The following is a 221,809-nucleotide window of genomic DNA, read 5'->3' as shown; positions in this document are numbered from 1 at the left end:
ACCCTTCAGCCAGGCCGGTGGCGCCTTGTTGTTCCACCTGCTGTCCAAGCTGTACGAGCACACCAGCGTGATGATCACCACCAACCTGACGTTCGCGGAGTGGTCCACGGTGTTCGGCGATGCCAAGATGACCACTGCGTTGCTGGATCGCTTGACCCATCACTGCCACATCATCGAGACGGGCAACGAGTCCTACCGCTTCCGCCACAGCACGCACGAAGCCAAGGGGCGCATCAAGGCCCGTGAGCAGACCAAGAAGGCAGCAGCGGCCCAGGTTAGCGAGACCGCGGAGGAAAGGGCCTCGCCTGATGGCTCGGCCATACTGACCACGACTTCAAAGAAAGGAGGACCTACCGAAGCATCCACCCTATAGTTATCCACAGCTGGCTTCAAATGGAACCAGCTCTAGCCCCTGGTCAATGTTCGACTGGCACTGCTGATCACGATTGCACTGGCGCTAACACTCAAGGACTTTCAAACTCAATTGCCGATCATTCCTTGCGCGGGGAGTGGAATTGGTGAACGCCCGCAGCGTCCAGAACCCTTTGCAATCGACCATCAAACCAAAGCAGGTGCAAGTGGGCCAATGCTTCGCCCATGGCAAACGTCATCTGATGGGCATCCAGCTTGCGTTTGAACATGATCGGCGGCACATCGGCCGCAGACAGAGGGCCTCCTTTCGCTGCCTCGAGGATTTCTGCCAGTCGATCCCGGTGATGGTTTTGTAACTGCTGGATACGCTCATGCAAGCCCTGGAAGGGTTTGCCATGAGACGGTAGGACAAGCGTGTCAGCAGGCAATTCAAGATACCGTAGCAGCGAGGTCAGGAACAGCTCCAGAGGATTGGATTCCGGTTCCACCGCATGGACGCTGACGTTGGTGGAAATGCGTGGCAGAACCATGTCGCCACTGATGAGGACGGACGATTCAGCGCAATGCAGCGCAATGTGCTCGGGTGCGTGCCCGTAGCCACTGATGCACCGCCAGGAGCATCCCCCAATCTCGACGATGTCTCCATCCATGATCCGGCGAAAGCTCGGAGGCAACGCAGGAACCAGAGTGGGAAAGTACGACACGCGCCCTCGAACGTGTTGGAGAAATTCGCCATCCTGCATGCCGTGCAAACTGTAGAAATCTGCGCTCGCCTCACCGCCAAAGCCGTTGCGGTCATAAACGGCGGTCCTCGCGACGTTGTAGTCGGTGGCGCTGATCCAAAGACGTACCTTCCAATGCTCGCACAGCCAATGGGCCAAACCGATATGGTCTGGATGCATGTGGGTCACGATCACGCGAAGAATCGGTAAACCCTCCAGGCTGCTGGAAAAAACCCGCTCCCATTGCGCCCGCGTTGTGGCGCTGTCGATGCAGCAGTCGACTACCGTCCAGCCATCGACCAAATTGCCGAAGGCGTCTGGCTGCCGATCACGCAGCAGCCACAGATTGATGTGATCCAGCGCGAAGGGCAGGGCCATGCGGACCCACTTGATGCCTGGCGCGATCTCCATTGCCACGCCCTCCAGAGGCAGCACATCGCCAAATGGATAGTGGATCTGATGTTCAAGTGCATTCATGGTGGTGGCTTGATGGGTTAGCATTGACGTTAACGTTAACGTAAACGTCATGCATTCAGTGCATTGTAGGGACCGACAGCACCAGGGCTGTCTCCTGTGCGAAACCGACCCTGCCACGTGCAATACCCCATGGCCAACACCTACACCATCAGCGATCTCGCCAAAGAGTTTGATCTCACGACCCGAGCGATCCGTTTTTACGAAGACATGGGTCTGCTGCAGCCCGAACGAACAGGCGCCGCAGGTAGAAACCGCGTCTACAGCGCCCGCGACCGCACCCGGCTGCGTCTGACGCTCCGTGCGAAGCGCCTCGGCCTGTCGCTGACGGAGGCCAAGGAGATCATTGATCTCTACGACAGCCCGCGAGACACCGGGGTGCAGTTGCGCAAATTCCTCGATGTCCTCGTGGTGCATCGCAAGCAACTAGAGGAACAGATGGCCGACCTGCAAGCGAATCTGGAGGAGGTTCAGGAGCATGAAGACGAGGCACGGGCTCTGCTTCTCAAGGTTGAAAAGCAAAAATGATTCATAATTGACGTTTACGTAAACGTAAATCAGGAGACCGCTGTGAGCACGCCCCCTTTTGAGCCCCGCTCTGCCGACTTTGCAGACCGCGTGCGTGACAGCTTTGCTCGCCAGGGCGCCATGCAGACCCTGGGTGCAGGTCTTGGTTTGGTGGCGCCCGGTGCGGTGGATATTGAACTGCCATGGGCCATAGGACTGACCCAGCAACATGGGTTTCTGCATGCAGGCATGGTCGCCACGGCGCTGGATTCCGCCTGTGGGTATGCTGGTTTCACCCTGATGGGAACCGATGCTGCGGTGCTCACGATTGAATTCAAGATCAATTTGCTGGCCCCCGCCAAGGGCGAGCGATTTCGCATGGAAGGGCGGGTGTTGAAACCCGGCCGCACCATCACCGTGTGCGAAGGCCGCGCCTTCGCCATCGACGGCAGCCAAGAAAAGCTGGTCGCCACCATGGGGTGCACCCTCATGGCGGTCACTGGGCGCGACAACATCCAAGGCTGAACAAGCCATCTTCCTTTATCTGTTTTGAGGAGACATCCACCATGAGCATTCCTGCCAACCTTCCCGGTCTGAACTTCCAATTGGGTGAGGACATTGACGCCTTGCGCGATGCCGTGCGCGATTTTGCGCAAGCCGAGATCGCACCGCGCGCGGCCGAGATCGACCGCACCGATCAGTTCCCCATGGACCTGTGGCGCAAGATGGGCGACCTGGGCGTGCTCGGCATCACGGTGCCCGAGCAATACGGCGGCGCTGCCATGGGCTACCTCGCCCACATGGTGGCGATGGAAGAAATATCGCGCGCCAGCGCCTCCGTGGGCCTGTCGTACGGCGCCCACAGCAACCTGTGCGTGAACCAGATCAACCGCAACGGCAGCGAGACACAAAAGGCCAAGTACCTGCCTAAGCTCATCAGCGGAGAGCACGTGGGCGCATTGGCCATGAGCGAACCCGGCGCGGGTTCGGATGTGATCAGCATGAAGCTCAAGGCCGAAGACAAGGGCGGCTACTACCTGCTCAACGGCAACAAGATGTGGATCACCAACGGCCCAGATGCGGATACCCTCGTGGTGTACGCCAAGACCGAACCCGAGCTGGGCGCGCGTGGCGTCACGGCCTTCCTGATCGAAAAAGGCATGCCCGGATTCAGCATTGCGCAAAAGCTCGACAAACTGGGCATGCGGGGAAGTCACACGGGCGAGCTGGTTTTCAACAATGTCGAAGTGCCCGCCGCCAATGTGCTCGGTGGCTTGAACCAGGGCGCCAAGGTGCTGATGAGTGGCCTGGACTACGAACGCGCCGTGCTCACCGGCGGCCCGCTGGGCATCATGCAGTCTGTGATGGACAACGTGATCCCATACATTCACGACCGCAAGCAATTCGGCCAGAGCATTGGCGAGTTCCAGCTCATCCAGGGCAAGGTGGCCGACATGTACACCGTGCTGCAGGCAGGGCGCTCGTTTGCCTACACTGTGGCCAAGAACCTCGACATGCTCGGCACCGACCATGTGCGCCAGGTGCGCAAGGACTGCGCCAGCGTGATCCTGTGGTGTGCGGAAAAGGCGACCTGGATGGCCGGTGAGGGCGTGCAGATCTACGGTGGCAATGGCTACATCAACGAATACCCGCTGGGCCGCCTGTGGCGCGACGCCAAGCTGTATGAGATCGGTGCGGGCACCAGCGAGATCCGTCGCATGTTGATTGGCCGCGAACTGTTCGCTGAAACCTGCTGAGCTTCATTTCCTTTCTACTGATTCCTCAAGGACAACATGCCCTCCTCGATCGACGACCTGTTTGTTCACAACCGCGCCTGGGCGGCCCAGATGGAGCGCGAGCGGCCCGGGTTTTTCACGAGCCTGCTGGCCCAGCAAAAACCCAAGTACATGTGGATCGGCTGCTCGGACAGCCGGGTGCCCGCCAACCAGATCACGGGCCTGGAGCCGGGCGAAGTGTTCGTGCACCGCAACGTGGCCAATGTGGTGGTGCCCACCGACCTGAACTGCCTTTCCACCATCCAGTACGCGGTGGACCAGTTGCACATCGAGCACCTCATGGTGGTGGGGCACTATGGCTGTGGCGGTGTTTTGGCTGCGCTAGAGGGCACGCGTGTGGGCCTGGCTGACAACTGGATCCGCCATGTGCAGGACGTGCGTGACCGCCACCGCGACCTGATTGCTGCCACCGCCCCAGAGTGGCGCCACGACGTGCTGTGCGAGCTCAACGCCATCGAGCAGGTCGTCAACATCGCCCAGACCACGGTGATGCTCGACGCCTGGGGCCGGGGCCAGAAGGTCACGCTGCACGGCTGGTGCTATGGGCTCAAGGACGGTCTCATCAACAACCTGCACATGTCCGTGGGCAGCACCGAAGGCCTGGACTCGCTGTACAAGGCGGCGATTGCCGGTGTGGCGGCCGTCAAAAGGCAATAGCCAACCACCGCCCCCTTGCAACGGCTGAGCACCTGCCATGTTCCCGCAACGGCTCGATGCGCCCCAGGCCTATGGCATTGCCAAGGCCATGATGGACGGCTTCAACCGGCACTACCGGTTGTTCCGTACCGAGTCCGCGCGGGCCAAACACCGCTTCGAAACCGGCGACTGGCACGGCCAGCAGCGGGCCCAGCGCGAACGCATCGAGTTCTACGACCTGCGCGTGAAGGAGTGTGTGCGCAGGCTGGAGAAGGAATTCAGCGCAGGCGCGCAGCCCATGGACGTGTGGCACCAGATCAAGCTGCATTACATCGGCCTCTTGGTCAACCACCACCAGCCCGAGCTGGCCGAGACCTTTTTCAACTCGGTCACCACCAAGATCCTGCACCGCACGCATTTTCACAACGATTTCATCTTTGTGCGGCCCGCCGTCAGCACCGAATACATCGAAAACGAAGAGCCCGCAGCGCGCCCCACCTACCGGGCCTACTACCCCTCGCGCGAGAATTTGCACGAGACGTTCCAGGCCATCATCGAGAACTTCCAGTTGCAGCGTGAGTTTGCGGACTTGGCGCGAGACACCGCCTGCGTGGTGGCGGCCATGCGCGGCCGGCTCGACAAGGTGCGGCTGCGCGCCAACTTTCAGATCCAGGTGCTCACCAGCCTGTTCTTTCGCAACAAGGGCGCCTACGTGGTGGGCAAGATCATCAACGGCTTCCACGAGGTGCCGTTTGCGCTGCCCATCCTGCACGACGATGCTGGCCGCTTGTACATCGACGCCGCGCTGTTTGGCGAAGACGACCTGCAGATGCTGTTCAGTTTCGCCCGCGCCTATTTCATGGTGGACATGGAGGTGCCCAGTGCCTACGTGCAGTTCCTGCGCAGCCTCATGCCGCGCAAGCCGCGTGCCGAGATCTACAACGCCCTGGGCCTGGCCAAGCAGGGTAAAACGCTGTTCTACCGCGACTTCCTGTACCACCTCAAACATTCCAGCGACCAGTTTCGCATCGCCCCCGGTATCAAGGGCATGGTGATGCTGGTGTTCGACCTGCCGAGCTTCCCGTTCGTGTTCAAGCTCATCAAGGACTACTTCCCGCACCAGAAAGAAACCACGCGCGAGCAGATCAAGGCCAAGTACCTGCTGGTCAAGCAGCATGACCGCGTGGGCCGCATGGCCGACACACTGGAGTACAGCGAGGTCGCCTTCCCACGCGACCGCTTCGACGATGCGCTGATTGCCGAGATCGAGAAGTTCGCCCCCAGCCAGCTCGAAATCAGCGACCGCGATGGCGACGGCCAGACTGAAGTCATCATCAAGCACCTGTATATCGAGCGGCGCATGATCCCGCTCAATATCTACCTGCAAGAGGCCTTTGACACCGGCCTCACCGATCTTCGTGCGCGCCAGCAGATGGAGCACAGCGTCATCGAATACGGCAACGCCATCAAGGACCTTGTGGCCGCCAACATCTTCCCCGGCGACATGCTCTGGAAGAACTTTGGCGTCACGCGCAACGGCAAGGTCGTCTTCTACGACTACGACGAGATCGAATACCTCACCGACTGCAACTTCCGCCGCGTACCCACGCCGCGCAACGAAGAAGAAGAGATGAGCGGCGAGGTCTGGTACAGCGTGGGCCCGCGCGACGTTTTTCCCGAAACCTTTGGCCCGTTCCTTCTGGGCAACGACGCCGTGCGCGAGGTGTTCCTGCAGCACCACGCCGACCTGCTCGACGCCGCGTTCTGGCAGTCGCACAAGGAACGCATCCAGGCGGGTCACATGTTTGACGTGTTTCCCTACGACGCAGACCGGCGCTTCACGCATGGCGCGTCGGCCCCTTAGCCCCTTAGTCCCTTAGCCCGTTTGATTCAACCCCGATCTTTCATCTGAACCCATTCCAGGAGAGCTTCACCATGTCCGCATCCCCCCAAGACCCCATCGTCATCGTCGGCGCCGCACGCACCCCCATGGGCTCGCTGCAGGGCGACTTCTCCAGCCTGGCCGCGCACGACCTGGGCGGCGCCGCGATCAAGGCCGCCCTCGAGCGCTCCGGGGTCTCGCCCGACGCCGTGGGCGAAGTGCTGTTCGGCAACTGCCTGATGGCAGGCCAGGGCCAGGCGCCTGCGCGCCAGGCGGCCTTCAAGGGCGGCCTGCCCAAGGGCGCAGGCGCGGTCACGCTCAGCAAGATGTGCGGCTCGGGCATGAAGGCCGCCATGTTTGCGCACGACATGCTGCTGGCCGGCTCGCACGACGTGATGGTGGCCGGCGGCATGGAGAGCATGACCAACGCGCCCTACCTGCTGCAAAAGGGCCGTGGCGGCTACCGCCTGGGCCACGACCGCATCTTCGACCACATGATGCTCGACGGCCTGGAAGACGCGTACGAGGCCGGCCGCTCCATGGGCACCTTCGGTGAAGACTGCGCCGCCAAGTACCAGTTCACTCGCGAGCAGCAGGACGCATTCGCCACCGCTAGCGTGCAGCGCGCCAAGGCGGCCACCGAGTCCGGCGCGTTCGCGGCCGAGATCGTGCCCGTCACCGTCAAGACCCGTGCGGGCGAGACCGTGGTGTCGGTCGACGAAGGCCCCGGCAAGGTCAAGCTCGAGAAGATCGCCACGCTGAAGCCCGCCTTCAAGAAGGACGGCACCATCACCGCCGCCTCCAGCTCCAGCATCAACGACGGCGCCGCCGCGCTGGTGATGATGCGCGAATCCACCGCCAAGAAACTCGGCTGCAAGCCCCTGGCCCGCATCGTGAGCCATGCCACCCACGCGCAAGAGCCCGAGTGGTTCGCTACTGCCCCCCTGGGTGCTACGCAGAAAGCGCTGGCCAAGGCCGGATGGGCCGTGGGTGACGTGCAGCTGTGGGAGATCAACGAGGCCTTTGCCGTGGTGCCCATGGCGCTCATGAAGGAGCTCGACCTGCCGCACGACAAGGTCAACGTGAACGGCGGCGCCTGTGCGCTGGGCCACCCCATCGGTGCCAGCGGTGCCCGCATCATGGTCACGCTGATGTATGCGCTCAAGGCCCGCGGCCTGACCAAGGGCCTGGCCACGCTGTGCATCGGCGGTGGCGAGGCCACGGCGGTGGCTCTGGAACTCGTTTGATGCGGGAGGGAGATGGGATGATTTGGCTCTTTTCACAAGGACAGTGATGACTGCACCATCTCCCGAGATCACCGCTTTCTGGCGCGATTTTTCCGATGCCCAGGCATCGCTTCAGGCCCAGCCGCTGCGCGGGCGGGTCGAGTCGGCCAATGCGCTCATCGAGCGCCACTTGAGCGGCCTCGCGCTGGAGATGTCTGGCGGCGACGGCGATGTGGTGGTGGACCTCATCGTCACCGCCCACGGCAGCACCGAAAACTTTCCGCTGCTGATGCAGGTGGTGGCCGCCGCGCCCGCGCTGCAAAGCTACCGGGTGCGCGCATTTCGGGAGCGCACCACGCAGCCGGACTTTCCCATTGGCATGGACGGTTTCGAGCTGGCTACCTCCGAAGTGCTGGTCGCCTGCGGACAGGACGATGGGCAGGCCGCGCTGGAGATCCGCTTTGGCCGCGAAATCCCCGAGGACTATCGGGACCACGCGCGCAACATGGCGTTCATCATGCTCGACCACGTGCTGGGCGAATACGACTTTGCCGTCAAGGTGGGGGCGGTGGACTTTGTGGATGAAGCCTCCGACCCGCTGACCCCCTGGGTGCCCCTGAGCCAGTTCGTGCCCGTGTTCGACCGCTACTGGTTCGACACCCTGGGCCGCACCAGCGACTTCCCCAGCGGCGAGCACGACTGGACGGGCATGACCTTGTCGTTTGGCGGGCAGGACGATGAGGACGGCCACAGTGACGATGCTGAAGATACGGCCATCGTCATGGTCAACCGCAGCGCCAACCCGGTGGCCATGCGCGCCGACCTGGCCTACGCGCTGACCCTGGACCTGGCGGTGGGCAACCGCGATCAGCTGGCTGCCGTGCAAGACCTGCAAGACCAGGCGGCCACGCTGCTGGAGCTGCCGCAGCTGGGCATCATGGCCTACACCCTGACCCGCGCCGGTCGCCGCAAGGCGGTCTATTACGTGGGCGATGAGCAACTGGCTAAACAAGCGCTGGCGCCCCTGCTGCTGCGCGAAGAGGCCGAATCGTTGGAGCTGACTTTTGCGTTTGACCCCGCATGGTCGGGCTATTTCGAGTTTTCCGTGCATTGCCCCTGAGCAGGCGGGGGCGTTGGTGCCGCACGCCACAGGCCCGACGCCCGCTCTGCGCCGCGGGTCCTTTTTCACCCTCAACGTCACCGCATCAACCACCAACCTTCGCAGGCCACACCATGATCGAAACCCTCGAACAATTGCGCGCCCTGTACGCAGCCCCCGGCGAGCGGGCCCTGCACAAGCAGCAACCGCAATTGGATGTGCACTGCCAGCGCTTCATTGCCCTGTCCCCGTTCTGCGTGGTGGCCAGTGGTGGAGTCAATGGTGCTTTGCTCGATGCCTCGCCACGCGGCGGCGCGCCGGGGTTTGTGAAGTCACCCGACCCGCACACGCTCTTGCTGCCCGATGCGGGGGGCAACAACCGTCTCGACACCCTGACCAACCTGCTGGAAGACCCGCGCATCGGTTTGTTGTTCATGATTCCGGGTGTGGACGAAACCCTGCGGGTGAACGGCACGGCGCGCCTGCGCGACGAGGCGCTGTACACCGACTTCTTCACGGCCGAGCGCCAGCGCCCAAAAATAGTGATCGAAGTGCGCGTGGCCGAGGCGTATCTGCACTGCTCCAAGGCCTTCATGCGCTCGCGGCTGTGGTCGACCGATGCGCAGGTGGACCGCACCTCGCTGCCCACGATGGGCGAGATGATTCACGCCCAGATGGGCCTCGCTACCGAGCCTGAGTCGCAAGTCGCCATGTTGCAGCGCTACCGCGCCCAACTGGCGCAAGAGCAGCAACTGGGCGATGCATGACATGGTGCACCCCCTGAGTCGCCTTCGGCGCCTTCCCCCTGAAGGGGGACGACACCCTCGCTGCGGGGCGGCCCTTGCTAGGTGTCCCTCGCCTGGGCCGCGCCAGTTTCGTGGACTGCGAGTTGTGCGTCGCACTGTGTACCAATGCGATGGAGTTGCTGTGGTTGCTCCTATATTTGTAGCTTCTAGCGCTTGATAGATAAGCGCTAGAGCCCAATTTCATTCAAATTTCCCCCATGAAATCCATATTGGTCATCGGCGCATCGCGCGGCATTGGGCTGGAGCTGGTGCGCCAGTACACCGAAGCGGGCCGCCGCGTGATTGCCACCGTGCGTGACGAAGCGGGCCGCGAGCGTGTGCTGGCCCTGGGCGCCGAGGTGCTGACCGTGGACGTGGTCAACCCCGCCAGCGTGAGCGGGCTGGCCTGGCAACTGGACGGCGAAAAGATCGAGACCGCCTGGTATGTGGCGGGCGTCATCCGCCGCCCCAGCGCGCTCACGCCACCCACGCAGCAGGACTTTGACGCCGTCATGCACACCAACGTGCTGGGCGCCATGCAGACGCTGCCGCAGGTTGCCCCCCTGGTGGCCGACGCGCAGGGCGTGTTCGCGTTCCTGTCCTCGTCCATGTCGCAGATTGGCAGCGTGCAGAGCAGTGGCTCGTGGCTGTACCGCACCAGCAAGGCCGCGCTGAACATGGCCGTGGCCTCCGCGCAGCACGACTACCCCGGCGCAACCCTCATCACCATCGATCCCGGCTGGGTGCAGACCGACATGGGCGGCGAAGGCGCTGCGCTCACGGTGCAGGACAGCGTGCGCGGCCTGCGTGCCACCGTGGCGGGTGTCACGGCCGCCGACAAGGGCCGCCTGCTGCACCACGACGGACGCCGCGCAGCCCACTGGTAATTCTTTCGACCAAACCCACAACGACTTCTGGAGACAACCCCGATGCTGCTGACCCAAGACCAGGAAATGATCCGCGACGCGGTGCGCGACTTTGCGCAGGAACAGCTGTGGCCCCACGCCGCGCGCTGGGACAAGGAACACCACTTCCCCAAGGAGGCGCACCAGGGCCTGGCTGCACTGGGCGCGTACGGCATCTGCGTGCCCGAAGAGTTTGGCGGCGCCAATCTGGACTACGTCACCCTCGCGCTGGTGCTCGAAGAGATCGCGGCCGGAGACGGCGGCACCAGCACCGCCATCAGCGTGACCAACTGCCCCGTCAACGCCATCCTCATGCGCTACGGCAACGCCCAGCAAAAGCGCGACTGGCTCACGCCGCTGGCCCGTGGCGAGATGCTGGGCGCCTTCTGCCTGACCGAGCCGCATGTGGGCTCGGACGCGTCCGCACTTCGCACCACCGCCGTGAAACAGGGCGACGAGTACGTGATCAACGGCGTCAAACAGTTCATCACCAGCGGCAAGAACGGCCATGTAGCCATCGTCATCGCCGTCACCGATAAAGGCGCGGGCAAGAAGGGCATGAGCGCCTTCCTCGTGCCCACCAACGCGCCGGGCTACGTGGTGGCGCGGCTCGAAGACAAGCTGGGACAGCATTCCAGCGACACCGCGCAGATCAACTTCGACAACTGCCGCATCCCCGCCGAGAACCTCATCGGCGCCGAGGGCGAGGGCTACAAGATCGCCCTGGGCGCGCTCGAGGGCGGCCGCATCGGCATCGCCGCCCAAAGTGTGGGCATGGCACGCAGTGCCTTCGATGCGGCGCTGGCGTACTCGAAAGAGCGAGAGAGCTTCGGCACCGCCATCTTCAACCACCAGGCCGTCGGCTTTCGCCTGGCCGACTGCGCCACGCAGATCGAGGCGGCGCGCCAGCTCATCTGGCACGCCGCCGCGCTGCGTGATGCAGGCCGCCCCTGCCTGAAGGAAGCCGCCATGGCCAAGCTGTTTGCCAGCGAGATGGCCGAGCGCGTGTGCAGCGCCGCCATCCAGACGCTGGGCGGCTACGGCGTGGTGAACGACTTCCCGGTGGAGCGCATCTACCGCGACGTGCGCGTGTGCCAGATCTACGAAGGCACGAGCGACGTGCAGAAGATCATCATCCAGCGCGCGCTGGCTTGATGTTGTTTGCTATATAAATAATAGCTAATTGCGCTTGTTGGATAAGCGCTAGAGCCTGTTTTTATTCAAATTTCTGCCCGCGCAGCCACTGGCTGAGCACCGCGTGCAGCTCGTCCACATCCACGGGTTTGCGCAGCACCAGGTAGCCCTCGTCCTGCGCGGTTTGTAGCTCGGGCGAGTCGTACTCTCCGCTCACCATCGCGCCACGCGCGTCGGGGCAGCGGTCCAGCAGCGCGCGCAGCACGTCAAAGCCGCTCTCGCCGGACCGCAGCCGCTGGTCGCACAGGATGGAATGGGGTGCAAAGCCGGTGTCCAGGTGGGCAAAAGCCTCTGCCGCGTTGGAGGCCAGGCGCACGTCTATGCCCCAGGTGATCAGCAGCGTAGACCAGGCATTCAGCACATGCGGGTCGTCGTCCAGCACCAGACAGCGGCCCCTCAACGGTGGGCTGGTGCCTGGTGCTGCGGTGGGTACGGTGGGCAGCGTTGCGGTGGCCTGCTGCGCGGTGGGTAGCTCCAGCCAGAAGCACGACCCCTTGCCCAATCGGGACTGCAGCCCTTGCCTGGCCTGCATCAGCGCCACGCAGCGCGCCACTACCGCCAGGCCCAGGCCGTGCCCGCTGCGGTGAACCTGCCAGGCGTGCTCGGGGCGGTAAAACGCCTGGTAGATCTGTGCCTGCTCGTGCAGGGCCACGCCCACCCCGGTGTCCCACACCTCGATGCGCCAATGCGCGCCCCGTCGCCGTGCGCCCACCAGAACGCCGCCTTCTGGGGTGTAGCGCAGCGCGTTTTGCACCAGGTTGGCCACCGACTGGCGAACCAGTGCCGGGTCGGCCAGTGCAGTGGCGCCGGGCGGTGGTGGGTGCAAACGCAGTACCAGGCCGCGTGCGCTGGCATCGGTCGCGAACTGGGTTCGCAGGTCCTCGAACAGTGCAGCCAGCGACACGGGGGCGGGGCGCAGCTCCACCGCGCCGGATTCAATGCGCGACAGGTCGAGCAGCGCGTCGAACATGTGGTTCACCGACCGCATGCTCATCCGCCATTGCACCAGCAGGTTGTCGATGTGGGGGTGGCCACGTCCGTGCAAGGCGATGGCCTCGGCCAGCAATGCCATCGCATGCACCGGCTGGCGCAGGTCGTGCGCGGCAGTGGTCAGAAAATGGTTCTTCTCTGCGAGCGCCCGTTCAGCCGCCTGGCTGGCCTCGCGGTAGCGCTCGGCCAGGTCGCGGCTGCGCTCTTCCAGCACCACCTGGCGCACAAAGAAGCGGTGCGAGTTCACGGCACTGCGGTAGATCACGGCGGCCGTTATCAGTGTCATGGGCAGAATAAATGGCCACTGCCCGGGAAACGCCCAGGGGATCAGCGCCAGTCCACCCAAAGCGCCCATGAAGTACATCCGGTAGACGGCGAGCGTGGCGGTCATCTGGGCTGCATTGCCGGCCAGAATGCCCGCCAGCGTGATGTACAGCAGCAGCATGAATTCGTAGCTGGCCTGGCCCAACGGCAACACCACCGAGAGCGAAACACCCACCCCGTGCGCCAGCGCCAGGCCGCGCACGCGGCGGGTCCAGGTGAGCAGCAGGGCTTCGGGTGACCGCAGGGTGCGTTCGTGCAGGTATCGGCGGTGTCCCCATCGAACGAACAGCAGCACCGGCAGGTACGCGGCTCCCCACACCACCAGCGGTGCGACGGGCCCGCCCTCCCAGCCCAGCAGCAGGCCAAACAGCAGCCCCATGCTGGGCATCACCGTCATGCCCAGCCGCAGGCGCGCAAAAGAGGCTTCGAGCAGCAGCAGCCAGCCTTGTGTGCTGGGGGCGTCCTGGGCGCTGGTCGGGTCGGTCGCAGGCGCGGTCATGCCGGTGCGTGCTGGGCCCCACCGCGTTCCAGTGGGTGCAGCGTGGGGGGATGGAATGCCATGCCACGCGGCACTGCGGTGTGCCCGATCACGGCGGCGGTGGCTGCTGCGGCAGCACCAGCAGGCGCCCGCGCAGCCGCGTGATGGCCTCCACCCGGGTGCGTGCACCCAGGCGCTGCAAGATGGCGGTCATGTGTTCCTTGACGGTGCTCTCCGACAGCGCATATTGCTGGGCGATGCGCTTGTTGGGCTGCCCCTGCAACACCAGCGCCAGGATCTCGCCCTGGCGCACCGACAGGCCCAGCTCGGCCGGGGTCACGGGCAACTCCCGGCTGCGCACCGGGCGCTGTGTGTTGGCGCCAGGAGTGAACCAGGCCAGGCCCCCCAGCAGTGCCTCTATCGCCTGGGCAAACGTCTCTGGCGGCTCCTGCTTGTGGATGAAGCCGTGGGCGCCTGCGGCGCGCACCTGATCGATCACGGCGAGGTCGTCATCGCCGCTCATCACCGCCACGGCGGTGGCGGGGCACCGCGTGCGGATGCGGGCAATGAGGCTGAGCGCGGCGCCGTCGGCCAGCCAGAAGTCGATGAGCGCTATGGCCGGCGCTCCACGCGCCTCGATCAGTGGCTCTACATCGTCCGCATGCTCTGCGACTGCCACCTCCATGTGCGGTAGCCGCGAGCGCAGAAACTCGGCCACGCCGCGTGCTACGAGCGGGTGGTCGTCCAGGATGAGGGCGTAGGGTGACATGGCAGGCCAGTGGCGCTGCGGCCCCGGGCGCCGGGCGCCAGGATGCAGCGGGCAAATTCTGCCAAGTTTGGCGCAGCCGCGGTGGCGCGCAAACCCTACTGAGGTAGGGTTTGCCGCACCTCCACGGTTGATCAGGCCGCGCCAGGCTTTGGCCGGGTGCCGCCGGGCTTGGCGGGTGTGTGGGGTGGCTGCCCACTGCCCTGCGGCCGGACGCGGGTGAGGTGGCTGGCGATCATGCCCGCCACGGTGCGGGCTACGGCTTTCACATCCAGCGGCTCGTCAAAAATCATCTCGACGGTGGCGTAGATCAGTTCCACCACGATGCGGCTGACCAACTGCAACTCGGCGGCGTCGGCTTCGGGCAGGGCCTGGGCGAGCAGGCGGGTTTGTTCTTGCGTGACCGTGGCGTGGGAGGCCAGCCGCACCTGCTGCAAGGCGGGCACCGCACGCAGCGCTCGCATGATCCAGACCCCGCCCACGGTCTGTACTGTCGCTTCGTAGGTGTCAATGATCAGACCCTCGATCGCCAGCTCCAGGCTTTCCACGCCCCCGTTGAACACCTCCAGCGTGATCCAGCGGTCCACACGCGCGTTCTGGGCCTGCATCAGGCGCTGCCCCAGCTCGGACAGCAGCGCGTATTTGTTGGGGAAATAGCGATAGAGCGCGGGCGGCGTGAGCCCGGCGCGTTCGCACACCAGGTTGGTGGACAGCCGCTCGATGCCGACGTCGGCCAATGTCTGCGCCGTCACCTCCAGGATGCGCTCATAGGTCTCGGTGGCGCGCTGCTGTGCAGGCTGCTTCTTGGTGGCCAGCGAGGGTTGGGGGCTTCGGGTGGAGGGCATCGGGCGGAGCAACTGCGGCATCAGGGATTGTCCCAGTAAATTTTTTGGTATAAAAAAGTAGTCATAACTATATACTAGCCATGACTATCCAAATGGTTCTTGTCCTGGCCCAAGAAAGGCGTGCTTCATGAAGACCCTGACCCGCTTGCTGGCCCTTGTCTGTTGCTCGGTGGCTGTGTCGGCGCAAGCCGCTGGGCCCGATGACGCCAAGGGCTTGTGGATCACTCCCGAGAACGACGCGGTGATCCGGTTCGCGCCCTGTGCCGATGCGCCCGGTGCGCTGTGCGGAACCATCGTCTGGGACAAGGACGCCGGCACGCCTGCCAGCACCTGCAATGTGCGGGTTGCGCAGCTTGGCCGCTACGAAAAAGAGGCTTGGCGCGAAGGCTGGGTCTACGACCCGCGCGAAAACAAAAAGTACAAGGGCGTTGTGCGCGCCAATGCCGACGAGCTGCGCATCCGCGCTTTCGTGGGGGTGGAAGTCCTGGGCCAGACGGAGCAGCTCAAGCGCGTGCCCGCCTTGCCGGTCGCGCCGTCGTGCGAACCCGTTTCCTGATCCGCTTTCCCACCCACCCATCTTTCGCACAAGACGATTTGTGAGCCGTCCAATCCTCGAACCAAGGAGCACTCCATGAACTTCACCCGCCCCATCCCCTGGGCCATCGCCGCCATCGTGCTGGCGAGCGCCGCGACGCCTTCGCTTGCCGAAGAGACCGCCAGCTTTTCGGTCAACACAGAAGTGAAGTTCACCACCGACCAGCGCAGCCGGGGTGTGTCGGACTCGTTGAACGGCCCCGGCATGAAGCTCAGCGTGCAAGCCGTCCACGAAAGTGGCTTGGTCGGGCTGGCTGAATTCGCCACGGTCAGCAGGAAGCAGTTTCTGGACGGAGCGGGCCTTGGGGTTACTCTGGCGGGGGGGTATCGTTTCGGGGACCCCGATGGCTGGCACTATGGTGCGGGCCTGGCCGCCGAGTTGTTTCCGGGGGCGAAATTTCAGGCTCCCCATGGTTTTGACATGGGCACTGGCGCGCCCACGGACTGGCGCAGCACCAAATACGACAGCGCATTCGCCGTGGCCGAAATTGGCTACGGGGCGCTGGAGGCGCGGGTCATGAATGTGATCTCCAAGACCTACCGGGGGGCGAACACCGGTGGGGTCTGCGGCACCATGGTGTCGTTGATGGCCGATCCCACGCCAGGGTTGGCCTGCTATGCGCGTGGCGATCACAACTCGCGCGGCAGCTGGCTGTTTGACCTGGGCTACAAATACGCGCTGAACCCGACCACCACAGTGAACCTGCATGCCGGTTACCAGAAGATCGCCAACTTCAAGGAGGCGGACTTCTCGGACTATTCCATCGGGGTCACCCACAAGCGCTGGGGCTTCCACTGGAGCGCCGAGTGGATGACCACTCGCACCAGGGTGCGCGAACTCTATATCGCGCTGGATGGCACCCGACTGCGTGCCACCGACAACAACCGCCTTGTGGTTTCCGTCTCGCGCAGCTTCTGAGATGGGCCCACCCTTGGATACCGTGCCCGACCGGGCCGATGGGCGGCTGGTGCTGGCCGTGGACCTGGGAACCTCAGGCTGCAAATGTGCCCTGGTATCGCTGGACGGCACGGTGCACGCCTGGGCCTTCCATGCGGTCCCGCTGCACGTGCAGGGCGCGTTGGCCGAGCAGGCCCCGCAGGATTGGTGGGCTGCGTTCCTGCACAGTGCAGGGGAGGCGCTTGGCGCGGAGACCAGCTTGAGGCAGCGTGTGGTGGCCGTTTGTTGCTCGACCCAGACGGAAGGCACCGTGTGTGTGGACCGCCAAGGCCAGCCGCTGGGGCGTGCGCTGACCTGGCTGGATTCGCGCGGTGCGGCCGCCATGGCACGCCGGGTGCGCGGGCGGGGGCCACGCATCGAAGGCTACGCGCCGCTCAAGCTGTGGCGCTGGCTGCGGCTGACTGGTGGGGCGCCTTCTCTGTCGGGGCGGGACTCGGCGGGACACATGGCCTACATCCGCGACGAAGAGCCCGAACGCTACGAGCGCACCTACAAGTTCCTCAACGTGCTCGACTACCTGAACCTGCGCCTGTCCGGCCGCTTCTGTGCCACGCAGGATTCTGCGGTGACTTCCTGGGTCACCGACAACCGCAATCCGCACCAGGTCCGTTACGACGCAGGCCTCATCCGCCTGCTCGGTATCGACGCGGCCAAGCTGCCGGAGATCGTGCATTCGACCGACGTTCTGGGGCCGCTGCTGCCGGACGTCGTACAGGCCCTGGGGCTGAATCCCGGGGCCGTGGTCGTCGCGGGCGCCGTGGACACCTCTGCGGTGGCGGTGGGTGCGGCCGTGGCCGATTTCGAGACCCATCTGTACCTGGGCACCTCATCGTGGCTGGGGGCGCACGTGCCCTTCATGAAAACCGATGTGCGCCACAAAATTGCGGCCGTGCCCAGCGCGGTGGATGGGCGCTACCTGGCCATGGCGCTGCAGTCCACGGCTGGTGCCAACCTGTCGTTCCTGCGCGACCGCATCCTGTACCACCCCGATGAACTCGCCAGCGACGAAGAGCATCCCGCCGTCTACGAGGTGCTGAACCGCATTGCCGCGCGTGTGCCTCCGGGCGCGCGGGGCCTGATCTACACCCCATGGCTGCTGGGTGAGCGCACACCGGTGGACGACCCGCGCCTGCGTGCCGGGTTGCTCAACATGTCCCTGGAGCACACCCGCGAGGACATCTTTCGCGCGTTTCTGGAAGGCGTGGCACTGAACACGCGCTGGATGCTCGAACCCTTTGCGCGCCTGCTCGGGCGCAACGCGGGCACCGTCACGGCCGTGGGCGGCGGCGCGCAGTCTGACGTGTGGTGCCAGATCATGGCCGACGTGACGGGCCAGCCGATCCGCCAGCTGGAGAACCCCATCCAGACCAATGCCATTGGAGCCGCCTTCATCGCCGGAGTGGGCATGGGCGCGCTGTCGTTTGCCGACCTGGGCCCCCTGCGGCGGACGCGGACCATCTACGAACCCTCCAGCGCGCTGCGTCGCCTGTATGGCGACCAGTTCGAAACCTTCAAGGAAGTGCGCACCCGCCTGGCGCCGCTGTACCACCGCATCAACGCACCCCAAGGAGCCCCTGCATGAACACGCAGAACATCCGCCAGACTGTCGTCGAGCTGTGTGTCGAACTTTCGCACCGGGGCCACTTCTCGGGCACCGGCGGCAATATCGCGCTGCGCATCGACGCAGCGCACATCGCCGTCACCCCCTCGGCGACCGACTACCTGACGATGACCGCGACCGATGTGTGTGTGCTGCGCCTGGCGGACCTGCAGCAGGTGGAAGGTGAACGCACACCCTCGGTCGAAAGTGGCCTGCATGCCCGCGTGCTGCGCGCGCGGCCCGACGTGCAGGCGAGCATCCACACCCACCAGCCCGTGGCCAGCGCCTGCGCATTGCTCGGACAGGCGCTCACGGTGCCGGCCGGGCCAATGCAGCGCTCGCTGGGCCGCCGCATTCCTGTGGTCGGCTATGCCCCCTCGGGCAGCGGCTGGCTATCGTCCCGGCTGGCGCGCGCGCTGCGCCCCGACACCAACGCCTACCTCATGCTCAACCACGGCGTGCTGTGCTGCGCAGCGACCACCTGGGCGGCCCTGCAGGCGGTCGAAGACCTCGAAGCCCTGTCGAAGACCTTGTTGCTGCACGCGATCTCTGCACGTTCGGAGCGGGAGCCTCTCGCGCAACCGGCCCTGCAGCGCATCGTTGACGCGCTGGCAGCCTGACCCAACCCCCCGAACCTCAGCTACCCAGCCACCAAGCCATGAGCAACCTTGCCTCTGTTCACACCGCCGCATCGGCCACCGCGCCTCGCCCTGCCATTTCGGCCTGGCCCGATGTCGGCCATCTCTATCGCCGCTTCGACGAGCTGGTCAAGCAGCCGATGCGGCCCATCCGCGCAGACAAGATGCCGCAGGTGATGCGGTATTTCGATGAGCGCTGCCAGGGGTCGCGGCGGTTGTCCGAACGGGCCAAGACCGTGATTCCCGGTGGTGTGCAGCACAACCTGGCTTTCAATCACCCGTTCCCGCTGGCCGTCGCACAGGCTGAGGGCGCCCACATGACCGATGTGGACGGCAACCGCTACATCGATTTCCTGCAGGCCGGTGGTCCCACGCTGCTCGGCTCCAACCATCCGGTGGTGCGTCAGAAGGTGAACGAGGTGCTGGACTCCTGCGGCCCGGTCACCGGCCTGCTGCACGAATACGAAGTCAAGCTGGCCGAGCTGGTGTGCCAGTCCATGCCGGCGGTGGACATGGTGCGCCTGCTCGGTTCGGGCACCGAGGCTGTGATGGGCGCCGTGCGCCTGGCCCGTGCCTACACCGGCAAGAAGTGGGTCATCAAGGTCGGCGGTGCCTACCATGGCTGGAGCGACCAGGTCGTCTATGGCATGCGCCTGCCCAAGACTGGCCGCATGGAAGCCGTGGGCATCCCGCGCGGCGCCACCGGCAGCACCCAGGAGTGCAACCCGAATGACCTGGATGCGCTGCGCAGCAAACTGCAGATCAACCGCCTGCGCGGTGGCACCGCTGCCGTGCTGCTGGAGCCGCTGGGCCCCGAGAGCGGCACACGCCCGGTGCACCCCGACTACAACCGCCAGGTGCGCAAGCTGTGCGACGAGTTCGGCGCGCTGATGATCTTTGACGAGGTGGTCACGGGTTTTCGGCTGGGGGCAGGTGGTGCGCAGGCCTACTTTGACGTCCAGCCCGACCTCACCGTGCTCGGAAAGTGCCTCACCGGTGGCTACCCGATGGCCGGCGCCATCGGCGGGCGCCGGGACATCATGATGATGCTGGTGGGGGGCATCGGTACCACTGCCAAGCGTGCTTTTGTCGGCGGCACCTTGTCGGCCAACCCGCTGTCGTGCGTGGCCGGGTACTTCGCGCTGCTGGAGGCGCAGCGCACCGATGCTGCGGGTGTGGCAGGCCGCGCGGGCGACCGGCTGCGCCAGGGCCTGGAGGAAATCATCCACCGCCTCGGCCTGCCCTACGTGACCTACAACATGGGATCCATCGTGCACCTGCAGACCTCGGGCGTGTTGCTGCTGGACACCAGCAGCCTGTGGAAGCTGTTCAAGGCCAAGGACGAAGCCAAGCGCCGCAAGCACATGATGGAAGAGATGGGTGCGGCCTACACCGCGCATGGCCTCATCACGCTGGCTGGCAGCCGCATCTACACCAGCCTGGCCGACACCGACGAGGTGATCGATGATGCGCTGAACCGTTTCGAAGATGTCTTCAAGCTGGTCTGACACCATGGATTTCGAAGAGAACGTGCGCGCACAGTGGCTCCCGCTGCGCGAGAGGCTGCAAGCCAAGCGTTTGCTGGACAGCGAGGGCGCGAGTTTGTCGCTGCGCATACCGGGCAGCGACGCGATGTGGTTTGGGCTCGCGTCCGGCGCCACGCCCCAACGTGTGCCTTGGCGGACCGCGCCGCACGACGCCCAGGTGCATGCCGCCGCCTACGCCAAACGCGGCGATGTGGGCGCCATTGCTGTCGGCGGAGGGGCTTTCGGACGCTGCCTGGCGGACTTTGGTGGCGCGATGCCGCAGGTGTTCGACGAGCAGGCGCGCCACCTGGGCCCCATGGGACCGGCCAGCGCAGACATGGGCGATGCAGCGGCGGTCTTGCAGGGGCGAGGCAACGTGCTGCTGGTGCGAGGGCTCCCGGTGTGCCTTGGCATGACCGCCACGCGCCTGGCGCTCAATGCCGAACTGTTCGAGAAGTGTGCCAAGGCCTACGTGCTGGCCGTGGCCGGGGGTGGGCGCGTGCGTGCCTTGCCCTGGATCGTGCGCTGGGTCGCCAACCGGCGACTTGCGAAAGATGAGCAGCGCGCGTTGGCGCGGTTCCTGCAGGGCCAGCTGCCCGAGGAAAGCAAAGGCTACTGACCTCCCCCAGAAAGGGCTTCCCATGTCCTCCAACCACGATGTAAAGATGTCCGCAGCGCAGGTGGTTGCCGCGCTGGCGGTCGGCACCATTGCCGTGCTTATGGTGGGCGTGCAGCCCATTCTCCTGGGCGAACTTGTCGAAGCCCGGCAGGTCAGTCTGGAGGGCGTGGGCATTGTGGCCATGGCCGAGATCATCATGCTGGGCCTCGGCGTGGTGCTCGGCGACGCGCTATTGCCGGGTGCGCGGTTGCGGTCGATCACCTTCGTTGCCGGGGTGTGCGCAGCGGGCCTGGATCTGCTCACGCTGCTGGCCACGGGCGACGGCGCCCTGACAGGCGTGCGAGCGGCTGCTGGCCTGGCCGAAGGTGTGCTGATCTGGGGCACCACCGGCGTGGTCGTGCGCACCGCCAACCCGGCGCGCGTGGGCGGCATCTTCTTCGTTGCGCAGACCCTGGCACAGGCGTTGCTGGGCGTGGTGTTGGCCCATGCCATCATTCCCCACTGGGGCTGGCGTGGCGGTTTCGTGGCGCTGGGCTTGCTGGCGCTGCTGCCCTGTCTGCTCGCGTTTGTGCAACCGGCGCGCCTCTCGCCGCTGGCGCCGCCTGCGGTGTCGGGGTTTCGCTGGTCGGCGGCCACCCTTCAGCCATTGGCCGTGGTGTTTCTGCAGCTGGCCACGCTGGGTTCGTTCTGGGCGTACCTGGAGCCCTTGGGCAAGGCCGCTGGTTTCGATGCGCGCAGCGCGCAGACCCTGGTTGCCGCCGTGCTGGCCATGCAGGTGGTGGGGGGCAGCCTGGCCGCGCTGGCCGTGAGGCGCCTGCCCGTGGTGTCCACGCTGGTGGCCTGCTCCGTGCTGCTCGCCATCGTCACCACTGCCGCTCACCAGTTGCCCAGTGGCAACACGCGGGACTTTGCCCTGGCCTGTGCCTTGTTCGGTTTTGTTTGGCTTTTCATGCTGCCGTTTCATATTGGCCTGGCGTTCCGTGCCGACCCCAGCGGGCGCCTGGCCGGGCTGGTGCCTGCAGCACAACTGCTGGGCAGTGCATTCGGTCCGCTCACGGCCTCGTTCATTGTCGAAGGTGAAAACGCCAGTGCCGTGCCGTTGCTCAGCGCGGGTTTCGCCCTTGCAGCGGCTGCGCTGGTGCTGGTGGGGCGAGCGCCGCGCAGTGCGCCGGCGCTGAGGTCGCTGCCATGAGCGCCTTTCACCGGGTCATGGGGGTCACCCTACCAGGGTAGGGTTTCGCAAGGCGCGGTGCGCTGCACAGAATCCGTCCTCCATTCATCATCTGGAGGTTTCTGTACATGACCATAACAAGCGCCCCGGGCAGCTGGCACCACGCACGGCCCACTTTCCGCTGGACTTCTCTGGGACTGGCCGCCGTGCTGCTGGCGGGCTGCGGGGGCGGAGATGACGACAACGGCACGTCGCCACCGCCTTCGGCAGGGGTTTTCTCGGTGGGGGGCGTCGTAAGTGGCCTGGGCACGGGCAAGACGTTGACCCTGCAGAACCTTGGCATCGACGACCTGACCCTGAGTGCCAACGGCAATTTCGTGTTCGTCACCCGCATGGACAGTGGCGTGGCCTATGCCGTCACGGTCAAGACGCAGCCCAATGGTCAGCGCTGCACCGTGACGCAGGGCACCGGCACCGCTACCGCCAACGTGAGCGCTGTGCAGGTGCGTTGCGAGAACCTGGCGGCAGCCACCTTCACGGTGGGGGGGGCGGTCTCTGGCCTGGCAAGTGGCACCCTGGTGCTGCAGAACAACGGTGGCGACGATCTTTCGCTCGCCAGCAACGGCGGTTTTACCTTTGGTACGGCGGTGGCGGGGGGCGCGGCATACGCAGTCACCGTGCGCACGCAGCCCGCGGGGCAGAGCTGCTCGGTGCGCAATGGCGCGGGCACGGTGGCATCGGCCAACGTGGGCTCGGTCGAGGTGAGCTGTGGCGCCGTGGTGGCCTTGCCCGAAGGCGACTGGAAGCAGGAGCTGTGTGTGCCGGTGCGCCCTGGCCAGTGGGGCCGCGCGCTGTGGCGCATCACGCGGCAGGCCGACAACCGGGTGACGGGGCAGATCGGCGTGACCACCTACGCCGATGCCAACTGCACGGGCACTGGCACCGCGGCGGGGCCGCTGTCCGACGTGGGCAATCTGGTGTTCGACCGCAACGCGAGCACCGCCGCATTGACTGCGTTCTGGGGTCTGTGGAGCCAGCCTTCGGGCCTGAACTCGCGCATCGTCTGGGGCCGCAAGGGAACGCGCCTGTGCATGCTGGGCGACCAGACACCCACGGTGTTTCCTACAGCGGCCAGCGTGGAAAACTACGCCAACACCATCATTCCCAACAAGATCTGCTACACGCAGAACTAGTTTGGGCTGGGCGCCGGGGTGCCTCAGCCACCCCGGCGCCGCAGCACCACGGTGATCTGGCCATTGGTTTCGATGGTGGCTCGCTCCACCTCGTGCAGGTCCAGGCAGCCGCTGGCGCGCAGCGCGGCTTCCAGGTCGTCGGTCGAGAGCAGCTCCTTGCGCATGAGTTCGGCGTTCACCTGGCCCTGCTGCACCAGCACCTGCGGGGTGCCGTCTATCAACCGCTCCATCCACGCAAACCGGAACGTCAGCTGTGCCAGCACCACATGGCAGCCGATGAGCGTGACCGCTGAGATGAGCCCGCCCACCAGCGAGTTGTCGCCCGCGTTCATCGAGTTCTGCACCGCGTTGGACAGGATCAGCAGCAGCACCAGGTCAAACGGCGCGTACTGGCCGGTCTGGCGCTTGCCCGTCAGGCGCAGGAACACCAGCAGAAACACGTAGACCACCACGCCGCGCAGCACGAATTCCCACCACGGCACATTCATTTCCCACATTGCAGGGCTCCTTGTTGGAGGGTTGTGTCGAACACCAGTCTACGGTGCTGAGCGAAAATCCCCTGTGCTTGTTGCCTGCCTGCGTACCCGCCAGGCAGCGCCCCCCTCTCCACCGAAAGAAAACGCTCGATGCAACGTCGCCAATTTCACCAAGCCAGCGTCATGGCTGCCCTGCTGTGCGCCACCGGTCAGCAGGCCTGGGCCCTGTCGCTCGGGGATCTCTCCAACGCCGATGCCTCCGGTGGCCTCAAGGCCGCGCTCGGCCAGGGCGCCCAGGCGGCGGTCGCGCTGCTGGGGCGGCCCGATGGTTTTCTGGGCAACCCTCAGGTGCGCATTGGCCTGCCGGGCTACCTGGAAGACGCGGCCAAGGTCATGAAGTCGCTAGGGCAGGGCCGGCGCATCGACGAGCTCGTCACCTCCATCAACCGCGCGGCAGAGGCCGCCGTGCCCATGGGCAAGGATCTGCTGGTGGGCGCCGTGCAGAACATGACGGTGACCGATGCCAAGAACATCCTGACCGGTGGCAGCACCTCGGTCACGGCCTTTTTTGCCGAAAAAACACGCACCCCGCTCTCCGAGCGCTTCCTGCCGGTGGTGAATCAGGCCACCGAAAAGGTGGGCCTGACCCAGAAGTACAACGCCTTCGCTGGCAAGGCCGCAGGGTTTGGACTGCTCAAGCCCGAGGAGGCCAACCTCGCGCAGTACGTCACCGGAAAGACGCTCGATGGCCTGTACTTCATGATCGGCGAGGAAGAGCGCCGCATCCGCCAGAACCCCGCTGGTGCGGGCAGTGCCATCGCCCGCAAGGTGTTTGGAACGCTGCGCTGATTTTCGCCCGTGTGAAACGCATGCCCTCCGTGTCTCTGACGAACTCCGAACCCTGCCCCTGCGGCCGTAACCAGGCCAAGCCCGGCAAAAGCGCCAAGGCTGCGGCGTTGTCCTATGGGGACTGCTGCGGCCGCTACCTCGATCACTGGGACGACGCTGCCGCGCCCGATGCCGAGAGCCTCATGCGGTCACGCTACACCGCCTTTGTCCTCGAACGTGGCGACTACCTGCAGGCCACCTGGCACACCAGCACCCGGCCAGCGGCCCTCGATTTCGACCCCGGCACGAAGTGGCTGGGCCTGGAGGTGCGCAGCCACCGCGCCACGGGCGAAGGCCGGGCCGAGGTGGAGTTTGTCGCGCGCTACCGCGTGGGCGGGCGTGCCGTGCGCCTGCACGAGACCAGCCGCTTCGTGTGCGAAGGCGGGCGCTGGTGGTATGTGGATGGCGACATCCACAGCTGAAATTTTGAATAAAAATTAACTCCGGCGCTTTACCCATAAGCGCTAATAGCTATGAAATTTGAAGCAATCTTGTTTGACTGCGATGGCGTGCTGGTAGACAGCGAACCCATCACCAACGGCGTGCTGCGCGACATGCTCAACGAGGCGGGCTGGGCCATCACGCACGAAGAATGCATGGACTATTTCATCGGCCGGACGGTGCGCAGCGCCACCGTCCGCATTGAGGCCGAGACCGGTCGGCCACTCACCGACGAGTGGATGGCCAGCTTCTATGCGCGGCGCAATGCCGAACTGGATCGGCGCCTGGTGGCCATCGCGCACATCCACCCCGCCATCGAGCGTGTGCATGCCCACCATGGCGGGCGCATTGCCTGCGCCTCGGGAGCCGATCGCTTCAAGGTGGAGATGCAACTGGTCAAGGTGGGGCTCATGCGCTTCTTTGAAGGCCGCATCTTCAGCGGCCACGAGGTGCCCCAGACCAAACCGGCGCCCGACGTGTACCTGGCCGCCGCTGCCGCTCTGCAGGCCGATCCGGCGCGCTGCGCCGTGGTGGAGGATTCGACCATCGGCGTCCGTGCAGGCGTGGCCGCCGGGGCCACAGTGTTTGCCTATGCGCCGCTGGACGACGGCGAGGCCCTGCGTGCCGCAGGCGCATCGCAGGTGTTTCGCAGCATGGCCGAGCTGCCCGCACTGCTGGGCTGCTGACGCTGGCAAGGCGAGCCTGAAAGAAAAGCCTGCAACCCTGGGAGGAGCGCGATGCCGGTATTTCGCATGAAGCAGAGGATGTGGCGGTGCGCCGTGGTGGCCGCCCTGGTCTTGCTGGGGGGCTGCTCGTCGGTGCGGCCCTGGATCAACGAGCCCTTGAAGCCCGAGGACCAGGGCATCCCCGAGCGCAAGTCCGAGCGCGATCCCTCCATCCTGGTGGCCGTGACGCTGTCGGGCGGCGGTGCGCGGGCGGCGGCCTTCGGCTTTGGCGTGCTGACCGAGATGCAGGCCACGCGCTTTGACTGGAACGGGCGCCCCACCACGCTGCTCGATGCCACCGATGTGATCAGCGGCGTCTCGGGCGGCAGCATCGTGGCCGCGTACCTGGCGGCGCACGGCATCGATGGGCTGCCGCGTTTCGAGCACGAGTTTCTGCGCCAGAACTTCCAGAACAGCCTGATCACGCAGGCGCTGCGCCCGGGCAACCTGGTGGACCTCACATCGCCCTGGCTCGGCCGCACCCACCTGCTGGCGCGGCGGCTGGATGAGCTTTATGGCGGGCTCACGTTTGGCGATGTGGCACGGCGCCCGCGCCACCCGCAGCTGTTCATCACGGCCACGGACATGTCGCTGGGCTCGGGCTTCGAGTTCACCTGGGAGCAGTTCGCGCTGATCTGCTCGGACCTGCGCAAGGTGCCGCTGTCGTTTGCCGTGGCGTCATCATCGGCCGTGCCGTTGCTGCTGAGCCCGATGACGCTCAAGAACTACTCCGACCAGTGCGCGGAGCACAAGACGGTGTCCCGCGCGGGCACCCTGGCTGCAGGCGGCGACTACCGTGCCCGGCTGTACCGCGCGCACGAACTGAGCTACCTGGACGCGCAGCGCAGGCCCTACATCCACCTGGTGGACGGGGGCCTGGCCGACAACCTGGGCGTGCAGCGGCTGCTCGACCGAGCCCTCGCCGGCGGCGGGCTGCGCGAGACCTTCAGCGAGGTGGGCATTCCGCCGGGCACCATCCGCAAGCTGGTGCTGGTCACCGTGAATGCCGAGCGCGATCCGTCGGTCAACATCGACATGAGTGACGAGGTGCCCAACATGGTGCAGGTGGTGGACTCCCTGCTGTTCGGCACGGGCGGGCGCGCCACGCGCGAGACGCAGGAGTTCTTGCGCGACATCACGCAGCAGTGGCGCCAGTCTCTGGCCGCAGGCTCGACGGGCAGCAACGACGCCTTTGCGCCGGGTGCCGAGATCCACGTCATTCCCGTCAACCTGCGCGATGCCCCTGACGACGTGGCGCGCCGTCGCCTGCTGCAGGTGCCCACGGCGTTTTCGATTGCGCCCGATGAAGTGACCGACCTCATCGAGGCGGGCGGCAGCGTGCTGCGCCATTCGCCCGAGTTCCGCGCGCTGGTGCAATCGCTGGCCCGGCAGGCCCCGCCTTCACCTGCGCCTGTGCCTGAGTCGACAAAGACCGAGTAGCCGCGCGGGCCCGGCTGTCTGCCGGGCTCCACCGCATCACGGTCTTGTGTCGGGTGCCGGGGTGGTGGGCACGTCCTGGTCTTGGGCTGCCTCCATCTGCGCCGCCATGGCCCTGTGGTAGCCGGGGCGTTGTTGCAGGCGCTGCCAATAGGCCTGCGTGGCGGGGCCAAACTGAGGGGCCAGGTCCAGATGCTCGGCCAGCAGCAGGGCATAGCCCACCGATACATCTGCCGCCGTGAAGCGGCCCGCGCACAGATAGTCGCTGTGGTTGTGGGTCAGGGCGGTTTCCACGGCGCGCAGCCGGGCCAGGAACCAGCGGCTGTAATCCTCCACCACCTGGGGCTGCCGGCGTTCGGCAGGCTCGAACCGGCTATAACGCAGCACCAGCGTCTGCGGAAAGGTGAGTGTGGCTTCGCCCAAATGCAGCCAGTTCAGGTAGGCGCCAAAGGCCGGGTCGGGTGGGCGCACGTCCAGCCCCGCGTCGGGGTGTGCGGCGGCCAGGTACTGGCAGATGGCGGCGGATTCGGTCATGCGCACCTGGTGTGGCGCCTTGCCCTGCACCAGCAGCGGCACGGTGCCCAGCGGGTTCTCTTCCAGGAACCAGCGCGCATGGGCCCGGGGCGGGAACGGCAGCATGTGCAGGGTGTAGGGCAGTTGCAGCTCTTCCAGCATCCACAGGGGCCGGAAGGAGCGCGCGCTCACGCAGTGGTACAGATGGATCATGGCGGGAAGGATGCGAAAGGGCGGGGCGGTGGTGGGAGCGTGGGCCAGTGTAGTGGCGGGTGGCTGGGGGCGGCCCTCCTCTGGCGGCCATGCAGGGTGCAGATCGCGCCACCAAGCCATCCGCTATCACCCCCTCAGGCTTGGCGGGCGTGGCGCCGGAACTCCGCAGGTGAATGGCCTGTCCAGCCCCGAAAGGCGCGGATAAAGCTTTTTTCGTTCACAAAGCCTGCGGCCTCGGCCACCTGCTTGATGGGACGGTCGGTGCGGTGCAGCAGTTCCACCGCGCGGCTCTGGCGCACCTCGTCCTTGAGGCCCTGCAGCGTGGCGCCTTCTTCCTTGAGCTGCCGGTGCAGCGTGCGGGGCGACACATGCAGCAGGCTGGCCAGCGACTCGGCGCTGTGCTGGGGCAGGGCGTGCGCCAGTTGCCCTGCCACCGGAGCGCCCAGCAGCTGGCGCACGCGTTGCACCAGCAGCCGGTCGCGCCGGTACTGCAGCACCGTGAGCGGCAGGGCGTGCTGCAGCATCTGGCGCAGTGCCTGCTCGTCGCGCCGCAGGGGCAGGCTGAGGTAGCGGGCATCAAAGTGAATGGCCGTGCGCGGGGCGCCAAAGGTGACCGGCCCGCGAAACAGCACGGCATACGCCTCCGCATGGGGCGGCGCATCGAATGCGAACTCGGCGGCGATGAGGGGGATGCGCGAATCCACCAGCCAGCACGCCAGCCCCAGCGCATTGCGCAGCACCGACACCAGGCAGAACTCGCGCAAGGCGCCCAGGTCGCGCGCCTCTTCGATGGCCAGTGTGGTGGTGTCGCCCCGGGTGGTCAGGCGCAGGGCAATATCGTCGGCCAGAAGCCCGTGGTGGCGGCACCAGCGGGCCAGCGCCACCTGCAGGTTGGGCGAGCTGATGGACGCGCGTGCCAACATGCCGTAGCTGCCCCAGGGCAGGCGGCGGCTGAACCAGCCCAGGGCCTCGTCGTCCAGCTCCTGCATGGCGGCGTCGGAGATCTGCTCCATCTGCCAGGCGGTGATGCGGGCGTGGTCGTCCTGCAGCAGCTGCGGCGCAATCTGTGCCTGCGCCAGGGCGCGCTCGGGGCGCATGCCGCGCCGCTCGTACGCCAGAACAATGGCGCGTACAAAGGCGATGGGCGTGGCGGCGGGGGCGGACGTGGCCGAAGGGGGGCGGTCGGCGGTGGGGGCGGGCGGTTTCACGCCGCAGAGTGTGCCAGCCGTGGCACGATTTGCAACCATTGTGTCCACCCTCAGGGGGCGCAGGCTTCTATGCTTACGGATCGCCGCCCGCATATCCCTGTGGCGCAGGGCCGGATGACAAAGCCGAGGAGACAACACCCGTGACGAGTGCAGCCGCAACGAACTCCGCACCGCTGGTGGACAGCCACGCCCGTGGCGCCACCGACGTTCCCCTGATCGAACAGACCCTCGGCGCCTTTTTTGCCGACATGGCGGCCCGCCAGCCCGACCGCGAGGCGCTGGTCAGCGTGCACCAAGGCCGCCGCTACACCTATGCGCAGTTGCAGGCTGAGGCCCAGCGCCTGGCCAGCGCGCTGCTGGGCCAAGGCCTGGCGCCGGGCGACCGCGTGGGCATCTGGTCGCACAACAATGCCGAATGGGTGCTGATGCAGCTGGCCACCGCGCAGGTGGGCCTGGTGCTGGTCAACATCAACCCGGCCTACCGCACGTCCGAAGTCGAATACGCGCTCAACAAGGTGGGCTGCCGTCTGCTGGTGAGCATGGCGCGCTTCAAGACCAGCGACTACCTGGGCATGCTGCGCGAGCTGGCGCCCGAGTGGCAGCACCAGCAGCCCGGCCAGCTGGGCGCCGTGAAGCTGCCGCACCTGAACACCGTGGTGTGGATCGACGACGGGGCGGGGCAGGGCGCCGACGAGCCCGGGCTGCTGCGGTTTTCCGACCTGCTGGCGCGCGGCGATGCGCAGGATGCGCGCCTGGCGCAGATCGCCGCCACGCTCAAGGCCACCGACCCTATCAACATCCAGTTCACCAGCGGCACCACGGGCTTCCCCAAGGGCGCCACGCTCACGCACCGCAACATCCTGAACAACGGCTTCTTCATCGGTGAGTGCATGAAGCTCACCCCCGAAGACCGCCTGTGCATCCCTGTGCCGCTGTACCACTGCTTCGGCATGGTGCTGGGCAACCTGGCGTGCTTCACGCACGGCGCCACCATCGTCTACCCCAACGACGGGTTCGACCCGCTCACCGTACTGCAGACGGTGCAGGATGAGCGCTGCACCGGCCTGCACGGCGTGCCCACCATGTTCATCGCCGAGCTGGACCACCCGCGTTTTGCCGAGTTCGACCTGTCCACCCTGCGCACCGGCATCATGGCCGGCTCGCCATGCCCCACCGAGGTCATGAAGCGCGTGGTGGAGCAGATGAACCTGCGCGAAATCACCATCGCCTATGGCATGACCGAGACCAGCCCGGTCAGCTGCCAGAGCAGTACCGACACGCCGCTGGACAAACGCGTCTCCACCGTGGGCCAGGTGCAGCCGCACCTGGAGGTCCAAATCGTGGACCCCGACAGCGGCGCCGTGGTGCCCGTCGGCCAGCGCGGCGAGTTCTGCACCCGGGGCTATTCGGTGATGCACGGCTACTGGGGGGATGAGGCCAAAACCCGCGAGGCCATCGACGCCGAAGGCTGGATGCACACCGGCGACCTGGCCACCATGGACGACGAAGGCTATGTGAACATCGTCGGCCGCATCAAGGACATGGTGATCCGCGGCGGCGAGAACATCTACCCGCGCGAGATCGAAGAGTTTCTGTACCGCCACCCGCAGGTGCAGGACGTGCAGGTGGTGGGCGTGCCCGATGCCAAGTACGGCGAGGAGCTGTGCGCCTGGATCATCGCCAAGCCGGGCACGACACCGACCGAAGACGACATTCGCGCCTTCTGCAAGGGCCAGATCGCGCACTACAAGGTGCCGCGCTACATCCGCTTTGTCACCAGCTTTCCGATGACGGTGACGGGCAAGATCCAGAAGTTCAAGATCCGCGATGAGATGAAGGATCAGCTCGGTTTGGTCGAATCCCAAACGGCGTGAACTTATGACCCCCCTGAGCCGCTTCGCGCCTTCCCCCGAGGGGAACGCCGCCCCTGGCCCGGCGAAGCCGGTTCCACGGCGGCACGCGCATGGCCTGCTCCGCGGCCTCCAGTGCCACCGGACGGCCGGTGCCACCACACCACCCATACGACATTCGACGGAGCCTGCATGATTCTCGACACCCAACTCAACGCCCGCTCGGCGGACTTTCTGGCCAACGCAGCCGCCATGCGCACGCTGGTCGACGACCTGCGCGCCCAGCTCGACAAGGTCGCCCAGGGCGGCGGCGAAGCGGCCCGCGCCAAGCACACTGCACGCGGCAAGCTGCTGCCGCGCGAGCGGGTGCAGATGCTGCTGGACCCGGGCACGCCGTTTTTGGAGCTGGCGCCGCTGGCCGCGCTCAACATGTACAACAACGATGCGCCCAGCTCGGGGCTGATTGCCGGCATCGGCCGCGTGAGCGGTGTGGACTGCATGATCGTGTGCAACGACGCTACGGTGAAGGGCGGCACCTACTACCCGCTCACCGTCAAGAAGCACCTGCGCGCGCAGGAAGTGGCGCAGCAGAACCACCTGACCTGCATCTACCTGGTGGACTCCGGCGGCGCCAACCTGCCCAACCAGGACGAGGTCTTTCCGGACCGCGACCACTTCGGCCGCATCTTCTTCAACCAGGCCAACATGAGCGCCATGGGCATCTCGCAGATCGCCGTGGTCATGGGCAGCTGCACGGCGGGCGGCGCCTACGTGCCGGCCATGAGCGACGAGTCCATCATCGTCAAGAACCAGGGCACCATCTTTCTGGGCGGCCCGCCGCTGGTCAAAGCCGCCACGGGCGAGGTCGTCACGGCCGAAGACCTGGGCGGTGGCGATGTGCACACACGCCTGTCGGGCGTGGCCGACCACCTGGCGCAAAACGACCTGCATGCGCTGCAGCTAGCGCGCAATGCGGTGCGCAATCTGAATAAAAACAAGGCTCCGGCGCTTGCAGATCAAGCGTCGGTAGCTCCTAAGTTTGTAGCAGAAGAACTTTACGGCGTGATCCCGGTGGACACGCGCAAGCCCTTCGACGTGCGCGAGATCATCGCCCGCATCGTCGATGGCAGCGAGTTCGACGAGTTCAAGGCGCGCTACGGCACCACGCTGGTCACGGGCTTTGCGCGCATCGAAGGGATGATGGTCGGCATCATCGCGAACAACGGCATCTTGTTTTCCGAGTCGGCCTTGAAGGGCGCGCACTTCATCGAGCTGTGCTGCCAGCGCAAGATCCCGCTCGTATTCCTGCAGAACATCACCGGCTTCATGGTCGGCCGCAAGTACGAGAACGAAGGCATCGCGCGCAACGGCGCCAAGATGGTCACGGCCGTGGCCACGGCGAGTGTTCCGAAGTTCACGATCATCATCGGCGGCAGCTTTGGCGCCGGCAACTACGGCATGTGCGGCCGCGCGTACAGCCCCCGCTTTTTGTGGATGTGGCCCAACGCGCGCATCAGCGTCATGGGCGGCGACCAGGCGGCGGGCGTGCTGGCCACCGTCAAGCGCGACGGCATCGAGGGCAAGGGCGGCCAGTGGAGTGCCGAGGAGGAAGAAGCCTTCAAGGCCCCCATCCGCCGCCAGTACGAAGACCAGGGCCACCCCTACTACGCCACCGCGCGCCTGTGGGACGACGGCGTGATCGACCCGGCCGACACCCGCCGCGTGCTGGCACTGGGCCTGGCCGCCACGCGCAATGCACCCATCGAAGACACGAAATTCGGCCTGTTCCGCATGTGATCCGACAGGGAGCCACCATGGACGCCGTCGCCCACTTCACACAGCTCGCACGCTACAACGTGTGGGCCACGGCGCGCCTGCTCGACGCCGTGCGGGCGCTGCCTGAAGAGTCCTACCGGCACGATGTGGGCCTGTTCTTCAAAAGCATTCACGGCACGCTCAACCACCTGCTGGTGGGTGAGCATCATCTGTGGTTTGTGCGTTTTGCCGAAGGCACCTCGCCCAAGGTGGCGCTGGACGCCGAGCTGGAGAGCGACCGCGCGCAGCTCGACGCCCGCTTGCGCGCGGGGGCTGCCCGCTGGGCACCGCTGATCGCGTCATTGTCTGCAGACCGCTGGGACGGCACGCTCGACTACACCACCATGCGGGGCACGGCGGCATCGTTGCCCTTTGCCGCCACGCTGGCCCACGTGTTCAACCACGGCACGCACCACCGGGGGCAGATCACTGCCGCGTTGACCGCCCTGGGCCAGACCAGCCCCGAGCTGGACCTTGTCTACTTCCTGCAAAACCCGCCCACGCCATGAGCCAGAACCTGTCCATCACCCACACCGGCGCCGTGGCGCGCATCACGCTCAAGCAGCCCGAGATCCGCAACGCCTTCAGCGACGAGGTCATCGCCGAGCTGACGGCGGCCTTCACCGAAGTGGGTGGCCGCCCCGACGTGCGCGCCGTGGTGCTGGCCGCAGAGGGCCCCGCTTTCTGCGCAGGCGCCAACCTCAACTGGATGCGCCGCATGGCCGACTACACGCGCGACGAGAACGTGGCCGACGCGGGCAAGCTGGCCGAGATGCTGCGCGTGATCTACGAATGCCCCAAACCCACCATCGCGCGTGTGCAGGGCGATGTGTACGCCGGTGGCATGGGCCTGGTGGCCGCGTGCGACATGGCGGTGGCGGTGGACACGGCGGGCTTTTGCCTCAGCGAAGTGAAGCTGGGCCTCATCCCCGCCACCATCAGCCCCTACGTGATCCGCGCCATGGGGCCCCGCGCCGCGCACCGCTACTTCCTGACGGCCGAGCGCTTTGATGCCGCCGAGGCGCTCCGTGTCGGCTTCGTTCACGAGGTGGTGGCTGCAGACCAACTCGACGCCAAGGTCGATGAACTGCTCAAGGCCTTGACCAGCGCCAGCCCCCACGCCGTGCGCGCCTGCAAGAAGCTGGTGCTGGACGTGGCCGAGCGCGAGATCAACGCGGATCTGATCGCTGCCACCGTGCAGGGCATTGCGGACATCCGCGCCAGCGACGAAGGCAAGGAAGGCGTGCAGTCGTTCCTGAACAAGCGCAAGCCGAACTGGCTATGAAACACCCCCTGAGTCGCTTCGCGCCTTCCCCCTCTCTCGCTGCGCGGGAGGGGGACGATGCCATCGCTGCGGGGCGGCCCTTGCTCGGCATCTCTGGCATGGCGCCGTGGCGGTCTCGTAGGCCCGAGGCAGTGCAGAGCGCGGTGGAGGACTGATATGGACACCCTTTGGTTCAACATCGTGCAGTGGCTCCACACGCTAGGGCTGCATGTCGACGCTGGCACCGCGCGCGACGTGGCTGCAGGCGCAGCGCGTGCCACGGCGCAACTCGACATGCCCAGCCTGCTGGCGCTCGCCGCCGCGCTGGGCTGGGCCAGCGGATTCCGTCTGTACGCAGTCGTCTTCATCGTCGGCGGCATGGGGGCCATGGGCTGGATGCCCTTGCCCCCCGGTCTGCACGTGCTGCAGAACCCGCTGGTGCTGCTGGTGGCGGGCGGCCTGATGCTGGTCGAGTTCTTTGCCGACAAGGTCCCGTGGATCGACAGTGCCTGGGACGCCGTGCACACCGTTATCCGCGTGCCCGGCGGGGCTCTGCTGGCCGCGGGCGTGTTCGGTGCCGACAACGCCACCATGGGCGTCGTGGCCGGTTTGCTGGGCGGGTCGCTGGCTGCCACGTCGATGGCCACCAAGATGACCACGCGCGCCGCGGCCAACACCTCGCCCGAGCCGTTCTCCAACTGGCTGCTGTCCTTTTTCGAAGACGGCCTGGTGGTGGCCGTGGTGTGGCTCGCCACGCAGCACCCGGTGGCATTCGGCATCGCGCTGGTGCTGATGGTGGCCGTGTCGGTGCTGCTGCTGGTGGTGCTGTTCAAGTTTCTGCGCGCCGTGGTGCGGCGCTTGTCTTCTTTCTTTTCTGGTTCTGCCAAGGTGGCCTAAATGTTCAAAAAAATCTTGATCGCCAATCGCGGAGAGATCGCCTGCCGTGTAGCGGCGACCGCTAAACGTCTGGGCGTGAAGACCGTCGCCGTGTACTCCGATGCCGACGCCAATGCCAAGCACGTGGCCGTGTGCGACGAGGCCGTGCACATCGGTGGCAGCGCGCCCAAGGACAGCTACCTGCGCTGGGAGCGCATCATCGAGGCTGCCCAGGCCACGGGTGCACAGGCCATCCACCCGGGCTACGGCTTCCTGTCCGAGAACGAAGACTTCGCCCATGCCTGCGCGGCAGCAGGCCTGGTCTTCATCGGCCCGCCACCCTCGGCCATCAAGGACATGGGCCTCAAGGCCGAGTCCAAGCAGCTCATGGAAAAGGCCGGCGTGCCGCTGGTGCCCGGCTACCACGGCAGCGACCAGGACCCGGCCCTGCTGCAGCGCGAGGCCGACCGCATTGGCTACCCCGTGCTCATCAAGGCCAGCGCGGGTGGCGGCGGCAAGGGCATGCGCGCGGTGGACAAGAGCGGGGACTTCGCCGCCGCGCTCGAATCGTGCAAGCGCGAGGCCATCAACAGCTTTGGAGACGATGCGGTACTGGTCGAAAAGTACGTGCAGCGCCCGCGCCACATCGAAATCCAGGTGTTTGGCGACACGCACGGCAACTGCGTCTATCTGTTCGAGCGCGACTGCTCCGTGCAGCGCCGCCACCAGAAGGTGCTGGAAGAAGCCCCGGCCCCCGGCATGACGCCCGCGCTGCGCCAGCAGATGGGCGAAGCCGCGGTGGCCGCCGCCAAGGCGGTGAACTATGTGGGCGCGGGCACCGTGGAGTTCATCGTGGAGCAGCCCGGCGGCTACGAGCGGCCTGACCAGATGAAGTTCTACTTCATGGAGATGAACACCCGCCTGCAGGTGGAGCACCCGGTGACCGAGGCCATCACGGGGCTCGATCTGGTGGAGTGGCAACTGCGCGTGGCGTCGGGCGAGCCATTGCCGGTGAAGCAGCAAGACCTGCGCATCACAGGCCACGCTATCGAGGCGCGCATCTGCGCGGAGAACCCCGACAACAACTTCCTGCCCGCCACGGGCGCGCTCAACGTGTATGCGCTGCCCGACTGCGTGACGTTCGAGAGGGGCGCGGTGCGCGTGGACTCCGGCGTGCGCCAGGGCGATGCGATCAGCCCGTTCTACGACTCCATGGTGGCCAAGCTCATCGTGCACGGCGACACGCGCGAGCAGGCGCTGGCGCGGCTGGACGAGGCCCTGGCGCAGACGCACATCGTGGGCTTGGCGACCAACGTGCAGTTCCTGCGCCGTGTGGCGCGCACCGGTGCGTTTGCCAGTGCCCAGCTCGACACCGCGCTGATCCCGCGCGAGCAGGCGGTGCTGTTCCACCAGGAGCCGGTGGGCCTGCCCCTGGCCGCCGCGGCTGCCGTGGCGCAGACGGTGCTGCATGAGCGCGCCAGCGAAGGCGTGGACCCCTTCAGCCGCCGCGACGGTTTCCATTCGCACGCGCTCACGCGCCGCCGCTTCGAGTTCGAGTTTGGCGGCGAGCACGCCAAGGCCTGGCTCACCTACGAACGCGATGGCGCGCTGCACCTGGCAGTGGGCGAGGGCGATGCCGCTGTGGCAGGACCGCTGAAGTTCGCGGAACAAGCCGGCGGCATCGAACTGCAGTTCGCCGGCCAGCGCACCCGCGCTGCGGTGTACGCCCAGGGCGAGGTGGACCATGTGTTCACGCCCCGCGGCGCGACGCAGATCACCGCCATCGACCTGCTGGCGCATGCGGGCGAGGCTGCGGCCGAGGGCGGGCGGCTCACGGCCCCCATGCCCGGCAAGGTGGTGTCGTTTGCCGTGAAGGCGGGCGATGCCGTCACCAAGGGCCAGCCGCTGGCGGTGATGGAAGCCATGAAGATGGAGCACACGATTGCGGCACCGGCCGACGGCGTGGTGCAGGAGCTTCTGTACGCGCCCGGCGACCAGGTGACGGAAGGGGCGGAGCTGCTCAAGCTGGCGGTGACGGTGGCGGCCTAAGCCGCCGGCGTGACACCCCTTGGCCTTCCCTCGATAAAAACCCGTTCACGCTGAGCTTGTCTAAGCGCCGCGCAAGGCTTCGACAAGCTCAGCCCGAACGGTATCGAAGGATGCAATCCATAGAGGTGCGGGGTACCACACGGCTCCACCGCAACCCGTGCGCGACATCCGAGCGGCGCCAATGCAGTTACCCTTGACCGCATGAACATCACCCTTTGCTGTACCGACACCAAGATCGAGCCCTGGCTGCAGGGGCTTGCCGCTGCCTTGCCCCATGCCCACATCAGCGTGTGGCAGCCGGGGGCACCGCAGGCCGACTACGCCGTGGTCTGGGCGCCGCCCCAGCAGTTTCTGGACGAGCAGCCTGCCTTGCGGGCGCTGTTCAACATCGGCGCAGGGGTGGACGCGCTGCTCAAGCTGCGCATCCCCGCTGGCTGCCAGATCGTGCGCATCGACGACGGCGGCATGGCGGTGCAGATGGCCGAATACGTGTGCCACGCGGTGGTGCGCCATTTCCGCGAGCTGGACGCTTACGAGGGCGACATGCGCGCCGGCCGCTGGGGCTTTCGCCGGCCGCGGGTGCGCTCGGAGTTCCCGGTGGGCGTGATGGGCCTGGGCGTGCTGGGCGAGCGCGTGGCGCGGGCGCTGGCACATTTCGACTTTCCGGTGAACGGCTGGAGCCGGTCTCCCAAGGCGGTGGACGGCGTGCGCGGTTTCAGCGGCGCAGAGGGCTTTGACGATTTCCTGGCCGCCAGCCGCGTGCTGGTCAACCTGCTGCCGCTCACGCCCGACACGCAGGACATCATCAACCGCGACACGCTGTCACGCCTGCAGCCCGGGGGCTATGTGGTCAACGTGGCGCGGGGCGCGCACTTGGTCGAAGAGGACCTGCTGGCGATGATCGACAACGGCCACATCGCGGGCGCCACGCTGGATGTGTTCCGCACCGAGCCTTTGCCGGTCGGGCACCCGTTCTGGCTGCACCCGAAGATCACCGCCACGCCCCACACTTCGGCCCGTACCATGCGGAAAGAGAGCATTGCGCAGATCACGCGCAAGATGGCGGCGATGGAGCGCGGCGAGGCGGTGGCAGGCACCGTGGACCCCGGGCGGGGGTACTGACCCGGCGCGCCGCTGACAGTACCAACCCTCACAATCGCGGGCATGCGCTCCACATCCTTTCGCTGCTTTTTCGGCCTTCTCGGCTGGCTGCTGCTGGTGCCCGGCGCACTGACTGCGGTAGCCGCCAGCTGGCTGCTGGCCACGAGCTTGCATCTGGTGGGCGACACGCGCAGCGCCAAAGGCCGCGTGGTGGCGCACGAAAGCGTGGTGACAGGGGCCTCAAGCCGGCAAGCCCATGGCAAGAAAAGCGTCGTCGAGTTTGTGGCGAGCGATGGCCGCACCGTGCGGTTCACGGACTCGCTGGTGCGGCAGCTGCAGGCGGTGCACGATGTGGGTGACACCGTCACCGTGCGCTATCCCGCCAATAGCCCTTCGCGGGCTGAGATCAGCAGCTCCAATACCCTGAAGATTTTCTTGGGCGCTGTGTGGCTGCTGTTCAGTGCCGTGGGCATGGCGGCGGGCTGGTTGCTTCTGCGCCTACGCCCCCGCGTTCCCGCCTAGATATCGCCAGGCGCCACCTGCGCCTGCAAGGCGCCAGCCTGGCGTGCAGCAGTGGGGTGCACGGCGCCTCGCAACACCTGACGCGCAACGCCCGCGGCCTCAGTCAATCCATCGTCACGCCCGCATCGCGCACCAGTTTGCCCAGGCGCTGCGCGTCGGACTTGATCAGTGCGCCGAAGTCCGCGGCCGTGCCTGCCACCACCGGCGTGCCGATGGCCTCCCACTTGGCGCGGAAGGCGGGCTCCTTGAAGATCGCATTCACCGTGGCGTTGAGCTTGTCCACGATGGCCTGCGGCGTGCCCGCACGCACGGCGATGCCGTGCCAGCCGGTGATCTGGTAGCCGGAGACGCCCGCCTCGGCCATGGTGGGCACGTTGGGCAGCACCTTGGCGCGCTCGGCCGACGTGACCGCCAGCGGGATGAGCTTGCCCGACTGGATGTGCGGCAGCGAGCTGCCCACGATGTCGAACATCACGTTCACCTGCCCGCCCAGCAGGTCGTTGAGCGCCGGGCCCGCGCCGCGGTACGGAATGTGGCCCATCTTCACGTGGGCCATGGTGTTGAACAGCTCGCCCGCCAGGTGCTGCGGCGTGCCATTGCCAGCCGATGCAAAGCTCAGCACCGGCTTGCCCGCCTTGGCCATGGCGATCAGCTCCGGCAGGGTCTTGACGCCCAGCGAGGGGTGCACTTCCAGCACCAGCGGAAAGGCTGACAGCTGCACCACGGGCACCAGGTCGACCAGCGGGTTGAAGGGCATGCTGGCGTACAGCGACGGGTTCACCGCCATCGGGCCGCTGGCGGCCAGCAGCAGGGTGTGGCCGTCGGCGGGCGCCTGCTTGGCCACCTCGGCGCTGCCGGAGTTGCCGCCCGCGCCGCCCTTGTTGTCCACCACCACGGTCACGCCCAGGCGGCTTTGCAGCTCGGGCTGCAGCATGCGCGCCATCAGGTCCGTGGGGCCGCCGGGCGGGTAGGGCACCACGAAGCGGATGGTCTTGGTGGGGAAGGCGGCTGGGGCCGTCTGGGCCACGGCGTGGCCTGCCGTGCCCAGGGCCAGGGCCCAGGTGGCGGGCACGGCAAGCGCCAGGCGGATGGCCGTGCGTCGCGTGGCGCGGCGGGCCTGGGGTACGGGGGCGTGGGCGGTGGGGTGTTGTTGCATGGTGTCTCCTGCGGATGGATGAAGGCCCGTCTGGCGCGGGCTGATGGGTTTGATGGCGTGATGAGAATGGGCAGAGCCGGGCCGAGGCTCAGCCCGCGCCGAAGCGCTGGCGGATGTCCTGCGCCGTGGCCAGCGGCCGCCCCAGCGCGGCCGCGGCCTCGACCGCCTGGCGCACCAGCGCCGCGTTGTCGGGTGCGGTGCTGCCGTCCTTGCGCAGCAGGTTGTTCTCGAACCCCACGCGGGCATGCCCGCCAAAGACCGCGGCGGCGGTGATGCAGGTGTTCTCGGCCGCGCCGAACGCGCACACGGCCCAGGGTTCGGGCCCGTCGTGGGCGGCCAGGAAGGGCAGCAGGTCGCGCGGGCTCGATGTCTGGCCCGCGCTGTAGCGGCCCAGCACGAACAGCAGGAACCACGGTGCATCGGGCACCACGCCGTTGGTGCGCAGCGCCTGCCAGCGGCGCAGGTCGGCCACGTCATACAGGATGACCTGCACCATGCAGCGGCGCTGCACCAGGCCGGCGAAGAAGCGCTGCAGCCCGGCCTCGCCGATCTCGGGTTGGTCGATCTCGCGCAGGCCGATGGACACGGCCTCGGGCTGCAGCGCCTCGACCATCGCGATCTGCGCCGGGGCGCGGTACACGCCCGCGGCTTCGCTCGTGACCTGCACCACCATGGCATCGCCCACGGCGTGCTGCACCACGCGCTGGGCTTCGCGGTAGCCCTCCACGTCCAGGCTGTGGCGGCCCTGGGCGTCGCGGATGTGCATGTGGATCATGGCCGCGCCGGCCTCCAGGCAGGCCTTGGCGGTGGCGGCCAGCGTGGCCGGCGTGGTCGGCACGGCGGGGTGGTCGCTGGGCAGCTTGTAGGCGCCGTTGGGCGCCACGGTGACGATCAGCGGGTCAGGCCATTGGCCGGTGGCGTTCATGGCGTGGCTCCCGGCGTGGTGTGTGCGCTGGCGGGCTCGATGGCGGGCAGCTCGCTGGCCAGCAGAGCCAGGCCCTGGCGCAGCAGCGTGTCGTAGCGGGTGCGCTCGGCGCGTTTGCGGTCCTCGGGCCAGTCGAAGAAGCCCTTGCCGGTCTTCATGCCCAGCTCGCCGTTGGCCACGCGGTCGCGCAGCGCCTGGGCGGGCACGTCGGTGTTGGAAAGCGTGGGGTACATGGTGGCCGCGGCCGCGCAGTGCACCTCGATGCCCGCGTGGTCGCGCTGCAGCACCGGGCCCGCCGCCAGAAAGCGAAAGCCGAAGCCAAAGCGCACGGCGGCGTCCACGTCTTCGGGCGACGCGATGCCTTCGTCGATGAGTGCAAAGGCCTCGCGCGAAAGCGCATGCTGCATGCGGTTGGCCAAAAAGCCCGGCTTGTCCTTCTTCACCAGCACCGGCACGCTGCCGCAGCGCCGCATGAAGCCGTGCAGCCACTGGCCCAGCGTGGGGTCGCTGTGCTCGCCCAGCACCACCTCCACCAGCGGCACCAGGTGCGCCGGCATGAAGAAGTGCAGGCCCAGCATGCGCTGCGCGGTGGGCAGGCCCTGGGCGATGGCGCTGATCGGAAAGCCCGAGCTGTTGCTGGCCAGCACCGCGCTGGCCGGGGCGATGGCTTCCAGCTCGGCAAACAGCTGCTGCTTGGCGGCCAGCTGTTCGGTGATGCATTCGACCACCAGCACCACGCCGTCCCAGGCCACGTCCTGCAGGCTGGCGCACACCTCCACGGGGCCTGCACTGGAGGCCAGGCCGGCGGCGTCGAGCTCTGCGGCAATGTGCGGCAAGAGCAGCTCGCGCCGTGCGGTGTGCGGGTCCACCACCGTGACCCGGGCGCCGCCTCGGGCCAGGACCACGGCCACGTCCGCACCCATGGTGCCCCCGCCCACGACCACCGTGCGTGCATTGCGCGGCGAACTGATGTCCATGCTGGTGTCTCCTTGTGTTGTCTTGCGATGCAGTCTAGGCAGGCTGCATTGCGCGGTCCAGACGTATTTTTCGATAGACTGATCGGCCATGAAGATCAATTGGTCGGCCCGCGAGGTCGATGTGTTCCTGGCGCTGGCCGACACGCTGAGCTTTCGGCGCACCGCGCTGCAGATGCACCTGTCGCAGTCGGCGGTGTCGGGCACGCTCGCGCGGCTCGAAGAGATGCTGGGCGCGCGCCTGTTCGACCGCACCACGCGCACGGTGCAGCTCACGCAGGCGGGCGAGGTGTTTGCCGAGCAGGCCCGCTTTCTGCGCCACCAGATGGATGAGACGGTGCGCCGCGTGCAGGCCGTGGCGCAGGTGCAGGTGGGGCGGCTGGCGCTGGCGGCACTGCCGTCGCTGGCGGCGGGCGTGGTGCCGCGCGCGTTTGCGCGCTTTGCGGCCGGGCACCCGGGCGTGCACCTGGAGCTGTTCGACAGCCTGGCGGGCCCGGCGTTCGACATGGTGCGCGCAGGGCGCGTGGACTTCGCGCTCACCGCCGCCAACCCCGCGTATGCCGACCTCGACTACACCCCGCTGTCGTCCGACCGCTTCGTGCTGCTGCTGGCCCGCGCCCACCCCCTGGCGCGCGGCCGCGGTGCGCTGGCCTGGGCCGATGTGGCAGACCTGCCGCACATCTCCATGCCCGCCGGCACCAGCGTGCGGCAGTACGCCGACGAGGCGCTGCTCACGCACCGCATCCGCTTTGCGCCGCGCTACGAGGTGGAGCACCTGGCCACCATCGCGGCCATGGTGGCCGCGCAGCTGGGCGTGAGCGCGCTGCCCGAGCTGGCCGCGCAGGTCGTGCGCCGGCCCGAGGTGGTGACCCGACCGCTCAAGCAGCCGTCGCTGCGCCGGCCCATCGGCCTCGTCACGCTGCGGGGCCGGCGCCTGTCGCTGGCGGCGGTGCAGATGGTGGCGCTGCTGCGCCAGGAGATGGACGAGGGGGCTGGTGCGTAGCGGCAGCGCCGGGGTGCCGCAATGGCACGAGCGGAGAGTGGTCTGGCAGGATATGAGGTGGTGCCGCGCCGCCGAAGCCCGGACAATGGGAGGCGTCTGCCCGGCTCCGGCGCCGGGCCTCGCGCACAGCGAGCTGCGGGTGCCGGCCCAGGCCCGCCCCGTTCCACGTCCTCTTTTTCAGGTAGCCCCACCATGAGCATTCCTTCCCGCGTCAAACTCATCGATGTCGGCCCGCGCGACGGGCTGCAGAACGAGAAATCGCCCGTGCCCGCCGACGTCAAGATCGCGCTGGTGCACCGCCTGCAGGACGCGGGCCTCAAAGAGATCGAGGTCACCAGCTACGTGAGCCCCAAGTGGGTACCGCAGATGGCCGACAACCACGAGGTGATGCAGGGCGTGAACCGCGTGGCCGGCGTGCGCTACTCGGTGCTCACGCCCAACCTCAAGGGGTATGAAGCCGCGGTGGCGGACCGGCCCGACGAGATCGTGGTCTTCGGCTCGGCCAGCGAGGCCTTCAGCCAGAAGAACATCAACTGCTCCATCGCCGAGAGCATCGAGCGCTTTGCGCCCGTGGTCGAGGCGGCGCTGGCGGCCGGTATCGGCGTGCGCGGCGCGATGAGCTGCACCGTGGGCTGCCCGTACGAGGGCGAGATCGCGCCCGAGCGGGTGGAGTACCTGGCCGGCCTGCTCCAGGGCATCGGCGTGCAGCGCGTGGACGTGGCCGACACCATCGGCGTGGGCACGCCGCGCAAGGTGCAGCGTGCGCTGGAAGCTACGCTGAAGCACTTCGGCATCGACGATGTGTCGGGCCACTTCCACGACACCTACGGCCAGGCGCTGTCCAACACGCTGGCCGCGCTGGAGCTGGGGGTGTGGAACTACCAGTCGTCCGTGGCGGGCCTGGGCGGCTGCCCGTATGCCAAGGGCGCCACCGGCAACGTGGCGACCGAAGACGTGGTCTACATGCTGCACGGCATGGGCATCGAGACGGGCATCGATCTTGATAAGCTCATCGATGCCGGGGCCTACATCAGTGGGTTCCTGAATCGCAAACCGAATTCCCGAGCGGCCAATGCGCTGATGACCAAAAGAGCTGGATAGCGCCCCCTGGCGCAGAGAGGATGACCGTGTGTGGAGCTGAATTGAAGAATCTTCCCGAGGGCGTGCAGCGCGTGGCTGCGGCGCTGCAAAGCCTCAACCACCCCCACATGCCGCAAATGCTGGACGACGCTGCGCGCACCGCGCAGCAAGCGGCCGATGCACTGGGCATCCTGGTGGGGCAGGTGGCCAAGAGCATCATCTTTCGGCGCAAGAGCGACGACGTGGCCGTGCTGGTGGTCACCTCCGGCGACCGGCGCGTGGACGAGAAAAAGGTCGAGGCCCATGTGGGCGGCAAGATCGGCCGGGCCGATGCCGACTTCGTGAAGTCGCGCACCGGCTTTTCCATCGGCGGCGTCTCGCCCGTGGCGCACGCCACGCCGCCCGTGACGCTGATCGACCAGGACCTGCTGCGATTCGACGTGGTATGGGCGGCGGCGGGGCATCCGCACAGTGTGTTCCCGCTGCACCCGAGCGACCTGCAGCGCCTGACGGGCGCGCCCGTGGTGGACGTGGTGCAGGTGGTGGCACCTGGGTCTGTAGCATGAGTGCTATTGATTTGCTAGCTGCTCGCGCTCTAAAAATAAGCGCTGAAGGTCATTTTGATGCCGAGAACATCGAGGCCGTGCCTTCGCCTTGCATCTCGGTATGCCGCATGTCGCCCGACCGCAGCCACTGCGAGGGCTGCTTTCGCACGCTCGACGAGATCCGCATCTGGTCACGCGCCGATGCCAGTTTGCGCCGCGGCATCTGGGCGCAGCTGCTGGATCGCGCGGGCATCGAAGTGACCCCCCAGGAGATCCGGCCATGAAGCACATCACCTTCTACCTTGACTTCGTTTCACCCTACGCCTGGCTCGCCTTCGAGCGGCTGCCTGAAGCGCTGGAGGGGTTGAGCTACAGCGTGGCCTACCAGCCCGTGCTTCTGGGCGCTTTGCTCCAGCAGCATGCCAACCCTGGTCCGGCGGGCATCGCACCCAAGCGTGCGTGGACCTACCGCCACGTGACCTGGCTAGGCCATGCGCAAGGCACGCCGCTGCAGATGCCAGCACGCCACCCGTTCAACCCGCTGCCGCTGCTGCGCCAGGCCCTGGCCTGCAGCGATGATGGTTTCATCAACCGCTTTGTGGCCGGTACGGTGCTGCGCCATGTGTGGCAGGGCGGGCAGGATGCGCTGGATGCCGGGCGCCTGGGGGCTCTGGCGGCAGCGCTGTCGGAACAGGTCCGGCCGGGCCAGGACGCGAACAGCGAAGGGCCCAAGGCGCTGCTGCGTGCCAACACCGAAGCTGCACAGGCGGCGGGCGTGTTCGGCGTGCCTGCGTTCGCGGTGGATGACAAGCTGTTCTGGGGCTTGGACGGGTTGCCGATGCTGCGCGCCTACCTGGATGGAGACGCGTGGTTCGAGGGGCCGGACTGGGAGGCGGTTCGTCAGCTTCCATCGGGGCTTTCCGCCAAAAAACTGAGCGGTTCTCGCATCCTGAAAGCGGGCGCAAGGGTTTCACCCTAAGTTGTCAGAGAGCGGTCAGTTTGGTGCAAGGTCTTGTTGGTTTCGCGTCAGAGCGTGGTCAGTGCCATCTCCAAGAATGCGTACAGCCCGCCGCAGTGCGGTCTGCACAACCAACAGGAGACTAGACACCATGGCAACCGTTCATCCCGCACCGCGGCCGATGTCGCCCGAAGAGAGGAAAGTTATCTTCGCTTCGTCGCTCGGCACTGTTTTCGAGTGGTACGACTTTTACCTGTACGGCTCGCTTGCAGCCATCATCGCCAAGCAGTTCTTCAGCGGCCTGGATGCCGGCTCGGCCTTCATCTTCGCGCTGCTGGCGTTTGCAGCGGGCTTCATTGTTCGCCCCTTCGGTGCCATCTTCTTCGGCCGCCTGGGCGACATGATCGGCCGCAAGTACACCTTCCTGGTCACCATCCTGATCATGGGTTTGTCCACGTTCATCGTGGGGATCTTGCCGACCTATGCGTCCATCGGCGTGGCGGCTCCCGTCATCCTGATCATCCTGCGCCTGCTGCAAGGCCTGGCGCTGGGTGGTGAGTACGGCGGCGCAGCCACCTATGTGGCCGAGCATGCCCCGCACGGCAAGCGCGGCGCCTACACCGCCTGGATCCAGACCACGGCCACTCTGGGCCTGTTCCTGTCGCTGATGGTGATTTTGGGCACCCGGACCGCTCTGGGCGAAGAAGCCTTTGGCGACTGGGGCTGGCGCATTCCATTCATCGTGTCGATCCTGCTGCTGGCCATCTCGGTCTGGATCCGCCTGTCGATGAACGAATCGCCTGCGTTCCAGAAGATGAAGGCTGAGGGCAAGACCTCCAAGGCCCCGCTGACCGAGTCCTTCGGCCAGTGGAAGAACCTGAAGATCGTGATCCTGGCACTCGTGGGCTTGACCGCTGGCCAGGCCGTGGTGTGGTACTCGGGCCAGTTCTATGCCCTGTTCTTCCTGACGCAAGCGCTGAAGGTCGATGGCGCCACCGCCAACATCTTTGTGGCTGTGTCGCTGCTGATCGGCACGCCGTTCTTCATCGTGTTCGGTTCGCTGTCGGACAAGATTGGCCGCAAGCCCATCATCCTGGCAGGTTGCCTGCTGGCCGCGCTGACGTACTTCCCCGTGTTCGGCGCGCTGACCAAGGCGGCCAACCCCGCCCTGGCCGAAGCACAGGCCAAGAACCAGGTGATCGTGACGGCAGACCCCAAGGAATGCTCGTTCCAGTTCAACCCCACCGGCACCTCCAAGTTCACCAGCTCGTGCGACATCGCCAAGCAGGTTCTGGCTGGCGCTTCGGTGAGCTATGAGAACGCCACGTCCGCCGCCGGCACGCCCGCCTCGATCAAGATCGGTGAGACGGTCATCTCCTCGTACACCAGCAAGGGCCTGCCTGCTGATGAAGCCAAGAAGAAGGACGGCGAGTTCAAGAAGGCGGTCGCCGATGCGCTGAAGGCTGCGGGCTACCCCACCAAGGCAGACCCCGCCCGCATCGACAAGGTCATGGTCACCGTGATCCTGACCTACCTGGTGCTGCTGGTGACCATGGTGTACGGCCCCATTGCTGCCATGCTGGTGGAAATGTTCCCGACCCGCATCCGCTACACGTCCATGTCCCTGCCGTACCACATCGGTAACGGCTGGTTCGGCGGCCTGCTGCCCACCACGGCGTTCGCCATCGTGGCCCAGACCGGCAACATGTACAACGGCCTGTGGTACCCCATCATCATTGCGGGTGCAACCGTGGTGATCGGTGGCCTGTTCATCAAGGAAACCAAGGACGTTGACATCTACGCCAACGACTGATCGGTTCTGACCGGTGTGCAGGGCCCGCCCCGCAAGGGGTGGGCCCTGTGTTCCATCAAGGGGCTTGTGCTGCCCAGTACAACCCAAGAACAGGTTCTAGAGCGCCGCGCTCCAGGCCCCTTGATTGAACAAACCCATCCAAGGAGATATTGATATGTGGAAGATTGTTGTTGGCTTCGTCCTGTTTGCAGCGTTGTCGATGTACGTGATCATCAAGGCGGGCGACAAGGCCGACATGGGCGGTGAAAAACACGGTGCGGATGCCGTGCATGCCCCTGAGTCTGCTGCCAGTGCACCCGCCACCATGCCCGCGTCTGCGCCGGCCTCCGCAGCCAGCGCGCAATAAGCTGTCGGGCTCCCTTCCAGGCAATAGAAAAAGGAAAAAGCCTGCAGCCGAAAGGCTGCAGGCTTTTGCTTTTTATGGTGATGTAGCGGTCCTGCCGGACCACTCCTTGCGCACCTTGCGAGGCTTAGCAGACCCCGGGCGTCGATCCCCTCGCGGGCACCGCGCGAGAGAGGGGATTCATCTCTTGAAGCGGCCGTCACTCCCGATGATGGAAAGGTCGGCAAACACCAGACCGCTGTGGTCCGTGGCGCTGTAGCTCAGCTCCACCCCGCCCAGATCCCATTTTTTGATGCTTTCCAGGCCTGCGTGCAGCTTGGCACGGTCTGGCTTGGGGCCGGCGCGCTTGATGCCCTCCACCAGCACCTTGGCGCTGACGAAGCCTTCCACCATGGCGGGTGTGAGATCAGAAATGTTCTTGGCGCGGGCCAGCTCCATGGCCTCCTTGACCACCGGGTAGTTCACCGAGCGCTCGGACGGGAATACCTGGGTGACCACGACCCCCCGGGCCTGGTCGCCCAGCAGTTTCACGAAACCACCCGAGGCATTGTTGGACAGCGTCACGATCTGCCCTGACACTCCCGCCGCGCGCAGCGCCTTGATGCCGTCCACCACTGCCGCACCGGTGCCAATGAAGACTACGGCCTGCGGCTGCTTTTGGGCCACACGGGGTGCAATGGCGCTGTAGTCGGGTTTGGCGCGGTCAAACTTCTCGATAAAGAGGGCTTCCAGTTGGTTGGCCTTGAAGCCCAGTTGCGCCCCTGCCAGCCCGTCAGCGCCAAACGTGTCGTCCACATGCACGACGCCGATGCGCTTGATGCCCAGGGTGTTGAGGTGGGTGATGGCCTTTTCCACCTCGCGCTGGTAGGGCGCCCGCACGTTGAAGACGTATTTGTGCACGGGCTGATGCAGAACCATGGCTCCGGTGGAGGGGCCCACCAGCGGCACGCCGTGCTGCTCCAGCAGCGGCATGATGCCCTGGGTGTGGGGGGTGCCGCGCGTCATGAACAGCCCGATCACCCCTTTTTCCTCAATGAGGGTGCGGGTGTTTTGCAGGGTCAGCTTGGGGTCGAATTTGTCGTCCAGCGACACGATCTCCACCTTCTGGCCGCCGACGCCGCCCCGGGCATTGATGTGGTCGATGTACAGCGCCGCGCCCTGCATCGATTCGGCCACCGTGGCTGCCGCCGAGCCCGTGATGCCCACCGTCTGGCCGATAAGGATCTGGCCCTGGGCTCCGCCCACCATTGCGAAGACTGCGGCGAGGGTGGCGCCTTTGCGAAGCCATTGTGTGAGTCTCATGTTTGTCCCCAGGAAGCCTGATTGTTGGACGCGTCAATATAGATACAAATTGTGACGAAGAAACTGTAGAAACACGTAGGCCCGGACAAAACCAGGCCAGCGAAACCCGTCGGCGTCGGGTGGATGGCTCTTAGCGGCGGAACCTGCCGTCCGTGCCGATGATGGACAGGTCGGCAAAGTCCAGGCCTGTGTGGTCTTCCGGCGTGTACGAAATCTCCAGGCCACCCAGGTCGAACTTGCGCAGGCTTTCGAGCGCTGTGTGGATCTTTTCGCGGCTGGGTTTGGGGCCAGCGCGCTTGAGGCCTTCGACCAGCACCTTGGCCGCCGCATAACCCTCCAGCATGGCGGGACTGATTTCGTTCAGGCCCTTCGCCCGGGCCAGCTCCTGGGCTTCCTTGACCATGGCATAGGTCACCGCGCGTTCATTGGGATACACCTGGGTCACGATCACGCCGCGCGCGTTGTTGCCCAGGCTCTTGATGAAGCCGCCCGATGCGTTGTTGGACAGCGTCACGATCTGCGCGGCCGAGCCCGCCGTGCGCAGCGCACTGCTGGCATCGACCACCGCAGAGCCTGAGGCAATGATCAGTACGGCCTGCGCGTCGGCCTTCGACACCTTGGCGGCAATGGGGGTGAAATCAGGCTTGGCCCGGTCGAACTTCTCCGACACCACGGGCGTCAGTTTGGCGGCGGTGAGCCCCTTTTGCGCACCGATCACGCCATCGGCGCCAAAGCTGTCATCGGCAAAGACGAGTGCAATGCGGGTAATACCCATGGAGGCCAGATGCGTCATGGCCTTTTCTGCCTCGCGCTGGTAGGTGGCGCGCACGTTGAAAATGTACTTGCGCACCGGCTGGTGCAGCACCATGGCCCCCGTGGAGGGCCCGACCAGCGCCACGCCGTGCTTCTCCAGCATGGGGATGATGGCCTCGGTGTGGGGCGTGCCGCGAGTGAGGAACAGCGCCGACACATTGTTTTCCTCGATCAGCTTGCGCGCGTTTTCTGCGGCCAGCTTGGGGTCAAACTTGTCGTCCAGCGAAGTCAGCTCGATCTTCTGGCCGTTGACGCCGCCCTTGGCGTTGACGGCATCGATGTACAGCAGGGCGCCATCGGTGGTTTCTTTGACGCCAGCCGCCACTTGCCCGGAGAAACCTGCGGTTTGTCCGATCAGGATCTGGGCATGGCCCGTGCCGCACAGCGCGGCGGCCAGGGCTGCCGTGGCTCCCCATTGTGTCCATCTGTACATGGTCGTCTCCTTGCAATTGTCTGGCCACTCTAGACAAATGCACTCTGTTTGCGAACCGGCATAACCCGATGTTGTGACAGGACTTGTCAGTAGGTGCGCATTCAGGGGGTATTGCGGCACGGACAGACGGGGCCTGCAGCGGTCCCTAGAATGTTCCGCCTCACCCTCGAAAAAGACTGCCCACATGACCCAGGGACTGATCCGTATCCGCGGCGCACGCCAGCACAACCTCAAGAACCTGGATCTGGACATCCGCACCGGCGAACTCACGGTGGTCACGGGCCCTAGCGGCTCGGGCAAATCGAGCCTGGTGTTCGACACGCTGTATGCCGAAGGCCAGCGCCGCTATGTGGAGACTTTCAGCGCTTACGCGCGCCAGTTCCTCGACCGCATGGACAAGCCCGCCGTGGACAAGGTCGAGGGCGTGCCTCCGGCCATTGCCATCGACCAGACCAACCCGGTGCGCTCCAGCCGCTCCACCGTGGGCACGATGACGGAGTTGAACGACCACCTGAAGCTGCTGTTCGCCCGCGCCGGCCAGCTGTTCGACAAAGCAACCGCGCAGCCGGTGCGGCACGACTCGCCCGAAACCATCTATGCCGAGCTGGCTGCGCGTTGCGCCGCAGCCGGTGATCCGCGCATCGTGCTGACCTTCCCGGTCGAACTACCCGCCAACACGTCGGCCGAGCAGGTCGAACAATGGCTGTCCGCCAGCGGCTTCACCAAGGTGCAGGCCGAGCGCGAAGTGGGCACGCCCACAGGGCCGCGCAAGGTGCTGGATGTGGTGGCCGACCGCTTCCGCTTGGGCAATGCCGAGAAGGCGCGCGTGATCGAGGCCATCGAAGTCGCGCTCAAGCGCGGAACGGGGCGGCTCAACGTGTATCGGCTGGTGGACGAAAGTGAGCCCGAGTTGTGGCGCTTTTCGACGGGCCTGCACTGCCCCGACAGCGACCTGCGCTACAGCGACCCCATTCCTTCGGCTTTCTCGTTCAACTCCGCCGTGGGCGCCTGCGACAGCTGCCGGGGCTTTGGCCGGGTGATCGGGGTGGACTACGGCCTGGTCATCCCCAACGACAAGCTCACGCTGCGCGCAGGTGCCATCAAGACCATCCAGACCCCCGCGTGGAAAGAGGCCCAGGACGACCTCATGCGCCACGCCGAAACGGCTGGTATCCCGCGCGACACGCCCTGGTACAAGCTCACCGACGACCAGAAGAAATGGGTCATCGGAGGCACGCCGGGCTACAAGGACGGGCAGTGGAGCAAGCAGTGGTACGGCATCAAGCGCTTCTTCGAGTACCTGGAGAGCAAGGCCTACAAGATGCACATCCGCGTGCTCTTGTCCAAGTACCGCAGCTATACGCCGTGCCCCACCTGCGCAGGTGCGCGGCTCAAGACCGAAAGCCTGCTCTGGCGCATTGGCCGCAAGGAAGACGCCGATGCGGTGCTGGAGCCTGGCAAACGGTTCATGCCCGAGGGGGTGCAATGGTCGCGCGAGCAGCTCGAGGCGCTGCCCGGCCTGTGCCTGCATGACCTGATGCTGCTGCCTATTGACCGTCTGCGAAGGTTCTTTGATCGCATGCAGTTGCCGGTAGGCGACGATGCCAAAGGCGGCGATGCGCAAGCGCTCAAATTGCTGCACGAAGAAATCACCACGCGCCTCAGATACCTGTGCGACGTGGGCATTGGCTACCTCACGCTCGACCGGCAAAGCCGCACGCTCAGCGGCGGCGAGGTGCAGCGCATCAACCTGACCACCGCGCTGGGCACCAGCCTGGTCAACACGCTCTTCGTGCTGGACGAGCCCAGCATCGGCCTGCACCCGCGCGACATGCACCGCATCACCGAGGCCATGCTGCGCCTGCGCGATGCAGGCAACACCCTGGTGGTGGTGGAGCATGACCCGGCCGTGATGCTCGCGGCCGACCGCATGATCGACATGGGCCCCGGCCCGGGCCGCCTGGGCGGGCAGATCGTGTTCGACGGCACCACGGCCGACCTGCGCAATGCCGACACGCTCACCGGAGCCTATCTGGGCGGTCGCAAGCATGTGGGCTTTGGCTTCAAGCGCATGGTGACCGAGGCCACGCCGCGCCTCATCCTCGAAGGCGCGCGCGAGCACAATCTGCAGAACGTGTCGGTCGAGTTCCCCCTGCAGCGCCTGGTCACCGTGACGGGCGTGAGCGGCTCGGGCAAGTCCAGTCTGATCCAGGACGTGCTGGCCCCCGCGCTGCTGCGCCACTTTGGCAAGGCCACCGACACGCCGGGCGCGCACGACCGCATGCTGGGCGCCGACCATTTGTCGGATGTCGTGTTTGTGGACCAGTCACCGATTGGCAAGACGGCCCGTTCCAACCCCGTGAGCTACGTCGGCGCGTGGGACAGCATCCGCGAGCTGTATGCCGTGGCGCCGCTGTCGCGCCAGCGCAGCTATACCGCCAGCAAGTTCAGCTTCAACAGCGGCGACGGGCGTTGCCCGACCTGCGGGGGCTCAGGCTTTGAGCATGTGGAGATGCAGTTCCTGTCGGACGTGTACCTGCGCTGCCCCGACTGCGATGGCAAGCGCTACCGGCCCGAGATTCTGGAAATCACCATCGAACGCGGTGGCCGCAGCCTCAACGTGGCGGACGTGCTCGCCCTCACGGTGGCCGAGGCAGCCGACCTGTTTGCGGGCGACCGCGATGTGATCCGCGCGCTGCAGCCCATCGTCGATGTGGGGCTCGAATACGTGGCGCTGGGCCAGCCGGTGCCCACGCTCAGCGGCGGCGAGGCGCAGCGCCTCAAACTAGCGGGTTTCCTGGCCGAGGCCGCGCGCAGCGCGTCCAAGTCCCGCCAGTCGGTCGCACGCAAAGGCACGCTGTTTTTGTTTGACGAGCCCACCACGGGCCTGCATTTCGATGACATCGCCAAGCTCATGCGCGCGCTGCGCAAGCTCATCGATGCGGGGCACTCGCTCATCGTCATCGAGCACAACCTCGATGTGATTCGCGCCAGCGACTGGCTCATCGACCTGGGCCCCGAGGGCGGCTACGCAGGCGGCCTCATCGTGGCCGAGGGCACGCCCGAAGATGTGCGCCAGCACGCCACCTCGCACACCGGCCTGGCCCTGCGCGACTACGAACTGACCCTGGGCATCGGTGGCCACTCGGTGCACGAAAAAGCTGCTGCGCTACGAAAACAGGAGCGTGCAGCGCTTATGGATAAAGCGCCAGCGGCGAAAAACGCCATTGAAATCATCAACGCCAAGGAGCACAACCTCAAGAACCTGAGCGTGGACATTCCGCGCGGCAAGTTCAACGTGGTCACCGGCGTGAGCGGCTCGGGCAAGTCCACGCTGGCGTTCGACATCCTGTTCAACGAAGGCCAGCGCCGCTACCTCGAATCGCTCAATGCCTATGCGCGTTCCATCGTGCAGCCCGCCGGCCGGCCCGAGGTGGATGCGGTGTATGGCATTCCGCCCACCGTGGCCATCGAGCAGCGCCTCTCGCGCGGCGGGCGCAAGTCCACCGTGGGCACGACCACCGAGGTGTGGCACTTCCTGCGCCTGCTGTACGTCAAGCTCGGCACCCAGCACTGCACCAAGGACGGCGCGGCCGTGCAGCCGCAGACGCCCGAGAGCATTGCGGCCCAGCTGCTCACGCAGTTCCGGGGTCAGCACATTGGCCTGCTTGCGCCGCTGGTGATGAACCGCAAGGGCGTGTACACCGAGCTGGCCGACTGGGCGCGCCCGCGTGGCCACACGCACCTGCGCGTGGACGGCAACTTCTTGCTCACCACCAATTTCCCGCGCATCGACCGCTTCAAGGAACACACCATCGAGCTGCCCGTGGCCAGCCTCGATGTGTCGCCCGAGAACGAAGCCGCGCTGCGCACGGCACTGGCCGACGCGCTCACCCATGGCAAGGGTGTGGTGCATGTGCTGAGCGACATGGCCAGTCTGCGCGCTGCGATGGAAAGCGGCCAGCCCACGGCGGGCATTGGCAGGCTGCAGGCGTTTTCCACCAAGCGTGCCTGTCCCGTGTGCGCCACGAGTTATGCCGAGCTGGACCCGCGCCTGTTCTCGTACAACAGCAAACACGGCTGGTGCCCCGACTGCGTGGGCACGGGTGTCAAGCTCACCAAGGACCAGCGCAAGGTGTTTGACGATTCGGTGCAGGACGACAAGGAAAGAGGCCGTGAGCAGACCTTTGCCGAGCCCGAGGTGGAAGACCTGGCCGATACGGCTTGCCCGAGCTGCAGTGGCACGCGGCTGAATGCCACGGCCCGTGCGGTCAGATTTGCAGGCGTGGGCATCACAGACATTGCCGCACTCTCGGTAACCGACGTGCGCCGCTGGATCGAGACCCTGCGCATTGAAGGTGGCATGACGGCGCGCGAGGCCGACATCGCCCGCGACCTGGTGCCCGAGATCCAGAGCCGCCTCGAATTTCTGGAAGAAGTGGGCCTGGGCTACCTCACGCTGGACCGGGGGGCGCCCACGCTCAGCGGCGGCGAGGCGCAGCGCATCCGTCTGGCCGCGCAGCTGGGCAGCAACCTGCAGGGCGTGTGCTACGTGCTCGACGAGCCCACCATTGGCCTGCACGCACGCGACAACCAGATCCTGCTCAATGCCCTGCACAAGCTGGGCGACAAGGGCAACACGCTGGTGGTGGTGGAGCACGACGAGGACACCATCCGCCGCGCGGACCACATCATCGACATCGGCCCGAGTGCGGGCAAACGCGGTGGGCGCCTGGTGGCGCAGGGCAGCGTGGCCGACATCACGGGGGCCGAAGACTCGCAGACCGGCCGCTACCTGCTGCACGCGATGAAGCACCCGCTGCAACTGCGCCGCAGCATGGCGCCCAGTGCCGTGAGCGCCGAGGCCACGGCCGCCTTTGCCCAGTCCGAGGCGGCAGCGCCCACCGGTCGGCAAAGTGCGGCCGTCAAGAAGCGTGCGGCGCAGGCTGCATCGCTGGCCGCTGACGCCCTCAATGAAGCCAAGGAACGCGCCGCCATGCGCTGGCTCACCGTGCATGGAGCGCAGCTGCACAACCTGCAGAACGTGACCGCCACCGTGCCGTTGCACCGCCTGGTGGCGGTGACGGGCGTGAGCGGCTCGGGCAAGTCCACGTTGGCGCGTGACGTGCTGCTGGCCAACGTGCAGGCCTGGGTGCAGCAGCGCAGTACCAAGGCCGGGCGCGATGCCATGGACGCGGGCAAGGCGCCGCCGCTGGTCGGTTGCACGGGCCTGTCGGGCTTTGAGAGCATCGACCGCGTGCTCGAAGTGGACCAGACGCCCATCGGCAAAACACCGCGTTCATGTCCAGCCACCTACATCGGCTTCTGGGACACCATCCGCAAGCTGTTTGCCGAGACGCTGGAGGCCAAGGCCCGTGGTTACGCGGCCGGTCGCTTCAGCTTCAACACCGGCGAAGGCCGCTGCCCCAGCTGCGAAGGCGCGGGCGTGCGCACCATCGAGATGAGCTTCTTGCCCGATGTGAAGGTGCCCTGCGAGACCTGTCACGGCGCGCGTTTCAATCCCGAGACGCTGGCCGTGACCTGGCGCGGCAAGAGCATCGGCGACGTACTGCAGATGGAGGTGGACGAGGCCGTGGGCTTCTTCGCCACCATGCCCAGCATTGCGCACCCACTGCAGCTCCTGCAGGACGTGGGCCTCGGCTACCTCACACTGGGCCAGCCGTCACCCACGCTGAGTGGTGGCGAGGCCCAGCGCATCAAGCTCGTGACAGAGCTGACCAAGGTGCGCGATGAGGTGGGCCGGCGGGGCCAGAAGGCGCCGCACACGCTCTACGTGCTCGACGAGCCCACCGTGGGCCTGCACATGGCCGACGTGGACAAGCTCATCCGCGTGCTGCACCGCCTGGTCGATGGCGGCCACAGCGTGATCGTGATCGAGCACGACCTGGATGTGATCGCCGAAGCCGACTGGATTCTGGACCTGGGGCCGGAGGGCGGCAACGCGGGCGGGCGCATTGTGGCTGCAGCAACACCTGAGGACGTGGTGGCCGCAGGCACGCACACGGGCAAGGCGCTGGCGACTGTGCTGGCACGCTGAGGCGCGCCGGCGGTGTGATGGTCGTGTGAGTGAGGGAGGCGGCAGGGTGCGAGCCCGGTGTTTGGCGCACACCCCTGTCGGCCCGTGTCCTACGCATTGCGCGGAACATGGCGCACGTGTTGTACGGGGTGGGCTTCCTACGATGGGTTTCAGGGGATCGGCTCCCCACCTTCCATCCACATCCAAGGACGCCCATCACCATGAACGCTTTTACTTTCCTCAAGACCTGTACCGCCCTCGCGGCCACCTCTGTACTGCTGGTGGCCTGCGGCGGCGGCAATGATGACGACCCGACGCCCAGCAACGAACCTGGCGTGCTGACCGTGAGCAGCGCCACGCTCGATGGCCTCAACGGCGTGTACGGCAACGGAACGTTGAACCTCACGAACGTGGACAAGGAAAACCCCGTCGGCTCGGTGCCCGAGTTGTGTGCTTTCCGCTTTGATGGCGCCAACAAGGTGGGCTCGGCGGCGACCGCGTTTGGCGACATTCGTTATCGCCCAGATGCGACGGGTCTGCACCAGGTCTTCCTGACCTTTGACGGCAAGGAATACGCCAGTGGCGAGCCTACCGACACGGCAGTGGTGCGGGAGAGCAATCAGGTGCGCTTCAGTGGCAAGACACTGACGGCCTCCGACGGATCAAACGCCACGCTGCGTGTGACGGGCATCGTCCCCATGCGCCCCAACCGCCCCAGCGGCTGTTAAGCCCTGGGTTCGGCATGGGGTCGGCCCTGGGAATGGGCTGACGGCCTTGCCGCAGTGGACGCCCCTTTTCTCTCGTGTGGCTTGTCTCCCTCGCCGGTCCCCGCGACCGGATTTGGCCCCGCTGCCCCGGCAGCGAGGGCTTTTTTTACGCCCTCCCGGGAAAGATGTCGGAGTGGTGTAGATGCTGCCCCGTAGCGCAATGCGACGAGACTGCGCGGTCGCGTGGAGTTGTGTGTGAGGCTGCCGGACCACCGCGCCGGTTTCCTGCATATCCACATGCGAAATCCTGCGTTCGCATGCGGTGAAGAGCGCCTTAGTCTGGCGGCATGTCCAGTCTCTCGCCGGCCTCTGCCGCCCCTTCCTCACACCGTGTGCTCACGCTGCCCGAATCGCCAGCAGGGGGGGCTCCGACCATCCGGGCCAAGGCGCTGCTGTTCCATGACCCGCACTCTGTCCGGTTGCTGGTCCATGTGGACCGCATTGCGCGCAGCGATGCGTCGGTGTTGGTGGTGGGAGAAACCGGCACGGGGAAGGAGCTGATCGCACGCCACATCCATTCCCAGAGTGGCCGGCGGGGGCCGTTTGTGGCGGTCAATTGCGGTGCTTTCAGCGAGTCATTGATCGACGCCGAACTGTTCGGCCACGAGGCCGGGGCCTTCACAGGCGCCACGCAAGCGCGCGCAGGCTGGTTCGAGGCCGCGCAGGGGGGCACGCTGTTTCTGGATGAGATCGGCGACCTGCCCCAGGCGCTGCAGGTCAAGCTGCTGCGCGTGCTGCAGGAGCGCCAGGTTGTGCGCCTGGGCTCGCGCAAACCCGTCACGCTGGATGTGCGCCTCGTTGCGGCCACCAACATCGACCTGGTGCGCGCCGTCCAGGCACAGCATTTCCGTGCAGACCTCTACTACCGGCTCAACGTGGCCTCTGTAGGCTTGCCGCCGTTGCGAGAACGGCCCGGCGACATCTTGCCGCTGGCCGAGCATTTCATGGCCCTTTACGCACAGCGCCTTGGGCAGTCACCGGCCCGCTTGTCAGCCGCCGCGCGGCAAGCGCTGCTGTCGTACGCCTGGCCCGGGGACATCCGTGAGCTGGAGAACGTGGTGCACTTTGCGCTGATCGTTGCCCACGTGGGGGTCATTGAGCCTGGCGATCTGAAGCTGGTGCCCACCTTGCAGCCTGCGCCGGGGTTCGCGGGCATGTTCACGCCCGCCCAGGTGCCACCACTGGGTCCGCCGCCCTCCGCGTCGGCCACGGAATCACTGCAGGCGGCGTTGCAGAGCCTGGTGGAGCAGGGCGCCCCCCGGCTGTACGAATCGGTCGAGGCGGCGCTGGTGCGCTGCGCCTTCGAGCAATCGAATGACAACCAGGTGCAGGCCGCGCGGCTGCTGGGGGTCACGCGCAACACGTTGCGCACCCTGCTCAAACGCCATGGCCTGCTGGCCGAGCCCACCCACTCTGGCAACCATCGCCCTCTGCCGCTTCAACCGCCCAGCCACTTGCGCTACGCACAGTGAAGCTGCGGCGTTCCAGCGCCACGCAACCGCTGCCCAACCCATTCGCCACCACAACAACCCAGGGAGTTTTCATGCATCCATCTGAATCGCAACCCACGGCCTCTACACCGGGCGCCCCGCACAACACACCGCGGCGCCACTTCCTGGGCCAAGCGGGCGCAGGGCTGGCGGGCCTGGCCAGTGGCGCCGCTGTGGCTCCCGCTCTCCTGGCGGGCAGCGCGGCGGCACAGGCACAGCAGGCGGGGACTGGCGGTGTGGCTGCCGCAGGCTACGACGCGCAGTTTTTGCGCAGGTCTGAACAATTGCGCATCGACCTCGCGCGCGCCAGTGCGGCCGTGCCGATTCCTCCGCACCCTGTCAACGGTGACGATGCGCTGTACGCCAACAAGATCGGCTCGGACACCCGGGGCCTGCCGCACAACGCCCGGGGCGAGGTGGACCTGCCGGCCTGGAACCTGGCCACGGCTGCGTTTGCATCGCGCGACCCGGCCGACTTTGAAAAGATCGTGCTGGGTGGCACACGCAAGCTGGTCAACCCCATCGGCACCCTGGCGGTGAGCCTGGACGGCCTCAATGCCGCCCAGTTTTCGCTGCCCCCCGCGCCCACCCTGGCGGGCACGCAGCGCGCGGGCGAGGCCGCCGAGATCTACTGGGTGGCGTTGCTGCGCGACGTGCCTTTCAGCGAATTCCAGGACGGCACGCGGCACGCCGATGTGATTGCCGCGGCCGAAGAGCTGAGCCGCGCGCCGGACTTCCACGGCCCCAAGGTCAACGGCAAGGTGACGCCGCAGACGCTGTTCCGTGGCGCGGCGTGGTACGTGGACAGCAACGACCGCACGGGGCGCACTGGCCGCTGGGCCACCCCGCCGGGCGTGACCGACGGGCCTTACATTTCACAGTTTTTGTTCCGCGATGTGCCCCTGGGACCGCAAACCTTGTCGGCCCGCATCCGCACCTACACACCGGCCAACGAGTTCCTCACGGGCTACGACGAGTGGCTCAACGTGCAAAACGGCAAGGCCCCCGCCGGGCGCATTGCGTTCGACCCCACGCTGCGCTACATCGCCACCACGCGCGACCTGGCGGCCTACGCGCATGCGGCGGTGGCGTTCAGTTTCGCGGCCAATCAGTTGCTGGGCACGCCGCTGTCGGCGGCGCAGCCGGGCTACGGCGGGCTGTTTGCGGGCGACAAAAGCCTGGCGCCCAGCAATCCGTACCTCAAGCTCAAGACCAGCGGCGGTGCCTCGGGCACCTTCGGCTCGGCCTACTTCCAGTCGGTGCTGTCGCTGGCCACATCGCTGGCCATCCGCGTCAACTACTACCAGAAGTGGTACGAGCAGCGCATCCTGCGCCCCGAGGCTTTTGGCGGGCTGGTGCACCATCGCCTGGCCAACCGGGTGAATGAGTACCCGATCCATGAGTCCTTCCTGGGCTCGCAGGCGTTGGAGCGCAGCCGCGCGAAGAACGGCACCTACCTGCTGTCACAGGTGTACCCGGAGGGTGCGCCCATTCATTCGTCCTACCCCGGCGGCGCGGCCATCATCGCGGCCGTCACCGCCACGCTGCTCAAGGCCTTCTACGACGAATCCCTGGTCATCGCCAACCCGGTGCAGCCCGACCCGAGCGACCCCACCCGGCTTATCCCCTACCAGGGCCCCGCGCTCACGGTGGGAGGCGAGCTCAACAAGCTGGCGCTGAATTACGGCTCGGGCCGCACGGCTGCCGGCATCCACTGGCGCTCGGATGCCGCTGCCGCCTATGCGCAGGGCGAGGCCCTGGTCGTCAGCCTGCTGCGCGAACAAAAGCAGACCTTCCGCGAGCCGTTCGAGGGCTTCTCGTTCACACGCTTCGACGGCACCCGCATCACGATCTGACGCGCCCGCCGCTGCCGTGGTCCGCGTGGCGGGCGCGGCAGCGGCGGTCTGCCGTCGTGCGCTGCCCGTTCTTGTTTCACCCCCTTGGAGTTTTTCATGACTGAAACCTTCGACACCCGCCGCGCCGAGCGCCTGGCGCACCCCACCCACGAAGCCGATGTGCTGGTGATCGGCGGCGGCCCGGCCGGCACCTGGGCCGCCATTGCCGCTGCAGCCCGCGGGGCGCGTGTGATCCTGGTGGACAAGGGCTTTTGCGGCACCTCGGGTGCCACCGCACCCTCGGGCACCGGCACCTGGTGGGTGCCGCCCGACCTGCAGGCCCGCACCGCTGCCAAGGCGCAGCGCGAGGCACCGGGCGGCTTTCTGGCCAGCCACGAGTGGATGGACCGCGTGCTGGACCAGACCTGGCACAACCTGCAGCAGCTGGCCGACTGGGGCTACCCCTTTCCGGTGGACGATGCGGGCAACGAGCGGCGCAATTCGCTGCAGGGGCCCGAGTACATGCGCCTGATGCGCAAGCGGGTGAAGGCGGCGGGGGTGCGCATCCTGGACCACCACCCCGCGCTCGAACTGCTGGTAGATGCCCACGGCCAGGTGCGCGGCGCCACCGGCGTGGCAGAGCCGGGCGACACGCCCTGGGCGGTGCACGCAGGGGCTGTGGTGCTGGCCAGCGGTGGCTGTGCCTTCCTCAGCAAGGCGCTGGGCACCGATGTGCTCACCGGCGATGGGCACCTGATGGCGGCCGAGGCGGGCGCAGCTTTTTCAGGCATGGAGTTTTCGAGTGCCTACGGCCTCGGGCCCACGTTTTCCAGTGTGACCAAATCGCTGTTCTACAACTGGGCGACTTTTCGCGAACCGGGCGGCGCTGTGATCGAAGGCGCGGGCTCGTCGCAGGGCCGCAGCATCATCGCGCGGCGCCTCATCAGCGAGCCGGTGTTTGCCGTGCTCGACAAGGCCGACGGCGCGGTGCGTGCGTGGATGCGGCAGGCGCAGCCCAATTTCTTTCTGCCTTTTGACCGCCTGGGCCGGGACCCGTTCACCCAGCCGTTTCCCATCACCCTGCGGCTCGAAGGCACGGTGCGTGGCACGGGTGGCCTGCAGTTGCAGGGGCTCGACTGCGCGACCCGCGTGCCGGGGCTGTACGCCTCGGGTGACGTAGCCTCGCGCGAGCCCATCTGCGGAGGCTTCACTGGCGGCGGCAGCCACAACGCTGCCTGGGCCTTGTCCACCGGGTTCTGGTCCGGGGCCGGGGCGGCCGACCACGCACTGGCGCACCGCAGCACACCTGCCGCCGCGCCGGTGTGGCGTGCGGGGCAGGTGGGGCTGGCGGCGCGCTCGCACGTCAGCACCGCGACCACGCAGCGCATTGACCCGCAAGCCCTGGTGGCGGCCGTGCAGGCCGAAGTCTTCCCGCTCGAGCGCAACTGGTTTCGCAGCCGCGATGGGCTGGAGCCTTCGCTGCAGCGCCTGGACGCGCTGTGGACGCTGGCCGAGCGCAGCGCCCCCGCCTTGCCTGAGACCCAGCGGCGCACCCGCCAGGCCGTGGCCCTGCTGGCCCACGCGCGCTGGATGTACCAAAGCGCGTTGGCGCGCACCGAGACGCGGGGCATGCACCGGCGCACCGACTATGCCCAGATCGACCCGGCCCAGCAGCACCATCTCGTGGTGGGCGGGCTGCAGCAGGTGTGGGTGGCTCGCCTGCCAGCTGGCCGCGGCGCCTCCACCGAGTGTGAGGTGGCCGCCGCATGATCGAGCTGATTGACGCGGCCCGCTGCACGGGCTGCAACATCTGCGTGGCGGTGTGTCCCACGCGCGTGTTCGATGCGGCCCCTGCCGCGTCGGGCATAGACGCTGCGGGCCTGCCGGCCATCGCGCGGCAGGCGGACTGCCAGACTTGCTTCATGTGTGAGCTGTATTGCCCGGTGGACGCGTTGTACGTGGCGCCGCAGACCGTGCCCCTGGCAACGCTTGCCGAGGCCCAGACCGATGTGAGTCCTGCCGCGCAGTCGGCGGCCCCCCTGTGGGGCAGCTACCGCCGTGCGGTCGGTTGGGATGTGCGCGACGGCAGCACCGCACGGCTGGACCAGAGCTACCACTTGCTGGGCGCCGCGCTGCGCTGAACCCAACGGCAAAAGCGCGCAGCGCCCGCACCCCTGTCGCTGCACCCCAACAAAAAAGGCCACCGCGTTTGCACGCAGTGGCCTTTTTGCTGGGGTGATGTCGATGACTTTCGGGTGAATGCAGCTTTAGAGCGGATAACAAAACTCAGCGAAGCGGTTCTGGCTAGGCGCCGCGTCGCAGGCAGTACGAGTAGTACGACAAGACGCGGCAACGACGCCAGAAGAGTTTTGTTAGCCGCTCTTAGCGCGCCACGCCTTGCCAGGCGGTGAAATGCCGCTCCAGCTTCTGCAGAGCGAAGTTCAGGCTCACGCCAATCGCCGTGATCGCGATGATGCCGAAATACATGTCGCCGATGAGGAAGCTGTACTGCGCGTAGATGATGAGGTAGCCCAGCCCGGCCTTCGCGCCCACCATTTCCGCAGCAATCAGCACCAGCATGGCCGATGCGGCAGCCAGGCGGATGCCGACGAAGATCGTGGGCACCGACGCGGGCAGGATGACCTTCACGAACAGCTGGCGCGGCGTGGCGCCCATGGTGCGGGCGGACTTGATGAGCAGCGGGTCCACCTGCCGCATGGCGGCGATGGTGTTGAGCAGCAGCGGCCAGGCGCAGGCATAGACCACGATGGACAGCTTGGACACCTCGCCGATGCCCAGCAGCAGCAGGAACACCGGCAGCAGCGCCAGCGGCGCGGTGTTGCGCAGCAGCTCGATCAGCGGGTTGAGCGCCTGGCCCAGCCGCTGGTACCAGCCGATGGCCAGCCCCAGCGGAATCGCGGCCACGATGGCGATCGACAGGCCGCCGAGCGAGCGTGCCAGGCTGATGGAGGTGTGCTCCCACAGCTGGCCGTTTTGCGCCAGCACCCAGCCCGCGGCCAGCACTTCGGTCAGGGGCGGCAGGAAGGTCGGGTCGGTCAGGCCCAGGCGGGGCGCCAGCTCCCACAGCACGGCCAGCGCCAGCACCAGGCCGGAGCGCCAGGCGCCGTTGGCCACGCGGCGGGCTAGGCGCAGCCACACGGTGGGCAGCGCCTGTGCGGCATGGGGCAGGGCGGTTGCGGGTTGCTGCGCAGCGTGCGCGGGCAGTGCGATCTCAGACATGGTGGGACTCCTTGATCACGGGTTGGGCGGCGATGCGGCTGCGGCGTTCGTGGCGCGCGGAGGCGACCTCGTCGTGTAGCAGGCCCCAGATGCGGTGGCGCAGCTCGCCGAAAAGCGGCAGCGAGCGGATGTCGTCGGTCTCGGCGCGCAGCGATTCGGGGATGTCCACGATCTCCTTGATGCGGCCGGGGCGGGTGGTCATGACCGCCACGCGCTGGCCCAGCACCACGGCCTCGTCGATGCCGTGGGTGATGAACACGATGGTCTTGCCCGTGCGCTGCCAGATGTCCACCAGCTCTTCCTGCAGCGTCTCGCGCGTCTGGGCGTCCAGTGCGGCAAAGGGCTCGTCCATCAGCAGCACCTGGGGCTCGTAAGCCAGGCTGCGGGCAATCGCCACGCGCTGCTTCATGCCGCCCGAGAGCTCGTGCGGGTAGCGCTGCGCGAAGTCGGACAGCCCCACCAGTTGCAGATAGTGCGCGGCTTTTTCGCGGCGCTCGCGCTTGCCCAGGCCCGCGACCTCCAGGCCGAAAGCCACGTTGTCCAGCGCGGTAAGCCACGGGAACAGCGCGTACTGCTGGAACACCACGCCCCGGTCCCGCGCGGGGCCGGTGATGGCCTTGCCGTCGATGAGCACCTGGCCGCTGGTGGGCGGTGTGAGGCCCGCGAGCAGGTCGAGCAGGGTGGACTTGCCGCAGCCGCTCGGGCCGACCAGCACCAGGAACTCGCCGGGCCGGATGTCGAGCGTCACGTCCTGCACGGCCACAAAGCGCTTGGACGGGCCGCCGTCGTCGGCGCGCACGGTGAACTCCTTGGTCACATGCTCGAAGCGGATCTTGGCCGGGGCCGTGGCGTGGGGATGGAGGGTGGTGCTCATTTGCTGGCCGCCAGTTTGTCCACGCCGCCGTTGGCGTAGGGGTTGAACGCGTTGGTGTACAGGTCGGACGCCTTGAGCTGGCCGGGCTTGATCACCTCGTCTTTCACCAGCCAGTCGATCCAGATCTGCAGTTCCTTGTCGGTGATGAGACCCCCCTTGCCGGCCACGCCGGTGCTCTTCCAGTACTGGATCGAATCGGCGTTCTCCGCGCGCTTGCGGCCATCGATGATCTTGGTGAAGCGCGCCTGCACTTCAGCCGGCGGCGAGTTGCGCGCCCACTCGATCGAGCGCGCCAGCGCCGACACCAGGTGGCGGCTGGTGTTGGGGTTCTGGTCGATAAATTTGGTGTGCAGCACCAGTGCGCCGCCGGTGAAGTTGCCGAACAGGTCACGGTCCTTGAACAGCGGGCGGATGCCGCCGCGCTCCAGCGCCTTGTCGCGCAGCACGCCGCCGAGCGTGGAGACTTCGACATGCCCCTGGCGCAGCGCCTGCTCGCCAGTGACGGGCGGCGTGGCCACCAGCGTGACCTGCTTGGCCTCGGCGTTGGTGAGTTTGCCGCGCTCCAGGTATTCGCGCAGCATGAACTCGTGGTGCGCGCCCAGCGTGTTCACCGCGACCTTCTTGCCGATGAGGTCGCGCGGGCCCTTGATGAGGCTGTCGTCCTTGACGTAGTAGCCGTTGTAGGTGTTGTCGTCCGAGCCGTAGTAGCCCAGCACGGCCTTGACCGGCGCCTTCTTGGCGGCGAGCTTGATGATGGCGCCGTAGAAGGCGCCGCCGATGTCCACGTCGCCGGTCACCACGGTCTGGATGTCCTGCGGACCGCTGATGGTGTTGCCCACCCATTTGGATTTGAGCGGGGCGAGGTAGCCGAGGTCTTCGGCCAGTTCGATCCAGACCACCTGGCCGGCCCAGCCCTGGTAGCGGATTTCGGATTTCTCCAGGTTCTGCGCGGCGGCAGGGGCCGCCAGGCCCAGCGCCAGCGCGGAGACCAGCAGGAAGCGTTTCGACAGATCGAGCATGGGGAGTTCCTTCGTTGCAGTGGTTCAGTGAGGTGTGCAGTGCAGTGCGTGTGCATTCACTCGGACCGGGCGCCGTTGCCGCGGCCTGAGACCCGGTGCCTTCCGCAACCCGCGTGCCATGGCGTAGAGGCTGCTTATGCGGAAATCGCGCATGGCTCCGGGGCGCTGCGCCTGCCCCGCCTTTGCGCTGCGTCGCCTGGGTAAACGCACCTTGCGGCGTTGACGTGTATGGCAGTTGACAGCAGTCGGGGACGCCACGGCGGGGTGCGAGCGCCTGTGCACGGCTGCTGGATTTGCAGCAGGGCGTGTGCGCTTTGGCGCCCATTGCTGAAAAGCCAGCAGCGGCCGCGGGGCGCTGCAAAGCGGCGCAGCGGTGTGGCGGGTGCGCAGGGCGGCGGACGGTCGGCACAATGGCGCGATGACGACCCCACCCTCGCGCCACGCCGTGGTCTGGCTGCAGGCCGACGCGCCGCCCAAGCCGGCCGTGGGCGCGCCCTGCAACGGCTGCGGTTTGTGCTGCCTGGCCGAGCCCTGCCCGCTGGGCATGCTGGTGTCGCGCCGCCGCCATGGCGCCTGCGTGGCGCTGCGGTGGGACGACGCACATGCCCGCTACCTGTGCGGCATGGTGGCGGACCCGGGCGAGGTGACGGGCCTGCGCCACCGCTGGCTGACGGCACCGCTGGCCTGGCTGGCGCGGCGGTGGATTGCGGCGGGCGTTGGGTGTGACGCGGATGTGGCGACCACCGACGTGCCGCGCCCGTGAACTGGGTGGTGGCTGTCTGGAAACGTCTGACGGGGTCGGGCTGTAGGCGGTGCGCAACTTGGCGCTTTAAAAGGTGATTGCTATTAAAAATATAGCTGCTAGCGCTTATCTATCAAGCGGTAGATCCCTTTTTTAATCAAAAGCCCAGCGTCCACACAGCGCGGCAGCACCTTCGTGTGCTCGCCCACTGCGCTGCGGGCTGTCAGTGGGGCCTGGCGTCCACCGCGCTGCGCCGCGCCAGGTGCACGCCCGCCAGCATGCAGCGCACCGATCCGCCCGCCAGCTCGATGGTCGGCACAGCCAGCGGCAGCAGCGTGGTGCTGCGCTCGATGACGGCCTTCTGCGCCGCGGTCAGGCTGGCGGCCGCGCGCGCCGACAGGGCCAGCAAACGGCCGTGGGTGCCGGTCAGCTCCAGCGCATTGCCCGCGAATTCGCCGATCTGGTGGGCGCTCAGCTCGACCACATCGCGGCCGGTTTCGCGCAGCCGCTCGCGCACGGCGTCGCGCCGCGCGGCGTCGGTGATCAGGTGGAACCCGCCCAGCGCGAAGTCGGTGGCCACGCAGAGCATCACGTTGGTGTGGTAGCACGGCCGCCCCTGCGCATCGGCCGTGGCAAAGGCCATGGGCTCGTAGTTGAAGTGGGTGCAAAACCGCTCCAGCGCCACCGGGTCGGCGCGGTTCGACTGCGCGGTGTAGGCGATGCGGCCGATGTGGTCGAGCACCATCGCGCCGGTGCCCTCCAGGAACATGCCGTCTGCTTCCAGACCCGAGTAGTCGATCACGTCCTGCACGCGGTACTCGGTCTTGAGCAGGTCCAGCACGTCGCTGCGGCGCTCGCGCCGCCGGCTCTGTGCGTACATCGGGTACACGGCCACATGGCCGCCGGCGTGGGTGGAGAACCAGTTGTTGGGGAAGACCGCATCGGGCGCGTGGCGCTCGCCCAGGTCGTCGAACAGGTGCACGCGCACACCGGCGGCTTCGAGTTGCGCGGCGGCCTGCGTGACCTCGGTGTATGCCTGGCGCGCGATGTCGTCCGGGGCGGCGTTAGTGGTTACGGATTGAAAGGCGTTGTCGTGCGCGGTGTCCGGGTTGGGGTGAAAGCGGTGGGGGCGGACCATCACGACGGCGGATGGGGCTTGGGCAGAGGCGGGTGAGGGCATGGCGGCAGTGGTTGCAAGATGGCGGCAAGGTGGCGGTGCGTGAATTTTCTGGACAGTGCCAGCCAACCAAAAGACTTCAAACTGATCGAAATGCAGCAAAATCTGGCGTTCTGATCACCCAGAGGCCCACTATGAACAGACTGGACGACACCGACCGCGAAATCCTCAGCATCCTGCGGGCCGACGCGCGCACGCCCGTGGCCACGCTGGCGCTCAAACTGCGCGTCTCGCGCGGCACCGTGCAGAACCGGCTGCGCAAGATGGAGGAGAGCGGCGTCATCGTGGGCTACACCGTGCGCCTGCGGCCCGACTCCGAGCCCCAGCGCATCCGCGCCTGGATGAGCATCGCGGTCGAAGGCAACGCAGCGCCCGAGGTGATCCGCACGCTGCGCGGCGAGCCCATGGTGGGCACGCTGCACACCACGAACGGCCGTTGGGACATCGTGGCCGAGGTGCGGGCCGAGAGCCTGGAGGCCTTCGACGCGGCGCTGGGGCGCATCCGCTTGACGCCGGGCATTGCGAACACCGAGACGAGCATCCTGCTGTCCACGTACAAGGCTTGAGCCCCAAGGTTGGCGGACGGCGATGGTCGGCACACGACCGTCCAGTCAGCGCAGCGCCTGAAGGGGGTCGTGCCACATTGGCGACACCGGCTAGGGGGTTTCCGCATCACCGTCGTCAGGCCCGCTGCAGTCCAATGGCGAAGTCTTTGTTTTGCCTTTCAGGAGCCCCGCCATGCAACGTCGCCAGATCATCCAATGGGGAGCCGCCAGCCTCGCTGCCCCCGCATTCGTGGCGCAGGCCCAGAGCTTTCCGAACAAGCCCATCAAGCTCGTGATCGCCTTCCCGGCCGGTGGCCCCACCGACATCACCATGCGCTCTCTGGCCGACAACGCCAGCAAGATCCTGGGCCAGCCCGTCATCGTCGAAAACAAGCCCGGCGCGGGCGGCACGCTGCCCGCGCAGGCCTTGCAGACCGCCGCTGCCGACGGCTACACCGTGGCGCAGATCCCGCTGGGCGTATTCCGCCTGCCCTACACCACCAAGATCAACTGGGACCCGGTCAAGGACATCAGCTACGTGCTGAACGTCACCGGCTATGCGTTTGGCCTGGTGGTACCCGCCGACTCGCCGCTCAAGACCTGGACGCACTTCGTGGCCTGGGCCAAGGCCAACCCCGGCAAGCTCAGCTACGGCTCCACCGGCACCATGACCAGCCCGCACCTGACGATGGAACTCATCGCCCAGCAGCTGGGCCTGGAGCTGCTGCACGTGCCCTACAAGGGCAGCGCCGACCTGATGCAGTCCATCCTGGGCGGGCAGATCATGGCGGCGGCCGACTCCACGGGCTTTGCTCCGCAGGTCGAGGCGGGCAAGCTGCGCGTGCTCAACACCTGGGGCGCCGAGCGCCTGGCCAAGTTCCCCGACGCGCCCACGCTCAAGGAGCTGGGCCTAAACCTGGTGCAGAACTCGCCCTTTGGTATTGGCGCCCCCAAGGGCACGCCCGATGCGGTGGTCAAGCGCCTGCACGATGCCTTCAAGCAGGCCATGGAGCAGGAGAGCTACCGCACCGCCCTGGCGCGCTATGACATGGTGCCGATGTACATGAGCACGGCGGCGTACAAGAAGTTCGCGCAGGACACGTTCACGCGCGAGAAGGCGCTGGTGGAGAAATTGGGCCTGGCCAAACCCACCTGAGGCCAAGCCCCTCCGAGGGGGCAATGCGTTCCGTGTGATGATCCGCAGCATTGAACGGAACTCACACACGATATGGCATCCCCCTCCGACAGCATCAGCATGGCCCTGTTTTGCGACTTTGAAAACGTCGCCCTGGGCGTGCGCGATGCGCAGTATGAAAAGTTCGACATCAAGCCCATCCTGGAGCGCCTGCTGCTCAAGGGCTCCATCGTGGTCAAGAAGGCCTATTGCGACTGGGAGCGCTACAAGGGCTTCAAGGCCACCATGCACGAGGCGAACTTCGAGCTGATCGAGATCCCCCATGTGCGCCAGTCGGGCAAAAATTCGGCCGACATCCGCCTGGTGGTGGACGCGCTGGACCTCTGCTACACCAAGTCGCACGTCAACACCTTCGTCATCATCAGCGGCGACTCGGACTTCTCGCCGCTGGTGTCCAAGCTGCGCGAGAACAACAAGCAGGTGATCGGTGTGGGCGTGAAGCAGTCCACATCCGATCTGCTGATTGCCAACTGCGACGAATTCATCTTCTATGACGACCTGGTGCGCGAAAACCAGCGCGCCCAGGCGCGCCGCCAGAACCCCGGCAACAACAACCCGCCCGCCCCACGCCGCAGCGCTGAAGAAGAGCGCAGCCGCAAGGAAACCCAGGATGCACGCCGCACCCAGGGCGTCGAACTGGCGGCCGAGACCTTCGAAGCCCTGCTGTCGGAGCGCGGCGACACGGGCAAGATCTGGGCCTCGGTGCTCAAGGAGGCGATCAAGCGGCGCAAGCCCGATTTCAGTGAGGGCCGATACGGCTTCCGCACGTTTGGCAATCTGCTGGAAGAAGCGCAGGCGCGCGGGCTGCTGGAGTTTGGGCGTGACGAAAAATCGGGTGCGTACGTGTACCGCAGCCACGGTCAGTCCACGGGGGCGGCGGCGCCAGCACGGTCCGAGGCAGGGAGCGAGCGGGTCCCCCAGGGCGCGTCGGTGCGGCACGACTTCCATGCGGTGGCCACTGCACCCGACCTGCCCACTGGCGGCAGCGATGGCCAGGGGCCTGCCGGGCGCAGCCGAGGCCGCCGCAGCGAGGGGGTAGACCGCGCGGACATGCGCAACGCACCCCGCAGCGAGTCGCACGAGCCCGAGCAGGCCGATGCCCCCGCAGAGCGCCCGGCAAGCCGGTATTTCAGCCAGCCAGTCGCGGCCGAGGTCGCGCCGCTACCGGATGCCTTTCCCGAGGCCGACGATGGCGCCTCGCCTCCGGCCGGACTGGCTCCCGCAGAACCCGATGGCGTCGATGCTGCAGCACCCCGCCGCAGCCGGGCTCGCAGCAAGGGCGATACCAGCAGCGACAACAGTGCAGGCGGTGCCGGCCGCAAAACCGCAGCACCCCGTGCGCGCGGCGCACGTGCCGTGGCGGATGCAAGCGATGCCGCGGGTTCGCAGCCGTCGGCAACCGCCGCGCCAGAGCCAACCGCACCCGACGCGAAGGGTGCAGCGCCCACCAAACCGTCCGCTGCACGCCCGCGCAGCCGGACCCGCAAACCTGCGGACAAACCGGCCGAGTGACGGCTACTGGGCGGCTGCGGTAGGGGTAGTGGCCGTGCGCAGTAACGCCAACCGCTCGCGCACTTCCCCATAGCTGGGCGGCGTGCAGCCTGCCCGCTCCACGCAGTGGCTGGCGCTGGCCAGCGCGTGGTGCAGCACGGCGAGCAAACGGGCTTCGGTGACGGGGGCTGTCAGGCCACCATGACGCAGTGCCAAGGCCTCTTCGCCGCGCTCCGGACCCGCCAGCAGGGCGGTGATCAAGCCCGCCAGAAAACAGTCGCCTGCGCCCACGGTGTCCACCACCGTGAGCGGCATTTCCTCACGCGCATGCACGGCCCGCCCGTCGCGTTGCAGCAGCCAGGCGCCGCCGGGCCCCAGGGTCAGTGCCAGCCATTGGGCGGGCGTCTGGCGCAGCAGGTGGCGGGCACGTTGCAGCGCATCGGCGCCCGGCACCGCCAGCGCTTCCAGGTCATCGTCGCTCACCTTGATGAGGTGGGCCTGTTGCAACGCGGCCATCACATTGGTGCGGTAGGCGGGCGCGTCGTCCACGGCGGACAGGCGCAGGTTGGCGTCTACCACCACCAAGCGCCCGGCGGTGCGCTGCGCGGCCAGCCAGGGCAGGTAGATGGCGGCGTCCTGCGCCACCAGGGCCAGGCAGCCCGTGGCCACCACCTGCAGGTGGGGCTGGGCGGCGCACGCGGCAATGAGCGCATCGGCTGTCACCTGGCGGTCGGCCACGCCGTCGCGGTAGAAGCTGTAGCTGGCCTTGCCCTCGGCATCCAGTGCGGCCAGTGCCAGCGCACTGGGCGCGCGCACCGGCGCAGGGGCGGCCAGGGCCACACCCGCCTCCTGCAAGCCGTGGGCCAGTTGGCGGCCCAGCAGGTCGCCCGACAGCGGATTCAGGTACAGCGTGCCCACGCCCTGCAGTCCCAAGGCCCGTGTGAGGTTGTAGACCGCACCGCCCGCGCAGGGCCTGAGGCGGCCGTCCGGCTCTTCGATCAGGTCAAACAAGGCCTCGCCCGCCGTGGCAACTTGGAGCTCGATGGCGGGCCGGGGGGCAGGAGGATGAATAGGGAAAACCATAACTAAATCCACTTGATTTATTAACTTGTCGGCCACTATAGTTCGATCCCATCCACCCGACAAGAGTGGTTCACCTGCCAGCCGCAATGCCCGGGCCGACAGGACTCTGCCATCCCATTCCAGGAGACAACGCCATGCAACGCACCCCCGCTTTCGCGCTTTCTGTCCTTGCCCTCACCGGCGCCATGGCCTGTGGCCTGGCCCAGGCACAAACGTCCGAGCCCGTGATCGGCCTGATCACCAAGACCGACACCAACCCCTTTTTCGTGAAGATGAAAGAGGGGGCGACCGCCGAGGCCAAGAAGCTGGGCGCCAAGCTGGTGTCGGCCGCTGGCAAGACCGACGGCGACAACGCCGGCCAGGTCACAGCCATGGAGAACCTGATCGCCGCTGGCGCCAAGACCATCCTGATCACCCCCAGCGATGCCAAGGCCATCGTGCCCGCCATCAAGAAAGCCCAGGCGCGCGGCGTGATGGTGATTGCCCTGGACAGCCCCACCGACCCGATGGACGCGAGCGATGCCCTGTTTGCCACCGACAACTACAAGGCGGGCGAGCTGATCGGCCAGTACGCCAAGGCAGCGGCTGCAGGCAAGAAACCTGTGATTGCCACGCTGGACCTGTTCCCCGGCCACCCCGTGGGCGCACAGCGGCACAACGGCTTCCTGAAGGGCTTTGGCCTGCAGGCCAACGATGCCAAGAGCAATGAGCTGTCGCGCCCCGCCGAAGTGGTGTGCATGGCCGACAGCTTTGGTGACCGCGCCAAGGGCCAGACCGGCATGGAAAACTGCCTGCAGAAGAACCCCGACATCAACATCGTCTACACCATCAACGAGCCCGCCGCCGCCGGTGCCTACAACGCGCTCAAGGCCGCAGGCAAGGAGAAGAACGTGCTCATCGTCTCGGTGGACGGTGGCTGCGCGGGCATCGCCGACGTGGGCAAGGGTGTGATCGCCGCCACCAGCCAGCAGTACCCGCTGCGCATGGCCGCGATGGGCGTGGCGGCAGGTGTGGACTATGCCAAGACCGGCAAGAAGGTCAGCGGCTACACCGACACGGGCGTGACGCTGATCGCCGCCAAGCCACAGGCGGGTGTGGACAGCAAGGACGTGAAGACTGGCACGGACCTGTGCTGGGGCGCCAAGTAACACGTCCCTTTTGATGTGGGACCAGGCAGCCCTGCAGGGGCCTGCCTGAGTGCCCAATTTAGCCACCCGCCCGGAGCCGCCATGACATCGCCCGCTTTCAAACTACCGCCCCTGGCCACGCTGGGGCCGTTCATCGCGCTGATCCTGGCGTGCGCCTTTTTTGCCACGCAGAGCGAACGCTTTCTGTCGGCGCAGAACTTCGCGCTCATCCTGCAGCAGGTCATGGTGGTGGCGGTCATCGCCATCGGCCAGACGCTGGTCATCCTCACGGCGGGCATTGATCTGTCGTGTGGCATGGTGATGGCGCTGGGCGGCATCGTGATGACCAAGATGGCGGCGGACTACGGCCTTTCGGCCCCCGTGGCGATTGCGTGTGGCATGGCGGTGACCATGCTGTTCGGCCTGATCAACGGCCTGCTGGTCACCAAGATCAAGCTGCCGCCCTTCATCGTCACGCTGGGCACGCTCAATATCGCGTTTGCCGCCACGCAGCTGTACTCGGGCGCGCAGACCATCACCGACATCCCTGCGGGCATGACCGCGCTGGGCAACACCTTCCAGCTGGGGCAGACCGCCATCGTGTGGGGGGCGGTGCTCATGCTGGCCCTGTACCTCGTCACCTGGTTTGCGCTGCGCGAGACCGCGCCCGGCCGCCATGTCTACGCCGTGGGCAACAGCCCCGAAGCCACGCGCCTCACTGGCATCGCCACCGACAAGGTGCTGCTGGGCGTGTATGTGCTGGCGGGCCTGTTCTACGGCATCGCGTCGGTGCTGTCGGTGGCCCGCACCGGCGCGGGTGACCCCAACGCGGGCCAGACCGAAAACCTCGATGCCATCAGCGCCGTGGTGCTGGGCGGCACCAGCCTGTTTGGCGGGCGCGGCGTCATCCTGGGCACGCTGGTGGGGGCGCTGATTGTGGGCGTGTTCCGCAACGGGCTCACGCTGATGGGCGTGTCGTCGGTCTACCAGATCCTGGTCACCGGCATCCTCGTGATCCTGGCCGTGGCCACCGACCAACTCTCGCGCAAAGGAGTGCGTTGATCATGGCCAACTCCCCACACACCACGAACGCCCCGCTGGTCATGCAGGCCAAGGGCCTGGTCAAGCGCTATGGGCAGGTCACCGCGTTGGATGGCGCCGACTTTGAACTGCGCGCCGGTGAAATCCTGGCCGTGATCGGCGACAACGGCGCGGGCAAGTCGAGCCTGATCAAGGCACTGTCGGGCGCCACCGTGCCCGACGAAGGCGAGATCCTGCTCGACGGCCAGCGCATCCAGTTCAAGAGCCCCATCGACGCACGCCGCGCGGGCATCGAAACCGTGTACCAGGACCTGGCCGTGGCCCCGGCCATGACGATTGCCGAAAACCTGTTCCTCGGCCGCGAACTGCGCCGCCCCGGACTGCTGGGCAGCGCGCTGCGCATGCTCGACAAGAAAAAGATGCTCGAAGAAAGCGTGGCCCGCATGGCCGAGCTGAAGGTCGGCATCCGCTCGATGACGCAGGCGGTGGAGACCCTCTCGGGCGGCCAGCGCCAGTGCGTGGCCGTGGCGCGCGCGGCAGCGTTTGCGCGCCATGTGGTCATCATGGACGAGCCCACCGCCGCCCTGGGCGTGAAGGAGGGCAACATGGTGCTGGAGCTGATCCGCCGCGTGCGCGACAAGGGCCTGCCTGTGATTCTCATCAGCCACAACATGCCCCATGTGTTCGAGATTGCCGACCGCATCCACATCGCCCGCCTGGGCAAGCGCGCCGCCATCGTCAACCCCAAGAAGATCAGCATGAGCGACACCGTGGCCGTGATGACCGGTGCCATGGCGGCGTCCGACCTGCCCGCTGAATGCCTTGCCTGAACCATGCTGAAAAATATCGACCCCCTGCTGACCCCCGACCTGCTCAAGGTGCTGGCCGAGATGGGCCATGACGACGCCATTGTTTTGGCCGACGCCAACTTCACCGCCATGAGCCTGGGCGCGGGCAAGCCCGTGCTGCGCCTGCCCGGCATTGGCATGGCGCGTGCCGTGCAAGCGGTGGCCAGCGTGCTGCCCCTGGCGCAGGACGTGCCGCACCCCGTGGCCTACATGCAGGTGGGCGGCACCGAGGCGCCGTACCGCTCAGCCCTGCAGCGCGAAACCATGGACGTGCTGGCACGCGAGGGCGTGACCAGCGAGCAGGCCGAAGGCGTGGAGCGTTTTGCGTTCTACGAACGCGTCAAAAAGGCCTACGCCATCGTGGTGACTGGCGAACGCCAGCCCTGGGGCAATTTCCTGCTGCGCAAGGGCGTCATCGGCGACACTCTGAGTGCCTGATTGATTCGCCGCCATGCTGGACACCGACGCTTCCCCCCTCCCTGTTGACAACGCTGCCGCCAGCCCCGCGCTGCTGCGCCAGCGCGGCTCCAACCACGTGGGGCTGCGCCAGTTCAACGAGCGGGTGGTGCTGCAGGCGCTGCGCACCCACGGCAGTCTGGCCAAGGCCGAGATGGCGCGGGTCACGGGCCTCACGGCGCAGACCATCGGCCTCATCACCGCCCGGCTCGACGAAGACCAGTTGCTGCGCCGCGAAGCGCCCGTGCGCGGCCGCGTGGGCCAGCCCTCGGTGCCGATTGGTCTCAACCCCGACGGCGCCTTTGCCATCGGCATCAAGATCGGCCGCCGCAGCGCAGATTGGCTGCTGGTGGACTTCACCGGCCATGTGCGTGAACGCGTGGTGCTGGACTACGCCTTCCCTGACATCGACGTGCTGCTGCCCGCCATCCGCAAGCACCTGCACCAGCTGCTCGACGGCCTGGGTCCGCTGCGTTCGCGTGTGGTGGGGGTGGGCGTGGCCGCGCCGTTCCAGCTTGGTGGCTGGCACCGCATGCTGGGCCTGACGGAGGCCCAGTCGGAGGCCTGGAACAGCATCGACCTCGCGGAGCAGGTGCAGCAGATGACCGAGCTGCCCGTGAGCTTTGCCAAGGACACCTCGGCCGCCTGCGTGGCCGAGCTGCTGCAGGGGCGCGGGCGCGATATCCCGAGTTTTCTGTACCTGTTCATGGACACCTTTGTGGGCGGCGGGCTGGTCATCAACTCGCACCTGCACCGGGGCTTGCATGGCAACGCGGGCGCGGTGGCCTCGCTGCCGCTGTCACCAGCCCTTCCCGGGCAGGCCCCCGCGCAGCTCATCAGCCAGGCATCGCTGTGGGAGCTGGAGCAGCGCTTTCGCGAACATGGCCTCGACCCCATGGCTGCCTACGACAAGCGTGTGCTGCAGGCCCCGTGGCTGGAACACAGCCGGGGCTGGATTGCGCGCGCTGCGGCGGGCTTGGCGCACTGCATCGTCTCGGCCACCGCGTTTTTGGATCTGGACGCCGTGGTGGTCGATGGCGCCGCAGCCCCCGAGCTGCTGCAGGCCCTGTGCGAAGGCGCCCGCCACGCGCTGGCCGACTACAACTGGGAAGGCCTGCACCAGCCGCCCCGGCTGGAACTGGGCACCATGGGCTCAGACGCCCGGGCGCTGGGGGGGGCGCTGCTGCCCTTGCACGCCTGCTTTGCACCGGATACGGACATCTTCCTAAAGGCCTGAGCAGGGCATGGGGCGGTGAAGATTTGCTATTAAAAATATAGCTATTGGTGCTTGTCTATCAAGCGCCAGGCCGTATTTTTATTCAAAATTTCTCGGCCGAGGTTGCGTCAAGGGCAGCGCTCGCCCCGATCCCGGCCCGCCAGGATCGCCCGCGCCACCTCGGCAAACCCTGCGCCACGTTCGCCCTCTGTCACATAGCGTGGCAGGTGCTGCAGTTGTGGCACAAAGCGCGCGATGTTGGCCACCCCCACGCTGTGGGGAAAGTGCTCGAACATGAGCTGGTCGTTGGTCGAGTCGCCCACATATACCCAGCGGTCGATCTCTGCGTCGAGGTCGCGCCCCAGCAACTCGCGCACGATCCAGCGCGCGCCCTCCAGCTTGTTGTGCGCCCCGAACCAGCCGTTGATGTGGATGCTGCTCACGGTGGCGTTCATGCCTGCGGCGCGCAGGATCGCCACGCATTGGTCGATGCGCGCTTGGGGCAGGTGCGTGAACTCGCTGTGGTCGATGGCGATGTCCGTTTCGCGTCCGGGCGAGTCGGTCGCGCGGCGGGCGCCGGGCACCCTGGCTTCGATGTCGGCGAGCACTTGCTGCATGCGGGCGAAATGGGTTGCGCGCGTGGCTGCATCCTGTTGGTATCGTTTTGATAGCGCATCGCGATTGTCTGGTCTGCGTTGCAGGGCTACAGCACCATTCTCGGCCACGATGGCGTCCACAGGCCAGGTAGCTGCAAAGGGCTCGCTCCAGCCTACGGGGCGGCCGGTGATGGGAATCACTGCCAGTCCCCGGGCCTTGAGTGCTTCCATCGCTTGCAAGACGGGCGCAGGCACAGCGCCCTCGGTGGTCAGCGTGTCGTCGATGTCGGTGAGCACGCCGACGAGGCGGGCGGGTGGACTCCAGGCACTCAATGGGAGCATGGGGGAATGGGTAGGCATGGCGATGGCAAGGTGGGCGTTGGTGAAAATCACGGAGGGCTGCCGCTCGGGCTTGCGCTTCTCCCTGTGGGCGAAGAGATGCCCACTCCTAACCGGTACTTGGGGCCGTTTTCCCGCGCGTCAGGCTCGGGAATTTTTCTGCAACCCTTTCGGCGGACATGGGCACCATGTCCCCGTCACGGAACTCAAAAAGCTGCAGGGTGGCCGATGGGATCTGCTCCAGGCCACGGCCCTTTTCGTCCACGACGTGCAAATTGCCTGGCTGTGGCTTCGGCGCAAAAAGATCGGCGGTGTTTCGGGCGCGGATCAGTACAGAGCGTTTGTATCCATCATCGGTGCCTCCGAACTCTGGGACTACGAATATGGCCTGCCGCTCTTTGTCGAGCGACAGCGCAAAGCGATACAGCGTGTCCCAATACGCCAGGTTGGGCCTGAGCGCCTGGGTCTCCTGCGCATGCACACCCGCCAGGGCCGCAACAAGCGCAGCGCTTCCGACAAGGGCAGCAGCAGGGCGTGCCTCTCGGGGCCAGATGGCCGCCAGACAGGCCGAAAACGCAATCCACGGCACGAACAGATAGCGGTCTGGACTGTGAATTCCCGGAAAAGCCGTCAGCGGTATCAGAGGCAGCAGGACGATGCCCAAGGACACGAAAAGCACAGGTCCATGGAGCCGTCGCTTTGCGGCTGCAAGGCACAAAAGGCCGAGAAATACAACGGCAAGGATGTTGCCGGGCGGTTTGGAGCCGAGGAGCAATTTGGGAACCCTGAGCAACTGGCGCAGGGCCTCGCCGGCATCAAAAACCCCCTGGCTGTAGCCACCCATGAGGCGCCCTAGCAGCAGGTAGCGCCACCCCATGTAGGCCAGTGCAATCAGCACGAACGGTATCACCGCGCGCACCCGTTGCCGCAGCGTGCCCACGGGCAGGAAGGGCAAGAGCACGACCAGGGGTACATAGACTTCCTTGCAGGTAGTCGCCAGCAGGTAGGCGAGGGCGGACAGCGCCAGCCAGTATCCGCGTCCACCTTTGAGATACCGGGTCCAGCCCAGTATCGACAGCATGGCGAATACGAAGCCGGTCGCATAGTGCCCGTGCATCAGGCCCGCTGCGATGTGGGCCGTGGGCTTGCCGAGCAGCAGCGCAATGGCGCCGATCAGCGCGGGCAGGGGCGCCAGCCACTCTCGCAACACGGCATAGAACAACGCGGCTCCCAGCCCCACGAGCAGCAGCAAGTGCGCGTAGTGGCCCGCGGCGGACATGCCGAACAAGCTCAGGTTGATGTCGTAGAACAGCAGGTTCCATGGAGCGACATTGGCGCTGGAGTGCCCCTGGGCAATGTGGGGCTCCAAGAAATATTGCCAGGGTGTGTGTTGGGCCGCGTAGCTCAGGTGGGCGCCGTCATCCCAGCGCCAAGATCCCTGGAGTGATGCGCCATGGGCCAGCAGGGTGAGCAGGGACAGAAGCAGTGTGGCGCCGAGATATTCGGTCCAGGGGTGGCGGTCGATGTGCTCGCGCAGCGCGAGCCACGCGGTTTTCAGCGCTTGAACGTCCATCGCCAATGGAGGAGGAAAGTGAGCGCCGGAAGCGCGACGAAGACCAGTCCGAGCCCCACCAGGTAATGCCAGCCTGCCCAAGCCGCAAACCCGCTGACCAGCACTGTGATGGCAAGCCCGGCCAGGGATACAAGGAGAAAGCGCCCGTATTGCCCCAGTGATGCCTCTGTCTTGAAGTTCCAGCGGCGGTTTGCCCAATAGGAAAAGCTGTTGGCCGCCACAAACGCGATGGCGTTGGCGATGGACGGGTGAACCCCGAAGCGCTCGACGGACAGGACGACGACGGCCGTATGGATCAGCGTATTGATCACACCGATGCCAGAAAACTTGGCAATCTTGCCCGCCAAGGAGTCAGGAGCGATCCGGAAAGTCATAGAGGTCGCGAATAATATAAATGGGCCGCTGCTTCACTTCCCCGTAGATGCGGCCGATGTACTCACCGAGCACGCCAAGCCCCGCGAGCTGCAGTCCACCGAGGAACAGGACGGATGTGATCAGGGAGGCGTAGCCCGGCACATCACGCCCCAGGATCAAAGTCTTGAGCAACAGGAAGATGGCATAGACGAGGGCCAGGGCGGAAATGGTGGAACCGATGTAAGTCCAGATGCGAAGCGGGACCGTGGAGAACGAGGTGATCCCTTCCAGGGCGAAGTTCCACAAACGCCATCCCGAGAATTTGCTGGCGCCCGCAAAACGGGGCTCGCAGACAAAAGTCACCGTCGTTTGCCGGAAGCCGGCCCAAGCGAACAGGCCCTTCATGAAGCGGCGGCGTTCGGGCAGTCTTTTAAGGGCTTCGACGACCTTGCGGTCCATGAGCCGAAAATCGCCGACGTCTGCGGGAATATCGACTTCGGAAATCTGGTTCTGCAAGCTGTAAAACCACCCGGCGGTCTTGCGGCGAGCCCAATGTTCCGCTTCACGGCTTTGCCGTTTCGCCAGGACCACTTCGTAGCCTTCGCGCCAGCGGGACACCATTTCTGGAATAGCTTCGGGCGGGTGTTGAAGATCAGCGTCCATCGGGATGAGGACGTCGCCCCTCGCCAACTCGATGCCGCAGGTGAGTGCCGCCTCTTTGCCGAAATTCCTCGACAGGTCGGCAATGCGCAGGTGGGGGTTCTGCTCCCTCGCCAGCAGCAAGCGTGACAGGGTGTCGTCACTGCTGCCGTCGTTGATGCACACGACTTCATAGGTGTCCGCAGCCGATTCCAAAACAGGGACCAGGCGGGCAAGAAAAGCAGCGAGATTGCCGGCCTCGTTCTTCATCGGGCAGATGATCGTCAACGAGGCAGGACGGGGCTTCAGTGGTGGCTGTTCCATGGTGGAGGGCTGGGCGAGTCGTGTCTGCGCAAGGAAAAACAAAGGGTCTGACTGCGCAATAACTTCCCATCTTGTGCGGGCTAGGCTCCTTGCAGCGCCAGCCCCGCATGCTCGCGCAGCGGGTGGAAGTGGATCTTGGGAAACCGCTCCTGCGCCAGACGCACGTCATACGGGCTGGTGCACAGATAGGCCAGCGTGTCCGCCGCATCGTGCGCCAGGCGCAGCGGATAGGCGTCGGTGAAGGCGCGCAGGTCGGCCGCGTTGTCCGCGGTGATCCAGCGGGCGCCCGTGTACTGGCAACCTTCCAGACGCACGTCGGCGTCGTACTCGGCCTTCAGGCGGTGCTGCACCACTTCGAACTGCAGCTGGCCCACGGCGCCCAGCAGCATGTTGCCGCCGGCGTCGGGCTTGAAGACCTGGATCGCGCCTTCCTCACCCAGCTGGGCCAGGCCCTGCTGCAGCTGCTTGGTGCGCAAGGGGTTCTTGAGCACCACGGTCATGAACATTTCCGGGGCGAAGAACGGCAGGCCGGTGAACTGCAGGTTGGCGCCGTCGGTGATGGTGTCGCCCAGCTGCACGCCGCCGTGGGTGGTAAAGCCGATGATGTCGCCCGCGTAGGCTTCTTCCACCGCCTCGCGGCGCTGGCTCATGAAGGTCACCACGCTGGTGGGGCGTAGTTCCTTGGAGGTGCGCTGCACCTTGAGCTTCATGCCCGGCATGTACTTGCCCGAGGCCACGCGCACGAAGGCGATGCGGTCGCGGTGGTTGGCATCCATGTTGGCCTGGACCTTGAACACAACGCCGGCAAAGCCCTCGTCCTCGGGCGCGATGGTCTTGACGACAGGCTGTTTGTTGACTTCGAGCGTGCTCACGCGCGGGCCCGGCGGCGGTGACATGTCGACCACGGCGTCCAGAACCTCCATCACACCGAAATTGTTCACCCCTGAACCGAAGAACACGGGTGTGAGCTTGCCGGCCAGGAAGTCTTCGTGGCTCCAGGCCGCCGAGGCACCCACGGCCAGCTCCATGCTCTCCAGCGCATCGTCAAAGGGCTGGCCAAAGCGCTTGCGCAGCCTGTCGGCCTCGGCCAGCGGCACCACTTCAAAGTCTTTCGGGCCGCGGTCGCTGCCGGGGGTGAACACCGTCATGGTCTGCGTGCGCAGGTTGATGATGCCGCCAAAGCTCTTGCCCTGGCCTACGGGCCAGGTGATGGGGCAGCAGGGCATGCCCAGCTCGCGCTCCACTTCGTCGAGGATGTCGAGCGGGTCGCGCACTTCGCGGTCCATCTTGTTCACGAAGGTGATGATGGGCGTGTCGCGCTGGCGGCAGACCTCGATCAGGCGGCGCGTCTGCGCTTCCACACCGTTGGCCGCGTCGATCACCATCAGCGCCGAGTCCACGGCCGTGAGCACGCGGTAGGTGTCTTCAGAGAAGTCCTTGTGGCCGGGGGTGTCGAGCAGGTTGATCACGTGTTCGCGATACAGCATCTGCATGACCGAAGAGGCCACCGAGATACCGCGCTGCTTTTCGATTTCCATCCAGTCCGACGTGGCATGGCGGCTGGCTTTGCGGCCCTTGACGGCGCCCGCGATCTGGATCGCGCCCGAGAACAGCAGCAGCTTTTCCGTCAGCGTCGTTTTACCGGCGTCGGGGTGGGAAATGATGGCAAAGGTGCGGCGGCGCCGGGTTTCTGAGGCGTAGGACACAGGGGGTGGTTCCAGAAGGGGGTCAGGGCGCGCTGCGGCAGGGTTCTGCGGCAGTCAGCGCGGCAGGCGCAGCGGCGCCCGGAAGCGGCGATTTTACCGGCGCCCGCTGCGAACCCTTTTCAGACCCTTCTTCAACGCCCTGTTTCCGTTCAGCTGAGCTGTGCCTGGGTGTGCCGGGCATACATCTTCTGCATGCCGCCCAGCCAGCGTTCGTAGTCCTGCCCCTTGTTGCGGAAGTATTGCGCCACTTCGGGGTGGGGCAGCACCAGGAAGCGCCCGTCCTGCATGGCGGCCAGCACATCGCCCGCCACCTGCTCCGGCGGCAGGATGCCGTCGTGCGAGGCCGAGCCGCCGTCGCCGGTGACCATGGCGGTCTGCACCGACTGGGGGCACAGGCAGGCGACGCCCACGCCACGGCGGCCATAGGCGATGCGCAGCCATTCGGCAAAGGCCACGGCCGCATGTTTGGTGACGGCATAAGGGGCGGATTCGACGATGGTCAGCAGCCCGGCTGCCGAGGCTGTGATGAGGAAGAAGCCTTCGCCGCGCTCCACCATCTCGGGCACCACGGCACGCGCTGCCCACACGTGGGCCATGCCGTGAATGTTCCACATGGCCTCCCACAGCGGGTCTTCCAGCTCGATGCCTCCCGGACGGCCCAGGATGCCGGCGTTGGAGATGTAGGCATCGACCCGGCCATAGCGTTCGCGGGTGGTGGCGACCAAAGCCTGGATATCGGCCTCCTTCGACACATCGCAGCGCACGGCGAGGCCTTTGACTTCGTCGGCCACAGCCTGGGCGGGCGCGAGGTGCAGGTCGGCCACGACCACGGCGCGGGCCCCCTCTTGTGCAAAACGCCGCGCGATGCTGCGGCCGATGCCGCTGGCGCCGCCGGTGACGATGATGACTTTGTCCTTGGCGTCCATGCAATGCTCCGTTGGTGGTTTTCGGTGAGGGCGCCAGTGTCGGGCGGCCCGCCGGGCAAGGCAGCCGCGCAGGCGACAGGTTCTCAGTCCGGTGGGCTCGGGGCCTGGCGGATGGCCGCACAGCACAGCTGCTCCACACCTTCGGCCCACTGGCGCATCTGCACGGCGTCAAGCTGCAGCAACAACACGTAGCGCCGCCCGCCCCAGGCCGAGAGGTGCAGCACCTGCAGCAGTTCCTGCCCAGGCGGGCAGGGCAGGTCGGAGCAGGCTGCAAACACCCGGCCCCAGGCGGTCACCAGTTCCTCGTGCACGCGGCGGTGGTGCCGAGGCTCTGCCATCTGCGCCTCCAGTGCCAGCATGTCGGGGTGGAAGGGCGGCAGCTCGGGCGCATCCACGCCGCACACCAGGCGCACCAGATGGTGGACGCGCGCGGTCCAGGGCAGGTCGGTGGGCTGCACGGCCTCGCGGTCGATGGCGGCGAGCAGGGACTCGATGCAGTGGCGCACATAGCCCGACAGCAGCGCTGTCTTGTTGGGGAAATAGTCGTACAGCGTGCCGACGGAAATGCCGGTTTCCAGCGCCACATTCCGTGTGGTGAGCTTGTCCCAGCCGTCACGTTGCCAAATCCGAACAAAGGCGTCGTAGATGGCCTGCACCGTGAAGCGCGCCCGGGCCTGGCGAGGGCGCTTGAGCGGCTTGGGGGCCGTGCTGGAGCCGGCAGCAAGGGCCTTGCGCGGCGGGTTCATCGGTTTCCGAACCCACGCGGCGGCGTGGCGCCATACAGTGCCCTGAGTGCTTTTTCATCCCTCAAACGGAGACCTTCCATGACGCTGCTGACCCGCCTGTTAACCGACAAAAATGCATTGAATCACACCCGCACCGAGGAACTCCCCCTTGCTCCACTGCAGCCCGGCGAGGCTCTGCTGCGTGTGGACCGCGTGGCGGTGACGACGAACAACATTACCTATGCTGCCTTTGGTGATGCGATGAAGTACTGGGATTTCTTCCCCACGGGCGAGGCGGGCTGGGGCCACATGCCCGTGTGGGGCTTTGCCGATGTGGTGGCCTCCGATGTGGAGGGTGTGGCCGTGGGCGAGCGTTTCTACGGCTACTGGCCCATCGCGAGCCATGTGCGCATGGAGCCGGTGCGCGTGACGGCCCGGGGTTTCTACGACGGAGCGGAGCACCGCCAGTCACTCACCTCGGCCTACAACCAGTACACGCGCACCAGCGCCGACCCGGCGTACCGGGCGGGCGATGAAAACTACCAGATGCTGGTGCGGCCGCTGTTCATCACCTCGTTCATGCTGGCGGACTTCCTGCAGGACAACGGGTTTTTCGGCGCGCAGCGGCTGGTGTTCTCCAGCGCATCGAGCAAGACGGCCTACGGAACCGCGTTCTGCCTGGAGGGGGCCGGACAGATCGAGCGTGTGGGGCTGACCTCGCCCCGCAACATCGCCTTCGTGCGAGGCCTGGGCTGCTACCAGCGCACGGTGGCGTATGGCGAACTGGAAGCGCTGGAGGCCGATGTGCCCACGTTGTATGTCGATTTCTCCGGCGATGAGGATCTGCGCTCGCAGGTGCACCACCACCTGGGCGATGCCCTGGTGTACGACTGCTACGCGGGATCGGCGCAGAACACGCGCTTTCTGCGCAGCACGGCCCTGCCGGGGCCGGCGCCCGTGTTCTATTTCGCCCCGGTGCAGATCAAGAAGCGCAATGCCGACTGGGGTCCCGAGGTGGTCAACCAGAAGTTCAATGCCGCCCAGCGCGCGTTCATCGACCGTGTCAGCCACGCCAGTCCGCCCTGGATGCGGGTGCGCGAACACCAGGGGCTCGCGGCGGCGCAGGCCTTGATTGCGGACATCCATGCGGGCCGCATCGATCCGCAGGAGGGCCATGTGGTGGTGCTTGTTCCGTAGCCCGACTGCAGGTGTGAAAGCAGGGGGGCGTGGGCTCCAGCACTTGCTTTTATAATCTGTCGATCCGAGGAGCGTTGCAGCGTCCCCAGCACAGGCGGGGCGTGAGGCTCGGAGTCATCTAGCAACGACGCTCATCCACTTCTCGTGTGGTGAGCTTTTTCACTCCCGCGACCAGTGGTTTTTCAAACATGCTTTGGAGCAAACCATCATGAACGCACGCGTCAACGCCCCGGTCAATACCGACTGCATCATTGCCGACATCGGCCTGGCCGCATGGGGCCGTAAAGAGATCCGCATCGCCGAAACGGAGATGCCTGGCCTGATGGCCATCCGCGAGGAATTCGCTGCCAAACAGGCCCTCAAGGGTGCGCGCATCACTGGCTCGCTCCACATGACGATCCAGACTGCCGTGCTGATCGAGACGCTGCAGGCCTTGGGCGCTGAAGTGCGCTGGGCTTCGTGCAACATCTTCTCCACCCAAGACCACGCTGCGGCTGCGATTGCTGCTGCCGGCACCCCCGTGTTCGCCATCAAGGGTGAAACCCTGGCCGAGTACTGGGACTACACCCACCGCATTTTCGACTTCGGCCCCGCCGGTAGCGAAGGCGAAGGCCCCAACCTGATCCTGGACGACGGTGGCGACGCCACGCTGCTGATGCACCTGGGCCAGCGCGCCGAGAAGGACGCATCGCTGCTGGACAACCCCACCAGCGAAGAAGAAACCTGCCTGTACGCATCGATCAAGGCCAAGCTGGCCGTGGACCCGACCTGGTACACGCGCAAGAGCGCCCAGATCATCGGCGTGACCGAAGAAACCACCACGGGCGTGCACCGCCTGAAGGAAATGTCGGCCAAGGGCACGCTGCTGTTCCGCGCGATCAACGTCAACGACTCGGTGACCAAGAGCAAGTTCGACAACCTGTACGGCTGCCGCGAGTCGCTGGTGGACGGCATCAAGCGCGCCACCGACGTGATGATCGCCGGCAAGGTGGCCTGCGTGGCCGGCTACGGCGATGTGGGCAAGGGCAGCGCCCAGGCCCTGCGCGCCCTGTCGGCCCAAGTCTGGGTGACCGAAATCGACCCCATCAACGCCCTGCAGGCCGCGATGGAAGGCTACAAGGTCGTGACCATGGAATATGCGGCCGACAAGGCCGACATCTTCGTGACCACCACGGGCAACAAGGATGTGATCACCCATGACCACATGAAGGCCATGAAGGACCAGGCCATCGTCTGCAACATCGGCCACTTCGACAACGAAATCCAGGTCGCGTCGCTCGAGCAGTACGAGTGGGAAGAGATCAAGCCCCAGGTGGACCACGTGATCTTCCCGGACGGCAAGCGCATCATCCTGCTGGCCAAGGGCCGCCTGGTAAACCTGGGCTGCGGCACGGGCCACCCGAGCTTTGTGATGTCCAGCTCGTTTGCCAACCAGACCATTGCCCAGATCGAGCTGTTCCTGCACAAGGACCGCTACGAGAACGGCCAGGTCTACGTGTTGCCCAAGCACCTCGATGAAAAGGTGGCACGCCTGCACCTGAAGAAGGTCGGTGCCATGCTGACGGAACTCTCTGACGAGCAGGCGGCCTATATCGGCGTGTCCAAGCAAGGCCCGTACAAGCCCGATACGTACCGCTACTGATCTATTTTGATTTTTTGCTCCTGTTTTGGGAGCAAAAAATCATTATGGATAGAGCGGTAGATGCCAATTTGGCTATGAAATCCATCGTCGATTGACGAGAGAGTGATGCATGCGCGCAGATGTTTTTTTGGTGGACTCCGGCCATGCGGCCACGCGCTCGCAAGCGCAGCGGCTGATTGCTGCGGGCGTGGAGTGGCGCCTGTCGCCGCTGGCGCCCTGGCAGAAGGTGGCCAAGAACGGCGATGACATCCCGTCCGTGGCCGAGGTGAAGTTGCTGGACGATGCCGAGGCCAAGTACATCTCGCGCGGCGGCCTCAAGCTCGAAGGTGCGTTGCAGGCCACGGGCCTGTCTGTGGCCGGGCTGCGCTGCCTGGATGTGGGGCAGAGCACCGGCGGCTTCACCGATTGCCTGCTGCAGCAGGGCGCGGTGCAAGTTGTCGGCGTGGATGTGGGCCACGGCCAGTTGCACGAGCGGCTGCGCAGCGATTTGCGGGTGGTGTGTGTAGAGGGTGTGAATGCGCGTTCGCTGACCGCCCAGGCGCTGCAGGACGCGTGCGAACTGGCGCTCTCCGAAGTCGTCGATGCTGAGGAGGACAACGAGACGCAGCCCGAGGCGCCCTACAGCTGGATGCGCAACGGCGGGCTGGTGGACGATGCCTACGATGACAGCGGTGACGCCAAGGAGCAGGACATCGAAGCCTTCAAGTCCGAGCGCGCCCAACGCGCCGAGGCCCGCGCGCAGGGCACGCTGCCGGTTCAGCGCCGGCGTCGTGCGGATTGTGCGGGTGTGGACACGACGCCGGTGTTCGACCTGGTGGCGGGCGACCTGTCTTTTATCTCGCTGACCCTGGTGTTGCCTGCCATCGCCGCATTCCTGCGGCCTGATGGCCACCTGCTCATGCTGGTCAAACCACAGTTTGAATTGCAGCCGGGCCAGGTGGGCAAGGGCGGCATCGTGCGCGATGAGGCGCTGTACGCGGTGGTGGAAAAGCGCATCCGTAACTGCTGCGCCGAACTGGGCCTGGCCGTACAGGCCTGGCTCGACAGCCCCATTCAGGGCGGCGATGGCAACCGTGAATTTTTTGTTTATGCGAGGAGGGCAACATGATTGCTGCCAATGCCCAGGGCACCGGTTTCCCGGTGAGTTTCGAATTTTTCCCGCCCAAGACGCCGGAAGGGGCCGACAAGTTGCGGGCCGCGCGCCAGCAGCTGTATGCGCTGCACCCTGATTTCTGCTCGGTGACGTACGGTGCCGGTGGTTCCACGCAGGAGGGCACTTTTGGCACGGTGCGTGAAATCCTGGCCGAAGGTGTGGGCGCCGCCTCGCACTTTTCCTGCATTGGCGCCACACGCCAGTCCGTGCGCGAGCAGCTGGCGATGCTCAAGGACATGGGCGTCAAGCGCCTTGTCGCGTTGCGTGGCGATCTGCCCAGCGGCTATGGTGCGGGCGGGGAGTTTCATTACGCCAGCGACCTGGTGGCCTTCATCCGTTCGGAGACCGGCCGGGACTTCCACATCGAAGTGGCCGCCTACCCCGAGGTGCACCCCCAGGCCAAGTCGCCGGAGGCTGACCTGAAGGCCTACATCGCCAAGGTGCAAGCTGGCGCGGACTCGGCCATCACTCAGTATTTCTACAACAGCGATGCGTATTTCCGCTTTGTGGAAGACGCGCAGCGACTGGGGGCCAATGTGCCCGTGGTGCCCGGCATCATGCCCATCGGAAGCTCCACCCAGTTGATGCGTTTCTCGGACGCCTGCGGCGCCGAGATTCCCCGCTGGATCCGGCTGCGCCTGCAGGCGTTTGGCGACGACACGGCCAGTATCAAGGCCTTTGGGTTGGATGTGGTGACCGACCTGTGTGACCAGCTGCGCAGCGCGGGAGTACCTGCATTGCACTTCTACACGATGAACCAGAGTGCCGCGACGCTGGAGATCTGTCGCCGGCTGGGAATCTGATGCGCCAGCCGCACGGCGATGCCGCCGAACCAGGCAAGGGGGGTGGACGCCGGGCGGCCTGGTGGTGGCGGGTGTTCGGGGTGGTCTGCTGCGTCTCGGTGTGGGGCTGCTCGTCCTGGGGGCGCGCGCAAGGGCTGTCAGCCGAGGCCGACGCACTGGCGCCACACCTGTTGAGCGTGCCGGGCGAGGCGATGTTGATCGATCCGCCGCGCCCTGCAACGGAGGACAGTGCCGAAAGCGCGCAGGCCTCCTCCCAACTGCGCATGCCGGCAGACCAGGTGGGATTGGCGTCCTGGTACGGCGCGAAGTTCCATAAGCGCCGCACAGCCAGTGGAGAGCCGTTCGACATGAAGGCGCTCACCGCCGCGCACCCCACGCTGCCGTTTGGCTCCCGCGTGTGCGTGCGCAGCCAGGCCACCGGCCGCTCTGTGGTTGTCCGCATCAACGACCGGGGCCCGCACACGGGCAAACGGGTGATCGACCTGAGCCGGGGCGCTGCCGAAGTGCTGGGGATGGTGGGCTTGGGGCTCAAGCCCGTGGAGCTTTTTGCCCTGGAAGAGGGCGAGCGGGATTGCCCCGCCCCCTGATCACGGACGTTGCCGTCAACTGCCCGATTCGAGCGTGTGTGTGGCGTGTTTGTCTTGGGCCAGCAATTCCACCATTTGCGGCAATGCGGTCTTCAACGCTGCCTTCAAGGTGAACGGCGGGTTGATCAGGAACATGCCACTGGCCGGCAGCCCGGGGCGCTTGACGTCACCTGCAGCCGTTTCGGTGAGCTTGCTGTTTTTGACCGTGAGCGTGGCGTGCAGCCAGCTTTTGCCAGCCTTGGTGGCCAGGGTCTTGAGCCGCCGCGGCAGGTCGTGGGCCTCGGGGCGCGGGATGATGGGGTACCAGAACGCATAGGTGCCCGTGGCAAAGCGCTTGAGCGAATCAGCGGCCATGTCGAGCACCTTTGCATAGTCGCTCTTGATTTCATAGCTGGGATCGCACAGCACCAAAGCGCGGCGGGCTGGTGGAGGCAAAAATTTCTTGATCCCTTCAAACCCATCTTCGTGCAATACCGCCACTTGGCGGCCAGCCTCGAGCTGGGCCACGTTGCCGGCCAGTGCCCGCAGATCGGTGGGGTGAAGCTCGAAGAGCTTGAGCTTGTCGCGGTCGCGCAACAGGCGCTGGGTGATGAATGGGGAACCTGGGTAAACCCGCAGTGTGTTGCCCTGGTTGAAGGCGCGGACCATGTCCACATAGGCCTGCAGGGCTGGCGTGAGGGCGGGGGCCGTGGGGGCAAATAGGCGCACGATGCCATCTGCGGCTTCGCCACTGGTGCTGGCGTAGTCGCCGTCGAGCCGGTACAGGCCTGCACCTGCATGGGTGTCCAGCACGGTCAGTGCCGCGTCTTTCTCGGTAAGGTGTTGCAAGGCGGCGATCAAAACCGTGTGCTTGAGCACATCGGCATGGTTGCCTGCGTGGAAGGCGTGGCGATAACTGAACATGGCTCTATGGTAACGAGTGCGCTCCAGGAGCAGCCGGGGAGAGGCCTGCGCCCGACCGCAGGCCCTTGGGCCACGAATCATGGTCCGATGCGAATTTGTCATGGGGCTGGGTGCTGCCTGGGACCATGGCACGGCACAATCACGCTTTTCTGACCAGGGTGTGTAACTTTTTTGGCAGACCGGAAGCCTTTTGTTTCTGTAGCGCATGCTGGCATGCTTCATGATTGCGTTTGGAGCGGCTTTGGCACCCGTTCGCTCACAATCTCCGTCGAAGCTCGCATGCACGCCACACCCTTTTCACCATGATCGCAAGTTTCAGCCAAGCCCCAGCCAGCGGTGTCAGCCATGTGGATGCGCTGCCGCCGGGCACCCGCCTTGCTGAATTCGAGATCCTGGCGCTCCTGGGGGTCGGTGGGTTTGGCATGGTTTACAAGGCCTTTGACCATTCGCTGCACCGGGCGGTGGCCATCAAGGAATACATGCCGTCGGCGTTGGCGGGCCGGGCGCAGGGCCAGTCGTTGTGGGTCCGGTCGTCGTCCGACCAGCAAACGTTCCAAGCCGGTTTGGCCTCTTTCGTAGGTGAGGCACGCCTGCTGGCGCAGTTTGACCATCCTTCGCTCGTCAAGGTGTTCCGCTTCTGGGAGGCCAACAATACCGCCTACATGGTCATGCCCCTCTATAGCGGCATGACCTTCAAGCAGGCCCGTGCCCAGATGCGCACGCCGCCGCCCGAGATCTGGCTGCGCAAGGTGCTGTGGTCCGTGCTGGGTGCCCTGCGGGTGCTGCACGACGGCAAAACCCTGCACCGGGATATTTCGCCCGACAACATCTTCCTGCAGGACATTGGCCCGCCTGTGCTGTTGGACCTCGGTGCTGCCCGGCATGCGATCAACGACCAGGACCGCAAACACACCGCCGTCCTCAAGGTCAACTACGCACCCATCGAACAGTACTCCGATGGCGACGAGGACCTGCGCCAGGGGCCCTGGAGCGACCTGTATTCCCTGGCTGCCGTGGTGCATGGCTGCCTGTGCAATGACACGCCGCTGCCTGCGACCTTGCGCTCCATCCGTGATCGCATGGTGTCGTTCTCCCGCGTCGCCAGAACCGTCAAGCGGCAGTTTGGCGTGGAGTATTCCCCGCCCTTCGTTGCGGCGATCGCACAGTCGTTGGCGCTGAAGCCAGAGGACCGGCCGCAGAGCATCGACGCGTTCTTGCAGCTCATGGAGATGACCTCCGCGCCGGAGGGGAGCGAGCACTTCGACTTCCGGACCGACCTGGGCGATATCTGGGTGGAACCTGCCGACCAGCCTGGCCCTGGCCTGATAACGCCCACGGTGGATGTGACATCGGCACCCAGCATCGTGGCAGAGATGCATGCCCAGGCACTGCGTGCAATCGAGGATGGATCTCCCCACGATGCCGATGAGGACGGCCGCCCCGCAGGCGAGCCGAATGTGGGCGGAGACACCGTGATGTTGGGAGGGCCGGACACGGTGGCGGCAGAGGCGGGCGACACGGTCTTCATCGACGCGGGAGACACGGTGGTCGCCGATGACTCCCGCTATGACGATCTTGCGGGCAATCACAAGCAGGGCGCAACCACACGGCATGTGCCGGAGCCTCGGCAGCGTCAGATGGAGCGGGAGATTCCCCGCCCCCACAGTAAAACGGGAAAAAAGACCCGGCGTTCGCCCGCCATGGTCTGGCTTGGAATTGCTGTTTTTGCCGTGGTGGCTTCTGCTGCCGGCTTGCGCTGGGTCCAGAGCAGCAAGGCTCCCCGGGACGACATCATCACCGAGATGGCGGAACCTCCTGCCGCCGCGCCGCCCCCCCCAGTGGTCGAGGTTGCGCTGGCGAATCCGGCCACCGGGGCATCCGCTGCGGTGGATGGCGTTGCGAGCGATGCGGCGGCAGCGGCCTCCGTGCCAGCGTCTGCGTTGGTTCCTGCGTCTGCGCCGCGCACGCCACCCAGGGTCACTCGGCGTGTTGTCCCTGAACCCGCCCCCACCCCGATTGTGGTGCGTGAGGAACCACCGCCACCACCCCCGCCCGTGGTGGCCGAGCCCAAGCCCCGCCCACCTCCACGGGTACCCAGCCCGCAGGAGGCCTGCGCGGATGCCAATTTCCTGTCTCGCCCTATGTGCGTCCACCAGGAATGCCAGAAGCCTTCCCAGGCCAACCAGCCCATCTGCGTAGAGAACCGCCGCCGCTACGAGGCCGAAGAACAGCGCCGCCGCCAGACCCCCAACTAGCCGCTGCCGAGCGCCCGGGGATGTCGAAATGAGTTCCGCGATGAACCGGGCTTGCGCCACAGGTGGGCAACTTCGTATAATAGAGGGCTTCGCAGCGCTTTTGTGGTCCCGCGGCGAAGACTGACTCCCACCTAAGAGGCTTCCTTCAGAGAAGCACCGACCGTGGAAAAGGACCCGCCAAACCCTCTTTTGAAGAGAAAACTCATGACTACTACTTTCAGCGCAAAGCCCGCTGAGGTTGTGCACGAGTGGTTTGTGATTGACGCGACCGACAAGGTCCTCGGACGAGTAGCCAGCGAAGTTGCTCTCCGTTTGCGCGGCAAACACAAGGCCATTTACACGCCTCACGTCGATACCGGTGACTTCATCGTCATCATCAACGCCGCCCAGCTCAAGGTCACCGGCACCAAGTCCCTGGACAAGGTGTACTACCGCCACTCGGGTTACCCCGGCGGTATCACGGCCACGAACTTCCGCGACATGCAAGCCAAGCACCCCGGCCGCGCGCTGGAAAAGGCTGTCAAGGGCATGCTGCCCAAGGGCCCCCTTGGCTACGCGATGATCAAGAAACTCAAGGTGTACGGTGGTGCTGAGCATCCCCACACCGCCCAGCAGCCCAAAGTGCTGGAAATCTAAGGAGCCTTGAGATGATTGGTGAATGGAACAATGGCACCGGCCGTCGCAAGTCCAGCGTCGCCCGCGTGTTTCTGAAAAAAGGCTCCGGCAAGATCACGGTGAACGGCAAGGACATCCAGTCCTATTTCGGCCGCGAAACCTCGATCATGATTGCCAAGCAACCCCTGGCGTTGACCAACCATGTCGAAACCTTCGACATCCAGATCAACGTGCACGGTGGTGGTGAATCCGGCCAGGCTGGCGCTGCCCGCCACGGTATCACCCGCGCCCTGATCGATTACGACGCATCCCTCAAGCCCGTCCTGAGCCAAGCTGGCTTCGTGACGCGTGATGCCCGTGAAGTCGAACGTAAGAAGGTCGGTCTGCACTCTGCACGCCGCGCAAAGCAGTTCTCCAAGCGTTAAGCTGGCTGGGTCCTGCGTGGATGTCAGCTTCCGGGCTGGCATCCCACCCTGCGAAAGCGTCCCCGGACTGCTTTACAGATCAAAAAACCGCCTCAGGGCGGTTTTTTCGTTTAAGGTGCGCTCTTTTCTCCGCGCCATCCTGATGATCCACCTGCTCCCACCATGCGCCTTCGCCTTCTGCGCCGTCGGCTGACGATCAGCGCCCCGCGGGTCGCCATCCGCAGTGCCTTGCCCTGGCCATTTCGCTGGCTGGCCCTGGCAGTGGTCTTCGGCTTTTGTGCCGCGGTAGCGCTGTGGGCCTTCGAGTTTGGAAAGTCCATCGCAGGTCTGGACACCGTATCCCGTGACGAATTGATTCAGTTGCGGGCAGAAGTAGACCGCTGGCGCGCCGAGGGCCAGGAGCAGCAGACGGTGGCCCACACGGCCGAGAGCCTGCTCGTGGCCGAGCGGGCGGCCAAGGAAAGCCTGATGGCGCAGGTTCGGCAGCTGGAGGCCGATAACCGCACGCTGCGTGAAGACCTGGGGTTCTTTGAAAAACTGATCCCCGCCGCAAAGACCGAAGGGCTGGCGATCCGCAGCCTGCAGGCCGAAGTGCTGGGTGGGATGCAGCTGCGGTGGCAGGTTCTGGTGATCCAGGCGGCGCGCAATGCCCCAGAATTCAATGGCCGGCTGGAGCTGGTGCTGACTGGCACCCAGGATGGCAAGCCTTGGACCCAGACCCAGCCAGCCCAGGGGCAGCCTCTGCAGGTCAAGCAATACCGGCGTGTGGAAGGTGTGCTCGATCTGCCCCCCAGCGCCGTGGTAAAAACCGTGACGGCCCGGGTGCTGGAGGGCACGACGGTTCGCGCCGTCCAGGCGATGGCCATCGACTAGGTAAAAGGGTTGTGGTCGGGCCGAGAGCAGCCTGACGCTCCCATTGGCTTACAGACGCCTCGCACGCGCAGTACGGCAACCTTCTCTGGGCTCCCTCATCGTTTTCTATTTTGTATGTTCTGGATCGGAGCATGCGCTTTCAGGAGTTTTCACCCATGTTTTCCCGCAAAAAACAGCCGCCGATCAAAAGCCTGGTCGCGCAGGGCACCCGGATTGAGGGGGATGTGCACTTCGCAGAAGGCATGCGCATCGATGGCGAGGTGGTGGGGGACATCCGCGCGGGCTCCGAGCAGCCCAGCATCCTGGTGATTTCCGAAACGGCGCGCGTCGAAGGTGCGGTGCATGCCGACCACGTGATCATCAATGGCCAGGTGATCGGGCCCGTGCATGCCGCAGAACTGCTCGAACTGCAGCCCAAGGCCAAGATCACCGGCAATGTGCATTACAAGGCGCTGGAGATGCACCAGGGTGCCGTGATTGCCGGGCAGATGTGCCCGGTGGCCGTGCTGGTGGAGGAAAAGCCCCCACTGAAGTTAGCGTCAAACGGCCAGTGATCTGAATTCCCGAGCGGTCTGCAGTACTATTCACCGCAAACATTGAACCCGGAGTACCCCATGAGCGCTGTTGCCGAAAACATCCAGACCGAAATGCCTGCCCCCATCCTGTTCACGGACAGTGCGGCGGCCAAGGTGGCGGACCTGATTGCCGAAGAGGGCAACCCCGACCTGAAGCTGCGCGTTTTCGTGCAGGGTGGCGGCTGCTCCGGCTTCCAGTACGGCTTCACCTTCGACGAGATCACCAACGAAGACGACACCACCATGACCAAGAATGGCGTGTCGCTGCTGATCGACGCCATGAGCTACCAGTACCTGGTGGGCGCCGAGATCGATTACAAGGAAGACCTGCAGGGCGCCCAGTTCGTCATCAAGAACCCCAACGCCACCACCACGTGCGGGTGTGGCTCCAGTTTCTCTGCCTGAGATTCATGGGGGTTCCAGGTCGTGTCTGCGGCCTGGAGCAAATAAGATCAGCCGCCCAACCGGGCGGCTTTTTTCATGGGGACACTCCGTCCCGATTTTTCTGAACAGCACTGATGCAGCAAGACAGATCCTTGACGGTGCTCTTGTGGTTGGTGGCCATCGGTTTCTTCATGCAGACGCTGGACGCCACCATCGTCAATACCGCGCTGCCTGCCATGGCCCGAAGCCTGGGGGAGAGCCCCTTGCGTATGCAATCGGTGGTGGTGGCCTATTCCCTGGCCATGGCCATGTTGATCCCTGCCTCGGGATGGGTGGCGGACCGTTTCGGCGCACGCCGCGTGTATCTGGCGGCGATCGTGCTTTTTGTGGCGGGATCGGTGTGCTGCGCCCTGGCGCAGAACCTCAGCCAGCTGGTGGCTGCGCGCGTGGTGCAGGGACTCGGAGGGGCGTTGCTGCTGCCGGTGGGGCGGCTGGTGGTCTTGCGCACTTTCCCGCGCGAAAGGTTCTTGCAAGCCATGAGCTTCGTGGCCATCCCGGGCCTGATCGGGCCACTGATTGGCCCCACGCTGGGCGGCTGGCTGGTGGAGGTCGCATCCTGGCACTGGATATTTCTCATCAATGTGCCGGTGGGGCTGGTAGGGTGCATTGCCACGTGGCGCTATATGCCTGGCGAGCCCGCCAGCGTGATGCCACGCTTCGACTTGGCGGGCTATCTGATGCTGGCTTTCGGGATGGTCGCCCTGTCTCTGGCGCTGGACGGGCTGGCGAGCCTGGGTTTGCGCCAGGCCGGTGTGCTGGTTCTGATGATTTTTGGCCTGGCCAGCCTGGTGGCGTACTGGTTGCACGCGGCGCGGCGGCCGGACCCCTTGTTTTCGCCCCGGCTGTTTTCCGTCGATACCCTGCGCATCGGCTTGCTGGGCAATCTGTTCTCGCGGCTGGGCAGTTCCTGCATGCCGTTTCTGGTGCCGTTGCTGCTGCAGGTCACCATGGGCTATTCGCCCTTGCACGCCGGCATGATGATGCTGCCCGTGGCCGTGGCCGGGATGTCGATGAAGCGGTTCACCACGCCGCTGATCACCCGCTTTGGCTATCGGCAGGTGTTGGTCGGCAACACACTGCTTGTGGGGCTGGTGATGGCCAGCTTTGGCCTGGCCACTCCCACGCAGCCGCTGTGGGTGCACATCGTGCAACTGGCAGTGTTTGGCGCCGTGAACTCGCTGCAGTTCACCGCCATGAACACCGTGACCCTGAAGGATCTGGAGCACACCATGGCCAGCAGCGGCAACAGCCTGCTGTCGATGGTGCAGATGGTGGCCATGGGCATGGGGGTGGCCGCCGCCGGGGCGGTGCTGGTGGCGTTCACCGACTTCTTTCACGCTGCCGCCGTCCACCAGACCCTGATGGCATTTCAGGCCACGTTTGCCTGCATGGGGCTCATCACCGTGGCTTCGGCGGGCATCTTCTGGCAACTGCCACCGCAAGACCGCGCCAGAAGCCAGGTGGCCGCCACGGCGGATGCGACGGACCATGGTTGATTGTGGTTCGAGGGCGCAGCCACCAGCCCCCGCTCCGATCAGGCCGGGTAGACCGCGCCCAGCACCCGGGCGCCGGCTGCGCCTGTGACGCTGGCGAGATTGCCTGGCAATCCGTGCAGCGTCTGCCGGGCCAGCCAGGCAAAGGCTGCAGCTTCCACCTGCAAGGCGGGTAGGCACAGTGCATCGGTGGCGGCAACCTGCACGCTGGGGCAGGTTGCCTGCAGGCGGGCTATCAAGTACGTGTTGAGCGCGCCCCCCCCACACACTGCCACAATTTTGCTATCTTGTTTGTAGCTATTAATGCTTATGGAGCAAGCGCTAGCGGTGTATTCTGTCAAGGTTGCTTGCACGTCGACCGGGTTTGCATCTCCGAATGCCTGAAGGTGGTGTGCGAGCCACTGGGGGTTGAACAGATCGCGGCCCGTGCTCTTGGGGGGCGGTTTGCGCAAGAAAGGTTCGTCCAACAGCGAGGCCAGCAAGGTCGGCAGCACCCGGCCGCTGGCCGCCCAGGCGCCCCCCGCGTCAAAGGCATGGCCTGTGTGACGCTGGCACCAGTCATCCATCAGTGCGTTGCCAGGGCCGCAGTCAAACCCCAGCACATTGCCGTCGGCGCCCAGCACGCTGAGGTTGGAGATGCCGCCGATGTTGAGCACGAGCACGGTCTCGTCCGCACGACCGAACACGCCCTGGTGGAACGCAGGTACCAGGGGCGCACCTTGCCCGCCCGCAGCCACATCGCGGCTGCGGAAATCAGCGACCACGGTGATGCCCGTGCGTTCCGCGAGCAGGGCGGGGCTGCCCAGTTGTAGCGTGTAGCCTGTGCCATCGAATTCCTGGGGACGGTGGCGCACCGTCTGTCCGTGGGCGCCGATGGCGCGGATGGACGTGGCAGGCCGGCCGCTTTGTTCGAGCAGCGTCTGCACCACCTGCGCGTAGGCCTGTGACAGGGCGTTGCCCGCCAGCGCGGCGCGGTGCAGTTCGTCGGTGCCAGAGGTGTTGAGGGCCATCAGTTCGGCCCGCAACTCGGGCGCGAAGGGCGCGCTGGCATGGTGGGTGACGACGCAGTGCGGGCCGGAAAAATCGGCCAGCACCCCGTCGATCCCGTCGAGCGAGGTGCCCGACATCAGGCCGATGTACAACTCGGATGCGCTCACAGGAGCCGTGTGGACTGTGAAGGCGTGGACTGGAATGCCCCGCGTCCAGAGGCGCCAAGGCCTTTGCAACTGGCGCAGCGAAGGTCAGCGGCCGCCGCGCAAGGGCCGCCGCGCCGCGTATGCGGCGCTTCGCTTGCGTGCGCTGGCGGCGTCCCCCCGTGGGGGAAAGGCGCGAAGCGACTCAGGGGGGGCTTCACATCAATCTGCGCTGGCCTGCTCGATCAGTGCGGCGGCAGACAACTGGATGCGCATGCTGGCCGCAAGGCGATCAAATACAGGGCGCGAAGCCGCCGACACCGGGGCGGCTGCCTCGCTCTGGGCCACGATGGTCTGCGGGTCCTGGTGCACCCCGTTCACGCGGAACTCGAAATGCAGGTGCGGGCCGGTGGCCCAGCCCGTGGCGCCCACGGCGCCCAGGGTCTGGCCTTGTTCCACCGACTGCCCCTGGCGCACATCGATGCGGCTCAGGTGGGCATAGACGGTGACGTGCTGGTTGCGGTGCTTCACGAAGACCACATTGCCAAAGCCGTTCTGCACGCCCGCAAACTCCACCACGCCATCGCCCACGGTGCGCACTGCGGTGCCGGTGGGGGCTGCGAAGTCGGTGCCCAGGTGGGCGCGCCAGGTTTGCAGGATGGGGTGCAGGCGCATCTTGAAGCCACTGGTCACCCGCGAGAACTCGACCGGTGAGGTGAGGTAGGCGCGGCGCATGCTCTCGCCGTCCAGCGTGTAGTAGGCGCCCTTGGCGGCATTGGGCTCCTGGAACCAGATGGCTTGGTGGGTCTTGCCGTTGTTGACGAACTCGGCGCTCAGCACGCGGCCGCTCGAGAGGGGTTCCCCGTCGGCTTCCAGGGTTTCGTACACCACCGAGAAGCGGTCGCCCTTGCGCAGCGAGCGGCGAAAGTCGATGTTGCCCGAGAACAGTTCGGCCATCTGCACCGCGACGCCGTCGGGGATGTTGGACGCATCGGTTGCGGCAAACAGCGAGCTGTTGATGACGCCGCCCGACAGCCGGCTGCTGGCCGTCATCTTGGCGGTCTCGATGCGCGAGGTGAATTTGTTGTCGCCCTTGCGTTCCACGATGAGGCGGCGGAAGTTGCCGCTGTCGTCCGGCACCCAACGCACGGTCATGCGGACCAGACGGTGGTCGTCGGTGGTCTCGGCCGAAACGACACGGCCGGTGCGGCCGAGCACGTTTTGTCGCACAGGAGTGTCACCACGCATGAAGGCGGCGGCAGCCGGGTCGGCCACGCCCATGCGCTGCAGCAGCGATTCGGGGGTGTCGCTGCTGCGCACCTGCTCGGAGCGGAACAGCGAGAAGCCGGGGGCGTCAAGCTCGCCCAGTACGAGGTTCTCCGCCAGCGATTCGACGGGGTAGCTCACCATGCGCACCGGCAGTTCGGCCGGGTCGGGCGCAAAGGACGCCACGGCGAATGCACCGCCGCCGCCCGTCAGCAGGATGGCTGCAACGGCGGCGGTAATGCGTTTGGGATGTTGTTGGAGCGTGCTGGACAGCCGGTCAAGCAAAGCGGTGCTGGCGGTGCGGACCGTAGTGAGGCCGTGAATCAATGGTCTATCCCCAGGGTGAACGTGATTTCCTGAAACTCCCCCGGTGCGAAGACGGGGCGAGGCCAGGAGCACAGACTGTCAGGCTGCAGCCATTCGACAGAATGGTGAAAAACAGGTCGAAACGGCGGGCCCACTAGAATCCGCCTCAAGCAATGTGGGCTGAAGTATAGCGGTGCATGCTGTCTAGACATCCCAAAAAACCCTTATGAATCAATCTGCTGTTACAACAACCCCGGTCTCTGATGGTGTAAGACAGGCCCTCGAAATCTCGCTGCGCGGCGTGCAAGAGCTGCTGCCGCAGGACGAATGGGTCAAGAAGCTGGCGCGCTCGGAGGCCACAGGCCAGCCGCTGCGCATCAAACTGGGGCTGGACCCCACGGCACCCGACATCCACATCGGCCACACGGTGGTGCTGAACAAGATGCGGCAACTGCAAGATCTGGGCCACCAGGTGATTTTCCTGATCGGGGATTTCACCAGCCTGATCGGCGACCCCTCGGGCCGCAACAGCACGCGCCCGCCGCTTACGCCCGAGCAGATCAAGGTGAACGCCGAGACTTACTACAAGCAGGCCAGCATGGTCCTGGACCCGGCCAAGACAGAGATCCGCTACAACAGCGAGTGGAGCGAGCCCCTGGGCGCGAGCGGCATGATCCAGCTCGCCTCCCGGTACACCGTGGCGCGCATGATGGAGCGCGACGATTTCCACAAGCGCTTCACCACCGGCCAGTCCATCGCGGTGCACGAGTTTCTGTACCCGCTGATGCAGGGCTACGACTCGGTGGCCCTGAAAAGCGACCTGGAGCTGGGCGGTACCGACCAGAAGTTCAACCTGCTCATGGGCCGCCACCTGCAGCAGGAATACGGCCAGGAACCGCAGTGCGTGCTCACCATGCCGCTGCTGGTGGGCCTGGACGGCGTGGACAAGATGTCCAAGTCCAAGAACAACTACATCGGCATCGCCGAAGAGCCCAACACCATGTTCTCCAAGGTGCTGTCGATCAGCGACACGCTGATGTGGGACTGGTACACACTGCTGTCGTTCAAGAGCCTGGCCGAGATCGCCGCGCTCAAGGCCGAGGTTGCGGGCGGGCGCAACCCCAAGGACGCGAAGGTCATGCTGGCCAAGGAAATCACCGCGCGCTTCCATAGCGCCGCGGCGGCCGATGCGGCCGAGCAGGATTTCATCAACCGCAGCAAGGGCGGTGTGCCCGATGAGATTCCCGAAGTGTCCCTGTCGGGTGCGCCGCTGGGCATCGGTGCCTTGCTCAAGCAGGCCAACCTGGCCCCGTCCGGCAGCGAGGCCAACCGCCTGATCGACGGCGGCGGCGTGCGCGTGGATGGCAGCGTGGTCAGCGACAAGGGCCTGAAGCTCGATGCGGGCACCTACGTGGTGCAAGTGGGCAAGCGCAAGTTCGCCCGGGTGACCTTGGCCTGAATATAGGTAAAAATGGCCGCTAGCGCTTTATGGATAAGCGCTGGCAGCTATCAAAATAAAAGCGCTGAAGCCGCAAGGCCCGGCGCTTTTTTTCATGCCCCGTCCAGGTTGTCATTCAGATCCGGGTCCGGCACATCCCCAATGGCCTCGCGTGTGGCCTGCGCCTGGATTTGCAGCCAGGCACAAAACGCCTTGATCTCCGGCCGGTTGCCACTGCGTGGGCCCACCATCAGCCAGTAAGCCAAGGGTGAATCAATGCGGTAGCCGGGCAATACCTCCACCAAGTCGCCGGAGGCCAGTGCATCGGCAATCAGCGGCATGCGCGCCAGCGCCAAGCCTTGGCCGGCCAGGGCGGCCTGCACGATCTGGTGGGCATAGTTGAAGTACAGCCAGCGCTGGGGCTGCAGCTTGGTCAGGTCGCAGGTATCAAACCAGCGGCGCCAGCTCAGCCATTCCAGGTGCATGCTGCGGTGCGCGTCACCTGCTTCGATCAAGGTGAACTGGGCCACATCGGCCGGCGTGCGCAGCGGCTTGCCGCTTTTGAGCAGCCAGGGGCTTGCCACCACTGCCAGCTGCTCGCCAAACAGGCGCTGCGCACCCTGCGTGCCCGCGCCCGGCAGGGTGTAGCGCAGGGCCAGGTCGACGTCCGAGGTTTCCAGGTCCACCGGCACGTCGCTCGCATCAATGCGGATGTCGATGCCCGGGTTGTCGCGCTGGAACTCCTCCATGCGCGGAATCAGCCACATCGATGCGAAGCTGGCCCAGGTGGTGATGGCCACGCTGCGCCGTCCGGCTGTTTGCCGCACCAGGCGCACGGCGGCGTCCATGCGCTCCAGCGCGGGGGCTACGACACGCTGCAGCTGCGCACCGGCGCTGGTCAGCTCCACCGCCCGCGTGTGGCGCAGGAACAGCGCCACACCCACTTCTTCTTCCAATGACTGGATCTGTCGGCTCACTGCCGACTGGGTGAGCGCCAGTTCATCGGCTGCTGCTCGGAAGTTGAGGTGTTTGGCCACCGCCAGAAAGGCGCGCCAGTGGCCCATGGCCACGGGGCGGCTGCGAAGGACGGCGGGGGAATATTCGGCGGAGGCCATGGCAGGGGTCCTGGAAACGATTCATGCGTTGATGGAATGAATAGCGTACCGCGTTTTCATTGGACTGGGAACGGCCTGAAGCGCACTATCCAGTCATCGCAACACCTGTTTGATGTCCTCTAAGGAGCCTGCCATGTCCCCCCGCAACGATCTGGAATCGCAACAATCCGTGCAAGCCAGCCTGGCTGGCCGTCCTGCGGCCGGTTGCTGGAAACTGACCACAGGCAAGGCTTTGTCGCTGCGCCCGCACACCCATGGTGTGTTGCAGATTGCGCAGGGGCAGGTCTGGCTCACCCTGAGCGGGTCTCTGGCGGATTTTCCGGGTGCGGCGGCAGACCACGTGCTGCGGGCGGGTGACCGGTTGGTCATCGCACCGGGCCAGCATGTGGTGATGGAAGCCTGGAACCCCTCGGGGCACGCCGATGCCGTGGCTTTCCGTTGGGACAGCGTGGTGGCGCCCGCCACGGCGCAGTCCGCCAGCCTGGCTGCCCGCGACTGGGAATGTGGTGTGGTGCAGCCGCTGCGCGACCTGGTGCATGCACTGGGCCAAGGCGGGCGTGCCCTGGGTGCCGCGCTGGCGGATGTGGCGGGCGCGGGCGGGCGCTTTGCCGCAGGTCTGGCCCGGTTTGCTCTGCATCGGATAGCAGCACCGCTACAGCGCAAGCCCGCTTGAAACGTATATGCAGGAAAAGCATCAATAGGTGCCATGCTTTTCATTGGACGTTGTTCTGCAAGCCGCGCACCATACGGTCTTACTAGGGTTAACCCGGAGAAAACCATGACAACCTCTCACGCTCTTCATCTGTTTTCATCTTCCCGCGCTGTGGGTGCGGCAGCGGGTGGCACTGGCACGGTGGCCGCTGGCGCCGCGGTCAGCCTGGCCCCCAAGGCTGCGATGACCTTGCGCATCGCCGAAGGCCAAGCCTGGGTCACGCTGGGCAAGGGCCTGGGCGACAGCAGCGATGTGTTCCTGTGCGCCGGGCAGTCGCTGCCCGTGGCCGCAGGCCAATCGGTGGTGGTCGAGCCCCTGAATGGCCGCCGCCTGCAGTACCGCTGGGTGCGCGGCGAGGCTGCCAGTGCCCGCCCTGCATCGTGGTGGCGCCGTGCGTCCGTTGGCAACGGGGCTCCCGCGTGGGGCGACGCCTGCTGCGCCTGAGGGCGCTGGCCTGATCCGGGAAAGGGGGGGCTGACCTCGCCTCGGTTCCGGTGTGCAATAGAGCTTCAAAGAGCTGCTAGCGCTTGATCATCAAGCGCTAGCAGCTCTTTTTTTGATAGCGTTTGTACATGCGACACGTGCAGCGCCAGCGCCTCAAGGGGCTCAACCTTCGAGGCCTTGGTGCGGCGCTTCGCCCAACAGCCCGATCAACTGGGCCTGCAGCGTCGTCAGTATTTCATCGGACAACGCCGGCCGCGCCGCCGCAGTGGCGCGGGCCAGCACCAGCCCGCCGACCATGGTGGCCAGGACTTGCATGGCGCGCGCTCGGTCTTCTGGCGGTATAGGGGCGCTGCTGTCTGTCAGCAACTGCGCAAAACGCCCGATGTTGCGCTCGATGCCCTGGGCAAACACTTCTGACAGCTCGCTGCCGGCCCGGGCGGCATCCACCGCCAGCGCGGCGGCCGGGCAACCCGTGCCCGGCGAGTCGCGGTGCTGGGGCGAGAGGTAGCTCTTGATGCGCTCGCCGATGGTGGTGTTCGGGGTGGCTCCGTCCAGCGGGGCGATGGACCAGTCGAACGCCCGCGCACAGGCCTCTTGCACCAGCGCGTCTTTCGACGCGAAATGCCGGTACAGCCCGCCATGGGTGAGCCCCGCGTCGCGCGTGATGTCGGCCACGCCCACGCCGGTCAGCCCCCGCTCGCGGTACAGGCGGGAGGCCGCGTCGAGGATGCCCTGCCGGTTCTCTGCGGCCTGTGCTTTGGAAACCTTCATGCTGCCTCTTATTGATTGCGACCGTACGCAAAAAGTGGTGATGCCTTTATGATGACGGCTGCAATCATAAAGGTGCGGATCGTTTCCGTGCGTCGCTGCAGTGCCTTGGAACCGGTTCTTGGTGCTGCGCCCAATCTGTCTGACGAGGTGAATGCATGAAAAAAATGATCCCTGGCGGCCGTGGTGCCGAGGTGTGGAGTGGTGTGTGCTGCGATAAGGCGGTGGCCTGATGCGGCGCGTTGTGGTCACGGGTATGGGCCTGGTGTCGCCGTTGGGTTGCGGTGTGGAACTGGTCTGGCAGCGCCTGCTGGCAGGGCGCTCGGGCCTGTCGCGCCTGCCGGAGGCGGTCACGGACGGCATTGCCGCCAAGGTGGCGGGGCAGGTGCCCAGCGTCGCGGACGACGCGGAGGGGGGTTGGGACGTGGATGCCATCGTCTCGTCCAAGGACCAGCGCAAGATGGACCGCTTCATCCCCTTTGCGCTGGGCGCGGCGCAGCAGGCGCTGGCGCAGGCCGGCTGGCCGCCTGCCGATGAGCGGGCGCGCGAGCGCACGGCCACGGTGATCGCCTCGGGCATTGGTGGCTTTGGCGCGATTGCCGAGGCCGTGCGCACCACCGACACGCGTGGCCCGCAGCGCTTGTCGCCGTTCACGGTGCCGTCGTTCCTGGTCAATCTGGCGGCAGGGCAGGTGTCGATCCGCCATGGTCTCAAGGGGCCGCTGGGCGCGCCGGTCACCGCGTGCGCCGCCAGCGTCCAGGCGATTGGCGATGCCGCGCGCCTGATCCGCAGCGGCGAGGCCGATGTGGCCCTGTGCGGTGGCAGCGAGGCGGCCATTGACCGCGTGAGCCTGGGCGGTTTTGCAGCGGCCAAGGCCCTGGGCACGGCGTTCAACGACACACCCGAGCAGGCCTCGCGGCCGTTTGATGCGCAGCGCGACGGTTTTGTGATGGGCGAGGGCGCAGGCATGCTGGTGATTGAGGCGCTGGACCACGCCCTCGCGCGCGGCGCACAGCCACTGGCCGAGCTGGTGGGCTATGGCACGTCGGCCGACGCGTACCACATCACCTCCGGCCCCGAAGATGGCGATGGCGCAGCGCGCAGCATGCTGGCCGCGCTGGCGCAGGCAGGCCTCACAGCCCAGGATGTGCAGCACCTGAACGCACACGCCACGTCCACCGGTGTGGGTGACCGTGGTGAGCTGGCCGCCATCCGCCGTGTGTTTGGCACGGGGGCGCAGGTGGCCATCAGTTCCACCAAGTCGGCCACCGGCCATCTGCTGGGGGCGGCGGGTGCGGTGGCGGCCATCTTCACGGCGCTGGCGCTGCGCGACCAGGTGGTGCCGGGCACGCTGAACCTGCACACGCCCGATCCGCTGGCCGAGGGGCTGGACATGGTGGCGCTGCGGCCCAGGCCGATGGCGCTCACGCATGCCATGCTCAACGGGTTTGGTTTTGGGGGCGTGAACGCGACCCTGATCCTGCGGCGCTGGCCCGAAGCCGCGTGACGGGCAGGGGCCTGTTCAGAGCACCAGTTCGCCGCGCACGGCTTCAAAGGCCGCGAGCGCTGCGTCCCCGTCCAGATGCTCCATGCGCGCCAGCGCGTCCACGTCTTCCACCGTGCTGAACGCCAGGCTGAACTGGTGGAAACGCCGCCCCGCGAGCGGGCCGTGGTGCAGCACCTCGACGTTGACGTGGCGGGGGTCGTTGCGGATGCGTTCGATGAGTTTGAGCACCGCCTTCTGCGGGCCTTCGAGCTGCTGGCAAAAGCGCTGGCCGTCAAAAATCAGCAACCCCGTTACGTCCAGCTCCGCGTTGACATGGCGCGCGCGCCCTGCAATCTCGGCCACCACGCTCAAGGGTTGATCGGGGGCGAGGGTGCTCACATAGAGAACCTCGTAGAGGACGGGGGATACGTTCATAAGTGAGGTCAATGTAGGGGGGGCGCGGCGGTTGCACAATGTCAAAAGACATAGATGTAACTGCTGCGCCACCCCGCGCGTCGTGGTGCTGTCGCCCAGTGTGAATCGATGAGAATTGCGCCACCATGAATGTCACCCTGCCTGCCAACGCCTGTCCCCCGACCTGCCACGACTGCCGGCTGCGAAAGACCGGCGCGTTCACGGCCGTGAAGCCCGAGGTGCTGGATTTCATTGAAGGCTTTCGCACGGACAGCCTGGCCGTGGAGGCCGGCGGCGCGCTGGTGCGCGAGAACCAGACCAACGCCAAGCTGTTCACGCTGTATTCGGGCTGGGCCTTTCGCTACAAGACCATGAGCGACGGGCGCCGCCAGATCCTCAATTTTTTGCTGCCTGGCGACCTCGTGGGCCTGCAGCAGGAATTTGGCGATGTCTCCACCCACGGCATCGAGGCGCTGACCGATTGTTCGCTGTGTGTGTTCCAGAACGACAGCCTGTGGGCGCTGTTTCGCGAGCACCCGCGCCTGGGCTACGACATCACCTGGCTGTCGGCCCACGAAGAAGGCCATGTGGACGACAACCTGCTGACCACCGGCCGCCGCAACGCCACCGAACGCGTGGCCATGCTGCTCATGCACCTGTACCGGCGGCTCGACCGCATCGGGCTGGTGGAGGACGGCGCGGTGGCGTTCCCGCTGAACCAGCAGCACATTGCCGATGCACTGGGGCTGTCGCTGGTGCACACCAACAAGACGCTGCGGCGCCTGTCGCTGCTGGGCCTGCATGAGCTGAAAAACGGGCGGCTGCGCCTGCTCAACACCCGCGCGCTGGCCCGCATCGCCGAGTACTACGACACGCCGCCCCGGCTGATGCCGCTGTTGTAGAGGTACTGCTGCGGCAGAAATTTGATCAAATTGGCCTCTGGCGCTTGTGTGGTAAGCGTAAGAAGCTATGGTTTGAATAGCATATTGCGCTGTGTTGGCCGCAACCGATAATCCACGCCATGCCCGCACGCCGGGCTTTTGCTGCGCAACCCCACCTCCTTTTTCATGACCTCACTCGACATCCTCATCATGGCGGCCGGCAAGGGCACGCGCATGAAAAGCCGCCTCCCCAAGGTGCTGCAACGCCTGGCCGGGCGCCCATTGCTGCAGCATGTGCTGGACCAGGCAGCCCATTTACAGGCGCGCAGCGCCATCGTCATCACCGGCCATGGTGCTATAGAAGTAGAAGCTGCTACTGCAGGTGCAGCAAGCGCTGGAGGCCATTTTGACCTCAAATTCGTGCGCCAGGAGCCCCAGCTGGGCACCGGCCACGCCGTCCAGCAGGCCGTGCCCCACCTGCGCGATGACGGCACGGTGGTCGTGCTGTCGGGCGATGTGCCGCTGACCCAGGCCGACACCCTGCGTGCCCTGGTGGCGGCCAGCGAAGGCGGCAAGCTGGCCCTGCTGACCGTGACCCTGCCCGACCCCACGGGTTATGGCCGCATCGTGCGCAATGCATCGGATGCCGTGCAAGGCATCGTCGAACACAAGGACGCCACCGACGCCCAGCGCGCCATCACCGAGGTCTACAGCGGCATCATGGCCGTGCCCGCGAAGCTGCTGCGCGGCTGGCTGGCGCGGCTGACCAATGACAACGCCCAGGGCGAGTACTACCTCACCGACATCGTCGCCATGGCCGTGGCCGATGGCGTGCCCGTGGTGGCGCATCGCATCACCGATGCGCTGCAGGTGGCGGGCGTGAACAGCCCGCTGCAGCTCGCAGAGCTGGAGCGCGCGCACCAGCTCGCCACCGCGCGCAGCCTGATGGAGCAAGGCGTGCGCCTGGCCGACCCCGCCCGCTTTGACCTGCGCGACGACACCCGCACCGGTGTGCGCGGCGAACTGGTGTGTGGGCAGGATGTGGAGATCGACGTGAACTGCGTCTTCACCGGCCGCGTGGAGCTGGGCGAGGGCGTGAGCATTGGCGCGAACTGCTGCATTGCTAACGCACGCATCGCGGCGGGCGCCGTGATCCATCCGTTCACCCACATCGACGGCGAGAAGGCTGGCGCCACCGTGGGCGAGGGCGCGCTGATCGGCCCCTTTGCCCGCCTGCGCCCCGGTGCACAACTGGGTCGCGAGGTGCACATCGGCAATTTTGTGGAAGTGAAAAACAGCACCCTGGCCGACGGCGCCAAGGCCAACCACCTGGCCTACCTGGGTGACGCCACCGTGGGCGAACGTGTGAACTACGGTGCGGGCAGCATCACCGCCAACTACGATGGCGCGAACAAGCACCGCACCGTGATCGAGGCCGATGTGCACGTGGGCAGCAACTGCGTGCTGGTCGCGCCGGTGACCATTGGTGCGGGCGGCACGGTGGGTGGGGGCAGCACCATCACCAAGAGCACGGCGCCAGGGGCGCTCAGTGTGTCGCGGGGCAAGCAGGTCAGCATAGCCAACTGGGTCCGGCCAAAGAAGTGAAACACCCCCTGAGCCGCTGCGCGCCTTCCCCCTCTGCTTCGGGAGGGGGACGCGCCCCGTGGCCTGGCAAAGCCCGTTCCACGGGTGCACTCGCAGCGGCCGCGTCAGTTTTCATGAGGGTGAATACATGTCCATGAACGACGAAGACACCCAAAACACCTTGCAGCAATTGCGCGCCGCGCTCGCCCGCAGCCAGCAGCAGGTGGCCGAAATGGCCGCTGCGCAGGAGGAGTTCTTGCGCGCGGTATCGCACGACCTGCGCGCGCCGCTGCGGCATGTGACCTCGTACGGAAAGCTGGTGCGCGAGGTGCTGGGTGACCTGCCATCCGAGGTGCTGCAAGGCGCCGAGGTGCAGGAGGCGCTGGGCTTTCTGGCCACCATGGACCAGTCGGCCCGGCGCATGGGGCTCATGATCGACGGCCTGCAAGCCTTGGTGCACGCCAGCCGCGCGCCGCTGCGCCAACAGCCTGTGCCGCTGGCAGATGCCGTCGCCCAGGCGCGCGCCGCGCTGGCCGCTGCAGAGGCCGGGCGCGTGGTGCAGTGGGATGTGGCCCCCGACCTTCCCATCCTGCAGGCCGACCCCGCGCTGCTGCAGGAGCTGCTGGTGCAGCTGCTGGGCAATGCCTTGAAGTTCACGCGCCCTGTGGCGCAGCCCTGCATCACCGTGCAGGCCGATGTGGCGCCACGGGGCCAGCTGGCCTTTACGGTGCGAGACAACGGCGTGGGGTTTGACCCGGCGCGTGCGGGCACCTTGTTCGGTGTGTTCCAGCGCCTGCACCGCGAGACTGAGTTTGACGGCGTGGGCACGGGTCTGGCGCTGTGCCGTGCGGTGGCGCAACGCCATGGCGCACACCTCAGCGCCACGGCAATGCCGGGTGGGGGCTGCACGGTGCGTGTGCAATGGCCCGTGGAATGTGCTGCGACGGAGGCTGACCCCGGGGTCACCAACCCCTGACGCTGAACCGGCGGCCGCCCGCTACACCGCTGGCACCAGGTCCGGCTCCATGCACCCTGCCACGCGGTTGCGCCCGCCGTTCTTGGCGGCATACAGCGCGGCGTCGGCCGCGTCGATCCAGGCGCGCAGGCTGCTGTGGCGGTGGTCGGCGGGGGCCACGCCAATGCTGCTGGTGACGCGCACGCCGGGCAGGCTGCGCAGGCGAACGCTCTCGGTCTGCTCGCGGATGCGGTGGGCAATGGCCAGCGCGTCCTTGGCCTGCATGCCGGGCAGCACGATGGCAAATTCATCACCACCGTAGCGCCCCGCGCAGTCGCCCGCGCGCACGTTGCCGCGCACCACATGGGCCAGTGCGCGGATCACTTCGTCACCCACGGTATGGCCGTGGGCGTCGTTGATCTCCTTGAAATGGTCGATGTCCAGCATCAGCATGCAGGCCGGTTCGTTGCTGGTGTGGTGGCGGCGCAGCGCGGCCTCGGCCTGCTCTTGCCAGTGGCCGCGCCCGAACAGGCCGGTGAGTGCATCCACACGCCGCAGCTCGTCCAGCAGCTGGTTCTGCCGCGCTGACTGGCGGATGAGCTGGTAGCTGACCAGGCTGACCGACAGCGTGTGCAGTGCCATCACCGGCAGGCAGGCGATCATGACGCGCATGGAGGTTTCAGGCGCCCAGTGCAGGCCTGAGAGCGCCGCGCCCACCAGCCCTCCGGCCAGCATGGCGGGCAGCGCGCGCGCCCACAGCCCGCGGATGCCGGTGGTGATCTTGTCCACCATGGTCAGTGTCAGCAGCAGCACGCTGGGCAACAGGTTGAAGTGCATCAGCGGCACAAAACTGGCGGCCAGGGCCGAGTCGATGAGCAGGTTGCGGGTCTCGGCCCGGTAGGGGTCTTTGCTGTGGCGCGTCACCAGATAGGCCACATGCGGCCAGACGAATGCGGGCAGCGCCATGGTCAGCCAGGCGGTGACGCTGGCATGGCGCTCCCACAGCACCACGCCCACCACCATGCCGCCCAGCCCCATGCCCAGAATGCGCAGGGGATAGATACGTCGGGGCATCTGGCGGCGGGGTGTGGGCATGGGCGGAATGGGGGGCGGCCCGCAGCGCCCCCCGATGGGCTGGGCACGAGGGGTGGTGGTGGCTGGGGAGCTTACATCTCCCCCAGGAGCGATACCAGCACGAAATGACCAGGCACCGCAGAGGGCAACTGCACGGGCAGCGGCGGCACGGTATCGCCATGGATTCGCTGCAGTGTGGTTGCCGTTGGGGTTTTCAAAATTGATAGCGTGCAACGATTTCTAATCAAGCGCTAGAGGCACTTTTGTATCGAATTTTGCCCGGCGCGTCGCGAAAAAAGCCTTCACATTGCGCACGTTGGCATCGCCTGTGAACAGGCGCCGCGACAGCGCCAGGTAGCCCGGCATGTCCCGGGTGTGCACCACCAGCACAAAGTCGGGCCCGGGCGACACGCGCCAGCACTGCTGCACGGCGTTGTCGGCCACGGCGCGGGCTTCGAATGCTTCGAGCTGCTCGGCGCCCTGGCGGTCGAGCGACACCTCGACGATGCATGCCAGCCCGTGGCCTTGAACGGCCGCCAGCCGGTCGGGCTGCAGGATGGCCACCTGGCGCTCGATCAGACCGACATCGTGCAGGCGCTTGACGCGGCGCAGGCAGGTGGGTGGCGAGACATGCACCTGCTCGGCCAGCGCCTGGTTGCTTTGTGCGGCATCGGTTTGCAGGAGGTTGAGCAGCTGCAAGTCCGTGCTGTCGAGCGATATGGATTCCATAAATTTTTGTGATTTGAAAGAAAATTTCACAATGAATGATTTGTGAAATTAAAGTTCAAAAATTAATAAATATCAATCAACAATTTCTTACTGGGCTGCCTAACATCGCCCATCGCTTTCAAACCAAGGCAAACACCATGTGCGGCATCGTCGGCGCGGTCTCCACGCGCAACATCGTTCCCATCCTCGTCCAGGGCCTGCAGCGGCTTGAATACCGGGGGTATGACTCGTGCGGCGTGGCCGTGCACGCCTCCAGCCTCGATGCCGCACGCCCGGCGGGCCTGCAGCGCGCCCGCAGCACGGCGCGTGTGGCCGAACTGCTGGACCAGGTGACCACGGAACGCATCGACGGCGCCACCGGCATTGCCCACACCCGCTGGGCCACCCATGGCGCGCCTGCCGTGCACAACGCCCATCCGCATTTCAGCCACGGCACGGGCGCTGACGCCAACGCCCAGAGCGCTGGCCGCGTGGCCCTGGTGCACAACGGCATCATTGAAAACCACGAAGAACTGCGCAAGGCACTGCAGGCACGCGGCTATGTGTTTGCGAGCCAGACCGACACCGAAGTCGTCGCCCACCTGGTGGACAGCCACTACACCGGCGACCTGTTCGATGCCGTGCAGGCCGCCGTGGCCGAGCTGCACGGCGCCTACGCCATCGCGGTGATGCACAAGGACGAACCCCACCGCGTGGTGGGGGCGCGCGCCGGTTCGCCGCTCATCCTGGGGGTTGGCAAAGACGCTGCCGGAGGGGCCTCGCAATCTCCTGAGCACTTCTTGGCCAGCGACGCCATGGCACTGGCCGGCGTGACGGACCAGATCGTCTACCTGGAAGAGGGCGACCTGGCAGACCTGCAACTGGGCCGCTACTGGATCGTGGGCAAGGACGGCGCCGCACTCACGCCCGCCCAACGCCCCGTGCGCACCGTGCTGGCCCACAGCGGCGCGGCCGAGCTGGGCCCCTACCGCCACTACATGCAAAAGGAAATCTTCGAGCAGCCGCGCGCCATTGCCGACACCCTCGAAGGCGTGGAAGGCATCGTGCCCGAGCTGTTCGACGGCGCGGGCCAACACGGCGAGCCTGGAGCCGCCGCCTGGCGCGTGTTCAAGGAGATCGACAGCGTCCTCATCCTGGCCTGCGGCACCAGCTACTACAGCGGGTGCACCGCCAAATACTGGCTCGAAGAAATCGCCGGCATCCCCACGCAAGTGGAAGTGGCCAGCGAATACCGCTACCGCACCAGCGTGCCCAACCCGAGCACGTTGGTGGTCACCATCAGCCAGTCGGGCGAAACGGCCGACACGCTGGCGGCGCTGCGACACGCGCAAAGCCTGGGCATGTCGCACACGCTCACCATCTGCAACGTGGCCACCAGCGCCATGGTGCGGGAGTGCAAGCTGGCCTACATCACCCGCGCGGGTGTGGAGATTGGCGTGGCCAGCACCAAGGCCTTCACCACCCAGCTCGCGGGCCTCTTCTTGCTGACGCTGGCGCTGGCCCAATCCAAAGGTCGGCTGAGCGAGGAGCAGGAAGCTGCCCACCTCAAAACCATGCGCCACCTGCCCGTGGCGCTGCAGGCCGTGCTGGCGCTGGAGCCCCAACTCATCAGCTGGGCCGAAGACTTCGCCCGCATGGAAAACGCCCTGTTCCTGGGCCGGGGCCTGCACTACCCCATTGCCCTGGAAGGTGCCTTGAAGCTCAAGGAAATCAGCTACATCCACGCCGAGGCCTACCCCGCTGGTGAACTCAAGCACGGGCCCCTGGCCCTGGTCACCAGCGCCATGCCCGTGGTCACGGTGGCGCCCAACGATGCGCTGCTGGAAAAACTCAAGAGCAACATGCAGGAAGTGCGCGCGCGCGCCGGTGTGCTCTACGTGCTGGCCGACGCCGACACCCGCATCGAAAGCGGCGAAGGCATTCACGTCATCCGAATGCCTGAGCACTATGGCCCGCTGAGCCCGCTGCTGCATGTCGTGCCGCTGCAGTTGCTGGCGTATCACACGGCGTGTGCGCGGGGGACGGATGTGGATAAGCCCAGAAATTTGGCGAAAAGTGTCACTGTGGAGTGACGCGCTGGGGGCGGATATTCCTGGTATTCTGGGTAATTAAAGTCGTAAACACGCAAATAAAGTCGTAAACAAGCCTCCAGCATTCATGCGGGTTTGCGGGGTGGTCATTTGTAACGGTAAAGTCGTAAACTCGAACTTGACGGGTAAAGACGACCTAGAAATACGAAGCAAACCGCAGCTCTTTTTGGGCTTGTTGCTATATAAAAAAGAGCGTTCAGTTTGAGCGCTCTTTTTCTTTGGTTTTACTAGAAGTTCTTGCGTTCCGAGCAGCCCCTAAACGCTCCGATGACTGCAAGAGGCTGATCAGGGACGTTGAGCGTGACGGCCCGACCGTCAGAAGCTCTCGGAACCAGTCGTTCCGCCAGTCGCGCCTCCGTTAGCGCTTTACGGGAGTGAACTGCACGTACCAGCGTTTGTCGAAGGTTGCCTCAGCTAATCGATCAGCGTCCGATGGAACTGATCGAGATTCTGGTGCTGCCTTCATTGGGCCACTCGCGATCACGGATCTCGTTCGGTATTGTCGTGGATCGTTCTTGATCAGTTTGGTCACTATGTCTCCTTCAGAAATTTCTTTAGGGACGCGGACGTGATCGAGGAACTGCAATAGCTTGTTATCCGAGACAGCTTGCCGCCCGTCTTACCTTTCTGGGCGTACGATGATCCATCAGAAGCTACCGCGATACGGTATTCCATTTCTCCTTCGAAACGGACCCACTCGCGCAGCCCCGTGGACGATAGGCTGTATTTCCAGTCAAGCTTCTCGTCGACTTGGGCCAACCCATTCGCCACCTCGATTGCTGCTTGCGTGCGCTGTGCTGGATCGTCATGCAGACAGCCGGTAACGACCGTACGCAGCCGAGCCGGTATGTGTTCAGGCAGTTTGGAACGGTCGGGAAACTGCCCATTGCGAACGGCTACCTTGAATGCGTTCAGGTCGAAGCTTCCGGATGACCCGAAGGTATTGAACTGACGATAGAACTCCGCATTGCCAGCGCACATCCGATACAGAGTTAGTCCGAGTTGGTAGACGTCAAAGCGAGCGTCATGCTCGATCGACTTGTATGCTTCTGGCGGGCACATCTTGAAGTAGAGCCTGTCCTGCTCCGCTTTGCCAGAAGTGCTAGTTCGTCTTGACAGACCGAAGTCGGACACCAAGGCCTCACCTCTGTCGGAGAGGAGAACGTTGTCAGGCTTGATGTCGAAATGCACAAGGCGCTTCGAATGGATATTGTGCAGGCCGGCGGCAATCTGGCATCCAAGTGTGACGATCTCCCTCACCGTCAAAAAGCGCGCATTCATCAAGGTATTCAACGATCCCCGACGGTAATAGGGCATCGCGATGTAGATGTGCGAAGCATCCTTGCATGCGTAGTACACCTGTACTACGTTCGGATGTGCACTCATATAGAGAATGCGAGATTCTTCGAAGTACTGATCGACTGATCCTACTCCGCTGTACGGCACCTTCTTGATGACGATCTCGGCGTCCAACTGCTCGTCGTGCGCGATGTAGGTTTTTGAGTTGGCACCTTCTTGACCAATTTCCTTATCGAGCCGGAAGCTGACCTCCGCCTTATCGTATGGAGCAAGCAATGTCATGCTCCGGCTCCGATAGCACAGAGCATCGCCTCGCGGGCATCTGCATCAAGGGATTCCCATCCCTCGACGTTCCACGTCTTCGTGCCATCAACGTACAGCTTGAAGTCTGTACGCGGGATGCCGAGTCGCGCGCTGATGGATGAGATCTGGCCCACGTAGTAGCCCTTCAGCAGGCTGCTGGCGAACGCCTCTTGGATGACGCCTTCTAGCTGAATGCGTGCAATGTTCATCGACTGAGCATTCGGCTCAGTCACTCGAACCCCCGCGTAGTCAACTTCATACTCTCGCAAGATATCCAACAGGTTGCTTCGGACGTACTTTAGTGCGTCTGGCGTTTCGAAAGCGACGGGGATCCGAAGTACTTCGACATTGACAATGGCACCAGCGTCCTTGTCGAACACTACGAATGTGATCTTCGTCGGAGATGCTCTTATGCCGATAGAGTTCATGGTCCGCCGGACTGATGTGTATATAAATACAGTGTAGCAGCCATGGGACGGCATGCCAAATGCACTATAGAGGGGCGCCGCTCGCAACCGCAATCGCTTGAGTCCCTCGGCATGCGACATGCGACCGAAGCCCGGGCAACCTGCCTTCTGGCCCAACCGGCTGGCAGTCGGCTGAACGGCTCCTGCGGAAGCACATGTCACCGGTGGGTCGTCAAGCTGAACGACCGTTAGGTGCCAGTCAGCGTGAGTTCGGCACCGACTCGGGAAGGGCTGCCACCGCTGCAGAACAGATTTCTGGCGCGGCAGTTTGAGGTTGGAAGCGACCGTTTGCCAACGACCGCTTTTGGACATCTCGCCAACTCTACGATGTGAGGCGCCGCAACGGAGGTGACCAGGAGGGCGTTTCAGGCATTGACGCCGGTGCTGGGCCTGTGCTTCGCAGGCGAGAGGTCTATACACTCAGGCGAACGAATCACTAGTCTGGCTCTGTGAATACAAAGAAGAAGGGCGATGAGCTCGAAGAGGCCATCTTCAACCTCTTCCGCGAAGCGATAGCCGCGGGTCGCTTTCATGTGCCTGCTGAGTATTGTCGGATCTTTCGGCAGAAGGGGTACTACTCCCGCGCTAGAGGAAGCGACATCATTGTTGATGTCTCAATTGAGGTTTGGTATCCGGGCGCTGATGACTACACGAGCATTTATCTCATTGAGTGCAAGAACTACAAGAACTCTGTCAACGTTGCAGACGTCGAGTCTTTCTATGCCAAAGCAATACAGATCGGTCCAACCGGCACAAAACCCATACTGATTTCCAATCGCGAACTCCAGTCCGGAGCACTGGAGTTCTGTCGTTCGATGCGGATCGGAGTGGCAAGATACTTTCCTGCGGAAGAGCTTCAATGGACATTGCGGAGGTCCGCGTCCGCGACATTCTCAGCATCAGACTCCAAAAGCGACGACGAAATCCTGTTCGCACTTACGGCCCCGCACTACAGAAGCTCCCTCTTCGAGCTCTACATGCAGGCAGCGAACGTTCGCACAAATTCAGTTCGCGCCTTCTTCGAGGCTCTTTCAGTGGACATTGCTGAGGACCAACAAGGTGCCCCCCCAAGTCTCTGCGTTGAGCGAGAGCAGCGAAGCGTAGTCAGGTATCTGACGCCGGATGAACTTGAAAACCGGGCTCAGACTGTATTGGCTGAGGCCTCCGTATCCACGGCATATGTATCGCTCAATGAATTTTGCGCCCGCCACCCATCAGTCAAAGATGTACGCATCAAACATCAGCAGCCGCTCCCACCCGAATTGCCGCGCCGGGTGTTAGCGCGAATTTCGTTCCGTCCCAATGTCATCGAGCTCTTCACGCCTGATGAGCCCAACGAAGGACGAGATCGGTTTACGCTAGCTCACGAGCTCGGACACTTTCTCCTTGACCATGGGGAGTACTTAGTCTCAGAGCAGCACTCCGAGAGTGAACAGCAGGACACCGGGCGAGGGCTCGAGACCGAAAACGACGTGAGAAGGCTGGAATACCAAGCCAACTACTTCGCTTCCTGCCTACTCATGCCGAGCCAGCACTTCCGACGGGAAACGCACGCATTGTTGGCAAAGCTCGAAATTCGAGACAAGGGGTTCGGGCCACTCTTTGTCGATTCTCAGCCTTGGAGTCGCCATGCGTATTACGCAGTGACCAACCAGTTGATGAAGAGCTTCGGGGTGTCAAGAACTGCGGTCAATATTCGCATGACCGGGCTTGGCCTGCTGCACGATACGAGAGCCGGTCAACGATAGGGGGATCACGGCAAAACAACGCCCGTCTTTTAGATGAGAGTCAGCTTTAGCCCCCCAGCCGCCGTCCAAACCTCATCCCTGACCGGCAGCAACCGCTGCTAAACGGACTTCGAACCGACCCACGAAACTACCCAGTACCCAGATCAACGCCCAAGGGCGAGTACGTGCTCGATGAAGCCGTGACAAGGGTGGGTTTTGTGGGCCAACACGTCCGTCTTGACCAATACGCCGAGCGGTCCCACACCTTGCGGTCTCCACGATAAAACGGCCAGATCCCTGCGCCGTATAAACGGCAAAACAAGGCTCGCTGGCACGCAGACCAGCATGTCGCTTTCCGCCAGCATGGCGTAGATGATTTCCGTCGAGCGGCTCGACACTCGGCACAGTTCCGGCACCCCGCCCAGATCGTCAAAAAGGCTATCAACCTGTTGAGGCCCCAGCCCCGTGAGTGGCGGGGCCAGCCAGCGTTGTGACAGCAGTTCAGCGCCCGTGACGGTGGCCTGTTGCGCCAACGGGTGCTCAGGGCGGCAGGCGATGACGAATTCATCCTGCAGCGCGGCGTGGAACTCGAACCCCTGCGGCAGCGGGGTCGGCTCGCGGCAGATCGCCAGGTCCAGGGTTCCTTCCTGGATGCTCTCCAGCAGGTTGTCGATGGTGACTTCGTGAACATCGATGGCGGCGCTGGGGTGCAGGGCGCAGTACGACGGGATGGCCACAGTCAGCAACCCGTTGATGCCCGCCGCAATGCTTCCGATGCGGATCAGCGCGGACGCGGCCCCTTGCTGCATCAGCGCCGCATTGCCAGCAGCCGCTTGCAGGGGCACCAGCGAAGCGCGCAGCAGCGGCAGAACCGCCTCACCCAGGCGGGTCAAGCGCATGCCCTTGGAGTGCCTTTCAAAAAGCGGGCCGCCCAGGGAGCTTTCCAGCTCCGCCAGCGCATGGGTCGCTGCGGGTTGGCTCAAGCCAATGGCAGAGGCCGCCCGGTGCAGGCTTTGCAGGTCGGCAATCGCGATCGCCAACTGCAGGTGCTTGAGGCGCACGCGCCCCAGGATGCGATTGAACAGGACGGAGGGCGTCAGGTCTGGCATGAAGTATTCAAAATTTGAATCATGTTGAAAAAGAAGCATTGGCCCTGTCGTGACTGCTGTGCAACGATCACTGGCCTTGGGGTAGACGCAAGCCTGCCCTGGGGCCATTCAACTAACGAATCTTATTCCCGCACTGTGTGCAAACCAGTGCGCAGGAACTCAGGAGACAAAACCCATGCCGTCATTGCAGCGCCCCACTTTGGGCGAGATCACCTCGCGCCCGTCCCGTTTTCTCATCGCCCCGGTGATGGCGGCCATCCTCGCCATGGGCCAGGCCAACGCGGCCGATACCCTGGACACCGCGTGCAAGACCACGGCCGAGTGCCAGGCGCAGGTGGCCAAGATTCAGGGGGTGGTCAAAGGGGACGCCACCAGCGCCTTGGCAAAGTCGCAAGACACGTTCTACTGGTTTGGTCGCATCAACATGGCGTCGACCGTGGTGAATGCCGAGCAGGGCATCATCCCCAAGGCCCAGGCGGGTCGCATCGCGCGCGGCGTCGAGCTGTCGATCACCCAGGCCACCACGCCCGGTGGCAAGCGGCCCACCGATGTGCTGCAGGTCGAGAAAATCATCACGGATGCCGTGGGCCCCGAGGCGACGCTGATCCACACCGGGCGCAGCCGCCAGGACATCCATTCCACCTTGAATGCCGCGCAGTTGCGTCTGGAAATGCTGGACTTTGCCGATGCGCTGGACCAGGTGCGCGCGCGGCTCATCACCACGGCGCAGGCACACACCGCCACCTATGTGCCTGCTTACACCAATGGCGTGCAGGCCATGCCCATCAGCTACGGGCACTACCTGATGGCCTGGGCCGATTCGTTCGCTCGCGATTCGGCGCGCATTCGCGAGGCCTATGCCCGCATCAACCTCAGCCCCATGGGCACGGCGGTGCTGTCCAACTCCAGCTGGGGCATCAACCGGGAGCGCCTGGCGCAGTTGCTGGGGTTCGACGGGCTCATCGTGAACTCGCTGGATGCGGGGCAGATCAGCACCTACGACATTCCCATCGAGGCCACGTCCATCGCCAGCTCCACCGCCATCCGCGTGGGCGCGTTCATGCAGGATGTGCACACCCAGTACCACCAGACCCGGCCCTGGTTGCTGTTGGCCAGCTCCAAAACGTACACCAGCAGTGCCATGCCCCAGAAGGCCAACCCCGGCATCATCCAGAACACGCGGGCCAAGGCCAGCGACGTGGTGGCCTCGGCCCAGGCGTCGCTGTGGCGGGCGCATAACGTCACGCCCGGCATGATTGACTACAAGAACACCTGGAGCCCGGCCAGCGCCAAGACCTTTGTGCAGGGCGTGGAGATGCTGCAGCAGTTTGCCGATGTGCTGGACTCATTGCGCATCGACCCGGCACGTGCGCTGGACGAACTTGAATCCGAGTGGACCACCTCGATGGAGCTGGCCGAGGCGCTGCAGCGCAGCCATGGTGTGCCGTTCCGGGTGGGTCACCACTTTGCGTCGGATGTTGTGGTGTTTGCCAAGGAGCGCAACATCCGGCCGAAAGACTTTCCTTACGCCGAAGCCGTGCGCATCTACCGCGAAGCGGGCAAGAAATACGACCTCAAGGACCAACGCCTGCCGCTGGGTGAAGCCGCATTCCGCCGGGCTTTGTCGCCCGCAGACATGGTGACCACCCGCACCGGCACAGGCGGGCCGCAGCCGCAGGAGGTCACGCGCATGGCGACCGTTGCCAAAGACATCCTGGCCAAAGACCGCGTGTGGTCGGGCGAGGCGCGGCAGCGGCTGCTGGCGGCTGAGGCTGCGTTGAATGCGGCGTTTGAGGGTGTGAAGTCGCTGCCCTGAGCGGGCGCCTCGGAGGCAAAAGAGGGGCGCAGCGAGCGCCGCCCTTGAAGCTTGGGATCGCAAAGTGCTCGAGCGGCTGAGCCGCCCGCCGATACTTCAACCGACTGTTACTTGGGGGTTAGTGGGTCACTTCTACGCGGAAATCAACAGTCAGTCCTGCCTTCTCGCGGACTCAGCTGCCATCTCCGCTAGGAATGGGCCCTCTTGAGTAGTCCTTGGGCGCTCTATCAGGAAATCGTCACGGTTCTTCCCGGCAATCCAGGCGGGCGCCCTACCTCGTCCTGTCCAGGTCGCGCCGCTCTTTTCGTCCCGATACTTTTGGGCGACCTTTTTGACGATGGGCTTCCAAGGGAAGACTTGCTGGGCAGTGAATCCAAACTCAGCCACCAGATCGTGTACTTTCCTCAGCGCGTCCTCAGATGCCTCTTTCCGGGCCTCTGAAATCGCGGCATCCAGCTGCGTTCGTTGTGCCAAAAGGTCCTTCAGTGTTGTTGTCATCGCTTTGAGTTTTTCGCGGAATCCCGCCTGTGGCTGAATTATCCAGACTCCACCGCTATGGGCTGTCTTCGATGGCAAGTTCAACGCCGAGGCTGTTAGCGGCAGCGTCAAACTGAACAAACTGCCGATGCAGTATTGGGGAGCCGGATGCACTTGCAGGTTAGCGGAAAATTCGGCGCATCTCACTGCAGTAGCCTTGGCCGGCTCCTAGCGCTTGGCTGGGCACGCGATCGGATTAAGCAGTCGCTTGCCTATTTTCAATCAGGTGGTCCCGGCGACCACCTGGGCGACGATCGATGTGATCGCTTCAGCCTGAGAGCGCATGTCTTGCATTCGAGGGTTCGTTGCTGCCGTTGCAATTGCAAGCTTCAGCGAGGGAACAAAGAGCGCAATCTGCCCGCCGTATCCCCACGCCCACACTACATATCTTCCCTCCAGTGTTCCCGTGAACCACAGCAGTCCGTAACCGACGCTGGTTATTGGGGGATTGGGCCAGACCCCTGTGACTTCTGTGCGGGAACTCGCCGCTACCCAAGCAGAAGGCACCACCCTGGTGTTGAGCCACTTGCCACCGTTGGCCATCACCCACGCCAACTTCGCGAGGTCGCGGGTCCGCAGGCTCAGACCCTTGTACGACATGGCGCGACCGCCCTTGTCGCGATCCCATAAGAAACTCTCGACACCCAATGGAGCGAACAGATCCCGCTTTGCAATGTCTTCTATGGGCATGCCATGGGCACGCTCAAGAATCGGGCTCAGCAGCGAGACTGCTGCATCGTTGTATGACCAAGTATTGGGCCCTCTGCCATCGTTGGGCAGACTGAACACGAATTGCACGGGATCTGGGGATGTCGTCAGATCGTTGTACTGCTTCTTGAACTCGTAGGCGATACCTGTGGTACCAGCCAGTATTCGGCCGAGGGTGACTTTGGATGCAGCTGAGCCTGGGTATCTTCTTGCCTGATCGGGCAAAAGTTCGCCCACCGTTTGGGCAAAACCCTTGAGCTTTCCTTGCTCGATCGCCTGACCGATCAGCAAAGAGCAAATGCTCTTGGTGACCGAGTTGATGGGGAGGAGATCGGTGGGTTTGGCTCCCCCAAAGTAGCGCTCGCCGACAAGCACGCCGTTTCGTACAACCAATAAACTTCGCAAGGCTCCGATGGTTGATCCATTTGCGAACGCTAGTTCCAGAGCGGCGGACGATATTCCTTGGCTTTTTGGACTAGCCGTCTTCCATTGGGAGGATTCTCGGGCTAAGGCGCGTACCGACAGTATCAGAGCAGGGCCGCCAAAAATCACGCTCCTTCGAGAACTCGTCATTGGATTGCACCCTTGGTATTTTGCTGTTGCGTGAAAGTAAGTTGCCTGTTCACGCATAGGGTCAAAGAGTCGCGCTTTGGTTCCACTCAGTGAATTCCATGAGAGATCGCTTGCGTCTATTGCTGATGAGCTTGATCCTAACGATCTAAGACGGTTTTAGGCCAGAAGCGGTCGTACGGACGCCTCAAGGCGCTCTTTTGCTCAGCACAAATTTATAGAAGTGTTCCGCAACGAGCAGCGCAACAAGAAACGTTGGAATCGTGAGGAGTGCGGCCCATAAGACCGAGTCCAACAGTAAGTAAGGGCTGGAGCAAATAGCCACTATCAGTAGATAGCTGCTCAACCGAATAAACTTTTCCGTCATGTGCCTGAGTCCTGAAAATTACCCAGTTGTCTGGTATTTCAAACGCGCCTTGCAGACTACCGGTGAAGCGAATCCTGCAAGGTCCGCTTCGGGCCCGCTAGCGCCCCTCAACGTGGGGCAGAATTCGGCCACAACCAGCCATTCGCCTCAACCGTTCAATTCACGCCCATCATGAGCAGCATCGGCATTATTTTCCGCGAAGACAAAGAGCTGACGACGCTGTCGCCGGATTGGACGCCTGTACCACTGGGACCCAGGCATTTGGTCGATGCGGCGGTAGAGCGCGCCCTTGCCGGCGAACCATCAGAACTGTCGCTTCGCCTCACCATTGAAAGCCAGGATGAAAGTCCGGACCCTAGAACAATCTCGGCGGCAGGTATTTGGGGCCCTCGCGAGAGTGCGGTTATCAGAGTGATTTGTCGGGAGCTTTCAGCCCGCTTCTATGATGCTGAAGCTGGCGAATTCATCGACATTTGAGTTTCGCTTTTCGGCCGAATTCTGACGATCATTAAGGTCGGCAAGCCGCGTAGATGAAGCAGTCACGCGGCATAGCGGAGATGTTTGGATGCACGGTATGGCTAGCGAGCCGCCCTTCCAACAGAAAGCCGCTTTTCTCTAACGCACGAGCTGAGGGTCGATTCTCGACATCGCAAGTCGCTTCTACGCGGAAGATTCCTGGAAGTTGAAGCGCGAATGTTGTAAACGCCTTGATCGCTTCCACCATCAGACCTTGTCCCCATTGGCTGCGCGTGAGGACATAGCCAATGTTGACGATGTGGTCGCGAGATCTTGCATCAAGCATGCCAATTAGTTGACCACTTTCCTTTAACGTGATGATGTACGCAAGCGATGAGCCAGTCGCCCATTGAGCGACACAGTGAGTGATGAAGTTGCGGGTGGTCTGCAAAGAGGCATGCGGCTGCCAAACCATGTAACGAGCAACATCTGCATCTTGGGTATAAGACGCGAACATTTCCTCGGCGTCTGAGAGGTGCGGCGCGCGCAGCCTCAGGCGCGGGGTTTCAAATGAATCGGAAAATACCGGGACTGTTTGTTCCATTAGAGATACGCTGGAAATGTCTGGTTCTGGCCGATAGTACCCACTCGTGCCCAAGATGCGAACGGCAGCAACCGCTGCAAAGTTGCCGTCTGGAATTCTGGCGCCCGTTCAAGGTTGATTGCTGAACCGCCGGGTTTGAACTGACCCCCAGAAGTTGGATAGCCCCAGCGGTTGCGGGAAACCGCCGCCGGATCGAGCTACTCGTTTTCGATCCTGTATCGATCAAACTGGGTGAGCGCTATCACCACTGCCAGCGCCCCCGCCACGCCGGCCAGGGGGTGCAGCACAAAGGTCACCACGGGCACCAGCAGTATCAGCTGCCGAAGGCCCCAGCTGTAGAGCAGCCCGGCCTTGCGCACATAGGCGCTGCCGGCGGCGGCCCAGCGCTGGCGCTGGGGGGCGCCCACAGGCATGCCGCCGATGAAGCCAGCGTGGTGGTAGTAGCGCACGGCCATCACCGAGGCAACGAGCGACGCGAACAGCAGGCACAGCAGCACCAGCTCCATCGCCAGCCGGGGCGTGAAATGCGGCCACGCGGCAGTGCCAGTGGCGCCCTCGCCCAGCGTGGCGTGCAGCGCGGGGGCAGTGAGCGACAGTGCGCCCATGAGGCCCAACACAGCGGTGGATGCCGTCATGGTGGCCGACATCAGCGAGTTGCGCAGCGTCTGCACGGCCAGGATTTCGGAGCCGGGCTGTGCCGAAATGGCAGCAAACCAGTCCTCGCGCAGCGAGGCGTGGGTGGTGTGCGCCAGCCGCCCGGGGGCCCGCCGCTGCACCGCGGCCAGCCAGCCTTCATACGCCGCAACCATGCCCAGGGTGACGATGGCGGCAAGCCAGGGGTTGGTGGTCATGGCGTTGACGCTCGCTCAAGCCGCGTGGGGTGTGCTGCGGGCCGCCTTACGCATCTCCAGCCATTCAAAGGCGCCCATGCCCGCCAGCATGGCCAGCACGAACACCGCGGCCTTGGGCTCGCCTGTGCCCAACGACACGACGGCTGGCCCGGGACAAAAGCCCGCGATGCCCCAGCCGGCACCGAACAGCAGGCTGCCCAGCACCAGGCGCCGGTCGATGTGGCGCGCGGTGGGCAGTTGCATGGGGCCGCCGAACACGCTAGTGCTGCGCTTGCGGGCCACGGCGAAGGCGACCACGCCCACCAGAATGGCGCCACCCATCACAAAGGCGAGCGAGGGGTCCCACTGGCCGGCCAGATCTAGAAAGCCGAGCACCTTGCCCGGGTCGGTCATGCCCGAGATGATGAGACCCAGGCCAAAGACCAGGCCGATGCCGAATTCAGAAATGCGTTGGAGCTTCATGGGTCAGTCCTCTTGCGATCAGGCCAGCAGGTGGCGAATGGCATACACCGTGGCAAAGCCCGCGCCCATGAAGGCCAGCGTTGCCACCAGAGAGCGCGGCGACAGGCGCGATAGGCCGCACACCCCGTGGCCGCTGGTGCAGCCCGAGCCATAGCGCGTGCCCACGCCCACCAGCAGCCCGGCCAGCACCACCATGCCCCAGCTGGCGTCGATGCGCACCTCCGGCATGCCCACCGTCAGCCGGTAGAGCAAAGGCGCAGCCAGCAAGCCCAGCGCGAAGGCCACCCGCCACGCAGTGTCATTGCCGCGCGGGGGCAGCAGGCCGCCCAGGATGCCGCTGATGCCCAGGATACGGCCATGCAGCAGCACGAAGGCGGCAGTGGCCAAGCCCAGGATCAGGCCTCCCACCAGGGCCGCCCAGGGGGTGAAGTGGTTCCAGTCAATCTGCATGGAAAGCCTCTTTGGGGGCACAGAATTGTTCAAAAAGAGTCTGCATGACGGCCAGTGCCTGGGGGCTGGCGATCTGGTAATGGATGTTCTTGCCTTCGCGGCGGGTGGTCACCAGCCCCTCGTCGCGCAGCACGCCCAGTTGCTGCGACAGCGTGGGCTGGGCGATGCCCACCAGCGCCTCCAACTCTCCTACGCGCTTTTCTCCCTCCGTGAGCTGGCACAGCAGCAAGAGTCGGTCGGGGTTGGACAGCGCCTTCATCAGTCGGCAAGCGCTATCTGCCGAGAGGCGAAGGCTTTCCAGGTCCATGGTGGTAGTGATTTGGGCCTGCATGAGGACTCCATAGGTTGCGGGGTGGGGTGTTGGTCGATAGTTTATTGACCAACAAACTATATGTCAATAAACTATAAATATCTTAATTGAATTGCGAGGACACACATTCCCATGCAACCGCCAGACAAACCGCAACCCCAGGTTCAAGCCTTCTTCGACCCCGCCACCTGGACGGTGACGTATGTGGTCTTCGACCACCCGGGTGGGCACTGCGCCATCGTGGACCCGGTGCTGGACTACGACCCCAAGGCCGGTCGCATACGCACGGTATCGGCCGACAAGGTGGTCGACTTTGTACGCACGCAGCAGCTCAGCGTGCGGTGGATTCTGGAAACCCATGCCCATGCCGACCACCTCACGGCCGCGCACCACCTGCGAGAAGTGCTGGGCGGGCAGATTGCCATTGGCGCGGCCATCACCCAGGTGCAAAAGGTGTTCAAGGGCATTTTCCATCTGGAGTCCGGTTTTCATGCCGACGGCGCACAGTTCGACCACCTGTTCGCCGATGGTGAGGCGTTTCGCATTGGCAGCCTGCAGGCTCAGGCCCTGGCGGTGCCGGGCCATACATCGGCTTGCATGGCCTACCAGGTGGGCGACGCCGTGTTCGTGGGCGACACTCTGTTCATGCCCGACGTGGGCACGGCGCGCTGCGACTTCCCGGGCGGTAACGCGCACACGCTGTACCAGTCCATCGGCCGACTGTTGGCCCTGCCGCCTGCCACCCGCCTGTTCATGTGCCACGACTACCCGCCCGGCGGCCGCGAGCCCGCCTGGCAAACCACGGTGGCCGCGCAGCGCGCAAGCAACATTCACGTGCATGACGGCGTGGGCGAAGACGACTTCGTCGCCATGCGCACCCGCCGCGACGCCACGCTGGAGATGCCGGCGCTGATCCTGCCTTCCGTGCAGGTCAACATTCGCGCTGGTGACCTGCCGCCCAAGGATGACAACGGCGTGGCCTACCTGCGCATACCGCTCAATGCGCTGTGACCGTCCGTCCCCCAAGCTCTGCATATTGCACGCCCACACGGAGAGTTCTGACCATGAAAACCGCGCACGGCCTCGAGCCCTGCGTCGAATGCGCAAAACCCGCAGGGATTTTCAGCTGCTTGCAGAGGCATGGACGCAGCAACAAAAAAGGCTCCCAACGGGAGCCCAGTTTGCTTGGCTTCAGTGCGGGATAAAAACACTCCCCATGGCAGCAGCACCCGCGAAGTGCCGCCACCATGGGAAGGCCCGCAACTGCGTCAATTACATGGCGCTGAATTCGCCAGAAGAGATCTGGCCCGTGCGCAGGGCTTCAGCAGCCTGAGCACGCACAGCAGCGCGGTCAGCGGTGGACTTGTAAGTCACCACACGCGAACCAGCAGGCTCAATGGAGCGGGTCTGTGCCACGGTAGCGGCTTCAGCAGCCACTTCAGCGCGGGTGCGGTTCGTGTCGAACTTGGTGGCGAACTGCGAAGCATCGGCTTCGTCAGCCTGGGCACCGAAAGAAGCGAAAGCGGCCACAGCGGCGATGGAGAGGAAACGTGCGGTCTTGTTCATGATGAAAATCCTTGAAGTTAAAAAAGCGTCTCAATAAAAGCCGGGACAAAAACCGTTCTTGAACCGGGTTCGGTGAGTCGCCTTGCGGGTTCGGCTCATCGATGGGTTGAACTGTACGCCGCTGTTGTTCAGAGAAAAACCACTCAGTCGCAAACTAACTGTTCCAGTATTGAGAACAATCGTTCAGAGCCCTCCAGAACTCTTTGGCATTGGCGAGGTGTCTTGGTGTTCGCCGGGTGGCAACTTGCTGCTGCGTAGTAGCGTCTTGTGTGACCAGGATGCGGCACCGATCCGATGGACAAAGGGGCGGTCCCCGGGACAGTCTACAAATGGGCAAGCGCGGGAAGTGGCTGGGTACTCCCTGGGACCTCCTTGGGTTCATCCTGCATGCGCTTTTTCAAAGAAGACTGTATATTTATACAGTTTTATAAACACAGGAGAAGCACAGCCATGCAAGTCATCGAATCCACCTACGTTGTCACCCTGCGCGACTATCCCGAGGAACTCCCGGCCAAGGAGCGCATGGCAGCGGAAACACGGTACGCCAAGGCACTGGAGAAGCAGCTGGGCGGCCCGGAGCAGGTCGCTGCGGCCCTGGACACCATGCAAAGCCTGGAGGAGTCCCCGCCGGAGGTGGTGTCCCCAGGAGATCTCACTTTGCTCAAGGCCTGGGGCAAGGCCAGTGTTGCCGCCAAGCAGGCGGGGTTCAGGGATCTGGGGGACGGGGATGGCGCGTACTTTGAAGTGCGGCTGGTATGAGGGTTGAGATCACCTACCGCTGGCGTGTGAAGTCGCCGACGGGCAGGTGGTTCAACAACCGACATGTGGCATCTGAAGAATCCATGCGCAGGCAATCTCTACATGCCACAGCGGTGGCGGGTTGGCGCGGCGGAGGATTCAACCGGCCGTTGCAACACACTCACCACCGCGTAGGCGCCCAAAGCGCTGCGCACTGTGATTAGCCCGCTGAGGGCTTGGTATTGCGTGTTACAAAGCGGCCCGCCCGTGCACCAGTGGCCCGCTCCGTATGGGTGTAGCTCAAGGTACCGTTCACCCACACCTGTTCAATGCCTTCGCTGAATTGCTGGGGTTGCTCGAAAGTGGCCAGGTCGCGCACGCGCTCGGGGTCAAACACCACCACATCGGCCATGTGCCCTGCCTGTAACAGGCCGCGCCCGCCGAGCCGAAAGCGCTGGGCCGACAAGCCCGTCATCTTGTGCACGGCTTCTTCCAGCCGCAGCAGGCCCTTGTCCCGCCAGTAGCAGGCCAGCACGCGCGGAAAGGCCCCCCACAACCGGGGATGTGGCCGCTCGTCGTGTGGCAGACCGTCCGATCCGATCATGGACAGCGGGTGCGTTATCACGCGCTCCACATCGTCCTCGCGCATCTGGAAGTAACAGGCTCCACCGGGCTTGAGGCGCACGGCGGCCTCTTGCTGGGGCACGCCCCACTCGCGCGCAATGTCAGCAAGGTAGCGCCCGGCCATCTCGGGGTGGGGCTGGCTGCCGGTGATGAGGATGTCGATGATGCCGTCCACCAGGTCTTCGCGCAGCACAGTGGAGCCTGCGGTGTAGGGGTACACGTCCATCGCAATCTCCTGGCCCTGTGCCAACTGGTCGATCAGTGGCAGGGTCTCGCGCGTGCGGCCCCAGTTGGCCGGCCCGGCGCATTTGTGGTGCGAGATGACCAGTGGCAGGCCCGAATGGCGGGCCGTGAGTGCGGCCTCTTGCAGCGCAGGCAGGATGCCTGCCAGCTCGTCACGGATGTGCGTGGCATACACGCCGCCGTGGCGCGCCGCCACCGAGGCCACGGCCACCAACTCCTCCACATCGGCCGCATACGCCTCGCTGTAGAAGATGCCCGACGAGAGGCCCAGCGCCCCGGCGGTCATGGCTTCTTCCATGTCGGCGGCCATGGCGGCGCGCTCGCCGGCGGTGGCAGTTTGCCGCAGGTCGGCCAGGTGGCGCATGCGCAGGGCCGTGTGGCCCATCAGTGCGGCCACGTTCACGGCGGGCTGGGCGGCGTCCACGGCACGGGCGTAGTCGGCCATGCTGGCGTGGCGAAACTGCAGGCGCCCCAGCAGTGAGAGGGGGGCGAGCGGGCTGTCGGTCACTACCGGCGCCAGCGAAATCCCGCAGTTGCCCACGATGACGGTGGTGATGCCCTGTGAGAGCTTGGGCAGCATGGTGGGCGCGTCCAGCACAGCGGCGTCGTCGTGCGTGTGCACGTCGATGAAGCCGGGGGCGATCACGCGGCCGGTGCAGTCCACCTCGGTGAAGTGTTCGCAGGCCCGGGCACGGGCCAGGGCGGCGGGGTCGATCTGGCCCGGCTCGGCCAGGGCGGTGATGTGGTCGCCTTCAATCAGCAGATCGCCCACCCAGCCGGGGCGGGGCGTGCCGTCCACGATGCGGCCATTGCTCAGCAGCGTTGCATGCGCCATGTCATTCCTCTGCGGCCTGGCCGCGCGATGGGTCAGGGGCTTGGCTGGCGGCGCTGGAGTGGCTCTGGCCCGCGTGGCTGTCAAACGCGCCGACGTATTCGGCGCTGTCAAAACCGTGCTTGTGCAGCAGCTGCTTGAACTGCTGCAGCCCGCGGGTGGCCACGGGGCCCAGCTTTTGCGCCAGGCGCACGGTCAGGATCTCAATCACCACCAGGTGGGCCAGATAGGCCTCGGTGCCTACGCGCATCACCGCGTCCTGCGGCACCGACACGGCCAGCACCAGGTCGGCCACCTCCGCCAGCGGCGTGCCGGGCTGGGTCAGCGCCACCACGGTGGCGCCTTGCGAGCGGGCAAACCGCGCCGCCTCCAGCGCATAGGGCATGCGCCCCACGTGCGAGATGACAAAGGCCACGCCATCGGGCCCCAGCGTGCTGGCCGACACGAGCTGCTGGTGCGCATCAAAAATCGCGTTGGCCGTGCAGCCCAGGCGGAACAGGCGGCTTTGCAGCTCGCTGGCCATGAAGGTGGAGGCGGCACCGACCGAGTAGCAGTCGATGCGCCGCGCCTGCGCCAGCCGCTCGGCCACGCGGTCGAGCACTTCGGCGTCGAGGTTGCGACCCAGCTCGGTCAGCGACGACACGGCCGCGTGCACGATCTTGCTGGCCACGTCCTGCGCGCTGTCATCGGCCAGCACACTGCGGTGCAGGTGCGAGCCCGACACAGCCAGATCCTGCGCCAGGGCGACCATGAATTCGCGCACCGAGTCGTGGCCAAAGCTGCGGCAGGTGCGCACGATGGTGGGCATGGACACGCCCGCCTGCTGGGCCAGTTGTTCCACGGTGGCGACCACGGCGGCGCGCGGGTCGTCCAGCACCACTCGCACCACGCTGCGCTGGGCCTCGGGCAGGTCGGGCTGGCGCTCGCGCAGTTGTTGCAGCAGGCTGGTAGGGGTGGGTTTGGACATGGTCAAAAACGGGTGCTGATGGCGCGGGTGATGGTGCCTGCGTCGTCCACGACGGGCAGCCAGCGCCATTTGTCAAACGTGGTGCAGGGGTGCGAGATGCCCAGGGCCACCAGATCGCCCACGGCAGGGGCAGGGCCTGCAGCGGGGTCGTAGCGCAGGTAGGCGTGGTGGTCGTTGAGCGCGCTCACCGTCCACCCGGTGGGGGTGCTGGCAGCGCGGCGCTCGTGGCGCGGCGCCCAGCGCACTGGCACGGGCATCTCCAGATCGTACGAGACATCGCGCCGCCCGCCGGTGAGCAGGGCCAGCCCAGGCTCGGGCACCGATTGCACCATGGTCCACACTTCGAGCGCAGGGCGCAGCGAGGCGTCTAGCCCCTCGCGCTGCTCCACATGCTTCAGAAAGCGCTGGTAGTTGCCATGGTCGTGCGTGATGTAGCAGCCCGAGCGCAGCACGCCCAGCACGGGCTTGGACAGGCCCTGTGTGCGCAGCAGCGGGATGACCAGGTCGAACACCGCCGAGCCGCCCGCCGTCAGCAAAATCTCTGGGTCGGAAAACAGGCCCTGTGCATCGCAGGCGCGGGCCACCTCGGTCACACGGCGCACCAGGGCGGTGACCTCGCGTGCGTCGTGCTCGCTGTCGCAGCGGGCCACGCCGCCTTCGTAGCATTCCACGCCGCCCAGATGCACGGCGGGCGATTGGGCCATGGCCTGGGCCAGCGCCAGGGCTTCTTCCAGCGTGCGGCAGCCGGTGCGCTGGCCGGGCACACCCATCTCCAGCAGGGTGTCCAGGCGTTTTTCACCGCGCGCGGTGTGGCCGCGCCGCTCGGCCCAGTCTTCAATGCAGCGCAGCTGCGCCAGGCTGTCGATGAGGAACCACACGCGCAGATCGGCGTGGCGCTGCAGCAGGGCGTGCAGCCCGTCCAGGTCTGCGTCGCACAACACCTGGTTGGCAATGATGGCGCGGCGCGCACCGGCTTCCACCCCCACGCTGAGCTGGTACACGGTGGCAAAGGTCAGCCCCCAGGCGCCCGCCTGCAACTGCTGCGCAAACAGCTCGGGCGACAGCGTGGTCTTGCCGTGCGGGGCCAGGGCCACGCCCTTGCGCTCGGCATAGGCCTGCATCCAGGCCAGGTTGTGGGCCAGGGCGCTTTCGCGGATGACGGCGATGGGCAAGGGCAGATCGCCCGCCAGCACATTCCAGCCGCGCTGGCCCAGGTCGGCGGGGCGGCTGGGCGCGGCGTGCAGCGGGTAGCCCTTGCAGCGCTGGTCAAGCAGGAATTCTTCGGTCATGGTGCGGGGTGTGTCGGTGCGGTTTTCCAGCAGGCGTGCAGGTGGCCGGGGGCCACCTCGCGCAGCTGCATGTCGGCGCTGGCGCAGCGCGCCTCGGCCTGGGGGCAGCGGGTGCGGAACACGCAGCCCGAGGGCGGGTTGGCTGGACTGGGCAAGTCGCCTTGCAGCAGCGCAATGCTGCGGCGCTGGGCGGGGTCGGGGATGGGCGCAGCCGCCAGCAGCGCCTGGGTGTAGGGGTGCTGGGGCTGGGCGTACAGCGCCTCGGTGGGCGCAATCTCCATTACCCGGCCCAGGTACAGGACCACCACGCGGTCGCACAGGTACTCCACCACATCCAGGTCGTGCGAGATGAACAGCAGCGTGAGGCCCAGCTGCTCCTTCAGTTCGCCCAGCAGGTTCACCACCTGCGCCTGGATGGACACATCCAGCGCCGACAGCGGCTCGTCGGCCACGATGAACTGGGGCTCCACCGCCAGCGCGCGGGCAATGCCGATGCGCTGGCGCTGCCCGCCCGAAAACTCGTGCGGAAAACGCTCGGCATGCTCGGGCCTGAGACCCACCTGCTCCAGCAGCTGGTGGATGCGCGGCAGTCGTGCGGCGCCCTTGGCCAGGCCGTGCGTATCCAGCGCCTCGGCCAGCACGTCGCGGATGCGCATGCGCGGGTTCAGGCTGGCGTAGGGGTCCTGAAAAATGATCTGAATCTGCGAGCGCAGCGGCCTGTATTGCGACTGCGAGAGCTGGGCCAGGTCTTGCGGTGCGGCGCCGCCGTGGTAGCGCATCTGCCCGCTGGTCGGGTCTACCAGGCGCGTGAGCAGGCGGCCAATGGTGCTTTTGCCCGAGCCTGATTCGCCCACCAGGCCCAGGGTCTCGCCCCGGCGGATGGTGAAGCTCACATCGTCCACCGCGCGCACGGGGTGCGGGCCGCTGCCGAAGTGTTTGCGCAGGTGGGCAATCTCCAGCAGCGGTGCGGTGGTGTCGGTCGGTGCCATGGGCTGTGGGGTGTTCAGGACGGCGTTCATGCGCTCACCTCGGCGGGTTCGGCGTGTTCCTCGCGGTGCAGGCAGCGCACCATGCGGCGTGGGCCGGTGGCTTCCAGCGCAGGCATGGCGTGGGTGCAGTCGGCCTGCTGGTGTGTGCAGCGCGGCGCAAAGGCACAGCCGGGTGGGGGCGTGAGGGGGCTCGATACCTGGCCCGGAATGGCCACCAGCTTGCGCCGCCCGGCGGCCACCGCAGGGCCTTTTTTCTGCGCTGTCTGCGCTGCCTGCGCTTGCCGCCGCGCCACACCGGGCAGGCAGGCCAGCAGGCCGCGCGTGTAGGGGTGCTCGGGCCGTGCGAACAGGTCGTGCACGCGGGCTGATTCGACGATGCGACCGGCGTACATCACCGCCACGGCGTCGGCGTACTGCGCCACCACGCCCAGGTTGTGCGTGACGAACAGCATGCTCATGCCGGTCTCTTTCTGCAGCCGCCCCATCAGCGCCAATATCTGCGCCTGGATGGTCACGTCCAGCGCCGTGGTGGGCTCGTCGGCGATCAGCAGTGTGGGGTTGCAGGCCATGGCCAGCGCAATCATCACGCGCTGGCGCATGCCGCCCGAGAGCTGGTGCGGGTACTCGTGCACGCGCTGCGCTGCGGCCGGGATCTCGACCAGCTCCAGCATGCGGCGGGCGTGGGCCAGTGCGGTGCTGCGGTCTATCTTCAGGTGCAGGCGGGCCGACTCGGCAATCTGCTCGCCCACCGTCAGCACCGGGTTCAGGCTGGTCATGGGCTCCTGGAAGATCATGGCCAGCTCGTTGCCGCGCAGCGTGCGCTTCTCGGCCTCGGGCAGGGCCAGCACATCGACCTTGCGGCCGTCGCGCTGCACAAACCAGGCCTGGCCCGTGACCTGCGCCTGCGAGGTGCGGGCGTGCAGGCCCATGAGGGTGAGGCTGGTGACGGACTTGCCCGAGCCCGACTCGCCCACCAGCGCCAGCGTCTCGCCGGGGTGGATGGCAAAGGACACATCGGCCACGCTCTGGATGCGGCCCGCATCGGTGGCGAACGAGGTGGACAGGCCGCTGACTTCGAGCCGGGGCGCGGCGCTCATCGTGGGGGAGGTCATACGGTCTTCTTCAGTTTGGGATCGAGCAGGTCGCGCACGCCGTCGCCCAGCATTTGCAGCGACAGGGCCGTGAGCACAATGGCCACGCCGGGGGCAAAAATGGTCCAGAAGGCCTTGTCGGCATAGTCCAGGCTGCCCGCAATCATGGTGCCCCAGGTGGGGATATCAGGCGGCACGCCCACGCCCAGAAAGGACAGACCCGCTTCGGCCAGGATGGCGTAGGCAAAGATGAAGGTCACCTGCACCAGGATGGGCGACATCAGGTTGGGCAGGATGTGGCGCCACAGGATGAGGTGCGTGCGCACGCCCAGGGCGCGGGCCGCGTCCACAAACAGCAGCTCGCGCAGCACCAGCGTGGTGGCGCGCACCACCCGCGCCACGCGCGGGGTGTAGACGATGACCAGCGCCAGCATCACGTTCCACAGCGACACGCCCAGGATGGACACCAGCGCAATGCCCAGCAGGATGTCGGGGAAGGACATCATCGCGTCCACCACGCGCATCAGCGGTGCATCCAGCTTGCGGAAAAAACCCGCAAACATGCCTAGCAGCGTGCCCAGCAGCACGGCGCCAGCGGCGGTGACCAGGCCAATCAGCAGCGAGTAGCGCGCGCCGTGCACGATGCGCAGCAGCACATCGCGGCCCAGCTCGTCGGTGCCCGCCCAGTGCGTGCCCGAAGGCGCGTGCAGCCGCTCGCTGATGGACAGGGCATTGGGGTCCGCATCGGACACCCAGGGGAAGACGACAGCGATGCTGGCCACCAGCGCAATCACGATGGCTGAGGCCAGCACCACCTTGCGGGCGAACAGTCGGCGCAGCACGGCCCGCAGGCGGTGCCAGAAGGAAGGGCTCGGGTTCATGGGGCTTCCAGGCGGATACGGGGGTCCACCAGCGTGTACAGAAAGTCGATGGCCAGGTTGATGAAGACGTAGATGGCGGCAATCACCAGCAGCGTGCCCTGGATCACGGGGTAGTCGCGCCGCAGCACGGCCCGCACCACCAGGTTGCCTACACCGGGCAGGTTGAAGACGGTCTCGGTCACCACGGTGCCGCCAATCATCAGCGCCATGGTCAGCCCCAGCACAGTGACGATGGGCACCAGCGCGTTGCGCAGCACATGCTTGACCATGATGGTGCCTTCCGGCAGACCCTTGGCGCGGGCGGTGCGCACGTAGTCCTCGCCCAGGATGTCGAGCATGGAGGCGCGCGTGAAGCGGATGATGAGCGCCGAGTTGAGCAGGCCCAGCACCAGCGCGGGCAACATCAGGTGCTGCAATCGCTCGCCCAGCGTAGCCGTGGGGTCGCCGTAGCCCGAGGCCGGAAACCACCCCAGCTTGACCGCAAACAGCTGGATGAGGATGAGGCCCAGCCAGAAGCTGGGCACGCTGGCGCCCAGCATGGCCACGCCGCTCACGGCCTGGTCGGTGGCGCTGCCGCGCCAGACGGCGGCGGCCATGCCGCAGGGCACGCCCACCAGCGCCGCAATGCCCACGGCAAACAGCGCGAGGAACAGCGTGGGCTCGGCCCGCTCCAGCAGGGCCTGGGCCACGGGGCGCTGCAGGAACAGCGACTGCCCCAGATTGCCCTGCAGCAGCTCGCCCACCCACAGCCCAAACTGCACGGGCAGGGTTTTGTCCAGCCCGTACTGCGCGCGGGCCTGGGCAATGTCGGCGGCGGTGGCCTGGTCGCCCAGCAGCAGCGCCACGGGGTCCCCAGAGGCCAGCCGCGTGAGGCAGAACACCAGCACCGCCACCAGGGCCAGCACCACCACGGCGCCGCCCAGGCGCTTCAACAGAAATCGCATGTTTGTCTCTTTGAAAAATCCCTAGGCCACAACGTGCATAGCGCTGCCCCGGCCCCAGGCCAGTGCCACCGTGGAACCGGCTTTGCCGGGCCACGGGTGGCGCCCCCTGGAGGGGGAGGCGCCGCAGGCGCATCGGGGGGGAGTCAGTTCTTCAAACCCGTGTTCCAGAAGAACGGCCAGATGGCCGGTGTGTAGCCTTGCAGCTTGGCCGAGCGGGCCGACAAGCCGTTGAACTTGCCCACCTCGATGAACGGCACTTCGTCGTACACCACCTGCTGCACCTTGCCCCACAGCGGGCCGCGCTTGGCCGGGTCGGTCTCCTGGTTGAACGCGGCCAGGGTGGATTTCTTGGCGTCAGACTCCCACCAGCCGGGCGCACCGTCACCCAGCTGCGGGGGCGAGAGCATGGGCTCGGGGAACAGGCCCGAGTGCGTGAAGTACACGTCCCACAGCTTGGGGTCGTTGCGGCGCTGCACCAGCGTGGCCCAGTCCACCACCTGCAGCTCGGTCTTGAAGCCCGCCTTCTTGAGCTGCTCGGACATCACCAGCGCCATGTTGTAGTGGAACTCGTACTGGCGGCTGGCCATGATGCGCACGGGCTGGCCGCCGTAGCTGGCCTTGGCCGCCTGCTCTTTGGCGGCTTGCGGGTTGCGCTCGTTGTAGAGCTTGCTGCCCGCGTCCGAGTAGTACGGCGTGCCCTTGGGGAAGAAGTTGGGTTCCACCACAAAGAAGCGGTTGTCGCCAAAGCCTGCGGCCAGCAGCTCGCCCGTGCCCACGGCGGTTTGCACCGCGCGGCGCAGTGGCTGCGAGGCCAGCACGCCTTCCTTGGTGTTGAACACGATGTACGGAAAGCCAAAGTTCTTGGTCACGATGGGCACCACCGCCGGGGCGCCTTTTTCGATGCGGCCAATGGCCTCCACGGGCAGCAGGTCAGCGTATTGGAACTGGCCCGAGAGTGCGCCTTCAACGCGCGTGTTGGCGCTGGGCACGGGCACAAAGCGCAGCTCATCGAGCAGCGCCTCGCGCTTGCCTGCGTATCCGCTGGCGGCTTCCTTGCGGCTGGCATAGCCGTCAAAACGCACCAGCACGGTGAACTGGTCGGGGCGGCGTTCCTTGAACTGGTAGGGGCCGGTGCCGACGAAGTCCTTGAGCTGCGGCGCAATGCTCTCCTTGGCCATGATGGCGGCCATGCCGCTGGGCAGGGCCAGCTGGGCCAGCAGCGGTGCGTAAGGATTTTTCAGCTTCAATTCCACAGCCAGTGCGCCTTTGGCGGTGAGCGAGGCCACTTCCTTGCCCACGGCCTTGCCACGGGGGTTCAGCTCCATCCAGCGCTGCAGCGAGGCCACCACGTCGTCGGCCGTCATCTCGCGGCCGTTGTGGAACTTCACGCCCTTGCGCAGGGGGATGGTGTAGGTCAGCCCGTCTTTGGAGACGGTGGGCAGGCCCTCGGCCAGCATGGGGGCGATGGCCCAGTTGGCGTCGAAGGTGTACAGCGGCTCGTACACGTGCTGCATGATGGTGCCCACCAGGTCGGCGGTGCTCACCATGGGGTCCAGGCCCTGGGGCTCCCCCACCATGGCGAGGTTGGCGGCGCCGCCCTTGGATGGGGTGGCGGGTGCCGTTTGGGCCCAGCTGGCGCTGCAGGCCAGGGTGAGGGCGGCGGTCAGCGCCGCAGCACCCAGCAGGTTGCGGCGACCCCGCAGTTCAGGCGTTGGCAGCGGATGCTGCACCAGGTTGGTTCCAGACGTTTGCATTGCACACCTCGAAGTAATAGGATTACACAAATAAGCACATTCGGTGCCAGAATTGCGAACGATACGGGCATTTCTGGAAGGAAGTGTGTAATATATTTACTCAAAGGAGCGTTTTTCATGCCAGTAGAAACCCTCGGCCAAGCGCCGCTCGCGTCCGATCGCCTCGCACGCCCCCTCTCGCCCGCCACCCGCGCAGGCGACTTCGTTTTTGTCTCGGGCCAGGTGCCCACCGACGACCAGGGCCAGGTGGTGGTCGGTGGCATCGAGGCGCAGACGCGCCAGGTGTTCCAGCGCGTCAAGGACGCCCTGGCCCTGGCCGACTGCACCCTGGCCGACGTGGCCAAGGTCAGCGTCTGGCTGGCCGATGCGCGGGACTTTGGCAGCTTCAACCGCGTGTACATGGAGTGTTTTGGCGACCACCGCCCCGCACGCTCCACGGTCGAATCGCGCCTGATGATCGACGCCAAGGTCGAGATCGACGTGACGGCCTACAAGCCGCGTGGCTGAGCCATGACCGCAGCCAAGCAACCCGTGTGGGACGTGGTGGCGCTGGGCGAGGCGCTGGTGGAGTTCAACCAGACCCGCCCCGGCGAGCCGCAGTACCTGCAGGGCTTTGGGGGCGACACCAGCAACGCGGTGATTGCCGCCGCTCGTGCGGGCGCACGCACCGCGTACCTCACACGCCTGGGCAGCGATGCCTTTGGCCAGGCGCTGCTGGACCTGTGGGCGCGCGAAGGCGTGGACACCACGGCGGTGGAGCGCGATGCGCAGCACCCCACGGGCATCTACTTTGTGACGCACGGCGCGGCGGGGCACGAGTTCAGCTACCTGCGCGCGGGCTCGGCCGCCAGCCGCATGGCACCCGCGTGGTTGTTGGATGCATCGGCGAATGGGCCCGCCACAGTGCTGCAGCAGTGCCGCATCCTGCATGTGTCGGGCATCTCGCTGGCGGTGTCGGCCTCGGCGTGCGACACGGCCTATGAGGCCATGCGCGTGGCCCGTGCGGCCGGTGCGCGCGTGGCGTTTGACCCCAACCTGCGCCTCAAGCTCTGGCCGCTGGCGCGGGCGCGGGCCTGCATTGCGCATGCGGTGTCGCTGTGCGACATCTTCCTGCCGGGGCTCGATGACATGGCTGCGCTGCTGGGCCTGCACGATGCCCATGCGATTGCCGACTGGGGCCACGCGCAGGGCGCCGCCACGGTGGTCGTCAAGCTGGGGGCCGATGGGGTGCTGCTGAGCAGCGCTGACCCCGCCGTGCCGCGCCAGCGTGTGGCGGGCCGCAGTGTGGCGCTGGTGGATGCGACCGGCGCGGGCGACTGCTTTGACGGCAACCTGCTCGCGCGCCTGGCGCTGGGCGACGACCTGGCCGCTGCCGTGCGCTATGCCAATGCTGCCGCATCGCTCGCCGTGCAGGGCTTTGGCGCGGTGGCGCCGCTGCCCACTACGCAGCAGGTGCGGGCGCTGCTGTAGCCATGCCATGAGCCCAGCCCGTGGCAGTGGATTGCCATGGGCTGCGGCGATTGCCTCCGAGAGTTTTGATGCACCGGCGGAGGTGTGCTTTGGGGGCATCGATCATCACGTGAAGTAAGCGCGCAATGCGATGCTTCCGAAGGCATGTGCAGCGAAGAAGCCGGACTTGGTAGCCATGCGCGGCGAGTTGACGGATGAGTCAGTCGATGCCTTGCGTGATCTGGTCTGCTGCAATATCTCGCGCCAGCTGCTGCGCTACCCTGGGGCCGGTACCGTGTCTCAGATGGTGTGCGGAGTGTTTTAAAACCCACGCGGCCAGTAGCCAGGTGCGGCAGCCCGGCTAGAAAACCCCCAGCTCCATTCCCTGTGCCATCGCTTCGCCCAGGGCCCGGCAGCGTTGCAGCTCTTCGCTGCGGATACTTTTGGTGGCCAGGATGGCTTCTGGCGTCTGGGCATGGGTACAGACAATGAGGGGCTCTGCGACGGGCCGCAGGCGCCAGCCGGTGGCAATGCGTTCAATCTGCCTGGCCGCGTTGTGCCCGTCGCTGCCGGCGCAGATCAGGCATGCATAAGGGCGACCATTGACGTGGTCGAGCACCGCATAGTAGCTGCGGTCAAAAAAATCCTTGAGCTGCCCGCTGATGGCCGCGAGGTTCTCTGGCGTGGCAAAAATGAATCCCTCCGCAGCCAGCACATCTGTGGCGCCTGCTTGCGCGGCATGCAGCAGCCGCACATCCACACCGGTATCCGAAGACGCACCGGCAAGCGCGGCCTCTGCCATCTGGCGCGTGCCATCGGTCATCGAGTGGTAGACGATCAACAAGGTCTTGCGGCGGCTCATGGGGAAAGCATAGCCCCGTGGCTTTAAGGCGCAAGAAAATGTGTGTCCAGCCATGCAGGGGCGCCCCCATTGACCTGCATTCGAGAAGCGCGTTCAATCCGCCAAGATGCCCCGGTTGGTTGCAAATTGTCGCAATCGGTACGCAGGCCAGTGAGCACGGTACCGAGCCGCCCGGAACGCAGATTCCATCCTTGCTGAGGTGACACCATGAGCATTGCCAGACGTCTTCATGCCATTTCCTTCCTGCTGATTGCAGGGCTTGCCGGGATCGCCATGCTGGCCTGGGCCTATCTGGGGGAGGTCACGCACCAGACCGAACTGGTGGCCCGGGAAGAGGTGCCGCGCCAGCTTCAGGCAAGCTCCATGGAGCTGAACGTCACACGGGCTTCCCTGCAGGTTCGCCATGCGATGCTGGTGCGCACACCCGAAGACTTGGCCGCCACGCTGGCGGATATCGGCGAGAAAAAGCGCCTGATTGACAAAGACCTTGCGGGCTTCCTTCAGACGTCGGACACCGCTGCGGAAAAGGCCCTGAGCGCGGAATTGTCCAAAGGGCTGGAAGCCTTCTGGCGGGTTGCAGAACAGAACCTGCAATTGATCAAGGAAGGAAAGAAGGAGCCCGCATTTGACTTCCTCGTTGCGTCCACGATACCCACCCGCAATGCCGTCCTGGCGGTTCTTGCCAAGGAAAAAGAGCACCAGTCCAAGCTGCTCGGGGCCAGCCTTGCCGAGATTGAGCGGGACGTCAGGCTGACCTTGCGTGCGCTGGTCAGTGCCGTCGTGGCGGTGGGGATTGGGCTGCTGCTGTTTTCGTGGCACATCGGCGCCACCCTTCAGCGCCGGGTGGCCGCGTCGCAGGCCGTGGCCGACCGTGTCAGGGATGGCGACCTGACCACGCCGGTGGTGGATGCATCCAGGGACGAATTCAGTCCGCTTCTGGCCGCATTGGCCGTGATGCAGGACTCGTTGACCCGGATCGTCAGCCAGGTGCGCAATGGGTCTGAAACGGTGGCGGCGGCCAGTGCGCAGATATCCATCGGCAACAGCGACCTGTCCACCCGGACGGAGAACCAGGCCAGTGCGCTGGAGGAGACGGCTGCCGCCATGGAGGAGCTCAACTCCACGGTGCAAACCAATGCGCAGAATGCCCGTCAAGCCAATGTGCTGGCGCAAAACGCTTCCACGGTCGCCAAGCAGGGGGGCGACGTGGTGTCGAAAGTGGTGGACACCATGAGTGGCATCAACGAGAGTTCCAAGAAGATCTCCGAAATCATCGGTGTCATTGACGGCATTGCTTTCCAGACCAACATCCTGGCGCTGAATGCGGCCGTGGAGGCCGCCAGAGCGGGGGAGCAGGGGCGGGGTTTTGCCGTGGTTGCCTCGGAAGTTCGCAGCCTGGCTGCACGCTCTGCGGCAGCGGCCAAGGAGATCAAAACGCTCATCGCCACGAGTGTCGAGCGCGTCGAGGCTGGCACCATGCTGGTCGGCACCGCCGGCCAGACCATGAAGGAGGTGGTTTCGTCCATTGAGCGGGTGACGGAGACGGTGGCGCAAATCAGTGCTGCCGGAACCGAGCAAAGCGAAGGGGTGAACCAGGTCAATGTGGCGGTGAACCAGATGGACCAGGCCACCCAGCAAAACGCAGCGCTGGTGGAGGAGATGGCCGCAGCGGCCTCCAGTTTGAGCATCCAGTCCAAGAGGCTGGTGGACACCGTCGCTACGTTCAAGCTCTCCAGTTCGGCTCCGCAGCTGGAGTCTGGTCAGCATGCCGGTCAGCGGTTGATGCTGGCCTGAAAGTCAGCGCCCCGGCGGCCGGCCCTAGTGGGGGTGCCGCGAATCAGGGTGGGCAAGGCGATCCTTGCGCAGGGCCAGCTTGCGGTACAGCGTCTGGCGGCTGATGCCCAGGGTGCGTGCGGCATGGCTCACATTGCCCCGGCAGCTCTCCAGCGCCTGCTGGATGGCCGATTGGGACAGTTCATCCAGGTTTTGCGGCGGACGCGCCATGGCTGCCGGGGTGGCGAAACGGTCAGCCTTCTGCAGCTCTTCCAGAAAGTCATCCGGCAAGTGGTGCCATTCCACCACCTCCTCGTGCGCGTCCAGCATGGCGCAGGCTGTGCGCAGTACGCTGGTGCACTGCCGCAGATTGCCCGGCCAACGGTGTTTTTCCAACGCGGCCATTAACGAAGGGGCCAGGCGAAGGTGGCGGGCGGGTTCAATGTCCTGGAGCATGCGCAGGCTCAGCGCTTCAAAGTCGGTGCGCTCGCGCAAGGGGGGCAGTTCGACCGCCAGCCCGTTGATCCGGTAATAGAGGTCGGTGCGAAACCGCCCCTGTTCCGCCTCTTCGCGCAGCTTGCGGTTGGAGGCGCAGATGAGGGCGAAATCCACGGCAACCGGCTGCCCGCTGCCCAATGGAACCACCTGCCGCTCCTGCAGCACGCGCAGCAGCCGCGTCTGGAGGGCCAGTGGCATGTCGCCAATCTCATCCAGAAACAGTGTGCCGCCATGGGCTTCCCGCAGCAGGCCCAAACGCCCCTCCCGCCGGCCACCCGTGAACGCCCCGGGGCTGTAGCCAAACAGCTCGGACTCGATCAGCGACTCGGGCATTGCCGCGCAGTTGATGGCGATGAAGGGGCCGTCACGGCGCGGGCCACTTTGGTGTGCACTGCGCGCAAACCATTCCTTGCCCACCCCGGATTCGCCCTGGATGAGCAGTGCGATGGGCTTGCCAAGAATGCGCCGTGTTTTGGCGGCCGCTGCGCGCCAACGGGCATCACCGGTGTCCAGCTGGGCCAGTGCATCCTCGGGGGGGCGGGTGGGCATGGACGGGGCCAGGGTCCGCACCGTGCGCTTGTCAGGCACAAGCTGCCCAAAAAGCGAGGCGCCATCGTGCCTTCGCAATGAAAGGGGGGCGTCGGGGCGGCGGTGGTGGCGCGCCAGAAGCTCTTCAAGGCCCACATTCAGGATCTGGTCCAGCGAGATGCTGCCCAGTTGCGCCACCGAAAGGCGCAGCAGCGCCAGCGCACTGCGGTTGCCGCCCACCACCCAGCCGTCTTCCGAGACCAGCGCGATGCCTTCGGCCACGGTGCCAATGCCCTCGGGGTGGGTGTGCAGGTGCAGGCGGACATGGCGTTGGCTGCCCGACACCAGCAGCCGGTTTTCGATCATGTGCGCAGCGGTGCTGACCAGCCCCAGCGTGTGGGGGTTGCCCCGGCTGTGTTCGCTGGAGATATCCAGAATGCCCAGTATCTGCCCCGTGGCAGACAGGATGGGTGCGGCGGCGCAGGTCAGGAATCCGTTGCGCTCCAGAAAATGCTCCGCGCCATGCACTTCCACGGGCGCCATTTCGGCCAGCGCCGTGCCGATGGCGTTGGTGCCGCGCTGCTTTTCGTGCCACGAAGCGCCACTGGTCAGGGCCACCCGTTCGGCCTTGCCGAGAAAGTAGGCGTCGCCACAGGTGTCCACCAGCGTTCCGCAGGGGCTCGCCAGCACCACCACGCTTTGGCTGTCGCGCACCTGCTCAAACAGGTACTCCATCACGGGGCGCGAATGCGCCAGCAACTCCTGGTGGTGGCCGCGCAACTGCCGCAAGGCCTGGTGTTCCAGGTTGTCGGGGTTGCCCAGCCGCCCGGTGGGTAGCAGGCCGCTGTCCAGGCTGCGCTGCCACGACCGCGCCAGGCGCTCGTCCACGAGGCCACTGGGGAATTGGCCCGATTCCAGCAGGTGCTGGCGGGCTTGCCGCAGTGCCACAGATGTGGAAGTGGATCGCATGGTGTTTGTCTCCTGCCCGGGCGTCATGAACGCGCCCTGTTTGAAAGCCAGTATGGCGGTGGCCAGAGGCCAGGGCAATAGCGATGGCCGCGGGGCTGCTTCAACTGTTCCATTTCGTGACAGGTGTCGCGTTCTGGAGCGGACACCTTAACGGCCGATGGGTGGTGCTTTCTTGCGAACACGCAAACAAAGCCATAAAAATCAACCACTTGGAAGATTGGCTGGGTTGGCACGGGTTTTGAGTCATGTCCTCTATCTGGCGGCGCGGTGTGCCGAGCAGATGTCCACAAATCCACCGGAGACAGACAACATGACCGTTTACGCAGCCCCCGGCGCCGCTGGCGCCAAGATCGCCTACCAAGCCCAGTACAACAACTTCATCGGCGGCAAATTTGTGGCCCCGGTCAAGGGCCAGTACTTCGACGTGATCTCGCCGGTGAACGGCAAGGTCTACACCCAGGCCGCCCGCTCCACTGCCGAAGACATCGAGCTGGCGCTGGACGCCGCGCATGCCGCTGCCGATGCCTGGGGCAAGACCGACGCCGCCACGCGCGGCAACATCCTGCTGAAAATTGCCGACCGCATTGAGCAGAACCTGGAGCTGCTGGCCTATGCCGAAACCGTGGACAACGGCAAGGCGATCCGCGAGACGCTGAACGCCGACATCCCGCTCACCGTGGACCACTTCCGCTACTTTGCAGGCTGCGTGCGTGCGCAGGAAGGCGCCCTCTCCAACATCGATGAGAACACCGTGGCGTACCACATCCAGGAGCCGCTGGGCGTGGTGGGCCAGATCATTCCGTGGAACTTCCCCATCCTGATGGCGGCCTGGAAGCTGGCCCCTGCGATTGGCGCGGGCAACTGCGTGGTGCTCAAGCCTGCAGAGTCCACGCCCATCTCCATCCTGATCCTGGCTGAGTTGATCGCTGACCTGCTGCCGCCCGGCGTGCTCAACATCGTCAACGGTTTCGGCCGCGAGGCGGGTATGCCGCTGGCCACCAGCAAGCGCATTGCCAAGATCGCCTTCACCGGCTCCACCAGCACCGGCCGCGTGATCGCGCAGGCCGCCGCCAACAACCTCATCCCCGCCACGCTGGAGTTGGGTGGCAAGAGCCCCAATGTGTTCTTCGCCGACATCATGGACAAGGACGACGCCTTCCTGGACAAGGCCGTCGAAGGCCTGGTGCTGTTCGCGTTCAACCAGGGCGAGGTCTGCACTTGCCCGTCGCGTGCGCTGATCCAGGAATCCATCTACGACAAGTTCATGGAACGTGTCTTGAAGCGCGTAGCCGCCATCAAGCACCAGAACCCGCTCGACACCGACAGCATGATGGGCGCGCAGGCCAGCAAGGAGCAGCTCACCAAGATCCTGTCGTACCTCGACCTGGGCAAGCAGGAAGGCGCCGAAGTGCTGGCCGGTGGCGGCCAGGCCCACCTGGGCGGCGACCTGGAAGGCGGTTACTACGTGCAGCCCACGCTGTTCAAGGGCCACAACAAGATGCGCATCTTCCAGGAGGAAATCTTCGGCCCCGTGCTGGCCGTGACCACGTTCAAGGACGAGGCCGAGGCCCTGGCGATCGCCAACGACACGCTGTACGGCCTGGGCGCCGGGGTGTGGAGCCGCAACGGCAACGTGGCCTACCGCATGGGCCGCGCCATCAAGGCCGGGCGGGTGTGGACCAACTGCTACCACGCGTACCCGGCGCACGCAGCGTTTGGTGGGTACAAGGAATCGGGCATCGGGCGCGAGACGCACAAGATGATGCTGGACCACTACCAGCAGACCAAGAACCTGCTCGTGAGCTACTCAGAAAACAAACTCGGCTTCTTCTGATTTGGTGGGTTGTGGCCCACAGAACGCCGCTGGCGTGGTTGCACCGTCTTGCCGTGGCGCTGCCACTGTCTGCGACGACGCGCCTAGCCATCGACGCTCTGTGAACCACCGTGACGCTACTGCGAAATTACTTTCGGCACAGCAGCGTTTTTTGTCGGCACATCAGGAGAGCACCATGGTCGAAAGAGTCATTGCCACCGACGCGGCGCTTGCGCTGATTGCGCAGCTGCAGGCGCAGCATGGCAGCGTGATGTTCCACCAGTCGGGCGGCTGCTGCGACAACAGTGCGGCCAATTGCTATCTGCCTACCGATCTGACCATTGGGGCGGGGGATGTTTTGCTGGGGCATGTGGGCGGCGCGCCGTTTTACATCGGTAAATCGCAGTACGAATACTGGAAGCACACGCAGCTCATCCTGGATGTGATCGACGGGCACGGCGGCACGTTTTCGCTGGAAGGCAGCACCGGCAAGGCTTTCCATACCCGCTCGCGCCTGTTCACGGATGAGGAATGGGCCGGGATTGAACCGCTGGCCACCCGGGATCTGGCGTGATGCGCGGCTGTGCTCTCTTCACGCGCCGTCGCCGGCGTTGCCCGTGATCGGCAGCACGGTGCCGGTGATGTAGCTGGAGCAGCATGGTGCCGCAAGGAACACGTAGGCGGGTGAAATCTCCTCAGGCTGGGCCGGGCGTCCCAGGTGGGTCTTTGCGCCAAATTTCGCGATGTCCTCTGGCGCCTTGTCCGCTGGGTTGAGCGGAGTCCATACCGGCCCGGGGGCGACAGCGTTCACGCGGATGCCTTGGTCGGCCAGGTTGTGGGCCAGGGCCTTGGTGAACGCATGGATGGCCCCCTTGGTGGCCGAGTAGTCGATCAGTTCCTTGCTGCCGCGCAACCCGGTGACGGAGCCGGTGTTGATGATCGAGTCACCCCGGTGCAGGTGTGGCAGGGCTGCCTTGGCCATGTGGAAGTAACCGTAGATATTGGTCTGGAACGTTTCGTCAAAACGCTCTGCCGTCAGTTCTTCAAGGGATGCCGCATGCTCCTGGAACGCCGCGTTGTTGACCAGCACATTGAGCTTACCAAACGCTTTGACCACCTGCCGCACGGCATCGGCGCAGTACGCGGCGTCTTTGACGTCGCCGGGGATCAGAATGCACCGACCACCTTCGGCCTCCACCAGCTGGCGTGTCTGCTCGGCGTCTTCGTGTTCCGCCAGGTACGCAATGGCAACGTTCGCGCCCTCGCGGGCAAAAAGTACGGCAACCGCGCGGCCAATGCCTGAGTCGCCGCCGGTGATCAGGGTAGAGAACCCTTTGAGTTTTTCGCTGCCCCGGTAGTGGACTGCCTCGAACTTGGGCTGGAGTTCCATGTCGGCCTCAAGGCCTGGTTTGGTGAGGTGCTGGTTGGGCAGCGGAGGTGCCGGTTCCGCGTGACCTGGCCCCGGTGCCCGTGGACTTCCTTTGCCTTTCGCGGGTTGTGGCTTGCTCTTTGGCGGCTTGCCTGCGTCGTGGCGGTCCTGCTCGGCCTGGATTCGCCTCTGTTTCTGGACCGTTGCACGGGCCGCCGTGTCAGTGGAGGGCGTCTTGGAGGTTTTCATGAGAGAGGGGGCTGGCTGAATGCAAGAAAAGACAAGCGGTGGTGCGGTGCACTGAATGCCGGCTGCTGGACGGTCAAAAAAAGAGGCCGCGCTGCTCTCGGGTTGGAGGCAGGGCGGCCCGAGGTCACAAGGAGGATGCGAAACCACCGGCTTGCAGCTCGGCGTGCGCTCCTCCTGTAGCCTGTGTCAGTCTCGCGGCATGGCAGCGGCCAGCGGATCAGCGTTGGTTCTGGGGAGTACGGCGGGAAGAATCTCCGTGCTGCTCACGGTTTCCCTGGTTGCCGCTGGAACCCGAACGGTCGGTCTGCCCCTGCTGGCGGTTGCTGGATGGGTCGGTGCTCTGCTCGGCCTGGCGGCTGCCCTGGTTCTTGCGCTGGGAGTCGCTGTTGTCGGTGTGCTGGTTCTGGCCTTGGGGGTTGTTGCTGGACATGGATATCTCCCGGTGAAAGAAAGAGGAAAAATATGCACACGGGGGCCGTGTGTGAATTCATTCTCAAAATGCACCAGCACAATTTCTGTAGTCCCTGTCCTATAGGGGGGTCGGCTTATTTCCACCTGCCGTAAGCAGACGCACGCCATGTTTCAGCATCTTTCAAGGCGCGCAAAAGTGTGCGGAGCGTGAGATCTTTCTGGACGCCGCTGGCGCAGTGCAGTGCCCTGTCTTGGCAGGGAGGGCGTGGTGCGTGGAGGAAAGTGCGTCGTTTGGGGGATGGGGAAGAGGCATTCTTCCCCGACTTTTCCCAACCGCAGCGGGCACGGGGGAAACTTTGATGCTATAAAAATGATAGCTTATTGCGCTTATCCATCAAGCGCTAGGGCCTCATTCCCCTCAAAATTTTGTGCGCACTCCCACCAAGCTGGAGGCACACGACCCCAAGCCTGCTTCCATTGCCGTCAGCCCACGGGCCGGCAGCGTTGCGGGTCAGTAGGTCTCCAGGTGCAACCGTCCTTCGCGCTGGAGGGCAGCGCCCACTGTGTCCCAATCCAGGCCTGCTTCGCTGGCGATGTCGCGCAGGGCGATCACCACGCCTTCTTCCATGCTCTTGAGGCCACACACATAGAAGTGGCTGCTGTCGTCGCGCAGCAGCGCGGCCAGGTCGGCAGCGCGTTCGCGCATCAGGTCCTGCACATAACGTTTGGGTTGCCCGGCCGTGCGCGAGAACGCCAGATTGATGTCGATGAAATCCTTGGGCAGGTTTTGCAGCGGGCCAAAGTACGGCAGCTCCTGCTGGGTGCGCGCGCCGAAGAACAGCATCAGCTTGCCGCCCTCGAACTTGCCGCTGTTGCGCAGGCGCCGGCGCCACTCGGTCATCGCGCGCATGGGCGCGCTGCCGGTACCGGTGCAGATCATCACGATGTGCGAGCGCGGGTGGTTGGGCATGAGGAACGAGCTGCCGAACGGCCCCACCACCTGCACCTGGTCCCCCACCTTCAGGTCGCAGATGTAGTTGGACGCGATGCCGCGCACGGGGTTGCCGTCGTGGTCGGTGGTTACGCGCTTCACGGTCAGCGCCAGGTTGTTGTAGCCGGGCCGCTCACCATTGCGCGGGCTGGCCACGGAGTATTGGCGCGCATGGTGCGCCTTGCCGAGCGCGTCGGTGCCGGGCGGGATGATGCCGATGGACTGCCCCTCCAGCACCGGGAACGGCATGCTTCCGAAGTCGAGCACCACGTGGTGGGTCTCGCTCTCAAAGCCCGCCTCGGTGCAGTTGAAGTTGCCCACCACGGTGGCGGTGGTGGGGCTCCTGGGGGGGAACAGGTTGGTGTAGGGGTGTGCGGCTGACCAGGGCGGTACCGTGGCGCCGTACTGGGCAGAACGAAACACCTGCGTGCCAGGCTCCACGGCCGCCGCAGGTGCGGACGGTTGCGCTGCATCCCCGGTGGAGGGCGCCAGGCCATCGGCGGCCAGTTCATCGGGCGTGAGTTCGGGCGGCAGCTCTTCCCAGGTGAGCTGTTCTTCGATGCTGTAGGCACGTGCCAGCGGCATGGTGCGCCAGTTGTCGATGGAGCCCGTGGGGCAGGGCGAGATGCAGGCCATGCAGCCGTTGCACACATCCGCCCGCACGACGTAGTTGTTGTCGTCGTGCGTGATGGCGCCCACCGGGCAGGTCGCCTCGCAGGTGTTGCAGCGGATGCAGATCTCGGGGTCGATCAGGTGCTGCTTGATGACGGCGGCGTCGACGGCCATGTCCATGGTGTTCTCCTGAAGGCCTCGCGGTAGTGACGTGGTTTGTACCGGGAGGCGGGCGGGGTGCGCTATCGGCAAATACGTGGGGTCCCCGGCCCATGGGGCCCCGCCTTGGGGCAGCGGGGTTGCGGTGGCGTGTTGGTGAGTGGGCGGATCAGCCGAAGCGGACGTATTCGAAGTCGACCGGCTGGCGGTTGATGCCCATGACGGGCGGCGCGATCCAGCCCGCAAACTTGCCGGGCTCCACCACGCGGCCCATCAGCGACGCGACAAAGGCAAAGTCCTCCGGGGTGGGCAGCCACTCGGCCTTGCGTGCGGCCCATTCCACGTCGCTCACCACGCGGCCGTCGGGCGACATCTTGATGCCGGCCAGCGCACCGATCTGGCGGTTGAAGGCCTTGTGCGGCACCGACAGGCGCGTGGGGATGCCGGCTTTTTCCAGCACCTTGTTCCAGCGGCCCACGCCGGCCATCGAGTCCTTGATGAAGTCGTCGCGCAGCACCTCGTTCAGGGCGTTGAGCATGGGCACGTCCTTTTCCAGCAGCTGGCCGTCCTTGACCTCCAGCACCTTGTACGTCTGCCCTTTGAGGATGTGGTCGTCCGTGCGCTTGCCTTCTTCGTAGCGGCCCTTGAGGCCCGAGCTGTAGAAGATGGCCGCATTGCTCGACTGGTCGGCGCCGAACAGGTCGATGGTGACGCTGTAGTGGAAGTTCAGGTAGCGCTGCACCGTGCCCAGGTCGATGGCACCGGCGGCGCGCACCTTGGCCGGGTCGTCGGTTTTCAGCTCGTTCATCACCTGCGCGGTGCGCGCCAGCACGCGCGAGACGCCCGACTCGCCCACGAACATGTGGTGGGCTTCCTCGGTCAGCATGAACTTGGTGGTGCGGGCCAGCGGGTCGAAGGCGCTTTCGGCCAGGGCCGAGAGCTGGAACTTGCCGTCGCGGTCGGTGAAGTAGGTGAACATGAAGAACGCCAGCCAGTCGGGTGTCTTCTCGTTGAAGGCGCCCAGGATGCGCGGGTTGTCCACGTCGCCCGAGGTGCGCTGCAGCAGCGCCTCGGCCTCCTCGCGTCCGTCGCGGCCGAAGTGCTTGTGCAGCAAATACACCATGGCCCACAGGTGGCGGCCTTCTTCCACATTGATCTGGAACAGGTTGCGCAGGTCGTACATGCTGGGCGCGGTGAGGCCCAGGTGGCGCTGCTGCTCCACCGACGCGGGCTCGGTGTCGCCCTGCGTCACGATGATGCGGCGCAGGTTGGCGCGGTGCTCGCCGGGCACGTCCTGCCAGGCCTTCTCGCCCTTGTGGTCGCCAAAATGGATCTCGCGGTTGGCGTCACCCGGGTTCAGGAAGATGCCCCAGCGGTAGTCGCGCATCTTCACGTGGCCGAACTGTGCCCAGCCCTGCGGGTCCACGCTCACGGCGGTGCGCAGGTAGACCTCGTGGTCGGTCGAGCCCTCGGGGCCCACGTCGTCCCACCAGTTGATGAAGTTGGGCTGCCAGCCCTCGAGCGCGCGCTGCAGCGTGCGGTCTTCGCCCAGGTTGACGTTGTTGGGGATCTTCTCGCTGTAGTTGATGCTGCTCATGGATGTCTCCTAGTTGGATGGAAAACCGGCTACCCGTTCGGCCTGAGCTTGTCGAAGGCTTGCGCGGGGCTTTGACTGGCTCAGCCTGAACGGACTGGGTGGGGCTAGACGCGGTTCAAGTCGAATCCGGCCTTCTGGCCCGTGCCATAGACCTTGAGCGCGCCCTTCTCGCCCACGGCGTTCGGGCGGTTGAAGATCCAGTTCTGCCAGGCGGTCAGGCGGCCAAAGATGCGGGTGTTCATGTTTTCCTTGCTGGCAAAGCGCAGGTTGGCTTCCAGCCCGGTGAGGGAGTCGGGCGACATGGCGGCGCGCTCTTCGATGGCGATGCGGATTTCGTCGTCCCAGTCGATGTCGTCCGGGGCGGCCGTCACCAAGCCCAGGGCCAGCGCGGCGTCGGCGTCGAGTGCCTGGCCAGCGGCGGCGCGTGCGGCCTCCAGCGGTGCGGCTTCTTCATAGAAGCGGCGCTGCAAGCGGCTCTGGTCGTTCACCATGGGCAACAGGCCGAAGTTGAATTCGTTGAGCGTGATCTTGGGCGCGCGCTCCGCATCGTCCGGCAGGGCCAGCATGTAGGTGCGGTCGGCGGCCAGCGCCAGTTCGGCCAGCGATCCGGCAAACGCCGAGCCCGACTCCACCAGCGCGAACAGGCTGCGCGAGGACACGTCCAGCCGCGCGAACGTACGGCGCAGCGCGCCGATGGTTTCGCGCACCAGCCAGTGGTCCTGGTGGGCGATCAGCGTGGCGTCGCTGGCCAGCACGGCCTGGGCGTCGCCCTCGGTCTTGAGCAGCCAGGTGCCGATGTCGAGTTCGTTGGTGCGCAGGTTCAGGATGGCGTCGTCCAGTTGGCGTGTCAAGGCCAGCGGCCACCAGGCGGCGCCCGCAGACTCGATGCCGGCGATGTCCGTGGGTTGCGCGCCGGTGGGCGCCTTCAGCGTGAGCGTGGCTGTGCGGCGGGTGCGGTCGATGTCGACGCTGACATGGGCGTAGCGCAGGCTGTCGGCGCTTTCTTCGCGCTCCACGCGGGTCAGGGCCACGCCCTGTGCGCTGGCGGGTCGGGGACTGCCTTCGGCCAGCCGTGCAGCGGTTTCATTCACGGTGGCCGCGAACTGTGCGGGCTTGGCGATGCGGTCCACCAGGCGCCAGTCCACCGCGCGCTGGCCGCGCACGCCTTCCACGCTGGTGCAGAAGATGTCGGCCAGGTCGTGGCGCACATGGCGCTTGTCGGTCACGCGGGTCAGGCCGCCGGTACCGGGCAGCACGCCCAGGAGCGGCACTTCAGGCAGCGACACGGCCGACGAGCGGTCGTCCACCAGCACGATTTCGTCGCAGGCCAGAGCCAGCTCGTAGCCGCCGCCCGCGCAGGCGCCGTTCACGGCGGCGACAAATTTCAGGCCTGAGTGCTTGGAGGAGTCCTCGATGCCATTGCGGGTCTCGTTGGTGAACTTGCAGAAGTTCACCTTCCAGGCGTGGCTGGAGACACCCAGCATGAAGATGTTGGCGCCCGAGCAGAAGATGCGGTCCTTGGCGCTGGTGACGATGACGGTGCGCACGCCCGGGTGCTCGAAGCGTACGCGGTTGAGCGCGTCGTGCAGCTCGATGTCCACGCCCAGGTCGTAGCTGTTGAGCTTGAGCTTGTAGCCGGGGCGGATGCCGCCGTCTTCGGCAATGTCGAGCGACAGGCGCGCCACAGAGCCCTCCACCGCCAGTGTCCAGTGGCGGTATTGGGTGGGGTCGGTGCGGTAGTCCACGCGGGTGGGGGCTGGTGTGGTCATGGGGTCTCCATCCATCTGCTAACAGGAATAATAATGCATAAATCGATTGATTGATGTGCATCATCGTGCATGTCATTGGGCGTGTCAATGCATGTGGATGTTTTTTGCAGATTTTTTTGGGGTGCCCCGGTTGAGGCTCCAAGCCCGGGGACCCGTAGAAGGGAGTCAGCCTGGCCGGGTGGTCATCAGTTTGCGCACCCCGGTGCGCAATTGCTGCAGGCTGTTTTCCAGGCTGCTTCCGGAGGTGTCGATGGTGAGGTCGGCTTTGGAATAGAAGGCCGCGCGGCCTTCCAGGATGCGGCGCAGGTCGTCCATGGCCTCCTTGCTGGCGGCCATGGGGCGCATGTCGCCCTGTGCCAGCACGCGCCCCATGTGTTCCTCGGGCGCGGCGCGCAGCCACACGGTGGTGCAGTGCGCCAGCAGTTCGTTGAAGGTGGCGGGGTCCGACACGATGCCACCGGGTGTGGCGATCACCACTTCGCTGTGGATCTGCACGGTTTCTTCGAGTGCGCGGCGTTCGTAGCGGCGGTAGGCCGTGGTGCCGTACAGGTCGTGGATTTCCCGCACGCTGCAGCCCGCCAGGGTTTCGATCTCGCGGCTCAGCTCAATAAAGGGCACGTCAAGGTCGCGCGCCAGCAAGGGCCCCAGTGTGGACTTGCCCGCACCCCGCAATCCGACGAGTGCGATGCGCCGGTGGCGTGCCGTGTCGCTGCCGCCGCCACTCAGCAGTTCGTGCAGCGCCAGCCGCGCGCGGCGCAGCTCGGGTTCGCTGCGGTGCTCCAGCAACTCCCGGATCAGCAGCCATTCTGGCGAGCGGGTGGTGAAGTCGCCCACCAGCTCAGCCAGCGGGCAGTGCAGGGCGCCAGCCACCTGTTGAAGTACCAGGATAGATGCGTTGCCGGTGCCGTATTCGAGGTTGGCCAGGTGCCGCTCGGACACATCGGCCGCCACCGCGACAGCCTTGCGCGTGAGGCCGCGCTGCGCGCGCAGGTTGCGCACGCGCTCGCCTAAGGCGACGAGCAGAGGGTTCTTGGCTTCTTCCGTAGCACCCAGCATGTTCTCGGCAGGCGTGGAGAGCGCGGTTTCTGCGTCTTCTTGTTCGTTCATGCCATCTTTCTTGGAACAGGTTCTTACAGCCCATTGGCGGGTATTGGCGGGTGGGGCATGTTCAGGGGCTCCTCACCAAGGCGCTTCTGCACCGCTCGGGCTAAATAAAATTCATGCACTATAGTGCTTGACATTCATTCAATCATTACCTATTGTTCATGTGCAAGCAAAATACTGCACATCTGCAAAATCCACAAGGATACAGATCAAAAAGGTGTGCAGGCCCCCATTTTCCTAGCCCCACGAGAAGCCATGCCCCACAAAGCCGCATTTCATCAAGCCCTGGTGGATCTGACCGCGCAGATCGCCGGGCGGCCCCTGGATTCAGAACTGCAGGACTGGCTCAACCAGACCCACGGACCTGCCAGCACGGCCTATGCAAGGCTCAAGGCGGCCTGTGTGGTGGGTGTGGAAGAGGGTTGGCTGTGCGACCGGGAGGGCGGTGGCATCCGTTACGGCCGCGTCTTCAAGGCCGACGATGCGCTGAACCGCTTTTCCGTGGATGTGGTGGACATGCAGGACATTGCGGGCCCCCACCACAGCCATCCCCTGGGGGAAATCGATTTGATCATGCCACTCACGGGCGGAGCCACCTTTGACGGGCATCCTGCTGGGTGGTGCGTCTATCCACCGGGCAGCGCCCACCGCCCCACGGTGGCCCAAGGGCGTGCATTGGTGCTCTATCTGCTGCCGGAAGGGCAGATCCAGTTCACGCGCTGAAGCGGACCCTCCATTCCGGCGCCGACCCGTTTTGCCTATCCCCTATTTTTTGAAAGACCTGCATGACTGAACTCCTGGCCAACTTTGCCGCTGGCCGCTGGCAAACCGGAAACGGCCCGGGCACGGTGCTCAGCGACCCGGTGTTGGGCGATGCGCTGGTGCGCGTCGATTGCACCGGGCTGGATCTGCGGGAAGCCTTCGCCTTTGCCCGGGACCGGGGCGGTCCCGCCTTGCGGGCCATGACCTACCGCGAGCGGGCTGCCCTGTTGGCCGCCGTGGTGAAGGTGTTGCAGGCACACCGTGAGAGTTACTACGACATTGCAACCGCCAACTCTGGCACGGTGAAGAACGATTCGGCGGTGGACATTGACGGCGGTATCTTCACGCTGGGCCAGTACGCCAAGTGGGGCGATGCGCTGGGCGATGTGCGCGCGCTGCGCGATGGCGACGCGGTCAAGCTGGGCAAGGAACCGGCCTTTTTGTCGCAGCACCTGCAGGTGCCGGCGCGCGGCGTGGCGCTGTTCATCAACGCCTTCAACTTTCCGGCCTGGGGGCTGTGGGAAAAGGCGGCGCCTGCGCTGCTGTCTGGTGTCCCGGTGATCGTGAAGCCCGCCACGGCGACAGCCTGGCTCACGCAGCGCATGGTGAAGGATGTGATCGATGCGGGCGTGTTGCCTGTGGGGGCGCTGTCAGTCATTGCAGGCAGCTCGGCGGGTTTGATGGACCAGCTGCAGCCTTTCGACATGGTCTCTTTCACGGGCTCTGCGGAAACTGCGGGCGTCATCCGGTCGCACCCGGCCGTGGCGCACCGCTCGGTGCGGGCCAACATCGAGGCCGACAGCCTCAACTCGGCCCTCTTGCTGCCCGACGCAGCCGTGGGCAGCGATGCCTTCAACCTGCTGGTGCGCGAGGTGGTGCGCGAGATGACGGTCAAGTCCGGGCAGAAATGCACGGCGATCCGCCGTATCCTGGTGCCCGCTGCGGTGTATGACGCTGCGGCCGAGGCCATCGGTGCCAAGCTGGCAGGTATCAGCGTGGGCAACCCGCGCAACGAGAGTGTGCGCATGGGCTCCTTGGTCAGCGCTGCGCAGCTGCGCGCGGTGCGCGAAGGCCTGGCCACATTGGGCGCCCACACCGACATGCTGCACGACGGCCGTGCCCGGCCGCTGGTGGATGCAGACCCTGCCGTGGCGGCCTGCATGGGTCCGGTGCTGCTGGGCGCGCGCGATGCCGATGCGGCATCTGCTGTGCATGACATGGAAGTATTCGGCCCCGTCGCCACGCTGCTGCCCTATCGCGATATGGACCATGGCCTGGCGCTGGCGCACCGGGGCCAGGGTTCGCTGGTGACCTCGCTTTTTGGCGCTGACGAGGCAGCCCTGGCGGATGCGGCCGTTCAGCTGGCTGCCAGCCACGGGCGCGTGCATGTGGTCACACCCGATGTGGCGCAGACCCACACAGGGCACGGCAATGTGATGCCCATGTCGCAGCATGGTGGCCCGGGGCGCGCCGGCGGCGGTGCAGAGCTGGGTGGCCTGCGCGCGCTCGACTTCTACCACCAGCGCAGTGCCGTGCAGGGCAGCCCGGGTGTGCTGGCATCGCTCGGTCTTTGATGCCTGCGAATCCCCCAGAACAACACGGAGACATCCCCATGACCAGCCTGCCAGAGCGGTTCAATTTCGCGGAGCATCTGTTCCACATGAACCGGGCGCACGCTGAGCGCACGGCCTACATCGACGACCGGGGCCGCCTGAGCTATGGCGATCTCGAAGACCGTGCCCGGCGGCTTGCGAGCGTGTTGGTGGAGGCAGGGGTGCGGCGCGAAGAGCGTGTGTTGCTGCTGATGCACGACACCAGCGACTGGCCGGTTTGCTTTCTGGGCTGCCTGTACGCAGGGGCTGTGCCGGTGGCCGTCAATACCTTGCTGACGGCGGATGACTATGCCTACATGCTCGCGCACAGCCGGGTGCAGGCGGCGCTGGTGTCGGGGGCCTTGTTGCCCATTCTGTCCGAGGCCATGGCGCGCGGCCCCCACGAAGTGGGCACGCTGCTGGTATCGCTGCCGGTGGGCAAGCTGCACGCGGGCGCCCGAGATATGGAGGCTGCCCTGAACAGTGCATCGCCGCTGGCAGTGCCCGCGCTCACCGGGCCGGACGACCCAGGCTTCTGGCTTTACTCGTCGGGCTCCACAGGCAAGCCCAAGGGTACGGTGCACACCCACGGCAACCTGTGGTGGACGGCCGAGCTGTATGGCAAGCCCGTGCTGGGCCTCACCCCCCAGGACATCTGTTTCTCAGCGGCCAAGCTGTACTTTGCCTATGGCCTGGGCAATGCGCTCACCTTCCCTCTGTCCGTGGGGGCCACTGTGGTGCTGATGGCCGAACGCCCCACGCCCGACGCCACCTTCAAGCGCTGGGTGGACCACCAGCCCACAGTTTTTTTTGGAGCCCCCACAGGCTTCGCGGGCATGCTCGCATCGCCCCGGCTGCCAGCGCGTGCGTCGGTGGCGCTGCGCATGTGTTCGTCGGCGGGCGAGGCGCTGCCCGCGGAGATTGCGCAGCGCTTCAAGGCGCACTTTGGCTGCGACATCATCGATGGCATTGGCTCCACCGAGATGCTGCACATCTTCCTGTCCAACCGCCCCGGCGACATCCGCTATGGCACCACCGGCAAGCCCGTACCGGGCTACGAGGTCGAGTTGCGTGGCGAAGACGGCCAGAGCGTGCCCGATGGCGAGGTGGGCGACCTCTACATTCGGGGCCCCAGCGCGGCTTTGATGTACTGGAACAACCGCGAGAAGACGCGCGACACCTTCCAGGGCGGGTGGACCAAAAGCGGCGACAAGTACGTGCGCGACGCGGAGGGTTACTACACCTACGCGGGCCGCAGCGACGACATGCTCAAGGTCAGCGGCATCTATGTCTCTCCGTTCGAGGTGGAGGCCACGCTGATGCAGCACACTGCCGTGCTGGAGGCGGCTGTGATCGGCAAGCAGGACGCGGACGGCCTCACCAAGACCAAGGCATTCGTGGTGCTCAAGGACGGCAAGGCCGCGACGCAGGACGAGCTCAAGGCCTTTGTGAAGGAAAAACTCGCGCCCTACAAGTACCCGCGTTTCATCGAGTTTGTGCCAGAGCTGCCCAAGACCGCCACGGGCAAGATCCAGCGTTTCAGGCTGCGTGAGCTGGAGGCCAGGGCGTGAACGGCGTTGTCAGCGGGAGTACACGCGGGGGCAGCGAATTTGCCGCCATCGATTGGCGAGGCCGGTCGCTACAGGTGGAATACCAGTGGATCGCGCCAGAACGCCGTGCATCGCCCTTGATGGTGTTCCTGCACGAAGGGCTGGGATCGGTGGCGATGTGGAAGGATTTCCCGTACCAGCTGTGCGAGGCGGGGGGCTTTCGGGGGCTGGTGTTCTCAAGGCCTGGCTATGGGCGTTCCACCCCAAGGGCGCCCGAAGAAGCCTGGGGTGTGGACTTCATGCACCGGCAGGCGCAGGAGGTGCTGCCTGCATTCTTTGGGGCTTTGGGCATTGACGAGCCGCTCTGGCTTTTTGGCCACAGCGACGGCGCATCCATTGCCTTGCTGTATGCGTCGATATTCCCGCAGAGCGTCAGCGGCCTGGTGTTGCTGGCCCCCCACATCTTTGTGGAGGACGTGACCATCCAGAACATCGAGCAGGCGCGGGACGCCTACCAGACCACCGACCTGCCCGGCAGGCTGGGCCGCTACCACGGGGACCCGGACTCCGCCTTCTGGGGCTGGAACCGCATCTGGCTCGATCCGGCATTCCGCGCGTGGAACATCGAAACAGAGCTCGCGACCGTGCGCGCGCCCGTACTGGCCGTGCAGGGGCTGGACGACGAGTACGGCACGCTGGCCCAGATCCACGGCATTGCCGCCCGCGTGCCTGGAACGCAGTTGCTGGAACTGCCCGATTGCGCGCACTCACCCCACCGCGATCGTCCTGAAGACGTGATCGCAGCGACGATTGCGTTCGTGGCGGCTGCGGGCGGAACGCCATGAAGCTCCGATAGGTCTGCCGGTTGAGATCCACCGGTTCGCCTGGGGGCTGAGGTTTCCATGCCGTGCCCCGCGAACGTCGCCTCAATCGACCCTGCGGCGCAGTTCTTCCAAGTTCACCACGGTGATGCCGCCGTATTCGATCTGCAGTACGCCCGCAGCCTCCAGGCGCTTCAGTGCGGCGTTGCAGCGTTGACGCGAGACACCGGACAGGTTGGCGATTTCCTCCTGCGATACCTGCAGGTGGGGGTCACTGCCAGGGTGCAGCCAGGGGTGGAAAAGGCCTGCCAGCGCCCGTGCCACCTGGCTGTCGGTGTCCAGCAGATGGTGGGCCGTGAAATTGCCCAGGAACCAGTGCATGCGCTCATTGATCTGGCGCAGCAGGAAGTGGTCGAAACTGCGCTGGGTGGCGTGCAGCCATTGAAAGGTCTCCATCGGCAAGAGTGCGACCCGGCTGGGGCGCAGCGCAATGATGTCCGCCGTGCGCGGCACGCCGCGCAGCAGGGTACCTTCGCCAAACCAGCTGCCAGCAGAAAGGCCGCCCAGTGTGACCGAGCGCCCGTTGTCCGAGGTCACCGTCCACTTGAGCAGGCCCTCGATGGCGCCATACCAGTGCATGGGCATATCGCCGCGCCGGCACAGGGCACTTCCCTGGGCGACCTCGACTTCGCGCAGGTCGTCCATGACGCGTTGCTGCGCGCTGTCGTCCAGCAAGGGAAACCAGGCCGAGGTTTTCAGGAGATTGGCAACCGTGGGCGGCGCCAGTTTGACCAGCATGGGGTGGGGCTCCGGAGTGAAGGAGAAAGGCGTCCTCGTATACCCTGAGTCCAAATGTCATCGCGATGACTGAGTATGCAGGCGCCAAAAAAAATAATGGGTGCCTTACCATTTTCCACCAGTCCACGCCATGACCAAGCGCAAAGTCATCGTCACCGTAGCCCCCACCGGTGGCATGGCCCACAAGTCGCAGAACCCGCATCTGCCCACCCAGCCCGGCGAAATTGCCGATGACGTGGAGCGGTGCTGGAACGCAGGGGCCAGCGTGGCGGCCATCCATGCCCGGCGCCCCGACGGCGGCGCCACCTGCAACGCAGACATCTACCGTGACATCAACACCCGCATCCGGGCCAAAGGCTGCGACATCGTCATCAACAATTCCACCGGCGGTGGTGTGCATGGCGACATGGTGCGGCCCTTGTCCGGTGACCGCTGGGAGATCGCCTGGGAAGAGCGCATCAAGGGCATGGATGCGGGGGCCGAAATGTGCACCCTGGATGCCACCACCCTGAACCTGAGCTTTGACGGCCGCGAGATCCTCATGGACACCCCGCTCAGCAAAGGGCGCGAGCTGGCAATGGGCATGAAGGCGCGCGGCATCAAGCCCGAGTGGGAGGTGTTCAGCCCCACGCACATCCTGCAGGACACCACGACGCTGATCGAAGAAGGGCACGACGACGGGCCGCATTTCATCAACCTCGTGATGAACGTGCACCGCGCCTTCCAGAACGCCATGCCGTATTCGCCGCGCCACCTGCAGATGATGGTGGACACCTTGCCGCGCAACAGCATCTTTTGCGTGAGTGGCATCGGCCCCTCGCAGCTTGAAGCCAACGTGGCGGCGCTGCTATTGGGCGGGCATGCCCGTGTGGGGCTGGAAGACAACCTGTATTTCCGCCACGGAGAGCTGGCCACCAATGTGCAGTTGACGGAGCGCATCGTGCGCGTCATTCGCGAACTGGACATGGAGCCCGCCTCCCCTGCAGAAGCCCGTGCACTGATGGGACTGCCCCGCGCCGGTAGCGTTCGGCCCGCATTTGCCGTAGATTGAGTTGTTGCGATTTCACCCACCAAGAAAGAGGAGACAGATGATGCAGACACGCCGCCAATTCATGAACCACCTGGGTTATGCGACCGCGCTGGGGGCACTGGCTCCCTGGAGCGCCATGGCCCAGACTTTGGAGCAGGTCAAATTTTTCTACGGATTCCCGGCGGGCAGCGCGGGCGACAGCGTGGCGCGCCGGGTGGGCGAGAAGCTTGCCGGTTCGTCCTACACGCGCAATGCAGCTGTTGTGGAAAACAAGCCCGGTGCAGGCGGCCGCATTGCGCTGGAGTCGCTCAAGGGGGCTCCCGCCGATGGCAGCGTGCTCACGCTGTCTCCTTTTTCGTGCACCTCCATCTATCCGCACATCTACAGCAAACTCAGCTACGACCCGACGAAAGACTTCGTGCCGGTGTCCATCGCCGCTGTGATGCACCATGGGCTGGCCGTGGGGCCGCTGGTCCCGGCCTCGGTCAAAACAGTCAAGGACTTCCTGGCCTGGGCCAAGGCGAACCCGGGGCAGGCCAACTACGGCTCACCCGCCGCAGGCTCTACCCCCCATTTCATCGGCGCGCTGCTGGGCCTGAACAACGGCGTGGACTTGAAGCACGTGCCCTACCGAGGGTCCATCCCCGGTGTCACGGACGTGGTCGGCGGGCAGATTGCCTCGATGGTGACCCCGAGCGGCGACTTCATTCCCAACCACAAGGCTGGCAAGCTGCGGCTGATCGCGACCTCCGGGCAGGCTCGCTCACCGTTCTCGCCCGAGGTGCCCACGTTTGCGGAACAAGGCTTCCCCGAGCTCACCACCGAGGAATGGTTTGGCTTCTATGCACCCGCCAAGACACCTGCCAGCGTGGTTGCCGCTGCCAACACGGCCATCAATGCCGCGATCAAGGAGAAATCCGTGATTGACAGCCTGGCCGTGGTGGGCCTCATTGCCCGGGGCTCCACATCGGCTGAAATGGCGGCATCGCAGCAAGCAGAATTCGACCGCTGGGGTCCGCTGGTCAAGAAGATCGGCTTCACGGCAGAGTCTTGAAGGGCACCGACATGGTTTCTTCCGTGAAGCGCGTGGCGGTGGTCGCCACCGGCGTCATTGGCGCAAGCTGGGCCGCCTGCTTCCTTGCCCGGGGCCTGGACGTGGATGCCACCGATCCCGCACCAGGGGCCGAGAAACGCCTGCGCGATGCCGTGGCCCAGCACTGGCCGGCGCTGGAACGGCAGGGACTTGCGCCGGGTGCGAGCATGGCGAGGCTGCAGTTTCACCCCCGGCTGGAGGACGCCCTGGTGCAAGCCGATTTCGTGCAGGAAAACGGGCCCGAGCGGCTGGACTTCAAGGCGGATCTGCTGCGAAGGATGGACGATGCCGCCCCGCCGCAGGCCATCCTGGCTTCCAGTTCTTCGGGCCTGTCCATTACAGCCATACAAGCCCAATGCCAACACCCCGAGCGCGTGGTGCTGGGCCATCCGTTCAACCCCCCGCACATGATTCCGCTGGTGGAGGTGGGCGGGGGCGAAATGACATCGGCCCAGGCGATAGCCACCGCAATGGATTTCTACACAGCCATTGGCAAGCGCCCCATCCATGTTCGGCGCGAAATCAAAGGGCACATTGCCAACCGCCTGCAGGCTGCGCTGTGGCGGGAGGCGTTTCATCTGGTCAACGAAGGGGTTGCCAGTGTCACCGACATCGATACCGCCATTGCACACGGCCCGGGCCTGCGGTGGGCATTGATGGGGCCGTTCATGAACCTGCACCTGTCGGGCGGCGAAGGTGGCATCGCCCATTTGCTGGCACACCTGGGCGGCCCCATCGAAGACTGGTGGCAGGACCTGGGTGCTCCGCAGATGACGCCGGCGCTCCAGCGCCTTGTGGCGGATGGCGTAGCCCAGGAAATCGGTGAGAGAACCAGCGCGGAGCTGGCGGCTGCACGCGATACCTTGCTGGTGAACCTTCTGCGCGCCAAGCAGGACGCCTGCGTCCTGGACTGAATCCGCGATGCCACCGTGCGGTCCCGCCGCATGGGTTTTTCGACGTGGTGCACCCAGCGTTTTCGGCAGTGTTGCTGCGCACAGCCACGCCACTCGCCAGCGCCGTGTCGTCCATTTTTGTTGTTGCCCCAAGAACACGAGAGACCACCCACACCATGCACCCCGAATTTCTTGGCGATGAAAGCCAAATAGCACCGTCCGCCACGATGCTGGTCCACCAGGACGATGGCTCGTTCACACTGCGTTCTCCCGTGGCGCTGGGCGCCTATGCGCGCTGCATCGGCGAGTGGGTGGAGCGTTGGGCGCGAGAGACACCCGATGCGCTGGCGCTGGCGGAGCGTGCTGAGAATGCCGAGCACTGGCGCACCCTGACCTATGGTGAGTTGCGCCAGGCCATGGGCGCCGTCGCGCAGTCGCTGCTGGACCTGAAACTGCCTGTGGGCCGCCCCATCGCCATCCTTTCCGACAATGCGGTGGACCACGCGGTGCTCATGCTGGCGGCAATGCATGTCGGCATCACGCCCTGTTCGCTGTCGAGTGCCTATTCACGCTCCCGGGACCCGGGCCGCCTGCACAGCATGCTCGCGGTGCTGGAGCCTTCGTTGATCTACGCGTCGGACGCCTCGGTCTACGCGCCCGCCCTGGCGGGCTACGCATCCGATGCCTTGAAGGTCTTCAGCCGCCATGCCGAGATGGTGCCTGGTGCCTTGTCTTTTGCGCACCTGCGGACGGGCGTGGAAAGCCCGGCTGTGTTGCAGGCGTTCCAGGCCATCGATGCGGATGGCCATGCCAAGTACCTGCTGACTTCGGGCTCGACAGGCCGTCCCAAGGTGGTCATCAATACCCACCGCATGCTGTGCGCCAACCAGCAGATGATTGCCCAGGCTTGGCGGTTTCTGGCCCACGAAAAGCCCGTGTTGGTGGACTGGCTGCCCTGGAGCCACACCTTTGGTGGCAACCACAACCTCAACATGGTGCTGTGCCATGGGGGCACGCTCTACATCGATGAGGGACGGCCGGTGCCTGGGCTCATCGAGAAGACGGTGCGCAATCTGCGCGATGTGAAGCCGACGATGCTTTTCAACGTGCCGCGTGGTTTTGACATGCTGCTGCCGTTTCTGGAAGCGGATGCAGCGTTGGCTACCGAGGTCCTTTCACGCATGCGCCTGGCGTTCTACGCGGCGGCTGCGCTGGCCCCTTCCACCTGGCAGCGACTTGAAGCCGTGGCAGCACGCGTGCGACCCGCGCTGCCGCTGTGGCTGACCACGTCCTGGGGTTCCACGGAAACATCACCCGCAGTGACCAGCGCGCACTGGCGCATGGAGGGCGCGGGCTGTATTGGCGCACCTTTGCCCGGGCTGGAGCTCAAGCTGGTGCCCAATGGCAGCAAGCTCGAAATGCGGGTGAAAGGCGTGTCGGTATTTCCGGGCTATCGCAATGCGCCCGCCGAGACTGCAGCAGCGTTCGACAGCCAGGGCTTCTACCGCATCGGCGATGCGGGCTATCTGGTGGACCCCGCGCGGCCGGAGCGTGGCGTGGTCTTCAACGGCAGGGTGGCCGAGGACTTCAAGCTTTCCAGCGGGAGCTGGGTGTCGGTAGGTACCTTGCGGGTGGAGCTCGTGTCCGAGCTGGCGCCGCTGGTGCAGGACATCGTGCTCACCGGCCACAACCGGGACGAAGTGGGCATGCTGGTGTTTCCTTCAGCCACAGGCGCAGCGGACCCTGCGAGGCTGGAACAAGCCCTGCGCGCTGTGATCCAGGTTCGCCGCAGTGCCGGCGCAGGTTCATCGCAGTGCCCCACGCGTGCGCTGGTGATGGCGGCGCCGCCCGACCCAGAGGCTGGAGAAATCACCGACAAGGGCTATATCAACCAGGGGGCGGTGCTTTCGCGCCGGGCTGCAGAGGTGGAACTGCTGCATGCCGGCCCTGCTGCCCCCAACGTGATCACCGTCTGATGGGGTGCGGTGGCGGCGCCTTCTGCGGCTTGACCTATCCACCCCTCCAAAAAAAAGGGACCCACTGCCTTGGGCAACGGGTCCTCTTTGCGGGGGAAAGGTGATGGAGCATCACCTTATCACGTCCGTCGCAACGGCTGCAATCAGACCGTGGCGTCCTTGAGCTTCTTCAGCGCGCGGGTCTTGATCTTGACAGCTGCAGGCTTGGCAGGGAACCAGCGCTCTTCACCGGTGAAGGGGTCTTTGCCGAAGCGCTTCTTCTTGGCGGGGATTTGCTGCAGGCCGATTTTCATGAGGCCGGGCAGCGTGAACTCGCCAGAGCCCTTCTTGTGCACCGAACCCAGGATGGTGGCTTCCAGTGCGGCCAGCACGGCCTTGGTGGCCTTGGGTTCCACACCAGCCTGCTCGGCCAGGTGGGCGATCAGCGTGGTCTTGTTGAACGCGGTCTTGATCGGCTTGATGCCCACGGCGACGGGCTTGGCCGCTGGCGCGGCAGCCTTCTTCGCTGCGGGGGCGGCTACCTTCTTGGCGGCAGGTGCCGCCTTCTTTGCGACAGCAGGTGCTGCCGCCTTGACGGCCTTCTTTGCGGGCGCTGGAGTCTTCTTTGCAGTTGCCATGATGGTGGTTCTTCTTTATTCAGAGTTGCAATATGCCTCCCCCCAATGAAGGGAAGGTGCGCAATTTTAGGTGCGTCTGCGGCATACCGTGCAAAAACGAAGACCCGCCAGCGTCAGAGGCTTCTGATGGGGCTGTAGAAAGACGCCGCCAATGAGGGGCCGCGCGCAGCCGGTGTCTGCTGAAGGCCGTGTGTGCTGCGTGCGATCACGCGCTCGCATGCGCGCATGCACGCATGCGTCCGTGTTGCTGCTGCATCAGCGGTGTGCAGGGGTCTGGTGGCGTTGGCGCCACTGGTGGTAGCGCTGCCGCTGCAACGCCAGCAACTCCACCAGACCCCAGGCCAGTGCACAGCCCAGGGTGCCGCACAGCAGGGCGATACGGTGCACCTCAGTCCTGCGCTGCAGCTGTTGCGTCTTCATACTGGGCCCATCCGTCGGTGCTGGGTAAATCGAAGCTGGGCCAGCCCGGAGCATCGAAGAGTTCATCCAGCAGCCGCTGCAGTCCGAGCAATCTCCAGAGCATGATCGTGTGCCTCTTCGAAGGGTTGTGTCTGCGGCCAAGGTAACGTGGTCATGTGACAGTTTCGAGTCGTTTCGCCGAATTCACACAGAGGCGTGACGGCGCTGTTGGTGCGTGCGTGCCGGGGATATGCTCGTTGTCCATCGCCTTGCTGCGCGGCCCCGTGCCGCCATCGCCATCACCATGAACAACCTGCCCGAGCTGCTGGCGCTCGAAAAAATCATCGAGCTGGGGGCGCCCCATCTGCAGGTGCAAGTGGTTCGGCAGGTGCCGCTGGCGTCAGGCCACTGCTTTCCGATCCATGCCATTGGCCTGGGCAACCCGTCGCTGGACGTGCCCGCAATCGGTTTCTTCGGGGGCGTGCACGGGCTGGAGCGCATCGGCGCCGAGGTGGTCATCGCTTACTTGCAGAACGTGGTCATGCGCCTGCAGTGGGATACCACGCTGCACCGCCAGCTGGAGCAGATGCGCCTGGTCTTCATGCCGGTGGTCAATCCGGGTGGCATGTGGGCCGCCACACGTGCCAATCCGCGTGGGGTGGACCTCATGCGCAATGCGCCGGTCGATGCCACCGACCGGGTACCGCCTTGGATCGGTGGGCAGCGGGTGAGCGCCGGGCTGCCTTGGTACCGGGGGCGCGCTGGCGATGCCATGGAGGCGGAAAGCCAGGCGCTGTGCGAGGTGGTGGCGCAGGAGCTGCTGGCGCGGCCGTTCAGCATCGCCATCGACTGCCATTCAGGGTTTGGCGCCCGGGACCGCCTGTGGTTTCCGTTTGCCCACACGCGCAAGCCCATCGCGCACCTGGCCGAACTGCATGCACTGCAGGAGATCTTTCTGCAGGCCCACAGCCACCACCAGTACATCATCGAGCCGCAAAGCGCCCAGTACCTGGCGCACGGCGACCTGTGGGACTACCTGTACCTGCAGGCCTGCCGCGAGGCGCCCGCGCACACTTTCCTGCCGCTCACGCTGGAGATGGGGTCCTGGCTGTGGATCAAGAAAAACCCGCGCCAGCTGTTTTCGCGCAACGGCATCTTCAACCCGCTCATCAACCACCGGCAGCAGCGGGTGCTGCGGCGCCATCTGTCGCTGCTCGATTTTCTGGCCCGCGCGGCCTGCAGCCACGAGCGCTGGGTGCCGCTTCCGGAAACGCGCGCCTACCACCGGGCGCAGGCGTTGGCCGCCTGGTACTGATGGAGGCCGAGCACCATGCACCCATGGATTCTGCTCAGGGGCCTCACGCGCGAGGCAGCGCACTGGGGGGCGTTTGCCGAAGCGTTCGAGCGCGCTCTGCCGGGTGCCCGCGTCGTGGCGCAGGACCTGCCAGGCAATGGCCTGCTGCACCGGGCGGTTTCGCCCGTTACGGTGCGGGGCATGGTGGAGCGCTGCCGCGCCGAGCTGGCTGAGCGGGGCTTGCGGCCACCGTTTAGTGTGCTGGCCATGTCGCTGGGTGCCATGGTGGCGACCGAGTGGGCACGGGTGGCGCCTGAAGAACTGGCGGGGTGTGTGTTGATCAACACCAGCTTGCGCCCGTTCAGCCCCTTTTACCACCGTCTGCGGCCGCGCAACTACACCGCTTTGCTGCGTCTTGCATTCGGAATCAAGCGTGAAGAACAGGCGGAGCAAGAGGTCTTACGCCTGACCAGCAACTGTGTGTTGCGTCGACAACAAGTGGTGCCGGACTGGGCAGAGATACGTAGGCAGCGCCCGGTGTCGGCTGCCAACACATTGCGCCAGCTGGGCGCAGCGGCCTGCTACCGCGCTCCAGAGAAGGCCCCCTTGGCAAACATGCTGCTGCTGGCAAGTCGCGAGGATGGGCTGGTGCATGGCCAGTGCTCGCAGGCCATTGCAAACGCCTGGCAGGTGCCCGTGGAGTTCCATCCTTGGGCCGGGCACGACCTGCCGCTGGACGATCCCCGCTGGGTGATTGAAAAGGTGCGGGACTGGACGGCTGCAGATCCCAGGAGTTTATGAAGACAAATTTGCGCGCCCCCTCATCGCCAAGAAGGCCGCGCAATCAATCCATCAAGCCTGGCGAAAGCTGCGCAGCCTCCAACCAGCAATGCCTACCAAGGCCGCCAGAACAACCAGCGCCCAAGGGTTGTTCACGGGAATTGCAGACGCTGCGGCGTTGACCGTTCCATCCAGCGAATACGCTACCGGGCCGCAGTTCACCCCGGGTGCATTGGCCACGCCAGAAAGAACCATGGTCATGGCGGTGCTCGCCGGGACCGAGAAGGTTTGGTCAAAGGCCTGCGAAGAGCCGAAGGACCACTGATACCCGCTACAGATGCTGGATGGGTTGAAGGCGCCGACGTGGAACGTTACAAACACGCCTGTGTCGCAGGTTTGGGGATCGACGATGGCGCGCAAGGAACCGCTGCCATCGGTCTGGAAGGGAACCGTCGTGTATTGAAAGTTACCCGAACTGAACGTGGAACAAGCATCGCCAGGCGTACCCGAGCGGAAAAAACGGGGCGACATGGTGGATTCAGCGCCTGTCAGGGACAAGGAGCCCGCACTGACGGCCGCCGCGACCATAGGGCTCGGCATGGACACGCCTCCACCGGATGCGATACCCCCCACATCGTTGACTTGTGCGCTAGCCACCATGATTGGTGCCAAAACCCCCACGGCCAACACTTTGGAAAGCGAATTCGCGAAAGACATACCTGACCCTTTATTTGGACTGTGTAAATAACTTTTGCTTACACATGGTATGGGGTTCTCCTCAAATGCAATAGGAAATTTTTACCAACTCGGCGCGGTCAGCGTGCGATGTGGTGCTGCTATGCCAGAACGGCTGGAGGTACCCAGCTCATTGCTTGAAAACTACAGCTTCCAGCGCCATCGCCCGGATCGACTCGGCCGCTGCATCGGCCTGGGCCCGGCTGTCGTAAGGCCCCACGCGCACGCGGATGCGCCGGCCCTTGGTGTTGTTCAGCTCCTGGCGGAAGGCGGGCAGCCCTTCGTTGAGCAGCCGTGCCTGGGCCTTGCGGGCGTTGGCTTCGTCGGCAAAGAGCCCCACGTTGATGTAGTAGCCCGCTGCCGTGCCCACGGTGGGCAGGGCGGCGGAGGCGGCTGGCGCAGCGGCCGATGCGGGGGTTTTGGCCGTTTTGGCCTTGGGTGTGGAGGCCGCGCGGCTGGCGGGCTCAGCGGGGGGCGTTGCCTTTGCTGCGGGCTTGGGTGCCGCTGTGGCGGGCGCTGAGGTGGGTGTTTTGGAAACCGTGGGGGCTGCGGAAGCTGCAGGCGGTGCGGGAGCGTTGGGCTCGGAGGGCAACGCCTGTGTGCTGGCTTGCGCGGGGGCTTTTAGTGCTTTGGTGACCGGGGCCGCAGGCTGGGTGGTGGAGGGGGTCACCGGTGCAGACGCGGCCAGGGCGGGCGGCGCCACTGCGGCAGCGGCGGCAGGGGCCGAGGCCGCGGTGGAGGGAGCGGCTGGGGTCGGGGTCGCTTCCGCAGATACCGGTACGGGTGCAGGCGTGGTGGCAGGCGTTGGCGTTGGCGCAGATGCCGCCGGGCTGGGCCGGGATGCGGCCGTCGCTGTGGCTTGGGCCACGGTCACGGCGGGTTCCAGGGCCAGGGGCTGGGTGCCTGAAGGGGCCCAGACCAGGTACGCCAGTGCGGCTGCGGCCACCAGCACCAGATTGGCCAGCACCAGCCCCTGCAACCGCTTGCGCGAGCTGGCCTGCTTCTCCAGCAGCACACAGGCCTCGGGCAACGTGCGGGAGGCGGCCAGCGCGCGGGCCACACGCTTGCGGATGTCGGCATACAGGATGGCGTTGCCATACAGGCCCGGCACCGCAAAGGCCAGCATTGCAAAGGCGCCCAGCACGCCCAGTTCCACGCCCGGCGGCCATTGCAGGAACGTCCGCCCAATGCCGTACACGATCAGCGCGAGCCCCTCGGCGGCCGCCAGGTAGACCAGCGCGGGAGTCCACAGCTGCCGGAACAGCATCCAGTTGAGGGTGGCCAGGCAGGCTGCCCAGTTCCAGGTGGTGGTGGTGCGGCCCGTGTTGTCAAAGCGCTCGAAGACGGCCATGTAGTAGGCCGTGTTCACGGGCCCCAGTGCCAGCCGGGACAGCGCCGTCATGGCGTTGTCAGACGGTGAGTCGAGCGACATGGCCGGGATGATGGAGGCGACAGGATCCGTGTGGTCGAGCATGGGCCGATTCTGTCATGGGCCGATGTTTGCGCCACCTGGTTTGCGCACGGGCACAGCGCGGGCGCAACGCCTCCACACCCCGTGGGTGCACCGCCCGAGCCAGCCCACACCCCGTCAACACGATGTAGACCGTCGAATATTGATAAAAATGGCCTTTGGCGCTTATCTGGCAAGCGCTAAATGCTATTAAAAATATAGCGTTTACTGAAGATGCGGTGGTACGTCAGGCCCCGCGCACCATGGCCATGATCTTGCCAGCGTCCAGCATGGCGGCCTTCTGCTGGATCTGCGGCAGGTACTGCGACTGCATCTGTTTGGCGGGGCCGAGCAGGCTTTGGAAGGTATCGCGCAGCATGGCCGTGCTCATCACCCGGCCGCCAGCGTAGTAGCGCTTGGCCACCTGGCCCAGCGCATAGGTGGTGGCAAACGAAAACGCCATGCCCGTGGCCGCGCCGCCCAGTCCACCGAGGGTCCGGCCCGCCACCTTGCCCAGCAGGCCGCCCAGCAGCTTGCGGCCAAACTGCTCCAGGTACTGCGACGTCATGCCCACGCCCGCAGCGGCGATGAACTCCTTGATGTGGCCCTGGTCCAGCTCCACGCCGTGCGCCTTGCCGATGCCGTAGACCATCTTCACCTGCATCGGGATGATGGCCATCGATGCCCAGGACTGCGGCAGCAGCTCCAGTGCACCGTTGAGAAGCGCGTAGTTCAGGATGGACTTGTCGAGCTCGGCGTCGCCGGGGCCGGTGGGTGCGGGCCCGGCAGCCGGCACGGGGGCGGATGCGGGCGACGGCGCCGATGCAGCGGCATAGGCCGCAGCGCTCGTGGCCGCGCCTGCCACGCCCCAAGGCACGGCAGAGGGTGATGCCGTCTCGGCCACGTCGACCAACGCGTCAGCCTCCTGGTCAAAGGCTGCGGTCTGTTGTGCACCCAGCTGCAGTGCGGTCTTGAGCGTGGCCAGGAACTGCGCCTCTGCAGGCGTCTGCCGGCCATCCACGTCACACACGCACACGGCCATCTCGTAGGCCAGCTGGCGGTGCATGGGCTCGTTCAAGGCCTGCGCGGCCGCCTGCACGCTGGTGCGCTGGAGCAGCACGTCCTGGTAAATGCGCGGGAGGTCTGCCATGCCTGCATCGCCCGCGAGCGACTGGGCAATGCGGCGGATCTCTTCGCGCTCGGCGTCGTCCTTGTTGCCGTCTGCAAATGCGGCCAGGAGGGCGATGGTGAGGATGGATTTTTGCTGGTCCAGGTTCATGGGGTGTTGCCTGCGAAGGCGTTGGGTGAAAACGGTGGGGCGCTCGCCTGGGTGGGCCGGTCGCGGCGCATGAGGATCAGATGCAGTCTAGGCAACCGCGTTTCAACGCCACAGCTTGTGGGGAATTGGCCGCGCGTGGTAACCAGGTGCTTCTTGGCCGGGGCGGGGTTTTCCCTTGGGTATTTGGGCGACTGTGCGCAAGCGCCCCGTGTGCCTACAGTGCCAGCATGTCTCCCCGGCCGTGGAGATTGGTGACCCTGAAAACTTCTGTTGTGGAGTGCACTCGATGAACATCGCCCACCTGCTGCGCCGCAGCGCTTTGCTGCATGCCCACCAGCCCGCTGTGCTGCAGGGGGGCGACGTGCTGTGGTCCTACCGCGACCTGGGCGCTCGCGCCGCCGCCCTGGCGGGCTATCTGCGCGCGCAATGTGGCGTGGCCCCCGGCGACCGCGTGGCCATCTATGCCGCCAATGCGCCCGAATATCTGGGAGCCCTGCACGCCATTGTGTGGGCCGGGGCGGTGTCGGTGCCCGTCAATTACAAGCTGCATGCCAAGGAGCTGGCCTACGTGCTGGCGGACTCTGGCGCGCGCGTGGTGTTGGCATCACAGGCCCTGGCATCTGCCGCGCAGGAGGCGGGGGCGATGGACGCCGGTTTGCTGGTCTTCGGCTCCGACGCATACCGCGCCGCAGTGGTACACGCACCCATGGAAGTCTGTGACCGCGCACCCGAGGATGTCGCCTCGCTGTTCTACACATCGGGCACCACCGGCCGCCCCAAAGGCGTGATGCAGACCCACCGCAACCTGCTGGCCATGACGGCCTGCTACTTCACCGACGTGGACGACGTGCTGCCCGGCGACGCCATGGTCTACGCCGCGCCTATGTCGCACGGCGCGGGCCTTTATAACTACGCACAGGTGCTGCGCGGCGGGCGGCACGTGGTGCCGGTGTCGGGCGGCTTCGAGCCTGCGGAGCTGGTGCAGCTTGCGGCATCGGTGGGCCAGCTCACACTGTTTGCTGCGCCCACCATGGTGCACCGGCTGGTGGAGCACGTGCAGGCCACCAGCGCAGATGTGACCGGCTTCAAAACCATCGTCTACGGCGGCGGCCCCATGTATGCCGACGACCTGCGCAACGCCATGGCCGTGATGGGCAACGATCGCTTCGTGCAGATTTACGGCCAGGGCGAAAGCCCCATGACGATCACGGCGCTGTCACGCGCGCATCTGGCCGACACCGCCCATCCCCGCTGGGCCGACCGCATGGCCTCGGTCGGCGTGGCGCAGTCGCTGGTGGAGGTGCGCGTGGTCGACGCCCAAGGCCAGAGCGTACCCACCGGCGAGACCGGCGAGGTGGTGGTGCGCGGCGATACCGTCATGCCCGGCTACTGGAACAGCCCCGCCGCCACGGCGCAGACGCTGCGTAACGGCTGGCTGTACACGGGTGACACGGGCAGCCTGGATACCGACGGCTTCCTCACGCTCAAGGACCGCTCCAAGGACGTGATCATCTCGGGCGGCTCCAACATCTACCCGCGCGAGGTCGAAGAGGTGCTGCTGCTTCACCCCCAGGTACACGAGGTCGCCGTGGTGGGGCTGCGCGATGCGGAATGGGGCGAGGTGGTGATTGCCTTTCTCGTCGCTGGCGGGGGCCCGCCTATCGCGGATACGGTGCTGGACGCCCTGTGCCTGGAGCACATCGCGCGCTTCAAGCGGCCCAAGGTGTACCGTTGGGTGGAGGCGCTGCCAAAGAACAGTTATGGGAAGGTGTTGAAGACAGAGCTGCGGGAGTGGTTGCGCTAAGGCGCGTCCGTGTCAACAGGTGCCCGCCCGCGTGGCGAGTGGACGCCCCGCTGGAAGCTGTCAGGCCACTTTGGACCAGATGGGCGTCAGTGCCGTGACCTGAGGAGGACCGGCCAGCAAAGGCTCAACGTCTTTCAGGTACGCGGCGTAGATGCTCGTTTTCAGAAATTCCTGGGAGGCTTCAACGCTTGAATACTGCTGGAATGCGCAGATGGAATCCGGGTCGGCATTGTCAAAGCAGTAGAAGTAGGCCGTATGGCCTGGGTTGGACGCAATGGCCGGTGCCATGTGCTTTTCCCAGATTTTTCGGACCTCCTCGCGTTTTCCAGGCAGCGTCTTGTGCTTGATGATGAGTGCAAATGCGGTCATTGCGATCCTTTTGGCGATGGTGAATCAAAGGGCCTAGCTCAGTGCATACCGCCATGCACTATATCCCCCGCCTGTACACGGAGCACAGGGAGGAAGATCGACGTACGGCCCGCCGATTTGGGCATGGGGTGGACCGTCGCGTCGGGCTGGCAACCACTCTGTGGCACCCTAGTAAACCCGGCGACTGCACGGGTATGGCTCCACGCCTACGATGCCGCATCTTTCCTCACTGGAACCCGCATGACCACGACCCTCAAGATCGATTTCGTCTCCGATGTCTCCTGCCCTTGGTGCATCATCGGCCTTAAGGCGCTGGAGCAGGCGGCCGACCGGCTGAAGGGCGAGGTTGCACTGGATCTGCACTTTCAGCCCTTCGAGCTGAACCCGCAGATGGCGCCAGAAGGCCAGGACATTGGTGAGCATCTGCATGAAAAATACGGCGCGACGCCCGAGCAGAGCCAGAAGAACCGCGAGGCCATCGCTGCACGCGGCGCGGAACTGGGCTTTACCTTCAGCATGGACAAGCGCAGCCGCATCTATAACACCTTTGATGCGCACCGGCTGCTGCACTGGGCTGAAGAAAAGGGCGTGCAGCCCGCGCTGAAGAAGGCGCTGTTCAAGGCCTATTTCACCGACGGCCAGAACCCCAGCGACCACGAGGTGCTGGTGCGTGTGGCCGAGGAGGTGGGGCTTGACGCTGGTGAGGCGCGTGCGCTGCTGGCGTCCGACCGCTACGCCGACGAGGTACGTGAACGCGAGCAGCTATATCTGCAAAACGGCATTCACTCGGTGCCCGCCATCATCATCAACGAGCGCCACCTGATCCAGGGCGGCCAGCCGGTGGAGGTGTTCGAGCAGGCCCTGCGGCAGATTGCAGCGCAGGGCTGACCCGTCTTGGGGATGGAGTTTGCTATTAATTGGATAGCTGTAAACGTTCTACGTAAAAGCGCTAATGGCCGATTTGACTAGGAAATTGCAGCTGAGGCGCTAGTTTTTTACAGGTCTTGCGGGTGCTGCGTGGCGGAATGCCAGCCGCTTCCCACAGCTTCGCGGTGCAATGGCCCTGGCTGACTCTGCGGGCCACGAAGCTGAAGGCCTCATTCCAGCGCCTGCAGCAGCGTCTGCGCCCACTCGATTTCGCAAACTTCAAAGCGGATGCCGCGTTGGAGGATGGCTCGCTGGATGCGGTCCCGGCGGCTCAGGCCCTCCAGTTCGGGGAAGTCACGCTGCTCAATGGCCTGGTATTCGGCCAGGCGGGCCTGGTGCAGCGCCATATAGGCCTGGGCCTCGGGCCGCAGGTCCAGCTCTTCCATCACGGCGGCTGCGCGGACCTTGAGCGTGAAGGCATCGCGTGGCAACAGGTGTTCAGCGGGCTCGGCCGTCCAGCGGGCGAGTTCGCCCCGACCCGCGGGCAAGACCTGGTAAACCCGTTTGCGCGTGCGGCCCGCGTCGTCCGCTGCCTGGCCTTCGATCCAGCCTGCGGCTTCCATCCTGCCCAGTTCGCGGTAGATCTGCTGGTGGGTGGCGTGCCAGAAGTAACCTATGGAGCGCTCAAAGCGCCGTGCCAGCTCGAACCCGGAGGAGGGTTTTTCCAGCAAGGAAATCAACAGGGCGTGGCTCATCGACATGGCCGGCAGTCTAGCTTGTGAAAAATCAATGCAACCAGTTGCATTGATGGGTTGGGTGGCATATATTTATGCAACTGGTTGCATTGTTTGGGCAGCCATCTGTCGCCGTTGTCCTGCCATCCCCCCACTGGAGCCACCATGTCATTGCCCGCCTCGCGCCTGCCAGCCCCGCTCAACCGCCTGCCGTTTCCGGTGATCGCCTCGCCGCTGTTCATCATCAGCACGCCCCAGCTGGTGATCGCCCAGTGCAAGGCGGGTGTGGTGGGCTCCATGCCGGGGCTCAATGCCCGGCCTGCCTCGCTGCTCGATGAGTGGCTGGCCGAAATCACCGAAGCGCTGGAGGCCCACAATCGGACGCACCCCGACAAGCCCGCCGCGCCTTTTGCCATCAACCAGATCGTGCACAAAAGCAATGAGCGGCTGGAGCACGATATGGCACTGTGCGTGAAGTACAAGGTGCCCATCATCATCACGTCGCTCGGGGCCCGCGAAGACATCAATGCCGCCGCGCACAGCTATGGTGGCGTGGTGCTGCACGACGTGATCAACAACAGTTTTGCGCGCAAGGCGGTGGACAAGGGGGCCGACGGGCTGATTGCCGTGGCGACTGGCGCAGGTGGGCATGCGGGGGTCAAGAGCCCGTTTGCGCTGATCCAAGAAATCCGCCAGTGGTTTGACGGCCCTCTCGCGCTTTCGGGTGCGATTGCAACCGGTGGCGGCATCCTGGCTGCCCAGTCCATGGGGGCAGACTTTGCCTACATCGGCTCGGCTTTCATCGCCACCGAAGAGGCTCGTGCCGTGGAGGGCTACAAGCAGGCCATCGTGAACTCCAGCTCAGACGATATCGTCTACAGCAACCTGTTCACCGGGGTGCACGGCAACTACCTGCGGCCGTCCATCGTGGCCGCGGGGCTGGATCCTGAAAACCTGCCCACCAGCGACCCCAGCAAGATGAACTTTGGCGGGGGCGCCGCCAAGGCCTGGAAGGACATCTGGGGCTGCGGCCAGGGCATCGGCGCCATCAACGCCATTCGGTCCACCAGTGACTATGTCGACCAATTGAAGCGGGAATACAACCAGGCCCGCAGGTCGCTGCTCGAGGTGGCCTGAACCGGCCAGCACACAGGCCAGGGCGGTTCGGCCCCGGCGGTTACTTGCGCAGCGGTATCACCGTGGCCCGGTCCACTGGCACGGCGGTCACACTGTTCTGGGGTGATCCGTCGATGAGCTTTTCGGAGTAGGTGAGGTAGACCAGCGTGTTGCGGGCCGGGTCCACCATGCGCACGATGCGCAGGCGTTTGAACAGGATGGACATGCGTTCGCTGAACACTTCTTCCTGCTTTTTGAGCGGTTCGGGGAAGCTGATCGGCCCCACTTGACGGCAGGCGATGGAGGCTTCGGCGCGGTCTTCGGCCAGGCCCAAGGTGCCTTTGATGCCGCCGGTGCGTGCGCGGGAGACGTAGCAGGTCACGCCCAGCACCGCCGGGTCGTCATAGGCCTCCACGATGATGTCGTGGTCGCGACCTAGCCACTGGAAGGCCGTGTCCACCGTGCCGACTTTTTCGCCCGATGCCGCCTGGGCCAGTCCGGCACCGCCCATCACCCCAGCGATGGCGATCAGCACGGCCGTTGCAAAGCGCGCGCCCTTGCCGGGCACTGCAGGCTTTGTCATGCGGCGGCTCCGGCTTCGCTGCAGCGCTGGGCCAGGTGGGCCAGCGCTTCTTCCACCTGGTCCACCAGCACCAGGCACAGGTCACCGGGCTGCAGGCGCGCCAGGGCCGCATCGATGGCAATGAACTCGCCCCGGATTTCTTCGACGTGCGTGGTGCGCGATGCGCCCGCCAGGCCCTCGCGCAGCAGGGCCATCACTTCACCATCCGCGCGGCCGCGCTGGGCGGCATCCTGGTACAGGATCACGTCGTCGAACGCGGCACCCAGGATCACAGTCTGGTCGCGGATGTCCTCGTCGCGCCGGTCGCCGGCGCCGCTGATCACCACGCTGCGGCGGTTGGCTGGCAGCGCTTCGACAGCGCCGACCAGCGCGCGCATGGCGTCGGGGTTGTGGCCGTAGTCGGCGATAACGGTGGCGCCGCGGTAGTCCATGATGTTGAAGCGGCCGGGGGCGTTGTCGCTGTCGTTCACAAAGCCCGACAGGCCGCGGCGGATGGTCTGCCAGGGCATGCCCACGCCCCAGGCGGCGGCGACGGAGGCCATGACGTTTTCGACCTGAAAACCGATCTTGCCGTTGCGCGTGATGGGCACGTCGCGCAGGTGGATGGTCTCGCGCCACGATCCTTCCGAGGCCACGATGGAGTCGCCATCGACGTACACGGTGCGGTGGCCTTGTGCGCGGTGCGTGGCCATCACGGGGTGGTGGCGGTCGCTGGCAAAGAAGATGATCTTGCCGGGGCAGGCAGGCGCCATCGCGGCGACGATGGGGTCGGCCGCGTTGAGCACGCCGTAGCCTGTGGTGGCCACGTTCTGCACGATCACGCGCTTCAGGACGGCCAGGTCTTCCACCGTGGTGATGTAGTTCAGGCCCAGGTGGTCGCCCGCGCCGATGTTGGTGACCACGGCCACTTGGCAGCGGTCGAAGCCCAGGCCTTCGCGCAGGATGCCGCCGCGGGCGGTCTCGAACACGGCTGCGTCCACTTCGGGGTGCAGCAGCACGTTGCGGGCGCTCTTGGGGCCGCTGCAGTCGCCGCTGTCGATCTGGCGGCCGTTCACGTACACGCCGTCGGTGTTGGTCATGCCCACGCGCAGGCCCTGGGCGGTGAACAAATGGGCGATGAGGCGGGCGGTGGTGGTCTTGCCGTTGGTGCCGGTGACGGCCACGGTGGGGATGCGGCCGTCGTCGCCATGGGCATACAGCTTGTCGACCATGGCCTGGCCCACGTTGCGGGGCTTGCCGTAGCTGGGCGCCAGGTGCATGCGCAAGCCGGGGGCGGCGTTCACTTCGACAAAGCCGCCGCCTTGCTCTTCCAGCGGGCGCAGCACGGTCTCGGCGACCATGTCCACGCCGCAGATGTGCAGGCCCACCATCTGGGCGGCGGCCACGGCGCGTGCAGCCACTTCAGGGTGCACGTCGTCGGTCACGTCGGTGGCGGTGCCGCCGGTGGAGAGGTTGGCGTTGTTGCGCAGGATGACGCGCTGGCCCTTGGCGGGGACGGAGTCGGGTTTCAGATCTTGCATGGCAAGACGGGCCACAGCGATGTCATCGAGGCGGATCTTGGTGAGCGATGTAGCGTGGCCTTCGCCCCGGCGTGGGTCCAGATTGACCTGGTCCACGAGTTCGCGCACCGTGTGTTGGCCGTCGCCCAGCACCTGGGGCGGTTCGCGGCGTGCGGCGGCCACGAGCTGGTCGCCGACGACCAGCAGACGGAAATCATGGCCGGGCAAAAAGCGCTCGACCATCACGGTGCCGTGTTCGGCGGCGGTGCGGAAGGCTTCTTCCAGCTGTGCGCGGTCGGTGATGTTGACCGTCACGCCCTTGCCCTGGTTGCCGTCCTGGGGCTTCACGACCACCGGCAAGCCGACTTTGAGCGCCACTTCCCAGGCTTCGTCCACGGTCTCGACGGGTTTGCCCAGCGGCACCGGCACGCCGGCAGCGTGCAGCAGGCGTTTGGTCAGGTCCTTGTCCTGGCCGATGGATTCGGCCACGGCGCTGGTCGAGTCGACCTCGGCGGCCTGGATGCGGCGCTGCTTGGAGCCCCAGCCGAACTGCACCAGGCTGCCGCGCGTGAGGCGGCGGTACGGAATGCCGCGTGCCACCGCCGCGTCCACGATGGAGCCGGTGCTCGGGCCCAGGCGCTCGTCTTCGTCGAGTTCGCGCAACTCTGCAATGACCGCATCGGCGTCAAAAGTCCCGGTGCCCTGTGCAGCTTCGACGAGCTGCTGTGCGTATTCAAAGGCCTTGCGGCCCACGGCTTCCTCGCTGTATTCGACGACCACCTGGTACACGCCTGCGTCGGTGGTGGCGGTGGTGCGCGCAAAGGTCACCGGGCAGCCGGCCTGCGCCTGCAGAGCCAGCGCAGCAGCCTGGAGCACATGGGCCAGCGAAATTTCGCCGCCGCCGCTTTCAGGGTGCAGGGCACCGATGGCGGGGAACAGCGCCCGCAGCCGGGTTTCGAATCCGGGCATCTGGCCCACGGCGCGCTCGGCTTCCGAGCAGGCCACCACGGCTTCAATGGCCATGTGGCGGCTCCAGAGATTGGGGCCACGCAGGGCCCGGGTGCGGGATACATCCATGGGGGTCTCTTTCAGTAATCGATCGGGGCTCGCGGGCCGCGTTCCAGTCGAAGTCTTGCGTTGCTTGGCGGGATGGATCAGGAGGGCAATCCGGCCGGGGCGGGCAGGTCGGGTTCGAAGGTCTTGATGCCCGCGCCGATGAGGTCGGGGGCAATGTCCAATGCCCAGGCGGCGCCGATGGCAGCCAGCAGCGCGTCGGTGTCGGGCGCCACGGCATTGCGGCCAAAGGTCAGGTCCGCCAGCGAGCCCAGCACATGTTCGGCACTGCCGGTGGCCAGCACTACGCGCCCGTTCTTCACGACCACGGCGCGGCCGTTGTCCTTGGCGCGGTGTTCCACGATCACGGGCTGGGTTGCGTCCTGGGCATACAGCACGACGGCGCCATCCGACAGCGGGGCCAGATCGGCCACCTGCGGGATTGCGGCATTCAGCACGGCCGCGCCTTCGGCCAGCACCACGTCCACCTGGGTGCGCATCACCTTGGTCATCTGGTCCTGCTCATGCACATCGAACTCGGCCAGCGTTTCCACACCGTCCATGTCCGTGACCACACCCACCTGGCAGCGGTCGTAGGCCAGGCCGTCGCGCAGGATGGTGCGCGCATTGCTTTCGATCACGGCGGCCTGCACCATCTTGTTCATGAGCAAGCGGTGTGCGGCTTCCCAGTGGGCGCAATCGGTCGATTCGACGCAGCGGCGGTCCAGGAAAAGCCCTTCGCGGCAGGCCAGGCCCGTGTGGTGTCCACTCAGGTGCAGCAGCCAGGCCACTACGCGGGCGATGGTGGAGGTGCCGCGCGTGCCGGCCACGCCCACCAGGGGGATGCGGCCTGCCTGGCCTGCGTCGTCTTCCGATGGGAACAGGTGTTCTGCAATGGCCTGACCCACCGGGCGCGGCGCGCCCACGGCGGGCTTGAGGTGCATCAGTAGGCCTGGGCCTGCATTGACTTCGACAATCGCACCGCCCTGGGCCAGCAGCGGCTTGGAGATATCGAGTGCCACCATGTCGATGCCTGCAATATCAAGGCCCACCACCTTGGCGGCCAAGGCGGCGATGTAGGCGACCTCGGGGTGCACGTCGTCCGTGCAATCCACCGCCACGTTCCCGTTGCGCTGCACCACGATGTTCCGGCCCGCTGCTGGCACGGAATCGGCATCAAGCTCCTGGCGCTTGAGTTCCAGCTGCACGGTCACATTGGTCTTGATGTCGATGATTTCGAGCGGGTACTCTTCTTCGTAGCCGCGGCGCGGGTCGGAGTTGAGCTGGGTGTCGATCAGTTCCTTGACGGTCGACCGGCCATTGCCGGTGATGCTCACCACCTCGCCCCGCGCGGCTGCAACCACTTTGCCGCCCACCACCAGCAGGCGATGCTCGTCGCCGGGGATGAAGCGCTCGACCATCACGTCGCTGCCCTCGGGGTAAGCCACGTGGTAGGCGGCTTCGATGTCTTCCTTCTTGCGCAGGTCCAGGGTCACGCCCCGGCCGTGGTTGCCGTCCGAGGGCTTGACCACCACGGGCAGACCGACGTCCTGTGCGGCCTCCCAGGCTTCCTCAGGGCTGTTGACCACCTGGCCTTCGGGGATCGGGACGCCACACGACTTGAGCAGGCCCTTGGTCAGGTCCTTGTCGCTGGCAATGCCTTCGGCGATGGCGCTGGTGAATTCGGTCTCCGCCGTCCAGATGCGGCGCTGGCTGGCGCCGTAGCCCAGCTGCACCAGGTTGCCATCATTCAGGCGGATGTGGGGGATGCCACGGTCGGTGGCGGCTGTCACGATGCAGGCGGTGCTGGGGCCGAGGTACTGGTCGTCCACTTCGGTGCGCACGCGGGCCACGGCGGCCTGCACGTCGAAGGGCTCGTCGTTGATGGCCGCCATGATGAGCGCATGGCCCTGGGCGAGCGCCACGCGCGCCACACTCTCGTCGCGGGCACGGAACACCATGCGGTAGACGCCGCGCTGGCTGGTGCTGCGCGTCTGCCCGAAACCGGTGGGCATGCCCGCCAGGTTGAGCAGCTCGATCACGATGTGCTCCAGCACATGGCCACACCAGGTGCCTTCCTGCAGCCGCTGCAGGAAACCGCCGCGCTCGCCCACGCCGCAGTGGTGTTCGATCAGCGCGGGCAGCCAGGCGGTGAGCCGGTCGTTGAAACCCGGAAGGGTGTTGGAGGGGTGGTCCTCCAGCTCTCCCAGGTCCAGCCAGACTTCCAGTACAGGCCGATAGGTCCAGATATTGGGACCGCGCAGGTAGTTGATGCGAAGCAGTTGGATGTCGTTGAGTTTCGCCATGGATTGCAGCGGGTGTGGTTGTCCGGCCGGGTAAGGGCTATGCGGGAGAGGAAGAAACTGTGAAAGGAAACTTTTGTGGACGAGGATTGTGCTCCAGTCCGGGGGCTGCGCGCAGTGTCAGCCAAATGAGCGCCAGAGGCGTTAAATGAGGATGCCGTCGCACAGTGGCATGCAGTATCGGGGAGAATTCGCGCTTTCGCGAGATCGGTCACCGCAGGCAGCCGGGGGCGAAAATACCAACCAAAAATGCAACATCACCATTCTGTGGACGCCTCGGGTGTCTTTTCTGGCCCTCTGGGGGGCGATTTGCGGGCCATGCTCGCCTCCAAAGAGAACGTACTGGCAGCGCTTCAGGTTGACCTGAGCACCGCACTGCGTTTTGCGACAGGCTGGGTGGTGGTGACGTCTGAGCGCCTGCTGGCCTGCGATCCGGGCACCACGGTCTGGCACAGCTGGCCTCTGGGCGACGGCCTGGCGCTCAAGCTCCAGGACCATGGCGGTGTGGGCTCACTGGAGTTGCACGGCCCGCAGGCCCGGTTGGCCCTGTGGCGCTTTACCCTGGCGCACCATGCCCAGGCACTGCGCCTGCTGCAGCGCTTCGAGCAGCAAAGCGCCCGGGGTGACAACGGCGCCGAGGACGAGGCTGACGAACCCGCCTGCCCCACCTGCCATACCCCCCTGCCGCCTGATACCGATGAATGCCCGGCCTGTGCCCGTGCCCAGCCGCCACAGACCTCCACCTGGGTGCTGCTGCGCCTGTGGCGCTTTGCCCGGCCCTACCGCAAGCAATTGGCGGCCGGTTTTGCACTGACCCTGGCCTCCACGGCGGCCACGCTGGTGCCACCCTACCTCACCATCCCGCTGATGGACGACATCCTGATCCCGTTCCAGAACGGCAAGCAGATCGAGCCTGGCCTGGTGCTGCTGTACCTCAGTGGCCTGCTGGCGTCGGCCCTGGCGGCCTGGGGCCTCTCCTGGGCGCGCACCTACATCCTGGCGCTGGTGTCCGAGCGCATCGGAGCCGACCTGCGCACCACCACCTACGAGCACCTGCTGCGCCTGTCGCTCGACTATTTCGGCGGCAAGCGCACGGGCGACCTCATGGCGCGCATCGGCTCGGAGACGGACCGCATCAACGTTTTCCTTTCGTTGCATGCCCTGGATTTCGTGACCGACGTGCTCATGATCATGATGACGGCGGCCATCCTGTTCTCCATCAACCCCTGGCTGGCGCTGGTGACCCTGGTGCCGCTGCCCTTCATCGCCTGGATGATCCACACTGTGCGCGACCGCCTGCGCACCGGCTTCGAGAAGATCGACCGCGTCTGGTCCGAGGTGACCAACGTGCTGGCCGACACCATCCCCGGCATCCGCGTGGTCAAGGCCTTCGCCCAGGAAAAGCGCGAGGCCCAGCGCTTTCGCGATGCCAACCAGCACAACCTGGAAGTGAACGACAAGCTCAACAAGACCTGGTCGCTGTTCACCCCCACGGTGTCGCTGCTCACCGAAATCGGCCTGCTCGTGGTCTGGGGCTTCGGCATCTGGCTGGTGTCGCGCAACCAGATCACGGTGGGTGTGCTCACCGCCTTCATCGCCTACATCGGGCGTTTCTACAGCCGGCTTGACTCCATGAGCCGCATCGTCTCGGTCACGCAGAAGGCGGCCGCAGGTGCCAAGCGCATCTTCGACATCCTGGACCACGTGAGCAACGTGCCGGATCCGGCCCAGCCGGTGAAGGTGGACAAGGTGCAGGGCGCGATCACCATGCAGGGCGTGGGTTTCCGCTATGGCAGCCGTGCGGTCATCAAGGGGCTGGACCTGGATATCCGCCCCGGCGAGATGATTGGCCTGGTGGGCCACAGCGGCTCCGGCAAGAGCACGCTGGTCAACCTGATCAGCCGCTTCTACGACGTGAGTGATGGCTCGATCCAGGTGGATGGCATCGACATCCGCCGCTTTGCGGTGGCCGACTACCGCCGCCACATCGGCCTGGTGCTGCAGGAGCCCTTCCTGTTCTTCGGCACCATTGCCGAGAACATCGCCTACGGCAAGCCCGAAGCCACGCGCGAAGAGATCGTGGCGGCAGCCCGCGCCGCCCACGCGCACGAATTCATCCTGCGCCTGCCCCATGGCTACGACTCGTTGGTGGGTGAACGTGGCCAGGGGCTGTCGGGCGGCGAACGCCAGCGCATCAGCATCGCCCGTGCGCTGCTGATCGACCCGCGCATCCTGATCCTGGACGAAGCCACCTCCGCCGTGGATACCGAAACAGAAAAGGAAATCCAGAAGGCCCTGGACAACCTGGTGCAGGGTCGCACCACCATTGCCATTGCCCACCGCCTGTCCACCCTGCGCAAGGCCGACCGGTTGGTAGTGATGGACCGGGGCGAGGTGGTGGAAGTGGGTCCCCACGACGAACTCATGGAAAAGCAGGGTGCCTACTGGCGGCTGTACGAAGCCCAGGCCCGCCGGGCCGAAGAAGACGCGCAGGCCGCAGGCGTCATCATCGACAGCGGCTTGCTGCACCCCGCCCACCCGGCTGGCAATCCGTGACAACCGCATTGCTGGAAACTGCCATGAACTCCACTTCCTCGCTTTTGCAATCGCTGCCCGCATTCACGCTGGCGCGCAATCCCCACGGCCGGCTGGTCCTGACGCTCGACGGCACAGCCCACGAAGGGGTCACGCCCGTGCGGGCTTTTCCCATCGCCGCGCCAGCCGATGGGCTCTCGCTGATCGGCTCCGACGGCCATGAACTGCTGTGGATTGACCGGTTGGACCAGCTGGAAACCACTGCACGCCAGCTGATCGAGGAAGAGCTGGAAGTGCGAGAGTTTGTGCCCACTATCGAAAAAATCATTGCAGTGTCGAGTTTCTCGACCCCCAGCACTTGGCAGGTGGAGACTGACCGTGGGCCCGCCAGCCTCGTCCTCAAGGCCGAAGAGGACATCCGCCGCCTGGGCGGGCGCACCCGGCTGCTGATCGCCGGGGGCGACGGCGTGCAGTTCCGTGTCAAGGACACCACGGCCCTGGACCGGCATTCGCGCCGGCTGCTGGAACGCTTCCTCTGAGAGGCTGAGAGCCTTGTATCCATGCCGGCCTTGCACGCCAAAAAGCCCCGGCTCGTCGTTGCAAATGCTCGCCATAGCCCGAGCTATGGCTGTGCTTTGCGCCTAGATCCGAGGCGTTTTCGCGCGCCTTTCGGGCTCGGCTAAAAAACTCTCCGCCTCTGAGCCGCTGGCCCGGCGCGGGCCTTCCCCTGAGGTTTCATCAACAGGTGCCACCGTGGTGCCAGGCCACGCCGCGCCCGCTTCACTGGCGGTCCAGCTGTTTCGAGCCAAGTGTCAGTGACAGGCAGGGGGCGGGGTGGGTGTCTGTCTATTGCGCCGGCGCTCGCCAGGGCGTGACAAAGACTAGGGAAAACCCTAAATTTCGGCCAATCGGTGAAAAAGACCTAAATTTCCCCTTCTTTTTGCCGTAATGAATTACGAAGAAGGCGAAAAAGCCTCTGAACTCCGAGCACATCTATCAACCATTGGGGCCACTGCCATGCAAATGCCACCTGTCGACCGATCGCCGAGTTGGCGTCCTCAGGGCGCTGATTTGTATTCCACTGGCGCCTCTGGCGCGCCGCCGGTGCGGCCCATCAATGCATCCAACCCCGTCGAATCCATGGACCGGCTGGGGGAGGGCGCCATCGTGCGCGAGCCCGACAAGCCCTCCGCGCCCGACGTGGCAAACCGGGACTGGACCGAGGTCAAGAAAAAGGACACCGTCGAGGAGCCGCCAGAGCCGCCCAAGGAGCCCATCTACAAACAACTGCTGGAGCTGATCCAGTCGATGTGGCGGGCCAGCGGCAGTGCGGTGGAGGTGGCGCAAGACATCAACAAGATGACCCTGCAGGAGCGCATGGCCCAGCAGGTCAAGAATGAGCCGCTGACCTACTCGGACCCCAAGATCAAGCGCACAGGCGGTTTGTGAAGGGCGTGCTACTGAAATAATAGCTATTGGCGCAATTCAGATAAGCGCTGAGGCCAAATTTCATCCATTTTTTGCGGCATTTCCGGCGTCAAGGCCGGGGCGATGAGGCGGGAGCCGTTGCCTGGGCCGCCCGCTGGTGCTCCCGCTCCGCGCGGTACTTGGCGGCAAAGGTCCGCACTTCCTCGTACGACACATAGCCATCCTTGTCCGTGTCTGCATCGTCGAACGCGGCGGCCAGACGGGGAAAGAGCTTGACCTCGGTGCGGCTGAGCTTTCCATCCCCATTGAAGTCCAGCATCTTGAATTCGCGCATGGCCTTGATCTCTCCCTTGCTCAGGGCCGCCTGTGACTCTGCCGGGGCGCTGACGGCAGGTGGTACCGGCGCAGCGGCAGGAGGTGTGGCCAGTGCGGCGCTGCCCAAGGCTGCCGCCATGGCGCTCACCGCCAGGGAAAATCTGATGCGCAAAACAGGCTCCTTTGTGGACTGGCGACGATGTTGGCACAGTTGAGCGTGCGCGGGCGGAATGCAACCCAAGCTTTGCACCTTTCACCCGGTGTTGCAGGGGTTTGCAGAACTTTTCGCAGAAACGCAGGCCCGCGTTCGGCGCCGGTTTACCCGCCTGCAGGGCGCAGGGGGTTGGAGATGCCACTGTTCACATGCCCAGCAGGGACATGGCGGGCCGCCGAGGTCACATGGCCCGTCTGGTCGTCGAAGAAAAAGTCGGGTTCGAACTCGCGCAGGAATTCGCCCTTGGGCAAGCCGCCCAGGAACATGGCTTCATCCACGTCGATGTTCCAGTCCATCAGCGTGCGGATCGCGCGTTCGTGCGCGGGGGCGCTGCGCGCCGTGACCAGGGCCGTGCGGATGCGCATGCCGGTGGTGCCCCCGGCCTCACCGGCGGATTGCAGCCGGTGCAGCGCCGCCAGCAGGGGCTTGAACGGGCCATCGGGCAGGGGCAGGGCGGCCTTGTCGGTCTCGTGCTGCTGGAAGGCGGCCAGACCTTCGGCCTGGTACACCCGCTCGGCCTCGTCGGAGAACAGCACGGCGTCGCCGTCAAAGGCAATGCGCACTTCCTGCGGGTTCGCGTCGCCGGCCCGCACCGATTCGGTGATCACCCGCGCGGCGGGGTAGCCCAGGTGCAGTGCCTCGCGCACATCGGCCTCGTTGGCCGACAGGAACAGGTGTGCGCCCAGGGGACGCAGATAGCGAAAAGGGTCGCGCCCCTGGGTGAACACGCCGCGCTGGATGGTCGGTAGCCCATGGGCGTTGCAGGAGCGGAACACGCGCATGCCACTGACCGGGTCATTGCGCGAGAGCAGCACCACCTCCACCCGCTGGTGCTCCGAGGTGTTGAAGGCGAGCAGCTTGCGCACCAGCGAGAACGCCACGCCAGGTGCGGCGGGCACGTCGAGGCGCTGGCGCTGCAGATCCACATAGGCTCGGTCATCGCTCTCGTGCTCGAAGACGCGGTTTTCTTCCTCGAAGTTGAACAGCGCCCGCGAAGAGATCGCCACCACCAGCTTGTCGTCCAGGGTCACGGCCATAGAGTCACTTCACGAACTGGTTGAGTTGGATGATGGGCAGCAGCACGGCCAGCACGATCAGCATCACGATCATGCCCATGCCGACGATGAGCAAAGGCTCCAGGATGGTGGCCAGCGCCATGGCGCGGCGCTGCACCTCGGTGGAAAGCTGCCGGGCGGCACGCTGCAGCATCACCGGCAACTGCCCGGTTTGCTCGCCCAGGCGCGCAAACATCGACAGCAGGCCGGGGAAGCGCTTTTTCTGCGCCAGCGCCGAGGCCAGGGGCGCGCCTTCGCGCACCAGCACCAGCGCCTCCAGCGCGTCGGCGCGCAGTGCGCGGTTGTTCAGTGTTTCGGCGGCGGCCTGCAGGGCCTTGAGGATGGGCACGCCCGCACCTGCCAGCATGGCCAAGGTGCCCGCAAAACGCGCTGCGTTGTAGCCGCGCGCCAGCTTGCCCACCAGCGGCAGGTTGAGCCAGGCGGCATCGAATTTTTCGCGAATGTGGCCGATGGTGAGCGCCCAGCGCGTGCCGAAAGCTATCAAAACAAAAGCAATCAGCATCATCAAACCATAGCTGCGCACAAAAGCGCTGATGCCCAGCATGGCTACCGTCAGGAAAGGCAGCGCGCGCTTGGTGCCTGCAAACACGCTGGCCACCTGGGGCACCACGTAGCCCACAAGGAACAGCACGATCACGATGGCCACGATGGTCACGATGGCGGGATAAAGCGCAGCGCCCACCAACTTGGCCTTGAGCGCCTGGCGTTCTTCGAGGTCGTCGGCCAGACGCTCCAGCACCAGGCCCAGATTGCCGCTGTGCTCGCCCGCGCCGATCACGGCGCAGTAGATGTCGGAAAACTCGCGCGGGTGCTGCGACAGGGCGCGCGCAAACGTGGCCCCCGCATTGACCTCGGCACGCAGCGCGGCGACCAGATGGCGCTGGCGTTCGTCGTCAGATTCTTCGGAAAGCGCTGTGAGGGCGCGTTCCAGTGGGAGGCCAGACGACACGAGCCCGGCAATCTGCCGCGTCCAGATCGACAGGGCCGTGGCGCTGAACACGGGCCGGGTGAACAGGCGCTGGCCGAGGCTGGCCGAGCGGCCATCCAGCGACTGGCCGGTCTGCACCAGCTCCACGGCCAGCGGCACCAGCGCCTGGGCCCGCAGCAGGCTGCGCGCGGCCTTGGCGGTGTCGGCCTCCATGAGGCCCTTGCGGGTCTGGCCCTGGGCGTCCAGGGCTTCAAAGGAAAAAGCGGGCATGCGGGCGTGGGCGGTAAGGCGTGGGCGTCAGGGAATCAGACAACGGCGGGTGGGGGCAAAACTGCCCTGCAGTCCGTGATGGTAGCCGCTACCCGAGGGCACTTGCCGCGCGGTGGGTCCCTCTGTCAGCGGCGTGACCCAGGTCAAGGTGCCGGTATGCCGGGCGCGCAGAATGAAAACGGACCTGTGGCATCGGGTCGCAGGTGTTCTGAAGGAACCAGGAGTCTTTCATGCTGAAGAACAAGGTGGCGTTGGTCACGGGGGCATCGTCGGGCATTGGGCGTGCCATTGCGCTCGTGTGGGCGCGCGAAGGCGCCAAGGTGGTGGTGTCGGATGTGAACGTGCAGGCGGGCGAAGAAACGGCTTCGCTGGTGCGTGCAGCGGGTGGCGACGCCATTTTTGTGGCTGCCGACGTGGGCAAGCCCACAGACTGTGAAACGCTGGTCAACCGTACTGTTGCCCACTACGGCCGTCTGGACGTTGCCTGCAACAACGCTGGCATCGGCGGCCCGCAGGCGGCCACTGCCGACTATCCGCTGGATGGCTGGGCGCAGGTCATCAACATCAACCTGTCTGGCGTGTTCTACGGCATGAAGTACCAGATCGCGGCCATGCTCAAGAACGGTGGCGGCGCCATCATCAATATGGCGTCCATCCTGGGCTCCGTGGGGTTTGCCACCGCGCCGGCCTACACGGCCGCCAAACACGGTGTGGTGGGGTTGACCAAGGCGGCAGCCCTTGAATACAGCAGCCATGGCGTGCGCATCAATGCTGTCGGGCCCGCTTTTATCCACACGCCGATGATCACCGGGCTGGAGCAGGACGCGGGCATCCATGCCATGCTGGTGGGCGCACACCCCATCGGCCGCCTGGGGCTGCCCGAAGAGGTGGCCGAGCTGGTGGCTTGGCTGGCGTCCGGCAGGGCTTCGTTTGTGACCGGGGCGTATTACCCGGTGGATGGCGGATATCTGGCGCGGTGAAGCGCCGGTTCGGTGTCTGGTCCGTCCACCACGGATGGCGGCAAATGGCGGTATGGCGCTGGCGTGTCTCGGGGCGGAATGCTTCCCGTGGGCTCGGATGTGGCGCGGGCGAGACGGGCCGCCGTAGTATGCAATCTAGGCCTGTGCCACTTGCGGTGCTTGCGCTTAATATGCGGCAGTTAGGGTTGCCGCCATGGCGCCGGCCCCAGTATTGACTCACTAAGGAGAAAAACGTGAACAAGACGACTGCCCTGGGAGGGGTTTTTGCCGCTTTGGTGTTATCTGCGTGTGGCGGAGGCGGAGATGAAGTGGTGGCGCCCCCGGCCAAACCTCCCGCAACCGTGGTCACGGGCGTGGAAGGCCTGTGGACCGGGGCGACCACCGACCCACTCAATGTGCAGGGTGTGGTGCTGGAGAATGGTGAAAGCTGGAGCATTCTGACCGACACGGTCGGAACCGTGGTGGGTATGTCGCTGGGTACCGTCCAGACAGCGGGCCCAGATGTCGTCTCTGGCAGCGGGCGTTTTCTCAATGTGGTCGATGAGGCAAACGTTGCCAACCGGAAGACGGAGCCTGTCAGCTACACCGGCAAATACGCGGTGCGGGACTCGGTGCAAGTCACGGCTTCCAATGGCGTGAAGTTCTCAGGCACCTATGGCGTGCTCTATGAACAGCCTGCTGTCGTGAGCGAGTTGCTGGGTAATTTCACGGGAACGGGCATTGGCAACCAGGTCAGGGAGCCCCTGATATCCGTCGCCATCACCACGGGCGGATTGGTGTCAATTCCTTCCTACCCAGGCTGCTCGGTGCGTGGGACCGTGGTGCCACGCGCCAGCGGCCGGAATGTGTTTGATCTGCCACTGACCTTCAGTGGGACCAGCTGCCCGGTGGGCGATGGTGTGGTCATCCAGAACGTCGTTCTTTACAACGACACGACCCAAGCGATCGTGATCATGGGTCAGAGCGCTAGCAAGGCGCAGACCTTCTTCTACACAGGGCAGAAAACCTAAGTCCTCACGGTCTTTGGTGGCGGTGCTCCCACGCTTCGGCGTGGGCCTGCGCCACGATGTCCAGTGAGCGCAGGCGCAGCGCCGGGTCGTGCACATCGCTCACCAGCATGAGTTCATCGGCCCCGGTGGCCTCGCTGAGTTGTTCCAGGCCGGTGCGCACCGTGTCTGGCCCCCCAATGACAGCGGCGGCCAAGAAATCGCCAATCGCGGCGCGCTCCTGCGGCTGCAGGTGCGCCGCATAGTTTTCGATGGGCGGCAGCAGGCGGCGGCGGTCGCCCGTCAAAATGCCCAGCACCCGCTGGTAGGTGCTGCTGGCCAGAAACTCCGCTTCTTCGTCGGTGGGCGCTGCAATCAGCGGCACCCCGATCGCCACATAGGGCTTGGGCCAGGCGGCGGACGGGCGGTACAGGTTGCGGTACAGGTCGATGGCCTGGTGCAGCAGACGCGGCGCAAAGTGCGAGGCAAAGGCATAGGGCAGGCCGCGCTCCGCCGCCAGCTGTGCCGAGAACAGGCTGGAGCCCAACAACCAGATGGGCACGTTGGTGCCCGCGCCGGGCATGGCGATCAGGCGCTGGTTGGGTTCGGCGGGTGCCAGCAGGCGCTGCAACTCGGCCACATCCTGCGGAAAGTCGTCGGCTGTTTCCACTCGGCTGCGACGCAGTGCGCGCATGGTGGTGGGGTCGGTGCCAGGAGCGCGGCCCAGGCCCAGGTCGATGCGGCCGGGGTACAGCTCGGCCAGCGTGCCAAAGGCCTCGGCCACCACCAGTGGCGCGTGGTTGGGCAGCATCACGCCGCCCGAGCCCACGCGGATGCGCGAGGTGCCGCCTGCAATGTGGCCCACCAGCACGGCGGTGGCCGAGCTGGCAATACCCGCCATGTTGTGGTGCTCTGCCAGCCAGTAACGGACAAAACCCAGCTTTTCAGCGTGTTGCGCGGTGCGCAGGGCAATCTGCAGCGCGTCGGCCACGGTACCGCCCTCTCGGACGGCGACAAGGTCGAGCATGGACAGGGCGGGGCGGGTGGCGTTGGACATCATCTGCGCATTGTCCGGCGGCCGCCACATCGGTGCTGGCTGCCGGCGCAGAGCTGGCAGGAACAGAAGGGTTGCCTTGCGCAGTTTTTACCAGTGGGTGATTTTTTGGTAGCCAAAATGGCGCCGCACCCACAGAATGTTTCAAGGCACTTCCGGCGGGACCATTTCCGGTGCTGCGGGCGGGGCGCCTTCACAGGGACCAAGCATGGGTTTTTTCAGCCGTTTGTTCAAGATCCGGGAGCAAGACCCCACCAGCCCCGACACGACCTGGGCCATGGAAGACAACGGCAGCGAGCTGGTGCTGGACGCAGAGTACGCCTCCATGCTCATGACCGAGATCGACATCGATGCGGCCATCGCCAGCCATGAGCGCTGGCGCCTGCAACTGCAGGACATGGTCAATGGCCGCTCGCAGGAGGTGATGCGGCCCGAGCGCATCTGCCAGGACGACCGCTGCGACCTGGGCCGGTGGCTCTATGGCACGGGGCGCGTGCGGCTGGGGCATTTCCCGGCGTTCGACATGCTGGTGGCCCGGCACAAATACTTTCACCAGCAGGCGGCCGATGTGGTGACCGCGTTCCAGGCGGGCGAGCAGCAAAAGTCTGTGCAATTGCTCAACAGCAGCTGCCGCCATGCGTCCAACCAGGTGCTGCTGCTGCTCAAGGAACTCAAGCGGGGCCTGGGGCGCTGACACCCTGGAGTGTTGCTGGCGTGCGCAGACAGGGGCGGTGCCCACCCTGCCATCGTGTGCTGGACAAGCTCACTTTTTAATAGCGAAAAATGTTTTTCAGCTAAGCGCTAGAGCCATTTTCACGTCAAATTCTGCGGTGATTTCCGCCACCACGCCTGCGCCAGGCCTTGCCGCCTCGGTCCACCCGCCAGCATCGGCACACAGTTCTTACATCTGAAGACACGGCCGCCCGTGAGAAACGGCACTTGCGTGGCTATCCTTCGGCGCGCGCCAACCATTGCTTGCAGTTGGTTGCGCAAAAACACAATCGATTCAAGACCAATCAAAAAACTGACTGACGTCAGAGAGGGAACCCCGATGGACCGCCGTAAATTGTTGACGCTCGTGACCCTGGCTTCCGGCGTGAGCGCCGTATCGCCCGTGTGGGCGCAGTTTGACCTGGGCAAGATGCTGGACGCGGGCAAGGACCTCGCCAAGTCCGAAAGCCTGTCGGACGAGGAACTCAAGAGCACGTTCGACCAGATGTCCGCCGAGATGGACCGCCAGAACAAGGTGGCCCCCGCAGGCAACCCCTACGCCACCCGCCTCACCAAACTCACCTCGGGCCTGGGCACGTACGACGGTCTCAAGATGAACTTCAAGGTCTACCTCACGCCCGAGATCAACGCCTTCGCCATGGCCAACGGCACCATCCGCGTGTATTCGGGCCTCATGGACAAGTTCACCGACGACGAAGTGCGCTACGTGATCGGCCACGAGATCGGCCACGTCAAGGCAGGCCACACCAAGGCCCGCATCCAGACCGCCCTGCGCACCAGCGCGCTGCGCAATGCCGTGGCGTCGAGCAACGGCAAGGCCGGTGCCATCGCCAGCTCGCAGCTGGGTGACCTGTTCGAGAAAGTGGTGCGCGCCCAGCACTCGCAAAGCAATGAGCGCGAGGCCGATGACTACGCCATGGGCTTCATGAAAGCCAAGCGCTACCAGCCCGCCGCCTGTGTCACGGCCCTGGAAAAGCTCGCCGCCATGTCGAGCGGAGATTCCACCAGCTTCCTGTCCACGCATCCTTCGCCCAAGGAGCGTGCTGATCGGCTGAAGACGCAGGTCGCCTGACCCTTCGCTGCTGCGGAAACCCTGGTGGGGCTGTACCGCGCTTTTGGGCGCGGTATTTTTTTTGCCCGGCTTTTGTGCCGTAGGCAGGCCGTGTCCGGGTGAATCAGCCGCCCCGATGCTCCGGGGACGCCTGGGGGTCAGTAGCTGCGCCCGCCCTTGTACATCGCATGCTGGCGCCGGTTGAGCGTGGCCGCTTCCCCCAGCCGGCCCATGGCCGCCCCGGCATGTGCGTGGGTGATGGCCATGCCCAGGCCGTCGGCGGCGTCGGTGCCCGGCAGGCCGGGCAGGCTGAGCAGGCGGCGCACCATCTCCTGCACCTGGCTTTTGGCGGCGCGGCCGTGGCCGACCACGGCTTTTTTCATCTGCAGCGCGGTGTATTCGGCCACCGGCAGGTTGCTCGCCACCAGGGCCGTGATGCAGGCGCCGCGCGCCTGGCCCAGCAGCAGGGTGGACTGCGGGTTGACGTTGACGAACACGATCTCGACCGAAGCCACGTCGGGCTCGTAGCGCGCTGCCACTTCGGTGATGCCGTCGAACAGGATCTTCAGGCGCCCGGGCAGATCGCCCAGCGCCAGCGTGGTGGTGCGGATGGTGCCGCTGGCCACGTAGCTGAGCTTGTGGCCGTCCATGTCCACCACGCCAAAGCCGGTGGTCTGCAGGCCGGGGTCGATACCTAAGATGCGCATTTGCTCATTATTTGATAGCTTTTTGCGCTTATCCATCAAGCGCTAGCGGCCATTTTTGCTTGTAAATTGACTGCCGATCGCTTAGAGACCGAAGTACCAGCGCACCGAATGGAAGAACACCGGCGCCGCAAAACACAGCGCATCCACCCGGTCGAGCAGCCCGCCCGCGCCGGTGACCGACATCCCTTGCATGCCCCAGCTCGTGATGCCACGGTCGCGCTTCAGGGCCTTCATCACCAGGTGCCCCAGGCTGCCCGCCACACAGGCGAGCAGGGCCATGCCCAGCGCCTGGCCGGGCTTGAACGGGGTGATGAACGTGAGCAGCCCGCCGGCCAGACCCCCGGCCGCCACACCGGCCAGCCAGCTTGTCCACTGAAAACTCTGGCTCACCTGCGGCGCCACGGGCTTGTGGGGGAAGCGCCGCCCCAGCAGGTGCTGCACCAGCATGCAGGTCTGCACCACAAACACCAGGAAGAACACCAGGAATGCGCCCTTGTCGCGGTAGCCCGGAAAGTCCAGCAGCAGCAGCGCGGGCACATGGCTCATGCCATACACGCAGACCATGATGCCCCACTGCAGCTTGGCGTTGCGCTCCAGAAAACGCTGCGGGTCGTTGGCCAGCGCGCTCACCACAGGCAGGGCCAGGAACACGTAGACGGGGATGAACACCGTGAACAGGTCAAAGTGCTTGCTGCCCACGATCCAGAACTGCAGCGGCAGCACCACGAAGAACGCCAGCACCAGGCTGCGGTGGTCGCCACGCCGCGTGGGCGACAGCGTGATGAACTCGCGCAGCGCAAAGAAACCCACGATGGCAAATAGCACCGTGGCCACCGTATCGCCCAGCACCCAGCCAATCCAGAACACCGTGGCCATGGCCCACGAGGTCTTGAGCAGGCCCCAGAAGCGCTTGGCCTCCAGCACGCGTGCTGCCGCTTCGGGGTCGTCGCTGGCGTGCTCGCGCAGATTGCGCACAAAGGCCCAGACGGTCACCACAGACAGGATGCCAAACATCACCAGGAACAGGGCGCCGATCTGCTGGGTGGCCGTGAGATTGCGGAGGAAGTTGTTCATGTCGTTGCCGCCCGGCCGCCCGAAGGCAAAGACGCTCCCCCCTGGGGGGCAGCGATACGCGAAGCGATGAGCGTGGGGGCTTCTAGTGCGGTTGCCGCCCGGCCGCCCGAAGGCAAAGACGCTCCCCCCTGGGGAGCAGCGATACGCGAAGCGATGAGCGTGGGGGTCATCTTTAAACTTCCCGCAAGGCGATCACGGCGCGGCGTGCGCGGTCCAGGAACGGGCGACGTTCTTCGCCCGCTTCCAGCTGAACAGGCTCCCCAAAGGTCACCGAGCACAGGATGGGCACCGGCACCACTTCGCCCTTGGGCATCACGCGCTGCACGTTGTTGATCCAGGCGGGTACCAGCACCACCTGCGGAAACATCTGCGCCAGCTTGAACAGGCCGGACTTGAACGGCTGTGGCTCGTCGCCATGGCCGCGCGTGCCTTCGGGAAAGATCACGATGGAGTCGCCGCTCTCCAGCGCGCGCACCAGCGGGGCCAGCGGGTCGGACTCGGGCAGGGCGGCGCGCAGCTCCTCGGGGCTGGGCGTGCGGGGCGGGGCTTCGGGCGAGGGGTCGGGGCCTCCGGCCATGGCGGTGTCCGTGCTGGCAGAGGCGACGGCCATCGCGTCCAGCGCACCGGCCGATCCAGCCGCCACGGGCACAGGGGCGCGCGCGGGCGTGGCCTGGCGGTCTACATACACGGCGTTGAACACGGCGGTGGTGATCCATTGCCGAAACGGTGTTTTGGTCCAGTAGTCCTTGGCGGCAATGGGCCGGGTGATGCTGCGCAGCTCTTCAGGCAGCGCCGCCCAGATCAGCACCATGTCGGCGTGGCTCTGGTGGTTCGCAAAATAAATGCGCTGCTCGGCCTTGGGCGGGCAGCCGTACCAGCGGGCCTGGGAGCCGGTCAGAAACCGCACGATCCCCAGCAGAAGGAAACTCATCAACTTGGCAAGCATGGCGCGGATGATACGTGGCGGTGTGCACCGTGGCGAAGGGCTGCCGCCGGGCGGCCAAAACCACTACACCCAGATGCGATACGCCCAGAACGCTTCGTCACCGTAAATGCCGTCATACAGCGCCTGCGGGGCGTAGCCGGTGATGCGCCGCGTGACGCGGCACAGGTGTGACTGGTCCGAGAAACCCGCGCCCGCCGCCACATCCGCCCACTTCACCGTGCCGTGGGCGGCGTCGGCTGCGATGGTGTCGAAGAACGCCTGCTCGGCCTTGCCAAAGCCGCGCAGCTCGCGCAGCGGCAGCCCGGCCCAGCGCTTGATGCGGCGCTCCAGCTGGCGCAGGCTGCGGCCTGGGGCCGACACGGCGGCGCGTTGCGCGAGGTGCATGGCCCAGTCGCCATAACGCTGCGCCTGCATTGCTTGCACGGGTCGGCAGGCTTGCCAGCGGGGCTCCAGAAACGCCTCCAGGCACTCCATGCGGGCGGCGTCATCGGGCTGGTGCTGCACGGCCTCGCACATCGTTATCCAGTCGGGCGGCAGCAGGGTTTGCGCGTCCAGCATGCGGTCGGTCAGCGCCTCAGGCTCCAGGCCGGTGAGCTGGTGCAGCGCATCGGGCATGAACATCACCATCATGGCGTGGGTAGGCTCGGCGCAATAGCTGGTGCTGGGCCGGGTGTGCGGGCCCGTCAGCACCCAGCGACCCGGGTAGGCCTCGCGCGGGCTGTGCACGCCGGGCATGGTGTCGGGGCGCTCAGGCACCAGGCATTCGCTGCGGCCCTCAAACCACCAGCTCAGGCTGCACAGCGGTGTGGCCGGAAAGCGGTTGATGCGCTGCTCGTCAGAGAGTGTGTGGCCCAGCGTGCTGCGCACCATGGCGCCGCGCAGGCAGGCCGACAGGCTCGCGCGCGGTAGCCACAGCTGGCCCGAGGGGATCAGCCCCTGTGGATGCCGTGCGGAAGGTGGGACCAAGGTTGCCATGCGCCGCGAGTGTAGGCGAGTTGCGATGTCGAATTCGTTCAATACCCGGCCGCTGTTGCACCGCAACATGCACGCCATGACCCACACCACCACCGCCACCCCATCGATGCCAGCGACACCTTCCCCCTCTGCGCAGACTGCACCAACCCGGGGCCTCCAGCCCGGTGGCCCGGCCAGTCGCTGGTGGGGCCTGCCCTTGCTGAGGGAGATGCGTGCCGATTACCTCGGTTTTGTCACCCGCCTGCAGCGCGACCATGGCGACCTGACCCGCATGCGCCTGGGCAACGAAGACGCCTGGGATCTTCTGTCGCCCGATCTCGTGCGCGAGGCGCTGGTCACCCACGCGGACCAGCTGATCCGCTGGGAACGCGGCATTGCCGTGTTCGAGCAGGTGTTCGGCCAAAGCGTGCTGGTGACCGAGGGCGACACCTGGCAGCGCCAGCGCCGCATGCTGATGCCAGCCTTCAGCCCCAAACGCGTGGCGGGCTATGCGCAACTGATGACCGATGCGGCCCGCAGCGCGCTCGACGCGGCCGTGCCCGCAGGCCAGGCCGAAGCCCTGGTGCCCATGGACACACTCTGGACCGATGTGGCCATGGACGTGATCCTGCGCACGCTGTTCAGTGAGTCGGCAAAGGCCGATGCGCGCGATGCCGCCTGGGCCACGCAGACGCTGTCGGAGACGGCGTTCCGGGAAATGTTCATGCCCTTCACGCTGCCCGACTGGCTGCCCCTGCCCGGCAAGGCCGCCAAGCGCCGCGCGCTCAAGGCGCTCAAGGCGCTGGTGCAGCGCCACATCGATGCGCGCAGACGGGAAGAGAACGACCCGGCCGGTGCCCCACCACCGCGCACCGACTTGCTGCACATGCTGCTGGCGTTGCGCGACGAAGGCACTGGCGAGCCGCTGTCGCCGCAGGAAGTGTTCGACCAGTGCATGGTCAGCTTCCAGGCCGGGCACGAGACCAGCGCCACCACGCTGCTGTGGTGGAGCCGCGTGATGGCCGAACATCCCGAGGCCGCGCAGCGCGCGCAGGCCGAGGTGGACAGTGTGCTGCCCCCGGGCCAGACGCCTGGCCCCGAGCACCTGGCCCGGCTGCCCTTTCTGGCAGCCACGCTCAAGGAGGCGCTGCGCCTGTACCCCCCCATCGCCGCGCTGATGACCCGGCGCACCACCGCACCCATCACGCTGGGCGGCGTGGAGGTGCCAAAGGGCGCCATGCTGCGCATCACGCCCTGGGTGCTGCACCGGGATGAGCGCTGGTTTGCCCGGGCCGACCAGTTTGTGCCGGAGCGTTTTCTGGACGATGCCCCGGCCATCCCCAAAGGCGCGTGGATACCGTTTGGCTTGGGCCCGCGCGTGTGTATAGGTCAGCACTTTGCGATGCTGGAGATGACGCTGCTGGCGGCCATGCTGCTGCAGCGGTACCGGTTGCGGCTGCCGGAGGGGGCGCCAGCCTGTGCGCCGAAGCTGCATGTGACCTTGCGTCCGGAGATGCCAGTGGCGCTGCTGCTGACGCGAAGGGGATAGACGCTTTCGTCTATTGAACTAGGCACTCCAGTTTGATGCCAAAGTGCTTCTACGCAGAGGTGCGTCGCCGATTCTTCAAAAACCGATAGATCGAGATGTAGGCCCACCACTGCGGCCCGCAGAGGGTAGTCCACACCAGTTGCTTGAAGGCCATAAAGGCGGCGAAGTCCTGGCCATAGAGAGCCTTCGCGGCAAGTGCGGCGGGCAACCACGAAGGGAAGTTCAGTGTTACCAGCACGGCCTCGGCATAGCCCGGGACGCTACAGCATGCTGAAAGCGGAATCCGGCCGTAGGCGACCCCGATGCTCCAGGCGCTAAAGACAGCGACCAAAGCGATGTTCGCGGCAACCACCCAACGCTCGGTGTGGGTGAATTTCATCAGCAGGTGGGGTCCTTCACGGCAGCTCCGCCCCCCCCATCCGCGCCAGGATGGTCCGCGTCCGCCCCGCCAGATACGCCGACCCCGGCGTCTTCTCAAACCGCTTGGGTGCGGGCAGCATCACCGCCAGGCGCGCAGCTTCGGCGGCGGTGAGGCGCGAGGCGCTTTTGCGGAAGTAATGCTGCGCGGCCGCCTCGGCGCCGAACACGCCTTCGCCCCATTCCACGCTGTTGAGGTAGATCTCCAGGATGCGTTGTTTGCTCAGCAGTTGCTCCAGCAGCAGCGTGAGCACAAATTCCTGCCCCTTGCGCAGCAGGGTGCGTTCGCCCGACAGCAGCAGGTTCTTGGCCAGTTGTTGCGTGATGGTGGAGCCACCCCGGATCTTGGGGGCGCGCACGGGGCGGTCGGGGGCGCGGGACTGGGCCTTGTTGGCCAGGGCTTCGGCCTTGGCGTTGCGCTCCCAGGCTTTTTCGATGGCGTTCCAGTCCACGCCGTCGTGGCTCACAAAACCATCGTCTTCCGAGGCGATGACGGCGCGCTTGAGCGGGTCCGAGATGCTGGCGTAGGGCACCCACTGCTGGCGCCAGGGGACGCTGCCCTTGGTGGTGAGCAGTGTCCAGGCCTCAGAGCGCTGAAAGCTGGTGGATTCGGGGTCGATGACCACCATGGCCGCAATGCGGACCACGAAGAACAGCTGCAGCGCTACGAAGGCGAGCACCACCAGTCCCAGCCAGCGCAGCACGGCTCTCATTGCGGTGTGTCTCCCCGTGTTCGGTGTTGTTATCTAGATGGCCTGCTGCATTTCCTGCAGCACCTGCGCCGATGGCGGGCGCACGCCGCGCCACAGCAAGAATGCTTCGGCGGCCTGCTCCACCAGCATGCCCAGGCCGTCACGCGGAATGGCGCCGTGGCGCCGGGCCCAGTCCAGAAAACCCTGGGCGGCAGGGCCGTACATCATGTCGTAGGCCAGGCAGCCCGGGCGCAGCACGTGGGCGGGCACCGGCACTTCGGCACCGGCCAGGCTGCTGGCCGTGGCGTTGATGATGACATCAAAATTGGCATCTAGTGCTTGTGGGGCAAGCGCTAGTAGCTCTGATTTTTGTAGCGATGCCAGTGCGCTGTGCGAATGCACCAGGGCCTGCGCCTTGGCCAGTGTGCGGTTGGCCACGGTGACGTGGCGGGCACCGGCCAGCAGCAGCGGGCCCAGCACGCCCGCTGCGGCGCCACCGGCGCCCACCAGCAGCACATCACGCCCCGCCAGGGAGACACCCGCGTTGCGCGTGATGTCGGCCACCAGGCCCAGGCCGTCGGTGTTGTCGGCATAGATGCTGCCGTCGGCGCGGAAGGTGAGGGTGTTGGCCGCACCGGCCAGCTGCACGCGTTCGCTGCATTCGGTGGCCAGACCGGGTGCCTCGGTCTTGAAAGGCACGGTGACATTGCAGCCGCGCCCGCCCTGGGCCGCGAAGTCGCGCACGCCCTGCGCAAAACCATCCATGGGCACCAGGCGGCGCTCGTAGGCGATGTGCTCACCCGTGAGCTGGGCAAAGCGGGCGTGGATGGCAGGCGAGCGGCTGTGCGCCACCGGGTTGCCCATCACGCAGTACAGGTCGGGGGCGAGAGGCGAAGAGGTCATGGGAACAACAAGGGCTGCATGCAGGGAGCGGGGTCAGGCCGGGGCTGCCGCGGAACTGGCTTTGCCAGGCCGCTGGCGGCGTCCCCCAGGAGGGAAGGCGCCGCAGGCGACTCAGGGGGCTTACCGAACACTGGTTTCGAGAGTTTGGTCGCGCGTGAACTTGAAGCGCGCCACCATGGCGATCTGGTCGGCTTTTTTGCGCATGTCGGCGCCAAATGCGCCAAAGGGGCCGGCTGCGCGGGCAATGGCCTCGGCGCGCCGGTCCAGCGTGGGGTTGCCCGAGCCTTGCACCACCTCGGTCTCCAGCACGCGGCCGTCGTGGTTGACGGTGACGATCATGGTCAGCTCGCCATACAGCTTCTTGCCGCCCTGTTCGGGGAAGTTTTCGGTGCCCTTGTCTTCCACCTTGCGGCGCAGGCCGTCGTAGTAAATGGCGTAGGCCTCTTCGCGTGTGGCGGGGCTGATGTAGCGCTTCTTGGGGCGCGAGTTTTCTTCGTTGATGCGCTTTTCGATCTCAGCCAGCAGCTTGACGAGCTGGCGGCGCTTTTCCTGCTCGTTCGCCTGCTCGGTGCTCTGGCTGGCCTGGCGCGGATCGGGCTCGGGCATGGTGGCCAGTTGCTTGCGCAGCTGGGCCAGCAGCTGCGCCTGCTGCTCCTGCATGGAATCCATCTTGCGCTGTGCTTCCTCAAAGTCGTCGCCGATGGCCGTGAGGGCCGAGTAGGGCAGGGGGCTGGTGGCCCGGCCCTTCTCGGCGTCGCCACCGCCTGCCAGGTTGGACTGGGCAATCGCCTGGGCCTTGTCGGGGCGCTCGTTGGACTTGGCATTGACCAGGATGACTTCGAGCGGCGTGTCCTGGAACACGCGGTTGAAACCCTCGGGGTCAATGAAGCGCACCGAGATGAGCGCGGCGTGCACGGCCACCGAGACGCCCAGCGCGAGCTGCAGCGTGCTGAAAGTGCGGAGGAAGGCGGGGAGTTTCATCGCCGGCAATTATCAGGGGGTATTTCGGGGCTGTCGGTGGCTGTGGGGGGGCAGTCAGGAAGCCGCGGCTGCCACAGCGGCTTCGGCAGGGGCCTCGTTCACATCCACCGCGATGGCGATCGGGCCGGCCACGGTGTCGTCGTCCTCGGCATCGTCCACCGGGCCGTCGTCGCTGGTGTCGGCCGGGTCGTCCAGGCGCTCGATCACGGTGCCGTGGATGTCGAGGGTGATTTCGTCCACCTCGCCCAGCTTGACCAGGAGGCGCGCGCCGCGCGGCAGGTTCTGCGCGCCCAGCACCGGGAAGACCAGCGGAATGTCGTCCGCCCGCACCAGGAAGCTGCCGCCCGGGCCTTCCTTGAAGACGGTGGCGTTCAGCTCGGTGATGCCGTTCTGCTCCACGTACTTGAGCGTCCAGAAGCGTTCCATGCCGCCCTGGTAGCCGTTGTAGGCGCTGTAGGCGCCGTCAAAGCTGCTGATGATGGAGAACAGGTCCGCATCCTTGGGCTTGAAAGGGGCGGCCAGCGCGGCGGTCTTGCCGTGGCGGGCGCAGGCAATGATCTGCCACTGATTGACCAGGTCGGTGTAGCGGCGCAGGGGCGAAGTAGCCCACGAATACGCTTTGACGCCAATGCCCGCGTGCGGCAGCGCCTTGGTGCCCATGCGCACCTTCACGCCCGGCGCCATGCTGGCCTGGCTGCGGTAGATGCCGGGCACGCCCAGCTCGGCCATCCAGCTGCCCCAGGTGCTGTTGGCCACGATCATGGCCTCCGCCACGATCAGGTCGAGCGGCGCGCCACGCTGGCGCACGCTGATCTGCACCTGCTCGTCGCCCGTGGGCTCGGCACCGTTGTTGCCAACCAGGCGGAAGTTGTAGTCCGGCCGGTTGAAGTTCTCGGGCTTGCCGCGCACCACCTCGCGGCGGGCCTTGAGGTCTTTGGCCAGGCGGTGCAAAAATGATAGCTGGGGGCGCAGGTCAGACAGGCGCTGCGGGTCGTTTTGGTGCTCAAAGGCCGGGTTGGACAGCCATTCTTCCGTCACCACCGCGTCAAGCTGGTCGTGGCGCAGGTTGGCGACCACATGCACGCGCTCGAGCTTGGTCTCGGAGCTCTTGAACTCCAGCGTGGCTTCGTCGATGGTCACGTACAGCGACACGGCCGGGTTGGCGCGGCCTTCGTCCAGCGTGTAGGTCTGCACCACATCGTCAGGCAGCATGGTGATCTTGTAGCCCGGCATGTACACCGTGGACAGGCGTGCGCGGCCCAGCTGGTCGATGGCGCTGCCCGGCTGGATCGCCAGGCCCGGCGCGGCGATGTGGATGCCCAGCACCACGGTGCCCGTGCCCAGGCCCTGCACCGACAGCGCATCGTCGATTTCAGTGGTCTGCGAATCGTCGATGGAGTACGCCTGCGCGGTGGACAGCGGCAGCTCGTCGGCAATGGCGGGAGCCGTGACGGCCGGAAAGCCCGTGCCCTTGGGGAAGTTCTCGAACAGAAAGCGCTTCCAGTGGAACTGGTAGGCTGAATCGATGGCGCCGGCCTTTTGCAGCAGGTCGAGCGGCGCGGTGTGCGTGGCGCGGCTGGCGTCCACCACGGCCTTGTATTCGGGCGCGTTCTTGTCCGGTTTGAACAGGATCTTGTAGAGCTGGTCGCGGATGGGCTGCGGGCATTCGCCGCGTCCGAGGGCCGCGGCCCACTCGTCGATCTGCGCAAGCAGGGCTTTTTTCTTCTCGATGGCGGCCAGCGCCTGCTGCAGGATCTCGGCCGATGCCTTCTTGAACCGGCCCTTGCCCGCGCGGCGGAAGTAGTGCGGCGCGTCGTACAGGCGGAACAGGGCGCCGGCCTGCTGGACCAGGGTGGCGTTCTCGGAGAAATAGTCGCGCGCCAGGTCGGCAAAGCCGAATTCGTCTTCGGGCGCGAACTCCCAGGCCAGGTCCAGTTCTATGGACTCGGCCACGGCCTGCGCCTGGGCGATGAGTTCCGCCGGGGCCTGCTTTTCGAACTTCAGGAGGATGTTGGCGGCCTTGACCTTGACCCGCTTGCCGGAGTCGAGCTCGACCTGGGCGGATGTGTCGGCTTCGGACAGGATACGGCCGGCCATGAATTTGCCAGCTTCTTCAAACAATGCATGCATGGGCGGCATTGTCCCATGGGTGCCAAGCCGGTCCGGCGGCCCATAGGAACCTGCCGGATTTGGAAATCGTCGGCTGTAAATCGGCCGCAGCGGTCCATTTTTGGCTCCGCCGCTCTTCGAGAACACCGTCTTTTTGCCCCATGGCTCGGCTATGGGGCTGCAAATTCGGCAAAAACTGTCCTCGCTGGGGCCGGTTTCCGCTATCGACGCTCCAAGTCCGACAGGCTCCTAGGCCGCCCCTATGATCCAGGGCTTTACACGATGGCCCGGTTCTTTCGACATGTTTTTTGATGCCATTGCCGTTCCGCTGGCCTTGCTCGCAGTGGCTTTGCCGTTTCTGTTTGCCGTCACCGACGCCCCGATCGCCAACTTCTGGCCGCTGTTGACGTCCTGGGTGTGTGGGGCGGTGCTCTTGCTGCTGGCTGCCGGGTGGGCACGCGCCGGGGTATGGCGGCGCCAGGGGCCTGTGGGGTGGGGTTGGCTGCTGGCGGGTGGGCTGGGATTGGCTGCGCTGGTGGCCAGCGTCATCGGACTGGTGCAGTACCTGGTCGGCGACGTGGGGCTGGGGCCGTGGATTCACGCCTCGGTGCCGGGCCAGGCGGTGGGCAACCTGCGCCAGCGCAACCAGCAGGCCACCCTGCTCAGCCTGGGCGCATGGGCCTGGCTGTGGTGGACGCTGCATGCCCGGCCGCAAGGCAGCGCGGACTTGATCGGGGCGCCTGCAGGTCCAGGCCGGCTGCCTTTCTCGGGGTTGTGGAACATGCTGGCCCCCGTGGTCCTGATGTGGATCGCTGTCGGCGGGGCCGCCACGGCATCGCGGACCGGGGTGGTGCAATGGCTGCTCATCCTGGCGCTTCTGGCTCTGTGGCGTGGCGCGGGCCGTGGTGGGGCGCTGCGCCTGGGCATTGCGGGTTTTGCGGTTTTTCTGGTGGCTGCCTGGGTGTTGCCCGAGGCGCTCTGGAAGTTCCAGGGCGTGCGTGCCGATGCCCTGTTCCATCGCTTCACCGATGGGTCGCACGCCTGCACCAGCCGGCGGGTGTTGTGGTCCAACGTGCTCACCCTGATGGCGCAGAAGCCGTGGCTGGGCTGGGGCTGGGGCGAGCTGGATTACGCGCACTACATCACGCTGTTCCCCGGCGAGCGCTTTTGTGTGCTGCTGGACAACGCGCACAACCTGCCCCTGCACCTGGCCGTGGAGCTGGGCCTGCCCGCAGCCGTGGCGTTGTGCGGGGCCGTCGTTGCATGGGGCCTGTGGGCCCGGCCTTGGCGCGAAACGGAGCCTGTGCGCCAGCTGGCCTGGGGGGTGTTGGCGATCATCGGATTGCACAGCATGCTGGAATACCCGCTGTGGTACGGGCCGTTCCAGTTGGTGGCCTTGTTGTCGGTGGCAATCCTGGTCTGGCCCCGGCGCGATGAAGAATCGGAAGGACACGCGTGGCGAGCGGGGGCTGCGGCGCTGGTGGCCGCCGTGGCGATTCTGGGGGTGTGTGGTGTTGCCGCCTGGGACTACCACCGCGTGAGCCAGCTTTACAAGCCCAGCGCGCAGCGGGCTGCGGCGTACCGCGAGGACACGCAAGCCAAGGTGTCCCATTCGCTGCTGTTTTCAAGCCAGCTGGATTTTGCGCGCTTGACCACCACGGGGCTGACCCGGGACAACGCAGCGCGCATGAACGCCCTGGCCCAGGAGCTGCTGCATTACTCACCCGAGCCCCGCATCATCGAGGCGCTGGTCGAAAGCGCCGTCATGCTGGGCAAGGACGACGAAGCGGCTTTCCACATGAAGCGCTACCGCGCGGCCTACCCGGACGACTATGCCCGCTGGATGGGGGCGGGAGGCAACCGGGCATCCCAGGCACATTGAACAGCTTCTGATGCGCTGGTGCCCCTGGCGCCTGGGCGATGTCAGGCCAGGTCGAGGAACTCCGTCACCTGGGGCAGGTAGTCGCTGAAATTGGCGAGGGCGTGCTCTCCGCCTTCTTGCACCACCAGCCGTGCTTGCGGGTAGCGCGCCACCATTTCACGCCAGTCCAGCACCTCGTCGCCCTTGGCAATGATGGCCATCTCCGGCGCGGCGGGTGGCTGGCCCGTGGTGTCGAGCGCGCGCAGCTCGTCAATATATTCAGGCTGGAAGTAAAACCGCTCGGCCGGGTCGTGCCAGGCGGTCTGCTCGCCGATGTACCGCGCGAGGTCGCGCGCCGGGTGCACGGCTGGATTGAGCATGACGCTGGGGCAGCCCTTGTGCCGCGCCACCCAGCTGGCGTAAAAGCCGCCGAGCGACGAGCCGATCACCGCCATCGCGCTGCCGGGCCACAGGGCAATGCCTTGCGCCACCAGGTCCATCGCTGCCTTGGGGGATGGGGGCAGCTGGGGGCACCAGAAGGTGACGCCAGGGTGGCGCCGCGCCACATGCGCGGCCATCTGCCGGGCCTTGGCAGACTGGGGCGAAGAGCGAAAACCGTGCAGGTACAGAAGGTGGGTGGTGGTCATGGATGGGGAAAACGACAAGGCAGGGGAATCACTGCTGCAAAGGGGATGGCCGGGACATAAGATGCATGGCATGGGCGCCACGCGGTGCGCCCGCTGCCTTGATCCCCACCATGACTGATTTTGCCCCGCTTTCCACCGCCAGACGCTGGGCCCAGGGATCCGCCGACAAGCCGCCCACGTCGCTGGGCCGCTTCGAGCTGAAGAAGCTGCTGGGCCGGGGCGCCCAGGCCACGGTGTGGCTGGCGCTGGACCCGCGCCTGCAGCGCGAGGTGGCCATCAAGCTCATGCGCCCCGTGGAGGACCAGGACCCGTCGGTGCTCGAACACTGGCTGCGCGAGGCGCGGCATGTGGGGCGTCTTGCGCACCCCTTCATCGTGCCGGTGTTCGAGGCCGATGTGCAGGGCCGCCAGCCCTACATCGTCTTCGAGTACGTGCCAGGCAAGACCCTGGCCGAACACCTGGCGCAGCAGGGGCGCTGCACGCCGCACGACGCGGTGGCGCTGATGGTGGACGTGCTGGATGGTCTGCAGGCAGCGCACCAGGCCGGCATCGTGCACCGCGACCTCAAGCCTTCCAACATCATGATCGACACCCAGCGCCACGCCCGGGTCATGGACTTTGGCATGGCGGCACCGGTGCAGGCCGCGCCGGATTCACAGCTGGCCAGTGGCACCCCGGCGTACCTCGCGCCCGAGGCGGCTGCCGGGGAGGCCCCCGCGCCGGCCATGGATGTGTATTCGGCCGCCCTGGTGCTGGTGGAGATGCTCACGGGCCAGCCGCTGATCCACCAGAAAGACACCTGGCAGGCGCTGTACCGCATTGCCAACGAAACCCTGGTGCTGCCCGAAGACCTCGGGCCGGGTGTGGATGACGGCCTGAGGGCCGTTTTGCAACGTGCGATGGCGCGCGAGCCGGGCCAGCGCTACCCGTCGGCGGCGGAGTTCCGCGATGCCTTGCGTGCCTGGGCCGCACCCGCCAGCGCGCCCACGGCGGCCAGCAACGCCACACTGGATTTCCTGCTGCGGCGCATGCGCCACAAGAGCGACTTTCCGGCGCTGTCGGACTCGGTGGCCCGTATCCAGCGCGTGGCCAACTCGGAGGACGACAGCATCAGCGATCTCACGCACGAGATCCTCAAGGACGTGGCGCTCACCAACAAGCTGCTGCGCCTGGTCAACAGCGTGCATTTTGCGCATGCGGGCCGGGGCACCATCAGCACCGTGTCGCGGGCCGTGAGCCTGGTGGGCTTCAACGCCGTGCGCAACATGGCGCTCAGCCTGGTGCTGCTGGACCACATGCAGGATAAGGCCCACGCCAGCCAGATGCGCGAGGAATTCCTGCGCGCCATGATGGCAGGGTCGGTGGCTGCTGAGCTGTGCGAGCCCGGTCAGGCGGCCGAAGAGGCCTTCATTGGCGCGATGTTCCAGAACCTGGGCCGCATGTTGTGCGAGTTCTACTTTCCGGAAGAGGCGCGGCAGGTGCGCTCCCTGCTGGCGTCTGGCCGTGTGGAGGGGGGCGAAGAGTCGGCCGCGCTCCAGGTGCTGGGCCTGGGGTTCGAGGACCTGGGAGTGGGCGTGGCCCGCGTCTGGGGTCTGCCCGAAAGCCTGCAGCGCTGCATGCGCAAGCCCATGGGCTCGCCCATGCAACGCGCGCCGGAGCAGGGCGTGGAGCGCCTGCGGTGGGTGGCGATGGCGGCCAATGAGGTGGCCAGCACCCTGCTGCTCGGCGAGGCGGCGTCGCTGGAGTCGCGCCTGGGGCAGATCGGCACACGCTATTCCCGCACGCTGGCGCTGTCCGCCGCCGCTATTTCCGAGGCCACCTTGCGTGCCCGCCACAAGCTCGTGGCGCTGGCCGAGGCGCTGGACCTGCGCGTGGACCCCGGGACGCCTGCCGCACGGCTGCTGCAACTGCCTCCGGCCGCCGGTACCGGGCCCGCGCAGGACGACGCGCTGGGGTCGCACGAGTTGCGGGCCAGCGAAACCCAGCCCCTGCCAGCGGTGCTCGAATCGCAGGCCAGTGGTGTGGTGTCGGTTGCGCAGGTCAATGAGGTGCTGGCAGCGGGCATCCAGGACATCACCAACGCCATGGTCGAGAGTTTTCAGCTCAATGACGTGTTGCGCATGATCCTGGAGACCATGTTCCGCGCGCTGGGGTTTCGGCGCATGGTGTTTTGCCTGCGCGAGGCGCGCACCGACATGCTGACCGGCCGCTTTGGCCTGGGCGAGGGCAGCGAAGCCGCCGTGCGCGCCATGAAAGTCCCGCTCAAGGCGCCGGGCGACCTGTTTGCGGCCGTCTGCCTGCGCGGCGCAGACACGCTCATCAACGATGCGACAGAGCCCAGGATGCAGGCCCGCCTGCCCGAGTGGTACCGCACGGGGCTCAATGCCCCGTCGTTCCTGCTGCTTCCGTTGCAGATCAAGGGCCAGACGTTTGCACTCATCTATGCCGACCAGTCCACGGCCGGGGGCATCGTGGTGGATGACAAGGCCCTGGGCCTGCTGCGCACCCTGCGCAACCAGGCCGTGATGGCGTTCCGCCAGGCGGGATGACGACCGCCGGGCGCGGGTTCTGGTGCAGGGGGGGCCCAGCACACCGATAATCTCGCGATGGCCGTTGTTTTTGAAAAGCCCTCGCTCGCCCAGCGTTTTCTTCCCCTGTTCCGCGGGTTCGACCTGCCGCTTATCCTGGTGGTGCTGCTGCTCGCCTGCGCCGGGTTGGTGGCCATGTATTCCTCGGGCTACGACCATGGGACGCGCTTTTCCGACCATGGGCGCAACATGCTCATAGCGGGCGCCATCCTGTTCATGGTGGCCCAGGTGCCGCCGCAGAAAATCATGGTATTTGCCGTACCACTGTATGCGGCCGGAGTGGCGCTGCTTTTTGCGGTGGCGCTGTTCGGCATCACCAAAAAAGGTGCAACGCGCTGGGTCAATGTAGGCATCGTCATCCAGCCGAGCGAGATCCTGAAAATCGCCATGCCTCTGATGCTGGCCTGGTGGTTCCAGAAGCGCGAGGGCACCCTGCGCCCGCTCGATTTTGCGGCGGCGGGGCTGCTGCTGGCCATTCCGGTGGGGCTGATCATGAAGCAGCCGGACCTGGGAACCTCGCTGCTGGTTCTGGCCGCAGGGCTGTCGGTGATATTTTTTGCAGGCCTGTCGTGGAAGTTGATCTTGCCGCCCGTGCTGATTGGCGGCGCAGGCATCTTCACGCTGGTGCTGCTGGGCGACCAGCTGTGCGCAGACGGCGTGCGCTGGGTGGTGCTGCACGACTACCAGCAGCAGCGCATCTGTACCTTGCTCGACCCCACGCGCGACCCGCTGGGCAAGGGGTTTCACATCATCCAGGGCATGATCGCCATCGGCTCCGGGGGGGTGTGGGGCAAGGGATTCATGGCCGGCACGCAGACGCACCTGGAGTTCATTCCCGAGCGCACCACCGACTTCATCTTTGCCGCCTTCTCCGAAGAGTTCGGGTTGGCAGGCAACCTTTTTCTGCTGGTCTGCTTCCTGATGCTCGTCTGGCGTGGCCTGGCCATCGCCGCAGGTGCCACCAGCCTGTTCGGGCGCTTGATGGCCGGGGCGGTCTCGATGATCTTCTTCACCTATGCCTTCGTGAACATGGGCATGGTCAGCGGCATCCTGCCCGTGGTGGGTGTGCCGCTGCCTTTCATCAGCTACGGCGGCACTGCCATGGTGACCCTGGGCCTGGCGCTGGGCATCCTGATGTCGGTGGCCCGGGCGCAGAAGCAGGACCCCAAGGACGCTCGGCCCGCGCTGTAAGGCCGTGCTTGCGATTCCCTGGGGATCGTGAACAGGTTCTAGGGTCTCTGTCCAGGCGTTGCGCGCGTGGCGGCAAGAGGGTACAAACCTGCAGGCCAACTGTGCCTTGGCCCATGCAACCGGAGGGATTCCCTATGGCGGCGAAGTTCGAGCTGAAGAAGTCGAAGAACGATAAATTTGTCTTCAACCTGCTGGCCACCAATGGCCAGGTCATCCTGACCAGCGAGCTGTATGAATCACGGGCCAGCGCGCTGAATGGCATTGAATCCGTGCGCAAGAACGCCCCGGACGATGGCCGCTTTGGGCGCCTGAGCGCCAAGGACGGATCGCCCTATTTCACGCTCAAGGCGGGCAATGGCCAGGTCATCGGGCAAAGCCAGATGTACTCCGGTGCCAAGGCGCGCGATGCAGGCATCGAGTCTGTGCAAACCCACGCGCCACAAGCCGTCCTGGATGATCAGGCGGCAGCCTGACGCCGCGGCCGGTTGCGCGGCGGCATAGGGGCATGTGCCCCCTTGTGCCGCGGGGCGGGGCTGCGCGCCTAAAATGCCCCGATGACTTTCCGCTCCACCACTGCCGCGCCCCAGCGTGCGGCCACCAGCCAGCGCATTGATGTCGCTCGCGAATTGCTGTTGACCCCGTTTGGGCTTGATGAAAGCCATCTGGCGCGGGCCCTGGCCGAGATCCGGACCCACCAGGTGGACGACGCCGACCTGTACTTCCAGTACACGCGCAGCGAAGGGTGGAGCCTGGAAGAGGGCATTGTCAAAACGGGCTCCTTCAGCATTGATCAGGGCGTGGGTGTGCGCGCGGTCAGCGGCGAGAAGACGGCGTTTGCCTACTCGGACGACATTTCAGAGGCGTCCTTGCTGGACGCAGCCCGCACTGTGCGCTCTATTTCGGCAGTAGCGCAGGCTGGTAAGGTGCGAGTAGCTCCTAAAAAGGTAGCGGCTGGCCGCAGTCTCTATCCAGGTGTGGACCCGATTGCATCGCTCGACAGCACGGCCAAGGTGGCCTTGCTGGAAAAGCTGGAGCAGCGCGCCCGCGCCAAGGACCCGCGTGTTGCGCAGGTCATGGCGGGGCTGGCCAGTGAATACGATGTGGTGCTGGTGGCCCGGGCCGATGGCACGCTGGCGGCCGACGTGCGCCCGCTGGTGCGGCTGTCGGTCACCGTGATCGCCGAGCAAAACGGCCGGCGCGAGATGGGCTCTGCCGGTGGTGGCGGTCGTTTTGGCCTGGCCTACTTCGACGACGAGCAAATGGGCAAATACGTGGACGAGGCGGTGAATGCTGCCCTAGTCAACCTCGAGTCGCGCCCTGCTCCTGCGGGTGAGATGACCGTGGTGCTAGGCTCGGGCTGGCCCGGTATCCTGTTGCACGAAGCCATTGGCCACGGACTGGAAGGGGACTTCAATCGCAAGGGCTCCAGCGCCTTCAGCGGCCGCATCGGCCAGCGGGTGGCGGCCAAGGGTGTGACGGTACTGGATGACGGCACGATTGCCGATCGCCGGGGTTCGCTCAATGTGGACGACGAAGGCCATGCCAGCCAGCGCAACGTGCTGATCGAGGACGGCATCTTGAAGGGCTACATCCAGGACTCGCTCAACGCGCGCTTGATGGGCGTGGCCCCCACCGGCAACGGTCGGCGCGAGAGTTATGCCCATATCCCCATGCCGCGCATGACCAACACCTACATGCTGGGCGGCGACAAGGACCCTGCCGAGATCATCGCCAGCATCAAGAAGGGGCTGTACGCCAGCAACTTCGGCGGCGGGCAGGTAGACATCACCTCGGGCAAGTTCGTGTTCTCGGCCAGTGAGGCCTATTGGGTCGAGAACGGCAAGATCCAGTATCCCGTGAAGGGCGCCACCATCATCGGCAGTGGCCCTGAGTCGCTCAAGAAGGTCACCATGATCGGCAACGACATGCGCCTAGACAGCGGCGTAGGCACCTGCGGCAAGGAAGGCCAGAGCGTGCCCGTGGGCGTGGGCCAGCCCACGCTGCGCATCGAGGGGCTGACGGTGGGTGGAACGGCCTGACGACCGGCAACGGTGTTCTTGCTCGGGGCAACACGCTGGCTGTTGCTTGCTTCCACCAACTTCAGCCTTGTGCGGCGCACAAAGGGCATCGCACAGGCCTTGGCAGCGCAAAATGGCGTATGCCCGCTACGCGCCCCAGTCAGCTACTGACCCTTCAATCATTTGGAGACATCAGCCGCTTTCTGCGCGAAGGCGTGGCCGACGAGGAGTCTCGTCAACTGCGTGATAGCCTGAGCGCGCTGTCAACGCAGATCGACGAGGCAGTGCGCACCCGTCGCACCACTACCGACACCACCGCCATCACCCGGCGTGTGCTGGCCTTGTCGCATTGCGCCCGCGAGCACCAGTTGTTCCTGACGGGTCTGGGCTCGGCCTGGCACGCGTTGTACGAGTTTGGTGCCTACCAGCGCGCGCTGAGGGAGTTGCGCAATGCGATCACGGACTGGCAGCAGATGCTGGAGCGGCGCAGCCCGAAGGAAAGTGCGAGCTTCGACCAGTTCGAACTTCTCGCCTGGCGCACGCTGGGCGAGGCATTGCTGCTCATTGACATGTATGAGCACCAGAGCGATCCGCCCAGCGACCTGCAGGATGCCGCGCCGCCGCGCAAGCAGTCTGCGTTGCAGCGCGTGCGTGCCTGGTTTCATCGCTGGCGGCGTTGAACCTCTGCGGTGAACGCTGGGGGTTGAGAGGGCTTGTTCAAGCCCCTCCCGTATCGCAAAAACAACAATCCAGGGTTGCTGCACTGCCGCACTCCTGTGCTACATTGCTTTCCATGCAAGTTCGCAGCGCGTTTTATTTTTGGTTTTTTATCTCGGTCCCCGGCGGATGAGAGGAAAACGCGCAAGCAAACACAACCTCCCCATACCAACCGCCGACGCTGCAAAGCCCGGCGGTTTTTGTTTTTCTGTCCTCCCGTTTTTCCATCCCTCCCACTACTTTTACTCCACGAGGAAGCAACCATGACGGCCCCCACCACCCCGACCAGCGATGCCTGGTACCGCAGCGTCGAGAAAACCAGCCAGACCGACGACGAACGTATCAAGGACATCACCGTGTTGCCTCCTCCCGAGCATCTGATCCGCTTTTTCCCGATCCGCGGAACGCCGGTCGAGACGCTGATCACCCAGACCCGCAAGAACATCCACAACATCATGGCCGGCAAGGATGACCGCCTGCTGGTCATCATCGGCCCGTGCTCCATCCACGACCCGGCTGCCGCTGTCGAGTACGCACGCCGTCTCATGGCTGCGCGCGCGCAGTACGCCGACACCCTGGAAATCGTGATGCGCGTGTACTTCGAGAAGCCACGCACCACGGTGGGCTGGAAGGGCCTCATCAACGACCCGTACCTCGACGAAAGCTACCGCATCGATGAAGGCCTGCGCATTGCACGCCAGCTGCTGATCGAGATCAACCGCCTGGGCATGCCCGCCGGTAGCGAGTTCCTTGACGTGATCTCGCCCCAGTACATCGGCGACCTGATCAGCTGGGGCGCCATTGGCGCCCGGACCACCGAAAGCCAGGTGCACCGCGAGCTGGCCTCCGGCATCTCGGCCCCCATCGGCTTCAAGAACGGCACCGACGGCAACATCCGCATTGCCACCGACGCCATCCAGTCGGCCAGCCGGGGCCACCACTTCCTGTCGGTGCACAAGAACGGCCAGGTAGCCATCGTCAACACCAAGGGCAACAAGGACTGCCACGTGATCCTGCGTGGTGGCAAGACGCCCAACTACGACGCCGCCAGCGTGGCCGCCGCCTGCAAGGACCTCGAAGCCGCCAAGCTGCCCGCTACCCTGATGGTGGACTGCAGCCATGCCAACAGCAGCAAACAGCATGAAAAGCAGCTTGAAGTGGCGCGCGACATTGCCTCGCAGCTCGCAGGCGGCTCGCGCAGTGTGTTCGGCCTCATGATCGAGAGCCACCTCACAGCCGGTGCCCAGAAGTTCTCACCGGGCAAGGACCTGCCCGGCGCGCTGGAGTACGGCAAGAGCATCACGGACGCCTGCCTGGGCTGGGACGATTCGCTGACGGCGTTGGCTGAACTGTCCGACGCTGTGAAGGCCCGCCGCGCGCGGTGATCTGCGCCGGTTGCAGGAGGCCCTAAACTGGAAACCCGTGGCGGGCCGTGCAAGGGAGCACGGCAGTCGCCGCCACGGTTTCAGAAGAAAGGCAAACCATCATGCACAGCGAAGTGTCGGTCCGTCTGGCCGGAAACCAGGAATTCCGTTTTGATCTGGAGGGCGCCGAGCCCATGGGCCACGAGGCTGGCAGGCGCTGGCTGGATGATCAGTTCACCGCGCTCGACTGCGAACCCCTGCGCGCCAGCGGCAAGGTGCTGCTGGCGGACAAGGTTCTCACCGTGGCCCGCGCTGCGGGGGCCTCGTTGCTGGCCGACCCGGTATGGTCCCGCGACTTTGCGCGTGCTGCCAGTGCGGCACTTGCCAAGCCGGTAGTGCGCGTGGACGTACCGGGTATGGCGGTATCGTTCTGATTTTTAGGAGAAATCAGGCTCTAGCGCTTTTCAGATAAGCGCAAGCAGCTATTTATTTTGTAGCGATTCCAGCAACTTGGCGTGAATGCCGCCAAACCCCCCGTTGCTCATGCACACGATGTGGTCACCTGGGCGGGCTGCTGCGGTGACCTGTTGCACCAGGGTGTCGATGTCGGCAGCGGTTTGTGCTCGCAGGCCCGGGCCCACGCCCAGAGGGGCAAGGGCTTGCGCAGCGTCCCAGTCCAGCCCGGCGGTGTGGCAGAACGCGAGGTCGGCAGGCTCCAGCGCCCACGGCAGCTGGGCCTTCATGGCCCCCAGCTTCATGGTGTTGCTGCGGGGCTCGAACACCGCCAGGATGCGCACGCCCTGGCCCAGGCTGCGGCGCAGGCCGTCCAGCGTGGTTCTTAGGGCCGTGGGATGGTGGGCGAAGTCGTCGTACACCGCAATGCCATTCACCGTGCCGCGCAGCTCCATGCGCCGCTTCACATTCTGAAAGGTCGCCAGTGCCGTGGCGGCGTGCTCAGGGCGCACGCCCACATGGTGGGCGGCCGCAATGGCCGCCAGTGCGTTGAGCTGGTTGTGCACGCCGGTCAGCGCCCACTCCACCCGGGCGGCCTTGCGCCCCTGGTGCAGCACGTCGAATGCCTGGGGGTCGCCTTGTGCCGAAAAGTCGCTGACGGCTTCGCCGAAGCTGGCCACTTCGCTCCAGCAGCCCGTGTGCAGCACGCGGGTGAGGCTTTCTTCGAGACCGTTGACCACCACACGGCCCGATGGCGGCACCGTGCGCACGAGGTGGTGAAACTGCCGCTCGATGGCGGCCAGGTCGTCAAAGATGTCTGCGTGGTCGAACTCCAGGTTGTTCAGCACCGCAGTGCGAGGGCGGTAGTGCACAAACTTGCTGCGCTTGTCGAAGAAGGCGGTGTCGTATTCGTCCGCCTCGATCACGAACAGCGGCGCAGCGCCCTGCGGCGAACTGCCGGGCGATGGTCGCCGGGGCGCTCCAAGGCGGGCCGATACGCCGAAGTTCAGGGGGACTCCGCCAATCAAAAAGCCCGGTTGCTGCCCGGCACTTTCCAGGATCCAGGCCAGCATCGAGGTCGTCGTCGTCTTGCCGTGCGTGCCGGCAACCGCCAGGACATGGCGGCCCTGCAGCACATGCTCGGCCAGCCACTGGGGGCCGCTGGTGTAGGGCAGGCCCGCGTCCAGGATGGCTTCCATCAACGGAAATTTGGGCGAACCGTCGGGCAGGCGGACGCGGCTGACCACGTTTCCAATCACGAACATGTCGGGCTGCAGGGCCAGTTGGTCGGCGCCGAAACCTTCGATCAGGTCGATGCCCAGGGCCCGCAACTGGTCGCTCATTGGCGGGTAAACGCCGGCGTCGCAACCCGTCACCTTGTGGCCCGCTTCGCGCGCGAGGGCGGCCAGGCCACCCATGAACGTGCCGCAGATGCCCAGTATGTGTATATGCATGGGCGCAGATTCTAAGGTTCAATACAAAACAAGCCCCCAGCGCTTGATGGGTAAGCGCGAAGAGCTATGAAAAATATAGTGACCCTCGGGATGCCTGGGGGTAACCCGTGGTTCGGTTCAGTGCTTCAGGCCACAATGCAGTTTCATTCCCTGTTGCGACTTTCCTTGACCGCCATGCACACACCTTTGAGCGACGAAATCGCCCACACCACGGCCCGGCTGGTGGTGGAGGAGGGGCTGGAATGGGGCCCGGCCAAGCGCCGTGCGCTGCGCCAGATGGGCCTGCCTGCCCGTACTCCACTCCCGGACAACGACCAGGTCGAGGCCGCAGTGCGGGAGTACATCGAGCTTTTTTGTGCCGATACGCAGCCGCGCGAACTGCGGGCACTGCGCCAGCTGGCCCTGGTGTGGATGGAGCGCATGGCGGCCTTCCGCCCCCACCTGGCAGGTGCTGTCTGGCATGGCACGGCCACACGGCTGTCCGATATTTATGTGCAATTGTTCTGCGATGACCCTAAATCGGCAGAAATAGCACTGATCGATCACCATGTGGACTACGAGCCGCGCACGGTCACCGGTTTTCATGGCGAGTCGGTCGAGGCATTGAGCCTGGGCAGCAAGTCGCCTGAACTCAATGAGATGATCGGGGTGCACCTGATGATCTACGACCTCGATGACCTGCGCGGCGCCCTTCGTCCGGACGCTAAAGGGCGTGTGCCGCGAGGCGACATGACCGCTGTTCGGCGCCTGCTCCAGGAAGCCCCTGCCCCATGACATCCCATTCCGATCGCCCTGAATCCCTCTCTGCAGCCCGTGATGCACAACCGTCTGCCGCGCGCCGGCGCCTGCTGTATGCAGGGGTGGCGGGCGCAGCAGCGTTGGGTGGCGCAGGCCTGGCATGGTGGAAGTTCCAGCCCCATGCGATGGAGCAAGGGGTGGAAGATGCGCTCTGGACGATGGAGTTCGAAAAGCCTGAAGGGGGCGTGGTGGCGCTGAAGGCACTGGCAGGCAAGCCGTTGCTGCTGAATTTCTGGGCCACTTGGTGTCCACCCTGTGTGGAAGAGCTGCCCATGCTCAATGCCTTCTATCGCCAACAGGCGCCGAACGGGTGGCAAGTTCTGGGATTGGCCATCGACCAGCCTTCTGCCGTGCGCAAGTTCTTGCAGCGCATTCCCCTGGAATTCCCGGTGGGCCTTGCCGGACTGGGCGGCACCGACCTCGGCCGATCGCTGGGCAACCTCACGGGAGGGCTTCCGTTTACCGTGGTGCTCGGAGGGAATGGGCGCGTCCTGCACCGTAAAATGGGGCAAGTCACCGCGCAAGATCTCCAGCTGTGGGCCCCCTTGCGCTGACCGGCCAAGCCTCCCATTCCGGCATTTTTGCAGGGGCCGGCCGCGTATGGGCATGATGTAGTTCATCAAAAATACCTGTGGAAGACGGAGATAGGCTGAAATTGGAGTAAATTCGCGCCCTATTCAGTCATGACTTGCGCAAAGCAGGGCTAGGCAAGCGGTTCGCCCCGGGGCGAGGCGGTTGTTGCGTCCGATGTGCGTAAGCCCTATCAGTTTTATAGCCGTTGGAGCTCCCATGGATCTGCGAAAACTCAAAACCCTCATCGATCTCGTGTCCGAGTCGAACGTATCTGAACTCGAAATCACGGAAGCCGAGGGCAAAGTCCGCATCGTCAAGAGCGTTGGTGGCGTGGTTCAGCAGTACGTTCCCGCCCCGATGCAGGCGCCTGCGGCTCCCGCACCTGCAGCCGCCCAGGTCGCTGAACTGCCCGCACCCGCAGCCCCTGCAGGCCACATTGTCAAATCGCCGATGGTGGGTACGTTCTACCGTTCCTCCAGCCCGGGCGCCAAGGCCTTTGTGGAAGTGGGCAGCCAGGTCAAAGAAGGCGAGACCATCTGCATCATCGAGGCCATGAAGATCCTGAACGAGATCGAGGCCGACAAGTCGGGCACGGTCACCCGCATCCTGGGCGAAAACGGCCAGGCCGTGGAATACGGACAGCCGCTGTTCGTGATCGAATAAGGCGCTCATGTTCAAGAAGATTCTTGTAGCCAATCGCGGCGAAATCGCCCTGCGAATCCAGCGCGCCTGCCATGAACTGGGCGTGAAGGCGGTGATGGTCTACTCCGAGGCCGACCGCGACGCCAAGTACGTCAAGCTGGCGGAAGAAGCGGTGTGCATCGGCCCTGCGCCGTCCCCGCTGTCCTACCTCAACATGCCGGCCATCATCTCGGCTGCCGAAGTGACCGACGCGGAGGCCATCCACCCCGGCTACGGCTTCCTGTCCGAGAACGCCGACTTTGCCGAGCGCGTGGAAAAGAGCGGGTTTCAGTTCATCGGCCCCACGCCGGACAACATTCGCACGATGGGCGACAAGGTCTCGGCCAAGCAGGCCATGATCCGCGCGGGCGTGCCCTGCGTGCCCGGCTCCGAAGGCGAGTTGCCCGACGACCCGGTCCAGATCCGCCGCATCGCCAAGGCCGTGGGCTACCCCGTGATCATCAAGGCCGCCGGCGGCGGTGGTGGCCGCGGCATGCGCGTGGTGCACACCGAAGCCGCCCTGGTCAATGCCGTGCAGATGACCAAGGCCGAAGCGGGCGCTGCGTTCGGCAATCCTGCGGTGTACATGGAGAAGTTCCTCCAGAACCCGCGCCACATCGAGATCCAGATCCTGGCCGACAAGCACCGCAACGCGGTGTACCTGGGCGAGCGCGACTGCTCCATGCAGCGCCGCCACCAGAAGGTGATCGAAGAGGCGCCGGCTCCGGGCATTCCCCGCAAGCTAATCGAAAAGATCGGCGAGCGCTGCGTGGCCGCCTGCAAGAAGATCGGCTACCGCGGTGCGGGCACGTTCGAGTTCCTGTACGAGAACGGCGAGTTCTACTTCATCGAGATGAACACCCGGGTGCAGGTGGAACACCCCGTGACCGAGTGGATCACCGGCGTGGACATCGTAAAGACGCAGATCATGGTCGCGGCGGGCGAGAAGCTGCCGTTCACCCAGCGCCAGATCGAGATCCGCGGCCATGCCATCGAGTGCCGGATCAACGCGGAAGACCCTTACAAGTTCGTCCCATCCCCCGGACGCATCACCACCTGGCATCCACCGGGCGGCCCGGGCGTGCGGGTGGATTCGCATGCGTACACCAACTACTTTGTGCCGCCCAACTACGACTCGATGATCGGCAAGATCATCGTGCACGGCGACACGCGCGAGCAGGCCCTGGCCCGCATGCGCACGGCGCTGAACGAGACGGTTATCGAAGGCATCAACACCAACGTGCCTCTGCACCGCGAGCTGATGGTGGACGCCAAGTTCATGGCCGGTGGCACCAACATCCATTACCTGGAAGAGTGGCTGTCTCAGCACAAGCGCTGAAATCGTATTGCGCAGTCATTCACATGCTGGCTCCTGGCAACGGGTGCCAGCATTTCACTTTTTCTGAGAGGCTTCTATGTTTGAGCTGAGTCTGATGTGTCCCGAGGACCGGATCGAAGCGGTCAGCGATGCGCTGGATGCGCTGGATGCGCTGAGCGTGTCGGTGGAGGATGCCGATGCCCAGACCGACGCCGAGCAGGCCTTGTTTGGCGAGCCCGGCATGCCTCCGCCCAAGGATGGTTGGCAGCGCAGCCGGGTGGTGGCGCTTTTTCCGTCAGAGGTGGCTGCACGGGAGGCGCAGCAACTTCTGACCGTGCAGGACTTTTTTGCGGGCTGCCAGGTGCTGGGGGTTGCCCATGTGCCCGAGCAGGACTGGGTGCGGCTTACACAATCGCAGTTTGCGCCCGTGGATATCACGCCGGATTTCTGGATTGTTCCTTCTTGGCATGAATTGCCGGCCCAGGCAAAGCGCAGCATCCGGCTGGACCCAGGTCTGGCCTTTGGCACCGGCACCCATCCTACGACCCGCATGTGCCTGCGCTGGATTGCCCGCAATGGCGCAACCGAACCCTCCATGGGCAATCCACTGGGCCGGGTTCTGGACTATGGCTGCGGTTCCGGCATCCTCGCCATTGGCGCGGCCAAGTTTGGAGCCATGGACATTGATGCGGTCGATATTGACCCTGCGGCCGTCGAGTCCACTGCGCTGAATGCGCAGGCCAATGAAGTGCAGCTCCATGCGGGCCTGCCCGACAAGGTGCGGGGCGAATACCAGACGGTGCTGGCGAACATTCTTGCCACTCCCCTTCGCGTGCTTGCGCCCCTGCTCTGCAGCTATGTCGCACCCGGAGGGCATCTGGTTCTGGCAGGCATTCTCGATCGCCAGGCCAATGAGCTGAAAGAGGCTTACGCTCCCTGGCTTCAGCTGGATGTCGCGGATGCAGAAGATGGCTGGATCTTGATGACGGCCCGTCGCTGAGACAGGGAAGACGCCCGCCTCTGCGGGATCGCACGCGCCTCTACAATCCATCGCTGATGAGCCAGATCACTCGCTGCCCGTCCTGCGCTACCTCATTCAAGGTGGTGGCGGACCAATTGCGCATCTCACAAGGGTGGGTGCGTTGTGGTCAATGCAAAGAGGTTTTTGATGCTTCGGCGCACTTGCTTCCTGCAGCTCCTCCGGCACTGTTGCCGGATGTCTCGCTGGCCGACATTCGGCCGCCACTTGCCCCCGTAGCGCGCAAGGCGGAGGCTGGGCGGGCCTGGGGTGAGCCACCACCCTCGCAGCCGCCGGCTTCCCCACCCTTGGGGGGGCGGCCTGGGGTCGCAGATGCCGCAGCGTTCTCTTTTTCCCCCGTGAGTGTTCCCTCCGAGGCGGCTGGGGGGTATTCGGAGGTGCATACGCCTGTGGGATCCCCTGTGCTGGAGGTGCCTCAGCCTGCGGTGCCCGCATTTCTCTCCGCAGCGGGTGGGGTGGTCGCTTCTGGTGAAAATTCTGGTGTGGGCCATCTCGTGCCATTTGCCTGGCGGTCGGACACAGCATTCAACGTGCCTGCAACTGGTAGGGGGGGCACAGCGTTGCAGGGCGATTCCCCGCCCCCGGTGGTTTTTGCGGGGACGGCTGTCGGTGGCCATGGGCCCTCGTCGGAGGCGGTACAAATGCGGGTCGCCTCTCCTCCTTCGCCAGCTGCTGTGCGGGGTGTGGGCCATGGAGAGCCAGGTTACGAGCTGCCCTTTGCCGCTCTGCGAGACGCCGAGGATGGAGCCCCTGATTCGGTGGCGCCTGTGGCGCTGACCCCGATGGGCTATCCGGCGCTGGAGTTGCCCATCAAGCCGCCGGTCGTTCCTTTGCAAGACACGGAGCCGGACCATGGTGCCCCGGCGACGCCGTCTGCGGCGAAGGGGGTGACAGAGCCCCTGCCGCCGGTGGATTTTTCGCAGTCGCCTGAGATCACGGAGTTTGAGCCAGAGGCACTCGCGCTGGTCGAAGACCATTCACCGGCAACCGTGTTGCAGGCACCTTCCCGCAAGCCCTCTTCAGCCCGGGAGAGGGCGGACCCTGCCGACGAAGATGAAGGCCTGGACGCCGGACAAGAGGTCAGCTTTGTGGTCGCTGCGCGGCGCAAGGCGTTCTGGCGCAAACCGATGGTGCGCGTGGTGCTTGCCGTGCTGCTTCTGTTGTCTGTAGTGGGGCTTGGGCTGCAGGTCGCCGTCCAGGAACGTGATCGCCTTGCAGCAATGGATGTTCGAACAAGGCCGTGGTTGATGGCGCTGTGCGCTTCCCTGCGGTGCGAAATTGCGCCGCAGCGCGAGATTGCGGATGTGGTCATCGACAGTTCCTCGTTCAACAAGGCCAGGGGTGACAGCTATCAACTTGCCCTGACCATGAAGAGCAAGTCATCGACACCTTTGGCGATGCCTGCCGTCGAGTTGACGTTGACCGATGCGCAGGACCAGCCTGTGCTTCGGCGCGTGCTGCTGCCGACCGACATGGGGGCTCCGATGGAACTGCCTGCACGTGGTGAGTGGAGCGCGTCGGTGTCCGTGCTCGTGACCACTGGAGGCGCGCGCGTCGCGGGCTATCGGTTGCTGGCGTTCTATCCCTGATATTTTTTACCAACCTACCTTTCTGATATGGCTGCCCTCATTTGCGGTTCTCTGGCGTTCGACACCATCATGACCTTCGAGGGGCGTTTTGCCGAGCAGATACTGCCTGACCAATTGCACATCCTGAACGTCTCTTTCCTGGTGCCTTCGTTGCGACGTGACTTTGGAGGCTGCGCGGGCAACATCGCGTACAGCCTCAAACTGCTGGGCGGTGAACCGTTGCCGATGGCCATGCTAGGGAGTGATGGCTCTGAATATCTGCAGCGCCTGGAGTCGCTCGGTATCAGCGCGCGACATGTAGGGCAGGTGCAGGACACCTATACCGCACAAGCAATGATCATGACCGACCGTGACAACAATCAGATCACGGCATTCCACCCCGGCGCGATGATGCAGGCGCATTTGAATCGTATTGATGCCAATGCGGGTGTGAGGGTGGGGATCGTTGCTCCAGATGGGCGTGATGCCATGCTGGAGCATGCCGCCCAATTCGTAGCGGCGGGTATTCCTTTTGTGTTTGATCCAGGCCAGGGCCTGCCCATGTTCAATGGGGAAGAGCTGGCGCAGTTTGTTGGTCAAGCGTCCTGGGTGGCGGTCAATGACTATGAGGGGAAAATGCTTTGCGACCGCACGGGTTGGACCCTTGCCGAGATCTCGCGCAAGGTGCTGGGGCTGGTGGTCACGCTGGGCGCAGAAGGTTGCGAGGTGTGGGTCGACGGAGAGAAAACCCATGTGCCACCGGTGGTGCCAGCCCAGGTGGTGGACCCCACGGGGTGTGGTGATGCCTGGCGCGGTGCGTTGTTGTTTGGCCTGGAAAAGGGTTGGCCGCTGGTTCGTTGTGCCGAATTGGGCAACCGGGTAGGTGCCCTCAAGATCGCGCAGCGAGGCCCGCAGAACTACACACTGGATTTCACCCCCGGGTAGCCTTGCGCTTTGGCGAGGTTGCGGAAACGCAGTGAGGCATGGGTTGCGGATGCTGTGCTGCGTGTGGCGCACAAGATATCGACAGGCATAAAAAAACCCGGTGCATAGGCACCGGGTTGAGCGTGTGATACGCCAGGATTAGGGCTTGTTGCCCGTGGGGAAAGGCCAGGCCGCCTGAGGGTTCAGGGTGGTCTGGGCTGCTGGAGCGGCAGCAGCAGGGGCAGGGGCCTTGGGGGCCTTCTTGGCCGGTGCCGCTTTCTTTGCAGGAGCCTTTGCGGGGGCTGCCTTCTTGGCGGTTGCTGCCTTCTTGGCGGGAGCGGCCTTCTTTGCCGGTGCTGCTGCCTTCTTGGCAGGTGCGGCCTTCTTTGCTGCTACTGCCTTCTTGGCGGGAGCGGCCTTCTTTGCCGGTGCTGCTGCCTTCTTGGCGGGTGCAGCCTTCTT

The 221,809-nt window shown here is 65.4% G+C and carries 204 protein-coding genes, 2 pseudogenes and 1 riboswitch; of the genes and pseudogenes, 120 read left to right on the top strand and 86 right to left on the bottom strand.

The window, feature by feature from the left end:
- Positions 1-373 (top strand): ATP-binding protein (locus tag ARADN35_RS0124260; RefSeq protein WP_010466798.1); only part of this gene is annotated, 373 nt, incomplete at its 5' end.
- Positions 374-491: 118 nt separating this feature from the next.
- Here the strand turns inward: ARADN35_RS0124260 and ARADN35_RS0124255 are convergent.
- Positions 492-1,571, bottom strand: coding sequence for an MBL fold metallo-hydrolase (locus tag ARADN35_RS0124255; RefSeq protein ID WP_029414371.1), 1,080 nt, complete (start codon positions 1,569-1,571; stop codon positions 492-494).
- A 129-nt stretch (positions 1,572-1,700) separates the two neighbouring features.
- Here ARADN35_RS0124255 and ARADN35_RS0124250 point away from each other — a divergent pair, with 129 nt between their 5' ends.
- From ARADN35_RS0124250 to ARADN35_RS0124205, 10 genes are all read left to right on the top strand, one after another.
- A complete protein-coding gene (locus ARADN35_RS0124250) occupies positions 1,701-2,096 on the top strand; it encodes a MerR family transcriptional regulator (protein ID WP_010466794.1) in 396 nt (131 codons plus the stop codon).
- A 42-nt stretch (positions 2,097-2,138) separates the two neighbouring features.
- Entirely contained in the window at positions 2,139-2,600 is a 462-nt protein-coding gene (locus tag ARADN35_RS0124245) for a PaaI family thioesterase (RefSeq protein WP_010466793.1), read from the top strand.
- Between the two features lie 41 nt (positions 2,601-2,641).
- A complete protein-coding gene (locus ARADN35_RS0124240) occupies positions 2,642-3,832 on the top strand; it encodes an isovaleryl-CoA dehydrogenase (RefSeq protein ID WP_010466791.1) in 1,191 nt (396 codons plus the stop codon).
- Between the two features lie 36 nt (positions 3,833-3,868).
- On the top strand, positions 3,869-4,528 hold the full coding sequence (gene can, locus ARADN35_RS0124235; RefSeq protein WP_010466789.1) for a carbonate dehydratase: 660 nt from the start codon (positions 3,869-3,871) through the stop codon (positions 4,526-4,528).
- A gap of 37 nt (positions 4,529-4,565) precedes the next feature.
- Positions 4,566-6,371, top strand: coding sequence for a bifunctional isocitrate dehydrogenase kinase/phosphatase (aceK, locus tag ARADN35_RS0124230; protein ID WP_010466787.1), 1,806 nt, complete (start codon positions 4,566-4,568; stop codon positions 6,369-6,371).
- A gap of 71 nt (positions 6,372-6,442) precedes the next feature.
- Entirely contained in the window at positions 6,443-7,636 is a 1,194-nt protein-coding gene (locus ARADN35_RS0124225) for an acetyl-CoA C-acyltransferase (RefSeq protein WP_010466786.1), read from the top strand.
- Between the two features lie 46 nt (positions 7,637-7,682).
- Positions 7,683-8,735, top strand: coding sequence for a hypothetical protein (locus ARADN35_RS0124220; RefSeq protein ID WP_010466784.1), 1,053 nt, complete (start codon positions 7,683-7,685; stop codon positions 8,733-8,735).
- A gap of 113 nt (positions 8,736-8,848) precedes the next feature.
- Positions 8,849-9,481 carry a pyridoxamine 5'-phosphate oxidase family protein gene (locus tag ARADN35_RS0124215; protein WP_010466783.1) on the top strand — a complete coding sequence of 211 codons (633 nt, stop codon included), beginning with the start codon at positions 8,849-8,851 and terminating at the stop codon, positions 9,479-9,481.
- 236 nt (positions 9,482-9,717) lie between these two features.
- Entirely contained in the window at positions 9,718-10,386 is a 669-nt protein-coding gene (locus tag ARADN35_RS0124210) for an SDR family oxidoreductase (protein WP_029414370.1), read from the top strand.
- 42 nt (positions 10,387-10,428) lie between these two features.
- Positions 10,429-11,559 carry an acyl-CoA dehydrogenase family protein gene (locus ARADN35_RS0124205; protein ID WP_010466781.1) on the top strand — a complete coding sequence of 377 codons (1,131 nt, stop codon included), beginning with the start codon at positions 10,429-10,431 and terminating at the stop codon, positions 11,557-11,559.
- Positions 11,560-11,620: 61 nt separating this feature from the next.
- Here ARADN35_RS0124205 and ARADN35_RS0124200 read toward each other — a convergent pair whose 3' ends face one another.
- From ARADN35_RS0124200 to ARADN35_RS0124190, 3 genes are all read right to left on the bottom strand, one after another.
- On the bottom strand, positions 11,621-13,411 hold the full coding sequence (locus tag ARADN35_RS0124200) for a hybrid sensor histidine kinase/response regulator (RefSeq protein WP_010466780.1): 1,791 nt from the start codon (positions 13,409-13,411) through the stop codon (positions 11,621-11,623).
- Between the two features lie 88 nt (positions 13,412-13,499).
- Positions 13,500-14,159: a response regulator transcription factor gene (locus ARADN35_RS0124195; RefSeq protein ID WP_010466778.1), complete on the bottom strand. Its 660-nt coding sequence runs from the start codon at positions 14,157-14,159 to the stop codon at positions 13,500-13,502.
- 131 nt (positions 14,160-14,290) lie between these two features.
- Positions 14,291-15,001 carry a TetR/AcrR family transcriptional regulator gene (locus tag ARADN35_RS0124190; RefSeq protein ID WP_100199524.1) on the bottom strand — a complete coding sequence of 237 codons (711 nt, stop codon included), beginning with the start codon at positions 14,999-15,001 and terminating at the stop codon, positions 14,291-14,293.
- A gap of 127 nt (positions 15,002-15,128) precedes the next feature.
- Here ARADN35_RS0124190 and ARADN35_RS0124185 point away from each other — a divergent pair, with 127 nt between their 5' ends.
- From ARADN35_RS0124185 to ARADN35_RS0124150, 8 genes are all read left to right on the top strand, one after another.
- Positions 15,129-15,557 (top strand): DUF2147 domain-containing protein, encoded by a 429-nt coding sequence (locus tag ARADN35_RS0124185; protein ID WP_010466774.1) that lies wholly within the window; start codon positions 15,129-15,131, stop codon positions 15,555-15,557.
- A gap of 75 nt (positions 15,558-15,632) precedes the next feature.
- Positions 15,633-16,514, top strand: coding sequence for a TorF family putative porin (locus ARADN35_RS0124180; protein WP_010466772.1), 882 nt, complete (start codon positions 15,633-15,635; stop codon positions 16,512-16,514).
- Position 16,515: 1 nt separating this feature from the next.
- Positions 16,516-18,135, top strand: a complete 1,620-nt coding sequence (locus ARADN35_RS0124175) for a xylulokinase (RefSeq protein ID WP_010466770.1) — start codon at positions 16,516-16,518, stop codon at positions 18,133-18,135.
- Entirely contained in the window at positions 18,132-18,773 is a 642-nt protein-coding gene (locus ARADN35_RS0124170; RefSeq protein ID WP_010466768.1) for a class II aldolase/adducin family protein, read from the top strand. The genes ARADN35_RS0124175 and ARADN35_RS0124170 overlap by 4 nt, the downstream gene beginning before the upstream one ends.
- Positions 18,774-18,811: 38 nt before the next feature.
- Positions 18,812-20,299 carry an aspartate aminotransferase family protein gene (locus ARADN35_RS0124165; protein WP_010466766.1) on the top strand — a complete coding sequence of 496 codons (1,488 nt, stop codon included), beginning with the start codon at positions 18,812-18,814 and terminating at the stop codon, positions 20,297-20,299.
- Positions 20,300-20,303: 4 nt separating this feature from the next.
- Entirely contained in the window at positions 20,304-20,936 is a 633-nt protein-coding gene (locus tag ARADN35_RS0124160; RefSeq protein ID WP_010466765.1) for a hypothetical protein, read from the top strand.
- 22 nt (positions 20,937-20,958) lie between these two features.
- A complete protein-coding gene (locus ARADN35_RS0124155) occupies positions 20,959-22,128 on the top strand; it encodes an MFS transporter (protein ID WP_010466763.1) in 1,170 nt (389 codons plus the stop codon).
- Between the two features lie 107 nt (positions 22,129-22,235).
- Complete coding sequence (locus ARADN35_RS0124150; protein ID WP_010466761.1) at positions 22,236-23,300, top strand: hypothetical protein; 1,065 nt, start codon at positions 22,236-22,238, stop codon at positions 23,298-23,300.
- A gap of 23 nt (positions 23,301-23,323) precedes the next feature.
- On the opposite strand, the gene ARADN35_RS0124145 is transcribed toward ARADN35_RS0124150, so the two are convergent.
- Entirely contained in the window at positions 23,324-23,797 is a 474-nt protein-coding gene (locus tag ARADN35_RS0124145; RefSeq protein ID WP_010466759.1) for a DUF421 domain-containing protein, read from the bottom strand.
- A 129-nt stretch (positions 23,798-23,926) separates the two neighbouring features.
- Between ARADN35_RS0124145 and ARADN35_RS0124140 the strand changes: the two genes are divergently transcribed.
- From ARADN35_RS0124140 to ARADN35_RS0124125, 4 genes are all read left to right on the top strand, one after another.
- Positions 23,927-24,625, top strand: a complete 699-nt coding sequence (locus ARADN35_RS0124140; protein ID WP_010466756.1) for a DUF4197 domain-containing protein — start codon at positions 23,927-23,929, stop codon at positions 24,623-24,625.
- 20 nt (positions 24,626-24,645) lie between these two features.
- Positions 24,646-25,086, top strand: coding sequence for a YchJ family protein (locus ARADN35_RS0124135; RefSeq protein WP_010466753.1), 441 nt, complete (start codon positions 24,646-24,648; stop codon positions 25,084-25,086).
- A 51-nt stretch (positions 25,087-25,137) separates the two neighbouring features.
- Positions 25,138-25,791 (top strand): HAD family hydrolase, encoded by a 654-nt coding sequence (locus ARADN35_RS0124130; RefSeq protein ID WP_010466751.1) that lies wholly within the window; start codon positions 25,138-25,140, stop codon positions 25,789-25,791.
- A gap of 66 nt (positions 25,792-25,857) precedes the next feature.
- Entirely contained in the window at positions 25,858-27,270 is a 1,413-nt protein-coding gene (locus ARADN35_RS0124125; protein WP_181147581.1) for a patatin-like phospholipase family protein, read from the top strand.
- 36 nt (positions 27,271-27,306) lie between these two features.
- On the opposite strand, the gene ARADN35_RS0124120 is transcribed toward ARADN35_RS0124125, so the two are convergent.
- Positions 27,307-27,993: a glutathione S-transferase family protein gene (locus ARADN35_RS0124120; protein ID WP_029414367.1), complete on the bottom strand. Its 687-nt coding sequence runs from the start codon at positions 27,991-27,993 to the stop codon at positions 27,307-27,309.
- A 134-nt stretch (positions 27,994-28,127) separates the two neighbouring features.
- On the bottom strand, positions 28,128-29,240 hold the full coding sequence (locus ARADN35_RS0124115; RefSeq protein ID WP_010466745.1) for an AraC family transcriptional regulator: 1,113 nt from the start codon (positions 29,238-29,240) through the stop codon (positions 28,128-28,130).
- A gap of 101 nt (positions 29,241-29,341) precedes the next feature.
- Here ARADN35_RS0124115 and ARADN35_RS0124110 point away from each other — a divergent pair, with 101 nt between their 5' ends.
- The 8 genes from ARADN35_RS0124110 to ARADN35_RS0124075 all read left to right on the top strand — a co-directional run bounded on the left by ARADN35_RS0124110 (position 29,342) and on the right by ARADN35_RS0124075 (position 38,678).
- Positions 29,342-31,075, top strand: coding sequence for an AMP-binding protein (locus tag ARADN35_RS0124110; RefSeq protein WP_010466744.1), 1,734 nt, complete (start codon positions 29,342-29,344; stop codon positions 31,073-31,075).
- Positions 31,076-31,243: 168 nt separating this feature from the next.
- Positions 31,244-32,848, top strand: coding sequence for a carboxyl transferase domain-containing protein (locus tag ARADN35_RS0124105; RefSeq protein ID WP_010466742.1), 1,605 nt, complete (start codon positions 31,244-31,246; stop codon positions 32,846-32,848).
- Positions 32,849-32,865: 17 nt separating this feature from the next.
- Positions 32,866-33,375: a DinB family protein gene (locus tag ARADN35_RS0124100; RefSeq protein WP_010466740.1), complete on the top strand. Its 510-nt coding sequence runs from the start codon at positions 32,866-32,868 to the stop codon at positions 33,373-33,375.
- Entirely contained in the window at positions 33,372-34,151 is a 780-nt protein-coding gene (locus ARADN35_RS0124095) for an enoyl-CoA hydratase/isomerase family protein (RefSeq protein WP_010466738.1), read from the top strand. Before ARADN35_RS0124100 ends, ARADN35_RS0124095 begins: the two co-directional genes overlap by 4 nt.
- A gap of 156 nt (positions 34,152-34,307) precedes the next feature.
- Positions 34,308-35,027 carry a DUF4126 domain-containing protein gene (locus ARADN35_RS0124090; RefSeq protein ID WP_010466736.1) on the top strand — a complete coding sequence of 240 codons (720 nt, stop codon included), beginning with the start codon at positions 34,308-34,310 and terminating at the stop codon, positions 35,025-35,027.
- Complete coding sequence (locus ARADN35_RS0124085; protein WP_010466734.1) at positions 35,028-37,055, top strand: acetyl/propionyl/methylcrotonyl-CoA carboxylase subunit alpha; 2,028 nt, start codon at positions 35,028-35,030, stop codon at positions 37,053-37,055.
- 201 nt (positions 37,056-37,256) lie between these two features.
- The gene (locus tag ARADN35_RS0124080) at positions 37,257-38,177 is read left to right on the top strand and encodes a 2-hydroxyacid dehydrogenase (protein ID WP_010466733.1); all 921 of its coding nucleotides are present in this window, start codon (positions 37,257-37,259) and stop codon (positions 38,175-38,177) included.
- 42 nt (positions 38,178-38,219) lie between these two features.
- A complete protein-coding gene (locus ARADN35_RS0124075) occupies positions 38,220-38,678 on the top strand; it encodes a DUF3592 domain-containing protein (protein ID WP_010466732.1) in 459 nt (152 codons plus the stop codon).
- Positions 38,679-38,781: 103 nt separating this feature from the next.
- Here the strand turns inward: ARADN35_RS0124075 and ARADN35_RS0124070 are convergent, their stop codons facing one another.
- The 3 genes from ARADN35_RS0124070 to ARADN35_RS26770 form a co-directional block, all read right to left on the bottom strand.
- Complete coding sequence (locus tag ARADN35_RS0124070; protein WP_010466729.1) at positions 38,782-39,834, bottom strand: Bug family tripartite tricarboxylate transporter substrate binding protein; 1,053 nt, start codon at positions 39,832-39,834, stop codon at positions 38,782-38,784.
- Between the two features lie 88 nt (positions 39,835-39,922).
- A complete protein-coding gene (locus ARADN35_RS0124065; protein WP_010466727.1) occupies positions 39,923-40,759 on the bottom strand; it encodes a beta-keto acid cleavage family enzyme in 837 nt (278 codons plus the stop codon).
- Complete coding sequence (locus ARADN35_RS26770) at positions 40,756-41,736, bottom strand: 3-hydroxyacyl-CoA dehydrogenase family protein (protein WP_010466725.1); 981 nt, start codon at positions 41,734-41,736, stop codon at positions 40,756-40,758. Before ARADN35_RS26770 ends, ARADN35_RS0124065 begins: the two co-directional genes overlap by 4 nt.
- 88 nt (positions 41,737-41,824) lie before the next feature.
- Here ARADN35_RS26770 and ARADN35_RS0124055 point away from each other — a divergent pair, with 88 nt between their 5' ends.
- From ARADN35_RS0124055 to ARADN35_RS0124025, 7 genes are all read left to right on the top strand, one after another.
- Complete coding sequence (locus ARADN35_RS0124055; RefSeq protein ID WP_010466723.1) at positions 41,825-42,736, top strand: LysR family transcriptional regulator; 912 nt, start codon at positions 41,825-41,827, stop codon at positions 42,734-42,736.
- 192 nt (positions 42,737-42,928) lie between these two features.
- The gene (locus ARADN35_RS0124050) at positions 42,929-43,837 is read left to right on the top strand and encodes a hydroxymethylglutaryl-CoA lyase (RefSeq protein ID WP_010466721.1); all 909 of its coding nucleotides are present in this window, start codon (positions 42,929-42,931) and stop codon (positions 43,835-43,837) included.
- Between the two features lie 26 nt (positions 43,838-43,863).
- A complete protein-coding gene (locus tag ARADN35_RS0124045) occupies positions 43,864-44,382 on the top strand; it encodes a YbaK/EbsC family protein (RefSeq protein WP_029414366.1) in 519 nt (172 codons plus the stop codon).
- Positions 44,379-44,645, top strand: a complete 267-nt coding sequence (locus ARADN35_RS0124040) for a DUF1289 domain-containing protein (RefSeq protein ID WP_029414365.1) — start codon at positions 44,379-44,381, stop codon at positions 44,643-44,645. The genes ARADN35_RS0124045 and ARADN35_RS0124040 overlap by 4 nt, the downstream gene beginning before the upstream one ends.
- Entirely contained in the window at positions 44,642-45,340 is a 699-nt protein-coding gene (locus ARADN35_RS0124035; RefSeq protein WP_010466715.1) for a 2-hydroxychromene-2-carboxylate isomerase, read from the top strand. Before ARADN35_RS0124040 ends, ARADN35_RS0124035 begins: the two co-directional genes overlap by 4 nt.
- 130 nt (positions 45,341-45,470) lie before the next feature.
- Positions 45,471-47,132 (top strand): MFS transporter, encoded by a 1,662-nt coding sequence (locus ARADN35_RS0124030; RefSeq protein ID WP_029414364.1) that lies wholly within the window; start codon positions 45,471-45,473, stop codon positions 47,130-47,132.
- Positions 47,133-47,286: 154 nt separating this feature from the next.
- A complete protein-coding gene (locus ARADN35_RS0124025; protein WP_010466710.1) occupies positions 47,287-47,478 on the top strand; it encodes a hypothetical protein in 192 nt (63 codons plus the stop codon).
- Positions 47,479-47,655: 177 nt separating this feature from the next.
- Here the strand turns inward: ARADN35_RS0124025 and ARADN35_RS0124020 are convergent, their stop codons facing one another.
- Positions 47,656-48,777, bottom strand: coding sequence for an ABC transporter substrate-binding protein (locus ARADN35_RS0124020; RefSeq protein WP_029414363.1), 1,122 nt, complete (start codon positions 48,775-48,777; stop codon positions 47,656-47,658).
- 130 nt (positions 48,778-48,907) lie between these two features.
- The gene (locus ARADN35_RS0124015) at positions 48,908-50,023 is read right to left on the bottom strand and encodes an ABC transporter substrate-binding protein (RefSeq protein ID WP_010466706.1); all 1,116 of its coding nucleotides are present in this window, start codon (positions 50,021-50,023) and stop codon (positions 48,908-48,910) included.
- Between the two features lie 184 nt (positions 50,024-50,207).
- Here ARADN35_RS0124015 and uvrA point away from each other — a divergent pair, with 184 nt between their 5' ends.
- From uvrA to ARADN35_RS0123985, 6 genes are all read left to right on the top strand, one after another.
- A complete protein-coding gene (gene uvrA, locus ARADN35_RS0124010) occupies positions 50,208-56,081 on the top strand; it encodes an excinuclease ABC subunit UvrA (RefSeq protein WP_010466705.1) in 5,874 nt (1,957 codons plus the stop codon).
- Positions 56,082-56,281: 200 nt separating this feature from the next.
- Positions 56,282-56,788, top strand: coding sequence for a hypothetical protein (locus tag ARADN35_RS0124005; RefSeq protein ID WP_010466704.1), 507 nt, complete (start codon positions 56,282-56,284; stop codon positions 56,786-56,788).
- Between the two features lie 326 nt (positions 56,789-57,114).
- On the top strand, positions 57,115-58,299 hold the full coding sequence (locus ARADN35_RS26765; protein ID WP_050812576.1) for a sigma-54 interaction domain-containing protein: 1,185 nt from the start codon (positions 57,115-57,117) through the stop codon (positions 58,297-58,299).
- Between the two features lie 71 nt (positions 58,300-58,370).
- Positions 58,371-60,173, top strand: a complete 1,803-nt coding sequence (locus tag ARADN35_RS0123995; RefSeq protein ID WP_010466699.1) for a phosphatase PAP2 family protein — start codon at positions 58,371-58,373, stop codon at positions 60,171-60,173.
- Positions 60,174-60,269: 96 nt separating this feature from the next.
- Positions 60,270-61,922, top strand: a complete 1,653-nt coding sequence (locus ARADN35_RS0123990; RefSeq protein WP_010466697.1) for an FAD-dependent oxidoreductase — start codon at positions 60,270-60,272, stop codon at positions 61,920-61,922.
- A complete protein-coding gene (locus tag ARADN35_RS0123985) occupies positions 61,919-62,293 on the top strand; it encodes a 4Fe-4S dicluster domain-containing protein (protein WP_010466695.1) in 375 nt (124 codons plus the stop codon). The genes ARADN35_RS0123990 and ARADN35_RS0123985 overlap by 4 nt, the downstream gene beginning before the upstream one ends.
- Positions 62,294-62,534: 241 nt before the next feature.
- Here ARADN35_RS0123985 and ARADN35_RS0123980 read toward each other — a convergent pair whose 3' ends face one another.
- Genes ARADN35_RS0123980 through ARADN35_RS0123970 form a run of 3 tightly spaced genes read right to left on the bottom strand, consistent with a single transcriptional unit; the run spans position 62,535 to position 65,285 of the window.
- Positions 62,535-63,392, bottom strand: a complete 858-nt coding sequence (locus tag ARADN35_RS0123980) for an ABC transporter permease (RefSeq protein WP_010466693.1) — start codon at positions 63,390-63,392, stop codon at positions 62,535-62,537.
- A complete protein-coding gene (locus tag ARADN35_RS0123975) occupies positions 63,385-64,266 on the bottom strand; it encodes an ABC transporter ATP-binding protein (protein ID WP_010466691.1) in 882 nt (293 codons plus the stop codon). Before ARADN35_RS0123975 ends, ARADN35_RS0123980 begins: the two co-directional genes overlap by 8 nt.
- Complete coding sequence (locus tag ARADN35_RS0123970; RefSeq protein ID WP_010466689.1) at positions 64,263-65,285, bottom strand: ABC transporter substrate-binding protein; 1,023 nt, start codon at positions 65,283-65,285, stop codon at positions 64,263-64,265. The genes ARADN35_RS0123975 and ARADN35_RS0123970 overlap by 4 nt, the downstream gene beginning before the upstream one ends.
- Before the next feature lie 418 nt (positions 65,286-65,703).
- On the opposite strand from ARADN35_RS0123970, the gene ARADN35_RS0123965 reads away from it, so the two are divergent.
- On the top strand, positions 65,704-66,048 hold the full coding sequence (locus ARADN35_RS0123965; RefSeq protein ID WP_010466687.1) for a hypothetical protein: 345 nt from the start codon (positions 65,704-65,706) through the stop codon (positions 66,046-66,048).
- Positions 66,049-66,250: 202 nt separating this feature from the next.
- Here ARADN35_RS0123965 and ctlX read toward each other — a convergent pair whose 3' ends face one another.
- Positions 66,251-67,207: a citrulline utilization hydrolase CtlX gene (ctlX, locus tag ARADN35_RS0123960; protein WP_029414361.1), complete on the bottom strand. Its 957-nt coding sequence runs from the start codon at positions 67,205-67,207 to the stop codon at positions 66,251-66,253.
- Positions 67,208-67,338: 131 nt separating this feature from the next.
- Between ctlX and ARADN35_RS0123955 the strand changes: the two genes are divergently transcribed.
- The 3 genes from ARADN35_RS0123955 to ARADN35_RS0123945 all read left to right on the top strand — a co-directional run bounded on the left by ARADN35_RS0123955 (position 67,339) and on the right by ARADN35_RS0123945 (position 70,456).
- Positions 67,339-67,770: an Lrp/AsnC family transcriptional regulator gene (locus tag ARADN35_RS0123955; RefSeq protein WP_010466682.1), complete on the top strand. Its 432-nt coding sequence runs from the start codon at positions 67,339-67,341 to the stop codon at positions 67,768-67,770.
- 172 nt (positions 67,771-67,942) lie between these two features.
- On the top strand, positions 67,943-68,905 hold the full coding sequence (locus ARADN35_RS0123950) for a Bug family tripartite tricarboxylate transporter substrate binding protein (RefSeq protein ID WP_010466679.1): 963 nt from the start codon (positions 67,943-67,945) through the stop codon (positions 68,903-68,905).
- Positions 68,906-68,977: 72 nt separating this feature from the next.
- Positions 68,978-70,456: an NYN domain-containing protein gene (locus ARADN35_RS0123945; protein ID WP_010466678.1), complete on the top strand. Its 1,479-nt coding sequence runs from the start codon at positions 68,978-68,980 to the stop codon at positions 70,454-70,456.
- A gap of 3 nt (positions 70,457-70,459) precedes the next feature.
- Here ARADN35_RS0123945 and ARADN35_RS0123940 read toward each other — a convergent pair whose 3' ends face one another.
- Entirely contained in the window at positions 70,460-71,518 is a 1,059-nt protein-coding gene (locus ARADN35_RS0123940; protein WP_010466677.1) for a PfkB family carbohydrate kinase, read from the bottom strand.
- Positions 71,519-71,652: 134 nt separating this feature from the next.
- On the opposite strand from ARADN35_RS0123940, the gene ARADN35_RS0123935 reads away from it, so the two are divergent.
- The 5 genes from ARADN35_RS0123935 (at position 71,653) to ARADN35_RS0123915 (ending at position 76,227) form a co-directional block, all read left to right on the top strand.
- Positions 71,653-72,666 (top strand): sugar ABC transporter substrate-binding protein, encoded by a 1,014-nt coding sequence (locus ARADN35_RS0123935; protein ID WP_010466676.1) that lies wholly within the window; start codon positions 71,653-71,655, stop codon positions 72,664-72,666.
- Positions 72,667-72,747: 81 nt separating this feature from the next.
- Complete coding sequence (locus ARADN35_RS0123930; RefSeq protein WP_010466675.1) at positions 72,748-73,707, top strand: ABC transporter permease; 960 nt, start codon at positions 72,748-72,750, stop codon at positions 73,705-73,707.
- 2 nt (positions 73,708-73,709) lie between these two features.
- Positions 73,710-74,516, top strand: a complete 807-nt coding sequence (locus ARADN35_RS0123925; RefSeq protein ID WP_029414360.1) for an ATP-binding cassette domain-containing protein — start codon at positions 73,710-73,712, stop codon at positions 74,514-74,516.
- A 3-nt stretch (positions 74,517-74,519) separates the two neighbouring features.
- Entirely contained in the window at positions 74,520-74,972 is a 453-nt protein-coding gene (locus ARADN35_RS0123920) for an RbsD/FucU family protein (protein WP_010466672.1), read from the top strand.
- Positions 74,973-74,985: 13 nt separating this feature from the next.
- Positions 74,986-76,227: an ROK family transcriptional regulator gene (locus ARADN35_RS0123915; protein WP_010466670.1), complete on the top strand. Its 1,242-nt coding sequence runs from the start codon at positions 74,986-74,988 to the stop codon at positions 76,225-76,227.
- A 107-nt stretch (positions 76,228-76,334) separates the two neighbouring features.
- On the opposite strand, the gene ARADN35_RS0123910 is transcribed toward ARADN35_RS0123915, so the two are convergent.
- The 7 genes from ARADN35_RS0123910 to ARADN35_RS0123880 all read right to left on the bottom strand — a co-directional run bounded on the left by ARADN35_RS0123910 (position 76,335) and on the right by ARADN35_RS0123880 (position 83,409).
- Positions 76,335-77,144 carry an HAD-IIB family hydrolase gene (locus ARADN35_RS0123910; protein ID WP_029414359.1) on the bottom strand — a complete coding sequence of 270 codons (810 nt, stop codon included), beginning with the start codon at positions 77,142-77,144 and terminating at the stop codon, positions 76,335-76,337.
- Between the two features lie 106 nt (positions 77,145-77,250).
- On the bottom strand, positions 77,251-78,714 hold the full coding sequence (locus ARADN35_RS0123905) for a hypothetical protein (RefSeq protein ID WP_010466666.1): 1,464 nt from the start codon (positions 78,712-78,714) through the stop codon (positions 77,251-77,253).
- Positions 78,696-79,088 carry a GtrA family protein gene (locus ARADN35_RS0123900; RefSeq protein WP_081474705.1) on the bottom strand — a complete coding sequence of 131 codons (393 nt, stop codon included), beginning with the start codon at positions 79,086-79,088 and terminating at the stop codon, positions 78,696-78,698. The genes ARADN35_RS0123905 and ARADN35_RS0123900 overlap by 19 nt, the downstream gene beginning before the upstream one ends.
- The gene (locus ARADN35_RS0123895) at positions 79,066-80,031 is read right to left on the bottom strand and encodes a glycosyltransferase family 2 protein (RefSeq protein ID WP_029414358.1); all 966 of its coding nucleotides are present in this window, start codon (positions 80,029-80,031) and stop codon (positions 79,066-79,068) included. The genes ARADN35_RS0123900 and ARADN35_RS0123895 overlap by 23 nt, the downstream gene beginning before the upstream one ends.
- Positions 80,032-80,111: 80 nt before the next feature.
- Positions 80,112-81,737 carry a peptide chain release factor 3 gene (locus ARADN35_RS0123890; RefSeq protein ID WP_010466660.1) on the bottom strand — a complete coding sequence of 542 codons (1,626 nt, stop codon included), beginning with the start codon at positions 81,735-81,737 and terminating at the stop codon, positions 80,112-80,114.
- Positions 81,738-81,886: 149 nt separating this feature from the next.
- Complete coding sequence (locus tag ARADN35_RS0123885; protein ID WP_010466658.1) at positions 81,887-82,663, bottom strand: SDR family oxidoreductase; 777 nt, start codon at positions 82,661-82,663, stop codon at positions 81,887-81,889.
- Between the two features lie 83 nt (positions 82,664-82,746).
- The gene (locus tag ARADN35_RS0123880) at positions 82,747-83,409 is read right to left on the bottom strand and encodes a TetR/AcrR family transcriptional regulator (protein ID WP_010466656.1); all 663 of its coding nucleotides are present in this window, start codon (positions 83,407-83,409) and stop codon (positions 82,747-82,749) included.
- A 78-nt stretch (positions 83,410-83,487) separates the two neighbouring features.
- Between ARADN35_RS0123880 and ARADN35_RS0123875 the strand changes: the two genes are divergently transcribed.
- The 5 genes from ARADN35_RS0123875 to ARADN35_RS27675 all read left to right on the top strand — a co-directional run bounded on the left by ARADN35_RS0123875 (position 83,488) and on the right by ARADN35_RS27675 (position 88,770).
- A complete protein-coding gene (locus tag ARADN35_RS0123875; RefSeq protein ID WP_010466654.1) occupies positions 83,488-84,585 on the top strand; it encodes a DUF2855 family protein in 1,098 nt (365 codons plus the stop codon).
- A 60-nt stretch (positions 84,586-84,645) separates the two neighbouring features.
- Positions 84,646-84,725: riboswitch (S-adenosyl-L-homocysteine riboswitch) on the top strand.
- A 68-nt stretch (positions 84,726-84,793) separates the two neighbouring features.
- Positions 84,794-86,227 carry an adenosylhomocysteinase gene (ahcY, locus tag ARADN35_RS0123870; protein WP_010466652.1) on the top strand — a complete coding sequence of 478 codons (1,434 nt, stop codon included), beginning with the start codon at positions 84,794-84,796 and terminating at the stop codon, positions 86,225-86,227.
- Between the two features lie 109 nt (positions 86,228-86,336).
- Entirely contained in the window at positions 86,337-87,335 is a 999-nt protein-coding gene (locus ARADN35_RS0123865; RefSeq protein ID WP_010466650.1) for a TlyA family RNA methyltransferase, read from the top strand.
- Positions 87,332-88,183, top strand: coding sequence for a methylenetetrahydrofolate reductase [NAD(P)H] (metF, locus tag ARADN35_RS0123860; RefSeq protein WP_010466648.1), 852 nt, complete (start codon positions 87,332-87,334; stop codon positions 88,181-88,183). Before ARADN35_RS0123865 ends, metF begins: the two co-directional genes overlap by 4 nt.
- Positions 88,183-88,770 carry a septal ring lytic transglycosylase RlpA family protein gene (locus ARADN35_RS27675; protein ID WP_010466646.1) on the top strand — a complete coding sequence of 196 codons (588 nt, stop codon included), beginning with the start codon at positions 88,183-88,185 and terminating at the stop codon, positions 88,768-88,770. The genes metF and ARADN35_RS27675 overlap by 1 nt, the downstream gene beginning before the upstream one ends.
- A 15-nt stretch (positions 88,771-88,785) precedes the next feature.
- Here ARADN35_RS27675 and ARADN35_RS0123850 read toward each other — a convergent pair whose 3' ends face one another.
- Entirely contained in the window at positions 88,786-89,673 is an 888-nt protein-coding gene (locus ARADN35_RS0123850) for a 23S rRNA (adenine(2030)-N(6))-methyltransferase RlmJ (protein ID WP_010466644.1), read from the bottom strand.
- A 302-nt stretch (positions 89,674-89,975) separates the two neighbouring features.
- Between ARADN35_RS0123850 and ARADN35_RS0123845 the strand changes: the two genes are divergently transcribed.
- From ARADN35_RS0123845 to mdtD, 7 genes are all read left to right on the top strand, one after another.
- Positions 89,976-91,928 carry a serine/threonine protein kinase gene (locus ARADN35_RS0123845; RefSeq protein ID WP_010466643.1) on the top strand — a complete coding sequence of 651 codons (1,953 nt, stop codon included), beginning with the start codon at positions 89,976-89,978 and terminating at the stop codon, positions 91,926-91,928.
- 204 nt (positions 91,929-92,132) lie between these two features.
- Entirely contained in the window at positions 92,133-92,564 is a 432-nt protein-coding gene (rplM, locus tag ARADN35_RS0123840; RefSeq protein WP_008907237.1) for a 50S ribosomal protein L13, read from the top strand.
- A gap of 11 nt (positions 92,565-92,575) precedes the next feature.
- On the top strand, positions 92,576-92,968 hold the full coding sequence (gene rpsI, locus ARADN35_RS0123835) for a 30S ribosomal protein S9 (RefSeq protein WP_005798582.1): 393 nt from the start codon (positions 92,576-92,578) through the stop codon (positions 92,966-92,968).
- 162 nt (positions 92,969-93,130) lie between these two features.
- Complete coding sequence (locus tag ARADN35_RS0123830; RefSeq protein ID WP_010466642.1) at positions 93,131-93,841, top strand: DUF6776 family protein; 711 nt, start codon at positions 93,131-93,133, stop codon at positions 93,839-93,841.
- Positions 93,842-93,996: 155 nt separating this feature from the next.
- Complete coding sequence (locus tag ARADN35_RS0123825; protein ID WP_029414357.1) at positions 93,997-94,395, top strand: bactofilin family protein; 399 nt, start codon at positions 93,997-93,999, stop codon at positions 94,393-94,395.
- Between the two features lie 60 nt (positions 94,396-94,455).
- A complete protein-coding gene (erpA, locus tag ARADN35_RS0123820) occupies positions 94,456-94,821 on the top strand; it encodes an iron-sulfur cluster insertion protein ErpA (RefSeq protein WP_008907234.1) in 366 nt (121 codons plus the stop codon).
- Between the two features lie 113 nt (positions 94,822-94,934).
- A complete protein-coding gene (gene mdtD, locus ARADN35_RS0123815; protein WP_029414356.1) occupies positions 94,935-96,356 on the top strand; it encodes a multidrug transporter subunit MdtD in 1,422 nt (473 codons plus the stop codon).
- A 38-nt stretch (positions 96,357-96,394) separates the two neighbouring features.
- Here the strand turns inward: mdtD and ARADN35_RS0123810 are convergent, their stop codons facing one another.
- On the bottom strand, positions 96,395-97,510 hold the full coding sequence (locus tag ARADN35_RS0123810) for an anhydro-N-acetylmuramic acid kinase (RefSeq protein ID WP_029414355.1): 1,116 nt from the start codon (positions 97,508-97,510) through the stop codon (positions 96,395-96,397).
- 198 nt (positions 97,511-97,708) lie between these two features.
- Positions 97,709-99,079 (bottom strand): M23 family metallopeptidase, encoded by a 1,371-nt coding sequence (locus ARADN35_RS0123805; RefSeq protein ID WP_010466638.1) that lies wholly within the window; start codon positions 99,077-99,079, stop codon positions 97,709-97,711.
- Positions 99,080-99,284: 205 nt separating this feature from the next.
- On the opposite strand from ARADN35_RS0123805, the gene tyrS reads away from it, so the two are divergent.
- Positions 99,285-100,517 (top strand): tyrosine--tRNA ligase, encoded by a 1,233-nt coding sequence (tyrS, locus tag ARADN35_RS0123800; protein ID WP_010466637.1) that lies wholly within the window; start codon positions 99,285-99,287, stop codon positions 100,515-100,517.
- Positions 100,518-100,609: 92 nt separating this feature from the next.
- On the opposite strand, the gene ARADN35_RS0123795 is transcribed toward tyrS, so the two are convergent.
- Positions 100,610-101,611, bottom strand: coding sequence for a LysR substrate-binding domain-containing protein (locus tag ARADN35_RS0123795; protein ID WP_010466636.1), 1,002 nt, complete (start codon positions 101,609-101,611; stop codon positions 100,610-100,612).
- A gap of 133 nt (positions 101,612-101,744) precedes the next feature.
- On the opposite strand from ARADN35_RS0123795, the gene ARADN35_RS0123790 reads away from it, so the two are divergent.
- Together ARADN35_RS0123790 and ARADN35_RS0123785 are read left to right on the top strand one after the other, a co-directional pair.
- Entirely contained in the window at positions 101,745-102,284 is a 540-nt protein-coding gene (locus ARADN35_RS0123790; RefSeq protein ID WP_010466635.1) for a DUF2917 domain-containing protein, read from the top strand.
- Between the two features lie 105 nt (positions 102,285-102,389).
- Positions 102,390-102,767, top strand: a complete 378-nt coding sequence (locus ARADN35_RS0123785) for a DUF2917 domain-containing protein (RefSeq protein WP_029414354.1) — start codon at positions 102,390-102,392, stop codon at positions 102,765-102,767.
- A gap of 162 nt (positions 102,768-102,929) precedes the next feature.
- Here ARADN35_RS0123785 and ARADN35_RS0123780 read toward each other — a convergent pair whose 3' ends face one another.
- Positions 102,930-103,538: a TetR/AcrR family transcriptional regulator gene (locus ARADN35_RS0123780; protein WP_010466633.1), complete on the bottom strand. Its 609-nt coding sequence runs from the start codon at positions 103,536-103,538 to the stop codon at positions 102,930-102,932.
- A 229-nt stretch (positions 103,539-103,767) separates the two neighbouring features.
- Between ARADN35_RS0123780 and fabF the strand changes: the two genes are divergently transcribed.
- Entirely contained in the window at positions 103,768-105,042 is a 1,275-nt protein-coding gene (gene fabF / locus ARADN35_RS0123775) for a beta-ketoacyl-ACP synthase II (protein WP_010466632.1), read from the top strand.
- Positions 105,043-105,057: 15 nt separating this feature from the next.
- On the opposite strand, the gene ARADN35_RS0123770 is transcribed toward fabF, so the two are convergent.
- Complete coding sequence (locus ARADN35_RS0123770; RefSeq protein WP_010466631.1) at positions 105,058-105,456, bottom strand: BLUF domain-containing protein; 399 nt, start codon at positions 105,454-105,456, stop codon at positions 105,058-105,060.
- Between the two features lie 125 nt (positions 105,457-105,581).
- Here ARADN35_RS0123770 and ARADN35_RS0123765 point away from each other — a divergent pair, with 125 nt between their 5' ends.
- The 3 genes from ARADN35_RS0123765 to ARADN35_RS0123755 all read left to right on the top strand — a co-directional run bounded on the left by ARADN35_RS0123765 (position 105,582) and on the right by ARADN35_RS0123755 (position 108,876).
- Positions 105,582-106,337 (top strand): Crp/Fnr family transcriptional regulator, encoded by a 756-nt coding sequence (locus ARADN35_RS0123765; protein WP_010466630.1) that lies wholly within the window; start codon positions 105,582-105,584, stop codon positions 106,335-106,337.
- Between the two features lie 165 nt (positions 106,338-106,502).
- Positions 106,503-107,921 carry a bifunctional UDP-N-acetylglucosamine diphosphorylase/glucosamine-1-phosphate N-acetyltransferase GlmU gene (gene glmU / locus ARADN35_RS0123760; protein ID WP_010466629.1) on the top strand — a complete coding sequence of 473 codons (1,419 nt, stop codon included), beginning with the start codon at positions 106,503-106,505 and terminating at the stop codon, positions 107,919-107,921.
- Positions 107,922-108,048: 127 nt separating this feature from the next.
- Positions 108,049-108,876 (top strand): sensor histidine kinase, encoded by an 828-nt coding sequence (locus tag ARADN35_RS0123755; RefSeq protein WP_010466628.1) that lies wholly within the window; start codon positions 108,049-108,051, stop codon positions 108,874-108,876.
- Between the two features lie 21 nt (positions 108,877-108,897).
- Here ARADN35_RS0123755 and ARADN35_RS0123750 read toward each other — a convergent pair whose 3' ends face one another.
- Both ARADN35_RS0123750 and ARADN35_RS0123745 read right to left on the bottom strand, forming a co-directional pair.
- Entirely contained in the window at positions 108,898-109,950 is a 1,053-nt protein-coding gene (locus ARADN35_RS0123750) for a diguanylate cyclase (protein ID WP_010466627.1), read from the bottom strand.
- Between the two features lie 219 nt (positions 109,951-110,169).
- Entirely contained in the window at positions 110,170-110,658 is a 489-nt protein-coding gene (locus ARADN35_RS0123745) for an Lrp/AsnC family transcriptional regulator (protein ID WP_010466626.1), read from the bottom strand.
- A gap of 137 nt (positions 110,659-110,795) precedes the next feature.
- On the opposite strand from ARADN35_RS0123745, the gene glmS reads away from it, so the two are divergent.
- Positions 110,796-112,730, top strand: a complete 1,935-nt coding sequence (glmS, locus tag ARADN35_RS0123740; RefSeq protein ID WP_010466625.1) for a glutamine--fructose-6-phosphate transaminase (isomerizing) — start codon at positions 110,796-110,798, stop codon at positions 112,728-112,730.
- A 549-nt stretch (positions 112,731-113,279) separates the two neighbouring features.
- Here the strand turns inward: glmS and ARADN35_RS0123735 are convergent.
- Entirely contained in the window at positions 113,280-114,329 is a 1,050-nt protein-coding gene (locus ARADN35_RS0123735; protein ID WP_010466624.1) for a serine/threonine-protein kinase, read from the bottom strand.
- The gene (locus ARADN35_RS0123730) at positions 114,326-114,730 is read right to left on the bottom strand and encodes a hypothetical protein (protein WP_244265943.1); all 405 of its coding nucleotides are present in this window, start codon (positions 114,728-114,730) and stop codon (positions 114,326-114,328) included. Before ARADN35_RS0123730 ends, ARADN35_RS0123735 begins: the two co-directional genes overlap by 4 nt.
- Positions 114,731-115,266: 536 nt before the next feature.
- Between ARADN35_RS0123730 and ARADN35_RS0123725 the strand changes: the two genes are divergently transcribed.
- Positions 115,267-116,565 (top strand): ImmA/IrrE family metallo-endopeptidase, encoded by a 1,299-nt coding sequence (locus tag ARADN35_RS0123725; RefSeq protein WP_010466622.1) that lies wholly within the window; start codon positions 115,267-115,269, stop codon positions 116,563-116,565.
- Between the two features lie 143 nt (positions 116,566-116,708).
- Here ARADN35_RS0123725 and ARADN35_RS0123720 read toward each other — a convergent pair whose 3' ends face one another.
- The gene (locus ARADN35_RS0123720; protein WP_035198567.1) at positions 116,709-117,653 is read right to left on the bottom strand and encodes a LysR family transcriptional regulator; all 945 of its coding nucleotides are present in this window, start codon (positions 117,651-117,653) and stop codon (positions 116,709-116,711) included.
- A 175-nt stretch (positions 117,654-117,828) separates the two neighbouring features.
- Between ARADN35_RS0123720 and ARADN35_RS0123715 the strand changes: the two genes are divergently transcribed.
- Positions 117,829-119,469 (top strand): argininosuccinate lyase, encoded by a 1,641-nt coding sequence (locus tag ARADN35_RS0123715; protein ID WP_010466619.1) that lies wholly within the window; start codon positions 117,829-117,831, stop codon positions 119,467-119,469.
- A gap of 150 nt (positions 119,470-119,619) precedes the next feature.
- Here ARADN35_RS0123715 and ARADN35_RS0123710 read toward each other — a convergent pair whose 3' ends face one another.
- On the bottom strand, positions 119,620-120,153 hold the full coding sequence (locus ARADN35_RS0123710) for an H-NS histone family protein (RefSeq protein WP_279626875.1): 534 nt from the start codon (positions 120,151-120,153) through the stop codon (positions 119,620-119,622).
- Positions 120,154-120,228: 75 nt separating this feature from the next.
- The gene (locus tag ARADN35_RS26755; RefSeq protein ID WP_081474704.1) at positions 120,229-121,344 is read right to left on the bottom strand and encodes a serine hydrolase domain-containing protein; all 1,116 of its coding nucleotides are present in this window, start codon (positions 121,342-121,344) and stop codon (positions 120,229-120,231) included.
- Between the two features lie 478 nt (positions 121,345-121,822).
- Between ARADN35_RS26755 and ARADN35_RS28125 the strand changes: the two genes are divergently transcribed.
- Positions 121,823-122,128: a hypothetical protein gene (locus ARADN35_RS28125; protein ID WP_139019238.1), complete on the top strand. Its 306-nt coding sequence runs from the start codon at positions 121,823-121,825 to the stop codon at positions 122,126-122,128.
- A 31-nt stretch (positions 122,129-122,159) separates the two neighbouring features.
- On the opposite strand, the gene ARADN35_RS0123695 is transcribed toward ARADN35_RS28125, so the two are convergent.
- The 5 genes from ARADN35_RS0123695 to ARADN35_RS0123675 form a co-directional block, all read right to left on the bottom strand.
- Positions 122,160-122,711, bottom strand: coding sequence for a GNAT family N-acetyltransferase (locus tag ARADN35_RS0123695; protein ID WP_010466610.1), 552 nt, complete (start codon positions 122,709-122,711; stop codon positions 122,160-122,162).
- 197 nt (positions 122,712-122,908) lie between these two features.
- Positions 122,909-123,562 (bottom strand): DUF599 domain-containing protein, encoded by a 654-nt coding sequence (locus ARADN35_RS0123690; protein ID WP_010466608.1) that lies wholly within the window; start codon positions 123,560-123,562, stop codon positions 122,909-122,911.
- A gap of 15 nt (positions 123,563-123,577) precedes the next feature.
- Complete coding sequence (locus tag ARADN35_RS0123685) at positions 123,578-124,024, bottom strand: YeeE/YedE family protein (protein ID WP_010466606.1); 447 nt, start codon at positions 124,022-124,024, stop codon at positions 123,578-123,580.
- A gap of 18 nt (positions 124,025-124,042) precedes the next feature.
- Positions 124,043-124,474: a YeeE/YedE family protein gene (locus tag ARADN35_RS0123680; protein WP_010466603.1), complete on the bottom strand. Its 432-nt coding sequence runs from the start codon at positions 124,472-124,474 to the stop codon at positions 124,043-124,045.
- On the bottom strand, positions 124,464-124,805 hold the full coding sequence (locus ARADN35_RS0123675; protein WP_010466601.1) for an ArsR/SmtB family transcription factor: 342 nt from the start codon (positions 124,803-124,805) through the stop codon (positions 124,464-124,466). Before ARADN35_RS0123675 ends, ARADN35_RS0123680 begins: the two co-directional genes overlap by 11 nt.
- A 111-nt stretch (positions 124,806-124,916) precedes the next feature.
- Here ARADN35_RS0123675 and ARADN35_RS0123670 point away from each other — a divergent pair, with 111 nt between their 5' ends.
- A complete protein-coding gene (locus ARADN35_RS0123670) occupies positions 124,917-125,795 on the top strand; it encodes an MBL fold metallo-hydrolase (RefSeq protein ID WP_010466599.1) in 879 nt (292 codons plus the stop codon).
- 261 nt (positions 125,796-126,056) lie between these two features.
- Here the strand turns inward: ARADN35_RS0123670 and ARADN35_RS0123665 are convergent, their stop codons facing one another.
- On the bottom strand, positions 126,057-126,350 hold the full coding sequence (locus ARADN35_RS0123665) for a hypothetical protein (protein WP_010465402.1): 294 nt from the start codon (positions 126,348-126,350) through the stop codon (positions 126,057-126,059).
- 450 nt (positions 126,351-126,800) lie between these two features.
- Here ARADN35_RS0123665 and ARADN35_RS0123660 point away from each other — a divergent pair, with 450 nt between their 5' ends.
- Entirely contained in the window at positions 126,801-127,109 is a 309-nt protein-coding gene (locus ARADN35_RS0123660) for a hypothetical protein (protein ID WP_010466596.1), read from the top strand.
- Between the two features lie 199 nt (positions 127,110-127,308).
- Here ARADN35_RS0123660 and ARADN35_RS0123655 read toward each other — a convergent pair whose 3' ends face one another.
- From ARADN35_RS0123655 to ARADN35_RS0123620, 8 genes are all read right to left on the bottom strand, one after another.
- Positions 127,309-128,790 (bottom strand): N-acyl-D-amino-acid deacylase family protein, encoded by a 1,482-nt coding sequence (locus tag ARADN35_RS0123655; RefSeq protein WP_010466594.1) that lies wholly within the window; start codon positions 128,788-128,790, stop codon positions 127,309-127,311.
- Position 128,791: 1 nt separating this feature from the next.
- Positions 128,792-129,754: a MurR/RpiR family transcriptional regulator gene (locus ARADN35_RS0123650; protein ID WP_050812575.1), complete on the bottom strand. Its 963-nt coding sequence runs from the start codon at positions 129,752-129,754 to the stop codon at positions 128,792-128,794.
- Positions 129,755-129,756: 2 nt separating this feature from the next.
- Positions 129,757-131,043 (bottom strand): amino acid deaminase, encoded by a 1,287-nt coding sequence (locus ARADN35_RS0123645; RefSeq protein ID WP_010466590.1) that lies wholly within the window; start codon positions 131,041-131,043, stop codon positions 129,757-129,759.
- Entirely contained in the window at positions 131,040-132,062 is a 1,023-nt protein-coding gene (locus tag ARADN35_RS0123640; RefSeq protein WP_010466588.1) for an ABC transporter ATP-binding protein, read from the bottom strand. The genes ARADN35_RS0123645 and ARADN35_RS0123640 overlap by 4 nt, the downstream gene beginning before the upstream one ends.
- Positions 132,059-133,144 (bottom strand): ABC transporter ATP-binding protein, encoded by a 1,086-nt coding sequence (locus ARADN35_RS0123635; protein WP_029414349.1) that lies wholly within the window; start codon positions 133,142-133,144, stop codon positions 132,059-132,061. The genes ARADN35_RS0123640 and ARADN35_RS0123635 overlap by 4 nt, the downstream gene beginning before the upstream one ends.
- Complete coding sequence (locus ARADN35_RS0123630) at positions 133,141-134,004, bottom strand: ABC transporter permease (protein ID WP_010466583.1); 864 nt, start codon at positions 134,002-134,004, stop codon at positions 133,141-133,143. The genes ARADN35_RS0123635 and ARADN35_RS0123630 overlap by 4 nt, the downstream gene beginning before the upstream one ends.
- Positions 134,001-134,948 (bottom strand): ABC transporter permease, encoded by a 948-nt coding sequence (locus ARADN35_RS0123625; protein WP_010466581.1) that lies wholly within the window; start codon positions 134,946-134,948, stop codon positions 134,001-134,003. Before ARADN35_RS0123625 ends, ARADN35_RS0123630 begins: the two co-directional genes overlap by 4 nt.
- A 143-nt stretch (positions 134,949-135,091) precedes the next feature.
- Entirely contained in the window at positions 135,092-136,702 is a 1,611-nt protein-coding gene (locus ARADN35_RS0123620) for an ABC transporter substrate-binding protein (protein WP_010466579.1), read from the bottom strand.
- A gap of 117 nt (positions 136,703-136,819) precedes the next feature.
- On the opposite strand from ARADN35_RS0123620, the gene ARADN35_RS0123615 reads away from it, so the two are divergent.
- Entirely contained in the window at positions 136,820-137,209 is a 390-nt protein-coding gene (locus ARADN35_RS0123615) for a RidA family protein (RefSeq protein WP_010466576.1), read from the top strand.
- A gap of 3 nt (positions 137,210-137,212) precedes the next feature.
- Positions 137,213-138,172 (top strand): sugar kinase, encoded by a 960-nt coding sequence (locus ARADN35_RS0123610; protein ID WP_010466574.1) that lies wholly within the window; start codon positions 137,213-137,215, stop codon positions 138,170-138,172.
- Positions 138,173-138,512: 340 nt separating this feature from the next.
- Here the strand turns inward: ARADN35_RS0123610 and ARADN35_RS0123600 are convergent, their stop codons facing one another.
- Positions 138,513-139,013, bottom strand: coding sequence for a flavodoxin family protein (locus ARADN35_RS0123600; RefSeq protein ID WP_010466570.1), 501 nt, complete (start codon positions 139,011-139,013; stop codon positions 138,513-138,515).
- Positions 139,014-139,220: 207 nt separating this feature from the next.
- On the opposite strand from ARADN35_RS0123600, the gene ARADN35_RS28735 reads away from it, so the two are divergent.
- Positions 139,221-140,807, top strand: a complete 1,587-nt coding sequence (locus tag ARADN35_RS28735; protein WP_010466569.1) for a methyl-accepting chemotaxis protein — start codon at positions 139,221-139,223, stop codon at positions 140,805-140,807.
- A 24-nt stretch (positions 140,808-140,831) separates the two neighbouring features.
- Here ARADN35_RS28735 and ARADN35_RS0123590 read toward each other — a convergent pair whose 3' ends face one another.
- A complete protein-coding gene (locus ARADN35_RS0123590) occupies positions 140,832-142,781 on the bottom strand; it encodes a sigma-54-dependent Fis family transcriptional regulator (RefSeq protein WP_029414347.1) in 1,950 nt (649 codons plus the stop codon).
- Positions 142,782-143,091: 310 nt separating this feature from the next.
- On the opposite strand from ARADN35_RS0123590, the gene exaC reads away from it, so the two are divergent.
- Both exaC and ARADN35_RS0123580 read left to right on the top strand, forming a co-directional pair.
- Positions 143,092-144,615 carry an acetaldehyde dehydrogenase ExaC gene (gene exaC, locus ARADN35_RS0123585; RefSeq protein WP_010466565.1) on the top strand — a complete coding sequence of 508 codons (1,524 nt, stop codon included), beginning with the start codon at positions 143,092-143,094 and terminating at the stop codon, positions 144,613-144,615.
- Positions 144,616-144,790: 175 nt separating this feature from the next.
- Positions 144,791-145,168 carry a DUF779 domain-containing protein gene (locus tag ARADN35_RS0123580; protein ID WP_010466563.1) on the top strand — a complete coding sequence of 126 codons (378 nt, stop codon included), beginning with the start codon at positions 144,791-144,793 and terminating at the stop codon, positions 145,166-145,168.
- An 18-nt stretch (positions 145,169-145,186) separates the two neighbouring features.
- Here the strand turns inward: ARADN35_RS0123580 and ARADN35_RS0123575 are convergent, their stop codons facing one another.
- The 6 genes from ARADN35_RS0123575 to ARADN35_RS0123550 all read right to left on the bottom strand — a co-directional run bounded on the left by ARADN35_RS0123575 (position 145,187) and on the right by ARADN35_RS0123550 (position 152,858).
- On the bottom strand, positions 145,187-146,212 hold the full coding sequence (locus tag ARADN35_RS0123575; protein WP_029414346.1) for an SDR family oxidoreductase: 1,026 nt from the start codon (positions 146,210-146,212) through the stop codon (positions 145,187-145,189).
- A 217-nt stretch (positions 146,213-146,429) separates the two neighbouring features.
- Positions 146,430-146,642: a hypothetical protein gene (locus tag ARADN35_RS0123570; protein ID WP_010466559.1), complete on the bottom strand. Its 213-nt coding sequence runs from the start codon at positions 146,640-146,642 to the stop codon at positions 146,430-146,432.
- A 492-nt stretch (positions 146,643-147,134) separates the two neighbouring features.
- On the bottom strand, positions 147,135-148,406 hold the full coding sequence (gene boxA, locus ARADN35_RS0123565; RefSeq protein ID WP_010466557.1) for a benzoyl-CoA 2,3-epoxidase subunit BoxA: 1,272 nt from the start codon (positions 148,404-148,406) through the stop codon (positions 147,135-147,137).
- A 148-nt stretch (positions 148,407-148,554) separates the two neighbouring features.
- A complete protein-coding gene (gene boxB, locus ARADN35_RS0123560) occupies positions 148,555-149,982 on the bottom strand; it encodes a benzoyl-CoA 2,3-epoxidase subunit BoxB (RefSeq protein ID WP_010466555.1) in 1,428 nt (475 codons plus the stop codon).
- Between the two features lie 104 nt (positions 149,983-150,086).
- Positions 150,087-151,751, bottom strand: coding sequence for a 2,3-epoxybenzoyl-CoA dihydrolase (gene boxC, locus ARADN35_RS0123555; RefSeq protein ID WP_010466553.1), 1,665 nt, complete (start codon positions 151,749-151,751; stop codon positions 150,087-150,089).
- A 165-nt stretch (positions 151,752-151,916) separates the two neighbouring features.
- Entirely contained in the window at positions 151,917-152,858 is a 942-nt protein-coding gene (locus tag ARADN35_RS0123550; protein WP_010466551.1) for a helix-turn-helix transcriptional regulator, read from the bottom strand.
- A gap of 252 nt (positions 152,859-153,110) precedes the next feature.
- Here ARADN35_RS0123550 and ARADN35_RS0123545 point away from each other — a divergent pair, with 252 nt between their 5' ends.
- From ARADN35_RS0123545 to ARADN35_RS0123530, 4 genes are all read left to right on the top strand, one after another.
- Positions 153,111-153,578, top strand: a complete 468-nt coding sequence (locus tag ARADN35_RS0123545) for a 4-hydroxylaminobenzoate lyase (RefSeq protein WP_010466549.1) — start codon at positions 153,111-153,113, stop codon at positions 153,576-153,578.
- A 62-nt stretch (positions 153,579-153,640) separates the two neighbouring features.
- Complete coding sequence (locus ARADN35_RS0123540; RefSeq protein WP_010466548.1) at positions 153,641-155,191, top strand: 3,4-dehydroadipyl-CoA semialdehyde dehydrogenase; 1,551 nt, start codon at positions 153,641-153,643, stop codon at positions 155,189-155,191.
- A 38-nt stretch (positions 155,192-155,229) separates the two neighbouring features.
- Positions 155,230-156,780, top strand: a complete 1,551-nt coding sequence (locus ARADN35_RS0123535) for a benzoate-CoA ligase family protein (protein ID WP_010466546.1) — start codon at positions 155,230-155,232, stop codon at positions 156,778-156,780.
- Positions 156,777-157,604, top strand: a complete 828-nt coding sequence (locus tag ARADN35_RS0123530; protein WP_010466544.1) for an alpha/beta fold hydrolase — start codon at positions 156,777-156,779, stop codon at positions 157,602-157,604. Before ARADN35_RS0123535 ends, ARADN35_RS0123530 begins: the two co-directional genes overlap by 4 nt.
- Before the next feature lie 81 nt (positions 157,605-157,685).
- On the opposite strand, the gene ARADN35_RS0123525 is transcribed toward ARADN35_RS0123530, so the two are convergent.
- Entirely contained in the window at positions 157,686-158,378 is a 693-nt protein-coding gene (locus ARADN35_RS0123525; protein WP_010466542.1) for a Crp/Fnr family transcriptional regulator, read from the bottom strand.
- A gap of 130 nt (positions 158,379-158,508) precedes the next feature.
- On the opposite strand from ARADN35_RS0123525, the gene ARADN35_RS0123520 reads away from it, so the two are divergent.
- The 4 genes from ARADN35_RS0123520 (at position 158,509) to ARADN35_RS0123505 (ending at position 163,370) form a co-directional block, all read left to right on the top strand.
- Complete coding sequence (locus tag ARADN35_RS0123520) at positions 158,509-159,429, top strand: beta-keto acid cleavage family enzyme (RefSeq protein WP_010466540.1); 921 nt, start codon at positions 158,509-158,511, stop codon at positions 159,427-159,429.
- Between the two features lie 40 nt (positions 159,430-159,469).
- Entirely contained in the window at positions 159,470-160,462 is a 993-nt protein-coding gene (locus ARADN35_RS0123515; RefSeq protein WP_010466539.1) for a Bug family tripartite tricarboxylate transporter substrate binding protein, read from the top strand.
- 11 nt (positions 160,463-160,473) lie between these two features.
- Positions 160,474-161,415: a 3-hydroxyacyl-CoA dehydrogenase NAD-binding domain-containing protein gene (locus ARADN35_RS0123510; RefSeq protein WP_035198592.1), complete on the top strand. Its 942-nt coding sequence runs from the start codon at positions 160,474-160,476 to the stop codon at positions 161,413-161,415.
- Between the two features lie 155 nt (positions 161,416-161,570).
- Positions 161,571-163,370, top strand: coding sequence for a feruloyl-CoA synthase (locus ARADN35_RS0123505; protein WP_010466534.1), 1,800 nt, complete (start codon positions 161,571-161,573; stop codon positions 163,368-163,370).
- Between the two features lie 143 nt (positions 163,371-163,513).
- On the opposite strand, the gene ARADN35_RS0123500 is transcribed toward ARADN35_RS0123505, so the two are convergent.
- Together ARADN35_RS0123500 and ARADN35_RS28330 are read right to left on the bottom strand one after the other, a co-directional pair.
- Entirely contained in the window at positions 163,514-163,987 is a 474-nt protein-coding gene (locus ARADN35_RS0123500) for an HU family DNA-binding protein (protein ID WP_010466532.1), read from the bottom strand.
- A 255-nt stretch (positions 163,988-164,242) separates the two neighbouring features.
- Positions 164,243-164,407 (bottom strand): hypothetical protein, encoded by a 165-nt coding sequence (locus tag ARADN35_RS28330; RefSeq protein WP_010466530.1) that lies wholly within the window; start codon positions 164,405-164,407, stop codon positions 164,243-164,245.
- A 229-nt stretch (positions 164,408-164,636) separates the two neighbouring features.
- Here ARADN35_RS28330 and ARADN35_RS0123490 point away from each other — a divergent pair, with 229 nt between their 5' ends.
- Positions 164,637-165,701, top strand: a complete 1,065-nt coding sequence (locus ARADN35_RS0123490) for a M14 family zinc carboxypeptidase (protein WP_010466528.1) — start codon at positions 164,637-164,639, stop codon at positions 165,699-165,701.
- Positions 165,702-165,716: 15 nt separating this feature from the next.
- Complete coding sequence (locus tag ARADN35_RS0123485; protein ID WP_010466527.1) at positions 165,717-166,481, top strand: alpha/beta fold hydrolase; 765 nt, start codon at positions 165,717-165,719, stop codon at positions 166,479-166,481.
- Between the two features lie 51 nt (positions 166,482-166,532).
- On the opposite strand, the gene ARADN35_RS0123480 is transcribed toward ARADN35_RS0123485, so the two are convergent.
- From ARADN35_RS0123480 to ARADN35_RS0123470, 3 genes are all read right to left on the bottom strand, one after another.
- Positions 166,533-167,177: an IPTL-CTERM sorting domain-containing protein gene (locus ARADN35_RS0123480; protein WP_010466525.1), complete on the bottom strand. Its 645-nt coding sequence runs from the start codon at positions 167,175-167,177 to the stop codon at positions 166,533-166,535.
- Between the two features lie 148 nt (positions 167,178-167,325).
- Positions 167,326-168,669, bottom strand: coding sequence for an SPOR domain-containing protein (locus ARADN35_RS0123475; RefSeq protein ID WP_010466523.1), 1,344 nt, complete (start codon positions 168,667-168,669; stop codon positions 167,326-167,328).
- Between the two features lie 223 nt (positions 168,670-168,892).
- On the bottom strand, positions 168,893-169,924 hold the full coding sequence (locus ARADN35_RS0123470) for a YcjF family protein (RefSeq protein ID WP_010466521.1): 1,032 nt from the start codon (positions 169,922-169,924) through the stop codon (positions 168,893-168,895).
- 286 nt (positions 169,925-170,210) lie between these two features.
- Here ARADN35_RS0123470 and ARADN35_RS0123465 point away from each other — a divergent pair, with 286 nt between their 5' ends.
- A complete protein-coding gene (locus tag ARADN35_RS0123465) occupies positions 170,211-171,728 on the top strand; it encodes an AMP-binding protein (RefSeq protein WP_010466518.1) in 1,518 nt (505 codons plus the stop codon).
- 60 nt (positions 171,729-171,788) lie between these two features.
- On the opposite strand, the gene ARADN35_RS0123460 is transcribed toward ARADN35_RS0123465, so the two are convergent.
- The gene (locus ARADN35_RS0123460) at positions 171,789-172,097 is read right to left on the bottom strand and encodes a putative quinol monooxygenase (RefSeq protein ID WP_010466516.1); all 309 of its coding nucleotides are present in this window, start codon (positions 172,095-172,097) and stop codon (positions 171,789-171,791) included.
- 240 nt (positions 172,098-172,337) lie between these two features.
- Between ARADN35_RS0123460 and ARADN35_RS0123455 the strand changes: the two genes are divergently transcribed.
- Positions 172,338-172,985 (top strand): DsbA family oxidoreductase, encoded by a 648-nt coding sequence (locus ARADN35_RS0123455; protein WP_010466514.1) that lies wholly within the window; start codon positions 172,338-172,340, stop codon positions 172,983-172,985.
- 209 nt (positions 172,986-173,194) lie between these two features.
- Here the strand turns inward: ARADN35_RS0123455 and ARADN35_RS0123450 are convergent, their stop codons facing one another.
- On the bottom strand, positions 173,195-173,725 hold the full coding sequence (locus ARADN35_RS0123450) for a PadR family transcriptional regulator (RefSeq protein ID WP_010466513.1): 531 nt from the start codon (positions 173,723-173,725) through the stop codon (positions 173,195-173,197).
- A gap of 138 nt (positions 173,726-173,863) precedes the next feature.
- On the opposite strand from ARADN35_RS0123450, the gene ARADN35_RS0123445 reads away from it, so the two are divergent.
- Entirely contained in the window at positions 173,864-174,835 is a 972-nt protein-coding gene (locus ARADN35_RS0123445; protein ID WP_010466511.1) for an NAD(P)H-dependent flavin oxidoreductase, read from the top strand.
- 40 nt (positions 174,836-174,875) lie between these two features.
- Here the strand turns inward: ARADN35_RS0123445 and ARADN35_RS0123440 are convergent, their stop codons facing one another.
- The 3 genes from ARADN35_RS0123440 to ARADN35_RS0123430 all read right to left on the bottom strand — a co-directional run bounded on the left by ARADN35_RS0123440 (position 174,876) and on the right by ARADN35_RS0123430 (position 180,255).
- Positions 174,876-175,325: a CreA family protein gene (locus ARADN35_RS0123440; RefSeq protein WP_085940322.1), complete on the bottom strand. Its 450-nt coding sequence runs from the start codon at positions 175,323-175,325 to the stop codon at positions 174,876-174,878.
- Between the two features lie 68 nt (positions 175,326-175,393).
- Positions 175,394-177,973: a cyanophycin synthetase gene (cphA, locus tag ARADN35_RS0123435; RefSeq protein WP_010466507.1), complete on the bottom strand. Its 2,580-nt coding sequence runs from the start codon at positions 177,971-177,973 to the stop codon at positions 175,394-175,396.
- A gap of 77 nt (positions 177,974-178,050) precedes the next feature.
- Positions 178,051-180,255 carry a cyanophycin synthetase gene (locus tag ARADN35_RS0123430; RefSeq protein WP_010466505.1) on the bottom strand — a complete coding sequence of 735 codons (2,205 nt, stop codon included), beginning with the start codon at positions 180,253-180,255 and terminating at the stop codon, positions 178,051-178,053.
- A gap of 246 nt (positions 180,256-180,501) precedes the next feature.
- On the opposite strand from ARADN35_RS0123430, the gene ARADN35_RS0123425 reads away from it, so the two are divergent.
- The 3 genes from ARADN35_RS0123425 (at position 180,502) to ARADN35_RS0123415 (ending at position 184,236) form a co-directional block, all read left to right on the top strand.
- Entirely contained in the window at positions 180,502-182,808 is a 2,307-nt protein-coding gene (locus ARADN35_RS0123425; protein ID WP_029414344.1) for a cyanophycin metabolism-associated ABC transporter, read from the top strand.
- A gap of 23 nt (positions 182,809-182,831) precedes the next feature.
- Positions 182,832-183,326, top strand: coding sequence for a cyanophycin metabolism-associated DUF1854 family protein (locus tag ARADN35_RS0123420; RefSeq protein WP_010466501.1), 495 nt, complete (start codon positions 182,832-182,834; stop codon positions 183,324-183,326).
- A gap of 478 nt (positions 183,327-183,804) precedes the next feature.
- Positions 183,805-184,236 (top strand): hypothetical protein, encoded by a 432-nt coding sequence (locus tag ARADN35_RS0123415; protein WP_029414343.1) that lies wholly within the window; start codon positions 183,805-183,807, stop codon positions 184,234-184,236.
- A gap of 88 nt (positions 184,237-184,324) precedes the next feature.
- On the opposite strand, the gene ARADN35_RS0123410 is transcribed toward ARADN35_RS0123415, so the two are convergent.
- The 3 genes from ARADN35_RS0123410 to gspF form a co-directional block, all read right to left on the bottom strand.
- The gene (locus ARADN35_RS0123410; RefSeq protein ID WP_010466496.1) at positions 184,325-184,702 is read right to left on the bottom strand and encodes an EF-hand domain-containing protein; all 378 of its coding nucleotides are present in this window, start codon (positions 184,700-184,702) and stop codon (positions 184,325-184,327) included.
- Positions 184,703-184,848: 146 nt separating this feature from the next.
- On the bottom strand, positions 184,849-185,781 hold the full coding sequence (locus ARADN35_RS0123405; RefSeq protein WP_010466494.1) for a 5'-nucleotidase: 933 nt from the start codon (positions 185,779-185,781) through the stop codon (positions 184,849-184,851).
- A 4-nt stretch (positions 185,782-185,785) separates the two neighbouring features.
- Positions 185,786-187,018, bottom strand: a complete 1,233-nt coding sequence (gspF, locus tag ARADN35_RS0123400; protein WP_010466493.1) for a type II secretion system inner membrane protein GspF — start codon at positions 187,016-187,018, stop codon at positions 185,786-185,788.
- 230 nt (positions 187,019-187,248) lie between these two features.
- Between gspF and ARADN35_RS0123395 the strand changes: the two genes are divergently transcribed.
- Positions 187,249-187,998: an SDR family oxidoreductase gene (locus tag ARADN35_RS0123395; RefSeq protein ID WP_010466490.1), complete on the top strand. Its 750-nt coding sequence runs from the start codon at positions 187,249-187,251 to the stop codon at positions 187,996-187,998.
- A gap of 233 nt (positions 187,999-188,231) precedes the next feature.
- Complete coding sequence (locus ARADN35_RS0123390; protein WP_139019237.1) at positions 188,232-189,008, top strand: hypothetical protein; 777 nt, start codon at positions 188,232-188,234, stop codon at positions 189,006-189,008.
- A 4-nt stretch (positions 189,009-189,012) separates the two neighbouring features.
- Here the strand turns inward: ARADN35_RS0123390 and ARADN35_RS0123385 are convergent, their stop codons facing one another.
- Entirely contained in the window at positions 189,013-190,044 is a 1,032-nt protein-coding gene (locus tag ARADN35_RS0123385) for an LLM class flavin-dependent oxidoreductase (protein WP_035198588.1), read from the bottom strand.
- 202 nt (positions 190,045-190,246) lie between these two features.
- Here ARADN35_RS0123385 and ARADN35_RS0123380 point away from each other — a divergent pair, with 202 nt between their 5' ends.
- Together ARADN35_RS0123380 and ARADN35_RS0123375 are read left to right on the top strand one after the other, a co-directional pair.
- Positions 190,247-190,732, top strand: coding sequence for a CZB domain-containing protein (locus tag ARADN35_RS0123380; protein ID WP_010466485.1), 486 nt, complete (start codon positions 190,247-190,249; stop codon positions 190,730-190,732).
- A gap of 357 nt (positions 190,733-191,089) precedes the next feature.
- Entirely contained in the window at positions 191,090-191,842 is a 753-nt protein-coding gene (locus ARADN35_RS0123375; RefSeq protein WP_029414342.1) for a M48 family metallopeptidase, read from the top strand.
- Positions 191,843-191,979: 137 nt separating this feature from the next.
- On the opposite strand, the gene ruvC is transcribed toward ARADN35_RS0123375, so the two are convergent.
- The 4 genes from ruvC to ARADN35_RS0123355 form a co-directional block, all read right to left on the bottom strand.
- Positions 191,980-192,528 carry a crossover junction endodeoxyribonuclease RuvC gene (ruvC, locus tag ARADN35_RS0123370; protein ID WP_010466481.1) on the bottom strand — a complete coding sequence of 183 codons (549 nt, stop codon included), beginning with the start codon at positions 192,526-192,528 and terminating at the stop codon, positions 191,980-191,982.
- An 81-nt stretch (positions 192,529-192,609) separates the two neighbouring features.
- On the bottom strand, positions 192,610-193,602 hold the full coding sequence (locus tag ARADN35_RS0123365; protein WP_010466479.1) for a phosphatidate cytidylyltransferase: 993 nt from the start codon (positions 193,600-193,602) through the stop codon (positions 192,610-192,612).
- 172 nt (positions 193,603-193,774) lie between these two features.
- On the bottom strand, positions 193,775-194,548 hold the full coding sequence (locus tag ARADN35_RS0123360) for a lysophospholipid acyltransferase family protein (RefSeq protein ID WP_010466477.1): 774 nt from the start codon (positions 194,546-194,548) through the stop codon (positions 193,775-193,777).
- Between the two features lie 63 nt (positions 194,549-194,611).
- The gene (locus ARADN35_RS0123355) at positions 194,612-195,523 is read right to left on the bottom strand and encodes an AraC family transcriptional regulator (RefSeq protein WP_244265942.1); all 912 of its coding nucleotides are present in this window, start codon (positions 195,521-195,523) and stop codon (positions 194,612-194,614) included.
- A 76-nt stretch (positions 195,524-195,599) separates the two neighbouring features.
- Between ARADN35_RS0123355 and ARADN35_RS0123350 the strand changes: the two genes are divergently transcribed.
- Positions 195,600-197,051 carry a cytochrome P450 gene (locus tag ARADN35_RS0123350; RefSeq protein ID WP_035198585.1) on the top strand — a complete coding sequence of 484 codons (1,452 nt, stop codon included), beginning with the start codon at positions 195,600-195,602 and terminating at the stop codon, positions 197,049-197,051.
- A gap of 49 nt (positions 197,052-197,100) precedes the next feature.
- Here the strand turns inward: ARADN35_RS0123350 and ARADN35_RS0123345 are convergent, their stop codons facing one another.
- The 5 genes from ARADN35_RS0123345 to ARADN35_RS0123325 form a co-directional block, all read right to left on the bottom strand.
- Complete coding sequence (locus ARADN35_RS0123345) at positions 197,101-197,430, bottom strand: hypothetical protein (protein ID WP_010466471.1); 330 nt, start codon at positions 197,428-197,430, stop codon at positions 197,101-197,103.
- Between the two features lie 16 nt (positions 197,431-197,446).
- On the bottom strand, positions 197,447-198,181 hold the full coding sequence (gene mtgA, locus ARADN35_RS0123340; RefSeq protein WP_029414341.1) for a monofunctional biosynthetic peptidoglycan transglycosylase: 735 nt from the start codon (positions 198,179-198,181) through the stop codon (positions 197,447-197,449).
- Between the two features lie 33 nt (positions 198,182-198,214).
- Positions 198,215-199,063, bottom strand: coding sequence for a shikimate dehydrogenase (aroE, locus tag ARADN35_RS0123335; protein ID WP_010466468.1), 849 nt, complete (start codon positions 199,061-199,063; stop codon positions 198,215-198,217).
- 120 nt (positions 199,064-199,183) lie between these two features.
- A complete protein-coding gene (locus ARADN35_RS0123330) occupies positions 199,184-200,044 on the bottom strand; it encodes an energy transducer TonB (RefSeq protein WP_010466467.1) in 861 nt (286 codons plus the stop codon).
- A gap of 54 nt (positions 200,045-200,098) precedes the next feature.
- Positions 200,099-202,174: a ribonuclease catalytic domain-containing protein gene (locus tag ARADN35_RS0123325; protein WP_035198582.1), complete on the bottom strand. Its 2,076-nt coding sequence runs from the start codon at positions 202,172-202,174 to the stop codon at positions 200,099-200,101.
- Between the two features lie 280 nt (positions 202,175-202,454).
- On the opposite strand from ARADN35_RS0123325, the gene ARADN35_RS0123320 reads away from it, so the two are divergent.
- The gene (locus ARADN35_RS0123320; RefSeq protein ID WP_029414340.1) at positions 202,455-204,035 is read left to right on the top strand and encodes a Wzy polymerase domain-containing protein; all 1,581 of its coding nucleotides are present in this window, start codon (positions 202,455-202,457) and stop codon (positions 204,033-204,035) included.
- A 41-nt stretch (positions 204,036-204,076) separates the two neighbouring features.
- On the opposite strand, the gene ARADN35_RS0123315 is transcribed toward ARADN35_RS0123320, so the two are convergent.
- Positions 204,077-204,661 (bottom strand): YqiA/YcfP family alpha/beta fold hydrolase, encoded by a 585-nt coding sequence (locus tag ARADN35_RS0123315; RefSeq protein ID WP_029414339.1) that lies wholly within the window; start codon positions 204,659-204,661, stop codon positions 204,077-204,079.
- Between the two features lie 110 nt (positions 204,662-204,771).
- Here ARADN35_RS0123315 and ARADN35_RS0123310 point away from each other — a divergent pair, with 110 nt between their 5' ends.
- The 7 genes from ARADN35_RS0123310 to ARADN35_RS0123280 all read left to right on the top strand — a co-directional run bounded on the left by ARADN35_RS0123310 (position 204,772) and on the right by ARADN35_RS0123280 (position 212,973).
- Complete coding sequence (locus tag ARADN35_RS0123310) at positions 204,772-207,210, top strand: serine/threonine protein kinase (RefSeq protein WP_029414338.1); 2,439 nt, start codon at positions 204,772-204,774, stop codon at positions 207,208-207,210.
- A gap of 57 nt (positions 207,211-207,267) precedes the next feature.
- A complete protein-coding gene (gene rodA, locus ARADN35_RS0123305; RefSeq protein ID WP_010466462.1) occupies positions 207,268-208,440 on the top strand; it encodes a rod shape-determining protein RodA in 1,173 nt (390 codons plus the stop codon).
- A 134-nt stretch (positions 208,441-208,574) separates the two neighbouring features.
- Positions 208,575-208,913: a YegP family protein gene (locus ARADN35_RS0123300; RefSeq protein ID WP_010466461.1), complete on the top strand. Its 339-nt coding sequence runs from the start codon at positions 208,575-208,577 to the stop codon at positions 208,911-208,913.
- 81 nt (positions 208,914-208,994) lie between these two features.
- Positions 208,995-210,479, top strand: coding sequence for a metalloprotease TldD (tldD, locus tag ARADN35_RS0123295; RefSeq protein WP_010466460.1), 1,485 nt, complete (start codon positions 208,995-208,997; stop codon positions 210,477-210,479).
- A gap of 119 nt (positions 210,480-210,598) precedes the next feature.
- Complete coding sequence (locus tag ARADN35_RS0123290) at positions 210,599-211,138, top strand: hypothetical protein (protein ID WP_010466459.1); 540 nt, start codon at positions 210,599-210,601, stop codon at positions 211,136-211,138.
- A gap of 300 nt (positions 211,139-211,438) precedes the next feature.
- Positions 211,439-212,560 (top strand): 3-deoxy-7-phosphoheptulonate synthase, encoded by a 1,122-nt coding sequence (locus ARADN35_RS0123285; protein WP_010466458.1) that lies wholly within the window; start codon positions 211,439-211,441, stop codon positions 212,558-212,560.
- Between the two features lie 101 nt (positions 212,561-212,661).
- A complete protein-coding gene (locus tag ARADN35_RS0123280; RefSeq protein ID WP_010466457.1) occupies positions 212,662-212,973 on the top strand; it encodes a hypothetical protein in 312 nt (103 codons plus the stop codon).
- A 48-nt stretch (positions 212,974-213,021) separates the two neighbouring features.
- Here ARADN35_RS0123280 and mpl read toward each other — a convergent pair whose 3' ends face one another.
- Entirely contained in the window at positions 213,022-214,446 is a 1,425-nt protein-coding gene (gene mpl, locus ARADN35_RS0123275; protein WP_010466456.1) for a UDP-N-acetylmuramate:L-alanyl-gamma-D-glutamyl-meso-diaminopimelate ligase, read from the bottom strand.
- 174 nt (positions 214,447-214,620) lie between these two features.
- On the opposite strand from mpl, the gene ARADN35_RS0123270 reads away from it, so the two are divergent.
- The 8 genes and pseudogenes from ARADN35_RS0123270 to ARADN35_RS0123235 all read left to right on the top strand — a co-directional run bounded on the left by ARADN35_RS0123270 (position 214,621) and on the right by ARADN35_RS0123235 (position 221,368).
- Positions 214,621-215,220: a hypothetical protein gene (locus ARADN35_RS0123270; protein WP_029414336.1), complete on the top strand. Its 600-nt coding sequence runs from the start codon at positions 214,621-214,623 to the stop codon at positions 215,218-215,220.
- Positions 215,217-215,798 (top strand): TlpA family protein disulfide reductase, encoded by a 582-nt coding sequence (locus tag ARADN35_RS0123265; protein ID WP_010466454.1) that lies wholly within the window; start codon positions 215,217-215,219, stop codon positions 215,796-215,798. The genes ARADN35_RS0123270 and ARADN35_RS0123265 overlap by 4 nt, the downstream gene beginning before the upstream one ends.
- A 235-nt stretch (positions 215,799-216,033) precedes the next feature.
- Complete coding sequence (gene accB / locus ARADN35_RS0123260; RefSeq protein ID WP_010466453.1) at positions 216,034-216,480, top strand: acetyl-CoA carboxylase biotin carboxyl carrier protein; 447 nt, start codon at positions 216,034-216,036, stop codon at positions 216,478-216,480.
- Between the two features lie 7 nt (positions 216,481-216,487).
- Complete coding sequence (gene accC / locus ARADN35_RS0123255) at positions 216,488-217,837, top strand: acetyl-CoA carboxylase biotin carboxylase subunit (protein ID WP_010466452.1); 1,350 nt, start codon at positions 216,488-216,490, stop codon at positions 217,835-217,837.
- A gap of 76 nt (positions 217,838-217,913) precedes the next feature.
- A complete protein-coding gene (prmA, locus tag ARADN35_RS0123250; protein WP_010466451.1) occupies positions 217,914-218,816 on the top strand; it encodes a 50S ribosomal protein L11 methyltransferase in 903 nt (300 codons plus the stop codon).
- 56 nt (positions 218,817-218,872) lie between these two features.
- A pseudogene (locus tag ARADN35_RS28830) lies at positions 218,873-218,938 on the top strand (MJ0042-type zinc finger domain-containing protein); the annotation flags it as partial.
- Positions 218,939-219,622: 684 nt separating this feature from the next.
- Positions 219,623-220,444, top strand: coding sequence for a DUF3426 domain-containing protein (locus ARADN35_RS28620; RefSeq protein WP_010466450.1), 822 nt, complete (start codon positions 219,623-219,625; stop codon positions 220,442-220,444).
- 27 nt (positions 220,445-220,471) lie between these two features.
- Positions 220,472-221,368 carry a carbohydrate kinase family protein gene (locus ARADN35_RS0123235; RefSeq protein WP_010466449.1) on the top strand — a complete coding sequence of 299 codons (897 nt, stop codon included), beginning with the start codon at positions 220,472-220,474 and terminating at the stop codon, positions 221,366-221,368.
- Positions 221,369-221,506: 138 nt separating this feature from the next.
- Here ARADN35_RS0123235 and ARADN35_RS0123230 read toward each other — a convergent pair.
- Positions 221,507-221,809, bottom strand: a pseudogene (locus ARADN35_RS0123230) (histone); the annotation flags it as partial.

Source organism: Acidovorax radicis N35 (assembly GCF_000204195.1).
Taxonomy (GTDB): Bacteria; Pseudomonadota; Gammaproteobacteria; order Burkholderiales; family Burkholderiaceae_C; genus Acidovorax; species Acidovorax radicis.
The sequence above is the reverse complement of the archived record's forward strand: the minus strand, read 5'-3'. Positions and strand labels throughout refer to the sequence as shown.

What these genes read in the sequence shown, in the direction of transcription:
- ARADN35_RS0124255 (WP_029414371.1), bottom strand. Translation starts at nt 1,571, where the DNA reads ATGAATGCACTTGAACATCAGATCCACTATCCATTTGGCGATGTGCTG.
- ARADN35_RS0124250 (WP_010466794.1), top strand. Translation starts at nt 1,701, where the DNA reads ATGGCCAACACCTACACCATCAGCGATCTCGCCAAAGAGTTTGATCTC.
- ARADN35_RS0124240 (WP_010466791.1), top strand. Translation starts at nt 2,642, where the DNA reads ATGAGCATTCCTGCCAACCTTCCCGGTCTGAACTTCCAATTGGGTGAG.
- can (WP_010466789.1), top strand. Translation starts at nt 3,869, where the DNA reads ATGCCCTCCTCGATCGACGACCTGTTTGTTCACAACCGCGCCTGGGCG.
- aceK (WP_010466787.1), top strand. Translation starts at nt 4,566, where the DNA reads ATGTTCCCGCAACGGCTCGATGCGCCCCAGGCCTATGGCATTGCCAAG.
- ARADN35_RS0124225 (WP_010466786.1), top strand. Translation starts at nt 6,443, where the DNA reads ATGTCCGCATCCCCCCAAGACCCCATCGTCATCGTCGGCGCCGCACGC.
- ARADN35_RS0124220 (WP_010466784.1), top strand. Translation starts at nt 7,683, where the DNA reads ATGACTGCACCATCTCCCGAGATCACCGCTTTCTGGCGCGATTTTTCC.
- ARADN35_RS0124215 (WP_010466783.1), top strand. Translation starts at nt 8,849, where the DNA reads ATGATCGAAACCCTCGAACAATTGCGCGCCCTGTACGCAGCCCCCGGC.
- ARADN35_RS0124210 (WP_029414370.1), top strand. Translation starts at nt 9,718, where the DNA reads ATGAAATCCATATTGGTCATCGGCGCATCGCGCGGCATTGGGCTGGAG.
- ARADN35_RS0124205 (WP_010466781.1), top strand. Translation starts at nt 10,429, where the DNA reads ATGCTGCTGACCCAAGACCAGGAAATGATCCGCGACGCGGTGCGCGAC.
- ARADN35_RS0124200 (WP_010466780.1), bottom strand. Translation starts at nt 13,411, where the DNA reads ATGACCGCGCCTGCGACCGACCCGACCAGCGCCCAGGACGCCCCCAGC.
- ARADN35_RS0124195 (WP_010466778.1), bottom strand. Translation starts at nt 14,159, where the DNA reads ATGTCACCCTACGCCCTCATCCTGGACGACCACCCGCTCGTAGCACGC.
- ARADN35_RS0124190 (WP_100199524.1), bottom strand. Translation starts at nt 15,001, where the DNA reads ATGCCCTCCACCCGAAGCCCCCAACCCTCGCTGGCCACCAAGAAGCAG.
- ARADN35_RS0124185 (WP_010466774.1), top strand. Translation starts at nt 15,129, where the DNA reads ATGAAGACCCTGACCCGCTTGCTGGCCCTTGTCTGTTGCTCGGTGGCT.
- ARADN35_RS0124180 (WP_010466772.1), top strand. Translation starts at nt 15,633, where the DNA reads ATGAACTTCACCCGCCCCATCCCCTGGGCCATCGCCGCCATCGTGCTG.
- ARADN35_RS0124175 (WP_010466770.1), top strand. Translation starts at nt 16,516, where the DNA reads ATGGGCCCACCCTTGGATACCGTGCCCGACCGGGCCGATGGGCGGCTG.
- ARADN35_RS0124170 (WP_010466768.1), top strand. Translation starts at nt 18,132, where the DNA reads ATGAACACGCAGAACATCCGCCAGACTGTCGTCGAGCTGTGTGTCGAA.
- ARADN35_RS0124165 (WP_010466766.1), top strand. Translation starts at nt 18,812, where the DNA reads ATGAGCAACCTTGCCTCTGTTCACACCGCCGCATCGGCCACCGCGCCT.
- ARADN35_RS0124160 (WP_010466765.1), top strand. Translation starts at nt 20,304, where the DNA reads ATGGATTTCGAAGAGAACGTGCGCGCACAGTGGCTCCCGCTGCGCGAG.
- ARADN35_RS0124155 (WP_010466763.1), top strand. Translation starts at nt 20,959, where the DNA reads ATGTCCTCCAACCACGATGTAAAGATGTCCGCAGCGCAGGTGGTTGCC.
- ARADN35_RS0124150 (WP_010466761.1), top strand. Translation starts at nt 22,236, where the DNA reads ATGACCATAACAAGCGCCCCGGGCAGCTGGCACCACGCACGGCCCACT.
- ARADN35_RS0124145 (WP_010466759.1), bottom strand. Translation starts at nt 23,797, where the DNA reads ATGTGGGAAATGAATGTGCCGTGGTGGGAATTCGTGCTGCGCGGCGTG.
- ARADN35_RS0124140 (WP_010466756.1), top strand. Translation starts at nt 23,927, where the DNA reads ATGCAACGTCGCCAATTTCACCAAGCCAGCGTCATGGCTGCCCTGCTG.
- ARADN35_RS0124135 (WP_010466753.1), top strand. Translation starts at nt 24,646, where the DNA reads ATGCCCTCCGTGTCTCTGACGAACTCCGAACCCTGCCCCTGCGGCCGT.
- ARADN35_RS0124130 (WP_010466751.1), top strand. Translation starts at nt 25,138, where the DNA reads ATGAAATTTGAAGCAATCTTGTTTGACTGCGATGGCGTGCTGGTAGAC.
- ARADN35_RS0124125 (WP_181147581.1), top strand. Translation starts at nt 25,858, where the DNA reads ATGAAGCAGAGGATGTGGCGGTGCGCCGTGGTGGCCGCCCTGGTCTTG.
- ARADN35_RS0124120 (WP_029414367.1), bottom strand. Translation starts at nt 27,993, where the DNA reads ATGATCCATCTGTACCACTGCGTGAGCGCGCGCTCCTTCCGGCCCCTG.
- ARADN35_RS0124115 (WP_010466745.1), bottom strand. Translation starts at nt 29,240, where the DNA reads ATGGTTGCAAATCGTGCCACGGCTGGCACACTCTGCGGCGTGAAACCG.
- ARADN35_RS0124105 (WP_010466742.1), top strand. Translation starts at nt 31,244, where the DNA reads ATGATTCTCGACACCCAACTCAACGCCCGCTCGGCGGACTTTCTGGCC.
- ARADN35_RS0124100 (WP_010466740.1), top strand. Translation starts at nt 32,866, where the DNA reads ATGGACGCCGTCGCCCACTTCACACAGCTCGCACGCTACAACGTGTGG.
- ARADN35_RS0124095 (WP_010466738.1), top strand. Translation starts at nt 33,372, where the DNA reads ATGAGCCAGAACCTGTCCATCACCCACACCGGCGCCGTGGCGCGCATC.
- ARADN35_RS0124090 (WP_010466736.1), top strand. Translation starts at nt 34,308, where the DNA reads ATGGACACCCTTTGGTTCAACATCGTGCAGTGGCTCCACACGCTAGGG.
- ARADN35_RS0124085 (WP_010466734.1), top strand. Translation starts at nt 35,028, where the DNA reads ATGTTCAAAAAAATCTTGATCGCCAATCGCGGAGAGATCGCCTGCCGT.
- ARADN35_RS0124080 (WP_010466733.1), top strand. Translation starts at nt 37,257, where the DNA reads ATGAACATCACCCTTTGCTGTACCGACACCAAGATCGAGCCCTGGCTG.
- ARADN35_RS0124075 (WP_010466732.1), top strand. Translation starts at nt 38,220, where the DNA reads ATGCGCTCCACATCCTTTCGCTGCTTTTTCGGCCTTCTCGGCTGGCTG.
- ARADN35_RS0124070 (WP_010466729.1), bottom strand. Translation starts at nt 39,834, where the DNA reads ATGCAACAACACCCCACCGCCCACGCCCCCGTACCCCAGGCCCGCCGC.
- ARADN35_RS0124065 (WP_010466727.1), bottom strand. Translation starts at nt 40,759, where the DNA reads ATGAACGCCACCGGCCAATGGCCTGACCCGCTGATCGTCACCGTGGCG.
- ARADN35_RS26770 (WP_010466725.1), bottom strand. Translation starts at nt 41,736, where the DNA reads ATGGACATCAGTTCGCCGCGCAATGCACGCACGGTGGTCGTGGGCGGG.
- ARADN35_RS0124055 (WP_010466723.1), top strand. Translation starts at nt 41,825, where the DNA reads ATGAAGATCAATTGGTCGGCCCGCGAGGTCGATGTGTTCCTGGCGCTG.
- ARADN35_RS0124050 (WP_010466721.1), top strand. Translation starts at nt 42,929, where the DNA reads ATGAGCATTCCTTCCCGCGTCAAACTCATCGATGTCGGCCCGCGCGAC.
- ARADN35_RS0124040 (WP_029414365.1), top strand. Translation starts at nt 44,379, where the DNA reads ATGAGTGCTATTGATTTGCTAGCTGCTCGCGCTCTAAAAATAAGCGCT.
- ARADN35_RS0124035 (WP_010466715.1), top strand. Translation starts at nt 44,642, where the DNA reads ATGAAGCACATCACCTTCTACCTTGACTTCGTTTCACCCTACGCCTGG.
- ARADN35_RS0124030 (WP_029414364.1), top strand. Translation starts at nt 45,471, where the DNA reads ATGGCAACCGTTCATCCCGCACCGCGGCCGATGTCGCCCGAAGAGAGG.
- ARADN35_RS0124025 (WP_010466710.1), top strand. Translation starts at nt 47,287, where the DNA reads ATGTGGAAGATTGTTGTTGGCTTCGTCCTGTTTGCAGCGTTGTCGATG.
- ARADN35_RS0124020 (WP_029414363.1), bottom strand. Translation starts at nt 48,777, where the DNA reads ATGAGACTCACACAATGGCTTCGCAAAGGCGCCACCCTCGCCGCAGTC.
- ARADN35_RS0124015 (WP_010466706.1), bottom strand. Translation starts at nt 50,023, where the DNA reads ATGTACAGATGGACACAATGGGGAGCCACGGCAGCCCTGGCCGCCGCG.
- uvrA (WP_010466705.1), top strand. Translation starts at nt 50,208, where the DNA reads ATGACCCAGGGACTGATCCGTATCCGCGGCGCACGCCAGCACAACCTC.
- ARADN35_RS0124005 (WP_010466704.1), top strand. Translation starts at nt 56,282, where the DNA reads ATGAACGCTTTTACTTTCCTCAAGACCTGTACCGCCCTCGCGGCCACC.
- ARADN35_RS26765 (WP_050812576.1), top strand. Translation starts at nt 57,115, where the DNA reads ATGTCCAGTCTCTCGCCGGCCTCTGCCGCCCCTTCCTCACACCGTGTG.
- ARADN35_RS0123995 (WP_010466699.1), top strand. Translation starts at nt 58,371, where the DNA reads ATGCATCCATCTGAATCGCAACCCACGGCCTCTACACCGGGCGCCCCG.
- ARADN35_RS0123990 (WP_010466697.1), top strand. Translation starts at nt 60,270, where the DNA reads ATGACTGAAACCTTCGACACCCGCCGCGCCGAGCGCCTGGCGCACCCC.
- ARADN35_RS0123985 (WP_010466695.1), top strand. Translation starts at nt 61,919, where the DNA reads ATGATCGAGCTGATTGACGCGGCCCGCTGCACGGGCTGCAACATCTGC.
- ARADN35_RS0123980 (WP_010466693.1), bottom strand. Translation starts at nt 63,392, where the DNA reads ATGTCTGAGATCGCACTGCCCGCGCACGCTGCGCAGCAACCCGCAACC.
- ARADN35_RS0123975 (WP_010466691.1), bottom strand. Translation starts at nt 64,266, where the DNA reads ATGAGCACCACCCTCCATCCCCACGCCACGGCCCCGGCCAAGATCCGC.
- ARADN35_RS0123970 (WP_010466689.1), bottom strand. Translation starts at nt 65,285, where the DNA reads ATGCTCGATCTGTCGAAACGCTTCCTGCTGGTCTCCGCGCTGGCGCTG.
- ARADN35_RS0123965 (WP_010466687.1), top strand. Translation starts at nt 65,704, where the DNA reads ATGACGACCCCACCCTCGCGCCACGCCGTGGTCTGGCTGCAGGCCGAC.
- ctlX (WP_029414361.1), bottom strand. Translation starts at nt 67,207, where the DNA reads ATGCCCTCACCCGCCTCTGCCCAAGCCCCATCCGCCGTCGTGATGGTC.
- ARADN35_RS0123955 (WP_010466682.1), top strand. Translation starts at nt 67,339, where the DNA reads ATGAACAGACTGGACGACACCGACCGCGAAATCCTCAGCATCCTGCGG.
- ARADN35_RS0123950 (WP_010466679.1), top strand. Translation starts at nt 67,943, where the DNA reads ATGCAACGTCGCCAGATCATCCAATGGGGAGCCGCCAGCCTCGCTGCC.
- ARADN35_RS0123945 (WP_010466678.1), top strand. Translation starts at nt 68,978, where the DNA reads ATGGCATCCCCCTCCGACAGCATCAGCATGGCCCTGTTTTGCGACTTT.
- ARADN35_RS0123940 (WP_010466677.1), bottom strand. Translation starts at nt 71,518, where the DNA reads ATGGTTTTCCCTATTCATCCTCCTGCCCCCCGGCCCGCCATCGAGCTC.
- ARADN35_RS0123935 (WP_010466676.1), top strand. Translation starts at nt 71,653, where the DNA reads ATGCAACGCACCCCCGCTTTCGCGCTTTCTGTCCTTGCCCTCACCGGC.
- ARADN35_RS0123930 (WP_010466675.1), top strand. Translation starts at nt 72,748, where the DNA reads ATGACATCGCCCGCTTTCAAACTACCGCCCCTGGCCACGCTGGGGCCG.
- ARADN35_RS0123925 (WP_029414360.1), top strand. Translation starts at nt 73,710, where the DNA reads ATGGCCAACTCCCCACACACCACGAACGCCCCGCTGGTCATGCAGGCC.
- ARADN35_RS0123920 (WP_010466672.1), top strand. Translation starts at nt 74,520, where the DNA reads ATGCTGAAAAATATCGACCCCCTGCTGACCCCCGACCTGCTCAAGGTG.
- ARADN35_RS0123915 (WP_010466670.1), top strand. Translation starts at nt 74,986, where the DNA reads ATGCTGGACACCGACGCTTCCCCCCTCCCTGTTGACAACGCTGCCGCC.
- ARADN35_RS0123910 (WP_029414359.1), bottom strand. Translation starts at nt 77,144, where the DNA reads ATGCTCCCATTGAGTGCCTGGAGTCCACCCGCCCGCCTCGTCGGCGTG.
- ARADN35_RS0123905 (WP_010466666.1), bottom strand. Translation starts at nt 78,714, where the DNA reads ATGGACGTTCAAGCGCTGAAAACCGCGTGGCTCGCGCTGCGCGAGCAC.
- ARADN35_RS0123900 (WP_081474705.1), bottom strand. Translation starts at nt 79,088, where the DNA reads ATGACTTTCCGGATCGCTCCTGACTCCTTGGCGGGCAAGATTGCCAAG.
- ARADN35_RS0123895 (WP_029414358.1), bottom strand. Translation starts at nt 80,031, where the DNA reads ATGGAACAGCCACCACTGAAGCCCCGTCCTGCCTCGTTGACGATCATC.
- ARADN35_RS0123885 (WP_010466658.1), bottom strand. Translation starts at nt 82,663, where the DNA reads ATGGACGCCAAGGACAAAGTCATCATCGTCACCGGCGGCGCCAGCGGC.
- ARADN35_RS0123880 (WP_010466656.1), bottom strand. Translation starts at nt 83,409, where the DNA reads ATGAACCCGCCGCGCAAGGCCCTTGCTGCCGGCTCCAGCACGGCCCCC.
- ARADN35_RS0123875 (WP_010466654.1), top strand. Translation starts at nt 83,488, where the DNA reads ATGACGCTGCTGACCCGCCTGTTAACCGACAAAAATGCATTGAATCAC.
- ahcY (WP_010466652.1), top strand. Translation starts at nt 84,794, where the DNA reads ATGAACGCACGCGTCAACGCCCCGGTCAATACCGACTGCATCATTGCC.
- ARADN35_RS0123865 (WP_010466650.1), top strand. Translation starts at nt 86,337, where the DNA reads ATGCGCGCAGATGTTTTTTTGGTGGACTCCGGCCATGCGGCCACGCGC.
- metF (WP_010466648.1), top strand. Translation starts at nt 87,332, where the DNA reads ATGATTGCTGCCAATGCCCAGGGCACCGGTTTCCCGGTGAGTTTCGAA.
- ARADN35_RS27675 (WP_010466646.1), top strand. Translation starts at nt 88,183, where the DNA reads ATGCGCCAGCCGCACGGCGATGCCGCCGAACCAGGCAAGGGGGGTGGA.
- ARADN35_RS0123850 (WP_010466644.1), bottom strand. Translation starts at nt 89,673, where the DNA reads ATGTTCAGTTATCGCCACGCCTTCCACGCAGGCAACCATGCCGATGTG.
- ARADN35_RS0123845 (WP_010466643.1), top strand. Translation starts at nt 89,976, where the DNA reads ATGATCGCAAGTTTCAGCCAAGCCCCAGCCAGCGGTGTCAGCCATGTG.
- rplM (WP_008907237.1), top strand. Translation starts at nt 92,133, where the DNA reads ATGACTACTACTTTCAGCGCAAAGCCCGCTGAGGTTGTGCACGAGTGG.
- rpsI (WP_005798582.1), top strand. Translation starts at nt 92,576, where the DNA reads ATGATTGGTGAATGGAACAATGGCACCGGCCGTCGCAAGTCCAGCGTC.
- ARADN35_RS0123830 (WP_010466642.1), top strand. Translation starts at nt 93,131, where the DNA reads ATGCGCCTTCGCCTTCTGCGCCGTCGGCTGACGATCAGCGCCCCGCGG.
- ARADN35_RS0123825 (WP_029414357.1), top strand. Translation starts at nt 93,997, where the DNA reads ATGTTTTCCCGCAAAAAACAGCCGCCGATCAAAAGCCTGGTCGCGCAG.
- erpA (WP_008907234.1), top strand. Translation starts at nt 94,456, where the DNA reads ATGAGCGCTGTTGCCGAAAACATCCAGACCGAAATGCCTGCCCCCATC.
- mdtD (WP_029414356.1), top strand. Translation starts at nt 94,935, where the DNA reads ATGCAGCAAGACAGATCCTTGACGGTGCTCTTGTGGTTGGTGGCCATC.
- tyrS (WP_010466637.1), top strand. Translation starts at nt 99,285, where the DNA reads ATGAATCAATCTGCTGTTACAACAACCCCGGTCTCTGATGGTGTAAGA.
- ARADN35_RS0123795 (WP_010466636.1), bottom strand. Translation starts at nt 101,611, where the DNA reads ATGGCCTCCGCCGAATATTCCCCCGCCGTCCTTCGCAGCCGCCCCGTG.
- ARADN35_RS0123790 (WP_010466635.1), top strand. Translation starts at nt 101,745, where the DNA reads ATGTCCCCCCGCAACGATCTGGAATCGCAACAATCCGTGCAAGCCAGC.
- ARADN35_RS0123785 (WP_029414354.1), top strand. Translation starts at nt 102,390, where the DNA reads ATGACAACCTCTCACGCTCTTCATCTGTTTTCATCTTCCCGCGCTGTG.
- ARADN35_RS0123780 (WP_010466633.1), bottom strand. Translation starts at nt 103,538, where the DNA reads ATGAAGGTTTCCAAAGCACAGGCCGCAGAGAACCGGCAGGGCATCCTC.
- fabF (WP_010466632.1), top strand. Translation starts at nt 103,768, where the DNA reads ATGCGGCGCGTTGTGGTCACGGGTATGGGCCTGGTGTCGCCGTTGGGT.
- ARADN35_RS0123770 (WP_010466631.1), bottom strand. Translation starts at nt 105,456, where the DNA reads ATGAACGTATCCCCCGTCCTCTACGAGGTTCTCTATGTGAGCACCCTC.
- ARADN35_RS0123765 (WP_010466630.1), top strand. Translation starts at nt 105,582, where the DNA reads ATGAATGTCACCCTGCCTGCCAACGCCTGTCCCCCGACCTGCCACGAC.
- glmU (WP_010466629.1), top strand. Translation starts at nt 106,503, where the DNA reads ATGACCTCACTCGACATCCTCATCATGGCGGCCGGCAAGGGCACGCGC.
- ARADN35_RS0123755 (WP_010466628.1), top strand. Translation starts at nt 108,049, where the DNA reads ATGTCCATGAACGACGAAGACACCCAAAACACCTTGCAGCAATTGCGC.
- ARADN35_RS0123750 (WP_010466627.1), bottom strand. Translation starts at nt 109,950, where the DNA reads ATGCCCACACCCCGCCGCCAGATGCCCCGACGTATCTATCCCCTGCGC.
- ARADN35_RS0123745 (WP_010466626.1), bottom strand. Translation starts at nt 110,658, where the DNA reads ATGGAATCCATATCGCTCGACAGCACGGACTTGCAGCTGCTCAACCTC.
- glmS (WP_010466625.1), top strand. Translation starts at nt 110,796, where the DNA reads ATGTGCGGCATCGTCGGCGCGGTCTCCACGCGCAACATCGTTCCCATC.
- ARADN35_RS0123735 (WP_010466624.1), bottom strand. Translation starts at nt 114,329, where the DNA reads ATGACATTGCTTGCTCCATACGATAAGGCGGAGGTCAGCTTCCGGCTC.
- ARADN35_RS0123720 (WP_035198567.1), bottom strand. Translation starts at nt 117,653, where the DNA reads ATGCCAGACCTGACGCCCTCCGTCCTGTTCAATCGCATCCTGGGGCGC.
- ARADN35_RS0123715 (WP_010466619.1), top strand. Translation starts at nt 117,829, where the DNA reads ATGCCGTCATTGCAGCGCCCCACTTTGGGCGAGATCACCTCGCGCCCG.
- ARADN35_RS26755 (WP_081474704.1), bottom strand. Translation starts at nt 121,344, where the DNA reads ATGCGTGAACAGGCAACTTACTTTCACGCAACAGCAAAATACCAAGGG.
- ARADN35_RS28125 (WP_139019238.1), top strand. Translation starts at nt 121,823, where the DNA reads ATGAGCAGCATCGGCATTATTTTCCGCGAAGACAAAGAGCTGACGACG.
- ARADN35_RS0123695 (WP_010466610.1), bottom strand. Translation starts at nt 122,711, where the DNA reads ATGGAACAAACAGTCCCGGTATTTTCCGATTCATTTGAAACCCCGCGC.
- ARADN35_RS0123690 (WP_010466608.1), bottom strand. Translation starts at nt 123,562, where the DNA reads ATGACCACCAACCCCTGGCTTGCCGCCATCGTCACCCTGGGCATGGTT.
- ARADN35_RS0123685 (WP_010466606.1), bottom strand. Translation starts at nt 124,024, where the DNA reads ATGAAGCTCCAACGCATTTCTGAATTCGGCATCGGCCTGGTCTTTGGC.
- ARADN35_RS0123680 (WP_010466603.1), bottom strand. Translation starts at nt 124,474, where the DNA reads ATGCAGATTGACTGGAACCACTTCACCCCCTGGGCGGCCCTGGTGGGA.
- ARADN35_RS0123675 (WP_010466601.1), bottom strand. Translation starts at nt 124,805, where the DNA reads ATGCAGGCCCAAATCACTACCACCATGGACCTGGAAAGCCTTCGCCTC.
- ARADN35_RS0123670 (WP_010466599.1), top strand. Translation starts at nt 124,917, where the DNA reads ATGCAACCGCCAGACAAACCGCAACCCCAGGTTCAAGCCTTCTTCGAC.
- ARADN35_RS0123665 (WP_010465402.1), bottom strand. Translation starts at nt 126,350, where the DNA reads ATGAACAAGACCGCACGTTTCCTCTCCATCGCCGCTGTGGCCGCTTTC.
- ARADN35_RS0123660 (WP_010466596.1), top strand. Translation starts at nt 126,801, where the DNA reads ATGCAAGTCATCGAATCCACCTACGTTGTCACCCTGCGCGACTATCCC.
- ARADN35_RS0123655 (WP_010466594.1), bottom strand. Translation starts at nt 128,790, where the DNA reads ATGGCGCATGCAACGCTGCTGAGCAATGGCCGCATCGTGGACGGCACG.
- ARADN35_RS0123650 (WP_050812575.1), bottom strand. Translation starts at nt 129,754, where the DNA reads ATGTCCAAACCCACCCCTACCAGCCTGCTGCAACAACTGCGCGAGCGC.
- ARADN35_RS0123645 (WP_010466590.1), bottom strand. Translation starts at nt 131,043, where the DNA reads ATGACCGAAGAATTCCTGCTTGACCAGCGCTGCAAGGGCTACCCGCTG.
- ARADN35_RS0123640 (WP_010466588.1), bottom strand. Translation starts at nt 132,062, where the DNA reads ATGAACGCCGTCCTGAACACCCCACAGCCCATGGCACCGACCGACACC.
- ARADN35_RS0123635 (WP_029414349.1), bottom strand. Translation starts at nt 133,144, where the DNA reads ATGACCTCCCCCACGATGAGCGCCGCGCCCCGGCTCGAAGTCAGCGGC.
- ARADN35_RS0123630 (WP_010466583.1), bottom strand. Translation starts at nt 134,004, where the DNA reads ATGAACCCGAGCCCTTCCTTCTGGCACCGCCTGCGGGCCGTGCTGCGC.
- ARADN35_RS0123625 (WP_010466581.1), bottom strand. Translation starts at nt 134,948, where the DNA reads ATGCGATTTCTGTTGAAGCGCCTGGGCGGCGCCGTGGTGGTGCTGGCC.
- ARADN35_RS0123620 (WP_010466579.1), bottom strand. Translation starts at nt 136,702, where the DNA reads ATGCAAACGTCTGGAACCAACCTGGTGCAGCATCCGCTGCCAACGCCT.
- ARADN35_RS0123615 (WP_010466576.1), top strand. Translation starts at nt 136,820, where the DNA reads ATGCCAGTAGAAACCCTCGGCCAAGCGCCGCTCGCGTCCGATCGCCTC.
- ARADN35_RS0123610 (WP_010466574.1), top strand. Translation starts at nt 137,213, where the DNA reads ATGACCGCAGCCAAGCAACCCGTGTGGGACGTGGTGGCGCTGGGCGAG.
- ARADN35_RS0123600 (WP_010466570.1), bottom strand. Translation starts at nt 139,013, where the DNA reads ATGAGCCGCCGCAAGACCTTGTTGATCGTCTACCACTCGATGACCGAT.
- ARADN35_RS28735 (WP_010466569.1), top strand. Translation starts at nt 139,221, where the DNA reads ATGAGCATTGCCAGACGTCTTCATGCCATTTCCTTCCTGCTGATTGCA.
- ARADN35_RS0123590 (WP_029414347.1), bottom strand. Translation starts at nt 142,781, where the DNA reads ATGCGATCCACTTCCACATCTGTGGCACTGCGGCAAGCCCGCCAGCAC.
- exaC (WP_010466565.1), top strand. Translation starts at nt 143,092, where the DNA reads ATGACCGTTTACGCAGCCCCCGGCGCCGCTGGCGCCAAGATCGCCTAC.
- ARADN35_RS0123580 (WP_010466563.1), top strand. Translation starts at nt 144,791, where the DNA reads ATGGTCGAAAGAGTCATTGCCACCGACGCGGCGCTTGCGCTGATTGCG.
- ARADN35_RS0123575 (WP_029414346.1), bottom strand. Translation starts at nt 146,212, where the DNA reads ATGAAAACCTCCAAGACGCCCTCCACTGACACGGCGGCCCGTGCAACG.
- ARADN35_RS0123570 (WP_010466559.1), bottom strand. Translation starts at nt 146,642, where the DNA reads ATGTCCAGCAACAACCCCCAAGGCCAGAACCAGCACACCGACAACAGC.
- boxA (WP_010466557.1), bottom strand. Translation starts at nt 148,406, where the DNA reads ATGGACATGGCCGTCGACGCCGCCGTCATCAAGCAGCACCTGATCGAC.
- boxB (WP_010466555.1), bottom strand. Translation starts at nt 149,982, where the DNA reads ATGAGCAGCATCAACTACAGCGAGAAGATCCCCAACAACGTCAACCTG.
- boxC (WP_010466553.1), bottom strand. Translation starts at nt 151,751, where the DNA reads ATGACCACACCAGCCCCCACCCGCGTGGACTACCGCACCGACCCCACC.
- ARADN35_RS0123550 (WP_010466551.1), bottom strand. Translation starts at nt 152,858, where the DNA reads ATGAACGAACAAGAAGACGCAGAAACCGCGCTCTCCACGCCTGCCGAG.
- ARADN35_RS0123545 (WP_010466549.1), top strand. Translation starts at nt 153,111, where the DNA reads ATGCCCCACAAAGCCGCATTTCATCAAGCCCTGGTGGATCTGACCGCG.
- ARADN35_RS0123540 (WP_010466548.1), top strand. Translation starts at nt 153,641, where the DNA reads ATGACTGAACTCCTGGCCAACTTTGCCGCTGGCCGCTGGCAAACCGGA.
- ARADN35_RS0123535 (WP_010466546.1), top strand. Translation starts at nt 155,230, where the DNA reads ATGACCAGCCTGCCAGAGCGGTTCAATTTCGCGGAGCATCTGTTCCAC.
- ARADN35_RS0123525 (WP_010466542.1), bottom strand. Translation starts at nt 158,378, where the DNA reads ATGCTGGTCAAACTGGCGCCGCCCACGGTTGCCAATCTCCTGAAAACC.
- ARADN35_RS0123520 (WP_010466540.1), top strand. Translation starts at nt 158,509, where the DNA reads ATGACCAAGCGCAAAGTCATCGTCACCGTAGCCCCCACCGGTGGCATG.
- ARADN35_RS0123515 (WP_010466539.1), top strand. Translation starts at nt 159,470, where the DNA reads ATGCAGACACGCCGCCAATTCATGAACCACCTGGGTTATGCGACCGCG.
- ARADN35_RS0123510 (WP_035198592.1), top strand. Translation starts at nt 160,474, where the DNA reads ATGGTTTCTTCCGTGAAGCGCGTGGCGGTGGTCGCCACCGGCGTCATT.
- ARADN35_RS0123505 (WP_010466534.1), top strand. Translation starts at nt 161,571, where the DNA reads ATGCACCCCGAATTTCTTGGCGATGAAAGCCAAATAGCACCGTCCGCC.
- ARADN35_RS0123500 (WP_010466532.1), bottom strand. Translation starts at nt 163,987, where the DNA reads ATGGCAACTGCAAAGAAGACTCCAGCGCCCGCAAAGAAGGCCGTCAAG.
- ARADN35_RS28330 (WP_010466530.1), bottom strand. Translation starts at nt 164,407, where the DNA reads ATGAAGACGCAACAGCTGCAGCGCAGGACTGAGGTGCACCGTATCGCC.
- ARADN35_RS0123490 (WP_010466528.1), top strand. Translation starts at nt 164,637, where the DNA reads ATGCTCGTTGTCCATCGCCTTGCTGCGCGGCCCCGTGCCGCCATCGCC.
- ARADN35_RS0123485 (WP_010466527.1), top strand. Translation starts at nt 165,717, where the DNA reads ATGCACCCATGGATTCTGCTCAGGGGCCTCACGCGCGAGGCAGCGCAC.
- ARADN35_RS0123480 (WP_010466525.1), bottom strand. Translation starts at nt 167,177, where the DNA reads ATGTCTTTCGCGAATTCGCTTTCCAAAGTGTTGGCCGTGGGGGTTTTG.
- ARADN35_RS0123475 (WP_010466523.1), bottom strand. Translation starts at nt 168,669, where the DNA reads ATGCTCGACCACACGGATCCTGTCGCCTCCATCATCCCGGCCATGTCG.
- ARADN35_RS0123470 (WP_010466521.1), bottom strand. Translation starts at nt 169,924, where the DNA reads ATGAACCTGGACCAGCAAAAATCCATCCTCACCATCGCCCTCCTGGCC.
- ARADN35_RS0123465 (WP_010466518.1), top strand. Translation starts at nt 170,211, where the DNA reads ATGAACATCGCCCACCTGCTGCGCCGCAGCGCTTTGCTGCATGCCCAC.
- ARADN35_RS0123460 (WP_010466516.1), bottom strand. Translation starts at nt 172,097, where the DNA reads ATGACCGCATTTGCACTCATCATCAAGCACAAGACGCTGCCTGGAAAA.
- ARADN35_RS0123455 (WP_010466514.1), top strand. Translation starts at nt 172,338, where the DNA reads ATGACCACGACCCTCAAGATCGATTTCGTCTCCGATGTCTCCTGCCCT.
- ARADN35_RS0123450 (WP_010466513.1), bottom strand. Translation starts at nt 173,725, where the DNA reads ATGTCGATGAGCCACGCCCTGTTGATTTCCTTGCTGGAAAAACCCTCC.
- ARADN35_RS0123445 (WP_010466511.1), top strand. Translation starts at nt 173,864, where the DNA reads ATGTCATTGCCCGCCTCGCGCCTGCCAGCCCCGCTCAACCGCCTGCCG.
- ARADN35_RS0123440 (WP_085940322.1), bottom strand. Translation starts at nt 175,325, where the DNA reads ATGGGCGGTGCCGGACTGGCCCAGGCGGCATCGGGCGAAAAAGTCGGC.
- cphA (WP_010466507.1), bottom strand. Translation starts at nt 177,973, where the DNA reads ATGGATGTATCCCGCACCCGGGCCCTGCGTGGCCCCAATCTCTGGAGC.
- ARADN35_RS0123430 (WP_010466505.1), bottom strand. Translation starts at nt 180,255, where the DNA reads ATGGCGAAACTCAACGACATCCAACTGCTTCGCATCAACTACCTGCGC.
- ARADN35_RS0123425 (WP_029414344.1), top strand. Translation starts at nt 180,502, where the DNA reads ATGCAACATCACCATTCTGTGGACGCCTCGGGTGTCTTTTCTGGCCCT.
- ARADN35_RS0123420 (WP_010466501.1), top strand. Translation starts at nt 182,832, where the DNA reads ATGAACTCCACTTCCTCGCTTTTGCAATCGCTGCCCGCATTCACGCTG.
- ARADN35_RS0123415 (WP_029414343.1), top strand. Translation starts at nt 183,805, where the DNA reads ATGCAAATGCCACCTGTCGACCGATCGCCGAGTTGGCGTCCTCAGGGC.
- ARADN35_RS0123405 (WP_010466494.1), bottom strand. Translation starts at nt 185,781, where the DNA reads ATGGCCGTGACCCTGGACGACAAGCTGGTGGTGGCGATCTCTTCGCGG.
- gspF (WP_010466493.1), bottom strand. Translation starts at nt 187,018, where the DNA reads ATGCCCGCTTTTTCCTTTGAAGCCCTGGACGCCCAGGGCCAGACCCGC.
- ARADN35_RS0123395 (WP_010466490.1), top strand. Translation starts at nt 187,249, where the DNA reads ATGCTGAAGAACAAGGTGGCGTTGGTCACGGGGGCATCGTCGGGCATT.
- ARADN35_RS0123385 (WP_035198588.1), bottom strand. Translation starts at nt 190,044, where the DNA reads ATGATGTCCAACGCCACCCGCCCCGCCCTGTCCATGCTCGACCTTGTC.
- ARADN35_RS0123380 (WP_010466485.1), top strand. Translation starts at nt 190,247, where the DNA reads ATGGGTTTTTTCAGCCGTTTGTTCAAGATCCGGGAGCAAGACCCCACC.
- ARADN35_RS0123375 (WP_029414342.1), top strand. Translation starts at nt 191,090, where the DNA reads ATGGACCGCCGTAAATTGTTGACGCTCGTGACCCTGGCTTCCGGCGTG.
- ruvC (WP_010466481.1), bottom strand. Translation starts at nt 192,528, where the DNA reads ATGCGCATCTTAGGTATCGACCCCGGCCTGCAGACCACCGGCTTTGGC.
- ARADN35_RS0123365 (WP_010466479.1), bottom strand. Translation starts at nt 193,602, where the DNA reads ATGAACAACTTCCTCCGCAATCTCACGGCCACCCAGCAGATCGGCGCC.
- ARADN35_RS0123360 (WP_010466477.1), bottom strand. Translation starts at nt 194,548, where the DNA reads ATGCTTGCCAAGTTGATGAGTTTCCTTCTGCTGGGGATCGTGCGGTTT.
- ARADN35_RS0123355 (WP_244265942.1), bottom strand. Translation starts at nt 195,523, where the DNA reads ATGGCAACCTTGGTCCCACCTTCCGCACGGCATCCACAGGGGCTGATC.
- ARADN35_RS0123350 (WP_035198585.1), top strand. Translation starts at nt 195,600, where the DNA reads ATGACCCACACCACCACCGCCACCCCATCGATGCCAGCGACACCTTCC.
- ARADN35_RS0123345 (WP_010466471.1), bottom strand. Translation starts at nt 197,430, where the DNA reads ATGAAATTCACCCACACCGAGCGTTGGGTGGTTGCCGCGAACATCGCT.
- mtgA (WP_029414341.1), bottom strand. Translation starts at nt 198,181, where the DNA reads ATGAGAGCCGTGCTGCGCTGGCTGGGACTGGTGGTGCTCGCCTTCGTA.
- aroE (WP_010466468.1), bottom strand. Translation starts at nt 199,063, where the DNA reads ATGACCTCTTCGCCTCTCGCCCCCGACCTGTACTGCGTGATGGGCAAC.
- ARADN35_RS0123330 (WP_010466467.1), bottom strand. Translation starts at nt 200,044, where the DNA reads ATGAAACTCCCCGCCTTCCTCCGCACTTTCAGCACGCTGCAGCTCGCG.
- ARADN35_RS0123325 (WP_035198582.1), bottom strand. Translation starts at nt 202,174, where the DNA reads ATGCATGCATTGTTTGAAGAAGCTGGCAAATTCATGGCCGGCCGTATC.
- ARADN35_RS0123320 (WP_029414340.1), top strand. Translation starts at nt 202,455, where the DNA reads ATGTTTTTTGATGCCATTGCCGTTCCGCTGGCCTTGCTCGCAGTGGCT.
- ARADN35_RS0123315 (WP_029414339.1), bottom strand. Translation starts at nt 204,661, where the DNA reads ATGACCACCACCCACCTTCTGTACCTGCACGGTTTTCGCTCTTCGCCC.
- ARADN35_RS0123310 (WP_029414338.1), top strand. Translation starts at nt 204,772, where the DNA reads ATGACTGATTTTGCCCCGCTTTCCACCGCCAGACGCTGGGCCCAGGGA.
- rodA (WP_010466462.1), top strand. Translation starts at nt 207,268, where the DNA reads ATGGCCGTTGTTTTTGAAAAGCCCTCGCTCGCCCAGCGTTTTCTTCCC.
- ARADN35_RS0123300 (WP_010466461.1), top strand. Translation starts at nt 208,575, where the DNA reads ATGGCGGCGAAGTTCGAGCTGAAGAAGTCGAAGAACGATAAATTTGTC.
- tldD (WP_010466460.1), top strand. Translation starts at nt 208,995, where the DNA reads ATGACTTTCCGCTCCACCACTGCCGCGCCCCAGCGTGCGGCCACCAGC.
- ARADN35_RS0123290 (WP_010466459.1), top strand. Translation starts at nt 210,599, where the DNA reads ATGCCCGCTACGCGCCCCAGTCAGCTACTGACCCTTCAATCATTTGGA.
- ARADN35_RS0123285 (WP_010466458.1), top strand. Translation starts at nt 211,439, where the DNA reads ATGACGGCCCCCACCACCCCGACCAGCGATGCCTGGTACCGCAGCGTC.
- ARADN35_RS0123280 (WP_010466457.1), top strand. Translation starts at nt 212,662, where the DNA reads ATGCACAGCGAAGTGTCGGTCCGTCTGGCCGGAAACCAGGAATTCCGT.
- mpl (WP_010466456.1), bottom strand. Translation starts at nt 214,446, where the DNA reads ATGCATATACACATACTGGGCATCTGCGGCACGTTCATGGGTGGCCTG.
- ARADN35_RS0123270 (WP_029414336.1), top strand. Translation starts at nt 214,621, where the DNA reads ATGCACACACCTTTGAGCGACGAAATCGCCCACACCACGGCCCGGCTG.
- ARADN35_RS0123265 (WP_010466454.1), top strand. Translation starts at nt 215,217, where the DNA reads ATGACATCCCATTCCGATCGCCCTGAATCCCTCTCTGCAGCCCGTGAT.
- accB (WP_010466453.1), top strand. Translation starts at nt 216,034, where the DNA reads ATGGATCTGCGAAAACTCAAAACCCTCATCGATCTCGTGTCCGAGTCG.
- accC (WP_010466452.1), top strand. Translation starts at nt 216,488, where the DNA reads ATGTTCAAGAAGATTCTTGTAGCCAATCGCGGCGAAATCGCCCTGCGA.
- prmA (WP_010466451.1), top strand. Translation starts at nt 217,914, where the DNA reads ATGTTTGAGCTGAGTCTGATGTGTCCCGAGGACCGGATCGAAGCGGTC.
- ARADN35_RS0123235 (WP_010466449.1), top strand. Translation starts at nt 220,472, where the DNA reads ATGGCTGCCCTCATTTGCGGTTCTCTGGCGTTCGACACCATCATGACC.